160 protein-coding genes, 4 tRNA genes, 3 rRNA genes, 1 other RNA gene, 1 pseudogene and 1 CRISPR repeat array (2 of these 170 cut by a window edge) are annotated in these 230,686 nt (G+C 42.3%); of the genes and pseudogenes, 70 read left to right on the top strand and 99 right to left on the bottom strand.

All coding sequences use genetic code 11. The features are described 5' to 3' along the window. The 3 genes from VYJ22_RS03710 to VYJ22_RS03700 form a co-directional block, all read right to left on the bottom strand. Positions 1–313: the 5' portion of an efflux RND transporter permease subunit gene (locus VYJ22_RS03710; protein WP_329905124.1), read on the bottom strand. 2,096 nt of this gene lie to the left of the window's left edge; only the first 313 of its 2,409 coding nucleotides appear in the window; it begins with the start codon at positions 311–313; its stop codon lies off the left edge, out of view. Between the two features lie 448 nt (positions 314–761). Further along, positions 762–1,016 (bottom strand): hypothetical protein, encoded by a 255-nt coding sequence (locus tag VYJ22_RS03705; RefSeq protein ID WP_329905123.1) that lies wholly within the window; start codon positions 1,014–1,016, stop codon positions 762–764. Positions 1,017–1,062: 46 nt separating this feature from the next. Then, the gene (locus VYJ22_RS03700; protein ID WP_329905121.1) at positions 1,063–1,677 is read right to left on the bottom strand and encodes a TetR/AcrR family transcriptional regulator; all 615 of its coding nucleotides are present in this window, start codon (positions 1,675–1,677) and stop codon (positions 1,063–1,065) included. A 54-nt stretch (positions 1,678–1,731) separates the two neighbouring features. Between VYJ22_RS03700 and VYJ22_RS03695 the strand changes: the two genes are divergently transcribed. From VYJ22_RS03695 to cas2 (VYJ22_RS03655), 9 genes are all read left to right on the top strand, one after another. Further along, on the top strand, positions 1,732–1,884 hold the full coding sequence (locus VYJ22_RS03695; RefSeq protein WP_329905120.1) for a hypothetical protein: 153 nt from the start codon (positions 1,732–1,734) through the stop codon (positions 1,882–1,884). Between the two features lie 1,211 nt (positions 1,885–3,095). After that, on the top strand, positions 3,096–3,755 hold the full coding sequence (cas6, locus tag VYJ22_RS03690; protein ID WP_329905119.1) for a CRISPR-associated endoribonuclease Cas6: 660 nt from the start codon (positions 3,096–3,098) through the stop codon (positions 3,753–3,755). 6 nt (positions 3,756–3,761) lie between these two features. Continuing rightward, positions 3,762–4,355, top strand: coding sequence for a hypothetical protein (locus VYJ22_RS03685; RefSeq protein ID WP_329905118.1), 594 nt, complete (start codon positions 3,762–3,764; stop codon positions 4,353–4,355). Then, positions 4,339–6,513, top strand: a complete 2,175-nt coding sequence (gene cas3, locus VYJ22_RS03680; RefSeq protein ID WP_329905115.1) for a CRISPR-associated helicase Cas3' — start codon at positions 4,339–4,341, stop codon at positions 6,511–6,513. The genes VYJ22_RS03685 and cas3 overlap by 17 nt, the downstream gene beginning before the upstream one ends. Positions 6,514–6,515: 2 nt before the next feature. Continuing rightward, positions 6,516–7,835, top strand: coding sequence for a hypothetical protein (locus VYJ22_RS03675; RefSeq protein ID WP_329905113.1), 1,320 nt, complete (start codon positions 6,516–6,518; stop codon positions 7,833–7,835). Between the two features lie 6 nt (positions 7,836–7,841). Beyond that, positions 7,842–8,915 (top strand): CRISPR-associated protein Cas7, encoded by a 1,074-nt coding sequence (locus VYJ22_RS03670; protein ID WP_329905112.1) that lies wholly within the window; start codon positions 7,842–7,844, stop codon positions 8,913–8,915. A 50-nt stretch (positions 8,916–8,965) separates the two neighbouring features. Beyond that, positions 8,966–9,496 (top strand): CRISPR-associated protein Cas4, encoded by a 531-nt coding sequence (gene cas4, locus VYJ22_RS03665; protein ID WP_329905111.1) that lies wholly within the window; start codon positions 8,966–8,968, stop codon positions 9,494–9,496. Continuing rightward, entirely contained in the window at positions 9,493–10,497 is a 1,005-nt protein-coding gene (gene cas1b / locus VYJ22_RS03660; protein WP_329905110.1) for a type I-B CRISPR-associated endonuclease Cas1b, read from the top strand. Before cas4 ends, cas1b begins: the two co-directional genes overlap by 4 nt. Before the next feature lies 1 nt (position 10,498). Continuing rightward, a complete protein-coding gene (gene cas2 / locus VYJ22_RS03655) occupies positions 10,499–10,762 on the top strand; it encodes a CRISPR-associated endonuclease Cas2 (protein WP_329905109.1) in 264 nt (87 codons plus the stop codon). 208 nt (positions 10,763–10,970) lie between these two features. Then, positions 10,971–14,707: a CRISPR direct-repeat array (repeat unit 30 nt; unit sequence CTTTTAATCGTACCATACTGGAATTGAAAT). Positions 14,708–14,790: 83 nt separating this feature from the next. On the opposite strand, the gene ssrA is transcribed toward cas2 (VYJ22_RS03655), so the two are convergent. Beyond that, positions 14,791–15,196: a transfer-messenger RNA gene (gene ssrA, locus VYJ22_RS03650) on the bottom strand. Between the two features lie 56 nt (positions 15,197–15,252). Further along, positions 15,253–15,441 (bottom strand): hypothetical protein, encoded by a 189-nt coding sequence (locus VYJ22_RS03645; protein ID WP_329905108.1) that lies wholly within the window; start codon positions 15,439–15,441, stop codon positions 15,253–15,255. Between the two features lie 55 nt (positions 15,442–15,496). On the opposite strand from VYJ22_RS03645, the gene VYJ22_RS03640 reads away from it, so the two are divergent. After that, on the top strand, positions 15,497–16,957 hold the full coding sequence (locus VYJ22_RS03640; protein WP_329905107.1) for a DUF5686 family protein: 1,461 nt from the start codon (positions 15,497–15,499) through the stop codon (positions 16,955–16,957). Between the two features lie 283 nt (positions 16,958–17,240). Here VYJ22_RS03640 and VYJ22_RS03635 read toward each other — a convergent pair whose 3' ends face one another. Beyond that, positions 17,241–18,434 (bottom strand): L-serine ammonia-lyase, iron-sulfur-dependent, subunit alpha, encoded by a 1,194-nt coding sequence (locus VYJ22_RS03635; RefSeq protein WP_329905106.1) that lies wholly within the window; start codon positions 18,432–18,434, stop codon positions 17,241–17,243. 152 nt (positions 18,435–18,586) lie between these two features. On the opposite strand from VYJ22_RS03635, the gene pdxH reads away from it, so the two are divergent. Continuing rightward, positions 18,587–19,231, top strand: coding sequence for a pyridoxamine 5'-phosphate oxidase (gene pdxH, locus VYJ22_RS03630; RefSeq protein WP_329905565.1), 645 nt, complete (start codon positions 18,587–18,589; stop codon positions 19,229–19,231). A gap of 212 nt (positions 19,232–19,443) precedes the next feature. Then, on the top strand, positions 19,444–20,724 hold the full coding sequence (eno, locus tag VYJ22_RS03625; RefSeq protein ID WP_329905105.1) for a phosphopyruvate hydratase: 1,281 nt from the start codon (positions 19,444–19,446) through the stop codon (positions 20,722–20,724). Positions 20,725–20,852: 128 nt separating this feature from the next. Here the strand turns inward: eno and hemL are convergent, their stop codons facing one another. From hemL to nrfH, 18 genes are all read right to left on the bottom strand, one after another. Further along, on the bottom strand, positions 20,853–22,145 hold the full coding sequence (gene hemL, locus VYJ22_RS03620) for a glutamate-1-semialdehyde 2,1-aminomutase (protein WP_329905104.1): 1,293 nt from the start codon (positions 22,143–22,145) through the stop codon (positions 20,853–20,855). A 7-nt stretch (positions 22,146–22,152) separates the two neighbouring features. Beyond that, positions 22,153–23,127, bottom strand: coding sequence for a porphobilinogen synthase (hemB, locus tag VYJ22_RS03615; RefSeq protein WP_329905103.1), 975 nt, complete (start codon positions 23,125–23,127; stop codon positions 22,153–22,155). A gap of 4 nt (positions 23,128–23,131) precedes the next feature. Continuing rightward, positions 23,132–24,661: a uroporphyrinogen-III C-methyltransferase gene (gene cobA / locus VYJ22_RS03610; RefSeq protein WP_329905102.1), complete on the bottom strand. Its 1,530-nt coding sequence runs from the start codon at positions 24,659–24,661 to the stop codon at positions 23,132–23,134. Beyond that, the gene (hemC, locus tag VYJ22_RS03605; RefSeq protein WP_329905101.1) at positions 24,658–25,551 is read right to left on the bottom strand and encodes a hydroxymethylbilane synthase; all 894 of its coding nucleotides are present in this window, start codon (positions 25,549–25,551) and stop codon (positions 24,658–24,660) included. The genes cobA and hemC overlap by 4 nt, the downstream gene beginning before the upstream one ends. Continuing rightward, complete coding sequence (gene hemA / locus VYJ22_RS03600; protein WP_329905100.1) at positions 25,548–26,795, bottom strand: glutamyl-tRNA reductase; 1,248 nt, start codon at positions 26,793–26,795, stop codon at positions 25,548–25,550. Before hemA ends, hemC begins: the two co-directional genes overlap by 4 nt. Further along, the gene (cbiQ, locus tag VYJ22_RS03595) at positions 26,792–28,894 is read right to left on the bottom strand and encodes a cobalt ECF transporter T component CbiQ (protein WP_329905098.1); all 2,103 of its coding nucleotides are present in this window, start codon (positions 28,892–28,894) and stop codon (positions 26,792–26,794) included. Before cbiQ ends, hemA begins: the two co-directional genes overlap by 4 nt. Further along, entirely contained in the window at positions 28,894–29,178 is a 285-nt protein-coding gene (locus tag VYJ22_RS03590) for a hypothetical protein (protein WP_329905097.1), read from the bottom strand. The genes cbiQ and VYJ22_RS03590 overlap by 1 nt, the downstream gene beginning before the upstream one ends. After that, positions 29,175–29,906: an energy-coupling factor ABC transporter permease gene (locus VYJ22_RS03585; RefSeq protein ID WP_329905096.1), complete on the bottom strand. Its 732-nt coding sequence runs from the start codon at positions 29,904–29,906 to the stop codon at positions 29,175–29,177. Before VYJ22_RS03585 ends, VYJ22_RS03590 begins: the two co-directional genes overlap by 4 nt. Positions 29,907–31,127: 1,221 nt before the next feature. Beyond that, positions 31,128–33,743, bottom strand: coding sequence for a peptidase associated domain and porin domain-containing protein (locus tag VYJ22_RS03580; RefSeq protein ID WP_329905095.1), 2,616 nt, complete (start codon positions 33,741–33,743; stop codon positions 31,128–31,130). A 21-nt stretch (positions 33,744–33,764) separates the two neighbouring features. Beyond that, positions 33,765–34,607: a GLPGLI family protein gene (locus VYJ22_RS03575; RefSeq protein ID WP_329905094.1), complete on the bottom strand. Its 843-nt coding sequence runs from the start codon at positions 34,605–34,607 to the stop codon at positions 33,765–33,767. A 246-nt stretch (positions 34,608–34,853) separates the two neighbouring features. Beyond that, on the bottom strand, positions 34,854–35,186 hold the full coding sequence (locus tag VYJ22_RS03570) for a cupin domain-containing protein (RefSeq protein ID WP_407989293.1): 333 nt from the start codon (positions 35,184–35,186) through the stop codon (positions 34,854–34,856). A gap of 96 nt (positions 35,187–35,282) precedes the next feature. After that, positions 35,283–36,062, bottom strand: coding sequence for a class I SAM-dependent methyltransferase (locus VYJ22_RS03565; RefSeq protein WP_329905093.1), 780 nt, complete (start codon positions 36,060–36,062; stop codon positions 35,283–35,285). 370 nt (positions 36,063–36,432) lie between these two features. Further along, positions 36,433–38,523 carry a beta-N-acetylhexosaminidase gene (locus VYJ22_RS03560; RefSeq protein WP_329905092.1) on the bottom strand — a complete coding sequence of 697 codons (2,091 nt, stop codon included), beginning with the start codon at positions 38,521–38,523 and terminating at the stop codon, positions 36,433–36,435. 315 nt (positions 38,524–38,838) lie between these two features. Then, positions 38,839–39,528: an RluA family pseudouridine synthase gene (locus tag VYJ22_RS03555; protein WP_329905091.1), complete on the bottom strand. Its 690-nt coding sequence runs from the start codon at positions 39,526–39,528 to the stop codon at positions 38,839–38,841. Between the two features lie 1,432 nt (positions 39,529–40,960). Further along, positions 40,961–41,776 carry a cytochrome c biogenesis protein gene (locus tag VYJ22_RS03550; RefSeq protein ID WP_329905090.1) on the bottom strand — a complete coding sequence of 272 codons (816 nt, stop codon included), beginning with the start codon at positions 41,774–41,776 and terminating at the stop codon, positions 40,961–40,963. Further along, entirely contained in the window at positions 41,773–42,969 is a 1,197-nt protein-coding gene (locus VYJ22_RS03545) for a cytochrome c biogenesis protein ResB (RefSeq protein ID WP_329905089.1), read from the bottom strand. The genes VYJ22_RS03550 and VYJ22_RS03545 overlap by 4 nt, the downstream gene beginning before the upstream one ends. 487 nt (positions 42,970–43,456) lie before the next feature. Beyond that, complete coding sequence (nrfA, locus tag VYJ22_RS03540) at positions 43,457–44,950, bottom strand: ammonia-forming cytochrome c nitrite reductase (RefSeq protein ID WP_329905088.1); 1,494 nt, start codon at positions 44,948–44,950, stop codon at positions 43,457–43,459. A 14-nt stretch (positions 44,951–44,964) separates the two neighbouring features. Next, on the bottom strand, positions 44,965–45,588 hold the full coding sequence (gene nrfH, locus VYJ22_RS03535; protein WP_407989289.1) for a cytochrome c nitrite reductase small subunit: 624 nt from the start codon (positions 45,586–45,588) through the stop codon (positions 44,965–44,967). 473 nt (positions 45,589–46,061) lie between these two features. Here nrfH and VYJ22_RS03530 point away from each other — a divergent pair. Then, a tRNA-Asp gene (locus VYJ22_RS03530) sits at positions 46,062–46,135 on the top strand. 517 nt (positions 46,136–46,652) lie between these two features. Beyond that, on the top strand, positions 46,653–46,928 hold the full coding sequence (locus VYJ22_RS03525) for a hypothetical protein (RefSeq protein WP_329905087.1): 276 nt from the start codon (positions 46,653–46,655) through the stop codon (positions 46,926–46,928). 7 nt (positions 46,929–46,935) lie between these two features. Here the strand turns inward: VYJ22_RS03525 and VYJ22_RS03520 are convergent, their stop codons facing one another. Continuing rightward, the gene (locus tag VYJ22_RS03520) at positions 46,936–48,243 is read right to left on the bottom strand and encodes an IS5 family transposase (RefSeq protein ID WP_329903374.1); all 1,308 of its coding nucleotides are present in this window, start codon (positions 48,241–48,243) and stop codon (positions 46,936–46,938) included. Positions 48,244–48,397: 154 nt separating this feature from the next. Between VYJ22_RS03520 and VYJ22_RS03515 the strand changes: the two genes are divergently transcribed. The 8 genes from VYJ22_RS03515 (at position 48,398) to VYJ22_RS03480 (ending at position 63,948) form a co-directional block, all read left to right on the top strand. Continuing rightward, positions 48,398–50,977 carry a helix-turn-helix and ligand-binding sensor domain-containing protein gene (locus tag VYJ22_RS03515; RefSeq protein ID WP_329905086.1) on the top strand — a complete coding sequence of 860 codons (2,580 nt, stop codon included), beginning with the start codon at positions 48,398–48,400 and terminating at the stop codon, positions 50,975–50,977. A 1,541-nt stretch (positions 50,978–52,518) separates the two neighbouring features. Continuing rightward, positions 52,519–55,536 (top strand): SusC/RagA family TonB-linked outer membrane protein, encoded by a 3,018-nt coding sequence (locus tag VYJ22_RS03510; protein WP_329905085.1) that lies wholly within the window; start codon positions 52,519–52,521, stop codon positions 55,534–55,536. Positions 55,537–55,549: 13 nt separating this feature from the next. Further along, complete coding sequence (locus VYJ22_RS03505) at positions 55,550–57,091, top strand: RagB/SusD family nutrient uptake outer membrane protein (protein WP_329905084.1); 1,542 nt, start codon at positions 55,550–55,552, stop codon at positions 57,089–57,091. Positions 57,092–57,110: 19 nt separating this feature from the next. Next, a complete protein-coding gene (locus VYJ22_RS03500; protein ID WP_329905083.1) occupies positions 57,111–57,902 on the top strand; it encodes a LamG domain-containing protein in 792 nt (263 codons plus the stop codon). A gap of 69 nt (positions 57,903–57,971) precedes the next feature. Continuing rightward, positions 57,972–58,760, top strand: coding sequence for a carboxylesterase family protein (locus tag VYJ22_RS03495; protein WP_329905082.1), 789 nt, complete (start codon positions 57,972–57,974; stop codon positions 58,758–58,760). Between the two features lie 78 nt (positions 58,761–58,838). Beyond that, a complete protein-coding gene (locus VYJ22_RS03490; protein WP_407989448.1) occupies positions 58,839–60,200 on the top strand; it encodes a glucoamylase family protein in 1,362 nt (453 codons plus the stop codon). 23 nt (positions 60,201–60,223) lie between these two features. Beyond that, positions 60,224–62,503, top strand: a complete 2,280-nt coding sequence (bglX, locus tag VYJ22_RS03485) for a beta-glucosidase BglX (RefSeq protein ID WP_329905080.1) — start codon at positions 60,224–60,226, stop codon at positions 62,501–62,503. Positions 62,504–63,048: 545 nt separating this feature from the next. After that, on the top strand, positions 63,049–63,948 hold the full coding sequence (locus VYJ22_RS03480; RefSeq protein ID WP_329905079.1) for an alpha/beta hydrolase: 900 nt from the start codon (positions 63,049–63,051) through the stop codon (positions 63,946–63,948). Positions 63,949–64,505: 557 nt separating this feature from the next. Here the strand turns inward: VYJ22_RS03480 and VYJ22_RS03475 are convergent. Both VYJ22_RS03475 and VYJ22_RS03470 read right to left on the bottom strand, forming a co-directional pair. Then, on the bottom strand, positions 64,506–64,820 hold the full coding sequence (locus VYJ22_RS03475) for a hypothetical protein (protein ID WP_329905078.1): 315 nt from the start codon (positions 64,818–64,820) through the stop codon (positions 64,506–64,508). Continuing rightward, positions 64,801–65,436: a hypothetical protein gene (locus VYJ22_RS03470; RefSeq protein WP_329905077.1), complete on the bottom strand. Its 636-nt coding sequence runs from the start codon at positions 65,434–65,436 to the stop codon at positions 64,801–64,803. The genes VYJ22_RS03475 and VYJ22_RS03470 overlap by 20 nt, the downstream gene beginning before the upstream one ends. Before the next feature lie 528 nt (positions 65,437–65,964). Here VYJ22_RS03470 and VYJ22_RS03465 point away from each other — a divergent pair. From VYJ22_RS03465 to VYJ22_RS03455, 3 genes and pseudogenes are all read left to right on the top strand, one after another. Next, a complete protein-coding gene (locus VYJ22_RS03465) occupies positions 65,965–66,213 on the top strand; it encodes a hypothetical protein (protein ID WP_329905076.1) in 249 nt (82 codons plus the stop codon). Positions 66,214–67,605: 1,392 nt separating this feature from the next. After that, positions 67,606–68,547, top strand: coding sequence for an alpha/beta fold hydrolase (locus tag VYJ22_RS03460; RefSeq protein WP_329905075.1), 942 nt, complete (start codon positions 67,606–67,608; stop codon positions 68,545–68,547). Beyond that, positions 68,546–68,845, top strand: a pseudogene (locus VYJ22_RS03455) (class I SAM-dependent methyltransferase); the annotation flags it as partial. The gene VYJ22_RS03460 and the pseudogene VYJ22_RS03455, both read left to right, overlap by 2 nt. A 152-nt stretch (positions 68,846–68,997) precedes the next feature. On the opposite strand, the gene fabG reads toward VYJ22_RS03455, so the two are convergent. Continuing rightward, complete coding sequence (gene fabG / locus VYJ22_RS03450; RefSeq protein ID WP_329905074.1) at positions 68,998–69,744, bottom strand: 3-oxoacyl-[acyl-carrier-protein] reductase; 747 nt, start codon at positions 69,742–69,744, stop codon at positions 68,998–69,000. Positions 69,745–69,791: 47 nt separating this feature from the next. Next, complete coding sequence (locus VYJ22_RS03445; protein WP_329905073.1) at positions 69,792–70,400, bottom strand: TetR/AcrR family transcriptional regulator; 609 nt, start codon at positions 70,398–70,400, stop codon at positions 69,792–69,794. Positions 70,401–70,668: 268 nt separating this feature from the next. Here VYJ22_RS03445 and VYJ22_RS03440 point away from each other — a divergent pair, with 268 nt between their 5' ends. Continuing rightward, a complete protein-coding gene (locus tag VYJ22_RS03440; protein ID WP_329905072.1) occupies positions 70,669–76,446 on the top strand; it encodes an alpha-2-macroglobulin family protein in 5,778 nt (1,925 codons plus the stop codon). Between the two features lie 457 nt (positions 76,447–76,903). Here VYJ22_RS03440 and VYJ22_RS03435 read toward each other — a convergent pair whose 3' ends face one another. Further along, positions 76,904–78,757 (bottom strand): DUF349 domain-containing protein, encoded by a 1,854-nt coding sequence (locus VYJ22_RS03435; RefSeq protein WP_329905070.1) that lies wholly within the window; start codon positions 78,755–78,757, stop codon positions 76,904–76,906. A 214-nt stretch (positions 78,758–78,971) separates the two neighbouring features. On the opposite strand from VYJ22_RS03435, the gene VYJ22_RS03430 reads away from it, so the two are divergent. The 5 genes from VYJ22_RS03430 (at position 78,972) to VYJ22_RS03410 (ending at position 85,112) form a co-directional block, all read left to right on the top strand. After that, complete coding sequence (locus VYJ22_RS03430) at positions 78,972–79,982, top strand: tetratricopeptide repeat protein (RefSeq protein ID WP_329905069.1); 1,011 nt, start codon at positions 78,972–78,974, stop codon at positions 79,980–79,982. Between the two features lie 16 nt (positions 79,983–79,998). After that, complete coding sequence (locus VYJ22_RS03425; RefSeq protein WP_329905068.1) at positions 79,999–80,622, top strand: ribonuclease H family protein; 624 nt, start codon at positions 79,999–80,001, stop codon at positions 80,620–80,622. Further along, positions 80,619–81,827: a hypothetical protein gene (locus VYJ22_RS03420; RefSeq protein ID WP_329905066.1), complete on the top strand. Its 1,209-nt coding sequence runs from the start codon at positions 80,619–80,621 to the stop codon at positions 81,825–81,827. The genes VYJ22_RS03425 and VYJ22_RS03420 overlap by 4 nt, the downstream gene beginning before the upstream one ends. Positions 81,828–81,947: 120 nt before the next feature. Beyond that, positions 81,948–84,806, top strand: coding sequence for an excinuclease ABC subunit UvrA (gene uvrA, locus VYJ22_RS03415; protein ID WP_329905065.1), 2,859 nt, complete (start codon positions 81,948–81,950; stop codon positions 84,804–84,806). A 36-nt stretch (positions 84,807–84,842) separates the two neighbouring features. Next, positions 84,843–85,112, top strand: coding sequence for a GlsB/YeaQ/YmgE family stress response membrane protein (locus tag VYJ22_RS03410; RefSeq protein WP_329905063.1), 270 nt, complete (start codon positions 84,843–84,845; stop codon positions 85,110–85,112). Between the two features lie 125 nt (positions 85,113–85,237). Here the strand turns inward: VYJ22_RS03410 and VYJ22_RS03405 are convergent, their stop codons facing one another. Together VYJ22_RS03405 and VYJ22_RS03400 are read right to left on the bottom strand one after the other, a co-directional pair. Beyond that, on the bottom strand, positions 85,238–85,648 hold the full coding sequence (locus VYJ22_RS03405; protein WP_329905061.1) for an acyl-CoA thioesterase: 411 nt from the start codon (positions 85,646–85,648) through the stop codon (positions 85,238–85,240). Between the two features lie 2 nt (positions 85,649–85,650). After that, entirely contained in the window at positions 85,651–86,877 is a 1,227-nt protein-coding gene (locus VYJ22_RS03400) for a peptidase U32 family protein (protein WP_329905562.1), read from the bottom strand. A gap of 193 nt (positions 86,878–87,070) precedes the next feature. Here VYJ22_RS03400 and VYJ22_RS03395 point away from each other — a divergent pair, with 193 nt between their 5' ends. The 4 genes from VYJ22_RS03395 (at position 87,071) to VYJ22_RS03380 (ending at position 88,980) form a co-directional block, all read left to right on the top strand. Further along, positions 87,071–87,328 (top strand): YtxH domain-containing protein, encoded by a 258-nt coding sequence (locus VYJ22_RS03395; RefSeq protein WP_329905060.1) that lies wholly within the window; start codon positions 87,071–87,073, stop codon positions 87,326–87,328. A gap of 227 nt (positions 87,329–87,555) precedes the next feature. Continuing rightward, positions 87,556–87,996, top strand: a complete 441-nt coding sequence (locus VYJ22_RS03390) for a phage holin family protein (RefSeq protein WP_329905059.1) — start codon at positions 87,556–87,558, stop codon at positions 87,994–87,996. Beyond that, a complete protein-coding gene (locus VYJ22_RS03385; RefSeq protein ID WP_329905058.1) occupies positions 87,993–88,484 on the top strand; it encodes a hypothetical protein in 492 nt (163 codons plus the stop codon). Before VYJ22_RS03390 ends, VYJ22_RS03385 begins: the two co-directional genes overlap by 4 nt. A gap of 361 nt (positions 88,485–88,845) precedes the next feature. Next, positions 88,846–88,980, top strand: a complete 135-nt coding sequence (locus tag VYJ22_RS03380; protein ID WP_329905056.1) for a hypothetical protein — start codon at positions 88,846–88,848, stop codon at positions 88,978–88,980. Positions 88,981–89,686: 706 nt separating this feature from the next. Here the strand turns inward: VYJ22_RS03380 and VYJ22_RS03375 are convergent. The 7 genes from VYJ22_RS03375 to nfo all read right to left on the bottom strand — a co-directional run bounded on the left by VYJ22_RS03375 (position 89,687) and on the right by nfo (position 98,646). After that, positions 89,687–91,831, bottom strand: coding sequence for a peptidylprolyl isomerase (locus VYJ22_RS03375; protein WP_329905055.1), 2,145 nt, complete (start codon positions 91,829–91,831; stop codon positions 89,687–89,689). A gap of 94 nt (positions 91,832–91,925) precedes the next feature. Then, positions 91,926–93,176 carry a hemolysin family protein gene (locus tag VYJ22_RS03370; protein ID WP_329905054.1) on the bottom strand — a complete coding sequence of 417 codons (1,251 nt, stop codon included), beginning with the start codon at positions 93,174–93,176 and terminating at the stop codon, positions 91,926–91,928. A gap of 5 nt (positions 93,177–93,181) precedes the next feature. Continuing rightward, positions 93,182–94,051, bottom strand: a complete 870-nt coding sequence (gene lptC / locus VYJ22_RS03365; protein ID WP_329905053.1) for an LPS export ABC transporter periplasmic protein LptC — start codon at positions 94,049–94,051, stop codon at positions 93,182–93,184. Between the two features lie 43 nt (positions 94,052–94,094). Next, the gene (locus tag VYJ22_RS03360; protein ID WP_329905052.1) at positions 94,095–95,447 is read right to left on the bottom strand and encodes a tetratricopeptide repeat protein; all 1,353 of its coding nucleotides are present in this window, start codon (positions 95,445–95,447) and stop codon (positions 94,095–94,097) included. Positions 95,448–95,494: 47 nt separating this feature from the next. Then, positions 95,495–96,796 (bottom strand): hypothetical protein, encoded by a 1,302-nt coding sequence (locus tag VYJ22_RS03355; protein ID WP_329905050.1) that lies wholly within the window; start codon positions 96,794–96,796, stop codon positions 95,495–95,497. A 13-nt stretch (positions 96,797–96,809) separates the two neighbouring features. After that, positions 96,810–97,565, bottom strand: a complete 756-nt coding sequence (locus tag VYJ22_RS03350; protein WP_329905048.1) for a type III pantothenate kinase — start codon at positions 97,563–97,565, stop codon at positions 96,810–96,812. A gap of 220 nt (positions 97,566–97,785) precedes the next feature. After that, a complete protein-coding gene (gene nfo, locus VYJ22_RS03345; RefSeq protein WP_329905046.1) occupies positions 97,786–98,646 on the bottom strand; it encodes a deoxyribonuclease IV in 861 nt (286 codons plus the stop codon). A 117-nt stretch (positions 98,647–98,763) separates the two neighbouring features. Between nfo and VYJ22_RS03340 the strand changes: the two genes are divergently transcribed. The 5 genes from VYJ22_RS03340 to VYJ22_RS03320 all read left to right on the top strand — a co-directional run bounded on the left by VYJ22_RS03340 (position 98,764) and on the right by VYJ22_RS03320 (position 103,247). After that, on the top strand, positions 98,764–99,069 hold the full coding sequence (locus tag VYJ22_RS03340; protein ID WP_329905045.1) for a hypothetical protein: 306 nt from the start codon (positions 98,764–98,766) through the stop codon (positions 99,067–99,069). 30 nt (positions 99,070–99,099) lie between these two features. Continuing rightward, positions 99,100–100,098 (top strand): type I phosphomannose isomerase catalytic subunit, encoded by a 999-nt coding sequence (locus VYJ22_RS03335; RefSeq protein ID WP_329905044.1) that lies wholly within the window; start codon positions 99,100–99,102, stop codon positions 100,096–100,098. 1,020 nt (positions 100,099–101,118) lie between these two features. Further along, a complete protein-coding gene (locus tag VYJ22_RS03330; protein ID WP_329905043.1) occupies positions 101,119–101,664 on the top strand; it encodes an RNA polymerase sigma factor in 546 nt (181 codons plus the stop codon). Further along, the gene (locus tag VYJ22_RS03325; RefSeq protein WP_329905041.1) at positions 101,651–102,064 is read left to right on the top strand and encodes a hypothetical protein; all 414 of its coding nucleotides are present in this window, start codon (positions 101,651–101,653) and stop codon (positions 102,062–102,064) included. The genes VYJ22_RS03330 and VYJ22_RS03325 overlap by 14 nt, the downstream gene beginning before the upstream one ends. A gap of 1 nt (position 102,065) precedes the next feature. Continuing rightward, positions 102,066–103,247, top strand: a complete 1,182-nt coding sequence (locus tag VYJ22_RS03320) for a hypothetical protein (RefSeq protein ID WP_329905039.1) — start codon at positions 102,066–102,068, stop codon at positions 103,245–103,247. Between the two features lie 58 nt (positions 103,248–103,305). Here VYJ22_RS03320 and VYJ22_RS03315 read toward each other — a convergent pair whose 3' ends face one another. From VYJ22_RS03315 to VYJ22_RS03305, 3 genes are all read right to left on the bottom strand, one after another. After that, the gene (locus VYJ22_RS03315; RefSeq protein ID WP_329905038.1) at positions 103,306–104,235 is read right to left on the bottom strand and encodes a YitT family protein; all 930 of its coding nucleotides are present in this window, start codon (positions 104,233–104,235) and stop codon (positions 103,306–103,308) included. A gap of 40 nt (positions 104,236–104,275) precedes the next feature. Further along, on the bottom strand, positions 104,276–107,092 hold the full coding sequence (gene leuS / locus VYJ22_RS03310) for a leucine--tRNA ligase (protein WP_329905036.1): 2,817 nt from the start codon (positions 107,090–107,092) through the stop codon (positions 104,276–104,278). A 228-nt stretch (positions 107,093–107,320) separates the two neighbouring features. After that, a complete protein-coding gene (locus VYJ22_RS03305; RefSeq protein WP_329905035.1) occupies positions 107,321–107,449 on the bottom strand; it encodes a hypothetical protein in 129 nt (42 codons plus the stop codon). Positions 107,450–107,817: 368 nt separating this feature from the next. Here VYJ22_RS03305 and VYJ22_RS03300 point away from each other — a divergent pair, with 368 nt between their 5' ends. Continuing rightward, on the top strand, positions 107,818–110,244 hold the full coding sequence (locus tag VYJ22_RS03300; RefSeq protein WP_329905033.1) for a TonB-dependent receptor: 2,427 nt from the start codon (positions 107,818–107,820) through the stop codon (positions 110,242–110,244). Between the two features lie 1,072 nt (positions 110,245–111,316). On the opposite strand, the gene VYJ22_RS03295 is transcribed toward VYJ22_RS03300, so the two are convergent. The 5 genes from VYJ22_RS03295 to serB all read right to left on the bottom strand — a co-directional run bounded on the left by VYJ22_RS03295 (position 111,317) and on the right by serB (position 118,090). Then, positions 111,317–113,212: an LTA synthase family protein gene (locus tag VYJ22_RS03295; protein WP_329905032.1), complete on the bottom strand. Its 1,896-nt coding sequence runs from the start codon at positions 113,210–113,212 to the stop codon at positions 111,317–111,319. 73 nt (positions 113,213–113,285) lie between these two features. Continuing rightward, on the bottom strand, positions 113,286–114,839 hold the full coding sequence (locus tag VYJ22_RS03290) for a sulfatase (RefSeq protein ID WP_329905031.1): 1,554 nt from the start codon (positions 114,837–114,839) through the stop codon (positions 113,286–113,288). Positions 114,840–114,842: 3 nt separating this feature from the next. Continuing rightward, positions 114,843–116,237 (bottom strand): alpha-L-fucosidase, encoded by a 1,395-nt coding sequence (locus VYJ22_RS03285; protein WP_407989273.1) that lies wholly within the window; start codon positions 116,235–116,237, stop codon positions 114,843–114,845. A 262-nt stretch (positions 116,238–116,499) separates the two neighbouring features. Next, positions 116,500–116,811 carry a Dabb family protein gene (locus VYJ22_RS03280; RefSeq protein WP_329905029.1) on the bottom strand — a complete coding sequence of 104 codons (312 nt, stop codon included), beginning with the start codon at positions 116,809–116,811 and terminating at the stop codon, positions 116,500–116,502. Between the two features lie 40 nt (positions 116,812–116,851). Further along, entirely contained in the window at positions 116,852–118,090 is a 1,239-nt protein-coding gene (gene serB / locus VYJ22_RS03275; protein ID WP_329905028.1) for a phosphoserine phosphatase SerB, read from the bottom strand. 402 nt (positions 118,091–118,492) lie between these two features. Between serB and VYJ22_RS03270 the strand changes: the two genes are divergently transcribed. Both VYJ22_RS03270 and VYJ22_RS03265 read left to right on the top strand, forming a co-directional pair. Then, positions 118,493–119,464, top strand: a complete 972-nt coding sequence (locus VYJ22_RS03270; RefSeq protein WP_329905027.1) for a DUF4476 domain-containing protein — start codon at positions 118,493–118,495, stop codon at positions 119,462–119,464. A 134-nt stretch (positions 119,465–119,598) separates the two neighbouring features. After that, the gene (locus tag VYJ22_RS03265) at positions 119,599–119,727 is read left to right on the top strand and encodes a hypothetical protein (protein ID WP_329905026.1); all 129 of its coding nucleotides are present in this window, start codon (positions 119,599–119,601) and stop codon (positions 119,725–119,727) included. A gap of 18 nt (positions 119,728–119,745) precedes the next feature. Here VYJ22_RS03265 and VYJ22_RS03260 read toward each other — a convergent pair whose 3' ends face one another. After that, positions 119,746–123,165, bottom strand: a complete 3,420-nt coding sequence (locus tag VYJ22_RS03260) for a polysaccharide deacetylase family protein (protein ID WP_329905025.1) — start codon at positions 123,163–123,165, stop codon at positions 119,746–119,748. Positions 123,166–123,389: 224 nt separating this feature from the next. On the opposite strand from VYJ22_RS03260, the gene VYJ22_RS03255 reads away from it, so the two are divergent. Beyond that, complete coding sequence (locus VYJ22_RS03255) at positions 123,390–124,100, top strand: M48 family metallopeptidase (RefSeq protein ID WP_329905024.1); 711 nt, start codon at positions 123,390–123,392, stop codon at positions 124,098–124,100. Between the two features lie 171 nt (positions 124,101–124,271). On the opposite strand, the gene rrf is transcribed toward VYJ22_RS03255, so the two are convergent. The 7 genes from rrf to ung all read right to left on the bottom strand — a co-directional run bounded on the left by rrf (position 124,272) and on the right by ung (position 132,740). Continuing rightward, positions 124,272–124,382 (bottom strand): 5S ribosomal RNA (gene rrf / locus VYJ22_RS03250). Positions 124,383–124,547: 165 nt separating this feature from the next. Beyond that, positions 124,548–127,445: ribosomal RNA gene (locus VYJ22_RS03245) — 23S ribosomal RNA — on the bottom strand. Positions 127,446–127,608: 163 nt separating this feature from the next. After that, positions 127,609–127,682, bottom strand: a tRNA-Ala gene (locus tag VYJ22_RS03240). Positions 127,683–127,719: 37 nt separating this feature from the next. Continuing rightward, positions 127,720–127,793: transfer RNA gene (locus tag VYJ22_RS03235), tRNA-Ile, on the bottom strand. Positions 127,794–128,183: 390 nt separating this feature from the next. After that, positions 128,184–129,711 (bottom strand): 16S ribosomal RNA (locus tag VYJ22_RS03230). The 16S, 23S and 5S rRNA genes sit together here with 2 tRNA genes alongside, the layout of an rRNA operon. A 205-nt stretch (positions 129,712–129,916) precedes the next feature. Further along, positions 129,917–130,117, bottom strand: coding sequence for a hypothetical protein (locus VYJ22_RS03225; protein WP_329903671.1), 201 nt, complete (start codon positions 130,115–130,117; stop codon positions 129,917–129,919). A 1,954-nt stretch (positions 130,118–132,071) separates the two neighbouring features. Further along, positions 132,072–132,740: a uracil-DNA glycosylase gene (gene ung / locus VYJ22_RS03220; protein ID WP_329905023.1), complete on the bottom strand. Its 669-nt coding sequence runs from the start codon at positions 132,738–132,740 to the stop codon at positions 132,072–132,074. 120 nt (positions 132,741–132,860) lie between these two features. Here ung and dacB point away from each other — a divergent pair, with 120 nt between their 5' ends. Next, positions 132,861–134,282, top strand: a complete 1,422-nt coding sequence (dacB, locus tag VYJ22_RS03215; protein WP_329905022.1) for a D-alanyl-D-alanine carboxypeptidase/D-alanyl-D-alanine endopeptidase — start codon at positions 132,861–132,863, stop codon at positions 134,280–134,282. A 281-nt stretch (positions 134,283–134,563) separates the two neighbouring features. Here the strand turns inward: dacB and der are convergent, their stop codons facing one another. From der to VYJ22_RS03185, 6 genes are all read right to left on the bottom strand, one after another. Further along, on the bottom strand, positions 134,564–135,874 hold the full coding sequence (gene der / locus VYJ22_RS03210; protein ID WP_329905021.1) for a ribosome biogenesis GTPase Der: 1,311 nt from the start codon (positions 135,872–135,874) through the stop codon (positions 134,564–134,566). Between the two features lie 86 nt (positions 135,875–135,960). After that, positions 135,961–136,857 carry a GTPase Era gene (gene era / locus VYJ22_RS03205; RefSeq protein WP_329905019.1) on the bottom strand — a complete coding sequence of 299 codons (897 nt, stop codon included), beginning with the start codon at positions 136,855–136,857 and terminating at the stop codon, positions 135,961–135,963. Positions 136,858–136,872: 15 nt separating this feature from the next. Then, positions 136,873–137,880 carry a beta-ketoacyl-ACP synthase III gene (locus tag VYJ22_RS03200; protein WP_329905018.1) on the bottom strand — a complete coding sequence of 336 codons (1,008 nt, stop codon included), beginning with the start codon at positions 137,878–137,880 and terminating at the stop codon, positions 136,873–136,875. A gap of 111 nt (positions 137,881–137,991) precedes the next feature. Next, a complete protein-coding gene (gene rpmF / locus VYJ22_RS03195) occupies positions 137,992–138,177 on the bottom strand; it encodes a 50S ribosomal protein L32 (protein ID WP_329905016.1) in 186 nt (61 codons plus the stop codon). A gap of 20 nt (positions 138,178–138,197) precedes the next feature. Further along, positions 138,198–138,716, bottom strand: a complete 519-nt coding sequence (locus VYJ22_RS03190) for a YceD family protein (RefSeq protein WP_329905015.1) — start codon at positions 138,714–138,716, stop codon at positions 138,198–138,200. Positions 138,717–138,951: 235 nt separating this feature from the next. Continuing rightward, entirely contained in the window at positions 138,952–140,949 is a 1,998-nt protein-coding gene (locus VYJ22_RS03185) for a DUF4954 family protein (protein ID WP_329905014.1), read from the bottom strand. A 359-nt stretch (positions 140,950–141,308) separates the two neighbouring features. Between VYJ22_RS03185 and gpmA the strand changes: the two genes are divergently transcribed. After that, positions 141,309–142,055 carry a 2,3-diphosphoglycerate-dependent phosphoglycerate mutase gene (gene gpmA, locus VYJ22_RS03180; RefSeq protein ID WP_329905013.1) on the top strand — a complete coding sequence of 249 codons (747 nt, stop codon included), beginning with the start codon at positions 141,309–141,311 and terminating at the stop codon, positions 142,053–142,055. A gap of 102 nt (positions 142,056–142,157) precedes the next feature. Here the strand turns inward: gpmA and VYJ22_RS03175 are convergent, their stop codons facing one another. From VYJ22_RS03175 to VYJ22_RS03125, 11 genes are all read right to left on the bottom strand, one after another. Then, the gene (locus VYJ22_RS03175; RefSeq protein ID WP_329905011.1) at positions 142,158–144,554 is read right to left on the bottom strand and encodes an outer membrane beta-barrel family protein; all 2,397 of its coding nucleotides are present in this window, start codon (positions 144,552–144,554) and stop codon (positions 142,158–142,160) included. Positions 144,555–146,084: 1,530 nt separating this feature from the next. Then, positions 146,085–147,857 carry a leucine-rich repeat domain-containing protein gene (locus tag VYJ22_RS03170; protein ID WP_329905010.1) on the bottom strand — a complete coding sequence of 591 codons (1,773 nt, stop codon included), beginning with the start codon at positions 147,855–147,857 and terminating at the stop codon, positions 146,085–146,087. A gap of 82 nt (positions 147,858–147,939) precedes the next feature. Next, a complete protein-coding gene (locus tag VYJ22_RS03165) occupies positions 147,940–148,842 on the bottom strand; it encodes a ChaN family lipoprotein (RefSeq protein ID WP_329905009.1) in 903 nt (300 codons plus the stop codon). After that, on the bottom strand, positions 148,839–151,673 hold the full coding sequence (locus VYJ22_RS03160) for a M16 family metallopeptidase (RefSeq protein ID WP_329905007.1): 2,835 nt from the start codon (positions 151,671–151,673) through the stop codon (positions 148,839–148,841). Before VYJ22_RS03160 ends, VYJ22_RS03165 begins: the two co-directional genes overlap by 4 nt. A gap of 285 nt (positions 151,674–151,958) precedes the next feature. Then, positions 151,959–153,215, bottom strand: coding sequence for a DUF4929 family protein (locus VYJ22_RS03155; protein ID WP_329905005.1), 1,257 nt, complete (start codon positions 153,213–153,215; stop codon positions 151,959–151,961). Between the two features lie 18 nt (positions 153,216–153,233). Continuing rightward, positions 153,234–154,589: a RagB/SusD family nutrient uptake outer membrane protein gene (locus VYJ22_RS03150; protein ID WP_329905004.1), complete on the bottom strand. Its 1,356-nt coding sequence runs from the start codon at positions 154,587–154,589 to the stop codon at positions 153,234–153,236. A 118-nt stretch (positions 154,590–154,707) separates the two neighbouring features. Further along, on the bottom strand, positions 154,708–157,821 hold the full coding sequence (locus VYJ22_RS03145) for a SusC/RagA family TonB-linked outer membrane protein (RefSeq protein WP_329905003.1): 3,114 nt from the start codon (positions 157,819–157,821) through the stop codon (positions 154,708–154,710). Further along, entirely contained in the window at positions 157,818–158,177 is a 360-nt protein-coding gene (locus VYJ22_RS03140; protein WP_329905002.1) for a DUF2149 domain-containing protein, read from the bottom strand. Before VYJ22_RS03140 ends, VYJ22_RS03145 begins: the two co-directional genes overlap by 4 nt. Further along, positions 158,149–158,772: a MotA/TolQ/ExbB proton channel family protein gene (locus tag VYJ22_RS03135; RefSeq protein WP_329905001.1), complete on the bottom strand. Its 624-nt coding sequence runs from the start codon at positions 158,770–158,772 to the stop codon at positions 158,149–158,151. Before VYJ22_RS03135 ends, VYJ22_RS03140 begins: the two co-directional genes overlap by 29 nt. A 60-nt stretch (positions 158,773–158,832) precedes the next feature. Continuing rightward, positions 158,833–159,441, bottom strand: coding sequence for a hypothetical protein (locus tag VYJ22_RS03130; RefSeq protein WP_329905000.1), 609 nt, complete (start codon positions 159,439–159,441; stop codon positions 158,833–158,835). Between the two features lie 84 nt (positions 159,442–159,525). Then, positions 159,526–163,842 carry a cobaltochelatase subunit CobN gene (locus VYJ22_RS03125; RefSeq protein ID WP_407989445.1) on the bottom strand — a complete coding sequence of 1,439 codons (4,317 nt, stop codon included), beginning with the start codon at positions 163,840–163,842 and terminating at the stop codon, positions 159,526–159,528. Between the two features lie 468 nt (positions 163,843–164,310). On the opposite strand from VYJ22_RS03125, the gene VYJ22_RS03120 reads away from it, so the two are divergent. From VYJ22_RS03120 to VYJ22_RS03105, 4 genes are read left to right on the top strand one after another with little or no spacing between them, the layout of a single operon-like run. Then, positions 164,311–165,156 carry an Omp28-related outer membrane protein gene (locus tag VYJ22_RS03120; RefSeq protein ID WP_329904998.1) on the top strand — a complete coding sequence of 282 codons (846 nt, stop codon included), beginning with the start codon at positions 164,311–164,313 and terminating at the stop codon, positions 165,154–165,156. A 39-nt stretch (positions 165,157–165,195) separates the two neighbouring features. Beyond that, a complete protein-coding gene (locus VYJ22_RS03115; protein WP_329904997.1) occupies positions 165,196–165,675 on the top strand; it encodes a TlpA family protein disulfide reductase in 480 nt (159 codons plus the stop codon). Next, positions 165,675–167,387 (top strand): DUF6029 family protein, encoded by a 1,713-nt coding sequence (locus VYJ22_RS03110; RefSeq protein WP_329904996.1) that lies wholly within the window; start codon positions 165,675–165,677, stop codon positions 167,385–167,387. The genes VYJ22_RS03115 and VYJ22_RS03110 overlap by 1 nt, the downstream gene beginning before the upstream one ends. 12 nt (positions 167,388–167,399) lie before the next feature. After that, positions 167,400–168,731, top strand: a complete 1,332-nt coding sequence (locus VYJ22_RS03105; protein ID WP_329904995.1) for an Omp28 family outer membrane lipoprotein — start codon at positions 167,400–167,402, stop codon at positions 168,729–168,731. 853 nt (positions 168,732–169,584) lie between these two features. On the opposite strand, the gene VYJ22_RS03100 is transcribed toward VYJ22_RS03105, so the two are convergent. Together VYJ22_RS03100 and VYJ22_RS03095 are read right to left on the bottom strand one after the other, a co-directional pair. Further along, positions 169,585–170,379 (bottom strand): phosphatase PAP2 family protein, encoded by a 795-nt coding sequence (locus VYJ22_RS03100; protein WP_329904994.1) that lies wholly within the window; start codon positions 170,377–170,379, stop codon positions 169,585–169,587. 36 nt (positions 170,380–170,415) lie between these two features. Further along, positions 170,416–171,756 (bottom strand): hypothetical protein, encoded by a 1,341-nt coding sequence (locus tag VYJ22_RS03095; protein ID WP_329904993.1) that lies wholly within the window; start codon positions 171,754–171,756, stop codon positions 170,416–170,418. 280 nt (positions 171,757–172,036) lie between these two features. Between VYJ22_RS03095 and VYJ22_RS03090 the strand changes: the two genes are divergently transcribed. The 4 genes from VYJ22_RS03090 (at position 172,037) to VYJ22_RS03075 (ending at position 175,959) form a co-directional block, all read left to right on the top strand. After that, complete coding sequence (locus VYJ22_RS03090) at positions 172,037–172,162, top strand: hypothetical protein (protein WP_329904992.1); 126 nt, start codon at positions 172,037–172,039, stop codon at positions 172,160–172,162. Between the two features lie 562 nt (positions 172,163–172,724). Beyond that, entirely contained in the window at positions 172,725–175,352 is a 2,628-nt protein-coding gene (locus VYJ22_RS03085; RefSeq protein WP_329904991.1) for a valine--tRNA ligase, read from the top strand. Between the two features lie 40 nt (positions 175,353–175,392). Then, positions 175,393–175,839 (top strand): hypothetical protein, encoded by a 447-nt coding sequence (locus VYJ22_RS03080; RefSeq protein WP_329904990.1) that lies wholly within the window; start codon positions 175,393–175,395, stop codon positions 175,837–175,839. A gap of 47 nt (positions 175,840–175,886) precedes the next feature. After that, a tRNA-Thr gene (locus VYJ22_RS03075) sits at positions 175,887–175,959 on the top strand. 528 nt (positions 175,960–176,487) lie between these two features. Here VYJ22_RS03075 and VYJ22_RS03070 read toward each other — a convergent pair. Genes VYJ22_RS03070 through VYJ22_RS03060 form a run of 3 tightly spaced genes read right to left on the bottom strand, consistent with a single transcriptional unit; the run spans position 176,488 to position 180,279 of the window. Further along, positions 176,488–178,680, bottom strand: a complete 2,193-nt coding sequence (locus VYJ22_RS03070) for a S46 family peptidase (protein ID WP_329905560.1) — start codon at positions 178,678–178,680, stop codon at positions 176,488–176,490. Between the two features lie 33 nt (positions 178,681–178,713). Next, positions 178,714–179,166: a CYTH domain-containing protein gene (locus tag VYJ22_RS03065; RefSeq protein WP_329904989.1), complete on the bottom strand. Its 453-nt coding sequence runs from the start codon at positions 179,164–179,166 to the stop codon at positions 178,714–178,716. A gap of 18 nt (positions 179,167–179,184) precedes the next feature. Then, the gene (locus VYJ22_RS03060) at positions 179,185–180,279 is read right to left on the bottom strand and encodes a DUF2027 domain-containing protein (RefSeq protein ID WP_329904988.1); all 1,095 of its coding nucleotides are present in this window, start codon (positions 180,277–180,279) and stop codon (positions 179,185–179,187) included. A 155-nt stretch (positions 180,280–180,434) separates the two neighbouring features. Here VYJ22_RS03060 and VYJ22_RS03055 point away from each other — a divergent pair, with 155 nt between their 5' ends. The 6 genes from VYJ22_RS03055 to VYJ22_RS03030 all read left to right on the top strand — a co-directional run bounded on the left by VYJ22_RS03055 (position 180,435) and on the right by VYJ22_RS03030 (position 187,699). Beyond that, positions 180,435–181,067: an HAD family hydrolase gene (locus VYJ22_RS03055; protein ID WP_329904987.1), complete on the top strand. Its 633-nt coding sequence runs from the start codon at positions 180,435–180,437 to the stop codon at positions 181,065–181,067. Positions 181,068–181,220: 153 nt separating this feature from the next. Further along, positions 181,221–181,760 (top strand): HD domain-containing protein, encoded by a 540-nt coding sequence (locus VYJ22_RS03050; protein WP_329904986.1) that lies wholly within the window; start codon positions 181,221–181,223, stop codon positions 181,758–181,760. 71 nt (positions 181,761–181,831) lie between these two features. Continuing rightward, positions 181,832–184,762 (top strand): putative LPS assembly protein LptD, encoded by a 2,931-nt coding sequence (locus VYJ22_RS03045; protein ID WP_329904985.1) that lies wholly within the window; start codon positions 181,832–181,834, stop codon positions 184,760–184,762. Positions 184,763–184,886: 124 nt separating this feature from the next. Next, entirely contained in the window at positions 184,887–185,615 is a 729-nt protein-coding gene (locus tag VYJ22_RS03040; protein ID WP_329904984.1) for a rhomboid family intramembrane serine protease, read from the top strand. Continuing rightward, entirely contained in the window at positions 185,599–186,528 is a 930-nt protein-coding gene (locus VYJ22_RS03035) for a rhomboid family intramembrane serine protease (protein WP_329904983.1), read from the top strand. Before VYJ22_RS03040 ends, VYJ22_RS03035 begins: the two co-directional genes overlap by 17 nt. A 46-nt stretch (positions 186,529–186,574) precedes the next feature. After that, positions 186,575–187,699, top strand: a complete 1,125-nt coding sequence (locus tag VYJ22_RS03030; RefSeq protein ID WP_329904982.1) for an endonuclease/exonuclease/phosphatase family protein — start codon at positions 186,575–186,577, stop codon at positions 187,697–187,699. 596 nt (positions 187,700–188,295) lie between these two features. On the opposite strand, the gene VYJ22_RS03025 is transcribed toward VYJ22_RS03030, so the two are convergent. From VYJ22_RS03025 to VYJ22_RS03005, 5 genes are all read right to left on the bottom strand, one after another. Further along, the gene (locus tag VYJ22_RS03025; RefSeq protein ID WP_329904981.1) at positions 188,296–189,852 is read right to left on the bottom strand and encodes an L-lactate permease; all 1,557 of its coding nucleotides are present in this window, start codon (positions 189,850–189,852) and stop codon (positions 188,296–188,298) included. A gap of 664 nt (positions 189,853–190,516) precedes the next feature. Further along, the gene (locus tag VYJ22_RS03020) at positions 190,517–191,155 is read right to left on the bottom strand and encodes a DUF417 family protein (protein ID WP_329904979.1); all 639 of its coding nucleotides are present in this window, start codon (positions 191,153–191,155) and stop codon (positions 190,517–190,519) included. A 95-nt stretch (positions 191,156–191,250) separates the two neighbouring features. Continuing rightward, on the bottom strand, positions 191,251–192,078 hold the full coding sequence (locus VYJ22_RS03015; protein ID WP_329904978.1) for an AraC family transcriptional regulator: 828 nt from the start codon (positions 192,076–192,078) through the stop codon (positions 191,251–191,253). 361 nt (positions 192,079–192,439) lie between these two features. After that, entirely contained in the window at positions 192,440–194,266 is a 1,827-nt protein-coding gene (locus tag VYJ22_RS03010; RefSeq protein ID WP_329904977.1) for a right-handed parallel beta-helix repeat-containing protein, read from the bottom strand. Next, complete coding sequence (locus VYJ22_RS03005) at positions 194,263–194,571, bottom strand: hypothetical protein (protein WP_329904976.1); 309 nt, start codon at positions 194,569–194,571, stop codon at positions 194,263–194,265. The genes VYJ22_RS03010 and VYJ22_RS03005 overlap by 4 nt, the downstream gene beginning before the upstream one ends. 755 nt (positions 194,572–195,326) lie before the next feature. On the opposite strand from VYJ22_RS03005, the gene VYJ22_RS03000 reads away from it, so the two are divergent. Then, positions 195,327–196,208 carry a hypothetical protein gene (locus tag VYJ22_RS03000; protein WP_329904975.1) on the top strand — a complete coding sequence of 294 codons (882 nt, stop codon included), beginning with the start codon at positions 195,327–195,329 and terminating at the stop codon, positions 196,206–196,208. A gap of 54 nt (positions 196,209–196,262) precedes the next feature. On the opposite strand, the gene VYJ22_RS02995 is transcribed toward VYJ22_RS03000, so the two are convergent. Together VYJ22_RS02995 and VYJ22_RS11615 are read right to left on the bottom strand one after the other, a co-directional pair. Further along, on the bottom strand, positions 196,263–197,171 hold the full coding sequence (locus VYJ22_RS02995; protein WP_329904972.1) for an IS982 family transposase: 909 nt from the start codon (positions 197,169–197,171) through the stop codon (positions 196,263–196,265). A gap of 670 nt (positions 197,172–197,841) precedes the next feature. Then, complete coding sequence (locus tag VYJ22_RS11615) at positions 197,842–198,195, bottom strand: transposase (protein WP_407989255.1); 354 nt, start codon at positions 198,193–198,195, stop codon at positions 197,842–197,844. Between the two features lie 194 nt (positions 198,196–198,389). Here VYJ22_RS11615 and VYJ22_RS02990 point away from each other — a divergent pair, with 194 nt between their 5' ends. The 8 genes from VYJ22_RS02990 (at position 198,390) to VYJ22_RS02955 (ending at position 204,759) form a co-directional block, all read left to right on the top strand. Then, positions 198,390–198,965 carry a hypothetical protein gene (locus VYJ22_RS02990; RefSeq protein WP_329904971.1) on the top strand — a complete coding sequence of 192 codons (576 nt, stop codon included), beginning with the start codon at positions 198,390–198,392 and terminating at the stop codon, positions 198,963–198,965. A gap of 3 nt (positions 198,966–198,968) precedes the next feature. Further along, on the top strand, positions 198,969–199,247 hold the full coding sequence (locus VYJ22_RS02985) for a hypothetical protein (RefSeq protein WP_329904970.1): 279 nt from the start codon (positions 198,969–198,971) through the stop codon (positions 199,245–199,247). 404 nt (positions 199,248–199,651) lie between these two features. Then, complete coding sequence (locus tag VYJ22_RS02980; RefSeq protein WP_329904969.1) at positions 199,652–200,626, top strand: hypothetical protein; 975 nt, start codon at positions 199,652–199,654, stop codon at positions 200,624–200,626. Positions 200,627–202,112: 1,486 nt separating this feature from the next. Further along, positions 202,113–202,442: a CRISPR-associated endonuclease Cas1 gene (locus VYJ22_RS02975; RefSeq protein ID WP_329904968.1), complete on the top strand. Its 330-nt coding sequence runs from the start codon at positions 202,113–202,115 to the stop codon at positions 202,440–202,442. 27 nt (positions 202,443–202,469) lie between these two features. Beyond that, a complete protein-coding gene (gene cas2, locus VYJ22_RS02970) occupies positions 202,470–202,742 on the top strand; it encodes a CRISPR-associated endonuclease Cas2 (protein ID WP_329904967.1) in 273 nt (90 codons plus the stop codon). A 359-nt stretch (positions 202,743–203,101) separates the two neighbouring features. Then, entirely contained in the window at positions 203,102–203,833 is a 732-nt protein-coding gene (locus VYJ22_RS02965) for a S24 family peptidase (protein ID WP_329904966.1), read from the top strand. Positions 203,834–203,837: 4 nt separating this feature from the next. After that, a complete protein-coding gene (locus tag VYJ22_RS02960; protein ID WP_329904965.1) occupies positions 203,838–204,200 on the top strand; it encodes a hypothetical protein in 363 nt (120 codons plus the stop codon). Further along, entirely contained in the window at positions 204,190–204,759 is a 570-nt protein-coding gene (locus tag VYJ22_RS02955; RefSeq protein ID WP_329904964.1) for a hypothetical protein, read from the top strand. Before VYJ22_RS02960 ends, VYJ22_RS02955 begins: the two co-directional genes overlap by 11 nt. 854 nt (positions 204,760–205,613) lie before the next feature. Here VYJ22_RS02955 and VYJ22_RS02950 read toward each other — a convergent pair. From VYJ22_RS02950 to nhaA, 15 genes are all read right to left on the bottom strand, one after another. Then, positions 205,614–208,040, bottom strand: a complete 2,427-nt coding sequence (locus VYJ22_RS02950) for an ABC transporter permease (RefSeq protein WP_329904963.1) — start codon at positions 208,038–208,040, stop codon at positions 205,614–205,616. Between the two features lie 122 nt (positions 208,041–208,162). Next, on the bottom strand, positions 208,163–208,825 hold the full coding sequence (locus tag VYJ22_RS02945; protein ID WP_329904961.1) for an ABC transporter ATP-binding protein: 663 nt from the start codon (positions 208,823–208,825) through the stop codon (positions 208,163–208,165). A gap of 28 nt (positions 208,826–208,853) precedes the next feature. Next, a complete protein-coding gene (locus VYJ22_RS02940; RefSeq protein WP_329904960.1) occupies positions 208,854–211,226 on the bottom strand; it encodes an ABC transporter permease in 2,373 nt (790 codons plus the stop codon). 11 nt (positions 211,227–211,237) lie between these two features. Further along, the gene (locus VYJ22_RS02935; RefSeq protein WP_329904959.1) at positions 211,238–213,598 is read right to left on the bottom strand and encodes an ABC transporter permease; all 2,361 of its coding nucleotides are present in this window, start codon (positions 213,596–213,598) and stop codon (positions 211,238–211,240) included. Between the two features lie 21 nt (positions 213,599–213,619). Further along, positions 213,620–214,870 (bottom strand): efflux RND transporter periplasmic adaptor subunit, encoded by a 1,251-nt coding sequence (locus tag VYJ22_RS02930; RefSeq protein WP_329904958.1) that lies wholly within the window; start codon positions 214,868–214,870, stop codon positions 213,620–213,622. 28 nt (positions 214,871–214,898) lie between these two features. Then, positions 214,899–216,221 (bottom strand): TolC family protein, encoded by a 1,323-nt coding sequence (locus VYJ22_RS02925; protein ID WP_329904957.1) that lies wholly within the window; start codon positions 216,219–216,221, stop codon positions 214,899–214,901. Between the two features lie 934 nt (positions 216,222–217,155). Next, complete coding sequence (locus tag VYJ22_RS02920) at positions 217,156–217,539, bottom strand: hypothetical protein (protein WP_329904956.1); 384 nt, start codon at positions 217,537–217,539, stop codon at positions 217,156–217,158. A 520-nt stretch (positions 217,540–218,059) separates the two neighbouring features. After that, a complete protein-coding gene (locus VYJ22_RS02915; RefSeq protein ID WP_329904955.1) occupies positions 218,060–220,408 on the bottom strand; it encodes an outer membrane beta-barrel family protein in 2,349 nt (782 codons plus the stop codon). 170 nt (positions 220,409–220,578) lie between these two features. Next, entirely contained in the window at positions 220,579–220,731 is a 153-nt protein-coding gene (locus tag VYJ22_RS02910) for a hypothetical protein (protein WP_329904954.1), read from the bottom strand. Between the two features lie 384 nt (positions 220,732–221,115). Further along, entirely contained in the window at positions 221,116–222,459 is a 1,344-nt protein-coding gene (gene gdhA, locus VYJ22_RS02905) for an NADP-specific glutamate dehydrogenase (RefSeq protein ID WP_329904953.1), read from the bottom strand. Between the two features lie 108 nt (positions 222,460–222,567). After that, positions 222,568–223,779, bottom strand: a complete 1,212-nt coding sequence (locus tag VYJ22_RS02900; protein ID WP_329904951.1) for an FtsX-like permease family protein — start codon at positions 223,777–223,779, stop codon at positions 222,568–222,570. A 53-nt stretch (positions 223,780–223,832) separates the two neighbouring features. Beyond that, entirely contained in the window at positions 223,833–224,168 is a 336-nt protein-coding gene (rbfA, locus tag VYJ22_RS02895; protein ID WP_329904949.1) for a 30S ribosome-binding factor RbfA, read from the bottom strand. A gap of 92 nt (positions 224,169–224,260) precedes the next feature. Next, positions 224,261–225,586 (bottom strand): GDSL-type esterase/lipase family protein, encoded by a 1,326-nt coding sequence (locus tag VYJ22_RS02890; RefSeq protein ID WP_329904948.1) that lies wholly within the window; start codon positions 225,584–225,586, stop codon positions 224,261–224,263. Further along, entirely contained in the window at positions 225,543–226,976 is a 1,434-nt protein-coding gene (locus VYJ22_RS02885; protein ID WP_329904947.1) for an SGNH/GDSL hydrolase family protein, read from the bottom strand. The genes VYJ22_RS02890 and VYJ22_RS02885 overlap by 44 nt, the downstream gene beginning before the upstream one ends. A 43-nt stretch (positions 226,977–227,019) precedes the next feature. Beyond that, positions 227,020–228,390: a Na+/H+ antiporter NhaA gene (nhaA, locus tag VYJ22_RS02880; protein ID WP_407989246.1), complete on the bottom strand. Its 1,371-nt coding sequence runs from the start codon at positions 228,388–228,390 to the stop codon at positions 227,020–227,022. Positions 228,391–228,698: 308 nt separating this feature from the next. Between nhaA and VYJ22_RS02875 the strand changes: the two genes are divergently transcribed. After that, positions 228,699–230,686: the 5' portion of a TonB-dependent receptor gene (locus tag VYJ22_RS02875; RefSeq protein WP_329904946.1), read on the top strand. 1,210 nt of this gene lie beyond the right edge of the window; only the first 1,988 of its 3,198 coding nucleotides appear in the window; its start codon is at positions 228,699–228,701; its stop codon lies off the right edge, out of view.

The following is a 230,686-nucleotide window of genomic DNA, read 5'->3' as shown; positions in this document are numbered from 1 at the left end:
ACATGCTATCAAGCATCTCATTGGAAAGTTCACGTATCAACTCCAGATTCTTTTTCGTAAAAGTATTGTCGCATCGTGTAAGCACTGCGGCATAGCTATCATTTCCAAAGATGGCTTTGAACTCATCTGTCTTGACGAGAACCGGATCATCTTCAAGGAAATAATCATCCCAAGAAGCACTCACATTCATAAACTGTAGGCCATAAGTGCCAAAAGCAAAGAGAGCAATGAATATGCCCAGTACAAGCCATCGCTTTTTGACAATCCACTCGCCCTGACGGGCAAACCACTGATTAATTCTTTCGATTTTCATGTTTTTATTTTGATTAAGAGATATTGTGAATATTGTTGCATACCCCTAACATGTCTGTACGCTTCCCCAAAACTGGAGTATTCAATTCCATGCAAAATGATGCAGACCTAGGAGCAAAAAAGCATCTCCCATCTCGTAATCTGCACACAGAGTTGCAGATAGATGAACGACGTAGAATTTCGTTCAGAAAAAAAGCGCATCGATCTTTAAATGACCGATGCGCTTTGTGAGCTAAGTAAATATGACCTACCTTGTCCATTTACTCCATATTATTTCAATATTAATACTCTGTTTGTTCATCTCTTGGGGGTATATTATCTAATGCTCATATTTCATTTTTATTCGTTACGAGCAGTATTGCGCGTACATACCTGCGTATCCTGCTCTCACTCTATATAGTCTACGCTCAATTGACTATGTGGCACAAGGAAGCAGTCATTTTCTCAAGCTATTTATCTTTACTTACAATGCCTGCCAGAGCTTCTGTCAGATGTAGGTTACTCATACATGGTTTGGTGCATTTGTCTCCGCATACTCCCAATCCCCTATCATAAGTAAGATCCTTTATCTCCTTGCTGATATTATCTATCACAAAAACCACATGATTGTTGAGCAAAGCGCAATCGCCTCCGCACGCATGACAGTCCATACAGATGGAAAAGTCGGCATGCCAGTGGTCTTTTGCCGTCGATCTCTTTATCATATTTATATATTCTTTTTCCGCCCATTCCTCCTGCTCCGTGTTTAGCTCAAGCTTTCATCAGAGCACGCCAGCCGGCAGTACCATAGCACACATAGTCTGCGATGAAGTTTTCGATCTCTTCATGAGACAATTTTTCGTGTACCGCTATTTCTTCCAAAAGGCTCACCCACCAAGTACAGGTAATGTGGATGAAAAAGGGAGAAATAGAGCTATGCACATGAGGATATTTCTCTCCCATCAGTGCTATATATTCCAATCCGATCCGAGTATTTTCCTCTATGAGAGTTTCCCTGAAATTCTCGAAGCACGACCCATGCGACGCACACAAGAGAAGCCTGAGCTCTTTACGATAGCGAGCTATGAGTTGCACAAAATCCTCAATAGTACGTCGCTGGAAATCTTGCGAAGTAAAGACATCCAAGGTAATACTATTCTCATCGTTATGACGAGTCATCATATCATTGAATGCCGTAAGGAAAGGCTGTAACACCAATGCCAGCATCTCATCTTTACTCTCGAAATAGTTGTAAATATTACTAAGTCCCACACCCGACTTGTAAGATATTTCGCGCATGGAAACAGCCTTGAAGCCTTTCTCTAAAAAAGCCTCTTTTGCGGTTTGGAGAAGTATTTGCCGAGTATCGTCTTTGATCTTTTGCATGATTATATGAACGGTGTTCTTATTTTATTACAAAGGAACTATTTGACAAAAAAAATGGCAATAGCAAGAAATGATGATTTTAATACCATCAAAGTCATCATTTATTATGATATACAGATCAAGGTGGTATACAATAGATTTTTCATGACGTATCCTCTCCATATACTCATCAAAAAGATTGAAAATATAGCCAAATCAAGGCTGTAATAAAAAGAGATAAATTATTTCAGTAAAAAATATGATCAAAATTGCCCAATCTCTTGACAAAGGGGGGCCCGATGTTGTATATTTGTTGTAAGTGAAATACGCAAATCAAAACAAATTACATCTATTGGGTCATGAATAATATCGCTACAACTGTGAGTAATCCAACAACACCACAAGTCAATAATGGCAACTTGCCCGGCGGAGCTATCGTCACAAACAGATGGTGCAATCAAGTTACATTTTGTCAAAATAAGATGATTGCAATAAAATATCAATTTGTTAGAATGTAAATAAACATCAATATACTCATCAATATCCGTGAATAGGCTTGTTTTGGCTATTCACGGATTTTTTCTGTTCCATAGCTTCCAAGCGATATTTTCTTAGTTACATTCTATTATTTTTCTAACTACATGATGATAATTTTCTAACTAAGAAATTCCCACTACCTAACTAAGAAAAAACTAAAACCTAACTAAGAAAATAACAAGTTCGAATCAGAAAGCAAAAAATCAATCCTAAGCATACACGACAAAGCCATTTCATGCAAGATTAAAAGTATCATAAATACACAATAATCATGATTACACAATGATTATGACACCACAAACGCAAATTTAAAAACAACCTGAAAAATAGATACAAAATCATTTTTCCATTTAAAATTATCTTGCAACAAGGATCGAATAGTAATTAACTGATCATTTATTGTCAAGAAATAGTTGAAAACTCAGGCTTCTATTCCACTTACTTACCCAAGAGTTTCTATGATAAAAGCAACCTGCTGCATACAGATCTCCTATCAAATATTTACGGATTAATAACTAAAAAGGGAACAAATACTTAGACCTTACATCAAAAATTTACAAGCTCCATAAAAAAGTCTATATTTCTTTTGGATAAATAAAAATAAACATTTAGATTTGAGGTTGTTAATAAATACGCCATGAGAATAAAGCTAAAAATAGAACATCTACCCAACCAAAAGCTACCGATAAATTATCAGTATCTTATTTCGGCTTGGATTTATAACACCTTGCACCAACAAGACTCAAAGTTCGCAACTTGGCTGCACGAAGGAGGCTAAATATTATAAAAATGGAATATTTGCCACCCAAAATAAAGTGCAAATATCAACCATTTAACACAACACTTCCGAATGATTATCCATTAATTAGAATAACCTTATTTTAACAAGAAAGTAAAACATAATGCGCTTACATATTAAAATTTCAAAAACGAGTCAAATAATTGATTTCAATTATCAACCTCTACTTACCGGTTGTGTACACAAATGGTTGGGAAAGGACAATTTACAGCACGGAGAGGTAAGTCTTTATTCCTTTTCATGTCTTCAGAATGTTGATGTTGTTAAAAAAGGAATCCAATTAACAGACAACAGCTATTTCATCTTGAGTTTTCATGATGTTGATTTGACTAAAATAGTTGTAAAAAATATAGTAGATGATCCTGAAATGTTTTTTGGAGCAAAGGTTTGTAATATTTATATAGAACAACCACCTTGTTTTGCAGAAAAAGAACGTTTTTTATTGGCGAGTCCGGTCTTAATCAAAAGATACGAAGGCCACAAAGAAACACATTATACGTTTTACGATGAAAGATCGGATGAGCTTTTGACAGAAACGTTAAAGACCAAAGCCCAAATAGTAGGTCTCAACACAGATAGTCTTAAAGTTTATTTCGATAAAAGCTATCATTCCCCCAAAACCAAAGTAATCTCTTATAAAGGCATTAAAAATAGAGCAAACGTTTGTCCAGTAATCATTGAGGGTTCGCCTGAAATAATCTCTTTTGCATGGCACGTAGGTTTGGGGAATTGTACAGGTATTGGATTTGGAGCCTTGAAATAAATCATTATGAAAAATAAATTATTTGTAGTAAAATATTCTGGACCATTGGGTTTTATCAAACCATGGACAGCGGTAAGAGATAGTGAAACCTTTTCGCAGCAATTTCTCACACCATCCATTATAGAGGGAATAGAGAAGAAATTGTTCCCCGAATTGCTCCAAGAGAGTGGGATAAAAAACATCAAAAGATACAGACTGAACTATTGCGGCATTGACATTCAACAAGAGCGAACTTGGGCAAAAGGAGGATTTTCATTTACAAAAGAAAAAGGAGAGTATAAAACAAACCTTGGAATCATTAAACGAGGTATTATGATAGATCCAAATCTTTACCTTGCTTTTAACACTTTAGAAAATGCTGAAAAGGCATTAAAACAAACTATTTGTCTTTGCAGGAATGAAGACTTACTATACCCTGAATATTTGCAAGAGATGGAACAGGATGAATTTGAGCTGATCCAAGGTTTTGAACTCACTTGGGATTATCCAAGTGAAAGAGATTTCAAGGTGGGGCATAATCGTTTTCATAATGCATGCGAAATGTTTGGAGAACTAAAGATTGTTGGAAATCCAATCCGCTCATATGATAAAATTAGCTGACATATACGCTAAAAGCATTCATTACGGTGGTACAACATTATTGAAACATACACAATATGTTGTAAAAGCAATAAAACTGTTTGCTAAAGAAACTGATTTTGAATTCAATGAAGAGTTGGCCATCAAAGGTGCAATTTTACATGACCTGGGAAAGGCACACCCTTATTTCAGACATAAAATAAATGGGTTCAACGCAGATTCTCTTTATAAACTTCGGGAGTTAAGTAAATACAATCATCGCCACGAAATATCATCTCTGGCTTTCCTTCCGGCTTTCCCTAAAGAAGAATGGGATATCCTTATAGATATGGTGATAGGGCACCACAAATCCGTTCAAAACGATTCGAGGGAAAAAGGGATATTGGATATTGCAACTAATGAACGGGATTGGATACACTATCATTTACTCGAATGGGATGAATGGTGGTATTGTGGAAAAGAATTAATTGAGAACTTCGGTTTTACCTGCCCTTTCATTTCGAAAGAAGAAGCCACCAAAGCTCTAAACTACGTAAAATCCTATTGCTCTCAAAAAAAGTTTGGTTGGTCGCCTTGGAGAGGATTATTGATGGCAGCAGACCACTTTGCATCAGCATTTAATGAAAAAACAGAAGAGCAACTAACTCACCTATTTGAAAAACCTGATTTATCGTTCTTCTTCAACGAAGATAGAAAATCAGACTTATATCCCTTATCTCTTATTGAAAGTAATAGTCCCAAAATTCACACAATTGTAGTAGCACCGACAGGCGCCGGTAAAACAGATTTCTTAATGAAGCGATGCCGAGGAAGAATTTTCTACACCTTACCATTTCAAGCATCTATCAATGCAATGTGGCACAGATTGAAAGGAGTTATTCCCAACAAGGATATTCGCTTATTACATTCTATTTCTAAATTAGTAGTAAAAGGCAACGGAAACAATAAGCATATTGACGAACAAGTACTTCAATCGCTTATAGGCTCTTCTGTAAAGATACTGACCCCTCATCAATTAGCCGCAATTGTATTTGGAGTAAAAGGCTTTGAATCAATTATGCTTGATCTCAAAGATTGTGATGTAATTCTTGATGAAATTCATACCTATTCTGATTTTTCGCAGGCAATGGTATTGGAAATTATTAAGGCATTGAAATATTTAGGTTGTCGAATTCATATTGGTACAGCAACAATGCCCTCTGTATTATATGACAGTCTATTGGAGATATTGGGAGGTAAAGAAAATGTATATGAGGTAACCTTATCCCAAAATAGGTTGGATAAATTCAATAGACATATTATCTATAAACATCCCAATGATTTTGATTATTCTAAGATTATTGATGTTGCTCAAAATGAAAATGAAAAACTACTTATTATTTTCAATACCGTAAAAGCCGCTCAACAGGCATTCAAAGACATTGAAAAGCACTATCCTGACACGCCTAAAATACTTATACACAGCCGTTACAAAAGAGAATTAAGGGTTCAAAAAGAAAAAGAATTAATTGAGCTATTCAATGGCACAAAAGATAATCCCGGGCATCGTCCTTGCATTGTGGTATCCACCCAGGTGGTGGAAGTAAGCCTTGACATCAGTTTCGATAGGATGATTACCGAATGTGCGCCATTTGATTCATTAATTCAACGATTCGGAAGAATCAATCGCTACAGATCAAAGGAAAACATAGGAAGACTAAAACCTATTCATATTATTGAGCCCAAAGGAAATATGCTGCCTTATAATATGGACATACTTAGAAAAAGTTTTGACGAGATGCCGGACAATGGAGATATCTTGAGTGAAAGCGCATTGCAATCAAAAATTGATCGAGTTTATGACACTATAGAATTTAAAGAGATTGATATGCATCTTAAATTCATTGATAATCAAATTGTACTAAAAGAGCTGACACATTGCAAAAAATCTGTATTGATTGAAGCCTTGGAAATAGAAGGTGCCACGTGCATATTGGAATGCGACAGAGATAACTATTTATTGAGCAATTGGGAAAAACGCATAGAAATGGAAATACCCATCAAATGGAAAACAATCAGAAGATATATGAATGAATATGAACAATTGGAAGTAGGAAGCCATCCATTCGTAGTACCCCAATCAAAGGACGATCATGAGAAATATGGTTTAGAATTAGTAGAACATGAAAACATATTATAACCATGTACACAAGCTATATAGGTAAAAAGTTTTTAAAACTGTATAATTTAAAAGAAAGAAAAGATTTTTCCGCAGAAGATTTTTTCTGTGAGCAGTTTTTCCCCCTTTTTTTCGAAGATAATTCACATTTGATGCATGTCGGCAACTCTCCTTTTTTTCAAAAGCCTAAAGCTGAAGATGTAGAAAAATGTGGAGGAAAGTCAAATGCTCAGCTGAAAAACCTGCAACGTCTGATAGAACAAGACCTGCCCAATATGTCTATTTTTGTAGGTTATGCTGCTAAAGATTTAGAAGGAACAACATCAGGACAACTCTCAAATATTGATGCTAAGATTGACAAAGAAGAAATGTATGCATCATGGATTGGACAAGCCCTTGGGATAGGGCTAAGTGGAGGTTATGTAATACTTATAGATGATGATGAAATTTTATGGTTGCTGTATAAAGGATGGGAATACTATCGCAATTTCATCAACCAAGCTATAGGAGTAAAGGATAAGCAAATAGAAACTTGGAACAGTCTGTGGTTGTGCCATAGCCTAAAAGACGGTTATAACGCCTCTTATCCACATCATGGACCAGAAATAGAGACAGTAGAAGTGCAAGGTAATATTGCGATTCCAACTAAACAGTGGTCAGAAATTATTTTTTATCTATCTAAAAAACTGTTTCACAAGCAAGATATCATAGCTTACGCCTACAATCTTTCTCAAACAAATACAACATTAGGGTTCATCAAAATTTATCTGCACGAGATAACTGAAATGTATGAGCTCCGAGACAAAATATTCTTGGACAAAACAGAAACAATTTTGTCTGATCAAGAAATAATGCAATTGGGGACTTTCTATAATTTCAAATCGGCTTGTCAACTGGGTACAATAGGGCTTAAAGCTATGGAGCCTGCTAAATTACGAGAGTTCATGCCCAAAGGCTCCGTAATGTATGCCCAAGGCAAAGATTTTAAATTCAATTCGGAAGAATCATATCAATATTATCAACTCTATAAAATATGGATTACAGCTATGCTGAACAAAACAGACCTTTTGCAATTGGCAGAGAAAATAGCCGGTGCAATGCTAAAATTTGAGGGAGAAGAAGAGCGTGGAAAGAAAGTACATGCAACAATTACTTCGAATATCAGAGATTCTAAATCAATTGTAAAATTCATTGAAAATATCTCAGAACTTTTGGTTAAATCAGAAGCCGAAAAGACTCTCTTCAAGAATGTTGTTAATGAGGTTTTACACATGCCTTCAGACAATTTTCCGCTTTTTATAACACTCATACGTTTTGAATACAATTATCAAAAAATTAAATAGAATATTATGAATACTCCTTTTATCTATCTGAGAGGCTTGCGCCGCGCAGAACACACAGTCTTTGCTGTTAATGACGGTCAAAAATATTATTATGATCCTCAGTTTGGTTATCGTATGGCATACTCAAGTGGTCAACAAGTTAAACGCTCAATAATAGAAGCTCTAAACCAACCATTTGCAGCAATGACTTTTAACTGGGAAATTGACAAAAAAGATAACAAAGCAAGTCAAAAAGAACCTCATTCACCCTGTGACCCTACCTTCACAGATCAATTACTTGGAGGGTATATGAAAGCAGAATCGGGGGCAGGAACAGTAAAAAGAAGAAGCCCTTTGTCAATATCAGCAATGAGACCTTTGCACCCTCTCTTAGGTGGAATTGAGTCTCCAATGGAAAATCTTTCCTTTGATCGAACATCACATCCAGAACATCATCATGTAAATGTATATTGGGTTGAAAATAAGAAAAGAGGGGCTAAACTAACGGATGAAGAATTGAATGAATGGCTTACATCAAACAACCGAAATCTCCCCAATAGAGCATTCATACAGGACCAAACACGTGCAAGCGGGTTATTTGTTTATGATATTGCAATTGATTTAAGAACCTTATTTTGTGTATCTACCAATAAACTTGAGCCCGAGCTATTTCCAGAAATTGAAGAAAAACTAAGAGAAGAAGGCTGGATTGAAGGTAAAAATATATTTGGCAGATGCTTAATTTGTCCAAAACAAAAAAGAGATGAAATTATCCCTGCTTTGGCAAAAGCCTTAATCAATTGGCGTATCACATCAAATCAGGCACGTACATTTAGTCTAATGGAAACAATTGCAATAGCGATTAGTGACAACGCTAACCAAATAGCCTATGCTATTAGAGGTGAATTAAGGGATGATACGGAAAGGCCGACAGCAACCCCAAGGATTGATGAAACAGCAAAAGCAAATATATTTATAAGCCCTATTGCAAATGCATATATTCAAGGGGCTGTTGGAAATGCTGATGCATTAGAAAAAGCAGAAAAAGAACTTGTTGATAGAATGATGAACTTTGATTACGAAAATCAAGTCATTGATTAACTTTAGAATAAGGGTAAGACTGTCAAATAGTCTTACCCTTTTTTATTTATATGATTCTCACTGCTACGCATATCAACTATTATATTGTTTGTCCACGAAAGCTCTGGCTTTCTGTCAATGGCATCAATATGGAACATACCTCAGATGTAGTATATGACGGTAAACTTTTGCATGAAAATAGCTATCCTCAACGTGCTCAAAAATATCAAGAAGTAGAACTTTCTACTCAATGGGAAGGCCTCCAACTCAATGGTAAAGTCGATTTCTATGATACCAAAGAACATGTAATCCACGAAACGAAAAGAGGGAACAAAGTTGAAGTGGCTCACGAATGGCAAGTCAAGTTCTATATTTGGCTATTCGAGCTCAATGGAATAGAAGATGTTTCGGGAAAAATAGAATATCCACTCCTACGTATTACAACGGAGGTGAACCTATCTGATGATGAAAAGAATATACTAATAGAGATAATTCCCAAAATCAATGAAACAATAAGCAGAGCCGATTGCCCAACAACAATCAATGGGAAAATTTGTAAAAGTTGCAGTTATTATGAATTTTGCTATATCAATGAAATATGAAAAAGAGTTATTATCTATTTAACCCGGGCAGACTTTCACGCAAAGACAATACTCTGAAGTTTACTCCTATAAATGAAGATGGAGTAGAAGGATGTCCTAAATACTTGCCTATAGAAGGGGTGAAAAACCTATTTTGCTTTGGAGCATTAGATGCTAACTCTGCTATGTACAATTTTTTAGGCAAGAATCAAATCCCTGTACATTTCTTCGATTATTACGAGCACTACACTGGCAGTTTTATGCCTAAAGAGTATCTTCTTAGCGGCAAGGTAATCGTAGAGCAAGTAAGGCATTATAATTCCTCAAGAAAAAGAATAGCTATAGCCCAGAAATTTGTTTCAGGAGGAGCTTGCAATATGCTTCGTAACCTAAAGTATTATGCAGCAAGAGACAGAGAGCTGACAGAACAAATTGAATCGATTGAAAATTATATTGGGGAAATATTTCTGACCAGTGAAGTAGATCAATTAATGGGTATAGAGGGTAATATACGTATGACGTATTATAGTGGTTTTGACAAAATCATTAATGATTTTGTTATGAATAATCGAACAAAACAACCTCCCAATAACGAAGTAAATGCTCTGATTTCTTTCTTAAATATGATCTGTTATACAACTTGCCTTGATCAATTATACCATACACAACTAAATCCAACCATTAGTTATCTACACGAACCCGGATTTAGAAGATATTCACTTGCTTTGGACTTGTCAGAAATATTCAAGCCCATTTTAGTAGATAGGATTATTTTCTCTATACTAAATAAGAAACAAATTCAAAAGAATGATTTTGACAATCACTTAAACGGTTGTATTTTAAAGCCGTCAGGATGTAAGAAAGTTTTAACCATTTGGGAAGAACGACTAAATGAAACCATAAAGCATCGTGCGTTGAAAAGGAATATCAGTTACAGACATCTGATCCGTTTGGAATGCTACAAGTTGGTGAAACATATTATGAATATTGAAGAATATAAACCTTTTAAGGCTTGGTGGTAAAATGTACTGTATATTAGTTTATGATATTGGAGAAAAAAGAGTAGGCAAAATGCTTAAACTATGCCGACAGTACCTCAACTGGATTCAAAACAGTGTATTTGAAGGAGCTATAAGCCAAGTAAAACTAAAAGAATTGATTTCAAAAGCTAAGAATATTATGGAGGAAGATACCGACAGTATTATTATCTTCACTTCCAGAGATGAGAAATGGCTTGATAAGCAGGTCATAGGACAAGAGAAGAATGACCTCGATAACTTTTTATAAATCGTCAGTCCATACTATAAAATACTCTTGATCTTTGACATTATTAATAACAATTACTTTAATTCACTGATAATAAACAAAATAAAAAGTCGTCAATACCCTACAGTAATCCTACAAATAAAGGTCGACGATTTTTGTGATAAAAAATTGTATCTTAGCAAAGTCAAAAATACTGTAAACAAAAAAGTTATAATTTTATTTTTGACGGCTTTTAATCGTACCATACTGGAATTGAAATTACTACTTGGGCGCAAAGGTTTATCTGTGGAACTTACTTTTAATCGTACCATACTGGAATTGAAATACATTCATTACCTTAGATAGTTCAGCTCTGAACCTGCTTTTAATCGTACCATACTGGAATTGAAATTCAACTTTTTTGATAGTGAACCCGTCATGCGAGCCACTTTTAATCGTACCATACTGGAATTGAAATCATGAAGTGTGCTTTATCCGTATAGGTTTCAAAGTACTTTTAATCGTACCATACTGGAATTGAAATTTTTCTTCACAATATCTGCATGTGAGAGGTGCTCTGCTTTTAATCGTACCATACTGGAATTGAAATTACTTTCTATACATTGCTCTTATCTGTCCAATATCAACTTTTAATCGTACCATACTGGAATTGAAATTAGAGGATGCACAACGGGCAACAGAGGCCAAAGTAGCTTTTAATCGTACCATACTGGAATTGAAATTCTTTCAAAGAAAGGCTTTTGATTCTTATTTTCGGCCTTTTAATCGTACCATACTGGAATTGAAATAAGCCGTAAAGCAAGCTTTTAAAAATGCCGGAAAAGCTTTTAATCGTACCATACTGGAATTGAAATTGAACTTGCTATTGCTGACAATGCTTCAGCGAAAGCCTTTTAATCGTACCATACTGGAATTGAAATTCAAAATACTTATCTCTTACTTCCACAGGTGACAACCTTTTAATCGTACCATACTGGAATTGAAATGGAATACACTTATGATGCAACCGATCCGGATGCGACTTTTAATCGTACCATACTGGAATTGAAATGGCGAAAGTGTCTGTAAGGTCATAGTTCAGGATGTTCTTTTAATCGTACCATACTGGAATTGAAATTGGGAGAAAGAGAAGCAAGATATCTGGGTGCGTCAGCTTTTAATCGTACCATACTGGAATTGAAATATCTTTTTCAAATACAGTTATATCGTCAGTATTACCCTTTTAATCGTACCATACTGGAATTGAAATTGAAACCGGACGAAAGATTGTTGAAATGTGCAAGCACTTTTAATCGTACCATACTGGAATTGAAATTATATATTACGTAATTCGCAAGCTATGCCAAGGAGTGCTTTTAATCGTACCATACTGGAATTGAAATTCTGATTTATCTTGGATATAATCTCGTTATTGCCGACTTTTAATCGTACCATACTGGAATTGAAATTCACAGGCAATCGCACAAGAATATACAATAAGAGAACTTTTAATCGTACCATACTGGAATTGAAATTTTTAGATCCGTCTTTACACATTTCCGTATATCCAAGCTTTTAATCGTACCATACTGGAATTGAAATTACGTACAGAATGGTAATGACCTAACAGATAGGCTGCTTTTAATCGTACCATACTGGAATTGAAATCTATATATATAATATGTATAGGCACAAAAAAACCTGCCTTTTAATCGTACCATACTGGAATTGAAATACAGAATCTGATCAAATCTGTCAACTTGGACATCGTCTTTTAATCGTACCATACTGGAATTGAAATCGGCGACCGACGATTTCAAATTCATCAGCATTGCGCCTTTTAATCGTACCATACTGGAATTGAAATCAAGACACCAAAAAGGAACTTGATACAAGGTTGATTCTTTTAATCGTACCATACTGGAATTGAAATCTTATGAAGCACTTAGTAATTACCAAAGCTTAGCACTTTTAATCGTACCATACTGGAATTGAAATTGTTGTTTGAATCAACTAATGATAATATTTTGATAACTTTTAATCGTACCATACTGGAATTGAAATTCGTGTAAAGACAATCAATTGTTGGGAATGGTTATGTCTTTTAATCGTACCATACTGGAATTGAAATTGTATGGCCAGGCATCGGCATAGCCTGGACTGCGTCTTTTAATCGTACCATACTGGAATTGAAATTTATAGAAAAAGGGTTATCAGACAGTGATTGGCATGGCTTTTAATCGTACCATACTGGAATTGAAATCAAGTGGCACTCGGCTACCTTCACAGGCATGCCCGACTTTTAATCGTACCATACTGGAATTGAAATGATATATGTGCTGCATCAACATATAGGTTCTTAACACTTTTAATCGTACCATACTGGAATTGAAATTGGGCTCCCGGACTATTGTTACGAGGAGACGGGTATACTTTTAATCGTACCATACTGGAATTGAAATCGTGTGCGGGCGCCAACATGTTTCGGCAGGTTCGACTTTTAATCGTACCATACTGGAATTGAAATCTGAAACAGAGGCGGTTAGATCAGCAATCGAAGAAGGCTTTTAATCGTACCATACTGGAATTGAAATACGACGCTCAACTGCGGTGCTGGCTGGAAAACACATCTTTTAATCGTACCATACTGGAATTGAAATCAGGTGACAACCCAAGACGGGGAGCAATAATATCCGCTTTTAATCGTACCATACTGGAATTGAAATAGATTGCCGAATTGGAAAGGAAGTTGGCTAAATGATCTTTTAATCGTACCATACTGGAATTGAAATACCGTTCATGTAATAATAAGGCATATTCTTTACGCTCTTTTAATCGTACCATACTGGAATTGAAATTTTCAGCCTTGACAGAAACCACCTCTTCATGAATGCTTTTAATCGTACCATACTGGAATTGAAATTATGATACCGTTTTAAAACCGCATCATGCGGATTTACACTTTTAATCGTACCATACTGGAATTGAAATTGATATCTTGCTTTGGTAGAAAAGATGTGCCCTTGAGCTTTTAATCGTACCATACTGGAATTGAAATTCATATAGATAGCCTTATAGAGTCGTCATCACATGCCTTTTAATCGTACCATACTGGAATTGAAATTATATCCAAGTCTGTACGTTTGGTTATTCTCCCTTACTTTTAATCGTACCATACTGGAATTGAAATATGGACAGTAACGGCTTACAAGACTTCGTATCGTACTTTTAATCGTACCATACTGGAATTGAAATTTTTTTCGATCTCTTCGATTTGCTTTTCTGTTAATTGCTTTTAATCGTACCATACTGGAATTGAAATCGAGGACGCTAAAAAAGAAGTGAGTGATGAAGAATACTTTTAATCGTACCATACTGGAATTGAAATCTAAGTCATGCCAAATTAAGAAGTGGTCATCTTTATCTTTTAATCGTACCATACTGGAATTGAAATGAGTCTCTACCAAACGCCCGTGCTACAGTCACACCGACTTTTAATCGTACCATACTGGAATTGAAATATATATATCCTCGAAAAAGGGCTATCGGACAGCGAGCTTTTAATCGTACCATACTGGAATTGAAATCTGATATTCGAGTAGGCTGTGAATTATTAGTGTTCACTTTTAATCGTACCATACTGGAATTGAAATCAAAAAGATTACCCACGAGGGAGTTAATCCATATTTCCTTTTAATCGTACCATACTGGAATTGAAATTACAAGAATGGGATGAATTGCTGAAGGATATTCGAACTTTTAATCGTACCATACTGGAATTGAAATAAGTTCTTTACATGATCGAGCCGAATTTAAAATTATGCTTTTAATCGTACCATACTGGAATTGAAATTTGTTGTGATGGAATAATAACTATCGTACGTGTGGGACTTTTAATCGTACCATACTGGAATTGAAATTGAATACTAAGACTAAGAATACGCGCAAGAGTGGGGACTTTTAATCGTACCATAGTGGGATTGGATAGGAATAGAGGGGAGCTAGGGAAGATCAATAAATCAAAATAAAAAAGCGTAAAGTGTCTATTACAACAATTTACGCTTAACAATGTGTGGAGATGCAGGGAATTGAACCCTGGTCCAAACATGGAATTAATTTGCTTTCTACATGTTTAGCCTCACTTACGATTTTCGAGACAGGCCTGCGGCTGAAGCTACCAGTGGACTATCCTTATCCTTCTAAAATTTAACCCACTGCCGAAGGCTACAATGAGCGATTCCTGAATTTTTAGCACCACCATATCGAAACGCTACAGGACGGGAGCTTTTCGGGTGATGTCTTGTCACCGCAACTATTGCGATGATTAAGCATTAACTTACTATACTTCGGTTATGCAGCAAGAGCAAAATTATTTTCGCCAATTAAAAAGTTCGATGTCTGAGATTATAGTGCAAGCCACCCACGCACTACATGCTTACAAATCACTTCATCACGCTGTCAAAGCCAGTCATCCCCATGATTTGTATAGTACAAAGTTAAAAAAATATTATGAATCACAATATTTATAGGAGTCAGTCCTCGGCATTGCGCCTAAAGAAATACATCATGATAATAAGGTTGATGATTAGAAGAGCTCCTCCTGCCATGATTATCAATCGTTGAGCTTCATTGACAAAAAATGCGGCTATTATGCATACTATTGCAAGCATGATAATAAGCCATAAGAATACTTGTGTAACTTTTTTTCTTTTTATCCTCATAATCTATTTTATATAAACGTTTTTCATTTAACTTTGATATAAATATCACCCCCAAATGAAACATAAATATATAATATCTTTTTTGATAGCCCTCACTACCCTGAGTTTAAATGCACATAATGTGCCATTAAATGATTCCATAAAAGGTGATAATGCGGCTCTAAAAAGTGTGGTGAGTGCAGATACTTTGCGCCCCAGCAAACGCATGGAACGCTTCTTGCGCTACATGCCAGAAGAGAAGTTCAGGGTCATAGGAAGTTATTATTTCCTGAGAAAGATAGATAGTAGCTACAGGGAACGCGAAAAAGACCCTCGGACTGATCATCCTATGATCAAAGGAGATGAAGCGGGAATATGGGGATATCTCATTTTTGGTAAAGATTATGATTTTAAGAATTTCCGTTTAGGTGTTTTCGGTCTCACCAGCGTTATTGATGAAATCAATGATGATGACGGCTGGTGGTTGGGATACAAAATAGGATTATCATATAGGTTCAAACCCGGGGTTAGGCTCACTTATATTCCTTCTATTTATTACACCACAAAAAGTAAGTATATCAATACGCAGCATAATCTATCATTGCATTATGCTCCTCGCACCTTGGCAGGCCTGCTGGTTTTATCGGGAGGGATTACTTCCGGGGATCTCAATTACATGGCAGCACAACAAACATATCTCAATCAGTATCCTATATTCCCCTTGGGTAATAGCCCGGTAAGATATTACCGCAAAGAATACGGTTTGGTACGCAATGAAATGTTTATAGGTAACAGGTTACAGCTCACTCTAACGGGAACAATGGAAAAAAGGACACCTTATTACAAAGACAACAGCCAGTTTGAGATGCACAAAGCCCTAACAGGAGAAGCTCAGTTACTGTTTCATCTGAGTCCCAAAGTTAGATATAGCACGGCAGGGGGAGCCAAATATATCAATCCGGCAGGATACCCACTGCCGGCATTGGGAGTCATATACCGGCAAGCATTCAAGCCTAAAGGAGAGACTTCGGACAAGTGGGTACAGTATAAAATGATAGAAGGAATAGTCAGAGGAGCATTCCCTACGGGTAAAGAAGCCTTCTTTGACTATCTGGTTACGGCAGGTAAATATATTGACAGAACGTATGTAATGCAACCTGATGAAAAGTATTTCGGGAAGAACTATGCAATTACCATTCAACCTCTCAATTATACTTTTGCGACACTACCTAACCTCTATACAGGAGGTAATCAATGGGTTTCGACCCAATTGAATTATACCTCTCAGAATTTGCTGGTAACCCAATGGAATAAAATCAAAAAAGCTCGCCTCGATGAAACCTTACATGTCAAGGCTTTGTCACAGATCCAAGGCATGAAACCTTACATTGAAGGAGGTTACTCGATAGGATATGGTGATCTTACACGTATGGGCTTATTCCTGGGATATGATTTTGAGCGTGGTAAACCGGCTATCGCATTTCGCCTAAGTATTCCGCTCATCAACCTCACAAAGAAATGGGGAGAAAGAGAATAAGAAAATAATACATGTTCAAACAAAAAAATCCTGTGACTATTGCCACAGGATTTTTTGTATTCTATTTTATCCAATTGAGACTGTTGCAAAAGTCAACAGTCTTGTGGATTTTGGAGGCAAAGCCGACAAAAGACACTTTGACCGGGCAGAGAGGGTAAAGAGCAAGGCGCTAAGAGTGAGTGCACAGGGAGTTTACTTCAGGTAAATGACCTAGCGCGAATCTCGCAAGCAACGAAGCAATTGGCCTGCTATGCAACGGTCTCAATTGGGTATTGTGACCATCTTAAACCATAGCAAGACCTCCGGTAGATGTCTCCTTGTAGAGGCTAGGAAGGTCATGACCTGTTTGTCGCATCACCTCTACTACCTGATCAAAACTTACACGATGCTTGCCGTCGCTGAATGATCCATAAGTATTGGCATCCAAAGCACGAGCAGCAGCAAAAGCATTACGTTCGATGCATGGTATCTGCACAAGGCCACACACAGGATCACAAGTAAGTCCCAAGTGATGCTCCAGCGCCATCTCGGCACAATACTCAATCTGCTGTAAAGACCCTCCGAAAAGCTGAGATGCTGCCGCAGCTCCCATGGCACAAGCCACTCCTACTTCGCCCTGACAACCTACTTCAGCTCCCGAGATGGAAGCATTGGTGCGAACCACATTGCCAAATAAAGCAGCTGTAGCCAAAGCTCGGTAGATACGCACATCGGCAAACTCTCTACTCTCTTGCAAATGGTAAAGCACAGCTGGCACAACACCGGAACTTCCACATGTGGGCGCTGTGACGATGCGCCCTCCCGCAGCATTCTGCTCACTTACCGCAAGAGCGTAAGCATATACCTTACCCCTATTGCGCACACTGGAGCCATATCCTTTGGCTTTGATCATATAGGTTGCCGCTTTACGACGTAAGCCCAAACCTCCGGGCAAAACGCCTTCTGCTTCCAACCCTTCTCTTACTGCGCTTCGCATAGCATCCCATACCTCTGCCATATAGTCCCATATGGTATTGCCTTCATGCTCCTCTACATATTCCCAGAAGCTCTTTCCGGTAGTATTCAGGTGTTCTATTATATCTTTTATGGTGCTGTGGGGATATATCTGTGATGCTTTCTGCTCATTGAAGTCTTCATTGGCAAGTACACCCCCGCCTATGCTATAGATCAGATAATCTTTGAGCAGATGATGCTCGCCATCATATCCTTCGAAAAGCATCCCATTAGGATGAAAAGGCATTTCTATCTCGGGCTTCCAGATAATTTCGGTAGGCGCCACAGCTGTAAGCACATCCAAGATGGCTACATCTGTAAGGTGTCCCTTGCCGGTTGCAGCAAGACTACCATAAAGAGTGACTTTGAAGTAATCAGCCCTCGGGCATTGCTCCAGGAACTGCTCTGCTGCCCGGCGAGGTCCCATAGTATGGCTGCTACTGGGGCCATAACCGATACGATATATTTGTTTTATTGATTCCATGAGTGAAGAATTTCTAAATTAGAAAGTAGTGTGTAATAAGTAAAAAAGGTAATCCTTATTTATCATAAAGACTACGCAAAAGTATAGAAAAAAAGGTATTTTTGTAAATAAACGAACAAAAGAGTTTAAAAAATTAAATCAAATACTAAATGATGGATTTACATCTTGAGAATGTAAGACGTGAGTATATAAGTAAAAGTCTTAGTAGCAAGGATATGCCGGCCGATCCTTTTATATTAATTGCTAAATGGCTACAAGATGCTATCGACGCTAAAGCGCTGGAGCCGACCGCTGTGATTGTGGGCACTTCTACTCCGGACGGGCACCCCAGTACACGCACAGTACTGCTCAAAGAAGTTTTGGGTGATGAGTTTGTATTCTATACCAACTACGAAAGTCGCAAAGGACAGCAGATTGCCTCCAATCCGCATGTGTGTCTTACCTTTTTGTGGCACGAGCTCGAGAGACAGATTCATATTGAGGGAAACATCCGCAAATTAGAGCCCGAGATTAGCGATGCATATTTCAAAACACGTCCTTATAAAAGTCGTGTAGGGGCTAGAATATCTCCCCAAAGCCGCCCTATTCCCGGCAGGACGTTTATCGTGACCGAGTTTATGAAGGAAAGTCTCAAATACGCAGGGCGTGAGGTGCCTCGCCCTGGTACCTGGGGAGGATACGCCGTCAAGGCGAATCGAATAGAATTTTGGCAAGGAAGGGAAAGTCGCCTGCATGACAGATTTCTCTATACCCGCAATGAGGACAACACATGGACACTTACCCGTATAGCGCCCTAAACAAGTCTGTAGTATCAGAGCGCACTAAAGTGACTGATACCTCCTCAATCCTCAATTATTAGTGGGTGATCATCAATAAATTACCCAACAAATCCTAATATTTACAAGGAACTAAAAAGAAAGAGGTATAAATACAAATTTATTTAATGAATTAATTCTTTATTATTTATTATCTTTGCGTTTGTTATCAGTTTAAAAATATAATTAAGGTTATGGAAATTGTAAAGATTGTAGCAAGAGAGATTCTTGATTCTCGTGGTAATCCCACAGTAGAAGTTGACGTGCATTTGGCTTGTGGCGTTATGGGCCGTGCAGCAGTACCCAGTGGAGCATCTACAGGTGAGAATGAAGCTATCGAACTTCGCGACGGCGACAAGAAGCGTTACCTCGGTAAGGGCGTTCTCAAAGCTGTTGACAATGTAAATAATGTAATTGCTCCCGAGTTATATGGCATGAGCGTTCTAGAGCAACGTGCTATCGACCACAAACTCATCGAGCTTGATGGTACCAAGACTAAGAGTAACCTCGGAGCCAACGCCATGTTGGGCGTTTCTTTGGCCGTTGCCAAAGCTGCTGCCGCATACCTCGAAATACCTTTGTATCGCTATATCGGCGGAACCAATACTTACGTTCTTCCCGTGCCTATGATGAATATCATCAACGGTGGTTCACACTCTGATGCTCCTATCGCATTCCAAGAGTTTATGATCCGTCCCGTAGGTGCATCTTGCTTCCGTGAAGGTCTTCGTATGGGTGCCGAAGTATTCCACGCACTTAAGAAAGTATTACATGACCGTGGCCTCAGCACTGCTGTAGGTGATGAAGGTGGTTTTGCACCTGCACTCAATGGCACCGAAGACGCTATCGAATCAATCCTCAAAGCTGTAGAAGCTGCCGGCTATGTACCCGGTAAGGATGTTACCATCGCTATGGACTGTGCTTCTTCTGAGTTTTACAGCAATGGCGTTTATGACTACACTAAATTCGAAGGTGACAAGGGTGTAAAGCGTAATGCTGACGAACAAGTAGCTTACCTCACTGAGCTTGTAGAGAAATATCCTATCGACTCTATCGAAGATGGTATGAGCGAAAACGACTGGGAAGGCTGGAAGAAACTTACTGCTGCTATCGGCAAGCGTTGTCAGCTCGTAGGAGACGACTTGTTCGTAACCAACGTAGAATTCCTCAAGCGTGGTATTGCTGAAGATTGTGGTAACTCTATCCTGATCAAAGTGAACCAGATCGGTACACTTTCTGAAACTCTTGATGCTATCGAGATGGCTCACCGTCATGGTTACACCAGTGTAACTTCGCACCGTTCCGGCGAAACAGAAGATGCTACTATCGCAGACATCGCTGTTGCTACCAATTCCGGTCAGATCAAGACAGGTTCGCTCAGCCGTACCGACCGCATGGCCAAGTACAACCAACTTCTCCGTATCGAGGAAGAACTTGGCAATCTTGCCGTTTACGGTTACAAGAGAGTAAAGTAAGTCTTAGACTCGTTCAAACACGGCCCCAAATACTCACACCGTTGAGAATTGGTCCGTAATACATATAATCAAAATAGGGTGTGCTACACAGTTGGCACACCCTATTTGTTTATTATATTTTATGAAAGCTATGCCAGCACCTTGGCCAAAGCAGTAGACATAGCTTCTACAGTACGCTGTAAATCCTCGTCGGTATGAGCAGCGGAAAGAAACATGCACTCAAACTGCGATGGTGGTAAATAGACGCCCTGATCCAACATCAGCTGAAAATAGCGAGCATACAAATTTGTATCGCTCTTCTTGGCATCATCATTACAAATCACACCGCCGGATTTGAAAAAGAGTGTGCATAATGATCCGCAACGATTGAACGAAAGCTTGTCCCCATAGGGAACAATAGCTTCCTGCACGAGAGCCTCGAATCGAGCTCCTACCGCCTCAAGCTCGTCATAGAACCCGGGAGATTCCAATTGACGAAGCATAGCAATACCTGCTACCATAGCCAGTGGATTGCCCGATAGGGTGCCCGCCTGATAGACACGTCCGTTAGGAGACAGATGATCCATAATATCAGCCCTTCCTCCGAAAGCTCCCACAGGTAGACCACCGCCTATAATTTTACCCAGACAGGTGAGATCAGGACTTATACCGAATAGCTCTTGTACCCCACCCTTGGCTGCACGGAACCCGCTGATGACTTCGTCAAAGATAAGCAAGATATTATGTTCGGATGTAAGCTCACGCAGTTCTTGCAGGAAGCCCTCACGAGGCATGATAAGCCCCATATTCCCCATCACAGGCTCCAGTATCACAGCGGCTATCTGATGAGGAAAGGCTTGAATCAGTTTTTTTACCGAAGAAATATCGTTATACGTAGCCACCAAAGTATCCTCCGCAGTGCCTTTGGTTACGCCTGCACTGCCGCTCTCGCCGTAAGTAGCAAGTCCTGAGCCGGCTTTGATCAGGAACATATCGGCATGCCCATGATAGCAACCATCGAATTTGATAATCTTGTCACGCCCCGTGAAACCTCTTGCCAGACGCACTGCACTCATAGTAGCTTCGGTACCCGAGTTGACCATACGCACCTTGTCTACGGAGGGGAAGAAGTTGCAGATCATACGAGCCATCTCCACCTCGTGTTCATTGCATGCGCCGTAGCTTGTACCTTTCTCCACTTCTTTGCGGATGGCATCTTGGATGAGAGGATTGGCGTGCCCCAGGATGAGAGGCCCCCACGAAGAGATGAAGTCGATGTACTCATTACCATCTACGTCAAACACATGACCGTCCGTGCCATGATCGATATAGAGTGGCGTGCGCCCTACAGATTTAAATGCACGCACAGGGCTGTTTACTCCTCCGGGGATATACTGATTGGCCTCCTGAAACAGAGACTCAGATTTTGTGTAAGTAGGCATAGTATCGCTAATGTTTGTTCATGATGCGACAGGCATCTTTGGCAAAATAAGTAATAATAATTTTGGCTCCCGCACGCTTGATGCTCAATAGAGATTCAATGATGATGCGATCTTCATCGATCCATCCATTGGCTGCGGCAGCTTTTACCATAGAGTACTCGCCACTCACATTGTAAGCGGCAATAGGCAACTTGAATTCCTGTGCCGCACGGGCAATTATATCGAGATAAGGCAAAGCAGGCTTGACCATTACAATGTCTGCGCCTTCCTCTATATCCGATTCTATCTCACGCAGAGCTTCATTGGCATTGGCAGGATCCATCTGGTACGAACGTCTGTCACCAAACGAGGGCGCAGAGTCGGCTGCTTCACGGAAAGGTCCATAAAATGCAGAGCTGAACTTAGCTGAGTAAGCCATGATGGGAATCTTCACAAAACCATTCTCGTCCAAAGCCCTACGCATCGCTTGTATGCGCCCGTCCATCATATCGGAGGGAGCCACCATGTCCACGCCCGCACGGGCATAAGAGAGCGTTTGCTTGCACAGGTATTCGAGCGTCTCATCATTATCTACGTAGTGGTCGTGAATAATACCGCAGTGTCCGTGATCGGTATATTCACACATGCACACATCCGCTATAACAAGGAAGTCGGGCAAAGCTTTTTTGATAGCTCTGATAGCTTGCTGTACTATGCCGTTGTCATCATACGATTCCGAGCCTGTAGCATCCTTGTGGTCGGGAATACCAAATAGCATCACTCCACTGATACCCAGAGCTGCCAGCTCTGCACACTCTGTAAGCACTGTATCTACAGAGAAATGGTATTGCCCCGGCATAGCAGATATCTCTTCTTTAATATTTTCTCCATGACGTACAAAGAGCGGAGCTATGAAGTCTTGAGGTGATAATGAGGTCTCACGCACCATGGCTCTGAGAGCTTCAGTGTTTCTGAGACGGCGCATTCTGGTAAATGGGAACATATCCTTAGTGTGTTTGTTGTTGTGTATAATTTATAATTTCTTGAACCAATAATTCCATGAGAGGCTTGTGTGGCATCACATCCACCTGTAGGCCGGCATGAGTGGCTGTGTGTGCGGTAAGCTCTCCTATACAGGCGATGCGGGAGTGCCGTATCCAATCCTGCAAACCATGATTGTCGACCAACTTCATGAAGTTGGTCACTGCGGATGAACTACAAAATGTGATCCACTGCGGAGCAATAGCACGCATTACCTCCAGGCGTTGCGACGAATAGTGGATAGGCTGATTGTCGTAAACGGGAATAAAATCACAGACGACACCATGATCGGACAGATTGTCCTTGATAGCATCGCGTGACAATACAGATCCCGGCAGTAGCACCTTCACCCCATCCATGTCATAGCTCTGCACAAATTCCGCCACCATGTCTTCGCCCGTGTGTTTGGCAGGTACGAAGTCGGGCTTAAGTCCATATTTCATCATGGCATCTCCGGTAGCTTTACCTACTACCGCAAAGGAACAGTGGGCCACGGCTCTAATATCTCTATCCCCTTTGAGTAATTCATCGAAGAAAACTTCTACTCCATTGACCGAAGTAAAGAATATCCAATTATAAGAAGAGATATTCTCAAAAGCTGATCTCAGACACGACTGATCTTCCAGGGGAGTAATTTCTATCGTAGGCAGCAATATAGGATTGGCTCCACAGTTGCTCAACATATCTGCTAGATTGGATGATTGGTGTAGTGAGCGGGTTACCAATATATTTTGTCCTTGCAGCGGTTTTTGCGGTCGATCAGGCACACTGTCTTTGAGTCCTATCACATCGCCTATGACCACAAGCCCCGGAGCTAATATTTCGTAGTCTGTAAATGTATCCGTAAAAGCCGAAATCTTATCACAGATCATAGTCTGATGAGGCAATGTACCGTTGGTAATAATAGCCATAGGTGTATCAGGGGACATGCCTGCCTCTACGAGCTTGGCACTCACCAATGGAGCTGTGCGGGTACTCATATAAAAAACCAAAGTGCCACCGAGACGTACCAATGCATCCCAGTCCGCATCAGGTGCTTGGAGCTCTTTGGTAAATCCTGTGATCAACGTCACGGACGTGCTGATGCCCCGATGAGTAACGGGGATACTCATATATTCCGGAGCAGCGATGCCGGAGGTGATACCAGGAACTACTTCGAAAGGAATGCCCCCTTGTGCCAATGCCAGCATCTCTTCACCTCCACGGCCGAAAACAAAGGGGTCACCACCCTTGAGTCGCACAACAATACCCTCGGGTCTATACTCTTGCAAGATGATATCATTGATCTCCTCCTGCGTGTAGGAGTGATGATCGGCTCTCTTGCCAACATAGATCAGTTGGGCGTGTAACGGGACCAGATTGAGTATGGCAGGATTGACCAGCGCATCGTAAATTACACAGTCTGCTTCAGTAAGCAGGTCGCGCGCGCGCACCGTAAGCAATTCGGGATCACCCGGGCCTGCGCCCACGAGATATATCTTACCTTTTTCCATCATCCTTGAATATTTGATTTAAGGGTATCCACAAGATAGTTTATTTGACGGAGATAATCACCTTCCTCAATTGTTTGCTCCGCCCGGTGTGTTACCTGTCCAGTTTCATCACTAAAGAAAGCAAGTATATGATAAGTGCCGTGACTGTAATGACATCTGCAGCCGAAAGGCAGTGCACATCCTCCCCCCAACAAACTGAGGATAGTTCGTTCGGTGATCACTTCACGTTCGGTAGTATGATCGTTGATCTGTGCCAATACATCCTTGAGCTCCTCATCATTGTCACGTATGTGTACAGCTATTGCACCCTGACCGGGAGCAGGTACGATAGTATCTTCTGCAATGATTTCACGGATATGACCGCCCAGGCCCAACCGATCTATGCCTGCTTTGGCCATGAGTATGCCATCATAGAGTCCCTCTTGAAACTTCCTGATGCGGGTCTCTACATTACCCCTGATATCACGTATTTCAAGATGAGGATATTTACTGAGCAACTGGAAGGCACGTCTGTGGCTTGATGTGCCCACAACGGAACCTGCAGGCAGATCACGCAGATGGTGATGCCCTATCCACACCTCACTCGTATCGGCTCGCTTGAGATAAGCTCCTATACAAGTACCGGCAGTGCACTCCACGGGTAGGTCTTTGAGGCTGTGTATGGCAGCATCTATGTCACCGCTGAGCAACTCCGCCTCTATCTCCTCGGTAAAAAGCCCCTTGGTGAGTTGTCCCCTGAGTGACATGTTGAGGTCTCTGTCTCCTTTGGTAGAGATCACCTTGATCTCTACATCCAAAGTGGGATATACCTGCATCAGTGCCTCTCGCACCAGCTCGGTCTGGCGCATCGCCAACTTACTCCCCCGTGTGCCCAATACTATTTTGGATCTCATATATTGGTAAGTATGTTTTTAAACAAACGATTGACCGACTCGGCATATTTCATGTTCTGCCCGTCATTGGTAATCTGCTTGAGTGATGAGATTATAGCAGTAGACATCGTGATGCGGAAATGCTCGTCGTAACGGCTGATCAGTTCTATTTCTTCAGAAGTAAGCTGATTGGGCAGATGAGCCATCTCCTTTTCCAGCAATTTGGCGGTAGCCTCTTGTATCAAGGATATCACCTCCCTCATGCGTGAAGCCTCCGTCCATGATACCAGCTCCTCTATCTTCTCTTGCAGGCATGCCTCTATTTCAGGCTCGTTCAACATAGAATAGTCACTTTCCTCGCCTTGCGCCTTCTTGAGGTCATCTATAGTGTACACATGCACATGATTGAGTTGCGCCACGTCCTCCGCAATATTGCGAGGTACAGCCATGTCAAACATATACACCGGCCTGTCACTTGCGAAAGGCATTACCTGACGTGTCACTACAGGTGTGAGGGAAGAAGTAGCGGCATACACTTGGCATGCATCGGCAAGAGCTACATCCAACTCTCCTTCACAATAGCATTTGAGCCTGCGCCCCACGGTAAATTTCTCGGCACGCTCACGGGTTCTGTTGTAAACCCTGATATCGCTGTAGCCTGAAGCCATGAGCGTATCATATATAGTCTCTGCCATTTGTCCTGCCCCGATTATAAGCGTAGGCTCGTCTTTGCCGATGCCCAAGGTGGTCATGTAGTTTACCGCCGCACTGCCGGCAGATATCGGTGTAGAACTGATAAGGTATTGTGAGCGTATCTTCTTCGCAGTTTCGAAAGCCTTGTGAAACATGCGCGATAGCACGGAAGTACTTTGGCTGTTGTCCGTGGCACGGCGAAAGGCGTCTTTGAGTTGTCCCAATATCTGTGTCTCGCCCACGACCATGGAGTCGAGCCCCGATGCCAAACGGAATAAATGATCATACACCTCCCTGCCGGTGCAACGGTAGAAAAGTTGAGCTGATGACTCTTGAAGATGATTGTACTCTTCCAACCGTGTAATTATGGACAGACCTGTGGACGGACAAAGCGAACGTGTCTCGTAATACACTTCCAGCCTGTTACAAGTCGAAAGCACCATAGCCCCCTCTATCATTCCCGTAGATATCAAAGACTCTACGAATGCAATGCCTTCTGCCGGAGCCAGAGCGTACAACTCTCGGATCCCGACATCGGCACTCTTGTGATTGATCCCGATTAATCCTATCATAATTTCAATAACTCGAGCACTTGTGCCATGAGTTGTTCATATTTATTCTGTAACCTGTTAATTTGTGAAATATCTAGTTGTTCTTTGTGATATGTTATTATGTCTTTACGCAGTAAGCTCAGTTCTGCTAATTGCTGTGCCAACCCTACAGGAATAGTCTCCTGCAAATGCTCTTTCAGTTTGCGTGTGAGCACAGGCAAGCTGTAGTATGTGTGGATTGCAATCTGCAACCCTTCTTTATCACATAGGGCTGCAAACTCAAAGTTTCCCAATTCCGGGTATGAAATAGAGCAGACCAGCCTCTCCGCCTCCTTGGCATCGCGTGCTATCATCTCTTCCACAGCCCTGTCACCGGTAGCCGCTACCACAAGGTTGAAGTCACAGATATCAGCACTGCAATAATCCTTCTGTATAAAAGGTATGCTATGATCCCCAACGTACTCTGTCATGTCCGCACAAATTTCGGGTGCCAGTAGTGTACATTTTACTCCTTTGCCCTGCATAAGCATAGCCTTCTTCAGCGCACCTTGCCCCCCACCCACAATAAGGCAACGGACATCTCCACTCTTGAGAAACAAAGGTAAAAATCCACCTCCGGCAGATGCATCCTCTACGGCTTCAACCTCACCGTAGGGCAGGTGCGTACCCTGCAATCGCAATATAGCCGGTTGCTCCAGATTGGCTCTGACCAAAAGCTCCCTATCATTGAATACAGCTATGACGCTGCCATCGGCAATGAGCTCACCCTTGTCCATAACAATAGCTCTCTCTCCCCACTCATAAGCAAGATTCATATCGTGTGTGGAGATGATCACAACCTTTCCATGACGGTATAATTCGTCCAGTAACTCTATCACTCGGTGCGTATAGTAGCAGTCGAGATTAGAAGTAGGTTCGTCCAAAATAACTATCGACGGATTACAAGCCAGTACTGCTGCTATTGCCACCCATTTCTTCTGACCTTCGCTCAGCTTATGCGGCGGCAAAGTGCGTATCTCGCCAAGTTCATACTGCGCGATTACCTTCTCCACCGTGACATCCAGCTCTTCGCCCGAAAGCCCCATATTCTTCAAGCCGAAAGCTATCTCTTCTTCCACAGTAGGGGCAAAAAGCTGGTAATTGGAGTTCTGAAAGACCAAAGCGATATGCCGTCGCAGGAAGCGCACCGACTCTTTCTTATAGTCAATAGCTATATCTCCCAGCACAATGTCTCCCGCATTGGATTTGAGTATGCCGTCGAGTAGCAGGAAGAGTGTAGACTTGCCTGCACCGTTCGAGCCCAACAAGACTATCTTCTGCGCTCTCTCTATATCAAATGATATTTGGGTCAGGATTTCCTTACCCGACACATAGCTAAAACATAGATCTTTTACCTGTAAGGGTAGAGCATCATTTTGCTCCTCACGACCTTGCAGGTAAGGGTGTGCCTCTCTCTCCTCTTCACCGCCTCCGCCACGCGATACCATACCGTGGTAAAACCTATCGGCCTCGCTGTATGCCAGCACCAGAGTTTGGCCGAAAAGCATGGAGGAGTGGTGCATGCGATTTCTAACGCCGCAGTAACCCAGCCGTGCTTTCTGCGCGATGAGGATATTGTGAGCTGTCTCGCCCAGCAAAAAGATATACCGATACACCAGCTCGAATAGCTCTACCAGCAAGCCGGGCACCCTCACACGCCGCATCTCTCTAAGGAGGTAGTACACGGGGCATACTACGGTAAGGTTCATGACCAAGGCAATGGCTCCCAAGCATCGCAGATATATATGGACAAACAAAGACAAAGACTCATCCGTAATACCCCACCCCCATATATTCCATAGACTATCTTGCCCTCCTACGACACGTACAAAGAGTACTGGCAAGATTGCGGGCAGCAAAAAAGGTTGCAACCAAAGCATGCGCTTGTAAAACAACTTACGCCACGAAGCTTTGCCCACAAGTCGCACCAGGAATATGACGCCTGCGACAATACCTGTGAATATATCAGAGTCTATGGCCAACAACAAAACAAGCACCAGCAAGCTACCGCCTATAAAACTCGTCATAAGACTCGCTTTGAGCATCTTGCTCTTGTTGGTCAAATGGGACTTTACGGTCATTATTTCTTATTGGAGTGATGTTTGTTCAAAGCCACAAGAGCCCAGAAGAATATACCCAGACCTATCAAGATCTGTAAAACGAAGAGCCAAGGCTCCTGTCCTTCGGTAGGGTGAAATCCAAAGCCCTGTGTCTCGGGCGGAGGTGTGTTGCTTATTTGCTCTATCATAGTACCGGCTGCATCATCCGTACCTTCGCCAAAGTCAATGAGCATGCCCGCCAAGGGTACTCCTACACAGAACAAGGCTATAAGCCCAAGTAATATCCAATGTTTCTTTTTCATCATCGTACTTCGTTTTTATTAGCCATCAAATGCAAGGGAGTAATACCTTGTTTCACGAGTATATTGAATATAAGCACCGTAAGGAAGCCTTCGATCAAAGAAAGCGGTACCTGCGTAACGGCAAAGATGGACATGAACTTCATAGCAGATGCCCAGATACCGTATTGTGGATCAGGATAAGCAAAAGCAAGCTGGAATGAAGTCGTAAGATAAGTAGAAAGCGAGCCTATGAAAGTGGCCAGGAATACATTGACATTCCTGTTTACTCTGAGCGATCCGAGCCCCTTGTAAATGCCATAAGCCACAAAAGGCCCCGCTATAGAAAGTGAAAAAATATTGGCGCCCAAAGTGCTGATACCGCCATGAGCCAAGAGCAAAGCCTGGAACAGTAGCACTATAAGCCCTATCACGGGCAGTGACATAGGCCCCGTGATCACAGTGCCCAGAGTGGTGCCGGTGAGATGAGAGCTACTCCCCGTGACAGAGGGCAACTTGAGAGCGGATAACAAAAACACATAAGCCCCAGCAAGTGCCAGTGTAATCTTTTGCTTGGGATCACGACGCACCAGCCTTGCCACATAACGGAAACTCAATACCACAAAGGGAAGCGAGACAGCGTACCATATCAAACAATGCTTGAAAGGCAAATAACCTTCCATAATATGCATGGCAAAGGAGGGCTGGGCAATCAGGAATAAAACGGCCAAAAGGCAGATATACTTATTTTTCATTACTTTATTGATGTAAAGGTCAAACCGGTCATTGTGGATGTTGCCTGTAGAGCTGGTTTAATATGGAACTGTTCGATAAACATGTCTTGACAACCGACTATCACGATAAATATCCGGCTTTGAAAATAGGTTTAATGATTTCTATACTTTTCTTATTGATTACAAAATTAACTATTTATATTCAAACGTCTTCAATAACACCACTTTTTAACGTTCGTAACACATTGTGATTTTTCAGGGCGCAAACTATCATAATGTAAGTAAATGAGGCTTGCATACTAATGAGCTCGCGTATATGTATACAGCAAATAATGGGGTATTGACAAAGGGGGTGCGAATATTGTATCTTTGCATTACGGCCTACCCTCTCACGTTTCATCCCATACATTACTCGCTACATGAACATCTGTTACACATCACACACCTCCACTACCTACGCCCATATCACCCTACATGAATACATGGTGAGGCTATACTCGGGTCTATCATTAGAGTCAGGCTCCGTGCCTTACCATAAATAGATGTTACAAATCTTGAGGGTTATACCTGAGAAGTTTCACTCATGAATCCTCGCCAAAATGTAATCTCTACGCCTTAACATCTACGGCTGCGCAAACACACCACCTGCTTTTTTCCAAAAAATTGACGCTCCGGTTCCCATATCTGCCCTACTCGGATCTCAAAAACATCGTACAAGGCCGGGCGACTTATCCTATACGGTCAATCGTCTTATCGTACACAGTCGATCATTTTATCGTACACGGTCGATGGACTTATCATATACGGATGATTGACTCATGCTATTAGAATTTGCAATTGCTTTAGCAACTATGCTAGATGCTGTATAATAATCAAGAGATGCAACATAGCGGATGCATATTCTATAATTATTGGCTATATGACAAAGATGTGACCATCAGTTTTATTTAGCCTTAAATCCTCTGCAATTTGGAGGTGAAAATGGGTATTTCTTATTTAGACATTGTACAAATAAGCTCTTTGTCTTAACTAACACATCTTTATTTTTGAGACATAACCACACTTCTTCAATTTGTTTAATAAAATGGCGAGCAATAAATTACATAAATAACCTTTACGGAAAGGAGAAGAGCCTATTTTGACAAAATGTCAAAACAAGCTCCTCCTGATTTGAATCAAGATGATTTACACCGCACAGTACCATACCTAGTGAAAGAGTATAATTATACTCCAATAATTACCTTAGAACAGGCTTAAGGAGATAAAAATCTCACGAGGGCGCAGATGATAGTTGTATGAGTAGAAGTCCGCATTACTAAAAAGGGTGTAGGAGTAAGTGCGGCGATTCAAGATATTGTTTACCTCCAATTTCAGTTTTACCTTATCAATCTTATATTCCAAGGCCGCATTCATCATAAAGAAATCCTTGTAAACACGCTCGGCTATTTTATGATGGTTATAGGAAGCATCGGCTATCAATGCCAGATCGGAAAGCGGATATACTCTCATCTTGGCAGCATGAGAATTGTTGTTCAACGATGATTTTATACCCGCATAGCTGTAGCGCTGTAAAGCGTAACTGAAGTCGTAGCCAACGTCGATCCATTTGTAAGGATTGGTATTGAATGAAAAATCCACCGAGGGAGAATGTCCTGAGACAGGTACTCGCTCCGACTCCTTATAAGCATAACTCTTCGAGTAGATGTATTGTATACCTCCACCGATCTTGGTTTTTATATCAATTAATTGCTTACTTACTCCCACACGTGCTTTTATATTATCAGTATGCGACGAAAATGGCAGTATAGAGAGGAGTTGCTTTTGGGAGAGCAAAAAGGAGATGTTGGAGATCAGGTTAGACGAAAGCCGGCCATAGCTGCAATACATATTGATAAAAAATAAATCAAGCGGACGCTTGTAGTCGATATCGGCACGTGTGTAAAAGAATTTATTGAGACTCGTGATGCCTGAAGCTATGCGATCTGTTCTATAATTCACTCTTATGGGTGCTGTAAGATAATCCGTGATATCACCGATGTTTTCATTATATCGAGACTCGAACGAAAGTTTCAGATTAGAGATAATATCATAATTGATGCTTAATGTTGGATTGAATACGAAGCGGTTGACAAACCTGTCCTTGGCTCCCGGAACATCACGGAAACTATGCCTGTACAAGCCCAAAGGGGTACTGAGTGTGAGTACAAATTTGCGTCCCACCCCCGTGTAGGTATATGACGGATTAAGCATGGGGGATAGAGAATAGCCGTAAAGCTCATTGTGCATAGCGTACGGCAAGAGCGGATCTGTCATAGTCTCTACACGGTTGTAAAGGTAAGATACGGTAAGAGGCAATCGGATCATATGATGCCGGCCGATATTGAGATCCATACCAGCACTGAATCTTGTAGACAAGAACGAGTTTTGTGCCTGCTGTGTCATACGGTCTGCAGCCGGCAGATCACCTCCATAAGCTATATTGACCCGAGGTGTATAATTGTACTGTATATCCCAATTGAGACTTACACGCTTGTCGTTTATAGTCTTCAGGAGATTGAGCGAGTTGGTAACATCCAATATTTTAGTTGAGCGGGTCTGCGAGATAGCGTCGCTATTGTGCCACAAATCGAATTGGCCTTTCTCAAATTTCCCTTTCACCTTAAATTCGTCTAAGAGGTATATGAGACTATCGTTTCGGTGATAGCGCAGGGTGAGAGTAGGCTGATACAGAGCAGACATTGGCTTTGAGATCTCATAGACATCAATGTGGCGAGCAGGCGTGTAGTAGTGGCTATGCACATCGTAGGTATGCACTCCTTTGTTGTAGATATAGTCCACTTTGGCATCGGTATAGGCATCATTGGAGTGTTTGTATCTCGCATTGAGACTCACCATATGATCCGTAATAGCGGTATAGTCTTTTCTTTTGAGCGGAGGAGACGAGCCTGAGATCTCTCCCAATATCTCGGCAGCAGTACTGGCCCGAGGCTGAGGAAAAGACATGAAAAAAGTATTTCGGCTATCTTCAGCTCCGTTGTTGGAGAGCTTGATACTTCCTATAAATTGGTAGCGAGGGTTGAATCCCATAACTGAACCTACAGCTCTGTATAGCGGGTCCTTATCCTGATTGATGCCGACACCGACCTCTGATGATCCGAAAGGCTTGAAGAGGTACTTGTTTTTGAGTTTTATATTCAGTGCCACCTGATTGGAGAACACTTTACCCTGAAGTTGCTTGATAGGTTGATGGTTTTCCATAACCTCCACCTTGGACACCGCTTTTACAGGCATGCTCTTCGTGGCCACGGTATAGTTTTGGGAGATGATATCTGACCCTTCAATATAAAATTTGCTGATGTCTTTGCCTTGGTACTGTACGCTTCCGTTGTCATTGACTTGGATACCGGGTATCTTTTTGAGACCGTCTTCGAGAGACTTGTCGCCTTTGCCTATAAAAGAGGCAATGTTGTAGACCAGAGTATCTTTTTTCTGCGCAATGCGAGGTTGGCTCACAGTCACTTCTCGCAAAGCAATGGATTTGGGCGTCACACTGACCTTGATGAAGGTAGAGGGACTTTGAGGATGAATGGTCTTGCTTTGATAAGCCAAGTGACTGAATACGAGCTCATCCTTGTCATCGGTCTGTTTAGACTCAAGGACAAATGCGCCCTTACTATCAGACATCACAAAGGACTTGACTTTACCGGCATTCACCACTCTCACCATCATATTCTCCACAGGCTGTCCTGTAGAGGCATCAGATATTTTACCCAGCCATCTCACCTGGGCGTACACTGATTGTAGCCCGGGCAGAGATAACAAGATGAGTAATAAAGCCGTCCGAATTGTAGGTCTCATATATACCTGCTTGGAGGGGCTTTACTTGAGCTCGAGAGGTATGTAAGTGCCGTCGAAATTGCGAAGCGGAACACCGTTGATAATGAGTGTTTTCTCATCACCATTTTTCAAAACGGATATTTCTTTGATAGATTCTTGGGGGATATTGGACATGGGCGATTCCATGAATTTGTTCCTTGTAGCGATGAACTTGTCTCTTGATGTACCGGTAGCATCCCTCGCATCCCTGGAAACACACGGCACAGCGGTGTTACGGATGGAAATAGCTTCAAAAGTGTGTATGCCATCGGCATCGGTGGCTTTGAGTACAAGCCCGGGCAGTCCTATGAGCTTCCAAGGACCATAAGGCAGAGGGATATCCGGCGTGTACCATACAGTCCAGCGACGACCGGCGTAAGAGCCCACGGCTTTGGCACATTTATATCCACAAACGTCCATAGAGCCATCGACTGATTCCCACTTAACAATAGGCAACTCCTCACTATATTTACACAGATCCAGTCCTATGTAATCATACACCGTGAGCTTCTTGTCTTTGGCTATATTATAGATAACGGGAGTGAAGTAATGGGTATTTTTGAATTCTTTCTCCGAAAGAGTCTTGATCTCACCGGCCGGAGCCTTGCACACTTGGGCAGAATCCACGGCATATGCCGAATAATCGATAAATCGTGAATGGACGGGAGTCATTTGCAATACGCCAAAGTAATTGCCCTCTACCTTAGAGCCCGCTTTGTCTGTACTGCTGACTACGTATTTATAGATACATTCAGGATTTGTACCGCTGTTGCTTTGTGCATAGCTGTTAATTCCAAACATAACTCCCAGCAGGATTAAGCTCGTGAATCTCAAAATGTGTTTCATTGGACTTTATGAATTTTAATTTATTATAGAGAATAAAATAATTTCATGGATTTTATTATCAAAACGAGAATATATGACTTATATTGCATATATCATAAAATAAAGAATATAATGAGGAGCTACAGAGATCTTATAAGATGTAGTAATGAAAAATACGAGCTGCCACACCGATCAGTTGAACGGCAGGCAGCTCGTACCCAACGAGCAATGGAGACAATAACGGATGCTACATCCGTATGAGGATATTTACTTAGCCAGAGAGCGTATCATGATAAGCATCATCTTAAACGCTTTCACAGCATTGAGTGCATGCGGTTCGTTGGCAGGCATCACTATCATTTCACCGGCTTTAAGAATGAATGGCTCCCCGCCGATTATAATTTCGGCTTCGCCCTCTACAATCATTACTGTGGCATCGAAAGGAGCTGAATGTTCACTGATCTTCTGTCCCTCATCGATAGCAAAAAAAGTAATATTGCCGGTATTTGTATGAATCAGTTCTTTACTCACAATACCACCCTGAGCATAATCGATCAGAGATGCAGGAGTAAGAATCGTTTTTTTCTTCATTTCTTCCATTATGTTTCATTTTAGATAAAATAACTTACGGTAAGATCGACTCAATCGATCCCCACTAAATATAAATAATTAAGATGAAGGAACAACACCTCTATCTTATTTTAATTTACGAGCCACGATGCTTATGGCATTGATATGATCGGCATGACGGCGGAATGTCTTGCGCATCTGTATAACTCGTGCACGAGCCTTGGGATGAAACATCATTCTGATCACAATACCAAGAAATCTCCAGAAGCCTTCGTCCGCAATCATTCGGTCACGCTCAAGTAAATGCATCGCGTTTTGCCTGACTGCTACAATCTCGAACCCATGCTTCTCCAACAATGCACACCACTCCAAGCGCGTCAAAGGACGCACATTGACCCTGATGCTTTTCATCATATCCACTCGTACCTTATCTTTGATATCTTCGCTTATATCATCGGGGTAAAGTCCCACTTCATGAATACCGTACATACCTCCCGGACGTAACAATCGTGATGCTTCTCTGATGATACTTTCCTTTTGCGCATCACTTTGCATGGTGAGCATAGCCTCACCGTACACCCTGGACGCACAGCCATCGGCCAATCCTGTGGCTGCTGCATTGGCTATCACCACTTCAGCTTTCGCATAATGGATATTCTTACGCACAATATCCGCTGCTTCCTCATTGAGCTCTATCGCTGTATAGGAGTGTGGGCTGCGAGCTACTGCGAGAGATGCAGTATACCCCATGCCGGGAGCAAACTCTACAACATCATCTTGCGGGGTGATATTAAGGATATCCATCATCATATTTGTAAGCTCTCGACCACCCGGGCGAAGTACCCGCTTACCCAACTTGGCAAGTATCCAGTGGCCTTGATCCATATTCATTTTTTCTTCTTTCATAAGGCTTAATTTTAGTGAATGACCCCTTGTGCTCTACAAGCAGGGTCACATTTATAACCGCATCGACATCTATGAAAAGACTCTTCATGCCGATAACATAAAAGTAGCAGAACCACATCAGAGGCACAATCCCTAAAAACAATGATTTTACAGCTTTATAATAATAATTGATAAGTAGTTCCCTCAGCTATTCCTTTCCTTCAACATATCAGGTAGAATGTGGATATGAGTAATATATTACGTACCTACACGGCCCAAAATATCAGCGCCTCTAAACACACCTTTACCTAAGGATAGTCTGGAGACGCTGACTAATTTATTACGAGACAATGGCGTTGTCTCTTATTGTAAGAAGCCTGTGATGCTTGGCCTAATGGGAGATCTGCTTAATAGAAATGTCGCTGAGCCTACCCTTAGCAGAGCGTGTAGGATGCCCTACGGTTTGGGTAGGGAAAAACAATGTCTGCTGATAGTACATATGGGTCTTACGTCCGTGTTTATTGATCGATGACTCTATGGGCACAGCGCTCAATGTATCTACCGACCGGCCATCCACCCACAAGCATGTCTTGGCGGATGTACCCGTGATCTTATAGTGATGCCTGCGATTATCTACCTTATAATTGAACTTATAAGTATATCCGTCACGTGTAAAGCCGATGCACCCCGTACCCTCTATATTGACAAGAATTTCCGTGTATCTATTGCCAAACAGTACGGTACCGGGCCTGCTACCCTTGTCGAGCCATGAGAACTCCACTTCGTAATCAAAGCCTGCAGAGTTGTGAGGTGCATGCATGCTATATGTATTGTTGCCCGTGAGCGTATAGCTCTTGCCCTTGACCGACCGGTTGAATGCCTGCAACTCCTTGTCGGACCAACGACCCACCATATCCACTCCCGGAGCTTCGTGCAGGATGTCCATGCTGTGCCTGAAGGCATTGTAGTCTTTGCTCCTCTCTGTATGATCCACGCTCCACGTCTGCTCTGCCATGACTTTGATAGCAGGGTACACACGCCAGTGTACATCTTGGGCTGATATACCGTTGCCACAGTGATCATTCCACACGGCAAACATGGTACCCAGCAAGGCATGCTTTTCGCTGTCGGACAAAGTCTCTTTGCGATTCATCATCAGAGGAGTCCATTTGTCGTACAGCCACTTCGTGTCCAATGTATCACGGTAGTACCCCGTGGCCGGGACAATGTAGAGCCAAGTATCGCAGCTATTGAGTAGCTTGTACCCATCCTGCACTGAGAGGTGAGGATCTACCCAGTCATAAGACCAGGCGTTCATCACCACATCTTGGGCTTGTACGGGGGTCTTACCCTTGAGCCATCGCAGACCTCCCCACATACGTGCCGTTTTGCCCAGCGACTGTACAAATCGAAGGTAACGATCGGTAAAAGCACGGTACTTCTCCGATTCGCGTGCATCATACTCATCCGTACCGATGTGTACATCATCGTTGATAAAAACAGGATTGTCCCCACTGATATACTCGCGCAAGAGACTGTCGCAAAAGGTGTATACATGAGGATTGTCCAGATCAAGGTGATCCTCTCCGTATTTCTTACTCCCCAGCTCGGGGCGGTAGTGCGCAAAAGCAAGGCTATGAGCCGGAATATCAATCTCGGGAATCACATTGACTCCGTAGATACGCCCCATCTTTTGCAAGTCACGAAACTCTTGCTTGGTATAGTGCCCATCCTTTGCAGCCAGTCCAGGGAAGTAATCGCTCTGCAATCTGAAAGCTGAATAGGTTTTATTCCAGTCATTGCCGAAATATTCGGGAAAACCGTTGTCATTGAGGTGCACCTGCAACTCATTCATCTTGTAGTACGACAATTGCTTGATGTAATCACGTAAATCCTCTATAGTGAAAAATTTTCTCGCCACATCTATCATAAATCCCCTATTGGGATAAGACGGGCTATCCTCTATCGCACCCTGTGGCAGGCCATAGCCATACTGTGCCATCATCTGCAACAGTGTGCGGGTAGCCCACACAAGTCCACGGTAATCATGACCGCTAAGGAGTATGTTTTTGGATGTAATGCGTATGCGGTAAGCCTCGGGCTTAGGGATGTCGGCATCGATATTGAGGAAGATACCGGGAGTGCCCGTATGCTTCCCGCCCGTACCGACCGCACCTCGTAGTTTAGAGGTCAATTTGAGGTCACGGGCGATCTCCTCATGGAATACATGAGCCAGCTCACGTATGGAGTCATTGCCCTGCGCATAACTCACATCGAGATGTTTGATACCATAATATCCTTGTGAAGGCTCCCACTTATCTACCGAGGGGATTACTTTCAAAGAATCTGTACCCCCCTTGTGACTAAGCGTAGAGGAAGCAGATATGGGTGTTGCAAAGGCTTTCCCCTCAAAAAGAGAGAATAGGAAGAAGAGTATCACCCCCATAGAAAGGTGTTTCAAAAGCGTATTAATACAGTTCATAAGTATCGAATTAGGGAATAGAGTATCTTTTACTGTATAAAGATAATTATTAAATCATTGTTGCCTGACAAAACAAGGATTTGTATCCGCAACCGGATCTCGGCATCGTGTTTTTACTCAAGGCATAAGCCGGATGAACGCACTTTTCACACAGCATCTTCTTCGCTGATATGCGAGATGGTGGATATGCGCCATCATGCTTTACAATACCGCATGGGGGAGCATACATAGCAGCCTATGAAAAGCCGTTTACACGGCATCTATCCATTCCAGACAAGGGAGCTGTACTCCATGGCAATTATAAAACAGTCTGATCTATAACATGGCACGCGACAGCGTATCCCACAAGACATCACCGGGCGTATTGCAAACAAGGTGAATATCCTGCCCTGATACCGGATGTACAAACTGTATCTCATGCGAGAGCAGACTGATACTACCGTCATGGTTACTGCGAGGATAGCCATACTTCAAGTCACCCTTGATAGGGCAACCTATCGAGGCGAGCTGACACCTGATCTGATGATGTCTTCCCGTGTGCAATTCCACTTCGATGAGGTGATAACGCTCGGACGATGCCAATAGGCGATAAGTAAGCCGCGCTTCCTTGGCCTCTTTGTCTTTGGAGGTGGAGGGGTAACTTTTGTTTTGTTTGGTATTCCTTTTCAAATAAGATACTATGGTATCTTGCTGTTTGGAGGGCTTTTGTGCTACAATGGCCCAATACTTTTTTTGCACTTCGCCTTTTTTGAACATCTCATTCATGCGGGTGAGAGCCTTGCTTGTCTTGGCAAATATAACGATGCCACCTACCGGCCTATCTAACCGATGCACCACGCCCAGGAATACATTACCGGGCTTGTCATACTTCGCTTTGAGCCATTGCTTCAGAGTATCAGCCAGGGGTTCGTCGCCGGTTTTATCACCTTGGACTATCTCTCCCGGGCGTTTGTTTACAATGAGCAGATGATTATCTTCGTATATAACAATGGGTTCTTGGGGCATAAACTTGAGTATTTTGTGTGACAAAGTTAATGAATTATTGTAGCCCGTAAAGGATAATAAGAGTGTAGAGGTATTAGTTTGGGTAGTGCTCTTAGGCAGATAATAGTAAAGGAGGGCTATGCGATAGGATCAGTCTGCATACCCCGAGGAGGGAGTGTACAAAGGTTAAAAAATCTAAAACGCCCCTTGTCAACTATCATTTTGTCAATTTGGGGAGTGATAGTACAATCTCTCATTTTGTATCTTGTATCATGCATGCTGTGGGCTTGACAAAGGGAGGCTGATGTTGTATCTTTGTAGAAAAAGAGTTGATGCATTTACTTATGATACCCTATAGTCCTATGTCAGCACAAATAAGCCACCCCGTACTTACCCCCACAGCTCATTATTCCAAGGTAATGCGTCAAGTCCCGTGCATCTACACCTTACAGACATGCACGCAAGAGCTTGCCTCCCGGCATACTCCCCCCTTGCAAGTGTAATATAATACATCCCAATCAACGACTAATACCCTAACCTTGAGCACCTACCCGGCTACGCTAAGCCATATCTATTACCCCTCACACATGCTGCACAGCCGAACGATTCTACACAGAGTATCTTTTTTGCTCCACTGATCATATATTTTGAGACTGTTGCAAAAGTCAACAGTCTCATGGATTTTGGAGGCAAAGCCGACAAAAGACACTTTGACCGGGCAGAGAGGGTAAAGTGCAAGGCGCTAAGAGTGAGTGCACAGGGAGTTTACCTCAGGTAAATGACCTAGCGCGAATCTCGCAAGCAACGAAGCAATTGGCCTGCTATGCAACGGTCTCATTTTATCATACAAGGACGATCGACTTATCCTATAAGGACAATTGACTTATAGTACACGGACGTTAGACTCATGTACACGGACGATTGACCTATCATACAAGGTTGTCCGACCTATCATATAAGAATCTCAGCACCTGCCATGGTTAAGGATGAGCTAGAGTAATGGATGAAAAAACACAATATAATAGGGACAGATTTTATCATTATTCATTAATTTACCATCAAAGCCATCCCTCTTTTATTTAGCCTCTTTTAAAACCCATTTTAGCCTCCATAAAAGCGATTTCTTATTTAGACTGTGTACAAATAAGCACAGTTTTATAACTATGACAGAGGTATTTTGTGTGCTGACATGCTTTTTCTGAAATTATTTAGAATACTGATTCATTACTTATTGGGTATGACAAACAGATCGGGTTAGCGGGAGACATTTTTGACATTTTGTCAAATAATTGCTCTTGAAGCCTCTCCGTAATAAATGACCACGTAGCGATGATCATGCTACTATATGGGTATGTTATAGAAAACAAAAAAGACTGTATCCTGAGCCGCTCATAGTCGAGTCACGATACAGTCTTCATAAAAAAGAGAGCTTATCTCTGCGACCTATATCTGGTCAAGATCCGTAAGTATGCACACTCACACCCTGAGCCGAAGGCAGATAATTGACCCCATACCAACACATCTGTAAGAAAAGGAAGCTGGTAAGGAGCAAGATAAGGGAATGAGCAAAAGCCCGTGGGCGGTATAGCCTGTGATGCACATAGAGCAAGTAGCTCATCAGTGTAATAGCGGCCCAAGTTTCCTTGGGATCCCAGCCCCAATAGGTGCCCCATGCTTGCTTGGCCCAGACTGCCCCCAACAACAAACCGATCATGAGGAAGGCAAGCCCCGTGTAGACAAGATTGTCGGTAACGCCAATGAGCTTGCCGGCATCGAACCGAGGGTCACGGCGCATCCTGTAAATAATGTACAAGCCTGTAAGGAGTGCTGCTCCCAGCAGAGCATAAGAGAAAATATAGGAGATAACGTGAGGGACGAAAAAGGGGCTCTCCAAAGCGGGCATCATGCTTTTATTGTGGATCTCAGGCTTAGCTAGATTGATGATCATAAACACAGAAGCCATAACAGCAGAAAAGGATAATATCCACTTATAGTGCCAGCGTATATACACTATAACACCTGCAATGATGACAAAGAACGAATACCAAAGCCGTGTCTCGCCCATAGTGCGCAGAGGCGGACGCTGCAAAGAATGCCACATGCCTCCGATAAACACACTGAGCACTGCTATGGCAAGCAAACTAAAAACAAGTGCCCATGCACGCTTGTCCCTGAATGCCATGAATGCAGCCACAGCCAGCAATAGCATGGCGGGGATGGCAAAGTATATAAAACTCGTCCAATCAAGGAGAGGTAATAAATCTATCATGATTGATGCTCCTTTCTTTTAGGATGATAAGTATTTTGTGGCAAAGGCCCCAAGAAAAGGAATACAGCACCGGCAAAGAGTAAACCGAATCCTATATACACACCGTACAGCCATGGGTCACGAACTAACTCGAACTCGGACATATTGCTCCATCGTCCTTTTTCCCGGTCGTAGTTGAGCTGATAGATATACCAGCCTTTGTAGCGAAGCGGCGAATTGACCTGAATGTTTTTCTTATCAATATCTCCGTTCTGCGCATACAATACTACATCGGAGCTATACTGCTTGGGCTCGGGCTCTGCCATGACGAGGGACAAGCTGTCGGTGAGTTTGAGGCTTCTGTAAGGAAAGATATAACTCCCCGCTGACACCCAACCTGAGGTCTTGTGAGCAGGATTGTTGAGCGGGTAAACCATGACCTTGGCTGAGTGTGCAGCCCCTTCTGTCCGGAACTCCTTGAACACCACAGAGTCCTTGGTAACCATGGCGGCAGAGTAAGGCATATGCTCGGTAACCTCGATGTGCCACCCGTCTATATTGCCGGAAGCCGGGAGGTGATCGATAGAGAGGTGCTCTGCTCTCTGTAAGGGAAGGGCCTTGCCCGACTTATTCTCGATGATCATGAGCTTAGGAGGGTATTCTTCCAGTAAAAACTCCTTGAGTTCGATAGCTACGGGTAATTCCACCATCTTATTGGAGGTCTCTTCTATGCCACGCCACTCAGGGTACTCGGCATCGGTATATACCTGCATACGATAGCGTTGCATATCAGCTGCTGCAAGCAGACCGAAAAATAGTGCGGCAAAAAGCCCCAAATGGTTGAGAAGGAAAGCGAAGTCTCTAATACCTTTTTGCAACCGACGTACTCTGCGAGCAATCACATTACCCAAAATAAAAAGGAGGTATAGATAGAGCAGCAGGAAGTACCAGGTAGTAAGGATGGTACTGAGTCCAAGTCGATGAAAAGGATGTTGCATCACAGCTCCCATACCTGTAGGAATCTGCTTGGTGAGCCCCATAACGAGCATGACCACAATGATACCGCCAATGGAAGTGAGCGTAGCAGCTTGGCCACCGAAGAATCTCAAATGAGGGAATCTGAGACGATGTTCAGCGGTGGATCCCGGGTTCCGAGGGTCCTTGACCCTGAGGTGGGCAAAGATATCTGTAAGCACTACAAGAAAGAGAAGCATAAACCCGCCAATGAGATTGAAGGGGTATGCAAATGCTGTAGTGGGGACGGGGCCGGTAAGGAGCTATAGCAATATGCCCACCAGTGCAAGACCTATTACTACAAATATACCTTCCCTGTATCCCCAATTGTTTTTCCACATAGAATACTTAGTTCTGATTATTGTAAACAGTTTGAGACCGTTGCATAGCAGGCAAATTGCTTCGTTGCTTGCGAGATTCGCGCTTGGTCATTTACCTGAAGTAAACTCCCTGTGCACTCACTCTTAGCGCCTTGCACTTTACCCTCTCTGCCCGGTCAAAGTGTCTTTTGTCGGCTTTGCCTCCAAAATCCATGAGACTGTTGACTTTTGCAACAGTCTCAGTTTGCAACGGCACAAGGGCTACTGCAAAAGAGAAACAACATCTCCGTAGAAAAATGCATGCGCTTACTTCGCCGGGAGATGTTGTTAAGAATAATATTATAATATTGACAAAAGCACAGTATTGTTACTTAGCAGCCATGAGGGTTCCTTTCTTCTTGGCTTCTTCTACCCACTTGGGCACAACAGTCTTCATAAATTTTTCTTTCTTTTCATGAAGTTTCTGCATGTCAAGGCCGATATACTTCTGAGCCTTGTCTTTGGTAGAGATGTCAGGGATAGGTACATCTTGGGTATAACCATGGCGAGCCAATATCTTGGCTATCTCGAGTCTTGCCTGCATAGCACGTTCAAGACCGTCTCCCATAATACGACTCACTTCTTGCGGAGCATGGAATGAGGCTCCGTGCGAAGCTACTGCGTAGTCCCAGCGCCATTGCGACTGGCGGATATATTTGAGCACAGGCTTCATCTCAGCTTCACCGGCACCCTTGTCCCATGCAAATTTAGCTTCGATATGGGCTTTGGCAAGTTCATTCTCCAGCTTATTACGGATCTCATTGGCCTTGTGCTGTCTGTCATATACATTCTGACGAAGTGTCTCTTCGCTTTCTCTATGGCAGGTCTGACAAGTGCGATCGATATTGGCGAGTGGACTCATGATGTGGTGATCACTGAATTTCACACCGCCTTGATTCATATAAGGCATGTGGCAGTCGGCACATGACACACCACGCTGGGCATGGATGCCTTGCTGGGCAATCTCAAAATCGGGATGCTGAGCTTTGAGAATAGGAGTCTTACTCAAAGCATGAATATAATCATAGTAATCGGACTCATCATAATATTTCTCGGCATCTTCCATAGTCATACCTTTGTCCCAGGGGAAAGTCAGGTATTTGCCATCACCTTTGAAATAATATTCTACGTGACACTGAGCACAAACCAAAGAGCGCATCTCCTGATGAGTAGCTTTGGTGATGTCAATACCGCGACGCTGGAAAGCCTCGATAAGAGCGGGACGAGAGATGTGCAGATCCATGGTTTCGGGATCATGACAGTCAGCGCAGCCGATGGGATTAACGATCTCGCTACCCAGTGCACTCCACTTGTTCTTATAGAATTCATCGACTCCCAATGCTTGCATCATACGAGGTACGTCGGGGCTCTTACATGTCCAGCAAGTAGCAGGTTGCATATCTTTGTCTCCATCGATGCCCGGGTTACCCACACGGAGCGTTTGCCTCATATCTTCGATAGCGTGCATGTGACCTCGCGGTGTGCTGTAGTCACGAGAAAAGGCATATCCTGCCCAAAGCACTACCATATTGGGCCTCATGGCCAATACATCCTTGGCGCTACTGCCATTGAACTCTGATTGGAAAGTAGTATCGGCAGTCTGTGTCCATGTCTCATACTCTCTGGGGTAATTACTTTTATAAACTTCGTTTCTTGCCTCCAGTGGTTTGATGTTGACTTTCTTATTCGCAAATACACTTTGTATCTCGGCACGGCGTTCCGTTACGGATGCCGCCAGTAAACCGAGGCAGAAGACTACAACCATCGACACACCGAATAGGAGCCAGCCTTGCCATGTTTTAAGTGATTTCTTTTCGTTCATAATATACGTCTTGTTTATATTGATTTTGATTTTTTCTCTTCCATGTGTTTCTTTAACCAGTCGGGAACCGGTGATTTGGGGTAAGGTACAAGATTAGAGGGTGTAGAGGATAAGCTGTTCTTTCCTCCGTGTGGGACATCCCTATGGCAGTCCCAGCAGGCCATCTCATTGCCTTTTTCAATGTCGGCCTTGCAAAGCCTTCCGGTTTTTACAAACTCCTGATTGAGCTGTGAGTGACATCGTACACAGTTGTCATAGATTACTGCCTGACTTTCAGGAATGGCCTGCAAAGCTTGTGGCTCTGATCGCATGGTAAATACATAGGCATGCCTGAGGCCGTCTTTTGCTTTGAAGAAGTATTTATTCAGTACATTATTATGAGGGACATGACAGTCGTTACAAGTAGCACGCTCAGCATGTGAGCTATGCTGCCATGTAGCATAGTAAGGACCCATAATATGACAGTTGATACATACTTCCGGCTTATCACTCAGATAACTGTACGCCTTGGACATATATACAAGATAAGTACTCAACCCCGCTATCACACCCAAGATAGTCACAGCGAATATCTTGTGTTTGAGCGACGGCAGCATCTTGTTTATAAATCTATGCCATGTGGATTTAATCTTAGTCATAGAGGCTCGTTAATAAATTAAAAACGCAATATTTAATAGGTAAATAAATCAAAAATCAAGGTTATTACAGCAAAAAAATACTTTCACGCATCGTATGGCACAAGCTTGCGCTATACCATGAATTTAGACCTCACTACAAAATATAAGAGTTAAAATAGAGTAAGAGGATAACCGTTATGCGACAAAAATAGAAGAAATATTTCTACTATGAAAAGTATTTATCACTAAAATTGTTAGAGATGTTATATAACATATACGACATTTAAGACCTAATACTATAAGATATAGATAGTTTTCGGCCTTTTATTATTGTTTTAATAAAGAGATATTTTTTTAAATATTTCAAGTCAGCATTGCTGTCTCGTAAAAAAATAAGAGAAATGTATACATCGTTTTGTATAATCCAAAAAGTGTAGTATATTTGCATCACGATTGACAAACGAGGGTTTCAATATCGTAAAAATGATCCAATCGGTGTGGTAGTTCAGCTGGTTAGAATACCTGCCTGTCACGCAGGGGGTCGCGGGTTCGAGTCCCGTCCATACCGCAGCTAAGAGTGTAAATCAAGCAATCATGCTATTTACACTCTTTTTTATTTAGCATGGTCTCCATATGGCTACATGATTTATTCATGATCAGCACCAGTATCCTTTTATATTCATTGAAGCATAAACCAGCCAATGAGATCATCCTCTTCGAGTTTGTTTAAGGGAAGGGATTATCAACTTCTCTGTAATCATACCCAAGCAATACACCCTTACATTTTAGGATATCTATAGTTTAAGATATAAGCAAATACTCTATATTTGTGAATATCAAGGCTACATTGTTTATCGACGGTTTTACCCAACAATGCTCTTGCTCCGTATACAACCGGGGTACTGTGATCATGATCGGTCATATACTCGAAATACTACGGTAGTCGCAATACTTAGATCAAAAACATGGATTTAGAGACAATAGCAAACAATCGGAGACAATACGCCTTTAAAGACCGTGCATCAGAATACAAAGCAATAAAGACTCCAATATCTATACCCGGGCATCTACTTAATCCCTGAAGTATGAAAACAAACATCCTACAAAAATATATCCGTATGCTCCTATCCTGCCTTACGTTCTTTATTGTATGCAACGCAGAGGCACAAGACATTCCCTTTGTTCCACCCTCTTATAACTACACGACCAATCACTACGATGGCGGGAATCAAAACTGGGCTGTAGCCCAAGGCAAGGACGGCATTATGTATATAGGCAATAATAACGGCCTACTCACTTTCGACGGAACCAACTGGCAACTATATGAGCTCCCCAACAAGCTTTCGGTAAAGTCTATCTAGTCGTCCCTTAAAAAGCACATTTCAGCGCAATCCTCTCCATTGGGAGTGTTTCGCTGATTTTGTTTATTAGGTACAAAAGAAGCTTCATGGCTCTTTTGAAGTTATATGCCGCTGCAGCTAACATTACATTGATAGCATCCCCGAAGAGCCCTTTGTAAAAGTTACGTCCCAAGCGATAATCTGATTTTAAATGTCCGATAGTTGGTTCTATTCCTGCACGCTTGCAGAAAAGTCGATGCTTCTTTTTACGTTGATAATAACTGTCTTTAGCTTTTGGAGTGTCAGGAATCAATATCTGCGTACCGTTTATTTCTTTTTTTCCACGGTAACCTCTATCTCCGGCCAGTTTCTTAATCCTTTCTCCCGTGAGTCTCTTCACCTGATCGAGGCTTTGCTCTATGGTATGTCCGTCGTACTCATTACGGAAAGAAGAGGCTCCCAAAATCACTCCCGTCATGGAGCGTATAATCGAGACTTTGTTTCCAAACTCATATTTTTTGTGCTCCTTACCTTTACTGATGCATTGAACATCCGGTTCATGAAGAGAATAAATCTTTTGAGTGGAATTACGCCGTTGCGAAAGAATCCTTTCAAAGAGGGAAATGAGTTTGTCGTACTCCCTGTTACTACCTAGGTTTCGTTTAAGTTCCCGAACCAAACGTCCCGCTATTGTTCGTAACCGTTTATCCGCTTTAAGAGCTTTCTTACGGTTCTTGGGATGGTTGCGAAAACGTTGATCCCGATAAATTCTTTTCAATACGAAAGTATAGCTTTGACGAATGGGTAGATTGAGAGCCCTTGCGATTTTGAGAACCTTGCCTACTATCTTCTTATGCAACTTGGCATCTGTAGGATAGGTCACATTCTTTTCCTGCACGGTGGAGTCTATAAAAGCGGTATCGTGGTGATCCTTATCATTTTTGTCATCATTCACACGAATACTTTCTGCAAGAATAAGCTCTATCCCTCTTTCGCCGATACGTTTGCGGAAGTGAACCAGTTCCGAGGCATTGCAGGGAAAGGAAGGAGTAAACTCCTGCATGCCACAAAAATATTGAAAATAAGCGTTCTCACTCCATTGTTCTACAACAGATTCATCTGAAATATTGCGCAAATGCTTGAGAATTAAAAGACCACACATTAAACGAATAGGCTTACCGGGACGACCATTGTCAGGGCAATACAAGGAAGAAAAAGCCTCTTCGAACCTTTTCCAATCGATTTTATGGGAAAGTTTATACAGAGGATGTTGCTGGTTGAGCAAATCGTCCAGCGAAGAGAACAGAGATTGAACTGTTTGAGTAGGGCGTATCATAAAAAAATCTGCAAGTTTCTATATCCAAAGATACAAAAACTTGCAGATTTATCAAAGAATAGAAGAGTGCAATTTGCTGTATATCAGAAAATAAACACGATTTTAAGGGGCGACTATCTATATCGACCAAGCAAAGAAAAAAGAAAGGATATATGTGGGATCATTCGAAGAGTTAGGTTTTTTCGAGAAAAATGGACAAAACATTCTCGTTTATCATTCGCTGAAAAGGATGATCAAGAATTACCGCTTTCAGAATGATGAGGTATGGACCATCCACAAAGTCGACGGAAATATTTATTTCCAAACCTTCTCATCCTATTTCGTCTACAATGAGAAAGCTTCCACCATCTCTCACTCTAAGCCATTCCCCGCTCCGTTATATTTCTTCACCTATAATCACAAATTGTATTCACAGTTTATTCAAGATGACTTTTATGAGCTAGACCATAACGTTTTCAAGAGGTTACTCGCTCGTAAGCAACTGCACAATGACTACATCGTGGCATTACTCCCGCATGACAAAGACCTCTTGCTTGTAACCTCAAAAAACGGCATCCTTCTTTATAAACCTCACACCCAAAGCGTAAGTCAGTGGGCAACGAGTGCCGACATGGAGTTGAAAGCTGCAACCGCCAACCGCGCTATCTACCATGCCGACTCTCTTTATATTATAGGCACCCTTAAGAATGGAGTATTCGCTATCGGCAAAGACGGGGCACTAAAATGGCACCTTAATATCAGAAACGGCCTTCATAACAATACCGTATTAGGGCTGTACGAAGATCGAGACAAAAACATATGGGCTGCATTGGACAACGGCATATCGAATATCCAGACCAACTCAAATATTTACCTCTTCGAGCCATCGAATGTACACATAGGTCTCGTAGAAGACATCCTCACCTATAACAACAAGCTATATGCCGCTACAAATCAGGGCATATATACTTATGACCCAATTCAGAAAAATATGTACCGACTACCCGAATTTGACAGTCAATCATGGTTTGTCAAGCGTTTCGGTAATCAGATTATTACGGGAAATAACATAGGTACATCCTTCATAGTCAATGACCGCAATACACCTTTAAAGGATGTGTGTACGGGTGGTATGGATATCAAACACTCCATCATCAACAATCAGGAGGTTCTCCTCGAGTCTACTTACACTTATTTATCTTTATACCGCAAAAACGCCAATGGCCAGTGGCAGTACAGCAATCAGATCCAAGGTTTTTATGACCTCGTCAATCAGATTGAAACAGATCATATGGGGAATGTGTGGGCCGGTCATATGTACAAAGGGGTGTATAAGTTGCGCTTCGATGATAAACTTACCAAGGTTACAGAAGTAAAGTACTTTTCCATTCAGGATTCTGTGCAAAAGATAGCATCACCCGTCCATGTCATGAAGCTGCGCGGAAGAGTTATTTTTAGTAGCGGTAATAGATTCTATACTTATGATGATCTCAACCGCAGAATAATACCATACGATCAGCTCAACAAAGACTTCCCTGATGCCGGCAACGTGCATCGGATAGTCTCGGTATCGGATACATCTTTTTGGTTTGTACGGGACAATGAGTACACATTCGTCTCCTACTCACAACAAGCTAACAAATACAAAGTACAGCTGCGCATACCATTCAGCATACTCAATTTCCCTCCCAGTTCCGGGCGAGGCAATGTATTTGTAAGCGAAAAGGGTGTCTCGTATCTTGCTCTCAACAACGGCATAGCCCAATTTACCCCAACAAACTTCCATCATCGCCCAAACGATACATTGCGAATAAATACCATATGGACTTACAATAGGAAGAAAGATAAACAAGACCTTATGCCCGTGCAAGAAGGATTGGCGATCAAATATCAGAACAATAACATTACATTCAAATTCCGGTATCCTGATTTTTCAAGGAGAGCATTGGTTATAGAAAGTTATCTGGAAGGCTATGACTTGCGGTGGAATGCCATGCCCAAAGGTCTTGCCGTATCCTATGACAACCTCCCCGCCGGGAGCTACAATCTCAAAGCCAGAATAATCGATGATATAGGTAACGAGCTCTCAAGCCTCTCATTTGCATTCAGTATAAATAAGCCCTGGTACAAGACCGACTTTGCCATAGTGGTGTATATCCTGTTGTTCTGGGGAGGTGTACTCCTATTCACTCGTCTTTATTCACAGCAGATTATAGAAAAGAAAAGGAAGTTCTATGTGCAGCAGGAGGAAGAAAGACGTCAGCAACTCGAGAAGCAAGAGCGTATCATCACACAACTCAAGAATGAGAAGCTCGAGACAGAACTGGTATACAAGGGCAAAGAATTGGCGAGCGCATCTATGAACCTCATCAATCATAAAGAGTTTCTCAATCTCCTCAAAAAAGAAATCCAAACCAATATCCTTTCCGGGCGCATCAACAGGATTGAGGGTAATAAACTGGTAAAACTCATCAATGAGAGTATGTCGGGAGAAGATGAATGGGCTATTTTTCAAGAGAATTTCGACCTCATTCATGAGAATTTCTTCCGCAAACTTCACCACCAATACCCATTACTCACCCCTACGGATATGAAGCTGTGCGCACTGCTGAGACTAAACTACACCTCGAAAGATATTGCCAAAATGCTCAACCTTACAACTCGAGGTGTCGAAGCAGCACGCTATCGCTTGCGAAAAAAGCTCCATCTCCCTGAGGACATTAATCTGGTTTCGTTTATGATAGAGTTCAAATAGTGGGATCAAATTTTAATGATGAGATAATTATTTGTCCGGTGCGGCTCCACCATATCGTGAAGTGTTTGTGCACCGGCATCTTTTGCAAAATGAGACTGTTGCAAAAATCAACAGCCTCGTGGATTTTGGAGGCAAAGCCGACAAAAGACACTTTGACCAGGCAGAGAGGGTAAAATGCAAGGCGCTAAGAATGAGTGCACAGGGTGTTTACTTCAGGTAAATGACCAAGCGCGAATCTCGCAAGCAACGAAGCAATTGGCCTGCTATGCAACGGTCTCAAAACATATAGGGCATTGCATGCCCGCACGGCACATATCCGTCCTATTTTATCTTTTACACCCCATACTTACTTTTATGCATAAAAGCACATGATAGACTATCAATCTGTCAGTTTAGAGAGCATACTCCATCAACGCCTTCGCCATGCATGATGCACCAGCATGCACAGGCTTGACAAAGGCATTATGATGTTGTATCTTTGTTATACTACCCTCTCCCCTCAGTGCATATCAATGGAGTTACATAACAATCAGGACTTATCTATACAACACAAAGATATAATAGCTATGGCAGACAGCGCTTTACGGACAGACACATACAACAGCTTATTCACACAGATATGGATACATCGTACCTCATAGCATGTCATGCTTTGTACGCCACTCCCTCCTCCACTATTCCCTCCTGATAAGTTATACCCCTTATAACTTCACTTCGCTCATATTCCTTGAGCCTATCCTGCATATTCCTCACGCAGGATTTGCTATTTAAATCTCCTAAATATCATATAAGGTCAGCGGACTTATGTATAAAGTCGGCTGACTTATCATATAAGATCGGCTGACTCATGTATAAAGCCGACAGACCCATCATATAAGGTTAGTAGACCGATCCTAATAAGACTGACATCCCTACCGCATCATATCATCAACATAGGCATATCTATAAATAAATGAAATATGAGTGCTATACATTTTGCAGATATTTACTTTCATATCCATTTACATAAGTGACCTTTATTTAGCCCTTATAGAGGGGTAATTCAAGAGGGCAAAATACAGGTTTCTTATTTAGACTTTGTCTAAATAAGCTCAGTATCGTAACTAAAACAAGAAGATTTTTTAGCCTCATTTACCATTGCTATTATTATTTAGTATATTCATAACAAACACATTATACTCATCAACAAGAGATGAGTCGGGATAGTCAATAGTATCATTTTGTCAGAATAGTGTTATCCCAAAGAATACTTTTACTTAAAATTATTCAAGATTATTTTGCTCTTTGAACAGGATAGATTTTTCGTATCCGGGACTCATTTATTATACTTTTTACGTTATACTCCCACCGCATCAGCAAGCAAACATAAAGCATTACATAATAAATATTTAGTAATACTAAAAGTAGCAATAAAGTAGCAAGCACATAGATGTTATAGAACATAGCGTATATTTAGAGAGGTCAGTTTCTTGACAAAGGAAAAAAGAATGAATTTCTTTGCTGAAATTCAATATTGCTAATAACTCTAAGAAAAGAAACCCATGAAATGTAAATCTTTATTCATTATTGGCTTTTTACTTATTCCCACACTCATATTTGCCCAGCAACAAATCACAGTCTCGGGAAAAGTAACGGAAAAAGCAACGGGCGAAGCCGCCATAGGAGTCAGCATTTTGGTGAAAGGCACAAAAAACATGACGGTTACCGACGCAAACGGTAACTATACCCTAAATAATGTGCCACGAAACGGAACTTTGGTTTTCACCTATATCGGTATGAAAACCGTAGAAGAAAGCATAAAAGATCGCACCCACATTGACATTGCTCTCTCCGAGGACGTACATGCCCTGGACGAAGTCGTGGTCATAGGCTACGGCTCCGCAAAGAAACGAGACCTTACCGGATCCATAGTCAGTGTAAATGCCTCAGATCTGGCTGATAGGCCTGCTGCAAATCCCTTGGCTTCGCTCCAAGGCAAAATAGCCGGGGTACAAGTAGTAAATACTGGACGTGCGGGGCAAGATCCTGAAATCAGGGTTCGCGGTACCAACTCTATCAACGGATACGCACCACTCTATGTAGTGGATGGTTTATTTTCGGATAATATCAACTATCTCAATCCCGCTGATATCGAATCCATGGAGATCCTCAAAGATCCCTCCTCTCTTGCTATTTTTGGAGTAAGAGGAGCAAATGGAGTCATTATCATCAATACTAAACGGGCTAAATCAGGTCAAACATTCGTCAATATTAATTCATCCATGGGATTCAAAGATATTTCTCAAAGGATGTCTGTGACCAATGCGGCACAATTCAGGGAATTGTACGACGAACAGCGATCGAATCAAGGCTTGAATCCCTTTGACTATACCATATGGAATGCTGATACCGACTGGCAAAAAGAGATTTTTCAAAAAGGATTCTTGACCAACAATAATATCAGTATCACGGGAGCAAGCGAGAAAACACGTTTTTATCTGGGTATAGGCTACACGACAGAACAAGGAAACATCAAGAAAGAGAAGTTCTCCAAAGCTACCGTCAATCTAAGTAGTGATTATAATGTAACCAAGAATTTACGTTTCGGATTCCAAGTCAATGGCTCCAGAACCTCCCCCACAGATGCCAAAGGAGTCACCGCCGCCCTCAAAGCTGCACCAATATCACCGATATACGATGCCAAAGGGGAGTTGTTCCACACTCTGCCGGACTTCCAGAGAGCTCAGGTGTGGAATCCGATGATCGATGTCATCACACGTGCCAATACCAACATAGCGACCAATAATCGTGTTGCAGGTAACATATACGGAGAGGTGGATTTCCTGAAAAACTTCAAGTTCAAAGCTACATTCTCATTGGATTACGGGGTAGGAGAAGAGCGCAAGTTCAGCCCGCTTATTTATGTATACAACCCCGATATACCCGGTAAGGAAAACCTCGCAAACACTGAATCTATTACACAGCGAAAAGCAACTAAATACATAGCCCAAAGCGATTATATCCTGACGTACAATAATACCTTTGGGAAGCATAGCATAACGGCTATGGGAGGTATTACAACAAACTACATATCACACTCAGGCCTGGGAGCGGAAAGGAGCCAAAATCTGGATGATATCATCTTCTCCATCCCCGGTGACAACACCGATAAGTGGTGGATATCCTCCATTGGTAATAAATCCATGAGCAACAGGAGTGATCAGTACAGACGTTTCACCATGTCGTACCTTCTCAGGGCGCTGTATAGCTACGATAATAAATACCTCTTCAACGCATCATATCGTCGTGACGGGTCCTCTGTATTTCATTCCATAGGAAATACATGGGACAATTTCTACTCATTCGGAGCAGGATGGGTAGCATCAGAAGAGGGGTTTATGAAAGACCAGTCCTTTATCAATTACCTGAAGTTCAAGGGATCATGGGGTGTACTCGGGAGCCAGAATACTGGCGGGTATAACTACCCTACCTATCCTCGTCTTGAGAGTTCGGGTAGTGCGGTATTCGGTGACAACATCATCACAGGCTATTCTATCCAATATCTTCCACAAAACCTATCGTGGGAGAAGACATATGCATGGGAAGCGGGATTTGAGATGACAATGCTCAATAACCGCCTGCGTGTGGAACCTGTATTTTATAATAAGGAGACTAAAGATATTATAGTAATGCTATCAGGATTCTCAGGCGCAAAGAACTCACTTGAGAATCTGGGTAAGATAAGAAACCGCGGCGTTGAAGTCGCAGTAAGCTGGAAGGATAAAGTGGGCGAAAGCGGATTCAACTACTCCGTCTCCGGCAATCTTACCACCATCAACAACAAAGTACTCTCCCTGGGGCGTGGATCACAAGATGCTATTTTTGAAGGCCCCAAAGGCATATCACGCTCTTTGGAGGGCTATCCCGTAGGGCACTTTTACGGATATGAAGTGATAGGGGTGTATCAGAATAAAGAAGATATCAAGAAGTACTACCCTAATAAGCTGGGAAGTCCCGCACCGGGAGACCTGAAATTCAAGGATGTAAACGGAGACGGACAGATAACGCAAGATGACCGCACTGTAATAGGTAACCCCACACCTGACTTTACCTATGGCCTCAATATAGGGCTTAGTTATAGAAACTTTGACCTGGGCATTGACATGATGGGGGTATATGGCAATGAAATATACAGGACATGGGATGACCCGTCCTATGCTCAACTGAATTACCTCACAGCACGGATGAACAGGTGGCACGGAGAGGGAACATCCAATTGGGAGCCCATCCTGAATACTACCAGAGCTTTGAACTTCTCGAATTCGAGCTATTACATAGAAGATGGCAGTTTCTTCAGAATACGCAATATACAGCTGGGATATACCTTTGCGCCCGAACTTTTGAAAAAACTGCGACTAAAGTCTCTCAGACTTTATACCAATATGCAGAACTTGAAAACATGGAGCAAAAACACGGGATATACCCCCGAGATCGGTGGCTCAGCATTGGAATTTGGAATAGACAGGGGTACATATCCGATGCCTATGATTTACACATTTGGGTTAAACTTAACTTTCTAAAACAACAGCAATCATGAAAATATCAGCAAAATATACAGCATTGTTCCTCCTGCTTGTTTTCTTCGCATCAGCAAGCGGATGTTCTGACTTATTAGATCAGCACCCACAAGGAGAATGGGTTCAGGGTGATGAAGGGAAGGGAGGTTCATTCCAGTCTGACGTATTTACATTGTACGCCAAGATCAGAGGATTCAATGTGACATCCGGCACACCGGCTTTGGCTATTCACAGCTTTAGGTCGGAAGATGCGGAAAAAGGAAGTACAGCTTCCGATGGAGCAGCGCATGGTAAGATGTATGATGACTTCGAATATGTAGCAACCAACCCGTTACTTGAAGGGTACTGGACAGGTAATTATGAAATCATCATATTAGCCAATAAGATCCTCGATGATATAGCAAAAGAAGAAAAGAATAAAGGGAAGTTGACCGAAGGTGATCTGATCAATCAATCAGAAGCGCACTTCTTCCGTGCTTTCGCTTTTTTCAATCTGGTACGCGCCTTTGGCGATGTTCCTAAAATTGATTTCAAAGTGGACAAAGCCGAACAAGCCAATATCGCCAAATCTCCCGCAAGTGATATTTACGCCTTGATAGATACAGACCTTACAGCAGCCGAACAACACCTACCCAAAGCATGGCCGGGCATCTACATAGGGCGACTTACGTGGGGAGCGGCACGCTCTCTCCACGCCAAAACTTACATGCAACGCAATGACTGGGTAAAGATGTACACGGCTTCGACAGATGTGATCAAATCGGGTATATATAACCTCAATACTCCTTTTAGCACGATATTCAGGGAAACAGGGGAAAATTGTAGCGAATCCATATTTGAATTACAATGTACTGCTACTCCTTCCCAACCCGACTCACACGATATAGGGAGTTCCTTTGCCCAAGTACAAGGCGTGCGAGGAGCAGGAGAGTGGAATCTCGGTTGGGGATGGAACACTCCTACGGAACTATTGGCTCAAGCATTCGAGCCGGGTGATCCTCGCAAAGACGAGACATTGCTTTACTTTATCAAAACAGGAGAGGATCCTGCCACCATCCCGGCCAATAAGCCTTGGGGCGAAAAACCGATTGCCAGTGCCTCCGTTGTCAATAAATATTACAATAAAAAAGCTTATACCAATCCTACCCTACGCACTACATACTCCAAAGGCGGATACTGGTACAATATCCGTATCATTCGCTACTCCGATATCTTACTCATGGCTGCCGAAGCTGCAAACGAGACAGGCAAACCTGCCGAAGCTGTAAATTACCTCGAGATGGTAAGAGCTCGTGCTCGCGGAAGTAATGCGGCTATCCTCCCCAAAATGACGACAATGAATCAAATAGAACTGCGTGATGCCATACGCCATGAAAGGCGTGTAGAGTTGGCTATGGAATTTGATAGGTTCTATGACCTTGTCCGTTGGGGCATAGCCAAGGAGGTACTGCATGCAGCGGGTAAAACAGGATATCAGGACAGGAACGCATTACTGCCGCTACCACAAAACGAAGTGGATAAGTCTAATGGTGTGTTGAAACAAAACCCCAATTATTAAACACTAAAAAGGAATCATTATGAAACTTGTAAAGTATATTATTGCGCTTTTTGCAGTGTTTTCGCTTACCTCATGTTTTCAGGATTTAGGGCAAAACCCTCCTTTTGATTATCCTCAACAACCACCTCCTCCACCTCTGGGGGCAGACGGACAAATCTTTTATATGTCATTTGACTCGGGCTATGAAGAATATCAGAGCTTGTCCGAAGCGACGAAAGAGGGTACTCCCTCCTTCGCCGAAGGGAAAAAAGGTAAAGCATATGCCGGAGCCCAAAACAGCTACCTTACTTTTGGACTGCTCAATATGGCTACTCCTCTAAAAACGACGGTAACATTCGGGTTCTGGTACAAAGTAAATGCAAGTCCTGACAGAGCGGGAATATTGGTAATAAGTCCCAAAACAGAAGGCAAACCCGCCGATAAGCAAAACAACCGAACTTCGGGTATCCGTATCTTCCGAGAAAACGCATCGGGGAAGCAACTCATCAAAGCAAATGTAGGCAATGGCGAATCAGACATCTGGGTAAGCGGACAAGCCAAAGATGCACTTGACCCTGCAAATCCTACATGGAAGTACATCACCTTGGTGCTTACTGAAGGCAAAGCGACTCTTTTTATCGATGCGGAGGAAGTAGCTTCCTCAAACTTGACCAAAGTGAGTTGGAATGGCTGTGATATTATCTCCATCGGATCAGGGGCACCGCGATTTACAGAATGGGGGCATCTCTCGGACAATAGCTTGATAGACGAATTGCGCATCTACAACAAAGCGCTTACACCCACCGAAATCAAAGCTGCAATGGTAAAATAGGAAATTGATTGTTCTAAAATCCGTACGGCTCCGATAGCAAGGGGCCGTGGGATATGAAATAAAATTTATATGAAACATAAATCAGTCTTCCTGCTTGTAATACTACTGCTCGGTATTTCGGCTTCGCAAGCACAATACAAGGAATATGACTCGCATATATATTTATCAAAGCAAGGCGATTCATTACTCTATCGACAACTCAATCCGCAGAAAATAACCAAAGGCACAAAATATCCGCTCGTATTATTCCTACACGGTGCCGGAGAAAGAGGCTCGGACAATGTATCACAACTTCGCAATGGAGCCATGATGTTTACCAATCCGATAAATAGAGAGCATTATCCCTGTTTTGTTATTTTCCCGCAATGCCCTACTACCCAATACTGGCCGGCGCCAAAACGTCCCGATAATTTCAAAGAGGGAAATCCATTTCCGCTCAATGCTGAGATAACTAAACCCTTGGGCTTGGCAAAGGAATTATTGGACAGTATAGTAAGGACTGAACCGATAGATACAGACAGGATATATATCGTAGGGATATCTATGGGAGGCATGGGTACAATGGATATGGTATGCCGTTTCCCTGATGTATTTGCTGCAGCTATCCCTATTTGCGGAGGGGTGAATACCAAGCGGTTAGATGCACTGTCGTCCAAGACGGGCTTCCGCATTTTTCATGGTGATGCCGATACGGTAATCCCTGTAGAATTCTCTCGTGAAGCATACTTAATACTCAAAGCCAAAAGAATGGAAGTGGAATATTTTGAGTTTGCAGGTGCCGGACATGCATGCTGGGATCAGGCTTTTAACAAAGAGGACTTTATGTCCTGGCTATTCCAACACAAAAGACGCAAATAAACGCATTACAGATAAGACATGAATAAGAAAGCATATAGTATAGTGAGAGGCGTGGCTGTGGCGTTGGTCTCTTTATCGATGGCTTCCTGCTCCGGTACGCAAAAGAAGAACCTCGCTACGGACAATGACAAACGTACGCTCACTTTCGCATCAGATGATGAGTTTCTTGATTTTATCCAAAAGAGCCATCTTAATTATATGTGGGATGGAGCGGAAAAAACATCGGGATTAGCTCCCGAGCGTATCCATATCGATGGTAATTATCCGCAAAATGACGCTGATGTGGTTACTACGGGCGGTAGCGGATTCGGTATTGCTGGACTCATTGTCGGCATTGAGCGAGGCTTTATATCTCGATCCGAAGGGGTGGCACGGTTACATCAAATTACAAATTTCCTTGCCCGAGCACCTCGCTATCATGGCGTTTGGTCGCACTGGATCGATGGCCCCACAGCCCAAACCAAGCCTTTCGGTAAAAAGGATAACGGAGGAGATCTTGTGGAAAGTGCTTTTCTGATGCAAGGGTTGCTCTGCGCTCGGGAATACTTCAAAGACGGTGATAAAACCGAAAAAGAATTAGCACAGAAAATAGACACGCTTTGGAGAGAGATGGACTGGACATGGTACCTCCACGGTAAAGATGTGCTTTATTGGCATTGGAGTCCTGATTACGGATGGGAAATGAACTTCCCGCTTAGAGGCTACAATGAATGTCTTATTACTTACATATTGGCAGCCTCATCTCCTACTCACACCATTCCCGCCTCAGCCTATCATAAAGGATGGGCACGCAATGGTGACATCAAAAGCAATGCTGAAGCATATGGCTTACCCTTACTCCTAAAACATAATGGAGCCGAGGCATACGGCGGACCATTGTTTTGGGCACATTACTCGTACATTGGACTTAACCCTAAGGGGTTGAAAGATGAATATGCCGATTATTGGGAGGTAAATCGCAATCAGGCTCTTATCAATCATCACTACTGCGTACAAAACCCCAAAGGCTTTAAAGGATATGGCGATAACTGCTGGGGACTCACGGCAAGCTATTCCGTAAAAGGGTACACAGCACATATGCCCATGACTAATGATATCGGTGTCATTACGCCCACCGCAGCATTATCAAGCTTCCCATACACTCCAAGGGAGTCGATGCTAGCTTTGCGACATTTCTATTTTGACCTTGGTGACAAGCTCTGGGGTAAATACGGATTCTATGATGCTTTCAGCATTCAAGACGGATGGTATCCCCAACGTTATTTGGCCATAGACCAACTCACCATTGCCCCGATGATCGAAAACTACCGCACAGGCTTGTTATGGAAGCTGTTTATGGGAGCACCCGAGATCCAGAAGGGATTGAAGAAACTAGGCTTCACATTCGAAACCTCGGGAGCCAGAGCCTCCCAAAGTACTTTCTCCGCCAAAGATCAATGAACAAACAATAAAATATCTATAAAATGAATAAAATCTCCGGCTCCATTTTATTAGCAATACTAACGACTATCACGGGATACGCCCAGACGCCCACATCATCATGGAAGAGCTTTAGTGGAGACAAACGTATAGAACAGCGTGTCGACTCTGTACTAAAGCTAATGACACTGGAAGAGAAGATCGGGCAGATGACACAGTTTTCAGTCAATGGATCCATTACCGGACCTGTTATGCCTGATGATTTCAAGCCGTATCTTGACAAAGGATTAATCGGTAGTATCTTCAATGCCACATCTGTAAAAGGGATAAGAGGGATACAGAGAACTGCTGTTGAAAAAACACGTCTGGGTATTCCCATTCTCTTCGGTCATGATGTGGTGCACGGCTATAAGACTATCTTCCCCATGCCCTTGGCCGAAGCTTGCTCGTGGGATTTGAAGATGATGGAGAGAACTGCACGCATTGCCGCTGAAGAAGCATCGGCCGACGGTCTTAACTGGACATTTGCCCCTATGGTAGATATAAGCCATGATGCACGTTGGGGAAGAGTGATGGAAGGCGCCGGAGAAGATCCTTATTTGGGAGGTCTCATAGCAAAAGCAAGAATAAGAGGGTTTCAAGGCGGGAGTAACTGGCAGTCATTAAAAGCAACCAATACGGTACTTGCTTGTGCCAAGCACTTTGCCGCCTACGGCGCTGCTGAGTCAGGCAAGGATTACAACACTGCGGAACTATCAGAACATACTTTGCGAAATATTTATCTCCTGCCGTATAAGGCCGCTTTGGATGCGGGTGTAGCTACTTTTATGGCTTCGTTCAATGAGGTAAACGGTGTGCCTGCGACATGCAATCACTGGTTACTGACAAAAATTCTCCGAGAAGAATGGGGCTTCAAAGGTTTTGTAGTAAGCGATTATACGGGGATCAATGAGCTTGTTCCTCACGGTGTGGCAAAAGATGAGAGAGAAGCTGCCGTACTGGCTGCAAATGCAGGCATTGATATGGACATGACGGGAGCTACATTTATCAAATATCTGTCACAAGCAGTAAAAACAGGCAGAGTATCAGAGGCCACCATTGACAATGCAGCAAGGCATATCCTCGAAATGAAATTTCTTTTGGGACTATTTGATGATCCCTACCGATATCTCAATGAAAAACGGGCTAAAGCAACGATCATGAAACCAGAGTTTATGGACGTTGCCCGCAAAGCTGTCGCAGCCTCTACGGTGCTTCTCAAGAATGATAATAATGTGCTTCCCTTACGAAAAAACAAGGCTCGCACTATAGCTCTTGTAGGCCCTATGATAAATGACTCTATCAACCTCAACGGCGAATGGGCTGCACTGGGTAACAGAAACAAAAGCATATCCATACTGCAAGGTCTAAAGCAGAAATACAAGGGAAGCGACACAAAAATAATCTACGCACAAGGTGCATCCATAACACAAACATCCCAACAGAAGATTGATGAAGCTCTCGCCACAGCACAACAGGCTGATGTGGTAATAGCTGCAATGGGCGAAGACTTCAATTGGTCGGGCGAGGCGGCAGTACGCACAGATATACGTTTGCCCGAAGCTCAAAGGCAATTGCTCAAGGCTTTGAAATCTACGGGCAAACCCATTATTCTGATTACATTGAGCGGGCGCCCATTGGATCTGTCATGGGAAGACCAAAATATGGATGCTATATTACAAGCATGGTTTCCCGGTACCCAAGCAGGAAATGGGATTGCTGATATTGTCACAGGTGATTACAATCCTTCGGCACGTCTTGTCATGTCATTTCCCCGATCAGTAGGACAAATACCTATCTATTACAATCACAAAAACACCGGACGTCCCGTAGATCTGAATAATGAAAAGATTGACTACAAATCGGGCTATCTTGATACCTCCATCACCCCACTCTATCCTTTTGGCTACGGACTAAGCTATACCTCCTTCGGTATCTCCAATGTAAAAACAAACTCCACAGAACTGAGAAGCCAAGGAGGTAAACTCTCCGTCACGGCAGATATACAAAACACAGGTAATATGGATGGGGAAATGGTAGTGCAACTTTATACACGCCAACTATGGGCAAGCGTTACCCGCCCGGTGAAAGAGCTGAAAGGCTTTCAGAAGATAGCATTGAAAGCAGGAGAAAAGAAGCAGGTAACTTTCGAACTCACTTCGGATGATTTAGCTTTTTATGGCATAGATATGAAAAAGAAAGCTGAGCCCGGAGAATGTATATTATGGGTTGCCCGGCATTCCGCAGATGAATCAAATGAAGCAAGATTCTCCATCATAAAGTAAGAAAAGAACAGGGAAAGCAAAAAGAGACTGTTGCAAAAGTCAACAGTCTCATGGATTTTGGAGGCAAAGCCGACAAAAGACACTTTGACCGGGCAGAGAAGGTAAAGTGCAAGGCGCTAAGAGTGAGTACACAGGGAGTTTACTTCAGGTAAATGACCAAGCGCGAATCTCGCAAGCAACGAAGCAATTGGCCTGCTATGCAACGGTCTCAAAAAGCATAAAAGCGCCCTTACCCCACATCAAAACAATAGAATGCGGAGCATAATAAGATTATGTTTTATGCTCTGCAAAATATTATCCTGTATATAGAGCACTTGCTTCATACCTCATTAATATTCAATTCCCCCTTTCCTCACGAGTATTTGTCTCACTCCATTGCAATATATCTTTTAGAATGAACTATTTTTATAGGTAATGAGACTGTTGCAAAAGTCAACAGTCTTGTGGATTTTCGAGGCAAAGCCGACAAAAGACACTTTGACCGGGCAGAGAAGGTAAAGTGCAAGGCGCTAAGAGTGAGTGCACAGGGAGTTTACTTCAGGTAAATGACCAAGTGCGAATCTCGCAAGCAACGAAGCAATTGGCCTGCTATACAACGGTCTCGTAATATGAGTATCATGATAGAGATATTATTAGCCAACTTAATAATTAAGAGACAAATGTCACAATCGAGTATCAAGAGATTAACAATCAAAAGCAAGAGCCTAAACAAGGATATGCCCGTTTGGGTATACTTGCCTTACAACTATAATGACAGTAAAGAATATTTCCCATGCCTATACTTTTTACATGGCAGAAGCGGTAATGAAACTATCCTGACAGAAACAGATTTAAATGTAACTGCTGATAAATTGATCTCACAACACAAAATAAAGCCCATGATAATTGTTTGTCCGGATTTGGAAAACAGCAGAGGAATCAATTCCGCTTTAGAATGCAAGGAGGTCAAAGATTCATATGGAAGGACTATTAATTTGGGATTATATGAAGATTACTTCATAAAAGAGGTAATCCCGCAAATAGAAACACAGTTTAGAATCATACATGATAGGAAGGCTCGGTGTGTAGGCGGGGCTTCAGCAGGAGGTTATGCAGCGCTACATTTAGCATTCAGGCATCCCGAATTGTTTTATAAAGTCGGGGGCCACATGCCGGCAATAGAATTAAAACTCGAAGAAGAAGACAAGGCTTATTTTCCTAACCCTGATGATTGGAGTAAGTACAACCCTATACAGATCATCAAGAACGTCACAAGGACAGACTTCCGAATATACCTTGATGCAGGGAATAAGGATGAAGGTAAATTCTACCAAGGCTGTGCCATATTGCACAAAATATTAGAAGAAAAAGGTATCTCTTCCGAGAATCATGTATTCGAAGGGCATCATAACATCGAATATATCAAGTCAAACATTGAAAAGTATCTGATCTTTTACGGTAGTTAGCCCAATCATCCTCCCTGTTATAGCCAAGTTGATATTTTCTCCTATTTATATAGAAAAGCAATTTTGGCTTCATCCTTTTGAAAAAAAGATTAGCTTCTCCAACAAATACACCAACTCCTACCTTAAGCAAGATTTTACGAATTATCACCTAAGTAAAGGCGTGTATAGCATCCCCTATTTCCCCACCCACTGTGTTACTGTTAGTAATAATTTATTGTCTGAAAAAATAGCTGATACTATTGTTGCATTCTTACTTAATGATGTAGATATTAATTTACTAAAAAGAGAATTCGGATTTGAAAATGATTCTCAAGCAATAATTATTTTATACCATGAGATTCTGTGGGATATATTGAATAAAGTTGTAGACTCGAAAATTCTAACCAAGCCCCATCTATTTACCAACTCAAAGACAGCACCTGCGAGTGATATATCAGATCTATTACTTCTAATAAAGAGCAATTGAATAAATAATGCAATACCAGTCTCAAACTCCGGATTTGGCAGAGAGCTCTATTTCAGCCATGATAGATACTACCAAATCCGGACTTATTTGTCTACATATTCAGTCGTATCTGATTTACCCACACTTGATCTCGATCCCGGTTCTTTTCGAAGTTTTGTCTCATAAATTCTTTACCAAATACCACCTTGTGATTATAACGTAACTTCCCATCAATATAGACTTTTATGGGTTTATTCATATTTACCATTTCAGGAGAGATATTGATCGAAAGTGATTTTAGACATGAGGTCTCAATGTGAAATTCGTTGTTTCGGTAAGTGGCTTTCACTTTTCCTGATTTACGAGGGAAATCAAATGCACACTTCTCTACATCTTTTTTGATGACACTATCTTGTTTGTTGTACACCAACCAATGCGTTGTACTTGACTGCACCGTATAGGAAAAAGAGCAGAGAATACTTCTTATCGGGATTATAGTGAGTAGGCAGATCCACGAAATAAGATGTGCGCGTACTGTCGTTGATGTCGAAAATAATAGAATAGTTAGGTCTCTCTTTGGTGAGATACGCATTATAGCATTTGAGTTTTTTATAAAGTTCAAGAGGTTTGATGTTTTTATTATCGAATGGTAAAGGTTCTTTTAAAGCGAAAAACTCCTTCTTTTCTTTTTCCAAATTTCGGTAAAACATCTCTTTCTCTTTTACGGCATCCCTTAGCAAAACCCTCCATCTTCTATCCGACATCAAATGTTTATAGTCTTCTTCCGCGTTCTGACATGCAATATAGTCCCACCACGGAAAGCCGTATGCATCTTTCTGGAGTCTTTTCATGCCATTTATATAACCAAAAGCTTTATCGTATAGGTTCAGTTCCGAGGCCGATATCGAAGCATTGTACAATCCTGCATAATCGATACTGTCTGGAAATGAAACAAATGCGTTCTCATACATATCTAATGACTTTTTGTAATCGTTTGGGTCTTTTGCAGATGACATTACGTCAAGAGCTTTTTTCGTTTGCACAGCATATCCTTCCTACGCCATCACTCTTGTAAAAGGTTGTAGTATCAAGGTTAAAATAAAAAGCCTAAAAAACTGATTCATATCATTTCAAGGATTGATGTATAAGTGTTACTATTTACAAAACAACTCTAAGTTACTAAACAATAATTAATCACAAAGACCTAATACCCTTTTTTCAATACCAGAAACTGCATTGATCCATAGATTGAGATTACATCTGTAAAATTAAGAGAATGATTCTTTGTATATATCCCCCCAAACATGCTAACAGTGTTTATCTTTCTTATTCTGTAATTATATGATGCATCGTTTATAGCATTTCTTATCCGCGATAGAGTTGTTAATATAATAGTAATCAGCTCCATGACCTTTGAACCCGGAAATGAAGTAGGATCAGATATTATATTCCGAGCATAAAATACGTCCTTTTAGTTATTGTAGAAAATTCATCACATTTTTATCTTCGCTTCATCGTTAAAGATAAATAACTGTATATCATACTAAAAGTAATATTCAATTTAAATTACTATGAAAAAATTTACTCCAATTAATTTAAGAACCTTTTTTCTGTTATTTGCAGTATTACTCTTTATTATTTCTTGCTCTAAAGAAGAGAGAGATAGATTGCCTCGTATCGATCCCGGGGATATAAATCTGTCTGTTGAGAATCCAGAGGCTTATTTCCAAGTCTATCCTCGTGATTACGATATGTTTAGCTTTTCTTTTTTTGATGGAAAAGAATATAGAATTACCAAAGCATACAAAAAAATGACGTAACGATTATTGATATACCACAGGGTTATAAGGCTACTCTTTATTGTAAAAACTCAATGCTCTATAAAATAGATCTGGGTTTTATGACTTTAGAAAAAAGAGGCAAAGGGAAATATAAAGTTCAATTGGTTAAAAACTTCACAGTCAAGAAACCTATCATGGTTGCTTTTAGTTTTGAATCCTATGATGGCATATCGTCTGCTGTTATAACTATTAAATAATATAACACAAAAAAGATTTATACCTATTAACCTTTATCGTCTTTGTATCTTTCTGTAAAGAAGGTATAGATAAGGCATCTATTAATAACCACAATTTCCGATTGATAAAAAAGAGCATTGTCTTAGAGTTGAAAAAGAAGAGATAAAAGGTAGTTAACTACCCTTGCTGATTATCAATAAACATGAAATGACATTTTGATATAATTGAGAACAATTTATAACCCATAACAGAAATAGTCAAAATACACACAAACCCACTTATTTATTGACATAATAACACAAAAACAGCAAATAAAATCACAAAAGGACATTTATGATTAGCAAATAAAGTCTTACCCACGCAATGAGCTGAGGTTGATTATTTTTGTAACTAGGTCATGATTTTTTCTTAGTTAAGTTTTACTTTTTTCTTAACTACAAAAATCGAGTCGCTTAGTTAGAAAAATAATAAAACGCAGTTAGAAAAAAATTGCGTTGTAGTTAGGTTTTTTCACCGCAAAGGTTCGAAAATAAAAAATCCGCATATGGGATACATAAGCCCCCATGTGCGGATCTATTGAGCTATATCTTAGTGTGATTAGCTCATGATTGACATTTTGATATTTTCATTAAGTCGTCCTATTCTGACAATTTGTAACGGCATCAATGTTATTTCTTGTATAATTCCATCCCGATGAATTGGATATTATTGATATATACGTAGAGTGTGGTGTGAGTATTGGTACCATATTGCGTCCTATTTATAATAGATTTGAGTAAAATTTGAATAAAAAAGCAGATCATCTCATACAAAGATACGACATCGTACCCCCCTTTGTCAAGGGCTTTAACCAATTTTATCTATATCCCTAAAAAATAATCAGCACAAAAATCAGCAGCAAAGAGCGCACCTCACAGACTAAGTCGCCCCACCGCCACAATAATAAAAGAATTTCCCCTACTCTCTCCAAAAATCACAACCTAAGCACTCAGATACATTTTACACATATTAATCACCCTCAACCACAGGAAATAAATATAAAGTTTTGAGGTTGTTATACAGAAAGATTATATTTTTGTAAGTGCGATTTTATTGCTAGACATTTACCATTTAAGGTGGATATGCGCAATAAAGTTACGGATATTCAAGAGTTAGCTCCAATCTTAGGCCGACACAGCAAAAAGACAACAATAAATGAAAAACAAAATGAAAACAATAATCACATCGACAATTTTTGTAATAGCAACAATGTTTGCTTACGGACAAAGTATTTACACCAAGTCATTTGGTAACAGTAAAGACATGCCAATTATTTTTCTTCATGGTGGACCAGGTTACAATTGTGTAAACTTTGAAGCTACGACTGCACAACAACTTGCTGACAAAGGGTTCTTTGTAATAATTTACGACAGACGTGGCGAAGGAAGAAGCAAAGACCCAAACACAAAGTTTACTTTTAAAGAAACATTTGACGACTTAAACGCCATATACAAAAAATACAATCTCAAAAAAGCAAATTTAATTGGTCATAGTTTTGGTGGGGTTGTTGCCACACTTTTTGCAGAAGCAAATCCTAAAAAAGTTCAATCAATTATTCTTGTAGGAGCACCCGTATCTTTACAGGAAACAATTAAGACTATAATATCAACTTCAAAAACTATTTATCAAACAAAAAACGACAGCATTAACCTAAATTATATTTCCATACTTGAAAATATGGACAAAAATTCAATTGAGTACAGTTCGTATAGTTTAATGCACGCTATGCAAAATGGATTTTACTCAACTAAAAATCCGACAGAAGATGCAAAAATCATTTATTCAAAATTCAAAACAGACACCCTTTTGATAAAATATGCTTCTGAAATGAAGTATCAAGCACTGCAAGGTTTTTTGAAAAATGAAAAATATACAACTATCGACCTTACCAAAAATTTGCAGACACTACTAAAACAGAGAATCAAAATATATGGACTTTACGGAAAAGAAGATGGACTTTACTCTTCTCAACAAATTACCGACCTACAAAACCTAATTGGTAAAAGCAACTTGAAGTATTTTGACAACTGTTCTCACAATGTTTTTATTGACCAGCAAGCACAATTTATTGAACAAATAAAAACGTGGACAAAATAAAAACTGGCTTCCTGAAAATAAAGAAGCTAAAATACTTGAGCTTTGCTGTGGTTCCGGCAGGCTTACTATTCCCATAGCCAAAGAATATAATATTTGTGGTGTGGATAGCTCATCTGCCATGCTGGAATGCGCAAAATTAAAAGCATGCAAAGAAGGGTTAGAAATTAAATTTATCGAATCTGACATTAGAACGTTGGATTTGCCTCACAAATACGATTTAATTTTTATTCCGTTCAATTCTATTCATCATTTGTATCAAAATCAGGATTTGTTCGACACACTCAATGTGGTTAAAAACCAAAGACAATAATAATGGTGTTGCTAACGAGCTTGTGTGATGCTGTGATATTTCGATTTTTAACGCTAAGTTGTAAAAAAGAGAAACACCGGAGCCTTTACATCAAAAGGATGGCTCCGGTGCTTGTGTTGTTTGTAAGTGAAGGTATTGCCTTAGCAATTCATACCACCGCAAACATTGATTACTTGTCCGCTTACGTAAGCTGATAGGTCACTACCCAAGAAGACTGCGACTCCTGCTACATCCTCAGGTTTACCACCACGGCGCAGAGGTATTTGGGTAGCCCACTGTTTCTTAACTTCTTCGTCCAATACGGCTGTCATATCGGTAATGATAAAGCCCGGAGCAATAGCATTGGCACGGATACCGCGCGAACCCAATTCTTTGGCTACACTCTTTGCAAGGCCTATCATACCGGCTTTGGAAGCCGAGTAATTGGCTTGTCCGGCATTGCCTGATACTCCCACTACAGAAGCCATGTTGATGATACTACCGCATTTCTGCTTCATCATCACCGGGGTAATGGCGTGGATCAGATTGAAGGCCGACTTGAGGTTTACATTGATCACAAGATCCCATTGCTCCTCGGTCATTCTCATCATCAGTCCGTCACGGGTGATACCTGCATTATTGATGAGGACATCGATCCTGCCAAAGTCTGCGACTACTTCTTGCACCACTTTGTGCGCATCTTCGAAATTAGCAGCATTGGAGGCGTATGCTTTGGCTTTGACACCTAGAGCTTCGAGTTCTTTTACAAAGGCTTCTACCGACTCATCTATCTTGAGGTCTGTGATGGCTACATTGGCTCCTTCCTGAGCATATTTAAGTGCTATGGCTTTACCGATACCTCTTCCGGCTCCGGTGATAAGCGCTACTTTGTTTTCTAATAATTTCATAATATAAGTTTGTTTATATTGTTTCTTTAATTCAATCAGTCGCCTTCTTAGTCGGCGAGATCTACATTGTCTGCAAGAATACCTCTGAAGATGAGTTCTTCCACACTTTTTCTGATTTGTTCGTATTCGCTTCCGCTATTGCGTATATGACCGCTGATGTATGGTACTTCGAGCCCCTTGAAGGCATTGAGGAGTATGAATGCCATGGATTGCGTGTCTTTGATGCTAAACGTCTTTTTTGTGACACCCTCATCCAAAATATCTTTGATGAGGATGACTTCTTTGCGATCAAAACTCTTGCGCACCTTTTCCACAGTCCAGATATCCCTAAAAAAATCAGCCCTGAGCGATCCGTTGCGCATGACCAACTCTTTCATTGTCTCGAGGTGAGTGTAGATAAAGTTCATCAGCTTCTTATTGGGGCGCAGGGACAAGTTTTTGGCTGCTACCAGTCCCGAATAGAGTTGCTCCAGTTCTCGCTCGATTACAGCATAGAATATTTCATCTTTGTTTTTGAAATACGTGTATAAAGTTCTACGACCTTTATGGGCTGCATCGGCAATATCATTCATTGTAGTATTATGAACGCCGAACCGAGCGAAAAGCTGTCGTGCCACATCGATCATTAGTTCTTTTGTCTTAGCCATTGATGCCATTTGCAGTGGGTATAAATATCAGTTAGTTTATATTAAAAATACTTTACGCTATGCACAAATTTAAATAAAAAGTGCAAGGGGGCAATTTTTATTTCCTAATAATTGTAATATCACAGCATGTATGCTCCGGGTACCAATGCAGTAATATGTCCATTGAAGCTTTTATATTGAAAACAGATTTTAGTAAAAATAAGTATAAAATCACAAATGGGAAGAATAAGATTGTTATCTTAGTATAATTTATGAACATAATACAAATCAAGAGCATATGAAGAGGTTGACCATGGCGAAGAAGTCCGGTTCCAACGCTTTTGTTGGCATTACTATATTAATATTGTTATTTATGTCCGGTACAATGAAAGGCTTGAGCCAAAACAAAGATCAGGGCGCCCCGTATATTAAAGCCCTGCAAGCGCAAATCAAAGACGCTGAAAAGAAACATATGCCCCGCACAGTGATATCTCTGGCGCAGAAGATGAGGCAGGCTGCTTATCGGCAGCAGAGCATAGCACCATTATTAAAAGCCGTGGATATAGAGCAAGGCGCTGCACAGGATCTGGATCCGCTCAAATCAAAAGATATATTCTATGTGCTCGACTCGATAAGTAGATACCCTTGGCTCAAAGCTCAGGACAAGGCGGTGGTAAACTGGTTTATTGCCAATAAATACATAGACTATTACAATAACAAGAGAGGTTATCGCTCCTGGGAGGAGCTACCCACGGCGTTAGATCCGGGTGGTGACAGCATCAATCCCGAGAGATGGGCCGATAATAGATACGCGGATAAAGTGCTACGGCATATCAAAGAGGCATTTGCCTCTCCCGCCGGGCTGAACATCGCTGCCTCTCCTTATCTGATGCTCTTTGAGTATGCAGATGATATCAGGAATAAGAAGCTCTCACTGGGCGGTGCATTGTGGTATGAGATAGGAGCAGGGCTTTCGCCATCTTATTCTTACAACTTTTTCTGGGATCGTGCGGGTAAAGGTAGTGTAAGACCGACGCTCATTCCTTTACTGGAGCAATACACAGCCATGTACACAGCTACTGCGGATAAGATATATATGTTGCCTCTGCTGGGACGTCTCAAAATGAACAACGGCATGATCACTCAACAACAGTACGAGGACTTGAAAGCGGAGCTCATCAATAAGTATGCTGATAATCCTTTAACCATAGATCTGCTGGATAGCCATACGGCTTATCTGGTGAGATTGGGGAAATACAAGGAGGCATTGTCATTGGTTGAAAGAGGTCTCAAGATCCCTAAACTAACGGCTAATCAGAAAAAGCGTCTTGAGTATCTGAGAAATGGTATCAAGGGTGCAAACTTTACTTTGAGTACAACAGGAAACAGGACTACAGATAAGACATTCCGAGCGGAATTCTCGTACCGCTGTATCGACTCCGCCACATTTACTATTTACCGATTGCCTGCTGTGGTGAGATTGGAATCAAACGAAGAAGCTGACGGCGTAAAATCAGGAAATAAAATCACTTCCGTTAAATATCTGCCTAAGGACCGTGAGCTTACGGATCATAAGGACTCGGTGTCCATACCGCTCTCGCATAACGGGAAATACTTTGTTGTAATCAAGGTATATAACAATGAGACAGGTGAGAAACTGGAATATAAGCGTCAGTTCTGGATCTCGGATATGATGGTTATCACATCCGATAATAATTTTACAGGAGATGGCAATAGTAGTCAGTGGCTTGATGCTAAGCATGGAATAGGGATTAGCGGGCTGAAGCTTCGCTCTTATATACCTATTAATAATGGTCGCAAAATACAGTGGAAAAAGCATGATCATACTACGGATAAGTACGGGTTTGTGTCGATACCTCATAATGATGCGTGGGAAAGCTATCTACAAAGTCTTGATACCAAAGATCCGTTGATCCTCAATTTGCGTATGGGAGGAGATAGAGGTAATACCATAGCATTCAATCCGGCAAAAAGATCGGAGAGCATCTATGTCTATGCCGATAGATCAATATACCGACCGGGACAGAAGGTTTATCTCTATGGTGTATTGTACAGCATCGGATATCATACCGAGTCTGCCCGTGTTATTCCAGATGAGCCTATAGAGCTGAGCTTTATTGACGCCAATGGTAATGAGATTATAAATGACACACTCAAAACAGACTTTAACGGCGTATTCAAAACCGAATTGCAAATCCCTGAAAAGGGACTCAAAGGGGTTTATGGTATAAATGTATCGAGTGACGATTTTGATGCCAGGGTAAATATACATGTAGAGGAGTACAAGAGACCTACATTCGAGGTAAAACTCGAGGTCCCCAAGAAGTCTTTCAGTATAGGTGATGTGGTTACCGTGAGCGGTAAGGCCAATAAGCTGAGCGGTGAGGCTCTATCAGGTGCTCAGGTGCAGTATGAGGTTACAGGTTCGAGGATATATTGGTGGCGGTACGGATTCTCTGATTCACACAATGCAAGCCTTTTGGCAAACGGTACGGTAACGGTGGGTACGGACGGTAGCTTTAAGATCCCCGCAACTCTGGTACCGATCGATGATGATCGCAACCTGCCCGACTGGCAAAAGGAATATGTGTACTATGCATACAATGTCAAAGCCAAAGTGATAGCACCCAATGGTGAGGTGCAAGATGATATAGCCAATATCAGCGTGGGAGCCCAACCTGTGATATTGGATATCAAGATGCCGGAGGTAATCAATAAGGACATCCCTCATGGTGGTCTCAAAGTCGAAGCCAAGAACAATAATCGTGTGAGTGTAGCGTATGATGTTCATTACGCTGTTTACAATAGGACTGATAGCATCAAACCATTATTCCAAGGTGTGATCAAGAGCAATGACTCAGTGCCTTTGCCCCAATCGTTTTACAAGCTTGCATCGGGTAGCTACTCACTCAAAGCGCGTATTAGCCTTGATGGGAATAAAGCCGGAGTACGACAAGTGGAGAAGAAAGTTGATTTTGATGTGTTCTCCCCATCCGACAGTAAAATCCCTGCACAGACAGCTCTGTGGGTATCACCGGAATCACTTGAATACGATGGCACCAAACCCCTTGTGATCTATTATGGTGCAGATACTGAGCAGAGTCAGATATTCTACTACTGGGCCTATGCGGGCGGGCTTATCACCAAAGGGGTGTGGACGCCCCGTCAGGGCAAGTTGAACAGGGTGGAGCTTCCTCTGCCTACGGGTAATTATGTCCCCGATAAACTCAGTCTTTATACCTATAGGGTAAGTGAGAATGAGTTGTATAAGAAGAATTTTACTTTCTACCGCAAGCAACCTCTCAAACATCTTACTCTCGTGTGGAAGTCTTTTAGAAACAGGCTTGTCGCCGGGCAGGAGGAAGAGCTGTCTCTCCAAGTCCTCTCTCCCGATAATAAGCCGGTGTCGGGAGCCGGTGTGGCTTCGTGGATGACTGATGCTTCACTGGAGCTTATCAGTCCGTATTATGTAAATACGCCGGTCAAGAATATTGACGAATATAATAGGCCATTCTATCTCTCGGTAAACTTCCAAGGATCTTCGGGCTTATCTCCCATATATCCCACTTCGATGGCTATGCCGGAAGCTTTTATGGCGAGTGACGATGCCAAACTGGAGGAGGTTATGGTGGTAGGGTATGGTGCCCGCACACAAATGAAATCTACGGGTAATATTAGAGCTATGGCCTCGCCTACCGCTCTGAATGCGGACGGTGCTACAGGTGGCGATGTTGCACCTCAGATCCGCTCCAACTTTTCGGAAAATGCTTATTTCCGTCCTGCCATGACCACGGATAAACAAGGGATAGTCACATGGAAATTCAAACTGCCCGAAAGCCTTACTCGCTGGAAAGTGTACACCATGGCTCATACCTCTGATATGATGACAGCCTATAAAGTGGATACTGTGGAAGCTTATAAAAAATTCATGGTACAACCCAATATGCCCCGTTTCCTCAGATTTGGCGATGATGGCAACATCACCACCACAGTTAAGAATCTCGATAGTCAACCCCGACAGGGTACGCTCAAGTTGGAGCTGTTCGACATTGCTTCGGGACAAATACTTCATAAAGATAGTATGCCTTTTGTCACTGAACCCGACGGAGCATCGTCCTACACATTCAGAGTGAAAGCTGTACCCGGCTACGATCGTATAGGGGTGAGAATATTCGCCTCTTCCAAAGAGTACAGTGATGGTGAGCAGCATGCCCTCATGCAGCTACCTGCTACTATGGCCGTAACGGAGTCCAAAGCCTTCACTCTTACAAGCGGAGAAACGCTGGAACTGGATGTCCGCAGTTTATTCCCTCACAAAGGAAACGTACCTCATCAAGGGACTTTCCGTTTTCAGGCTGTGGGCAATACACTCTACTTCGCTCTACAGGCTTTACCTGCGCTTGCCCAGCCTCAGAGCGACAATGCCGCTTCGCTGGCAGCAAGTATCTACGCCAATGTGCTTGCAAGATATCTCGCCGGCAGTCCCGGTGTAAAAGAGTGGATGGCTAAGCGTAGAGCCACCCTTGGCAAAGCTTATGAGGGTAGTCCGCTCACGCGCAATGATAGCGTAAAGTTACAGACGCTCAACAACACTCCATGGGCTCAGGTTGCCCGCCGTGAGAGCGAGGGCTCCGAAGCTCTGGTACGATACCTCAGCAGTGTGACTGGCAATGAGAATGCCGACTTTATCAATAAACTCAAGGATCTGCAACATCCCGACGGTTCCTGGTCGTGGTACCCCGGTATGAGAGCCAACGACTACATCACAGAGTATGTGATGACCCTTCTGGTACGCTTGCAAAAGATCACCGGGCAGACGAAGTCCGAGCCTGGTATAAGTGAGATGTACCGCCGGGGTTGGAAGGCTTTGGATGATATTGCTGCTGATCTGATGAAGGAGATTAAGAAGCGTAAGGATTATGCCCGAGAACAGTATATAGAATCCACTGCCGTGCAGTATCTGTATCTGTTAGAGCTGGATCCTACCGCCAAAAACGATCGCAACAGACCTGTACGTGAATTCTTCCTAAATCGCCTCGTCAAGGTAGCCACTTCTCTTCCTTTGGACTCCAAGGCGCAGGCTGCGATCATATTGGCCGGCAATGGTGACAAACGTTTGTCTGATCAATTGATCATGTCACTCAAGGAGAACCTTACTATAGACAAAGAACAGGGTGCATACTATGCGTCACTGCACACTGCCGGCGGATACTACTGGACAGACAGACGCTACCTTACTCACACAGCAGTGATAGAGGCTTTGTATATGCTACAAGGCAATAGCCCTGACATCGCTCTCATGCAGCAATGGCTACTGGGGCAGAAGCGCACTACCGCCTGGCAGGCCGTAACAGCTACTACGGATGCGGTGTATGCACTGCTCTTGGGTGATGGCGGTAAGCCGTTGGAGACTACTAATAAGCTCACTGTGGCGATACCTCGCAGATCCGATCAGTTGGAGGTGAAGGCTGAAGAGATCAACATCTCTATGCCACTATCGGATCTCGCTACACCTCTGCCTCGCGTGCGTGTGCAGCAGTCACTGGCTACAGCACAGGCATGGGGCGCCATGTATGCGACTTACGAGATGCAGGTGGATAGCCTCAGAGCTACCGGCAAGGAATTGCAGGTAAGTAAAAAGATATATGTTGAAGAGATAACCGGGGGTAAAAAGACATTGCGTGAAATCAAGAACGGCGACAAACTGCATGTAGGCGACAAGCTGATCACGGTGATATATCTCAATGTGGATAGAGCTCTGGATTTTGTGTCGCTACACGATGCCCGTCCTGCATGCATGGAGCCCACTGAGCAACTCTCGAGCTATCGTTACGGAGGCGGTACAGGATACTACACTGAAGTTTTGGATGCCGACACACGCTTTTTCTTTGACCACCTTGTGCGAGGTGAGTACAAGCTGGAGTATAGCCAGAAGGTGGTGCGAAGTGGGGTGTACTCTACCGGTATAGCTACGGCACAAAGTGCTTATGCTCCCGAATACGCGGGTCACACCGCTGCAGGAAGCCGTGTGCAAGTACAATCTACGGAAAATTAAAAAAAACTTATACTCAGGCTTCTGAATTAATTGAAAAAGACGGTCGTTATGCTCCTCTCGAGCCTTACGACCGTCTTTTTTGCCTCCTACGGCTCTATAATGTTTTATGGAGACCGTTGCATAGCAGGCAAATTGCTTCGTTGCTTGCGAGATTCGCGCTAGGTCATTTACCTGAAGTAAACTCCCTGTGCACTCACTCTTAGCGCCTTGCACTTTACCCTCTCTGCCCGGTCAAAGTGTCTTTTGTCGGCTTTGCCTCCAAAATCCATGAGACTGTTGACTTTTGCAACAGTCTCCAGAAGGTTTAGCAGTGCATTCACTACATTACCGCATATAAAAGCAATAGCAGACCCAATAAGGCCTGCTATTATTGTATAATTAAATCTAAATAGATCTACATTAATGGTAGAAAGATATTTCTTGAAAATACCCGAGATCGGATTCTATTTTCTAAGAGTTATTCTTCATCGTCATCATCATATATCGAATTGAGCTTATCGTCGATAAGAGCTATCTTCTCTTCCATCAAAGCAATGTCTTGTTTGAGTTTTGACTGCTTATGCTCCATCTCTTTGAGGAGGCCATTGCCACCCTTACTACTGATGTTGAGGAAGCTCAGATTATTGGTATAAGTCTGCAATTCCTGCTTCATACGCTCCATAATTCGAGTCATTCGGTTCTTCTCACCTATGAGCGTACCACGGTCGCTCTCAGCATCCAGTTCATCCAGTGTAGCGCTGTATCCTTCGAGTCGGCGCTGGTTGCGATCGATCTTGAAATTGGAGTATATATGGTCAAGAGCAGCATGGTAATTTTTATAAACCTGCTCCTTATCCTTGAAAGGAACATGTCCTACTTTGCGCCATTCGGCAGTAAGTTCATTGACTTTATCTCTGATCTCGTCGAGATTACCTGTATCAGATATTTTTGTCAAGGCATCAATAATATCCTTCTTCTTTTTGAGGTTTTCTTTTTCGAGAGCGAAAGTATCACCTTGCTCTTCTTTTTTCTTAGCAAAGAAAGCATCGCAAGCTGTTTGGAATTGCTTCCATATCTCATTGCTGTATTTGCGAGGTACACTACCCACTTTTTTCCATTCTTTCTGTAGATTGATCAGGCGATCGGTAGTTTTTTTCCAATCGGTACTGTCTTTCAATGCTTCAGCTTCTTTGAGCAAAGCGCGCTTTTTCTCAAGATTCTGTTGCAATTCATTTCTCAGCGTAGAGAAAAATACACTCTTGTTTTGGAAAAACTCGTCACAAGCTTTGCGGAAGCGCTGGTAGATAGTCTCATTATCTTTCTTGGGAGCGAAACCAATATTCTTCCACCTCGTTTGGATATCAAGTATTCGCTGTGTGAGTTGATCCCATTCATTGGCAGTGGAGGCCTTCTCCTGCAACACCCCTTCTACCTCTTCACACAAGAGAGTTTTATTCTCAAGATTCTGCTGCTCTTGTTCCTTCCTATTTTCAAAAAGCTCTTGATGACGTCTATTGATAGTGGTAGAGAATGTTTTGAATTCATTCCAGATAGATTCTCTCAAATCCCTTGCTACAGGACCAAGCTCACGCCATTGATGATGCAGGTTTTGCAACATTCTGAAAGCGTGTATAGGATCAGGATCTTGTGTTAGCTTTTCGGCTTCAGAAATCAATTCTCGCTTAGCTTCGAGATTCTTCTTGAAGTCATATTCCCTAAATTCATCATTGATTTGTTTAAGGTCGTAGAATTGCTCAACCAAGGCATTGTATTCCTTTTGCAAATCTCCGGTTTGAGACTCAGGTACAGAACCGATCTCTTTCCATTCGGATCGAATGTCGTGGAATATAGGACTTATCTTACCAAACTCATCCGAGCTTGACAATAACTCCTTCAATTTGGTAAGCAAAGTTTGCTTTTTATTAAGATTTTCAGTCTGCTGCTTCTCTACTTCCTCCAATCGTTTTTGATTTTTGTCTTTGAAAAGGTTCAACAGATCTTTGAGCCGCTGTTCATTGACATCGGCATCATCAGCATTTGATTCGGAATTACTTTCAGACTCAGTCTGCTGAGCTTGCTGTTTGATCTTATAAAATGCGGATTTATAAGCCTCTACTTGTTGACGTTTAGGCAATTCCGACTGTTGAAGAAGTAAAGCCAACTGGTCAACTAACACTTCCGGAGTCAAATCGGAAAGTTTAGCATTGCTCTCCGAAGAATCATTGACACTTTTTTCTGTTAAGGATTCTGTTGATTCTTGATTTACTTCGTTGGAAAGATCGCTACGGATTTCTTTAGAGTTATCCGGATTTGGGTTTTGTTGTGTTTCCATATAAAAAAAATTTGAGCAGAGTTTGAATCTTAAAAAGACTCTTGATCACACATTATATATGTTATTATATACAAAATAAAGGATTTATTTTCATGAAACACTAATTTTAGGCAACAAATTTTAGGTTTTGTCCGTTTTTAACGCACTATTTATAGAGTTTAGCTCCTTTTTTAGTTACTTTGTTGAAATCAACAGGAATAAAACAATTGTAATAATGAGTTTTTTCAAAAAATTGTTCGGAGCCCAAAGCTCTGATAAAGCAGAGTCATTGCCCACAAGTAAAGAAAAAGTAACAAATGCATCTGATGCAACAAGTGATATTGAAGACAATAAGGAAGCTTTGCGTCAGGCAGACGTGTTGAAGTTCGATGCCATAAGAGCCATAAAAATAGGAGAAGTAAAGTTTGCCGTAAATGCTTTGAGGAAATCCTTTGAGCTTGCACCGCGTTTCGAAACACTATATTACCTCTCTGAAGCCTTACTCATGGATGGAGAGGAAGAGGAAGGCCTTCAAGCGATGAATATGTTGCTGGAGGATCAGCCCAATCATACGCTTACCTTGATCAGAAAAAGCACTCTACTCTTGCAAATCGGAGATATTGAAGAAGCCCTTGGCGATGCAGACAAAGCCCTCAAAACAACCTCCGAACCCGACGAGCAAATGATAGCATTGCTATTGAAAGCCCGTGCACTCTATGCGTTGAAAAGGGCAGAGGAAGCAGTAGATATACTCAATAAAGCGTTACGGATCGAAGGAGAGAATCCCTACACAGCACTTCTACTAAGAGCAGAATACCTCAACTCTATTGATCGATTGGAAGAAGCTAAGAGTGATCTGGAGCAAATCAAAAATATCAACGAAGAGGAAGAGAAAGTCCCCCTGATGCTGGCAGATATAGCAACGAAGCAAGAGGATATGCAAAGAGCCCTTGACTTTTACTATACAGCTCTTGAGCTCAATCCTTTCAACTTGGAAGCGCATAGAGGTATAGCTCGTACACTGATTGCTATGGGAAAGAATGCCGAGGCAGAAGAATATATAGATAATGCAATAGAAGAAAACCCTGAAGACTATCATCTACTCAAAATAGCTATTGACTTCTACCACAAAATCGATAGGGATGATAAGGCAAAGGAATTATCTGAAAAAGCAGAGAATCTGTCACCTGAAAACGGCACTTCTGAATCCGTCGGTAAGAATCTATACCAAGGCGGTATATACTAAAAAGACAGGATCAATCGTGGCACAAAAAAAATGGTATGTAGTCTGGGAAGGAACCAATCCGGGTATTTATGAGACATGGAATGCTTGTTTAGCGCAGGTAGAAGGATATTTAGGAGCCAAATACAAGAGCTTTCTCTCCTTTGAAGAAGCTCGCAAAGCTATGGAGGATGGATATGAGGTATATTACCGTAAAAACTATGGTTCTACTACTGCAGCCAATAACCAGCCCTCCAAAGTCATTGTCCCCAGTATTTGTGTAGATGCAGCTTGTAGTGGTAATCCGGGAAAAATGGAATACAGAGGAGTATTTACAGAGTCGCACAGACAAATCTTTCATGTAGGGCCTTTGGAACAAGGCACCAATAATATAGGAGAGTTTCTTGCTTTGGTGCACGGACTTGCACTGCTCAAAAAAATGAATAGCCCCATGCCTATATATACGGATAGCATGACAGCCATTTCATGGATAAAAAAGAAGCAATGTAAAACGCTCATAAAACGTACTCCGGTGAATGAACCTATATTCGACCTTATCCAACGCGCCGAAAACTGGCTGCGGCAAAATACGTTCACCACACATATATATAAATGGGATACTGCCCGCTGGGGAGAAATTCCCGCCGATTTCGGTCGTAAATGAACAGATTACACCTTTTCAATCCGGGGCATGAGGAAGCTCTGTGCATACCTCGGGAAGCAAGCTATACTGCTCCCAAAGTAGTCCTAAGCATGATGCATGATCTATTCATGCTTACCACTGTAATGGCGGATGACGGAGATTATCTACTTCGATATTCTTTGAATGGAGAGTACTTGGTGTATGATCTTTCGGGCATTCTTGTCGAATACATCCATCTGCCACGATCACTCGATCTCAAGGTTTGGGCTCCGGAACCTCATATGCTCGATGAAATCAAGAAATACTTTAGTGGTAAAAACATTGAAGTTACCTTACCAGTAATAGATCCTGACATAACAAGTCTATCCCACAGGAATCAATCCTACTCGTGCTTGGAATATCTGAGCAGATACATCCCTCTACCCTCTTACATTTTACCGCGTTGGTTTCCTTGCGGATGTGAACTTCAAGCGTTCCATAAGGCTATTATGGAGGCAATCACTCTGAGTCCTCTCCGTCAGGCTTTGATCAAATTTCCATTCAGCTCCTCCGGCAGAGGACTGGTTTACTGCGATGCCATTCCGGAAGGCAGACAACAACGCATGATCATGAACAGATGGGCCGGCAAAGGGAGTTTGAGTATAGAGCCTTTGCTGGACTTATCAAGCAATTGGGCTGCTGAGTTTTTTATCAGCCGTGAAGGCATGGTTACTTTCGAAGCATACTCGATGTTTTCAACAAGTGACAAGGGCGCTTATCAAGGTAACGTGTTGATGCCACAACATGAGCTAAAACAAAAGCTATCAGTAGAGATAGGAAGTTCAGAGACGTTGGATGAGGTGATCACATTATTGACCCAATTTATCCACAAACAATATTCAGGTCACTATACAGGATATGTAGGAGTAGACATGCTTCTCTATGATGACAAAGAAAAGATTAGGCGGCTGCACCCTTGTGTTGAAATCAACCTCAGAAATACGATGGGCAATCTCGCACACCTTATTTATGAAAGGATATGTAGCCAAGGAGTACACGGAATATATCATGTCGATTACTTTAAGAGTCAAGCTGAAATAAATAAGTTTACTACACAGATGACTCAATCACATCCGGCATATTATGACTCCGAAGGGAAGTTGACACAAGGTTTTTACCCTATAACCAACCATGACCACAGGGCACACAACTTCATCGCTTATCTGATTGTCAATAGCAACAATTGAATAAAAACATAACCTTCCCCAGGCTATTTATCATGAATATATACAAAGCCGAATAAACAATTATCGGCAATTATTTATTATTTTTATAAATTATATTTAGCTTAAGACGGAACACTATCAATGCGAACTAAAGAGCCATCATTGCACCGAGTCGAGCCTGAGAAGGAGATCGTAATAAAAGGAGCAAGAGTAAATAACCTGAAGAATATAGACCTAACCATACCTCGCGGACAATTGGTTGTAATCACCGGAGTGAGTGGTTCGGGCAAGAGTTCTTTAGCTTTTGACACGCTCTATGCCGAAGGTCAAAGACGTTATGTGGAAAGCTTGTCAGCCTATGCACGTCAGTTCTTGGGTAGAATGCCCAAGCCGGAATGTGACATGATCAAAGGTATACCTCCTGCCATAGCTATAGAGCAAAGAGTCATCAGCCGGAATCCTCGCAGCACCGTAGGCACATCTACCGAGATATATGAATATATGCGCCTTCTCTTTGCCCGTATAGGGCAAACGATATCACCTGAAAGTGGCGAGGTTGTAAAGAAACATACGGTAAACGATCTGGTCAATTATGCCCATAAGCTACCGGAATCAACCCGTATATTTGTTTTGGTAGAGTTAGTAGTTCCTGAAGGGCGACTTCTCAAAGACCATCTGGAGATACAGCTACAACAAGGATATTCCAGAGTGATGGTAAATGGCGAGCTGGTGCGTATATCCGACATAATCAAGGATAATATAGAATATGACAAATCACAAAAGATATATCTTCTGATAGACCGCATCGTGGTATCATCGGAAGAAGCTACATGGAGCCGTCTTGCCGACTCTGCCGAAGGCGCTTTTTTCGAAGGGCGTGGTACCTGTATCTTACGGATTGAGAAACCTGACGAGACTAAAGCTCGGACTAAAGAGTTCAGTAATATCTTCGAAGCAGACGGCAGGGTATTCCAGGAACCATCTCCGGAGATGTTCAGCTTCAACAACCCCATAGGCGCATGCCCCGTATGTGAGGGATTCGGCAAAGTAATGGGGATAGATGAAGACTTAGTAATCCCCAATAAAGAACTCTCCTTATACGATGGGTGTGTAGCATGCTGGATAGGTCCCAAAAGTCAAGAATGGCAAAAATACTTCATCCGTCAATCAGAGCCCTACAATTTCCCTATTCATAAGCCTTATGAAGAGCTCACAGCGGAGCAAAAGGATTTACTATGGAACGGCACTCCGGCAAGTGGGGGCAAACAAGCAATAGAGGGTATCAACGCCTACTTCGACATGCTGGGCAGAGAGATGCACAAGATACAAAATCGTGTAAGATTGGCTCACTTCAGAGGCAAGGCTACTTGCCCCGCTTGTAAGGGCCAACGACTAAAGCCGGATGCCCTGTGTGTAAAGATAGACGGTAAGAATATTTCCGAACTTACTGCAATGACGATAACGCAAGCAATTGCATTTTTCCGTAATCTAAAGCTCACCGAGACAGAGCAAATCATCTCCAAGAGGCTATTAATAGAAATCAATAACAGATTACAATTTTTGGATGAAGTAGGGTTGAGCTATCTCACCATAGACCGTTTGTCCAATACACTCTCAGGTGGCGAAAGCCAGAGAATCACCCTCGCCACCCAGCTCGGCAGTAGCCTTGTAGGCTCTCTTTATGTATTGGACGAGCCCAGCATCGGACTCCATCAAAGAGACACAGCACGTCTTATCCATGTAATAGAACGGCTCAAAAGTTTAGGAAACACCGTGGTAGTAGTAGAGCATGACGAAGAGATGATGCGGGCAGCGGACTATATCATAGACATAGGACCTGATGCCGGCAGACTTGGTGGTGAGGTGGTATATGCCGGTGCAGCCAAAAACATCAACAAGAATACTCCCGGATATACGGCGGCTTACCTTACAGGACGTGAAAAGTTGGAAATTCCCTCACAGCGCCGAAAGTGGAACAACTTCATAGAAGTGATAGGAGCCAAGAAGCATAACCTCAAAAATATCAATGTAAAATTCCCGCTCAACATTATTTCAGTCATAACGGGAGTGAGTGGATCCGGTAAAAGTACATTGGTAAGGGATATTTTCTTTGAAGGGGTACAGCGACTCCTATCGGGCGAACCGATCGGAGCCCTTTACTGCAAAGACATCTCCGGAGATGTGCGTGCTATAAGTAATGTACAATATGTAGACCAAAACAATATAGGACGCTCGTCACGCTCCAATCCGGCAACTTATGTAGGAGCTTATGACGAGATTCGCAAACTTTATTCTGAGCTCCCCCTCTCTAAACAAATGGGTTACAAACCTTATTATTTCAGCTTCAATAAAGAGGGAGGACGGTGTGAGGCATGTAAAGGAGAAGGTACTATCACTGTAGAGATGCAATTTATGGCAGACATCGTGCTACCATGCGACGAATGTAATGGCAAGAGATTCAGAAAAGAGATGCTTGACGTGGAATTTAACGGCAAAAATATTTACGAAATTTTAGAAATGACCGTCAACGAAGCTATAATTTTCTTTAATGAATCTTCGGAAAAGAACAACTTATGCGATAAAATTGTTAATAATCTAAAACCGCTTAAAGAAGTTGGCTTAGGATATATCAAGTTGGGGCAAAATAGTTCTACTCTATCCGGTGGTGAGAACCAAAGAGTAAAGCTTGCATACTATTTAGGACAAAAGAAGAACGAGCCCACACTTTTTATATTTGACGAGCCTACTACAGGGCTTCACTTTCATGATATTAGGACACTTATGCACGCATTCAATTCCCTTATTGCCAAAGGGCACACTGTGGTCATAGTGGAGCATAATCTGGAAGTAATAAAATCGGCAGATTGGGTCATTGACCTTGGTCCCGAAGGCGGTAAAGACGGAGGTAATTTAGTCGTAGCTGGTACTCCTGAGGAAGTCGTTGCATGTAAAGAATCCTTCACCGGGAAATATTTGAAAGAATTGTTTTCCAATATTTGAACTATTAACTAATCACTAAAAAAAAAACAAAACATTATGGGTATTTTATGGTCAATTTTGGTCGGTCTTATTGCCGGTCTTTTAGCAGGAAAAATAATGAGAGGACACTCTCTGGGCGTAATCATGAATATCATTGTAGGAATCCTTGGCGGAGCCTTAGGTGGTTGGCTATTTGAGCTCATCGGAGCTTATGGCACGGCAAACAGCCCTAATATCATTGTCCAACTCATTGTAGCTGTCATAGGAGCTTGCGTATTGTTATGGATCGCAGGATTACTCTTTGGCGGGAACAGAAACAAAGACTAACTTTCAAACCGCACGCAATTACAAATAAAGGAGCTCTGCTATTATAACGCAGAGCTCCTTTTTATTTTTATAAAACGCCTAATTCTTTTACGATGGCAAAGGGTATTGGGGCAGAAGGCTTATCCTCACTTGCCCAAAACATCCTTGAGCAGTTCATCAAAGTATTCGCCTCGGGTGATCTCGCCGTCTTTGACTGCTACCACCTCTACTTGCCCGCTCGCTGCAACAGAACCATCTACAAAAAGAATATCCTGATCAAAGATAAGTTTGGGGCCTTTCTTGTGACAAGTCAAAGCCGAGCAAAACTTATCTCCGCTACGCAAAGACTTCTTGTAAGTAATACTTACCTTATATACAAATGCATCCAAACCCTTGTTGTGCATGTCACCAAAGTTTTCACCGTAAGACTCCCAAAACTCATGGCGAGTATGCTCCATGTAATGCTGATAGTTGGCATTGTTTACTACGCCTTGCAGATCGCACTCATAGTCACGGACTTTCATATCCAGTGAGAATACATAGTTTTTCTTTCTCATGATTATTGCTTTATAGTTCTGTCTTCAAATATATACACTCTGTCTGACGGGCGCACTTTCTCCGGCACAGGGATAGAAACACGCTGACCTTTTACGGCTTTTTCTACAGGCTCCAGCTCATACCTGATCTCAGACACCTGTGCACTCACAATGCCCGTAGTGGGGCCTGTGATAATAACATCGTTACCCACGTGCAACTCACGGCTCTCCATCTCTATCTCGGCAACACCTATTTTACTAAAATACTTGATCACTTTGGCGATATAGATCTTTTGTTTAGTGGCAGAGGAGCCATAGTTATGAGTCCATTCACCAAGTTTCTGCCCGAGATAATAGCCATTCCAAAATCCTCGGTTGAATACTGTAGCCAAACGTTCATCCCAATTTCTGATTTTATCTTCCGTAAATTCACCCGCACAATAAGCACGTATAGCTTCTTTATAGCAACTTACTACGGTGTGCACATACTCAGGGCCTCGAGCCCTGCCTTCGATCTTAAAGACCCTCACACCGGCATCGAGCATTTTATTCATAAAATGGATGGTCTTGAGGTCTTTGGGTGACATGATGTACTGATTGTCTACCTCCAGCTCTACCTGACTATCCTTGTCCTTGACCGTGTACGCCCTGCGACAAATCTGCGAGCAAGCTCCCCTATTGGCACTGGTATCCTGCTCGTGCAGACTCAAGTAACATTTCCCTGAGACTGCCATACACAGAGCCCCGTGCGCAAACATCTCGATGCGCAGCAACTCTCCTTTGGGCCCTTTGATCTGCTCACGAACGATGGTATCATATATCTCTTTGACCTGATCCAGATTGAGCTCACGAGCCAGCACAGCCACATCTGCAAAGTGAGCATAAAACCTCAAAGACTCCACGTTACTGATATTGAGTTGAGTGGATAGGTGCACTTCCACCCCCGTACGACAAGCATATTCCATAGCTGCCACATCACTGGCTATGATAGCCGATATGCGAGCCTCACGGGCAGAGTCTATAATATGTCTCATGAGTGTCAAGTCGTTGTCATAAATCACCGTATTTACAGTGAGGTAACTCTTCAAACCTGCCTCCCGGCATATCTCCGATATCTTGAAGAGATCTTCTGTGGTGAAGTTATTGGCCGATTTAGAACGCATATTCAGCCCCTCTATCCCAAAGTAAACCGAATCGGCACCGGCCTTTATAGCTGCCATCAAGGATTCGTAAGAACCCACCGGAGCCATTATTTCAAATTGATTAATATCCACGTTATGAACTTTATACAAATTATCTATGTTATTTCAATACAAAGATAAGCCTTTGGTGTCAGTTTAAAAAACGATATTATTTTTAGGATTATTCAACATTTTGGTTTAAATTTACGAATAAGATTAATAGATTATAACATTACCAAGAACAATTTAACACATTAAAATTATGGCTAACAGCAATGGTAAATTCGCAATCGGCGTAGCGGTAGGAGCATTAATTGGTGCAGTTGCGGCGTATTTTTCAGATCGTAACAAGAGAGAGCGTTTTGTAGATGATATGTCTTGTACAGCAGACAAAGTAAAAGACAGTGTCGTTGAAGGCTATTACGATGCAAAAGATAAATACATGAAGTACCGTAATAAACTTGTCAAAGACACTGAAGACCTCATTGACGAGATCGAAGACGAACTCACCGAAAAGTAATTCATCACATCATTATGACCGGGAGTAAGAATGCATGTCCACCAGACAGTGATATTGACACATGTTTTCTTACTTCCGGTTATTTTTTAGCCTCACACAGGTAGCACTATATATACTTCCCGGGAGGATCTGATGCATTCATCTCAGGAGTAGAGCAAGCGCCATAACTCTATACCACGCTCTCATGCTTCAGAACGAGTTTTGTAATAAATAAATTTATTTAAATTATGGAGATAGATGATAATCATATAAAGGCATTGAAAGAGGAAATCAAGGCCTATGTGGAAGCACAGATAGACAAAAACGTTTATGGATTGGGCGATAAACTGTCACGCAAGGTATCCAATTATGTCTTCAGTATAGGTGCTATTTTTTTACTGTTTATAGCCTTCTTGTTTCTCAATATAGCTCTTGGGTTTGCTTTGGCTGATTGGCTCGATACCTCAGTAGCTATGGGCTTCCTTATCGTAGGCGGTTTTTATATTTTGCTTACACTCATCTGGGCTGTATTCAAGAATACAACGCTGGACATGGTCAAAAACAAAATTGCCGGGCGTATCATCAAAGTCATGGACAAGCTGAATGCTCAACGCACTTTTGCAGAAAAAGTGAGCTCTAAGATAGAAAATGCAGAAATAATCATTGAAAAGGAGGAGATAAAACTATGACAGCATACAAAGAACTGCTCAAACGTAAAGAAATGGCAGAATTCAAAGCTGACGTTGCAGGCAAGAATCTCCGAAAAAGAGTAGGTTTTGTGAAAGATAACTTGCACGAAATCATCATGACCAACGTAACAGAGACCATAGCCCCTCCGGGATCTGCTCTAGACAAGGCAAAGAAGTTGATTACCACCGGCAAAGGATTATTGGCAGAGGGTAAGAGAAAGGCGCTGGGGCTGGTGAACAAACTACTCAATCCCGGCAGACCTGTAACCAATATCAGCTACAAGCCTTACGGCTCATTGGAGGAAGGCCCTAAAGTAAAATTGGTAGAGCCACCCAATCCTATTACACCCAAAGAACGTGATTTTGCGCGCATGGTATTTGATATAGCAAGCCCTATACTGCTTACCACGGTAATGAATACAGTGAAAAATAGAATCTTCCGCTGGAATCGCAAGAAATCAAATAAAAGGCGGAGTAAGAAAGCATAGAAAGAGAAGTAAATAGCTTATTGACAATATACAATCACACTCCGTTATAGAAAACTCTTCTATAACGGAGTGTTTTTTGTGAGCCATAGCCCATGTCATAATAGCTTATTAAGGGTGCACAATCAAGATTGCCTCTATCCCACTATCATTAACTATCAAAATGCTACAAAAACATATAAGTTTGCGAACTCACAACAAAGTCTCAAGGTAAAAACTGCACACACTTCAGCAGGGTCTTGACAAACGCTATGTGATGTTGTATGTTTGTGAGTAATACAAACAACTTTCTTCACCCAATGAATGGAGAGGGGAATTATATATGAATTAAAAGCAATTTTATATAATAAAGGATATGATGATTATGAGATACAATACCTTGCAACAACATACAGACTACAGCCTATTTCTCAATGAATATGCAGTATGCGGGGTTCCTTATAACTCACAATCTATCATTGCGCATTTCACTCCGCATCTCTCTCAATATATCCAATAACCAGCACATATCGGAATTGATCACCACTTCCCAAACGTTTACTTATAGCCCTCCCCTTTCGCATCCTCGGCATATAATCCTCAAAAACATCATAATAGGTAGTCCGATTCATGTATAAGGTCGGCAGACCTATCATAGACGGACGAAAGACTTATCATACAAGGTCAACGGGCTTATCATATAAGGTCTGTTGACTCATCATAATAGGACAGCGCACACTGATATAATAATCGCAAATCCAGGCTCTACCATAAAGAAATATAATATCACGGGCTATATTATTCAGATAATTATTTGGAAAGACTAATATGAAACTCTTGTTTATTTAGTCCGAATTTTCTTCTGATTTTATACCCCGATAATCTCTTTCTTATTTAGACTTTGTACAAATAAGCCTAATCTCGTAACTAAGTAAAGCCAAATTTTATCTCCTGATCGCCCTTACACAAAATATTTAGTTATATAATATATAACGGATTGCATAAAAACATCCGTTTATTCCTGCATGTGTGGATAATATCATTTTGTCAGAATATTGGAGGTATCATGATGAGCTAATCTCTGCAAAATATAATTGCCGAGATATAAATGGAGGAACTTCACAATATTGAAAAAGGTTGCCCCGAAACAACGGAGCAACCTTTTTCTAATCTATATAATATAGGACACGACTAAGGCATCACGTCCTCTGATAATTACTCATCTACTAATAGAATCGAGCACGGTTATCTTCAACCTTGGTATTCTTGATAAGTGAATTGAAAGCGCGGAAAGTCATCTGACGTGACACATCGGCTCTGCGTTGCATCATCTGTGACTGTTGAAGGGCTTTGTCAGCTACAGCTGTTTCACTCAAAGGCTGTACTACCATAACTTCAGTACCGGCTACAAAGGGCTTGGAAAGCTTTTGCAGCGGAGTGGTCATAGCATAACCATTGAAGGCGGGAGCCTCAGATCCTCTTACGATGTAATTGACACCAACCAAAGTATCCACCTTAGTATCCAGGTCTGTGGCATAGGCTTCCAAAGAAGTAAGTTTCTTAGCCTCGAGCTGTTTTACCATCTGCTCACCTTTTTTCTCTGCGATCAATTGAGTCTTGATATTATCTTTGACCATTGACAAGGGGAAATAACCGGCAGGGAGCTGATCAGCAATAGAGGCAATAACGAGATGATCGGTACCACAGCGGTAAAGCTTCTCTGTAATATCGCCTTTCTTTCCTTTCAGAGCCCAGCTCACAATCTCACGGGAATCGGGTATCTTGCCTAACCCGGGATTTTGTACGAATACCATTTCGTTGCGCACCACAGAGAGACCGGCAGCCTGTGCCTTCTTGGCCATATCATCGAATGAACCACCCTCAGTAAGGATTTTGTTCATGATAGCGTATTTCTGATTGTAAGTAGCATCAGAAAACTCGGCGGGTATACCTACATAGGCAATCTTGTATTTATCTACAGCTGCTCCCGGGTTTACTGCCTTGACAAGCATAGACACATTGCCACGCTCCAACTTGATCACTTGGCCTGCAGGAACATGGAAAAGAGTGTCGATCTGCATTTGAGATGCACTAAGCTCAGTAACGGCGCTATCGGGCTGTCCGAACTGATTGGGGAAAGTTACAAGTCCCTTCATAGGCTTGGTATTGGGGTCAATGCTATATTTAGCAACAGCATCATCGAAGTTGCCGCCGGCATTGAGAGCATTGGCAATGCTATCCGCTTTCTTTGCATTGATAGAGTCAAGTGCAATAAGCTTGATATTGATAGTCTCTGCTCCTGTTTTCTTATTGACAAGCTTGATCAGCGAATATTTGTCATTGATCAGTTCAGGGGTTGATACTTGACCGATAGATGCCGATTTGATAAAATCAATGTTAGCAGCACCAAGTCCCATTTGATCCAGTTCCTTTCCTGTAATATAAGCATTGCTTACAAACTTCTCTGAGTAGTTGCGAAGTACGCTCTCTACATTTGCGTCGGAAGAAAGTTCTTGATAAGCTTTGTTTTTAGCCTCTTCTGCGACTTTATAGTCGGCAGCACTGGGCTGTACTTGCAGGCTAATGTAGCTAACCTGAGTTGCAGGATTGGCCATCACAAAAGCCTCTTTGTGACTTTCGTAGTATTTCTTGATGTCATCATCAGAGACCTTCACAGCATTGTCGGCAATCGCAGAAGCAGACGTGCGCACCAAAGCTACTTCACGTGAAGGCATGCCGCTCTCGAGCTCAGCATCGACCTTGTTGATAGCATAAGTACGGGCAACCAATGTACCGAGCTTTTCTTGTAAGCGATTGGTAAGGATAGCTTTCTGAGCAATGATCCATTGAGCCTGGATATTGCGGACGTACCCCTGCTGATCAGCCGGCATAGATTTGATCTGCGAATCGCTCATCTGGCGAATAAAATTGTTTACTGCAGCAACATCGTGAGTGTCAATACCAAACTGGCTGAAGAACTGCTGTGCTACAGGAGAGGCTGAAACACCTTCACCTCTGATAAGCGCATAAAGCTCGTCGGAAGTTACTTTGATACCCACCTTATCGGTAATATTGTTCAAAGCATACTCCGTGATATATTGCTGAGCCAGCTGGTTATTCAGCATGGTGCGCTGTTCATCACTCATTTTCTGACCATTGCCTTCGGTCATATCTTGCATTTCCTTCAAACGAACCTGATAGTCTTGTATTGAGATCTTCTCTCCATTGATATTCAAGACTACTTCTTTGCTCTGTCTAAACCAGGTGGACCCAGATCTGAGACCGTCCCCGATAATAAATGCGAAAAGCGCAATTGCTATCACGGTGATGAGTAGCGCTGCGTTGTTCCTGATTTTCTGTAAAGTCGCCATTTATAATATTTAGTTTATTTTATATTCGTTTTTCAAGGTTACAAAGATACAAACCTTGCGTGACTTGCCAATTGTTTTGGGCAAAAGATTTGCTTTATTCACTGATTATTGTCATTTTAACCAGATCTATTTTGGTGGAAGAGGAGCGCAAAATCTCAAAACTATAATTCTCGATATTGAGTATCTCTCCGGGATTGGGTATGCTTTGATAATGATAGAGAATAAAGCCTGCAATGGTCATGAAATCTTCATCTTCGGGCAGGTCAAGGCCGAAGCGGTCATTGATGTCATCGATCTCCATGCGTCCGCTGAAGATAAAGACATTATCGTCGAGCTTCTTGGCTACTAATTTATTCTTGTCATGTTCGTCCTCAATATCCCCAAAAATCTCCTCTACCACATCTTCCAATGTAATCATACCGGCTGTACCGCCAAGCTCGTCAATAACGACGGCTATACTGCGTTTCTTTTGCATCAACTGCTTCATCAGCTTGCTGGCATACATGCTCTCGGGCACAAATACGGCAGGCACAATGCGCTTCTGCCAGTCTTCACCCTTGAACATCTCACTCGAGTGAATGTAGCCTACAACGTCGTCGATATTATCCTTGTATACAATAATTTTGGACAAACCTGTGGAAACAAACCGCGACTCCAACATAGACAGATCGGCATTGAGATCCACTCCTACCATCTCATTGCGCGGAATCATACAATCGCGCACCTGCAGAGAGGGAAACTCTATGGCATTTTGTATGATCTTTACTTCTGTATCGAGCTCGCCATCACTGCCTTCGGCCGTCATGCTATGGCTCAAATAGTGCTCCAGGTCTATAGTAGAAAGAGCGGGCGATAGATTAGGTTTGGATTTCTGCCCTACGATAATAAGGAATAATGACGAAAGTAATGTACAGAAGTAAGCAAACGGAAACAAGATGATATACATCAGAAATAAGGGAACGGCAAATATCATCATCACTCTATTGGCGTTGAGCTTAAAAGTGACTTTGGGAATAAATTCACCGGCAAAAAGGATGAGTATCGTAGAGAGCAACGACTGCACAAGAAGTATCAACCCGTCATTGGGCAGAAAATAACGAAGCGGATCTTCCATCACCTTTGCCATAAGCAAACCGTAAACTACAAGGGCAATATTATTGCCAACAAGCAGTGTGGTAATGTAATGATTGGGATGCGCGTAAAATACGCCTAAGATACGCCCCGTAACCCCTCCTCTATTGCGATCCAACTCATAGCGAAGCTTGTCGGACGATAAGTAGGCTATCTCCATGCCGGAAAAGAAAGCCGATAAAAGTAATGACAGAAAGATATAAAGATATATCATAAGGCTTACTTAAGAGGCTTTGAAGGTTTGGGTACAGGTTGCTTATCAGCATGGCTGCCAATAGGGGGAGTCACGCTCGGCCCGGCAGCGGGTGCAGGGCGTGTCTTCGCCTTGATGCTATCGGGAACGGGAGCATTGTGAGGTCGGGAAGCAGAGCCCGAGAAGGTTGAGTCTTGATGCATCCCCTGAGGAGGTGGTCCTACAGAGTCAAGTTTATTCTCATCAAAATCCAATGTACCGGAATTGTTGAAGACAGAGTATTGGCTGAGATCATCGCGAGCCTGGAAAGACGTGCCGCGAGAGACTTTGTCCCCTGTTGTAAAGTATACACTATCATTGGAATAGATACGGCGGTTGGCCTCATCCCAAAACAAATGAGGTGAATAGAGCTGGGTACCGTTGAGTGCTTTCATGTGTACGTGACCGATAAGCTCCCACAACTTATCATCAAGCTTGTAGTATGCTGTATCGGCTGATATTTTGGCTTTCATACGCTTGAGCGTGTCAATATTCTCGACATACACGCCTCTGGGGAAATACCACTTTTTGTTGGTGGGGTTATCATAAATACGCCACTCCTTAGTAATCATACGATATTTGATGACGCCTGAGTCTGACAACAGAACGTTGACATTCTCCGTTTTCATCATATACATAGTGTCGAGCTTAATTCCGTGATTGGCTAAGCCAGGTTTCTTTTGAGAGCAACCGAATTGTGCCCAAAGAATCAAAATAAACAAGGCTAATATGCCCCCAACTCTTAGATAATTAGGATTTAAACAGAAATGATATGCTCTGACCACATCCTTTTTGATGCGGTCAGAGCTATCACATTTGTTATCTATTTCTGTACGGGGTACAGATTCGTTATCCATTGATAATAATCAAACTATTTATTGTGCTTACAAAAAATGAGGTTTATCTTATTACAGTAGATTCGCCGATCCAGCCGCCAATAGTCAAAGTCTTACCTTTACTGAGATCCGGGTGCATAAACACATCGGAAGCAGAAGGCAAATAACGGCTATACTTTGCGATGAGTCCGCTTGCTTTGGGAGCAACGCTAGGATCTACACTACGAGCTTTGTTAAGCTTGTCGATAACCAAGTAATATACGCAGCGTTGTTTTACAGGGTCACCGGGGAAGATACTATCAGCAGAAGAAGCATACATCAAAGCTATATTGACATAAGCCATACCCATGTTGGGGTTCTCTGCAAGCGCTTTCTGGAAATGTGCACGTGCTGCACCATAGCTACGTTGGTTCATTGAGATCACACCCATAGTATAGTACACATTGGCTCTCTGCTTAGCTTCTTTGGAGAGACCCACAGCCTTTTGCAGGTAATCCATAGCCTCGGTGTAACGCTTACCGTTCATAGCCTCACGAGCCAAACCGATAGCGGCTTCCGCTGATGGTTCAAGAGCGAAAAGATACTTACTAGCTTGGAAGTAAATAGGAGCATCACACTCCGACATCTGGAAAAGAGCCAGCATCGTCTTGAGGTATTTAGCGTCAGATTTATGAGCTTCAAGTTCATCGGCATACATTTTCTGCAACATATCGCAGTCAGCCAAGCCACTTCTGGCAAAAAGCTCATCCATCGGAGTCTTCAAAGCTTCCAGCTGTGATTTCTCAGTAGAGTCTGTACAAGCATTGATTTGCGTTTCCATAGACTTAGCAGCCAAGTTGTAGTCTTTGATATACTGTGAGTGCTGAGTACTATCAGCGATAGCGCGCATCAATGATGCATAGGTATAGTAAGAAAGCGTAGCTGCGCTTGTGTGGTCTTTCTTTTCGTCTACAATAGGTTTGAGCCAAGTATACACTTTATTGTAATCGGCATTCTCACCCATAATACGAATATAATCACCGACTTTGGACGAAGTGATCCAGTCTTTGTCATACTTAGGATCATCTCCAAAATATTTTACGCGATTGTCATAAAGTCCCATCAAAGAGTCCAATAAGGCTTTGCGTTTTCCGGCATCTTTCTCTTGTTCGAGTCTCCAGTTCAAAATCTTAGCACCATAGAAGTAAACATTCTTGGTAGATCCCGGGCATTCCTTATAAACCTCTAGCCAATACTTGTAAGCATCTGCATAGTTCTCGTTTTTTGCGTTAGAACTAAACAAGCTCGTATTCTGACGACAACGAATACTGTCTTGGCCTGAACCAAAAGGAGTACCTGTCTGCACACCGGTCTGAGCAAATACCGATGAAGTCATTAGAGCTAATGCTGCACCTAAAAATAAATTCTTCAGTTTCATTGTTGTGAGTGTTATGTTACTGTTTTTAAATTTCTGTGTTTATCTCGTTAATCAACTGTGATTTTCCTAAACCAGCTTTCATTGAAGGTAAGTCCCAACGTAAACATCAGACACCGCTCCACGATGGCATTTTTAGGCGGGATCAGTCTATCGTACGACACAGTGAGGTTGAGCATTGACCTTCTGTCTACGATAGGAATACCCAAACCAACGGAGGCTCCTACCTTATAATAACCTTTAAAATCATTCCCTACGGGAACTTTAAGATATGAATTCTCAGCGTTGACACCAAATCTATAACGAGTCTGTTTGAAAAGTGACCTATCATTATGATCGGGTATAATCTCTGCACCCATAGCTACCTTGAGTCTGTCTTGGAAAACATTTTGCTTGCCCGGGGCAAACTTCACCTCTTTCCATCTACTATATTGGACGTCAGCTCCCAACAATAGTTTATTCTCTATAGAATAGCTCGCGCCCAATCCAAAGGAATGTGGTAAGTTGTACATATTGCTTGACTTAATGGTATCATTCTCCACAACTGTGATACGACCTCCGGTAGACGAAGAGTTGACAAAAGTAGTAATGTTGACTAATCTTGAATTAAGATTGAACGAAGGTGAATATGTAGCACCGATTGTGAGTTTACGATCTTCTTTCTCCCCCATGACCATGGAGTACTGCGCACCCACATCCATCTTGAAGCCTTTTATTCTCAGTTCATCGTTGAAGATAGGGTTGAGCGGAGCAGGCGTAGAATACAGCACTTTGCGGTCGTGCGATATATTACCGAAAAGGAATGAGGCGTTCACACCCAGTGAAAATCCTTTGAACAGACTAGCACCCACGCCCAGGTACAGGTCATTGATATTACCGTTACCGGAGTACAAGCGTGTATAGCTCTCCTTCTCTCCCCCTGGCAATTTCTCCAGGCTACCGAATTGATAACCTGCGTAGGAAAACGGCATGATACCGGCACTGATGCCTACATGCTTGGAAACAGGAAATAACATGGTAGCGTATTCGAAGTTGCCCAACTTTCTATTGGTATCCTTACCACCCTCGCTATACCAGCCGAATCCGAAAGATGCAGCCACATCGAAGATGAATGTGAGCGAATCCACTGCAGAGTAAGAAGCAGGGTTCATCGGGTTTGTGACCATACCATCCCGTACGCCTATACCTATCCCCCCCATACCTCTGGCGGCATTGACGGCGCGGTCTCCAAGACGTCCGTATCCGAAGCGGGTATAAGGCGACTCTGTGCTGTTGTTTTGCGCTTTGGCTTGTAACAGCCCCGCCATACTCACAGCCACAGCTATTATAGCAACAGATATGTTTCTGCTCACCGATGAGCTGTTTTTAGTTGTTTTCCTGTGCATGATTATAATTATACTCAAGTATTCTATTTAGTCCCAGTAGTACCAAATCTTTGACTACCGTGATATCATTCTTTATTTTACATTCAAAGTACTGCGAGTCTCCTCCCGTAAGATACACCACCAAATCAGGGTGAGTCATCCTGAGATCATCGATGTAGCCGTCGATCTCATATACCAGTCCGCGTGTCACTCCGCTTTCGATAGCCTCTCGAGTATTACTGCCAAACGGCGAGTAACCCTCTGCTACATCGGAGTACTCTACCAGGGGCAAACGGCTGGTAAAATGGTGCAGAGCCTTGAACCGTGTTTGAAACCCCGGCGAAATGTTTCCACCCAAATAAACGCCGTCTGCCGAAACTCTTTCATAAGTAATGGCAGTACCGGAGTCTATCACAAAAATCTCTCTTCCGCCTCCTGTCAATTCAAATGCAGCCACAGCCACAGCCAACCGGTCACTACCGAGAGTAGATCGGTCGTAATTCACTCTAATGGGCATCGGAGTATCCTTATCTACGGCAATGGTGAAAGGGATATAATCTTTCAGCAGCCTGATTAAATATTTATCAACTCCCCCTACTGAACTATATATAGCACGTTTCAGATCAGGATATTCCAAGATAATATCTTTGGCATCCATGAGCGAAAGGCGGGGAAAAGCATAGTTGCAAACCATGATGTCCCCTTCATATATAGCCACTTTGCAGATAGAGTTACCTTGGTCTATAACTAAGTTCACCTATCAAAAGCGTTCTTCTGCTTAATATTTGAACTACAAAGGAACGCTTTTTTTACGAAAGTTCTATAATTTATCATCAAAGAATTCCTTTTCCGTAAGTTACATCACACTCCCGCTCCCTGTAAGATACACCTCTATACAATGAGATATCGACGAGCTTCCGCACGCTTTTGCGGATATTTCTTCTCTAATGAGAAAAACGCAGTTTATATTATACTTATTATAGAGTCTGTAAAGAATATAGTGTTTCTATCTCGTGAGCCCACAGACTTTCATCAGGAGTCTCCAAAATAATAGGGATAAAATCAAGATGGGGATCATCCATGATCAACTTGAAGAGCTCCATACCCATCACTCCCTTGCCTACCGAGTCGTGGCGATCGACCCGTGTAGCCAGTTCCTTTTTAGAGTCATTGAGGTGTATGCCTTTGAGGTAACCGTAGCCCACGATACTGTCGAATCGCGCAAATGTCTCTGCATACGCCTCAGCAGTACGTATCTCATACCCCGAAGCCAATGTATGTGCAGTATCGAGACAAACTCCCACACGGCTCTTGTCCTCGATACGATCAATGATGTATGCAAGGTGTTCAAACCTATACCCCATATTGGAGCCTTGGCCTGCCGTGTTTTCTATTACTGCCACCACATCTTTGGTCTCGCCAAGAGCCATATTTACAGACTCTGCTATGATATCCATGCACCTCTCTTCCGATATCTTCTTGAGGTGGCTGCCCGGGTGGAAGTTGAGATACTTCAGACCCAACTGCTCACAGCGCTTCATCTCGTCCAGAAACGCGGCACGGCTCTTCTCCAAACCCTCATTGTCAGGGTTACCCAGATTGATGAGATAGCTGTCGTGCGGGAGTATATGCTCGGGGGCATAGCCGTACTCTGCACACCTATCCTTGAAGAGCCCTATACTGCGGTCGCTCAGCGGTGCTGCCACCCACTGGCGTTGGTTCTTTGTAAAAAGGGCAAAAGCCTTTGCACCTATATTATGAGCATTCACAGGGGCATTCTCCACTCCACCGGAAGCACTCACATGAGCACCTACATATTTATGTGATTTATTAGACATCTGATTGATTGTTTTTTATTTGTTCGATATATAAAGTTAAACACTTTCTCCCATATTCCGTTCATTTCATGAGGTGACAAGTTTACCCGTTTGAAGTGTTTTTAGTAACTTCGAAGCATGAACAAGAACTATTTCAGCAGAAAGAGACGTGTACGCACAACCATGTTATTACTCAGCATTTATCTGGTTGTCATGGCTGTGATAGGTTATCCCCACCAGCGGTATGCCCCGGACGGAGCAGATAGGCTCATCAACTACCTTATCATCCTGGGGATTTCAGTACTATGCCTTGTGTTTCTAGGCTTTGTGCTCGACAAGAAAGCCCGCTACTCCAACCGATATGACACTATGGAGCCTCCTCGGGAAGGTGACGCCGAGAGCGACGATTCGCCGAACTCTGATGATACAAAAACTAAAAAATAATAAAACTCAACTCATCACAATCATTCAACGATGAATAAGCAAAATTTATATCCTCTGACTTTCAAGCCCCTACTCAAAACCATCATCTGGGGCGGACAAGATATCAGACCTTTCAAAGGGATGGAACCCAACCAAGACACTATAGGCGAAAGCTGGGAGATCTCACATGTGGATGACAACTACTCCGTAGTAGACAATGGTGAGCTCGAAGGCAAGAATCTGGACGAGCTTATCAAGATCTACGGCGACGACCTTGTGGGAAAAAGCGTAAGAGCTCGCTTTGGCGACAAGTTCCCCTTGCTTATCAAATTTATAGATGCCCGCGACAACCTTTCCATACAAGTACACCCCAATGATGAGCTGGCAAAACAACGCCACAACTCTTTCGGCAAAACTGAGATGTGGTATGTAATCAAAGCCGCTCCGGATGCTAAGTTGTTTTCGGGCTTCGCCGTGCAGTCCTCTCCCGAAGACTATGTCAAGCGAATCGAGGAGAATACCATCATGGATGCCTTGGCCGAGTACCCCGTTGAGGCTGGCGATGTATTTTTCCTCCCGGCCGGTCGCGTACATGCTATAGGAGCAGGATGCTTCATTGCCGAGATACAGCAGACTTCCAATGTCACCTACCGCATCTATGACTACAACCGCAAGGATGCTGGTGGCAACACCCGTGAGCTACACACCGAGCTGGCCAAAGACGCCATAGACTATCACGTAGAGCAAGACTACCGCACCTCTTATACTCCACGCCCCAATGTCCCCGTGGAGCTGGTAGAGTGTAAATACTTCGAGACCAACCTGCTTGATCTCACAACGCCACTTGCACGTGACTTCAGCAAGCTCGATAGCTTTGTGATCTACATCTGTATGGAGGGTGAGGCTGAGATCAAGGACAATGAGGGACACAGCATCCTCATCAAACAAGGGCACAGTATCCTCATCCCGGCGATCACGGAGAACGTATCCATCACTCCTCTCGGCTCGGCTAAGTTGTTGGAGACATTCATCCCCACTGCCACAAATTAAGACCACTCGTCTTTTATAATCATTCTGAGCAGGTGCATCTCTACAAGCACCTGCTCTTTTTATTATTTAACGCTTTGGCAAATACAGCCCTTTGTTTTTGGAGATATTTAACACACACGGCTTAATTCCTTTACTCAAACATCTGTATGACAACGTAGTATTTCATAATAATATGTATTAATCATGGTGATATACCAAGCTTTCTTTCAAGCGAACCTCTGGTATAGTCAATATATTATTTACAAGCACCAAAGAGGAATAGACTCTGCAACCAACAGCTATTTCAACTAAAACACAACTCTACTTTAGTTAAAACACCAAAACATTTTAACTGTAATAACTTCGTATCTTAACTAAAACACGGAAGTGTTTTAACTAAACTGTTTTTGTGTTTTAGTTAAGACACAGTGGCAATATCACTATCCGCATCCACAAAAAAAACGATTGCCAAAGCAAAAAATGCTTTGGCAATCGTCTTAGCACCGCCAAGTGATAGCGGGATTTGATTATAGCGGGATTAATTACTTTCCAGAGCCACTCTTCATCACGTAATGCACCCCTGCCCACAAACACAATGATTGCCCGAAAAAAATATGCGGAGTGTATACAGTACAACATCATAGCTGCGAGTGCCACACAACTTGGTCTTCTCACAGGCGCACAGAGCTCGGTGTATATTTATTGTATAGGAAGAAAGCAGGGATGCCACCGGGGCAAAGCTATTGTTTGGATCTACGAACATCATGATAATATAAGTTTGAATAAAGAATAAATAAAAAGCGCGTGATATAAGTATAGAAAAACTCTCTGTGCAAATATACGCCCTGAGCATCCCCTTTGTCAATACCCCTACGTTAAAAAACGTAAAACAAACAATCGCAACAAACAGGATAAGCACTACAGCCTATGAGCATCTCACATCACAACGACAGAGCCAAAGAAAAAAAATGAAAAGAGAATTTTACTTTTGATTGTTTACTACGTATAATGAACAGATAAAGGATACAAACAACTTGCTACATGTGTGACACGCTGGCTCAGACCTTCAAGGATTATCGCAGGCACGATACTTTCGCCGACATTGTAACGTGCTTACAGCCCAAGCTCTATGCTTTTGCTCATAGGATGCTACACGACCACGACGAAGCTCAAGACGTGGTGCAGGAGTGTATGGTGCGCATATGGATGCATATTGATAAGTATGACGCCGACAAGCCATTCATCACATGGGTGTATGCCATATGCAGTCACTTGTGTCTCGATGCACTGAAGCAGAGAAAAAGGTATTGCCCCCTCGAAGACACAGCAGTGCAAATACGGGATACGGAGCAAGCGGAGCGAAACCTCGAACGTAAGGATATTGATCACTGCCTCAAGGTAGCCACAGCAACGTTGAGTCCTAAGCAAAAGCTGGTTTTTACGCTGTGCGAATTGGAAGAATTGTCGATAGCCGAAGTGTGTGGCATCACTCACTTATCCTACCTGCAAGTCAAAAGTAATCGCTACTGGGCCAAAAAATCTATGATAAAGCAACTCAAAAAAATGGGAATCGATGGGAAAGAATAATAAACACACTCACATCTACCTGCGCAAACTGATAGAAGCCGACAAGCGCATCCCCCCGATGGATAGCAATGCGGAAGAACTCAAGCACCGCATCCTCACCGTGGTGCAAAATAAGACTGTTCCGGCCGTTGATACAGCATATCGGCACTCGCATTCTGTTTTTTATGCAGCAGCGGCTTGCGTAGCTATGTTACTCATTGCTGTGGTGTCCAATATTTTTCTTCATGAAAAAATGCCACAAAGCACACTCCGTGATACAGCGATGTACAGAAACGAGAGACTGCATGACAACTGCAACGGCAAAGCCCCCGGACTGAAGATGCCGACAGACATAGAAGAAATATCTAAGATGCGAAACCAAATGAAGAAATCTGACAAATACCTCCTAATAACAGATTGAAATGAAGACATCGAAACACATCATAGGTGTCATAGCTATACTCATGAGCATGACAGCCTGCCGCAACAGTACAGAGATGCTCACCACGGTACACCGTAGCGGCTGTATCACCAAAAGCATATATCTCACAAAAGACGTACGAAAAGCGAAACAAGATGATAGCACGCTCAGAAACCTCTTCCCTGTAGTCACGGATAAGCAATGGAGTATTAAAACGGTTTCACTCGACAGTGCAACCTCTCTCGATAATACAAAGGGGAGAAAGAACAAGCCAGCCAGAGATACAGCAAGCAAAGGCACAAGCGTAGAAAATGATCCACTCGCTTCGACCGCAAACAAACCCAACTCCAAAGAGCTTATATGCCTGAGCCGTACATTCAGAAATGCCGAGCAACTCAATCAAGAGTTTGCATACAAAAAGGATATTCCATGGAGCGACTTGCACGTGACCTATGAGCTTCACAAACGATTTCGCTGGTTCTATACACTGTACGAATATCGAGAGACTTACCCTCAGATACGTTCGGATCTCAAAATACCCATCGACAAATATCTCACACCGGACGAGCGGGACTTTATGCTCACCGGATTACCTGCGCTCACGGCGGGGATGAATGGTATAGAATCAGCCGATATGCTCAAAGGGTTGTCCGACAAGTATTACAAATGGTTGGCGGAGAACTATTGGGACGAAGCCATGACACGACTGAGCAGTTGCTACAGACGCACAACAGCCACGGAGCCGACCATAGAGCAGATAATGAGATCCAAGCAAAAAATATTTGGCAATGCCATAGATGACTATGAGAACTTCAATATGAAGGATATCCTGAACGAGTATTTCAAAACGTCAGCTTTCAATAAATACTGGGAAGGTGATGATGCTTGCATGAGCAAGTTTGATGAAGAGTTTCTCAACAAAGCTTACTTTAAGTACAACTCCTTTGCTCTGAACTATAAGTTGCTCATGCCGGGACGCATCAGAAGTACCAATGCTCCCATGTGCAGCGGTGATACATTGCAATGGATACTTAGTGCCGACAGGATGTTACAGGGAGGATATGAGATAAAAGCCACCGCTGTAAGCATCAATTACGTGATCTCTATAATCACATTGGTGGTATTGGTAATAGGATTGTATTTACTCAGAAAAAGGAAATACAAACATCATACTGCTCGATAATAAATAAGGCGGAAGTAATATTTACCTCCGCCTTATTCACAATATCATCGTTGAGTTACTAATTCTTCATCTTCTCGAAGCCCTCTCCGTACACGCCTCGTACTGAACCTTCAGAAACAAAAGCTGTAGGATCGATCTCCTGAATGATGCGGTATACGGGTACCATCTGCCTCTTACGAGCTACCACCAACAATACCTTGCCCGGCTGGCCTGAGAATCCGCCATGAGCATCGAGTATAGTACACCCGCGATGCAGCCTCTTGGTAATGGCATCATTGATCTCCTGATATTTGAGGCTGAATATAAAGAATTGTACCGACTGCTTGTTACTGTTGATATACCAGTCGAGCGTGGCTGATACTAATATAACCTCCACCACAGAGTATACCAGCAAATCGATGGCCTGAGCCGAAGGCAACGGATTCTTGGCAAAGTAAACGTTGGCAAAGTAAGAGAACGACACGATGAGTCCGTCTACCATCATCATCACCCTGCCGAGACTTAAATTCTTGTATTTATTTACCAAAGCCACTATCACGTCGGTGCCTCCCGTACTACCGTTGGCAGAGAACACAATACCCAGTCCCAAACCGCAGAAGATAGAACCAATCACCAGTGCCATGGCAGGCTGTGAGGCCAGTAGCGGATGAGGATTAGACGGATCGGCAAAGATATGTGTTCCTATAGGCACTATGAGCGTAAGTATACCGATGCCAATAAGTGTTTTGAAGAAAAATCGTTTATCCAAGAATACCAATGCTATGATCAGCAGGAGGATGTTGATACTGTTGTAAGGGATAGACGCATCGATACCGGTAATGATGGTAAAAATCGTAGAGATACCGGCAAGCCCTCCGGTAGTAATACGCTGTGACAAGATGAAGCCTGCCCAGCCAAATACATACAATGCACATCCGATAAAGATGGTAACAAAGTCTCTAAAGAAATAGCGAATTTGTTTTTTGTTTAACTCCTTTGTTGTTGTCATATATGTCCTGTTTGAACTTTGGTAAACTTAGGAAAGAGGATTATAATACAATATTAACAATTTTCTTAGGTACAACGATTACTTTCTTGGGTGATTTGCCATCAAGCCACTTAGCAGCTTCGGGTGCTGTGAGTGCAGCATGCTCCACCTCATCCTTGCTCATAGTCGCAGGGAGTTGCAGCGTAAAGCGCACTTTGCCATTGAAGCTTACGGGGTAATTCACAGAGTCTTCCACAAGGTAGGCTTCGTTGCACACGGGCCACTCTGCATCTACAATAGAGCCGGGATCACAGCCTGCGGGAGCCGATGCATGCCATAGCTCCTCTGCAATGTGAGGGGCAAAAGGCGAGAGCAATATGAGTAGCGGACGCAACACCTCCAAACTCTTGGTCTTGGCCGACTGATACTCATTCACACAGATCATAAAGGCAGGGATAGCGGTATTGAACGAGAAGTTACAGATGTCGTAGGTAACCTTCTTGATCAGTTTGTGCAAAGCCTTGAGCTCTTCCTTGGTAGCGGGAGTATCCTCGACACGCATGCCGTCGCCATCATAAAAGAGTCCCCAGAGTTTCTTGAGGAAGCGGTGCACCCCGTCGATACCATTGGTATCCCACGGCTTGCTCTGTTCCAGCGGCCCGAGGAACATTTCATAAAGGCGTAGTGTATCAGCTCCGTATTGCTCTATCATCACATCAGGGTTTACCACATTGAACATAGACTTACTCATCTTCTCCACAGCCCAACCGCAGACGTATTTACCGTCTTCCAGTATAAACTCGGCTGCATGAAACTCCGGTCGCCACAGCTTGAAGGCTTCAATGTTAAGGTGATCATTAGTGACAATGTTGACATCGACGTGAATAGGCGTCACCTCATATTGCTCTTTGAGCCCGTGCGATACGAAAGTATTGGTATCCTTGATGCGGTATACAAAATTGGATCTTCCTTGAATCATACCCTGATTGACCAGTTTACGGAAAGGCTCGTCCTCACAGATCACACCGAGGTCGTACAGAAACTTATTCCAGAAGCGACTATATATCAGGTGACCCGTAGCATGCTCGGTACCGCCTATGTACAAGTCTACATGTCGCCAATATTCATTTTTATCTTTGCCCACGAGTGCCTCCGCATTGTGCGGGTCCATGTAACGCAGATAATACGCCGAGCTACCTGCAAAGCCAGGCATCGTGCTCAGTTCATAGGGATACCCCTCGGCAGTACACCAGTTGTCGGCTCTACCCAGAGGAGGCTCTCCTGTTTCCGTTGGAAGGAACTTATCCACCTCAGGAAGTACCAGCGGGAGTTTGTCTTCGGCGAGAGCATAGGGCTCACCATTGGGTTTGTAATAGATGGGGAATGGCTCACCCCAATATCTTTGGCGACTAAAGATGGCATCACGCAAGCGATAGTTTACTTTCACCCGCCCGATGCTTTTTTCCTTGATGTACTCTTTGGTTTTAGCTATTGCATCCTTTACATTTAGCCCGGTCAGGAATCCCGAGTTGATCATCGTACCGCTTTTACTGTCTTTGGCATCGTCCCAGGTGTGAGGGTCAGAGGCTTCTTCTCCTTCCGGAACTACTACCTGCACGATGGGCAAATCGAAATGCCGTGCAAAAGCAAAGTCTCTCGTATCATGTGCAGGTACCGCCATGATGGCACCGGTACCGTAACCCGCCAGTACGTAGTCACTGATCCAAATAGGGATACGCTTACCTGTAAGTGGGTTGAGAGCATACGACCCTGAAAACACGCCCGATACTCTGCGGTCTGCAATACGCTCACGCTCCGTCTTGCGTTTGGTAGCGAGGAGGTACTCATCCACTGCCTCTTTCATATCAGGCGTTGTGACCAATGGCACATATTCACTTTCGGGGGCAAGCACCATAAACGTTACGCCGAACACTGTGTCTGCACGAGTGGTAAAGATGGTAAATTCTCCTTTGGTTTGACCTTCGCCCGATGTTTCATCGGCAAGTATTTTAAATTGCATCTCTGCACCTTCCGAACGTCCTATCCAGTTGCGCTGTGTCTCTTTGAGAGATTCTGTCCAATCCAGCGAATCCAAATTGTCGAGCAAGCGAGAAGCGTACGCCGATACACGTAGGCACCACTGACGCATCTTGCGCTGCTCCACGGGGTGACCGCCACGTACACTGAGGCCCTCACTCACCTCGTCATTGGCAAGTACCGTACCCAGCGCAGGGCACCAGTTGACCATCGTATCGCCCAGATAAGCCAGTCGGTAATTCATCAGCGTATCCAGTTTTTCCGTTTCAGACATATTATGCCACTGCTCTGCTGTGAAGCTGAGTTCTTGATTTTGAGCTACGTCGAGCCCTTCGGTACCATGCGCCTCCAAGTGTGCTTCGAGACACTCCAGAGGCAGCGCCTTGCGCTCTTTATTGTCGTAGTACGATGCAAATAGTTTGAGGAAAGTCCACTGTGTCCATTTGTAATACTCAGGGTCGCTTGTCGTGATCTCACGCTCCCAGTCGTACGAAAAGCCTATTCTGTCGAGTTGCTCACGGTAGCGAGCTATATTTTGCAGTGTAGTGATCTCGGGGTGTTGACCCGTTTGTATGGCATACTGTTCGGCAGGAAGCCCAAAAGCATCATATCCCATCGGATGCAAAACATTGAAACCTTGCAGCCTTTTGAAACGTGAAAATATATCCGATGCTATGTATCCCAGCGGATGTCCTACGTGCAACCCCGCACCTGATGGATATGGAAACATATCCAATACATAGAAGGACTGTTTTGCCTTATTTTCGGTAACACGATAAGTATGATGATCCCGCCAATATTGTTGCCAGCGAGATTCGATCTCTTGGTATTTGTAATCCATAAGAACTTATATATGCATTTATTTTAAGGGACAAAGGTAATCACTATTCACCCCATGGACAAAAGTTGTGTTGAAAATATCATTTCCCTACAACTTATTGCCTCATAATACATACCCATATATAGGTAATTTGATTTTATCTATTGGTCTATAGATGGTAATAAGATATATGTTGAGGGCTAAATTTGTATATTTGCACTTCAATTTGTTAAAGCGTGAGAATAAAGGTTAGTAGAGAGAGCGTTGCTTCATCGATTCTTCTGCCATTACTCCTATTCTTTTTGTTGACAAAGTCTTTTCACTCTCACGGAAAAGATCATATGCCGACAATGGACAAGGAAGTCTGTGGCGGGGCATTGTGCGTGCATATGAGCCATCTCGGCTGCCCTGTCTGCGATTTTACGCTATCACCCTTTATCTCCGTAGAAAAAGCCGTATTACCCTATTTACTTACTCTGCTCATTTGCTACGTATCGCTTACGTATGGAGAGTTAGTAACAGCTAAACTACAATACCGCTTTCTACGTTCTCCACCATCTTCCGTCCCGGTATAATTATCATTAAGACCTGTTACTCTATGCTCAGCCATAGAGCCGCACCGTGGCGATATTTTGATATCCCGAGGTGTTTGTCGGCTTATGGCAGTATCATAGCAGTGTACACGTGAGTGTACTCCCGGGTAATCCAAGATGAAAGAAATCGATATCTAAGTAATCAAAAAAAAAATGTACAATAAAAAGTTATATATCGTCCTGATAGGCATCTGTATGTCTGTACAAACAGGATGGGCACAAAAAAAGGCTAAAACAGAGACACCGATAGACTCACTATACAATCACCAACTGGGGCAAGTTGTTGTCTCAGCAAAAAAGGTTACACAGAAGCCTGACTACGCATTAATCAATGCGGGAGAACTCAAGCTGATACGCTCCAACACGCTTGGTGCTACGCTGAGCAGAATACCCGGCATACAAAACACGTCTTACGGACCCAATGCAGGAACTCCCATGATACGCAGCTTGGGTAGCAATAGAGTGAAGGTTCTATACAACGGACTGGGGATGAGCGATCTTTCCGGCATTAGCCCCACGCTAAACATCAATGCCAATCAGGACAACATCGAGAGCTTGGAGGTATACAAAAACTCGGCAGCGGTGCTTTTCGGCGGTAGAGCCATAGGTGGAGCCGTAAATATCCATACCAGTGCCTTACCTGACAAATTGGACGATAAAAGGCTCAATGCCATGATCAATCTTGAGGGATCGACCAATAGTGGCTTCAAACAAGCGGTCAACCTCAGATGGAACGATGGCAAGCACTGGGCAATATCTTTTGGGGCTATGAACTCCAACAATCATAAAGTAAGAATACCCGGCAATTCTAAATACAGCTTGTGCTATGACAAAAAAGAAGTGGGATTCGACCCCATACTCCAGTCCCTATGTCAAGTAAATGTAAAGTCAGAGCATGTTCTGAACAAGACCATTTTCCCATACCTCAACCAATTTGCATTAGATCATCTCAATGACCCCGATTATGATCTGAGTGAGAATGACAAATACACGTTCAAACCCACTTACTATGATCCTAAGAAATTCAAGCAGATGCCCAATCCCAAAAACGATTTATATGTTCCGGGCCAGGACATCAAAAAGGATATGTACAAGGATGAAGTAAGAGAGATCAATGACTATGGTCCCGTAAAAAAAGGAGAGATTACCAATAGCCACTCCAACGCCAAAGCCATCAATATGGGCGTATCATATCTGGGCGATAACTTCCGCCTGGGTGCTGCCTATCAAGGCAATTTTGCTTACTACGGCGTACCGGTCTATGCACGCTGGGCTACCTTTAGCTCGGTGCCTCATGGCAATCACTCACATGCCGTAGCAAACTTTTCGCCCTATATGCCCGTCAATGTCAGAAATCGCTCACACAACGTTATGCTCGATGGTGAGTGGCGTCCTTCCATGCCTTTTATCAAAGCTGTGAAAATGGACGTGTCAGGGCAGTATTCCCGCGATACCGAACTTTTGAGTGATATAGGCGTAAACCAGTTCAAGACCTACCAGCAAGCCGGGCGTCTTGCATTCGACCAGATAGGTACTGACTTTTATACAGGTTCATTCGGTTTTGATTACAACTTCCGCAAAATGAACGGTGCAGGAAGACTGCGTTACTTACCCAACAACAAGAGCAATGAGGTGGGAGCCTACATCACACAAAACCTGAAGTACAAGATGCTTGACTTCAAAGTAGGATACCGTCACGAGCGTGCCAACCGCAGTGCTTACAAAGATGATACTTACAAGAGAAGCCGTGGGCTCTCCGGAGGTACCTTATCGGACAGACATTACAACCTCAATCAATTCAACTCATCATTAGAGATAAATCTACTGAAGATGATTACCCTGAGCGCTTCTTTCAATCACTCTGAAAGAGCTCCTGAAGTCAATGAACTGTATGCGGGCAACGATCACTTCGCCATTGCTATTGAAGAAAATGGTGATGATAGGCTCAACAAAGAGATGTCCAATAGCTTTGAGCTTGGAGCAGCATTCTCCTATGAGAACCTGTTTTTCTCCGTAAACTATTATAAGACACACTTCAACAACTATCTCTACCTCGGACACACAGGTGTGGATCACGGGTCGTTCCCGGTAAAAGAGTGGCGTGCGGCCAATACGGATATCGACGGATTGGAAATGAAACTTGCTTACAAACTCTCGACAAGGCATCTGGGTGAATGGAATTTCAGTTCTTACTATGATATTGTAAAGAACAAAAATACCTCGGCAGATACCGTGCGCAGACATTTCGACGGAGATTACATGCCCAACATGCCTACAAGCCGTGTGGGTTTCGGGCTCAACTTCACTTCCAAGAAGTTTACAGCCGATGTCACATTGGATCACTACATGAAACAGACCCGCCTGGGCAAAAATCTTGGAGAGGAGCATCCCATGCCGGCTTACAGCCTCCTTGGAGCCAGAGTAGCTTATTTGAGCCATATAGCTTCGCTCAAATCTGAGTATTACATCTATGGCACCAACTTGCTCAACCAAGAAGCTCGTCCGCAAAACTCGATACTCAAATACCTCGCACCCTTGCCCGGTATCAACATCGGACTGGGTGTAAGGCTTTCTTTATAACTTTTTCTATGATTTAGGTCTTTTTAAGATCGGGCTGCTCCGGCTGTGAGCAGCCCGTTTTTTATCATACCATGAGGGATAGGCTCAACTTACACTTTGCACCACACATGGGGTATAAAACTCATTTTTGTATAGTCTGAAGAAATATTACATGCCCCCCGGCAAGCAAATCACGACACCCATATAGGCTATTGACAAAGGGGTATCTGATATTGTATCTTTGTAAACGATCGAAGGTGTTCTATGCAAACACCTTCTTACACCGATTAAATGCTAATCAAGACTTATTCATACCAATAGCGACATATGAAGATCAAGAGACCTGATGCTTTGCCGACAAATACAAACTATAGCTTATTCGACTATGAATATGCCTGTTACATCTTTCTTCCCAGCTCTCAGTCACCCCATCCGCATTTCATACCTTTCCCCTCAAATATCTCTAATCCAAAGACCATATAAGGGTTCAACCTCACTCACAAAGCCTCTACGCATAGGCTCTCTCCTCTCATACCCTCAACACATACTCCTCCAAAACATCATAATAGGTGATCCGACTCATGTATAAAGTCGGCTGACCTATCATAGACGGACGTAAGACTTATCATACTGAGTCAACAGACCTATCATATAAGGTCGGTGCACTCATCATAATAGGATAGCACGCCCTAACATAATAATAGCAAATCCGTACTCTACTATAAATAAATATAATATAAAGGGCCTATATTCTTCAGATAATTATTGGGAAAGGCTATTATGCCCCTACAGTTTATTTTGCCCTCTTTTTCTGCTGATTTTACTCCACCAAAAGTTATTTCTTATTTAGACTTTGTACAAATAAGCTACGTTTCATAACTAAGAAAGTCTTTTTTTCATTGCAATCAACCCGCATTTCAATTTATTTAGAAATCTGTGAACTAATCTTATACATTACGGCTCTATGCCTATACGGTATGATATAATTTTGACAAAATGTCAAAAAACACCGCTCCCGTATATAGCTTCCCCTCTTTTACGAAAAGCCCTATACGGGAGTGTACTTTTTTGATGATTGTCTTCAGGACAGCCGCTACCTTTTCTGCATATCCTCCATAAGGGTTTGGAGATATGCTTTGCCTTTGCGGATGCGTAGATCAGCACCCTCACCTTTGTTGTACATCATGGTCCTGCTGTCGCAGTCCCAGGTAGTCACGCCTGTACTATCAGTAAAACCAAAGAGGTTGGGAGAGGAAAAGAATGCAAATGGTTTTACCTGTGACGAGAGTACATTTCGGGAAAAGCCGAAATCAGCATGGCTGATATTCATCTGTGCCAGTAGTGTGGCGGCAATATCCGTTTGGTTGCACAGGACTTCATTGCGCTCTTTCCTGTTGAGTGCACCTCCTGCCCAAAGATGCAAGATGCGGTACTTCGACGGATTGTCCGGCGTTGCTTCATTTTCAGGATAGGGGAATCCGTGATCCGCTACAAAGATAACAAGCGTATTGTCCCAGCAAGCGGTATCCTGCTTCAGCGTTTGGATAAACTGCCCCACGCAGCTATCAGTATAAGCCACGGAGTTGAGAAAAGGATGGGCAGATCGTTGTATGGGAACCTCAAAAGGTTCATGGCTCGACAGGGTAAGAAATGTATAAAACACCGGAGCTTTAGCCTGACAAAGCTGTTTGTACTCTTTAGCAAGATAGTCGAAGGTCACCTCATCAGGTACTCCCCATTTCGACAGCTTGTATTTGGCTCCAAATGAAGCATAGTCGGTAATGTGCTTATAGCCGGTGGCAGCGAGGTATCCACGGGTATTGGTAAAGTTGATGTCTCCCCCATAAAGCATATGGGTATCATAACCATAATGCGACAATGTCCCGGCAATAGAAGGTAATGTGGCACATTTGTCGGGATACTTCATGATAGAGGTCGTAGGTTGGGCAGGATAGCCACTAAGTATGGATACCACACCGCGATCGGTACGGAAGCTGTTGGCTACACTTTGCGAGAATAGCAATGACTCCCCAGCCAACTTATCGAGATGGGGTGTTATGGAGTCGGGGCCATGTAAACAGCCAACCGCATTACCCGAAAAACTCTCCATGATCACCAATATAATATTGGGTCTGTCGGTGCTGAGTACATGCTCCGTGAGGTGGGGATCCGTGTCGGCACGTGCTTGATCCACAAGCTCTCGATATATGGCGGCACGCTCTTCGTCCTTGAAATACTGGTAATTCTTGGCAATATCACTTTGCTGGTTCAGCGAGTACATCAGACTAAATACAGGATTGATGGAAGCGTGATTGATAAACTGATTATTACAGTGATAGACCATCCCCACATTGGCCGTAGCCACGGATACCCCGCCACGCATCATCACAAAAATTACTCCCCCAAGCAATAAATACGCAGGTGAATACTTGAGAGCGCGCCAGCCGTGGCCATGGACTCTGCCCTCAGGGATAAATCGCTTATTCCAAACCACGAGTGCCTTGGCTAGGGCGTAGGTAAATAGCGCAAAAGCAACAATTGCCCCCAAGATCATCGGAAGCGTAGCACTGCCGAGCGCCTCCTTGGGCTGTCGCAGATAGAAGAGCGGTGTAGTATCGAGTCTGAAATTCCAATAGCCGTACAACCCCAGATCCACAGTAAAGATGAGAGCCAGTACGGCACTGATAAGGCAATAATAATATTTGAGAAAGGTCTGCACATAACGTGCAGGTACAAAATACAGCATCAGCACACCGACAAAAGGAATAGCCAAAAGATAGGCCGCTATGACATAGTCGAGTTTTCGCCCATAAATAAAGACAGAAAACAACTCTGCCGCCGAAGCTCCATGCCAATAGGAGTGATAATATGAAATAAAAATAACATGCTGTAAGCAGAAAAAAAGCATGAAGATCAGGAACACGCCCAGTAGGTATCCCGCCTTGGTGCTGCACAAACGTTTTACACGCATCCAAAATGTAGTATTCATCAGTTATAATCTTTATTCATAGTTATACCCTGCGAAACCAAGAAGCGTAGGGTGCAATAATTGTATCGTGAGATCAGACTTCATCCGGCCATGGGCATGGTTTATTGATCGCCTTGAACGAAGGGCGTTGTGCCCCTACCCGACGAAGATAACTGCTCAGCTCTTCAGACAAACGTTTTACAATCGACGGATTTTGTAGTGAGAGATCCTTCTTCTCTCCTATATCAGCGGGGATGTCGAATAGCTCCTTCTTACCCGTGTCATAATAGTAAATTAACTTCCAATTGCCTTTCCTTATTGTACATGTGGGGCCTATACCCGGGCCGTCATTGCCCCATAGATTGGGGCAATTCCAGACTAAGCTTCGCTGTAAATCGGCATTGAAAGGAGCTTTCCCCATAAGCCTGGGCATAAAACTTACACCATCAATCTTCTGTTTGGTTTTCCTGTCTTTTACCTGAGCAATATCCAAAATTGTGGGGAAAAAGTCCTCGATAAGTAGATACGTACTGCACCGAGTAGCAGGTCTTACATGCCCCGGCCACTTCACTATCATAGGCTCGCGCACACCTCCCTCATAGGCAGAGCCTTTACCACTATTGAGCGGATGGTTCTGGGTATGGAGGGGATTATCGCGCCACTCAGACTCGGAGGATAGCCCCCCATTGTCGGACATGAATATAACCACAGTATTATCTGCCATCATGTTCTGATCCAGCCAATCGAGTAAATCGCCCAAGCTTTTATCCATTCCTTCTACCAGAGCAGCATATGCAGCTTCATGCTCAGAAAGCCCCTGCTTGCGATATTTGTCATAAAAACGCATATCCTTGTCAAACGGCACATGCACTGCATAGTGAGCCATGTAAAGGAAAAAGGGCTGTCCCAAAACCTTAGCTTTGTCTAGAGCTTTCTTGGCTTCGATGGTAAGAGCCTCTGTGACAAATACGTTTTTGCCCCAGTAATCTTTTAGCCCCGGCACAGCATTCAGCGGAGATAGTTTACCATCTGTACGATTGCCGAAATTGTCCTCTCCCAAATAACTCGCCAGTCCACCGGCTGCATGTCCTGCAATATTGACTTCAAATCCGAAATGATGAGGATTTTCACCAGGAGTATTGATAGCTCCCCAGTGAGCCTTGCCACAGTGGATGGTATGATATCCGCTATCCTTGAGCAACTGCGAGAGGGAAGTCACATCATATGTATGACTAATACCGGAGACCTGACATATGCCGTTGTAGTTCCACTCGGGAAATCTGAGGACATCGCTATGCCTATCGGTAGGCTTGTCTTTCTCTAAAGTCCAATTGGTAACACGATGCCGTGCAGCATTCATCCCAGTAAGCAGACTGACACGTGACGGGGAGCTTATGCTGGAAGCATATGCCTGAGTAAACATCATCCCCCGGGAAGCCAAACGCTCCATAGCGGGTGTGTGATAACGCTTGTTGAGATCCGTGCTACGGGTCCAAAAGGGGAGAGAAGTATCCTGCCACCCCATGTCATCGACCAAGAACAAAATAATATTGGGTCGGTTATCTTTGGGGACTTTATTTTGAGCTACTGATGACGATGCACCAAATGGCAATAAAGCAACGGCAATAACAACACTCTCCTTTTTCATACCTTAAAACTTAGAATTATAGACACTGAAGTTAAGAATTTCCGCTTTACCGATAGCCTTATCGATACATAGTCTGATACGTTTTACTTTTATGCGCGGAAAGACATCGATACGTTTGTGTCCGATATTATCGCCACTACAGATTTTCTCCCAACCTTTTTCGGTAAGCCCCATAATACGGTAAGCTCTCACACGCTCTCCATTGGCAATATCTTCTTGTATCACAATTTGATTGACAGGCTGGAATGACTTCATATTGATTTCTATTGCAGGCTTTTCCAAGTCTGCGATGTACAGAGGAGTACGCCCTACCATATCATGTATGCGAGAACCAAACTCTTTCAGCCTCATTACATCACCCTCAGGAATAAGCCCGTCAGGATTAGGTGTAAGTCCCAAAATGAGGGTGGCATTGCGCCCTACAGACTTATAATACATATCGACCAATCTGTCCAGAGGCTCTACGGCATTTTCGTCACCCGGCTCCCAGAACCATTCGTGACGGCCATTGGCCCCGCGTAGCGGAGCATCTGCCATAGCGGGAACCCAATACTTGCCATGAGGATCTCCCTGCCTGAGCAGGTTTTGGTAATTGGCCAATGTATCAATATCTTTATTATGAGAATAAGGTGTAGGGAAAGTACTGTAGCAAGGATATCCTACCGTACCGGACTCAGAGCCGCTCCAGCGTACATCAGCCCGCCGGCTATTGTGATAGAACAAGCAATTAGGCTGATATTTCTTGACAATAGGCTCTACATCGGGGCCATCACCCGCAGGATCATCTGCTCCGCCATCGAACCAGATCATAAACAACTCACCATAACGTGTGCACAACTCCTGTGTCATGCGCTCACAAAGGCGCTTGTACCATGATTGTCTTTGGGCGGCAAACTTATCATCCCCTTCGACTTTGAAATTGTGCACACCGAGCATGGAGTTCCACCGAATACCGATGTATATACCCGGCATGATACCGTATTTACGGCACGAGTTTATAAAGTCACGTACGATATCCCCTTTGCCGTCGGCCCACTTGAGAGCTTTCATACAATAGGGATTGACATCGCTCTGATAGAGAGCAAAGCCTGTTTCATGAGTGGCTGTAAGGAGAGCAAAGCGTGCTCCTGCAGCCTTGGCAGCAAGAATCCACTGATCAGTATTTAACTTTTGAGGATTAAAGATGTTGTAGTCTTCGATGGGATTGATACGATTTTCGGTTTGGTTGTAGCGTTTGTTATCGAAAACATGCAAATCATAGTGAAAAACGACTCCCATCTCTGCTTGCGCCCAACGTAATTGTGAGGGAGATGGTATCGGCAAGGTCATTTTTTGGGCATTAGCCGCAAAAAAAAACAAATTAAGGATTTGGATTAGAAAGAGTACTTTTTTAAACATTCCAATAGAGGTTCTTAAAAGAGTTTGTTTTCAGCTTGGTTTTATTAGCCAAGATCGCCACAAAGATACATTTTTTATAAAGAAAAAGGCCGAACTCTCTGCATTAGACCATAGATCTATGCACAGAATTCAGCCTTAGGGGTAACTAATAAGCTATCGTTTGGATAAATGATATAAAAAAGGAATTGGAACAAACTATTTATTTATAAAATCACAAGGATTTTATCATAGCTTATGAGTAAGGGTGAAGTAGGTTGTAGAGCTACAATTCACTGATATAATCTACACATGCTCTGGCTACCTTGTAAGGAGCGATAAGTCCCTTGACAAAAGAAACATGCGCAGGATGCTCAGCATAGAGAGCTAAATCATCTACATGCGGCACGTGCGCTTTGAGCAAAAAGTCAAAATCCTTTTCTTCCGGATTAATATTAATAGCGACTTTGAGATCAATCAGTTGCTCTATTTCATCGGGCAATGTCTCAAAAGCTTCTTTGATGCGATTGAGATGCTCGTTCTTTTCTTCTAAAGATTTAAATCCATCGAGTTTAAACATTACGGTATGCGTAATCATAATTATCAGAATTAGGTGAATAAATAAGTATTAGTTATGTTTATCTTTTGTTCATTACTTCATCATCAATGAAAGAGTCTTTATAACCCAGAAAATATAATATACCGTCGAGACCTACTGTGCTCAGGTTTTGTTGCGCATTCTCTTTGACCTTAGGCTTGGCATGGTAGGCTATACCCAGTCCTGCTACCGACAGCATGGGGAGGTCATTGGCACCGTCGCCCACAGCTACCGTCTGCATGAGATCTACCCCCTCGACCTGAGCTATCAAGCGTAAGAGTTCTGCTTTGCGACGTCCATCTACGATATCGCCCACATGACGGCCGGTAAGCTTGCCATCCTCGACTTCGAGTTCATTGGCATACATATAGTCGATACCAAATTTGTTTTTGATATGATTACCAAAGAAAGTAAAACCTCCTGACAGAATAGCTATCTTGAAGCCAACCATCTTGAGTGTCTTCATGAGACGCTCGAGACCTTCGGTATAGGGTAGGTTCTCAGCTATCTCTTGCATGACAGACACATCCAGCCCCTTAAGTAGAGCACAACGCTGCTCGAAACTCTCATTGAAATCAATTTCGCCACGCATGGCGCTCTCCGTAATGGCTTTCACCTGGTCTCCGACACCGGCTTTGATGGCAAGTTCGTCGATAACCTCCGTTTGGATAAGTGTAGAGTCCATATCAAAGCAAATGAGACGACGAGTACGACGGTACATACTCTCGCGTTGGAAGGATACATCCATATTGTGTTGGGCTGATAGCTCTACAAACATTTTCTGTAAAACCTCAGCATCCTTGGGTGTTCCTCTCATGGAAAATTCCACACTGGCCAGCGGAGTCTTTGCACGGGCATTCATAGAGATGCGCCCGGTAAGACGTTTGATATCATCGATATTGAGCCCTTGCTCGGCACTCACTTGTGCTATACCGGCTATCATGTCTGCCGTGATCTTACGAGCTACAATGGTAATAATGTAGCGGTTTTTACCTTGCAAATTCACCCAGTTCATGTAGTTCTCCTCAGTAATGGGTTTGAAGCGGATATTAACACCCAGTTCATAGCCCTTGAAAAGCAGATCTTTGAGAATGGCTCCCGACTCTTCCTCTGTGGTTTGAAACAAGATACCCAAAGTAAGGTGGTTGTGTATATCGGCTTGACCGATATCTAAAATAAACGCATGATGATCTGCCAGCACTGATGTAAGCGACGCTGTAACACCCGGACGGTCTTCACCGTGGATATTGGCTAATATGATTTTGTTTTTTTCTGACATGTTCTGTGTATATAGGAAAAAAATAATTTCCTCGAATTGCAATATGTTATTGGCAAAGTTAAAAAACTCTTTCAGCTCCGCAAGCAGTTTACAACCCAAATTTCAATGTGAACATTGCAAAACGGCTATTTTAACATTCATAAATATTATTCCTCCTACACACATAAGATGCTAAGCACGGATATATTAGAAGCTTTACACTCTAAATCACTCCATAATAAAACAAATGTAAAATATTGCAAAATTGATTTAATTATTATAATTTTAGAGTTCAGATTCCTAACCTAAATAATTTACACCCTACTTATATAGCAACCAAAGTTCTTATTACATGTGCTTGCCGTAATAGATTGAAGAAGATACCAAAGTCACGATAAATATTATAAACACAAAAATATCATCATGAAAAGAATAACTGCGTTACTATCATGGGGCATCATGGCTTTGATGCTCACGGCATGCGGTCTCATGCTAAATCCTGAAAGAGAGATGATGAAAATCTCCAAAGGGATGAGCAGTGAGGAGGTAAGACAAGTACTCGGGAGACCACAGTTCAGACGCTTTAACCAACAGAGCGAAGAGTGGGAATATAGGAATGCTCATGGAGGGGGTGTATCAGATGTGTATATTATTACATTCGAGAACAACCGTGTTGTGAATCTGAATAGTTTTGTATCCAATGACTACACCTCGTCTCCACCGGTAGTGATATATCCCGATGCACCCCGCATGCCACGAATACCGGGTGGCTATCCGTACGCCAGCGTAGATCCCAACGGCTTTGAAGAGTTTTATTCCAAAGTCAAAAATACGCCATTTGATGATGACAAAATGAATCTGATCAGGATGGGAGCATCCAATCGTCGTTTTATCACAAGAGACTGCATTAGACTTATGAAATTGTTTTCGTTTGACGATAAAAGACTGGAAGTGCTAAGAGCTGTAGCCCCGGGAATTGTGGATATAGAGAATGTTTATAAAATTATTGGTGAATTCTCATTCTCTTCGGGTAAAGATGAGGCCACTCGTATATTAGAGTCCTCAAAAAGGAAGAAAAATAACTATCCATACGATGATAGGCGTATTAGGCCGGATGATGCGAGCTTCAATGAACTGTACTCCAAAATAAAGAGTATTCCATTTAAAGATGACAAACTCAATACGCTCAAATTAGCAGGGATGAATAGGCGCTTTACATGTGCACAATGTGTGAGACTGATGAATCTTTTTAGTTTTGATGATGAGAAGTTGGAAGTTGCCCGAATAATAATCCCGAGAGTAGTTGATTTGGAAAACGCGGATCAAATCGTGAATACGATGTCCTTTATCTCCGGAGAGAATGATGTAAAAGCTATTTTACAATCGCTGAAATAATCCCTAAATGAGACTGTTGCAAAAGTCAACAGTCTTGTGGATTTTGGAGGCAAAGCTGACAAAAGACACTCCGGGCAGAGAGGGTAAAGTGCAAGGCGCTAAGAGTGAGTGCACAGGGAGTTTACTTCAGGTAAATGACCAAGCGCGAATCTCGCAAGCAACGAAGCAATTTGCCTGCTATGCAACGGTCTCAAATAGGACTAACAATAATGCCAAGAGGGTTAGCTTTCAGATGTGAAGCTAACCCTCTTGGTTTAGTGTAGTATACCACAATTCAGGTTCTATACATCGGCAACATGGCCGGTGCGTTTGAGTACTCCCCAATTTTGTAGCTCTCCTTTGATGGCCTTATGGTAACTTTTAAACAGTACGACATACATGATCCATCTATAAACAAAGCGCTGAGGTATAAGCCACAAGAGTTTGCGTAATTTCTCCCGCTCTATGATAAATGCAGCTACAGAAATGCTACAATCGACTATCGTGAATATAATGTAATACAAAAGTATTTTCTCACCATTGCCCATGAAAATACCCAAAAGCATAAGTAAATCTGCCAAAGGAGAGAATGTAGGGATGATGAATTGAAAGATAAGCATATTGGGCATTGCCCACATACCCAAACCTTTGTATCGGGGATTGAAGAGGGTATCACGGTGCTTCCAAAAAGTCTGTAATACGCCGAAGGACCAACGGGTGCGTTGTTTGACAAATTGCTTCACCGTCTCCGGAGCTTCTGTAACAGCCACAGCTCTATTTTCATTTTCGATCTTGTAACCTGCCCGTAGAATACGGATAGTCAGGTCACAATCCTCGGCCAAAGTATCTACAGTGAAACCTCCGACTTCAGCTATCACAGAACGCTTGAAAGCGCCTATAGCTCCCGGTACTACGGTGATGGCATTGATATGAGCATAAGCCATCCGATCGAAATTCTGACTTGTAGTGTACTCAATGCTCTGCCAAGTGGTCATCATATTGATGCGATTACCCACTTTGACATATCCGGCTACAGCTCCTACATCCGAGGTAGCATTCTCTCCAACGAAATGTGACATCAATAATGATAATGCAGTGGAGTAAAGCTTAGTATCAGCATCAATACATACCACATACTCAGCATCGGAGTGTTCAATACCGTAATTAAGAGCTGATGCTTTACCACCATTGGGCTTTGTGTAAACCTTTACTTTGTGATGAGAATCAAACTTTGACGCCACACTATTATAGGTAGAGTCCTTACTTCCATCATCGACAAATACAATATCAAAGTTCGGGTAATCCTGCTTGAGTAAGTTTTTCAATGAGGATACTGCATTGATCTCCTCATTGTAGGCAGGGACAATGATAGATACCTTGGGGTATGATATCAATGTATCATGTTTTGTTAATTGATGGCTCCTTCTCTCTTTTCGTTTTTCTATGATAGCCCACACGATCATAAATGCAAGGCGAATAATGCCAAGCGTAACAAAGATGATAAAAAGGGCTGCAAGAAAACGCCCCAAAGCAAAGAAGATGTTTGCCAGAATCATATTAGACTGCAAGGCATAGTAAGTATGATCTCTGGGCACAGGAGGCATAAGCACGTCTTTCGGTTTGTTGAGCAAACCTGAGATAGTGGTGAATGTATAGCCCTCCTTATGCAAGCTATCAATGATAACGGGTAAGGCTTTCACCGTAGCCTCCCTACTATCGCCACCTGCATCATGCAAGAGAATGATATTGCCTTTCTCCTTATGCACAGCATCTATCACTCTGGCAATAATGGTATCAGCGGATATTCCGGGTTGCCAATCTTCCGGATCTATGTTCTCTCCAATATCCAAATAATTCTGCTCTCTTGCCAGCATCACCGGTATTACTTCCTCTTGAGTCACCGGCTCACTATCTGCGTTGTAGGGAGCACGGAACAGAATGGTGCTGTGTCCCGTAACACTCTCAAGCAACAACCGAGTGAGCTTGAGTTCACGGAGTGCTTCGGCACGGGATACTTTAGCAATATTGGGATGTGTAAAGGTATGATTACCTATCTCATACCCTTCTTTGAAAATACGTTTGAGAAGAGGTAAGTTCTGCTCTGCCTCTAATCCTACGATAAAGAAAGCAGCAGGGACATTGCGCGACTTGAGAATATCCAATATCTTCGGAGTAAACTCGGCACTGGGTCCATCGTCAAAAGTAAGAACCAACTTCTTGGGATCAGCTGCCCCTAACTTATGTATCTGGTAGTCCGAAGGGATCTCCACGTATTTCTCTTCAGCAATAAGCATAGACGTGCTATCAATCTCCATAGCAACCTTGCCGGGATGAGGAGCATTGATTACATCCAATATCTCACCATCTCCTACATAATCCACATTTCTCTTATTCTCGGGGATAAACTCAAGTCGTTTGAAATCAAAATTACGCACTTGAGGCAAAGCCAAATCATGTCGATAGTAACGCCACATACGCCAATCCTCACTTCCGAGACGCCAGAGTGCAAATCCGGCCATACCTGACTCCACACCAAACCTCATGGTGTTAAATGAAGTGGCAGCATCAGTAAAATACACTTGATGTTTTGTACCCTTATCATCTTGGTATCCATAAGTCAGATTATAAGTATTATTATCAAAGTTGATAGTTGAGTTGCTTGCTTTGGCTCTTGAGAGTGCTTGCTGATACGTAACACTTCCATCATTATTATCAGGGTGAGGCCAATCATAACCAAATCCTGCTAACCCCAGGATGATCTTTTCGGCCGGTATTTCTTTTACAATCTTATCCACGGCCGCTTCTATCCATCTTTGAGAACTGATAGGCCCTGCATCGCCACCGCCGTAATATTCGTCGTAAGCCATGAGAATGAAATAATCGGCATAGTTACTCATCTCCTTTACATTGTAGTCATCATTGAAAGGCATAATGTCTACAGATACGATAAGACCGGCTTGATGAAACGCTTCAGAAATCTCCTTGACAAAACGAACAAATGGCTCATTGGATGATTCGGCCAACTCCTCAAAGTCAATATTTATACCTATGAAGTTATGCCTCTTACAGTATGCCAGAAGCTGGGCAATAAGATGTGAGCGTTTTGCCTTATCATGAAAGATACGACTTACAGGTTCGGCATGAAACTCTCTATTGAAGTTATTACTCAAAATAGGCATGATGGGTACTTTACTCCTCTTCATCGCCTTATATCCCTCTGGGTCCATATTGAGTCTTAGAGAATCTGTCTTAGGATCAATAAAGAACCACTCCGGGATAATTAAATTAAGATGCCGGATATTATTCTTGAGAGATGTAAGAGACTGTGGGTCCCATGCTACATAAAAAGCAGAGCGTATTCCACCCTTCATCTTCGCCCACTCAGCCATACGTCCACTGCGTGGTGTCAATTGAGCTTTTTGCGCTACTGCACGATGTTTATGTTCCGCATGGAGCTTCTCATAATCTGAATGTGGCTTCTTTACAGATATTGCATTCCGATAGCCTTTGTATTCTTTTGAGAGTTTTGTTTCCTGAAGAAATGGCTTTGATGCAGTAATTACACTCCTATAGTCATATCGGAAAGGAATCTCAGGCTTTCTATCAAATGAGAACGAAATCACCAAAGCCGCTATAAAGAGAGAGAGGATAAAGATAATTACTCTGAAGCTCCACTTAAACTTCTTCCACCTTGTAGAATTATCTGTCTGAAAAATCTGCATATTTACTTATACATTATTAAGAGAAAAGCAATCATTGTTAAGCACGACTATTGAACAACAGAACACCGACAGCTCAAACCATAATCTAAATTTCATTTACTGTGAATGATTATTAAACAGAACACCAACCTTTTTATTATGTAAAGGGAATATTTTTTACACTATAATGACAGAATTATTAGTTCGTTTTTTATTTCATAAATTTGTACCCATATATTCATCTCATGAAACATAATGATATAATACTTGTAGGCCATCCTGCAATCTCTCTGAATATTATTTATAGTAAGCGGCGTAGTATGGGAATCTATATCTATGCCAATGGATGTGCCGAAGTGAGGATACCCCATTATACCTCCATAAACGAGATACAAGAATTCGTACAATCACGAAGCAACTGGATAGAGAAACACCGTGCCAAGATTGAAGCATATCAAAAGCAAAGTAGTAATGATGAAGTAGATTATACAGAGGGTACTCCTCTTCGTCTATTAGGCAAGTCTTATAGATTACAAATCTATGAGTCCCCAGTTATTAGTGTCAAAATCATTGATGATAAAATTGTACTTCACTGCCCCAAAGATACAAATAGAAAAAATATTATAAGCGCATGGTATACCATGATCGGTAAAAAATTCCTACCCTCTTTATTTAGGCCTGTTATCAATCAATTTCAAAATAAATATAAGGTAATACCACAAGAACTAAAGTATCGAAAAATGAAAAGTAAGTGGGGCAGCTGTTCTTCTACCGGGACAATCACTTTAAACACCGAACTCATAAAAGCTCCCGAATCGTGTATCAGATATGTAATGATTCATGAGCTGTGTCATCTACTCGAGCACAATCATTCAAAACATTTTTATCACTATTTGGAGGCGGAAGTGCCGGATTGGAAGTCTTTGAAGCAAGAGCTCAATACCATTCTATTATAACCTTACAATATCCTCAAGTCAGCTCTATCATCGTAGCGTCAGGATACGCTGCCACCCTACCTCCTCGTATCCTAGCTCTCCTCGTATCCTAATTTTCCTCTCCTATACATACATATAAAAAAGCAAGGGGAGTGTAAGCTTGTATACTTACACTCCCCTTCGTCTTTGTAAAAACGGCAGCTACCTACTCTCCCACTGTGACGCAGTACCATCGGCACGATCGGGCTTAACTTCTCTGTTCGGAATGGGAAGAGGTGGAACCCCGACGTTATAACCGCCTGAATATCTCTAAATAACATCGTTAAAAAAGAAGAATTAAAAACTCAACCAATACATTTTTATCGAGCTAATAATCGTAAAGCCAAAATACACTAAATGCTTTCTATAAAGATGTATCTCTCTCTGATTAGTTTTGAACTTTTCAGATATACTACTTTTTACTTAGCACTGCGTAAATATTTTGGGCTATTAGTACTGCTCGGCTATGACGTTACCGCCTTTACACCTGCAGCCTATCAAGGTCATAGTCTATAACCACCCTTATATGGAGATCTAATCTTGAGGCGAGCTTCGTACTTAGATGCTTTCAGCACTTATCTCTTCCGGACTTAGATACTCGGCTATGCACCTGGCGGTACAACCGATAAACCAGTGGTCCGTCCAACACGGTCCTCTCGTACTAGTGTCAGAGCCTCGCAAATCTCCTGCGCCCACAACAGATAGAGACCGAACTGTCTCACGACGTTCTGAACCCAGCTCGCGTGCCACTTTAATGGGCGAACAGCCCAACCCTTGGGACCTTCTCCAGCCCCAGGATGTGACGAGCCGACATCGAGGTGCCAAACCGCTCCGTCGATATGAGCTCTTGGGAGCGATCAGCCTGTTATCCCCGGAGTACCTTTTATCCTTTGAGCGATGGCCCTTCCATACGGAACCACCGGATCACTATGCTCTAGTTTCCTACCTGTGCGACTTGTTTGTCTCCCAGTCAAGCACCCTTGTGCCATTACACTCTGCGACCGGTTACCAATCGGCCTGAGGGTACCTTTAGAAGCCTCCGTTACGCTTTTGGAGGCGACCACCCCAGTCAAACTACCCACCATACAATGTCCTCTGAAAACAGAGTTAGAACCCAAATAACAAAAGGGCCGTATTTCAACAGTGACTCCTCGAATACTGGCGTACCCGACTCATAGTCTCCGGCCTATCCTACACATTTGTTACCCAAATACAATGTAAAGCTATAGTAAAGGTTCACGGGGTCTTTTCGTCCCGTTGCGGGTAATCGGCATCTTCACCGATACTACAATTTCACCGAGCTCGCGGTTGAGACAGTGCCCAGATCGTTACACCATTCGTGCAGGTCGGAACTTACCCGACAAGGAATTTCGCTACCTTAGGACCGTTATAGTTACGGCCGCCGTTTACTGGGGCTTCAATTCAATGCTTCTCCTTAAGGATGACATCTCCTCTTAACCTTCCAGCACCGGGCAGGTGTCAGGCTATATACTGCATGTTTCCATTTTGCATAGCCATGTGTTTTTGTTAAACAGTCGCCTGGGCCTATTCTCTGCGGCCTCTCCGGAGAGAGGCGTCCTTTTTCCCGAAGTTACAGGACTATTTTGCCTAGTTCCTTAACCGCGATTCACTCGAGCGCCTTAGTATACTCAACCCAACCACCTGTGTCGGTTTACGGTACGGGTGTTAATAAAATATGCTTAGCGGGTTTTCTTGGGAGCCTGTTTACATCCATTTCACTTCGTGCATGCACTCCGTGTACTGTCAGGTTCGGATCTCAAGGCGGATTTGCCTACCTCGATCAACTCCTACACCCTTTAACCACCTATTCCGTCAGATGGCAGGACTATCACTTCTCCGTCACCACATCGCTCTTATTATCAGTACCGGAATATTAACCGGTTCGTCCATCGGAATCGCCTTTCGACTTATCCTTAGGCCCCGACTGACCCTGATCCGATTAGCGTTGATCAGGAAACCTTGGTCTTTCGGCGAGGGGGTTTCTCACCCCCTTTATCGTTACTTATACCTACATTTGCTTTTCCGTAAACTCCAGCAATGGTTGTCCCATTACCTTCGACGTCGACGGAATGCTCCCCTACCGATGTTTTATTACATCCCACGGCTTCGGTAAACCGCTTATGCCCGATTATTATCCACGCCGGAATCCTCGACTAGTGAGCTGTTACGCACTCTTTAAATGAATGGCTGCTTCCAAGCCAACATCCTAGCTGTCTTTGCATTCTGACTTCGTTTGTTCAACTTAGCGGTTATTTCGGGACCTTAGCCGGTGGTCTGGATTCTTCTCCTCTCGGACATGGACCTTAGCACCCATGCCCTCACTCCTTGACTATGACTTGTACGCATTCGGAGTTTATCTGGACTTGATAGCCGGTGAAAGCCTCGCATCCAATCAGTCGCTCTACCTCATACAAGAAACATCAAAGGCTGCACCTAAATGCATTTCGGGGAGTACGAGCTATCTCCAAGTTTGATTAGCCTTTCACCCCTACCCTCAGTTCATTCGAAAGCTTTTCAACGCTTACCGATTCGGACCTCCACTCAGTGTTACCTGACCTTCATCCTGACCAAGGGTAGATCACTTGGTTTCGCGTCTACTCAAACCGACTATATTACGCCCTATTCAGACTCGCTTTCGCTACGGCTCCTCGTCTCTCGCGACGATTAACCTTGCCGGCCCAAGTAACTCGTAGGTTCATTATGCAAAAGGCACGCCGTCACATCTTTATCGATGCTCCGACCGCTTGTAGGCAGACGGGTTCAGGGTCTATTTCACTCCTCTGTTAGAGGTTCTTTTCACCTTTCCCTCACGGTACTGGTTCACTATCGGTCTCTCGGGAGTATTTAGCCTTACGGGATGGGCCCCGCTAATTCACACAGGATTTCTCGTGTCCCGCGCTACTCAGGATACTTCTAACCTAATTTCTTGATGCCGGATACGCAGCTTTCATGCTCTTCGGCCGGATTTTCCAATCCGTTCTCCTATCAATCAATTATAAGTAAATCGAAGTCCTATTACCCCGCTATTGCCGAAACAATAACGGTTTGGGCTGTTCCCCGTTCGCTCGCCACTACTAAGGGAATCACTTTTGTTTTCTTCTCCTATGGGTACTTAGATGTTTCAGTTCCCCACGTTCGCTCACTACTAGGTAGTGTGACATGTCTTCTACATGCCGGGTTGCCCCATTCGGATATCTGCGGATCAAATCGTATGTGCCGATCCCCGCAGCTTTTCGCAGCTTATCACGTCCTTCGTCGCCTCCGAGAGCCTAGGCATCCACCGTCTGCCCTTAACTAATTTTGCGCCGTCCGTATAATCTCTTACGAAATTAAACGGATTTAGTATACTTTAGCTTTTTTATTTGCTCTATGTTTTGTTGTTTTTTTAATGTCTTCTTTTTAACTATGTCAATGATCGCTTTTATCTTAATTTCCCCCTTATCTCAGTGAGAACATCAGATAACATACGTGGAGAATATCGGATTCGAACCGATGACCCCCTGCGTGCAAGGCAGGTGCTCTAGCCAGCTGAGCTAATCCCCCGTATATATGCTTTATTCCTATAAAGCTCCCTAAGGTGTAGTCCCAGGCAGAGTTGAACTGCCGACCTCTACATTATCAGTGTAGCGCTCTAACCAACTGAGCTATAGGACTGCGTTATGCTGTTCAATCTCTTTGCTGGGGCGTGTATCCTTAAATATATACGGAATGCTTGGATTAATTAGAAAACACTGCTTATTTGTCACTTAAAAGCAATGATCCTTTTCTCTCTTTCTGCTCGGCTTCCTTATTATTTATTATCCCCGGTTTCTCATTCGAGATGGTTTCTCGCATGATATCATATCGTCCCGAAAAATGTAGACCGTAAATCAGTTACATCCGGCCTATCCCCTTTTAGTTGTAATACCCAACACTTGTCTCTCTTTTGCAATACCTTTATAGCTTACCAGCATACAATCTATTTTAGCTTATCAAGCACTTTACTACTTTAATATTATTCAAAGCAGCGTGACCTTAAGCATTATTTTCTTTAAGAGTCTCCAGAAAGGAGGTGTTCCAGCCGCACCTTCCGGTACGGCTACCTTGTTACGACTTAGCCCCAGTCACCTGTATTACCCTAGGCCGACCCTTGCGGTTACGGACTTTAGGTACTCCAGACTCCCATGGCTTGACGGGCGGTGTGTACAAGGCCCGGGAACGTATTCACCGCGCCATGGCTGATGCGCGATTACTAGCGAATCCAGCTTCACGGAGTCGAGTTGCAGACTCCGATCCGAACTGGGATGGGGTTTGGAGATTCGCATCCTGTCGCCAGGTAGCTGCCCTTTGTCCCCACCATTGTAACACGTGTGTCGCCCCGGATGTAAGGGCCGTGCTGATTTGACGTCATCCACACCTTCCTCACGGCTTACGCCGGCAGTCTCGGTAGAGTCCTCAGCTTTACCTGTTAGTAACTACCAATGTGGGTTGCGCTCGTTATGGCACTTAAGCCGACACCTCACGGCACGAGCTGACGACAACCATGCAGCACCTACATAGACGCCCCGAAGGGAAAAGGACTTTCATCCCCTATCGTCTACATTTCAATCCCGGGTAAGGTTCCTCGCGTATCATCGAATTAAACCACATGTTCCTCCGCTTGTGCGGGCCCCCGTCAATTCCTTTGAGTTTCACCGTTGCCGGCGTACTCCCCAGGTGGATTACTTAACGCTTTCGCTCAGGAGCATACATTGTATCGCATACGCCCAGTAATCATCGTTTACTGCGTGGACTACCAGGGTATCTAATCCTGTTTGATACCCACGCTTTCGTGCTTCAGCGTCAGTAATGCCTTAGTAAGCTGCCTTCGCAATCGGAGTTCTGCGTGATATCTATGCATTTCACCGCTACACCACGCATTCCGCCTACCTCATCCATACTCAAGCTCCCCAGTTTCAACGGCAATGTCCGGGTTGAGCCCGAACCTTTCACCGCTGACTTAAAAAGCCGCCTACGCACCCTTTAAACCCAATAAATCCGGATAACGCTCGCATCCTCCGTATTACCGCGGCTGCTGGCACGGAGTTAGCCGATGCTTATTCGCTGGGATACATTCATAACACTACTCGTAGCGCCCGTTATTCTCCCGCAAAAGAAGTTTACAATCCATAAGACCTTCATCCTTCACGCGACTTGGCTGGTTCAGGCTCTCGCCCATTGACCAATATTCCTCACTGCTGCCTCCCGTAGGAGTCTGGTCCGTGTCTCAGTACCAGTGTGGGGGATAAACCTCTCAGTTCCCCTACCCATCGTTGCCTTGGTGAGCCGTTACCCCTACCAACTAGCTAATGGGACGCATGCCTATCTTACAGCTATAAATATTTCCTTACTCTATCATGCGATAATATAAGAATATGCGGTGTTAGTCCGTCTTTCAACGGGTTATCCCCCTCTGTAAGGTAAGTTGCATACGCGTTACGCACCCGTGCGCCGGTCGCCGGCAGAGTATTGCTACTCCCCGATGCCCCTCGACTTGCATGTGTTAAGCCTGTCGCTAGCGTTCATCCTGAGCCAGGATCAAACTCTTCAATGTTATATTTGTTTTTGTTTGTTTCTGTTTTTCGCTCTAAAGAATCTTGCTTTATCAGTTCTCGATTTATTAAGTTGTAGCCTGTATAAAGTTATTGTTTTTGACGGTTGGATATTTTGTTGATAAACCAACGTTTCTTTTTTACTTGTACTACACTTTTCGTTTCAATATGAAATATCTCAAAGATCGCTCTTTTTTCTCTTTTTATTCAAAACAAACTTCTCTTTCTTTCCCGCGGTGTCTCTTGGCGAAAACCGCTTCCGTTTGTTTGCGGATGCAAAGGTAAAGAAAATGTTTTATTACTTCCAAATTTTTTCGAAAGTTTTTTTTGATGCGGTGTAGAGCAGTCTAAAACAACCACCCTTACGGAATCAAAATCATCTTCATCCCTTTTCTTAATTGTACTCATGAAACGCCTCTCTCTTCTTTCCCCTTTTCCTCAGGATCGCCTCATACATATATAAGAGCAACCCTAACCTCCCGCACGAAATCCCGTACAGCCAAGGACAAAAAAACAGGTCCTTAAAAACCTGCCTACTTCAGTGACACCCCCCTCTCTATCCGATAGTGCTCAAAGCCCTAAAGAATTATTCGGAAGCATACATCCATCAGAAGTCGATTCATACAATCCCGCTCGAATTGTGAGTGCAAATGTAGACCCTTTTTTATTACAATCCAAACTTTCTTGAGTGTTTATTCTGTTAAAATATGTCAAACCACTACTCCACAGACTTATGGAGAAACAGTGAAATATCCAAAAACAACGAAGGCAACGGGAATAGGTGGCCAAAATCCCCGGCAAGTGGCGTGACAATGGGGCGAAGCGACGGGGAGTGAGGGTGAATTGGCGAGGAGTGGAGAGTCCAGTTGAGCTCGTTTAGCTGTTTTTGTAGGAGATTGGGACAGCACAAATAGGCATAGCTCACCAATCGGCTAAAAGGGATTAGCTGTTTTTGTAGGAGATTACTAGGGTGGAAGGATTCGTATTTCCCTATGTCGACACGGGCTAAGGTGGGAAATCAATCAATACATATATATAGATGGTGGATATATATATGGTGTATGATGAATGTGTACAGGAATGGAAGGATAATTATTAAGTTTTTAGTATAGTTTATAGGTATGAGGGGTGAGTTAAGTAATGGCAGAGAGTAAACCATGAAAGAAAAGGGGAATACGTCGGTGCCGGATCAGCTCCATTTTGACAGAATGACAGAATTGGGGCAGTGCGGCACAGACTACCGTCAGAGAGTAAAATGCCGGAATTCCCATAACTAAAGTTTTTGCGTTGGCTATAGGATTCCCTCAAATCGCAGTGTTTTTAGTTTAAAAACTAAGCTTATTTATACAAAGTCTAAATAAGAATCATCTTTCCAACGCCTTTTTTCGGGGTGAAGAAAGGCCTTAATAAATCAAGAAGCGGTAAAATGTGCATTTATTGCACAATCATAAAATACCCTACCTCTATCGTCAATTTATTTAACCGGGTGCAAAAACAAAACAAAAGAATGCAGATAGATCAAATTCGATGAGAAGAGGTCTGCCATCCATATAGGATAAGTCCGTCGTCCGTGTACATAAGTCTGCCGTCCGTGTACGATAAGTCAATTGTCCGTATAGCATAGGTCGGCTATCCGTATACGATGAATTTTGAAGGCTAAAAGACAGGAAAGAAAAAAGTGAAATGTGAAATGCGGAAGTTGGAGGATAAGTGAAATAAGCCTTTTGAAAGGGATAATGGAGAAGGAATATGGGATGAAACCGAATTCAACCACAGTATAATATAATGTATAATAGAATAGATACTATCGGAGCCTACTCCAATGAGCGATGGAATTCCAACTACAGTATAATATAACGGCTCAGTCTGATAATCATGCATGGCTCACGCAATGTACTTAAGGCACTTACATCAGAATATCTGAAGGGGATAAATCCTGAACTATCAGAGAGAGGGAGAGAGAGAGAGGATACACCCACGAAATTCATGAGTATATAGACTTATAGGTCTGAATTTATCCGATTTCTCTGCAATATATTACCCAATCATACGCCATATATTCCCATGCTTATATAAAAATCAGTCGTAATTCGCTTGTAAACATAATCGGTTCATTGTTCATCATTAGCCCATTTGTAATTCGCATCCCCTTCCCATAAAGCAATTCGCAAAAAAAACAGCCCCCACACAACAACAAAGATACAACACAAAACGACCATTTGTCAAGACCCACTAATCCCTCAAAAACCATCACAAATCCAACAAGCACAATCCCCCCCCCTTAAACTGACAAAATGATACCACTCCCCTCAACCCTATATGATAATACAAAGCCATCCCTAAACCAGAGAAAGATGATGAATTACCATCGAATGGGGGTTTGATGATGTGCTTCGAGGTATTTATTGGCAAGAGAAAAATGCTTGCATCCCAAAAATCCGCGGTGAGCTGATAATGGAGAGGGGTGAGGTGCTTCCAAAACAAGGTGTCGTGTGCGATCGATCATGGCCCCTTTGCGACGGGCATAACTCCCCCATAACATAAACACTAAATGTTCGCGCGTATTTGCCAGAGTGCGTATCACCTCGTCCGTGAAACTCTCCCAGCCTATACCTTGATGTGAACCAGCGTGCCCCGCACGCACCGTAAGCGTGGCATTGAGGAGCAATACCCCTTGCTCTACCCAAGGTAATAAGTTGCCTCCCACGATTTGAGATGGGGTGCCGGTGTCGTTTTTGATCTCCTGGAGCATATTTCTCAAACTCGGAGGAACCGGCACACCGGGAGGAACAGAAAAAGCCAAACCCTCGGCTTGTCCAAATTCATGATACGGATCTTGACCCAAGATTACGACTTTTACTTTTTCGGGTGGGCACAAATCCAAAGCTCTGAAAATATACTTACCGGGAGGATATATAGGGTGGGTACCGGCATATTCCTGCTTGACCGTGTGGATAAGGTGTTCGAAATACAGCTTATCAAATTCACCCGACAAAATACGCTTCCAACCATCGTCAATTCTTACATTCATGCGCTAAATAATCTCAAAAAATTAATGATAGTTACAAAGGTAAGTATTCAATATCATTCCAATAACGAATGTTTTATTGTAATTTCGTCTTTTGGAAATAAACTTATCAAGTTAGACTCAATGAATTTTCTTCATAGACTGATTATAGGCTTGGGCACTGCCTCTATCTCTATCATGGGAGTATCAGCACAGAACCCTGCCGCACTCAACTATATCAAAAATGCCGAAAGTCGCGAGCATGCACAGACTGGGCTTATAGTCCGGGCTTGTGCCACGGGCAAGACGCTACTCGAATACAATAGCAATCAAAGAATGTGCCCTGCGTCACTAACAAAAATAATGACTACCGGAGCCATACTGCGCCTCAAAGGACCTGACTTCCACTTCTCCACACGCATCTTTACTACGGGGCCTATACAAATGGGGACTTTACATGGCGATATCATAGTGTATGGAGGAGGAGATCCGGCATTAGAATCCCACTACACCCCACTTGACAGAGGCAGATTCAAAAGGGAACTCATCGCTGCAATAGAACATGCGGGCATCAAAGAAATAACCGGAGATATCTGGGTGGATGCCTCACGCTATGGCGATGAAGGAGTAAACCCCACATGGATGGTGGAAGATATAGGGAACTACTACGGCACGGGGACTTACGGCTTCAACATCTTTGACAATAGAATAAACCTCACGCTCAACTCTGTGGGAAAAGTGCCACAGGTGCTCAAGGCCAATCCTGAACACCCTGAGATGAAATGGATAAACAAAACAACTATAGGGCGCGATAGTGTGTGGTGTATGATGATCCCCTTCCTCAACCAAGGCATCATCTACGGGAGCATTCCGCCTAAACAGAAGTACTATACACTGAAAACGGCTCTACCCGACCCGGCTACATACGGAGCTGTGAACATCAAAACTTGGCTGGGACAGGCGGGTGTAAAAGTAGACGGTAAAGGCTTGGGGGCATACGAACCTCTCAAAACGAATCAGGGCTCACTGGTGATGGAGTACAACTCGCTACCACTGGATACGCTGCTCAAAGTGACGAACTTCAGAAGTGTAAATAGCTTTGCGGAGGCCATGATGAAAGAGGTGGAGACTGCAAATCAACCTATATATGGACAAAATATCATACGACCATACAAAATAGAGGATTACTGGAAGGCAACGCTGGGTATACAGCAGGAAGAGATGACCTTGTACGATGGATGCGGACTATCGCCCAAAAACAGAATTACCCCGGATGTATTGAGCCGTACACTACTCTCACTGATGCACGATGCTAACCCGCAAGACAACGTATTCCTCCATAGCCTGCCACGTGCGGGCAAGGAAGGATCAGTGCGGAGCATACTCAGTGACGGAGCAGTAGAAGCCTACTTGAAAAGCGGTAGTATGTCCGGTGTACTGGGGTACGGAGGATATGTACAGAACAAAGGGAACTGGTATGTGGTAGTATTCATATCCAATGATCACAACAGTGCCTATGTGATGAAGCACGCCTTCGACCAATTTGTAAAAAGCTACTTTGCGTAATAGAGACTGTTGCAAAAGTCAACAGTCTTGTGGATTTTGGAGGCAAAGCCGACAAAAGACACTTTGACCGGGCAGAGAAGGTAAAGTGCAAGGCGCTAAGAGTGAGTGCACAGGGAGTTTACTTCAGGTAAATGACCTAGCGCGAATCTCGCAAGCAACGAAGCAATTGGCCTGCTATGCAACGGTCTCTAATAGAGATTCACTTTTGACATCAATAAGAAAGGTCATCGGCACGAATGCTGATGACCTTATTTTTTAGAGCGAATTAATTGCAAATACGGTTATTTCTCACGGATAAATATGTTGATGGGAGTGCCTTCAAAGTTCCAGTTTTCACGAATTTTATTTTCCAAGAAACGTTTGTACGGTTCTTTGACCCACTGTGGCAGATTGCAGAAAAATGCAAAACTGGGCACAGCAGTAGGGAGTTGCATCACATATTTAATCTTGATATACTTGCCTTTCCATGCAGGAGGAGGTGTAGCTTCTATGATGGGCAACATGACTTCGTTGAGTTTGTGCGTAGCTACCCGAGTGCTTCTATTCTTATAGACCTCGCTTACCGTCTCGAGCACTTTGAAAATGCGCTGCTTGGTAAGAGCTGAAATGAAAAGAATAGGGAAATTGGTAAAAGGAGCAAAGCGTGAACGTATGGCCTCCTGATAATGCTTGATGGCGGCAGTGCTCTTGTCTTCGACCAAATCCCATTTATTGACACAGACTACGAGTCCCTTACTATTCTTCTGGATCAATGAGAATATATTGAGATCTTGACTCTCTATACCACGAGTAGCATCGATCATAAGCACACACACATCACTGCTCTCGATAGCTCTTATAGAACGGATAACGGAGTAGTACTCCAGATCCTCATCGACCTTACCTTTCTTGCGAATACCGGCTGTATCAACCAAATAGAAATTGAGCCCAAATTTATTATAATGTGTATAAACGGAGTCACGAGTAGTACCGGCAATATCCGTAACAATGTTGCGCTCCTCTCCGATAAAAGCATTGACAAGCGATGATTTACCGGCATTGGGACGCCCTACAATGGCGATACGCGGACAATCGGGCTCAATGATCTCTTCCGCTTTTTCGGGAAGAGCCTCTACAACTTTGTCAAGCAGATCACCTGTGCCGGAGCCACTGATAGCGGATACACAGAAAGGATCGCCCAAGCCAAATGAGTAGAACTCAGATGCCGCATAGTGCTGAGCAAAATTGTCGGCCTTATTGGCGACGAGAATAATAGGCTTCTTGGAGCGCCTTAGTTTGGCAGCGACTTCGTCGTCTTCGAGAGTGATGCCGTTTTCGACATCAACAACGAAGAGGATAAGATCTGCCTCGTCCATGGCTATCTCTACCTGCTTGTTGATCTCTCCTTCGAAAACATCTTCGGAACCAACTACCCAACCGCCTGTATCAACGATAGAGAATTCCTTGTCCAGCCATAGCACCTTGCCATACTGTCTGTCTCGGGTGGTACCCGAGACTTCGTTTACAATGGCTTGTCGAGTCTGAGTCAAGCGATTGAAAAGTGTTGATTTACCCACATTGGGACGGCCTACTATGGCTACTAAATTACTCATTGGGATTTCTACTTTTATAATAATCAATGCTTCCCTACAGCCTGGGGCAGAGGGAAAGTACTTATACGGATAAGTGGGACAACTGCCTAATCGCCCAGTTGGTATCCGTATGATTTGAGAAGGTTGTCTCTGTTGCGCCAGTCTTTTTCCACCTTGACATACATCTCCAGAAAGATCTTTTTCTCAAAAAATCTCTCTAAGTCCTGCCGAGCCATGGAACCGACCTTTTTGAGCGCAGCACCTTTGTGCCCTATAATAATTCCTTTTTGAGACTCACGCTCCACAATGACAAGGGCACGTATATGTATCTTGTGGTCATCTTCTTTGAACTCTTCGACAATAACTTCTACCGAATAAGGGATCTCTTTCTGATAATACAGCAGGATCTTTTCTCGGATGATCTCTGTGACAAAGAAGCGTGCAGGCCTATCAGTGAGCGCATCCTTGTCAAAATAGGGAGGTGATGGAGGGATAAGACTTTCGATGCGCTTCTTGAGCGGCTCCACAGTGAAGCGGTTAGTTGCTGACAGGGGAATAATCTCGGCCTGTGGCAACTCGTTGTGCCAATGCTCTACAATAGCCTCGAGGTCTTGCTGATTGCTCAGATCGATCTTATTGATCACAAGAATTACAGGGCAAGTAGCTTTTTTGACACGCTCAAGAAACTTCTCGTTCTTGTCGAATTTTTCCACAATATCAGTAACATACACCAACACATCAGCATCACCGAGAGCGGACTCGGAGAAGCCCAACATGCTTTGCTGCAGCTTATAATTGGGCTGTAATACTCCGGGCGTATCGCTATATACGATCTGCATATCCGGAGTATTGACAATACCTAATATTCTGTGACGAGTGGTTTGTGCTTTGGATGTAATAATAGAGATGCGTTCTCCCACCAACACATTCATCAGTGTAGATTTGCCCACATTGGGGTTTCCTACAATGTTTACAAATCCTGATCTGTGCTTAGTTTCTTCCATTAGTGCGCACTCTTATTAATTATTTCTCTTTCCTTCGTAGGCCCATTTAACGTACACAGCACCCCATGTAAAGCCTGCGCCAAAAGAAGTGAGGATAAGATTGTCTCCTTTGTGGAGCTTGTCTTCCCACTGCCATAGACATATAGGAATAGTAGCACAGCTAGTGTTACCTATATACTGGATGTTGATCATCACCTTCTCTTCGGGCACTTCGAGCATTCTTGCCACAGCATCGATGATACGGAGATTGGCTTGGTGAGGCACTACCCAGGCTACATCATCATGTGTAAGGTGGTTTCTCTTCATGACCTCACGACAAGCAGATGACATGTCACGCACGGCATGCTTGAATACGGCACTGCCTTCCTGATAGACAAAGTGTTCACGCCTGTCGATAGTCTCATGGGAGGGTGGACAAGCGGAGCCCCCGGCCCTCATGATCAGGTTATCTTTGCCAATACCATTGGTGCGGAGTATGCTATCGAGAACTCCTACTTCATCATCAGTAGGCTCCAATAGCACACAGCCTGCGGCATCTCCAAAGAGCGGGCAGGTTGAGCGATCGGTGTAATCCGTTATGGCCGACATCTTGTCGGTAGCGATGACAAGTATTTTCTTGTATCTGCCCGATCGGATATAGTTGGCGCCTGTCTCCAATGCGTATATAAAACTCGGACATGCAGACTGCATATCGAATGTAAAAGCGTTCTTACACCCCAGCTCATAGGCCACAATAGAAGCCGTGGTGGGAAAATGATAGTCCGCTGTATTGGTCGCTATAATTATACCTTCTATATCTTCAGCATTCACTGAATTTCTATTGAACAGATCCTTGGCAGCTTCGATAGCCATGTATGAGGAACCTTTTGTAGGATCTTTCAATATACGACGTTCTTTAATACCCACGCGAGTGGTAATCCACTCATCATTAGTATCAACCATCTTCTCAAGGTCTGCGTTGGTTAGTTTGTCGGGGGGTAAATATCCGCCCACGGCAGTTATAACTGCATTTATATTACTCATCTTCTCTAAATAATTTTGTTTTAGAAAGTGTAAAGATACCGCTAAAATACAAAAAAAGTCCTATAGATTAGCTATAGGACTTCTTAATAACTTGTATCTCAACGGATGCAATTAGATTGCCACCTCTTTTTCGATTGCCAATTTACCACGGTAATAACCGCATTCCTGACATACAGTGTGATAAATGTGCCATGCACCACAGTTAGGGCATTTTGCCAAAGTAGGCATGGCTGCCTTGTCGTGTGTACGACGCTTGGCGGTACGAGTCTTGGACTGTCTTCTTTTAGGATGTGCCATTGTCTTTTATTATATTATTATTAATCTTTTTTCAATGATTTAAGCGCACTCCAGCGCGGATCTGTTTTCTCTTCCGGCATCTTATCACCGGCCATATGTTCACGATAATGCTTGATCATCTCCTGATCGCACATTCCATCCTCATGAATCCGTTGGATGGGCATAGCCAGCACTACATACTCGTAAAATATCCATGAAAGGTCTATGACTCCTTCTTTTTCTGGCACGATGATTACTTCTTCGTTGACCTCTTGGTACTCAGGCCCCATCTTTACTACAAGATGCTCATCGGCCTCTATGGGCACTTCCATATCTGCCAGACAGCGATCACACGAGGTGATAACGTCTCCATCAATGGCAAAATCCATATCGAATATTTCGTGAGACTTACGAACGGTAGCTTGGACACACACATTACCGCCTGATACTTCCTGAGAATCAAGATCTCTAAAATATTTGTCGTCCAAATCGAATGTAAATTCGTGTACTCCGTCCGACAGAGATTTCAGTTTAAGCGTATATTTATCCGAATGCTTCACGTCTAATTATCGTAAAATCTCTGCAAAAGTAAGGAAATCAAAGCACACACACAAACGGCCTTGTGAAATTATTGCTATTTATGTGTATCAAAAGATCTTTTTTCATCTCCACAATCGGTCATTCGCAGAGCTATTGTACGCTATTTTATTGAATAAACTATAAAAGCAGCGGCAGGAATAAAAATATTTAACGAGTTAAAAATATTTACCCCCACCGCTATCAATGTATCCTATTTCAACAACCCAGCTTGGTACGCATGCTCTCTCCCAAAGCCCTCTTGCGCTCGATATGATCCAGCACTTCCAGCACAAAGGGATTAGTCTCAAAGGCTCCACGCACGTTTTCAAAATCAATCTCTTTGTCTCCACCATTGAGATCAATACCAAAGCCCACACGTGCGCTCATAGTAAACTCCTTACGCGCATCATCATAGAGCATTCTATCGAGCTCTACTACACACTCTTCCCATTGTTTGATGATGCTGCACACCTTATCTTTGGTAAACATGTTGTCAGTTAGACCAAACCATTCTTTGAGCCTCTCATACGCCCACGGCCATTCGAGTTCATAATAATGTGTATGCAACTCTCTGAAGCATTTGTTGAGTTGATCAATGTCTTCAATTGCGCCACTTTTTACTTGTTCTATGATAAAAGCTATCTCCTTTTTGGGAGCAATAAGTCCGCACAGATCCAACCAATCTCCCAGACCTCTCTCGCTTGCCGGCTTGAGATGATTGATAATCTCCTCATCAGTATTGCATGGACAGTCCTTCAGTTTTTGAATCAAAGAGTTACCCAGGAACTTCACAATAGCCATGTGATAATACTTCATACCTTTCTCAAGCGATTGGTTGCGTATATGCATATTCTTATACACCACCTTCTGATTATCGGTATTGCATAGCAGTTTCTTCAATGTATTGAGAATACGATACCCCTCCAACATCTTTCCCACCGTATAGGGGCTGAGCAGATTGAAATTGATACAATCACTCTTGCAGGTATCGAGCCGCTTGTCTCGGGCCGGCCATTTCTTAGCATCACGAATAGTACCCACACTACGGAGGTTGACTCCGGGGAATAAGAATGTTTCGTTATGATCTTCTATCAGATAAGAGAATGGGAATGCTGAGCTATCGATATGATGTACATGGCGCCCCATCACAAGCGAGAAAGGACCGATATGAGAAGGCCACAGGATGTACGAGTCACTGGTAGTTTTAGAGCCTCGCTCCACAATGCCCTGATGTATGGGCCCTAATTTATATAAGTGATTACTCTGGTTGGATCCGCTACCCGCATTGAGAAAGGAATAATAGCCTGCTATAAGCAAACTTGACTTGTGCATGCTCACAGTGTACGGTCCCGCAAACACAGCACAAGCCTCACCGTTCTCACCCTGACAGTTTGAGAAAAATAGGGAATCATGAGCCGAAAACAAATGGCTCAGATGCGAACCTTGCCCCAAAAAGCAATGACTCATTGTAGTACCATCCTTGACACTGCTACCAGAGTGCAGGATGAAGTCAGAGCATATCACATTATAACCTACAAACACGGGAGCCGACTCATTACTTAGGATAGACCCGTTATAGAGACGTGATGCTCCTATAATGCGTGCATAGTCACCAATATTCACATTCTCTATGGTGTGGCAGCTTCTGATCTCCACATGACAACCTATCTCACCCATACTGCTTTTTTTCAGGCTGATGAAACGTTGCGAAAGATGCTCCAAGCGTTCGACAAGCTCTACATCATGGCGATAAAAAGCAGATAGATATGCCGTATGAGCCGTGAGTTTTTCCGTGAGAGTAACCTCTCTACCTCCTGTTTCGTTGAGCACGGACACCCTCACACCATTGCCAAAAGTATTCTCGGCAGATACCACCATACGATCCAGATTACAGATGATGCTGTAGGCTCCTATATTATAATTGGCAATATATTGAGTCACATTCTCAATAAGTACATTCTCACCGATACTGCAATGATGCAGATGAGCATTGTAAATCCCCGTCTTCTTCCTCACTCCACCGGGCAATTCTATCTCCCGATCAAAACGGCACAATTTAATCTCTCCCGAGAAATGTACGCTACCACATCTATTAGGATCAAAATCCTCAGCAACTTGCAACAAGTCCCAGTTTTCGCAAGAACATTTGTTTATTTCCAGCATTTCCCGCTCTTTCGCTGTTAACTCGCGGTATTTTTCTTCATAATTTCTCACAAGCGTCAATAAATATTAAAAGTTTTGACAAACAGCCGTTCATTTTGTAGCTCAAGGCTTTACGGCTCGTTAAATTAAAAAAAAGTAGATTACAATACACTTCTAAAACGTTAAAAATAATACGCCTCTATCATTGAAGCATATCATGAGTATGTCCCCTCGGCACCGGGCAGACTCCGGGACATGTCGCAGTGTATCCAGACTTATCGCCACATCACTCAGCTCAGCACATGCTCGAGGTCATACCTCCGTATCCCCACTTACCCTATCCATAAGAATACTCTTCATTTTTATGACAGTGTTTTTTGTATCTTTGTGGGGCATTCATTTAAATAAACAACATAAAAGGAGAAAATATTATGAAAAGAATCGTTTTGATACGCCACGGACAGAGCCTGTGGAATATGGAAAACCGTTTTACAGGATGGACGGATGTAGATCTTTCACCTCTTGGAGTTGAAGAAGCCAAGAAAGCCGGTGAGCTTATGAAGAAAGAAGGATTCTTCTTCACCCAAGCTTTTACATCATACCTCAAACGTGCCGTAAAGACTCTGAATCAAGTGTTGGATGTAATGGATCTTGACTGGATCCCTGTAGAAAAGACATGGAGACTCAATGAGAAGCATTACGGTATGCTACAAGGTCTCAACAAAGCAGAAACAGCAGAGAAGTATGGCGACGAGCAAGTACTCATTTGGCGCCGTAGCTATGATGTACCTCCTACCCCATTGGAAAAAAACGATCCTCGCTCTCCTTTCATGGATCCCCGCTACAAAGGTGTAGATGAGAAAGACCTGCCACTTACCGAAGCTCTCAAAGACACTGTGGAGCGTATACTTCCTTACTGGGAAGAGACCATACTTCCCTCCCTCAAAGAGCATGACGAAGTATTGGTAGCAGCACATGGCAATAGTTTGCGTGGTATCATCAAGGTATTGAAAAATATTTCAGACGAAGATATTATCAACCTCAACCTCCCTACCGCAGTACCTTACGTATTTGAGTTTGATGATAACTTCAACCTTGTCAAAGATTATTTCCTCGGTGATCCCGAAGAGATCAAAAAGCTCATGGAAGCTGTAGCAAATCAAGGTAAAAAGAAATAATAGCTTCTTCCAAGCCATAGGTACCCTCAAGATACCGCGTGGCAAACATGCTACAAATGACACAAAGTCTCTGCCGTATCTTATGGCGGAGACTTTTCTTTTTCAAAGTCTATCTTTTTCCTCCATTTTATGTTCTTTCCACACATTGAGCTTACCGCCTATGTGGTATTTTATGGAAATAAAAGCCCGTTGCGTATCGAACTTCAAGGTCTGCTTATAGTCTACAAAGTTACTTACAGAGCTATATTCTTTTTTGAGCGTAGCAAAGATATCACTGAATGTCAATGACACAGAAAGCTTATTATTGCAGAAAGATCGTTTTATACCCGCATCTACGGTAAACTCCGGCTCCAGCAACTGGTAACCATTAAGTCGCCTTCCCGTATACCGCATCTGAGTTTCCAGCATAATATCAGCGGGCAAATTGAGTTGTTGGTTGAGATTAAATATACCATGTGCCCTACTCATCATACGTTGATTTTCTTTCATCGGCACCGGTATGCGTAGCAGTGAAATGCCCGCGGAGGCCTGCACACTCCACCAACGAGCCACATTGAAAGGAATTACAAGGTCGGTATACAATAAGTCACCATGGCTAAAATTGCCCAATTTCGATACCACCACACCTTGCGCATCTTGAGTAAGAACCTCGGAGATAAGATCGGTTGTGTGCATATAACTCATATTTGCAGTGTATTTTTGAGCAAAAGTATAGGAGAGGGTTGTCGTAAAGCTGTGCTCAGGTTTCAACTCCGGTGCGCCGGAAGTATAGAATCCGGCATCGTAATACCAGCGAGTAGAACTCAAGTTGACATACGTTGGCCGATTTACCCGTCGAGCCAATGTAAGCTCTACTCTATGTTTGGGATGAGGAGTAAGCGTTACAGCTAAATGCGGGAAGAGATTGGCACTATTCCAGACACGGGATTTACCGTGGGTAGTCTGTGAAGCTCTCATGTATTCGAAGCGTAGTCCACCGTCTATGGCAAAGCCTTTCCACTGTCTTGCAGCCGACACATATGCTGCACCTATCTTCTCTCCGTAGTGGTAGTCATCAGATTGTTCGGGATCAATCACATAAACCCCGTTTTTATTATCCATATGCTCTACAGGATTGTGCACCCGCATATCGGAATACTTCACACCGGCTTTCAATGACCACAGGTCAAAAGGCAAGTCAACATCCGCTTTGCCCGACCAGATATTTATATCTACAGGCTGGGAGTACATAAATTCAGACTTAGTACGATAATCAGGCTCTCCGGCAAGCTTTTTCGTGACAAGCATTTTCCCTGTAGATTTATTATTAAATGCAATGTAGTCCCCATCAAAAGAGACATTTTTGCCCAGTGAGTCTATAATATAAGTATACTTGGTGTGCAGAGATCCGTATCTGTAAGGTTCCTTGATATCAAGGAGGGTATTGAGATTATATACCGGTCTTCCCTGTAAGTCCATGGCCTGCGACGGTGATTGGGCTTTGAGGCGCCAATTGTCATAATACCCATTGTAGAAAACTTCGATATTGTTACGCGTATTCATTTTATAAATAAAGCCAAGGCGATAAGTATAGAAGTTTATTTTTATAGGTCGGGTATTGACACGCGAGTATACCAAGGGCACACCATTGTCATGGATAAGAGTCGTTGCTTCCTGATCACTAAAGCGGTGCTTATCGCTTATATCCAACATCCCGAAAGCATTTATTTTATCCGTGACATAACTCGCACTTATGTTTTCCATAAAGAAATTATTCTTCCTACTTTTCCCGGCAGACAATCCCAGATCAATAGCATAGCCCGGAGTCTTATTACTCTTGGTTATAATGTTGATAGTTCCCGCATTTCCCGAAGCATCAAGATAAGACGGCGAAGAGGTAAAGATTTCTACTTTCTGGATATTGCTCGCTTGCATACCTTCGAGCAAAGAGGTCAATTGCTGTGGAGTGAGATATGTGGGAGACCCGTTGATAAGCAAATTGACCCCATGTGATCCTCGCAAGGTAATTTCGCCGTCAGTACTTCCGCCTACTCCCGGCAAACGCTTCAGCATATCCAGCGCTGATACCCCCTCGGCAATACTTCCTGCCGTATTTATCACCATTTTATTATCTTTTTGTTGGATCAAGGGCAGTTTGCCTTGGACTACCACTTCATTAAGACGAGTGGACTCTTCCTGCAAAATAATATCACGGAATAAGATCTTTTTGTTCTTTGCAGATACTTCTATGGATTCCTTGGCTGTCTTATAACCTATAAAAGAAGCATTCAAAATAAATGTGCCGTGTGCGGGAACCAATACTTTATAATAACCATTATCATCCGTGACGCCACCGATAATCAATTTATCACCTTGCATCAGGGCTACATTTACAAACGATATAGGCGCTGAATTATGATCTATGACACGACCTTTGAGGACAATAGATTTTGCTTGTTCCTGGGATAAAACAGGAGATAAATACACCAAAAGGAGAAGGAGAGTAATGTTAATCTTCACTTGTAGTTCAAATATGTTGTTAGGGGAATAAAGTAAATAAATAGCTCGGGCATGGGCAATCACAAAAATTGGGTATTTTGCTGCAAATAATGATGGTATTGAGGCTAATAGACAATATATTACACGATAGTATCACCATGAATCATGTAAAATAAGGAATGTTTTTCATTGGAATCTTATCAGACTGTGCTATCCTATCGGTGATTTTACACCCCGTTCCGACTTATCATATCAAAACGAATATTGCAATATCATAATGTCAGCATCTGAGGCATGCTCGCCATCAATCCGTTTTTACATCGCATAGCTTTAGGCCGGGGACTTGACAAAGGGGGGCTTTGTGTTGTATCTTTACTGTGAAATAAACAGTACTGACTTTCTTCACCTCATTTATTTAGATCCGTATGAAAATTTATACAGCTATTACTAATAGAGACTGTTGCAAAAGTCAACAGTCTCGTGGATTTTGGAGGCGAAGCCGACAAAAGACACTTTGACCGGGCAGAGAAGGTAAAGTGCAAGGCGCTAAGAGTGAGTGCACAGGGAGTTTACTTCAGGTAAATGACCAAGCGCGAATCTCGCAAGCAACGAAGCAATTGGCCTGCTATGCAACGGTCTCTAATAATACTCAAACCCTTTTTATGATGGCCCCCATTACTATGCCAACCCGCGTGCAAATAGAATACTCTTCGTACCAAGATTATATGAATGCAGGTTATTCGTTCATAATAGAGAATAAGCCCTCCGTCTCCATAGAGCTTTTATATAGATGCACCATAGGGAAAGAGCATCCGACCATCTACTTATAACAATATATAGGACAGTATTATGGTATATCTACACACTGCCAGATCCATTAGACACCAATAAACTATTTCCCCCACAGTTTGCGTCCAGTATATGGCCCTGTAAATTCTTCAAACTCATTCTCCACCCTCCTCTATTATTTATAGACAGATGTGCACCCCGGATTAACCCAAAGGTTGACTTGTCGTAAACCCACAATCATCAGCTCATGTAAAACCTCCCCAAAACATCATATACGGACAATCGACCGATGGTACACGGACGAAGAACTCATCGTACACGGACATGAGATTTATCATATACGGTCGGCCAACCTATCCTAATAAAATCTGCTCCACCTCCTATTATTTCTTCAATTCCTACACATATATAAAAAACTAAAATAAGTATGAGTCATATCCTATGATTGAGGGGTTAATCCGCCAAATACTACCACTCAATTTATTTAGGGGTTGTTCAAGGCTAGAAAAAGCTCCCCAAAAGGAGATTCTTATTTATACCTTGTACAAATAAGCCTACTTTCTTAACTATGAAACTGCAATCTTAATAAGAAATCCATTGATATATAATTTATTTAGTTACCAATTTATCACCACATTAAGAACACACAGGGATAGATAAACAGAAGCATCAATTCTATCATTTTGTCAAAATAACAAAAGAGCTGCTCCTTTCGGAGCAGCTCTCAATATCACATCATTATTGTATCATAAAATGATCAAATCAGGATCGAGGTGAAAATTTGTTTTTTACAGAAACGAGTCCCTTAGGGAGTTGTGGAAACTCTTTCATGGGCTCTATCTTGATAATGTACTCACCCGGAATAAGGATTTCAAGGTTTGCATTTTTTTTGTCATATTTAAAATACTTGCTGTCTAAATCTTTCATCGATGGATCTTTCAATGACACAGCTAAATCCTTAACATACTCTTGCTCCCAGGAGTAGTTATGAAACATAGTCGAATTTGTAACAGTGTACGGTCTTTGGTCTTTGTACAGACAGTTGCCTCCTCCTCCTTCATTATCATTGTAATTCAAATGACCACAAGTTGCTTTGATAGCGACAAGACCCATCAAGTCCAATACATTGTTTTTGCATTCAATAGATTCGAGTTTTGGATATTTTTGACCTTGAAAGAAGAACACTGAAGACAAAGTATTATTATTACAAAGAACACGCTCTAGCTTGCCCATATTATTGATATGAATACTTCTTAGCGGATTAGGAGTATTTCCATATTGAGGCATTTTTTGCGAATAAGATTTCTTATAACCATTGATGTTTAGTAGTTCGACATTCACATATTTAGCCAAAGAAGCAACTGTCATCAGCTCATTACCTTCCAGATTAAGCTCGGTGATACCTTCAAATAGTTTCATATTAAAAGTATTCTTCAAGTCATTGTGCCCCAAACGTACCTTTTTGCTTTTTTTGAATGCACTGAAATCAACTTGTGACAGATTGTTTCTCCCTAAGTCAATAATCTTCACTTCGTCCAAACCTGAAAAATCAGTGGATGTAAGTGAGCAATTCATAAAAGTCAACTGCGTAAGTGCAGGACAGTTCTTCACCTTAGCTTTATTGATGGACGGACTATTCTGCACTAGTAGGGTCTTCAGCTTTTTCATGTTTTCCACTGAAAAGCTTTTTGCTGATGTCGGGTCCATGTTTTTAAGCGTAAGGTCTATGAGATCAGGATATTCTTTCTCAGAGTACTCTAACTTCTCCATCTTGGCATCTGCCACATAAAGTAGCGTCAAATGAGGATTTGAAGATATATCGAGACCTGTCAGTTTTTCCATGGGTTCAATATACATATCAGTAATAGCCGTACCGGTAATTCTGACAAATGAGAGCTTAGGATACTGATAATAATAGTTGATCTTGAATTCTCGGTCTCTATCATTGGACGTCTTCAGGGAAGGGAAATCTGTCAACGACAAAGAGTCTAACATAGGAAGTTCTTGGAGTGTGACATGCTTGAGAGGAGCCACAGTTTCTTTAGCGTGTTTGCCGGAAAGTATCACAGTACGCAATTTGGGCAAGAACTGTAAATCAACACTGGCTAGGACATCACTTTTCAGCTCAATACGCTCAAGACTTTTGAAAGTCTTATCCTTATCGGCCAGTTTCAAATCCTTGATTACAGCCACACCATCCTTGTTGCCGCCAAGCCCTACAATATGATAAGCACCCTTATCATCCTTTGACCACACGATGCTCATGTGATCACTTTTCCATGAAGCAGGGTTGTTTGACTCCATATCTGCTTCAAAACCGTTAGCTTTGGCCAATGTCCTAAGCAATGAAATCTCTGCTTCATCGCACTCTTTGATATCTTTGGGTGCATTGGTAGCCACTACTTCAGGATTGGGCTGTGGTTGCGGTGTGGGAGTTGGGGTCGGTGTTGGTTCGTCGACGCTCTTCTCACAAGCTTGAATCATTCCCGCGAGCATAATAGCCGGAAGAATAAATTTAATGTAACTTTTCTTCATATTTTTACTTTTGATTAAACAATTGAGGACATAGATTAGTCCCCCTTAGATCTCTATAAGCCATAATGCCCTACGATGGCTTTTAGTTAGTATGGGTCATATCGGCAGGTACACCGATAATATAATCAGCTATACCCCTGTAATCATCTTCAAGGCTGTCAATTGCGTCCTGCCTCACGGTAGATATGGTCATTATACGTACCGATGGTGCATACCGTTTGAGATATGTAACAATACCTTCATATCTATCAGAATGGAACGAGCCGTTGAGGTGAAGTACCTTATAACCCTGCTTCGCCATCAGGCTTATATGCCACGCCATAGTGGCATCTTTGATAGCCTGAGCCTCAGCAAAGTATCTCTTTTCATCGCTTTTACCATGCACCATGGAGCGCATGCCATCAAACATCCTCTCAGTAGCTTCATCTCTCTTATAGGGTATAGGCAAAGGTGGCAGATAACTTTTCGCTTTGACACTGAGAGAGTCCAAGGCTGCAAATCCTTTACGGTTGACAAGATCAGCATACCTGCGAGGCACATTAGTGGCTGTAACTTGGAGTCCATGGGATTTAGCATAGTAAACTACAGGGTCGTAATCGCTCTCGTAATTGCCCCAAAGGCGTGCCTCTTGAGCATAACTCTTGGGACTGATAATTTTTTGCATATATTCGTCCAGAATCAACTGTACGTCTGCCTCCAGCATCTCCAATCCCACGCTCTGTGCGGAACCGTTGTGTCTGTGCAACATCTCCAAACTCTTAAGCTCCAGCCAGTGGCTTACAGGGCAGTTGTGCAACTCACCGAAGAACACTACGTCAGCTTGAGCGAGCTGTTTTATCATTGTTACAAAATCAGCCTTGTTTCCGTTTTTATCAAAGATGCGGTAAGCTGGCATCTCCTGCGCATGCAACTTGCTGCCAGTGTGGCTTATCAGGAGTATTGCCACCCCTATCCATGCACAGATACTGTATTTTATTTTTTTCATTGTTTACGACCTATATAATATGTGACGTGGTTGGATTCATTTATAAATGAAGCAAAGGCCTGACGAATTTCTTGTGCTGTGATAGACTCGAGTATCTCATCATATTGATTAAAGTCCTTGAGAGACTCTTTCTCTTTGATAAGCAACAAAAGGGTATTTTGCCAAGATGCGACGTCAGATGCAGTGAGCGCCTCGCGCTTGTTGACCAAGAAAGATCGCTTGATATCGGCAAGCTCCTTACTCCCGGCATCCTGAGTACACAAATCATTCATCAAATCAATAATAAGGGTATTGGCTCGTGCCACATTGGAGCACTTTACAGAAGTTTCCAAAGTGAAATGAACATGAGGTATAGGAAATGCTCTGTAATGAAGGAATATGTAGGGTGAGTAGACGATACCCGTACGAGCACGAAGATGCTTGATCATTCTATTTCTGATCAATTCACGCATGATTTTGAGACGAAGAGCCGATCGCAACCCGGGCTTGTAACTGCCGTAATAAATGTTATAAATAGTGGATTGGTCTTTAGTGTCGCAATTGTCGATGATATACTCCTTGCAGGGAGTATCGAGCATGCTAGTCTTTGCAATTTCCAAAGCAGGCTTGTAGGGCAATGTCCCGAATACACGGTTGGCAATATCAATAACCTCATCAGTATTGAATGTCCCAGTAACCACAAAAGTCATACCCTCTGTGCGACTGAATACATCACAATGATAATCTGCCATGGAGTCAAGATTCATCTTACGAATATCCTCTGCCGTAGAGGGTTCCTTGATAGAAGGCCCTGAATTCATCATACTATCGATAAACTTTTCCATCCGTTGCTCCGGATTTCTATCCAACATGCGCATGAGCATCTTGGGTTTACCCACTTCCTCCAATTTATCGGTTCTAATATCTTCAAAGTCCGTGTGACATCGCTCAGGTTTTGTCATTTTATGTTTCAGAAGGTTCATAAGAGGCAGAAGCTGTGAGGTGGGAGCTGTAGCCATCATGCCATCCCAAAATGATGAGGGAGTTAAGGCGAGAGAAACATTGTGCTGCATCATATAAGATTGCAGCTTATTGCGATCGATGCCCTCAATGAGACCCAGCTCCATATAGCCGGCCACGCCTTCGAGAAAGCGACGAGCCGAATCAGGTATAGCACTATATCCTCCGGGAACTGCTATGGCTACTTTGACAACAGAATCTGCCGCATTGGGGAATGGCTTTAGGATCAGCTTAATACCATTGACAAGGATCACCTCCGTAACTCCAATCTTATCGTGAAACACTCTGGATTTGATAGAAGGAGACTTAGTCTCTTTTACCTTTAATAATTGGGCAGGCGGTGTATTTACGCTAACGATAGAATCATCGGCTTTCTCCAAGGCTCTACGCTTATAGGCAAAAGGAGACGCTGGGGTAGATAGTCCCCGATCAATAGCTTTGGAGATCAGATCTTCGGTAATGCAGGCAAATTCCTTACGCTCGGTATTCGCTGTATAACCGGCAATAACGGATGATCTCAACCACTGAACCATTTGGAGCCATTCTGTTTTAAGATCCGCAAACTGAATTTTATCGATCTGCTGATGCAACTTTGTCACAGAGTCCTCTGACTTGAGCAACATGTCTTGCATCAAAACATGATCGGTGTAGTAATCGCACCATTCCCCCGAACTCATGTTCCCATCAAGAGGGTAATACACATCCTTGACCTCCTGCTTTAGGTCAGTCATTTCAAGACTATCGATAGAGGTGAGATGAACAAGTGAAGAAAGATAAGACATCACACCTTTCAGCTTTTTCAGAATATCATTTCCCCCCTTACCGCTAATATTGACAGAAAAATGATCTGTTTCTCCAAGATACCAGTTATCCTTTACCTTGATATTTCCCAAACTATTGGCTCTTGTTTGCAGAGCTGCGACAGCCATTCTACGTACAGCGCATTGAGTGATCTCGTTTATACTCCTGCTTTTTGAGCAGGGGTGAGGTACCATGACATCCAAAGTAGCGGTAGAAAGTAAAGAATCCTTACAAATACTCAGTTTTACTCCGGGAGCATAAGTAAGAGGGAAAAGACAGAAGTTGGCGGGTATCTCGGAAGGCGATATGGCGGATAGTTGTTTTTTTATCTTCGCTTCGACATCAGCCGGTTCAACATCTCCTACAATGAGGATTGTAGCAAGCGAAGGGATATACCACTTGCGATAAAATCGCAACAAAGACACTCTTTCAATACGATCAATATCAGCCATACAACCCAAGGGCAGACGACGTGCATGTATGCCGTTGCCAAGCTTGAGTTTGTAAAAGGGATCATATTCCTCATAAGTACGTATCTCCTCCTTCACCACTCCTTTTTCCCGATCTATAGAATGATTGTCCAAGGATATGCAACTCAACCAATCACTCATTATAAGAATAGCACTATCAATAACCCCTACATTATCCAACGGCAAGGACATCATATATACGGTGCGATCATAGCCCGTAAAAGCATTGAGCCCCACACCATATCTCACGCCCAAGGATTCGATGTAATCGACCAATTTATTATCAGGGAAATGTTGTGTACCACCGAAAGCCAGATGCTCCAAAAAGTGAGCATATCCTCTTTCATTATCTTGTTCGATACAAGAACCGATACGATAAATAAGCCTAAACTCAGCCTTACGGGTAGGTGCAGCGTTTTTACGGATAATGTATCGAAGCCCATTAGGAAGTGTATGGTCTATCTCTACGGGGCTATGTTGGGCATAACTCCCCATCTGCACAAAAGGCAATAACAAAAGGGTCTTCAGGAGTGAAGTGAAAATGCGATTGGTAAAATTCATAGTTTTCAAGATAAACTTATTGTCTATCGGAATAGAGCGTGCCTTAATGCAGAGAAAGGAGAGAAGTTGATCTATATCAGCCTTTTTGTACAGGCTTAGAGATAATAGTAATTGCGATTGAGGTAAAGTACATACAATACAATCATCAAAATACAAATCAATCTCTCTCCTACTCTTGATTTTATAAGTACAACTATATAGAATGGAGTGTCATTAATCACAATAAAGAGAGCGGAGAATCGAACCAGACGCAATCAGGCTTCCCTCTCCGAACTCCCAAAAGAGTTATTTAGTACAATCTACATGTATCTGGGTATAACCATAAGAATGATCCATGTCCCAAGGAAATTCGAAATGCATGGTGCCTTTGGTAAAATCAATGGATGCTTTAGGAGCAATATAATAGGAAGGATCATTGGGGTTGTTCATACCATCTTTCCAGTCATCCTTATCAATAGTACTATGAAACAAGATCTGATAAGGATCGACAGAGCCTTGTAGCACATTTATCTTCAAGTCTTTGTCGGTATTACTTCTTATTTTCTCCAAAATGCGACTCCACACAGAACTGTTGAAGTGGAATGGTACGATAATAATGGTTTCGGACTTCATGTCGGTAGGATCATCGTCATTACCAATGGCATCAGCTTTCTTGCCGAGGAAGTCTATTTTTCCGGTTTTTACATCCAAGCGTATATTGTCAAGGCTCAGGGTAAATGTTTCCTTGGATTGGGGAGTCCAATTGATAGACTTACAAATGTATTTGGATGCAGGAGGAGCATCATCTCCGGGATTGTTCCAGAACTCGGTATCCAGGATGGTGATCAAGTTGAATACCGAGGAGAAATAACTATCAAGACCCAACGGATTTTTCTCAAATTTAAGGATAGGCTGTTCTGCTGTAGCCTTATCACTAAGAGTTACAAACATCATCTCATTGTTGATCTTGATCTCCCGCGGAGCGGTAAAGGGTTTCACATTGGCTCCTCCAGGCTCTTTGATCAGGCCCTTACAGATCATAGGTCCCAATATCTTATATAGATCAATTCCATACTTGGTTTTGTATCCTTCGATCAACTGTTTCTGGGCTTCAGTAAGCTTCAAAACATCAGAAGGCGTAACGGTAACCTCTACAAAGGATTTGATGCTCATATCTTTCTCTGTAGGAGGTATCATACACTTCACTTTTATGATGATGTTTTTGGTTACGTTACCCTTATTGGCTGATTTGATTTCAAACGGTATTTGAAACTCACCTTTGGGAATGGTGACTTCCTTTTTGATCAAAGTAATAGCATCACTACCCTCACCTTCGGTAACAATTTTAAAAGTCACATCGTGATCAAGTTTCTTAGTCATCTTGAGTAGTAATGTCACGCCCTCTTTTTGTCCGTCAGCAACAGTACATGTAGTCGCTTCATTGGGAAGAGAGAGATAAAGATTATTTGTTCCGCCATATTCATTATTGTTATCCTTGGAACATGCAACTATGAAAAGCGTCATGAAGGACAACAGCACAATTTTGAAAATATTCTTTTCCATATAGATTATAATTAAAGGTTAGTCTTCCGTACCGATGGTGGGCCAGCCCGGATTCTGCTTAATCTTATTATTTACTTTGTACTCATCCCTTGGGATGGGGAACGTCCAGCGGAAATTATCAGGCTCAATGTATTTACCCAGGTGATGTCCGTTGATATCATACTTCTCTATTTTTATTTTACATCTTTTCAGATCAAAGAATCTTACATTCTCGCCTACAAACTCTTTATGTTTCTGATCAAGGATGGCATTCACCAATTTTTCGCCGGACAAAGAACTGTCTATAGATGAAGCATGCACCAGCTGGAGGTAGTCATTTATAACCTTAATGGCTTCTGTATTTTTACCCAAACGAGCCAAACACTCGGCTTTGATAAAGATTGTTTCTGACTTTCTGATCTGATAGGCATAGCTAACCTCGTCTTTGTTGTGATTTACAGTATTATATTTACCCAAAAGCAAGATGCTTTCCTTAGAGCCTGAGGATGTGATATCTGAACTTTCAAAAGCATGCGCATACACTTTGGCTCGTAAGTCCGACGACTCGAATGTCACACTCTTGTCCAACATATAGCAGTCTTGATCCCATTCTTTCTTTTCAGAGTACATCTTTTGGTAGAATTCGCCGGACAATGCAGTTGCAAATACTCCACTCCCTGATGATGCTTTGCCCCATTTATTGACATCAAGAGGAATATCATCGATGGTAAAAGGTGATTTATTCAGGTATTCTTCGACATATTTCAGTGCTTCCGCGTAATCCTCCCGATAAAGAGCCAACTTGGCCAATAATACAGATGTTGTATTGTAATTTGTAAAAATAGGATCGGCCTTATGAAACATGGGAGCTTTGGCTCCGGATACAAAAAGCGATCGAGCAGATTGCAACAGCGAGATAATCTCACTGGATGATTCCTGTTTAGTCGCACGTGGCAATACTTCCATGAAAACATTATTTTTAAGGATAATACCCTCATCGGACTTTTTATCGTTGAATCGAGTTGCATAGAACTGCAAAAGCTCTAAATAGCAGTATGCTTTGAGTGTTTTGGCCTCACCCATAAGATAATCAAGTTGTAGTACTTCCTCGCTATTGAGATTTTTCCGGAGTTCCTCTTGACGCACCATTACGGCATTGATATCTTTGATGGTTTCGTAGTAGCTAAACCATAGATCATCACTCAATAATGAGATATTCTTATCAAGCCAATAATACACATTGAGTGCAGTGAAGTCGCGCCGAGACAAATACAAAGGCACAAAATCATCACTCATAAGAGACAATTCAAAATGGTTTTTGGGGAACTTGGCATACGCTGAAGCAAGAGCTTCATAGGCTGTTTGCACTGAATATATTGCCTTGGGATCCGTCATTTGGTTTTGGATGGGAATATCTAAATTACACCCGGATACAAAAGGAATGGAGGATATAAATATAATCAGGTTCAAATGTTTTTTGAAACCATTTATAATATCGGACTTTATGATCATATCAGAAGTTTACATTGAGGTTAATGGTAAAAACAGGCTGCACGCCTATATCATAAGACCCTGACTCCGGACTGGAGCCATCATAAGGAGTGAGAGTAAACAAGTTGGATCCCTGAAAAGATACAGCTGCATAATCAATGAAATTACCCAGAGTAAGCAACATAGACTTAGGAAGCCTGTATCGCAGGCTGAGCATAGACAGCCTTAAATAATCACTCTTGGCAATCATGCGGGTATTGGGATATGCCGTAAGATTATTGCTGGTTTCTGTATTAATTGAGGGAGATGGGTACAATTTATTATTATCACCCGGCTCAAACCATGTTCTATCCAATTGTCCCTTTATGGCATTTTTATTAATCTCATCTCTTGTTCTCACATAAGTGAATGAGTAAGGTTTCTTACCTCCGAATACATAATAAAACTGAGCATCGAGGTCAAAATTCTTATATCCTACACTAAAGCCAAATGTACCTTGATATGGAGGAGATGAATGTCCTAAGTTTACAAAATCCTTACGAGTCAAACCATCTGCCACCCCTTTTTCGTTCCCCTCTGAATCTTTGATCACGGGATATCCGGTAAGAGGATTGACTCCTAAAGAAATCAGACCATATAAGATATCATAAGGTTTCCCCTCTTCATAGTCAGGAATCAAGCCATCTTCGGAAGTATAGATTCTTTTCTTATCATAAAGAAGAAGGACTTTATTACGATTATATGCCAAAGATGTACGGAAAGACAAGCTCCATATATCACTGTTAAGTAGCTGAGAAGAAAAACTGGCCTCAATACCCTCATTACGCAATTCACCTACATTACGAGTCATTAGTTTAAACCCGTTGGAAGAAGGAATTGCCACAGAAAGAAGAGCATCTTTGGTATCTCTGCGATAAAACTGGATATCCAGATTGTATTTCGAGAATAATTGGAGGCCAAGACCTAAATCTGTATTTGAGACTTTCTCCGGTCTTAGATCCAGATTGTACATCGCTTCCAAACGAAGCAAACGAAAATAATCACCATAGAAACCATCCTGATTATAAGAGAATACAGGTATAGCAGAAGAAGCAGGAACTCCAGCAAGGCTGGCTGTCTTACCCATTGAAGCTTTTATATTCAACTTAGTGAGAATTTTATTATCTTTCAAGAAGCCATATTTTTCCATATTTATACCCACACCCAAAGCCCATGCATAATTCCATCTTTTATCTTTGGGTAAGACAGATGATGCATCAGTTTTGTAAGAAGCAAATAAATCATAGGTGGAGTTATAAGTATACCCCGCGGCAAAGCCTAAGCCAAACTGCGCGGTCTTCTCTTTGTATGCCGAAAAATCAGGTCGGAGACCTCTCTTATTGATTGCCTTATTTACAGCTCCTAAATAGTCTTGAATACCGATACCATGTCCCGATACAGATAGCAGATCTGTAAGAGTGTAATAATAGTCGGTATTGGCACTAATCGTCAGATCATGCACTTCATTGAATATTTTGCTGTAAGTAGCACGTAGATTAGAAGTATAATTAAAAGATGTATTCTTACCCCCACTTATAGCACCTCGCTGTATGGGAGGGATGCCCGACTTGATTTCCGAGTAGGCTGTAGCCGGGGTAATAGATAGCGTTTCGTCCAAAAGATAGTCTACACCCAATACTCCGGCCAGTAGAAGGCCTTTGATCGGCTCCAGATTGAAACTAAAAGTGGTGCCAAAACGTTTCTCTTCATCAGACTTAGAGAATTGGTTCATTAAATCCTGATACCTTCTTCCGGGATAAGAGTACAAGTAGGGAGAGTCTTTACTCTCATAGGGGTTGAGTTGATACACCAACTGCAGCAAGGAATAATTAGACCCGTTAGGTGTATTTTTTTTGGCATACCCCATATTTGTACTGAGAGATAAATACCCCATTTTATTCTTCCAATCGAGACTCATCCTTCCTGTAAACCTATGTGTATCATTACCGGGCAATTGTCCTCCTTGTTTGGAGAAGTTACCGGAGACATAATAAGTCAACTCGTCGGTACCTCCCCTCATGCTCAAGTTATGGCTCTGATAATAGTTGGTACGCATCAATTCATTAAACCAGTTATTATTAATCTTGCCTAATGAATCAAGTTGCTTAAGGCCAAAAGCAATATATTCGTTTTTAGACCAATTATCGCCTACCTTAAACTGTTTCTTGTAAAGTTCCTGTACATCTTTGAACGGTGCAAAGTTGATAAAGTCGGCCGATAGAAAATAACCGGGTGCGTTAGGGTTTTTCATCTTACGCTCTATCTCCAACTTTTCCCGTGTATCCATCATGGCAGTAGTCTGACGCCCTCTTGAAGTAATACCGACATTCGTACTGATTGAGATGGTAAGCGGACCGGACATCCCCCTCTTGGATGTAATTTCCAAAACCCCATTTGCAGCTTTCACTCCGTACAAGGCACAAGCCACAGCATCCTTAAGCACCTTGATCTCTTTGATATCAAGCGGATTGAGTGTAAGGAAAGCTTCCGGGCTGATAACTTGTCCGTCCAAAACATACAAAGGCTCATTAGGTGTATCTCCTTTGCGAAAAGAGGAGTTGCCCCTGATACGTATCTCAGGTTTGGTACCCAGTTCTCCACGATTTATAACCACCAGTCCCGGCACATTGCCTTGCAAAGCTAGCGAGATATCTATCATAGGCTTCTGAACCAATTCTTTCATATTCACCTCCGCCACTACCCCGGATTTGGCTCGTATATCAAGGGCATTGATATTAGGCCGAGCAGTGACCACGACTTCCTTCATCAAGTTGGATGTTTCATCAAGCTTGACTGTAAGTGTTTTTTGACCGTTGTATATAACATCAGTGGTTTTCATCCCAATGTATGAGACACGAAGTACAATTTTATCACCTTTCTCAGCAGAAACCCGAATACTAAATCTTCCGCTCACATCCGTTACAGCTGCGCTTCTTTTGTTCAATGCCCTCACAGCTGCACCTATGAGTGGCTCCCCTTTCTTATCACACACCTTGCCTTCTATCAGCACATCAGACTTAATTACCTGCGCATAAGCCGGTTCAATAGTAAAACAAAGAGCAATGATTATCAATAATGCAAATTCTTTTATTCTCATCTTTTCTCTTCTATAGAATCCTCCGGTACATAGATAATCTCTCCGTTTTCGAGTTCATAAGCTATCCCGACCTTACGTCCTTTATTACCGGATTGTTTTTGATCTTGTGACGGCGTGTATTTATTGATTTTATTTCCCTCCTTTGTGATAATCTCCATATTATCCTTACCCGGATTTTTCACAATAGAGAAATCCTCTTTGCCGAATACCTCTGTCATATTCATATACATTACCATGGCTACCATGAGCGACACGGCAAAGACCATAGCTACATCAAAAAGATTGACTACGACACTCAGCGGATCAGAATCTTCACCATGCATGAGTTTACTCTTCCGTCTCGCTTTTCGGCTCATGGTTTTGTTCTTTTTGAATTAATTGTGCTGTGATATATTCCAGGTTGTTAAGATCCTTGGCATACCATCTTTGTTTATATTGCAGGGTCACAAGTCCTATAAGACTTATCACGAGTCCCACTACGGTGGTGGCAAAAACAATTTGCATATTGTAAGCCATCCCCCCAATATCACCTGCAGAAAGACCTACAAGAGCCGGACTCATGGAAATAAGAGTACCTATGAGCCCCAGCACGGGGCCTATCTTTGCCAATAATTTAGAAAGGCTGATATCCTTTTCCGCTTCATTCTCAAAATTGTTGAGTTGAAAATTGACATAATCATCGTCTACAGGTCTACTCAGAAAGTCGGCAAGATATCTGGTAAAAAGAGTATGATTGTCCCGAGGTAAGATATTTCTGAGATCAGATACTGTATCAGGGGTAATATCTTTGATTTGGCGCAAATTACCGTCTGTCTTACGTTTGACCATATAACTATTATAAAAGCTTCCGATGAGGATCAGTGATCTTACGAATAAGATGAGAAGGATAATGATATTGGGAATAAGCAAACTGTTTGCTACCCAAAATAGTAATCGAGTAATAGTTTCCATCAAATAGTTTTAGTACGATGTCTTAATTATGTTTTGTATTATGGAGAGTAAAATAATGTCTTATTTATTTCTAAATAATCGCCTGAAGAGATAAGTGTAACGCCCTATCAAAAAGAAAAAAAGAAAGATAGCAGCAGATATCCCGATAGCCTTTAGGCTCAAATTGGTTTTGGCCGGAGCATAGTTTATTTTTTCATCTACCGTGGTTATTACCCCCAAAATAAAAATGAAAAGAGAGACCAAGAAAAATACTTCCAATCTAAGATCTTTCTCAGGCACCATATAAATCAGTAGTTGTGTGAATAGAGGTATGACAAATGCGACAACGAAAGCAAAGCTCCATGACACAAGCTTGAAGTCTACACCGGGAAATCCGAAAATGAGGCTTGTTTGCAAATAGAAAAGAGAAGGAAAGATGAGCAACCCAATATAATATCCGGTAAACCATTTGGTCCACTTAAGCTTGGGGTGGTCTTTGGATCTGAATAGCGAGAAGCAAAAACTGATGTATATGAAGGCCTCCACAGATATTAATATAGCAGCATTCTCCCGTAGAGGCCTGTTACTTATATATCCGGCAATGCCCGTTTTGGTTTGTTCTATACAGTAAGGATATGTCAGTATGATAAACATACCGCACAACAAACCAAAACCGACTCTTTGCCACACAGACGTAAAGCTTAATTTCAAAGTAGTGCCTAGAAATATAAATAATATCAAAATCTGGATTACAAACTCCATAATACGTCGCTGTTAAGACTTTTTCTTACGTTTGTTTCTCAGCATTATCAAAAGCAAGATGAAACAGATCAGCACTACCCCAACGACCATAAGACCATTGAATACTTTCTTAGAAGGCTTATCTCCATTTTCAATCTCTTGCTTCTTCATCACCACACCTTTGTCATCTACAGTTTTATCTCGAGACGAAGCTGTTTGCATCTGTTTTAGAGAAGACTGATATTTACGGGCATTATCTTGTGAGATGTTCCGGGCAATAAACTCGTGCAATTTGGTGTTACTTCCCGAAAATCCTGCTCCTGTAGAGCCATATTTATCGACAAGTTCGGTATGCAGATTAGACATTGTGGCTATCTGCTCTGCCGATGCTTTCCACATCCCTTTGCGTACGGTTTCGAGCATAACAGCAGTAATCTCTTGCATTGCGGCAGGGTTTACTTTTTCGAATGCTTGCTTTACTCCCAATGAATGCACATCTTTTATATACATGTCATACATATCATTCCACAACTCATTGTCTATCACATCCGGTTTAGCTACATTCCATCCATAAGTATTAGTCACCACATCTGTTATACGAGCCACGCTGCTCGCTCCTCCTGAGATTACTTCTTTTACATATTCAGGGTTGAGTATGGTAGCACGGCTTTCTACACCTACAGCTTCTTTAAGCTCTTGCATATGCACGTGATTACGATTACGGTAATCAGCAAAGAATGCATCAGGATCCTTGCCCGTAACATTACGTACGGTGAGATTGAGACCTCCCATAAATTCATACACATGGTCTAGGCTAAGAGCTCCCCAAGTGTTACTTTGACGGGGTTGTACCACCACATCTGTATTCTTTAGAGCCGCTTTGAAGAGGTGCTTGGTAAAATTGCCCCATTGTTTCTCGGTTCCATAAGCTGCACCCATGTTCTGAAGATAAACTTCAGCAATTTGCTTCTCATTATCCCATTTGTCTCCGGCTTTGATCATCTCCTGAATGCCGGTACCATACATGCCGTTGATACCTCCAAAAACACGAGTTGTAGATAACTCACGCGCTTCTTTAGGAGACAGCCCCTCTTCTACCAAGCTCTTCTCCGTAGCCACAGTACCATCTGCTACATAATTTGGATACTCCTCTTTTCCCGCATTAGATGCCATCTCAATAGCCCTTGTAATTAGAGACAAACGAGAAGCAGCTAAATCGCGGAATTGACCTGATGTTTGTACTACAACATCTATTCTGGGGCGCCCTAATTGCTTGGATGGAATAAGACTTAAGTCTGAGACCCGACCAAACATATCCCTCACAGGCTGTACACCCAGCATGTATAAGACTTGGGCTATAGTAGCCCCCTCCGTTTCAATAAATTCACTGCTCCAAAATGTGTAGCTTACTTTTATGGGATATTTGCCATGACGCTCTTTGTACTGTTTCAATGTATTATCTGCGAGCATTACACCCTTGCTCCAGGCCCTCTCCGATGGAGTAGACTCCGCATTAATAGAGTAGAGATTACGCCCCGTAGGTACTGCTTGGGGATTAGCTACAGCATCGCCTCCTGAAGTAGGAGCTATATACCCCCCCCCTAATGCATTCACTATTACATCAAGTTCACGCTTGGGGCTTTCTTCCAAGGCATTCTTATAATTAATTACATTCAGGATACTCTGTTCTATCTCCAAAACAGCCATGGCATATTCGCGCTCAGCTTTGGTATATGTCTTTTCTATGGGTTTACCTCCTCCATGAGGGTGGCCTCCTGCAGCAGGTTTAGCTGATGAAGACTTCGCTCCTGCAGGAGTATTTCCGGGATGCCCTTTGGACTTAGAAGCTGTGCCCGGCTTGGAACTCCCTGCGGGAATAGGGATCCATGACGGATGGCCTTTGGGCATTTTTCTTGGACGATTAGCTTTATTATCACTTTTACCTCCTACGTCCCTTTTAGCAGACATAGCGGCCATCATAGCAGCCATACCTCCTCGGGGAGGAGTCATTATCGTATGGGATTTTTCAATATCTTCTTTGGTGAGGTGTGCATAAGATGTAATAGTACCTTCATCTACATGACCACTATTCAATAAGCGTCTCACCAAAGCCTGAGCAGGAGCCAGATACTTTTCATTGAATAAACGTTTATTCTTGGTGTTATCCCCCGTGTCTTTGCTTCTCAATTGATCCAGCTTGGCCATACTGAAAGCGATAGGATCAGAGCTCATAGCAAGCACAGTTGATGCAATCTTTTCAGGAGTATACACTTCGCCGGTAGTATACAGCCGTCCATTGATCTTTTCAGAAGCTATTTCTTCTGCGAAGTTATCAATCTGCTCGACCTCTTTATCTGTGTAAGGTTTGCTCAATGTACTATCCAAGCGTAATTCTCTATGAATTCCCATTTGTACTGCGAGCTTCTTGACTTCCAGAGATTGTTTTGTCTTTTCTCCTGGTGCAGATATTTCATAATATCGCTTGATAGCCTTTTGCAAGTTGCTGTATATTTCTCTAGTCTTACTTTCCGTAAAAGGAGGGGTGAGATAAGACACAGTCGCTGCGTAAGAACGTCTTTTAGCAATAATACTTTCACCCACATTACCTATAGTGTAGTAATAAAAATGCGGTATTGGGCCTACTAAGCGATCCGCCCAGTCATTACCACAAAGAGCAACTTGCTTGGCGGGTGTAAACTCAAGGCTGCCATGGGTACCGAAATGCATTATAGCATCAGCTTTAAAATCATTTCTTGCCCATAGATATGCTGCTACATAAGGGTATGGAGGCGCCATTTTGGCTCCGTGAATGATAGCAAAAGTATCATCTCCTATACCTGCCATAGGCTGAGGCAATACCACCACATTACCATATTGTACTCGCGCTACAGCCAAGTATCTTTTACCGGATATAGAACGGCTCATGTATCGCCCGGGTATCTCACCATACCGCTCTCTCATCTCTGATACCTGAGAGACGGATAGATCACGCTGTATCCATTGTTTGAAGTCTTGATCCGCGACTAACGCAGGATTACCTGTACGCAGATATTCGTCAAAAGCGCCTTCGGCGTACGTCGTAAGAATCTGCCCCTGCTCCATCAACTGCTTCTCAAAGGCCTGCACTGTTTCAGGCAATCCGGCAAGATTATATCCCTCTCCCCGTAATCTTTTTAGGAGGTTGTAAAGCGAGGGTATAGTCTCCAATCCTTGGGCAGTAAGAGTCTCTTTTCCCGGTCCCTTGAAATAGTAAATGGCAACTTTCTTCTCTGAATTTTCTTTTCTTTTAAGTGCTATAAAGCGATTTACAAGTTCTGTAAATGTTTTCAATCGTTCCGGCACGGTCTTTAGCAGATAAAGTCCGTCATCATTCTTTTCTTGAGTAGTAAGGACAAAAGGATATATGGCGCCATCCAACTCGGGCATTACAACACTTTGAGAAAGGAACCCTCCTGCCATTCCCATAGGGTCAGCAGACCATTCCTTCTCCGTTTGCAATATGGATAAAGGCGCTAAAATAGGAATATTGCGAGCTTTTAAATATTCTACGGCGGCATCACCATTACCCATAGCCAAACGACCGTGAGCAAAATATACCACCAAGTCAGGATTGACTTCTTGTAAGAATTTGATACGTTCGCTAAACGATGATACGGGATAGACATTAAGACCAGATACCTCCAGACTGGTAATAAGACTATCTATGTTATCCCTGTTACCACTATAGGGGTCATTGAGCCCTCCTACAATCATCACTTTAGCAGCTCCATCACGGTAATGACCTATTTTCTTGAGGTATCCCTCATAGCTCTTAATATTATTGAAAGAAAGATCTTCATTCAAATGATAATAAACTTCGGAAGCACTATTGACCACTGTATCCGGATCATTTACAAACCATTTCTTACCATCAATATCTTTACGTATATATCGAGCCAAACTTTGGTAGTTCTTCTTATTGCCATTATCATAGTATTCGATGATGCGTTCTTCCTCAATGGAATCAAGGCTTGATATTATATTTTCTGGAGAGGTGGGGTGTATTACCAATAATGGAGTTCCATTGTCAGCTATTTTTTGCATCTGATCACGTTGCTCTTGTGTAAGCTTGAGTCCCATCCCGAAAGCCAGGACACAATCATATGATTTGAGATCACTGAGTTTTTCGAGCGTAACTTCTTTGAATTTAATGTTCTTGTCTTTATTAGAAACAATAATTCCGGATGCCTGATATTGTGGAAAATTGACTAGGGCAATCTTAGTAGATGATGCATATTTGTTCCATAGCAAAAGCAATAAAAGTGCACAAATTGCAATAACAAGTATAGTAAAGGATGTTCTTTTTTTCAACATTTCAGGTTATACATCTTTGGTTTTAGGCTACAAATTTACCCGAAGCAATCAAGCCATAGAATACCTATTTTCAGGTTAATTTGTTTAAAAGAATGTTCTTTTCTACCAACAAGCAGGTATTGGGTATCCTTATTTTATTTCAGTGCCAATATGCATCTCTTCATATTGTGCACTTCTATAATTATACAATATATAATATGCTACTTGATAATAAAGTAGCTTAGCTTACCACCCTATGGCGTGATCGTATAAAGAAGACTTTGAAAGACATAAAAAGGTCTCTCCAAGGGCAAATATAATCAGAAAGCTAAATGCTAAAATAATAAAAAAATAAGCTTTTAACACCTTTATATTGATTCTTTAATTATATTTACACTAGCATAATGTCTGTTTACGAAATAAGCCTACCCAAGGGGCCTATATTATTTAATTATATTATTAATCAAACCTAATTTCTCAAATTCTATGACACCAAAAAGTATTTACAAGTGTATTTCTGTCTGTTTGGCAGCAATGTCACTAAGCCTTTTCGTATCATGTGGTAGCGACAACAGTGAACCCGTTGCACCCCCTAATCCCAACAATGGAGGATCCGTAACACCAAATCCGAATCCCGGACCTGTGATTCCCGACGGCAATGGTAAAACCAATGTAGTAGGGATGGATTTTACCGGACAAAAATGTCCCTCATGCCCTAGAGTAATAAATTTGGTCAATAAGTATAGCGAAGAGTTCAAAGAAAACTTTATCGCGGTAGCAATACATGGTCTAAGCATGTATTCTACGGCACCTTTCCTCACAGAAGAAGGAATGGAATATTTAGAAACTTTGAAAATATTCGGTATACCCACCCTCGCTTTCAATAATGTAGTTGTAGATGATCTGTCCTCCAAGGAGATTCATGACAGCCTTGCAAAAGCTATAAATGAAAAGCCTATAATAGGCTTAGGTCTCAATGTAAAACGTACTGATCGCAAAGTAAGCATTGAGCTCAACAGCAAGGTCATAAAAGGTCAAGAAGCTGCTGTAAAAGATAAGTCTTTCAAGGTGCTTTGCTGGGTAACAGAAAATAATGTTATCGGATTACAAACTTTCCAAGGCAAACCACAAGACCCTAACTTTGTACACAACCATGTATTTAGAGGATCACTTAATACTACGTGGGGTACTGATTACAAGCTTGGCGAAATATTTAAGCTGGAAAAGGAGTTACCTGCCAAGGTTCTTGCTCCTCAAAACAGTGAGCTTGTAGTCATAGTCTATGACGCAGCATCTAAGAAGTTTATCAGTGCAGTAAAAGCTAAGCTCTAATTCAATTTTTATTCATAAAGTTTTATAAAAGGAATGATAATGAAAAAACTATTCTTTATCAGCCTTCTACTTATTGCTTGTTTGCAAGCGAAGGCTCAGATCCCCTCTGTGACAATCAAAGATATAGACGGGAAAAGTATACAGACCGAAACCCTCAAAAATGGAGACAAACCCATGATCATAAGCTTCTTTGCCACCTGGTGCAAACCTTGTCTGCGGGAACTCAATGCCATAAACGAAGTATATGACGACTGGCAAGAGGAAACCGGAGTAAAGCTTATAGCCGTATCTATAGATGACGGAGCAAACAGCTTTAAGGTGAAGCCACTGGTAAAAGCCCAAAATTGGCAGTATCAAGTACTACTCGATACAAATAGTGATCTGATGCGTGCCATGAATGTGAGCATGGTTCCTACAATATTTGTCGTAGACAAAAACGGGAAAATTGTATATCGACACGCCGGATATACGGAAGGATCTGAAAACGAGCTGATCAAACAAGTAAAAAACTGCATGTAATGAGAAGATCATTAGCAATAAGCTTACTATCCGTTATGAGCATCGGTGTGACTTGGGCACAATCCGATGCCCGTACGGACAGTATGCAGAATCAAAACAATCCTTGGAAACTCAAAACAGCTTTCGGGATTCAATCCGACATCCACTATTCAACTCAAAAAGGGATCAAAAACAAATGGATGGGCAATACCTATATCACGGGAAATATCAGTAATGAATTCTTCGAAGCCGGAATGAGATTTGAAGAGTTGAGCCATCCCCTTCCGGGACATGAGGATGAGAAGGGATGGGGATTGCCCAATATATATCTAAAAGGTCGCTACAAAGGCATGGAAGCTACAGTGGGAGATCTTTACGAGCAATTCGGTAGCGGTATACTCTTACGCTCTTACGAAGAAAGAAATTTGGGTATAGACAACGCCATCAGAGGAGGGCGCATCACCATACGTACGGTAAAGGGGCTGACTTTGAAGGCTCTGGGCGGACAACAAAGAAACTACTTCGACCACAATGGCCGTATCTTCAACTCTGACCGTGGATATATCTGGGGGGGCGATGTGGAGTTAGGGATCAATCAATGGATAAAGTCTCTTGACAACAACGGCTGGGTAATAAATCTGGGAGCTTCATTTGTTTCCAAACACGAAAGCCCCAGTGATATAACCAAGACCATCAATAACAAACTATATCTTTTGCACCAGCCCCAGAATGTCCCCGCATGGGGTGCGCGACTCCAACTCAGACATGGCAACTGGGATTTGTACGGTGAATATGCGTACAAATATAACGACCCCAATGCCGATAACAACTATATCTACCGTAACGGCTCAGTGGCTATGCTTACTGCTACCTATGCAGACAAAGGCTTGAGCATTTTGCTGGGTGCACGGCGTAGCGACAACTTTGACTTCAGATCATCTCGCACAGCCATGCTTACGGCTCTGAGAATAAACCACCTGCAACCTTTTACCCAGCAACAAACTTATTCTTTGGCTGCACTATACCCCTATGCTACACAACCCGGCGGGGAGTGGGCATTCCAGTCGGAATTAAGGTACAAGTTTGCAAAAGGGTCTCCCCTTGGAGGTAAATACGGTACAGGAGTAAAGCTTTCGGCATCGCATGTGAGAGGCATCAAAAAACAGTGGCCCACCGAAGAGATTGCCAATAACCCTAAGGATGAATCCGTGGTAGGGACTGATGGTTACACATCAGGATTCTTTGATATGGACAATAGTTATTTCCATGACATAGACTTGGAAATCAGCAAAAAAATCTCTCCCACCTATAGCTACACCTTTACTTATATGAATCAATTTTATAATCAGAAGGTGATAGAAGGGCACGCTGAAAACGGTGACATTATACACAGCAATATATTTATATATGATGGTAAGCATAAGCTGTCAAAGAAACTGGCTCTCAGAACGGAGCTACAATACCTGCACACCAAACAAGCCGAGAAAGATTGGCTCTTCGGACTAGCTGAGCTTTCTGTGCTTCCCTATTTTATCTTCACTGTGAGTGACCAGTGGAATGTAGGAGTTACGAACAAACACTACTATATGTTTGCTGCTGCCGGCACTTATGGCCCCCATCGTTTGCAAATCTCTTACGGACGCACCCGAAAAGGAATCAACTGCTCGGGCGGAGTCTGCCGTATGATGCCCGCTACAGAGGGAGTATATCTGTCATACAATGTAAACTTCTAATTTATTATTCTCATGAAATCAAAAATCAAATATATTGCCGCAGCCATTACTCTCGCAATAGGAATGGTGGCATGCGACAAAATCGACGAAAAAGATCGCTGGGTACCGGACGAAAGTCCTCTCATACCCGAAGCTGACAGAAGCACTGTTCTTATTGAGGAATATACCGGTCAGCATTGTGTAAACTGCCCTGAAGCTGCAAAATTTCTGCACAAGGAGACACAGAGTTTTAGTAAAAACGTGATCATTGTATCCATGCATGCTATGCGTACAGGGCAGACTACAGAGCAGTTAGCTTCTGATGCAGCCGACCAATACTCAAAGACCTTTGACCTCCCTCTCTCCATACCGGGGATAATGATCAATAGGACTCAGATAACTAATGAACCCAAGTACACCCAAAAGAAAGCCGTTTGGCCGGCTATGATCAGAAAAGCGGTGAATACTAAAGCAACTTATAGCATCAATCTGAAAGCCGAGCTCAAAGATTCGGGCAAAAAAGTAAAAGTGACGGCAAATCCTACAACCATAGGAGGTAAGTCCGAAGTACAAGATCTGGGCATCCAGTTATGGGTGGTAGAGGATATAAGAGCACTACAGACATCTGCAAAAGGGAAGAAAGACAACTATTTCCATCACAATGTACTCCGAGGTGAGATAAACGGATTGTGGGGAGCTCCCTGCAAGGCAGGACAAACCTACTCTTTGGACGCAGACATGCCTGCAAAAGTAGTGAAACCCGATAATGCCAAAGTGGTAGCATATTTATTCAACCGCAAAACAAACGAAATATTAGAAGCATCTATCGTGGCTCTGGGAGCAGGCATAAAGCCCGAACCCAGTGATGACGACCCCGGTGACGTAAAACCGACACCCGAAAATGAGGGACTTTCATTCCATGTCAATGATAAGCCATTGGCTTCTGGATCGGAAGTTATCATTACAGAGGCAAGCCGTATCAAGATGTCCAAAGAGGAATTCAATCAAATGGAAACCCCATTACTGTATGTTATCCCCGGTAAAAAGGGGGGGAAAGGCACTTATGCTATGGAAATAAGTAAAGAGGACCATATCGGAACCGAATTTGGCGGATTATTCCAAGTCTGTGCAGGCGGCATGTGCTTCCTGGTGAAGGATACTGAAAAATATACGGGAGAGTTCAAAGTGGAAAAAGATGCTGTGGATACCGAACAGTCCATACAGATACATTATAAGATCAATGAAAAGCACAAAGAGAAAAAAGACGATTATCGTGTAAGAGTCTCTTTGAAACAGAATAACAAAGAAGTTGCATATTTACGCCTTGTCTTCAAATATGACCCGGCGTCTGTCAAGAAAGAATAATCATTGAATTAGAGATATTTTTCTCTCACATTATAAAGAGCGTAATGAATGCTATTCAGCCTATTCATTGCGCTCTTCTCATATCTGAATAGGAGTCAATTACCGTGATTATCAATTGGAGACTGTTGCAAAAGTCAACAGTTTCATGGATTTTGGAGGCAAAGCCGACAAAAGACACTTTGACCGGGCAGAGAGGGTAAAGTGCAAGGCGCTAAGAGTGAGTGCACAGGGAGTTTACTTCAGGTAAATGACCAAGCGCGAATCTCGCTAGCAACGAAGCAATTTGCTGCTATGCAACGGTCTCAATTGGGTAGATTCATGATAATGAATATTACTTTTGGGCGTGTCCGAAGCAACATTACATCGACAAATAGAATTATCATTTTACAGCAGGCCGAGCCTATCTTAGAAGTCAAAAATACTTCCAAAACATAATTCAGGGTAAAGCTACCCATTGAAAGCTGATGAAATTATGCCCCTGAGGGTGTTCTTTCCCTCAAATTATAAAATCCTCAATAATATCTTAAAAACATCGATATTTTCATCTTCAAAGATTGACCAGATCATTCTCAAAGATTGACCAGGTCATTCTCAAAGATTGACCAGGTCATTCTCAAAGATTGGGCTCATGGTTTTCAAACTTTTGTTTTATGCTTGTCATGAGGATAAAGAAAAATCCGCAAATAGGCACTTATATCCTATTTGCGGACAATTTATGGGGTACAGTATACATTATTATGATTGTTTACAATTTGATATTTTCACGCATTCCATCTCATAATTACAGAAAGTAATCGATCTGGTAAATAAGGCTTGTAAAAATCACTGTTGCTCACAACAAATCCTTTTTTTTTTAGAAATTAGCCACAAGAGTCATACCCCATTGATTTCCCTCGAACACTGTAGGCATGATATTTAGCTTAGCACCGTACTTACCCATAAACCAGTCATAACCCATATAAGTAAGATTGGTGCAAAGAATACCAACACCGGCTCCTACCAATACATCTGATGACCAATGGCGATTTTTGAAAATACGGGACATCCCCACCCATGTAGCTACTGAATAGCCGGCCACACTAATCCATGGTGAATGATGCCCCAGCTCCCTATGTAAAAAAGTAGCACCCACAAAAGCCATAGCTGTGTGCTGAGAAGGGAAAGAATAATCTTTCACCGTGATGGGTCTGTCAGGACGGTAATTTTGTGTTGCTTTTTTGAGTCTGTGTACTACCATATCACTCACTACATAAGAAACAGCAAGAATAGCGCTACGATCAATAAAACGGTGCTTGCTTTTGAGCCCGAAAAGATTCATGGCATAGGCAGCTATGGGTGGCAAAAAGCGTAGCTGATCATCATAAGTATTGATATATTTGGGATTACTTTGAGACACACCATCAAGTATATCCTTGTTCCACGCCAACGCATTCTGCAACTTCCTATCTACATAGGGTATAGTTTTGACCAATACCCCCGCCGTAATTAGTGTTAGCGGTAATTTTATTTCGCCTATAAAACGCTTTTCCTGTACGGAATCAAGCAAATATTCTTTTTTCTCTTCTTTCTTCTCTTGTGCCCCAACAAGTAAGGAATGGAGCAAAACCAACAATAGGATCAGCAGACAGATCCTCAACAATGAAATCATCTAAAATTAGTTATAAGTTAATGGGCAAAGATATTTTTACAATAGAGTCTTATTCTCATTGATACCTGTTTCTAGCTGCAATACGGGATTTATTGCCCAGAAACGCAATCCCTCTTTGTCCTCATCCAATGTACGAAGGATAAGATCCGTGCATAAGAATTTTGATATTGTAGGATCATAAAAGGTAATCGCACAATTAGTTTTATCCTGCTTTACAATCCATTCGGTAGGCTTATTGCTACGGGGTAAACTACTATTTAAATTATGAATACTCAAACTATGCCCGTAATCACCATAAAACAATTTTACCTTATCCTCGTAAGGGTATTCCAGAAGTGTAGTAAAAATGTATTTTGATCGAAACTTTATCGGTTTCATAGTCTTAGGATCGGATAAGATATAATCCAATGGAGCTGCTTCCTTGCCTTGAGTAATCTCTGAGTAAAAACTACAAAATAGCTTTACTTTGAGCAAAGGATTCTTGACTATCCGATAGAGCGCCAAAGGCTCTTGATTAAAAGGAATACCGCAGAAACCCCGATAGTTTTTGTTGTGCTGTACCGCTTCATAGAAAAAGTCGAATCTGGATTTGCTCTTATCTCTGAAATTGAAAATATCCAAAGTCTCTCTTAGCCCAGAAGTAGGCTTTATAAAAGACTCTGCTATATCCCGCAGACCTGCATCCGTGTATTCTTTCTTAGAAGCCAAAAGCAGCAAATCACTGAAAGCTCCATAGTAATAATTGGAGACCAGGTGTGTGCCGTAGCTCTGTCTGATACGCTCCGGCTTGGCCTGCAAAAGTGTCTCAACAAAAGATTTTGTCAGATACCCCTCCAATATCTGAGGGTCATTTCCTATCTCCAAAGAAACTATATCCGGGGTATCTTGTCTACGGCGATGCAGTAATATATCCGGCTTATGCTTGACTTTGAAATCGAAATACTCATAGACAATGTTGATAAAAGGGGATTCTCCTTCTTTACCGAATGGGAAAATATGTCTGAAGTATAATCCCCTATTACGAAACTCTGATACATAGGGAGCATATTCCCCCGCAGCATGCTGCTTTATATGTATGGACTCACTTTTGTAAGCCTTTCCGGACATAGGATCAATGGCGTTGCCTCTGAGGGCTCTTTCCAGATCAATAATATTTCCCTCACAAACTCCCTGCGGAGTATATCCATTGTACCGACTCATATCATAGCCCTTGCCCAAACAATACTCCGGAGTATGATTCTCATCATACAATTTCAGGTTACCTCCCGGCCAACCGATATAGGAAAATTTATCCTCAACGTTGCTTTGCGGCTCGTTTCTTTTACTACAAGAAAAAAATAGAACTATGACGAAAAAAAAGACAATGCTCCTTTTCATTATATTTTATAAAGTGCTGAATTGAAGCACAAAAGTAGCTAATATTTCAAAAACAAACATCTCTTGGTCCATTTTTCTTAGCTAAAGGCCATAAAAAGCCCGTCGTAGTAAGTGATACTAATAGTCCGAAATTTGGTAAAGGATGCCTTAAGAGACTGTTGCAAAAGTCAACAGTCTCATGGATTTTGGAGGCAAAGCCGACAAAAGACACTTTGACCGGGCAGAGAGGGTAAAGTGCAAGGCGCTAAGAGTGAGTGCACAGGGAGTTTACTTCAGGTAAATGACTAAGCGCGAATCTCGCAAGCAACGAAGCAATTGGCCTGCTATGCAACGGTCTCTATTTATGTACGAGGCCTGTTTTATAAAACAACTGATCAATACAGATCAGACAAACAGCTATAAATAGGAATCTCTTTTAATATCTCACTTTTGTTTCATGTTTAATCGTAATTAGAAGTCTAAATAAAAGAAAAGAGATTGGGATCACAAGCTTATTTAAAACAATAGCCAAGCGATATTTATATATCTTTTGCAACGCTAGATCCGGTTTGCCCTCATTGGGGTATAAAATAGGATTCTCTTCTCTTTTCATTCAACTCAATATATTTGCGCTTACATCCCGCGCCCCCTTGAGAAATCTCATTGAATCAGATGTAATAACAGCCTTTGAGGACTTATCTATTTTACACATCACCTCGAACATCTATTGTGTGGAATTGTACCCCTCTGCATAAAGAGATAAATGAAAGTTCTATTTTTGGAGAAGATGCTCAAAGCTTTCCTCCGTGAAGGAATGGTGTTTATCCTGCTTTGCTGATATTAAGTGGCGTATTTATATTTGAAGAGCTTGGGATAAAACACCTTTGCAGATAATTATTTACCTTTGCAGATGCTGCGCGAGGGATTTATGCTTTGCGCCCCCAATTAAGTTTTATAATCATATCATATAAGTAGTACAACGCAAGTTTATGGAAATTGCATCAAAGTATAGCCCCGAAGCTGTAGAGAACAAATGGTATCAATATTGGATGGATAAGGGATTTTTCCATTCCGAACCTGACGGACGTGAGCCTTATACCGTCGTCATCCCTCCGCCCAATGTTACCGGAGTGCTTCACATGGGGCATATGCTCAACAATACCATACAAGATATTCTGGTGCGTCGTGCTCGAATGAAAGGATTTAACGCATGTTGGGTTCCGGGTACGGATCATGCATCTATTGCCACCGAGGCCAAGGTCGTGGGTAAGCTGGCAAGTAAAGGAATCAAAAAAACAGACCTTACGCGTGACGAATTTCTTGCTCATGCATGGGACTGGACTCACGAGCATGGCGGTATCATCTTGGAGCAACTGAAACGTTTGGGCGCATCCTGTGACTGGCAGCGTACTGCCTTTACCATGGACGATGAGCGATCACAAAGCGTATTGGATGTATTTGTGGATTTGTACAACAAAGGACTTATCTACCGAGGCATACGCGTGGTAAACTGGGATCCGCAAGCTCTCACGGCATTGAGCGATGAAGAAGTTGTCTACAAGGAGTCTCAAGGCAAACTTTATTACCTCCGCTACTTTGTGGAAGGTATGCCCGATAAGTATATTGTGGTGGCAACGACACGCCCGGAGACTATCATGGGTGACACGGCTGTGTGCATCAATCCTAATGACGAACGCTACAACTGGCTCAACGGAAAAAGAGTAATAGTACCGATAGTTAACCGTGCCGTACCCATCATAGAAGATGAATATGTGGAGATAGAGTTTGGTACCGGGTGCCTGAAGGTAACTCCCGCTCATGATGTCAATGACTATATGTTGGGCGAAAAGTATCAACTGGAGTCTATAGATATATTCAACGACAATGGTACACTCAATGAAAAAGGTGGAGCATACGCAGGCATGGACAGATTTGACGTTCGTGATAAGATAGAGAAAGATCTGCAAGCGGCGGGTTTGATGGAGAAGACGGAGCCTTACACCAATAAAGTGGGGCATTCCGAAAGAACAGATGCGGCTATAGAACCTAAGCTCTCTATGCAATGGTTCTTGAAAATGGAACATCTTGCTAAGCCGGCTCTGGCGGCTGTGATGAATGATGACATCAAACTGCACCCGGCAAAGTTCAAGAACACTTACCGCCACTGGATGGAAAATGTAAAGGACTGGTGTGTGAGCCGTCAGTTGTGGTGGGGACATCGTATTCCGGCTTATTACTTGCCGGACGGAGCATATGTTGTGGCAACTACACCACAGGACGCTCTAGCTATCGCAAAACAAAAAACAGGCAACGAAGCCCTTACATTGGAAGATCTCACTCAGGAAAGCGACTGCCTCGACACCTGGTTCTCTTCATGGCTGTGGCCTATAAGTGTATTCGCTCCCGTAATGGACAAAGACAATGCTGATCTCAAATATTATTATCCCACATCCGACTTGGTAACTGGTCCTGATATCCTTTTCTTCTGGGTAGCACGCATGATCATGGCAGGTTATGAATACATGGGTGATATGCCTTTCAAAAACGTATATCTTACCGGTATTGTGCGCGACGCACAGGGTCGTAAGATGTCAAAAAGTTTGGGCAACTCTCCGGATCCATTACTATTGATAGACAAATACGGAGCAGACGGCGTACGTATGGGTATGATGATGGCTGCACCTGCCGGCAATGACGTGCTTTTTGAAGAAAGTCTGTGTGAGCAAGGGCGTAATTTCTGTAATAAGATATGGAATGCCTTTAGACTTATCAAAGGCTGGGAAGTTACCGACAGCCCTCAACCAGAGGCCTCGGCTCTAGCTGTAAAATGGCTGGGCATGAAGATCGATCAAGCCAAGACAGAGCTTGATGACTTATTCTCAAAATATCGAATCAGCGAGGCTCTCACTACGGTATATAAACTATTCTGGGACGACTTTTCGTCATGGTATCTTGAGATTATCAAACCGTCTTATGGATCACCAATAGATAACACAACTCTGGAACAGACCATGACATTCTTTGAGGAGTTGCTCACACTACTGCACCCATTCATGCCCTTCATTACAGAAGAGTTGTGGCAGGCTATTCGCAAACGCAACGATGGAGAGAGCATTATGGTAACTCTGTTGGAAAGCCCCACGGAAATAGATGAAACCTTCCTGCAATCATTTGCACACATGCAAGAAGTGATATCAGGCATAAGGAGCATTCGTTTAGGAAAAAATATCCCACAAAAAGAGGCTTTGACTCTCGAAGCAGGGCAATCATTCAGCACTGCATTTGATGCCGTAATTATCAAGATGGGAAATCTCGATGCTATCACGAGAGCTTCAGAAAAAAGTGAGGGTGCAGCATCATTCATGGTAGGGACAGATGAGTTCGCAGTACCACTTGGGGGGCTTATCAATGTGGAAGAAGAAAAAGCAAAACTTGAAGCAGACCTCGCATATCAAGAAAAGTTCTTATCTTCCGTTATGAAAAAGTTGGCAAATGAGAGTTTTGTTAGTAAAGCTCCCGAACAAGTTATAGCTATAGAGCGCAAAAAGCAATCAGATGCAGAAAGCCGTATAGCCACCATCAAACAAAGCCTTGAGCAATTGAAATCACAGGCGTAACATTAAGAACAGTTATAAAAGAATCATCAACAACGGTTATATGACAAGCGACAAAGAAAAGACCTTATTGAGGAATCTCTTCGTAGAATCTCTCAATGAATGCAATACCAAAATCATCGGCTCTGTGAGAGATCTGTTTGTGCAGATTGATACGGAAAAAGGTGAAGTTTCTCTTTATGACGATACTGATGAGCAGATTGGTTCGTGTGTCATCTATTCGTGGGTAGAAGAGAAATGCGATGAGCCTTCACAGGAGATAATTGAGGCCTTACGCGAGACGGTAAGTCGATTGGAGCAGCGTGGCTTTTGGGAGAACCCCATGTTTGTGAAACCGTTTTCTATCGAACTTGTTGAAGAAGATTTCAGTACAATCGAAGAGCTTCTATTCATTGATGATGATCTTTTGAAAATAGATGATCCTTTATTGGAAGGACTAAACGAAGATTTGGACAAATTCCTCGATAATCTTTTAGGAGATATTAAATAAATTCGTACATTTGCGGGGCTTTTAGAAGAATAGTATCAGTGCTTGATGCCGAAATAGCTCAGTTGGTAGAGCAATTCATTCGTAATGAATAGGTCGCCGGTTCGAGTCCGGCTTTCGGCTCAAAGTATAAGAGAAATAAGATTGTTGTTAATGTGTTTACTGCGCTACACTTTATCCAAGTGGGCGCAGTCTTTTTTTGCCCGTATATTCATAGATACAACAATGATTCTATGACCAAATTTAATCAATACTTACCAACCCTTTTAGGTCTTTTTTCAGAAGCGATATATCTGATTATTTATTGAGACCGTTGCATAGCAGGCAAATTGCGTCGTTGCTTGCGAGATTCGCGCTTGGTCATTTACCGGAAGTAAACTCCCTGTGCACTCACTCTTAGCGCCTTGCACTTTACCTTCTCTGCCCGGTCAAAGTGTCTTTTGTCGGCTTTGCCTCCAAAATCCATGAGACTGTTGACTTTTGCAACAGTCTCTTATTACTACAACAAGGTGTTTTTATCAAAATCGGCCGCATACCGATGAGGGGTTACCTATCGGGCTACGGCCGGTTTATGCTATAAAACAGGATATTAAAAACAGATGATTGATTCTGAAAATAGTGTAACTACCAGAAATCACCTATTAGAGATTTCTACTTAGAAAAGTTCATCTCGTCAATCAAACGTTCACACCCTCCCATTTCTTGTATCACCATCAACACATATCTTATGTCAACGATGATGCTTCTTTGATAGTCCGGAAGATATTGTATGTCTCCACCTACACCTTCCCAGTTGCGGTCGAAATTGAGACCGATAAGATTTCCTCGGGCATCAAGGACAGGACTTCCTGAGTTTCCTCCGGTAGTATGTGTGGTAGCACAGAAATCTACAGGCATCTTGACTTTACCGTCAGGAGCGATGACTCCCCAACGTCCTTTCTTGCCATACTTACCTCCATAGTATCCATAGTGCTTTTGGTTGTAAATATCCTTGAGTTTTTTGTCTACTACAAATTCCCAATTGTTGGGATCCTCTTTTTCCATTACACCTTTGAGATAAGTTTGATGACCATAATCAATGGCATCTGAAGGGGAATACCCCTTAACCTCTCCATAAGTAAAGCGTAGTGTAAAGTTGGCATCGGGCCATAGGTTGGGTTGACCTTTGAGATCCATCAAACCTCCAACATATACTTTACGTGATTGGTTGATAGGATCGTCATACTTTGCTACCTCTTTTTTCAATGTAAAATATTCTCTCATCACTGATTCAGCGAAACGAGACATAGGATCAGCCTTGATAGTCTCTTCAAATTTGGATTTATCGCTTACAAACTTTTTGTATTTATCTGCAGAAGCGAAGACTGAATTATCAAAAATATAATCGACATAAGCATCAACACTCTCCTTCTCAGTTATTCCCTCACGCAAAGCAACAGGCCAGTATTGCTTATCAATCTGCTTGGTGTATTCCAACAGCATAGCCTTGGCTATCTTGCGATCTACCTCAGGACTATAGTCCTTGTTATAGAATTTATGATATTGGCTATCGATCATTTTGATCACTTCGTCAGGCTTAGATGAGAAGTCAGCTGACAATTCCTTTGGAAAAAATGGAGCCTCTGCAAACTCTATACCTCTGAGAATACCTTCCTCAAGATACCAAAGACGAGTGCGTAGGTCCTTGCGCTTGTCTACCGTAGCAGAGATATTATCGACTGCCTTCTTGTAGCTATCTCTGCCATTCTTCTTTCCCCATGCCAATAGGTCCTGTTCTTGCTTGAGTTTAGCGGCTCTCAAGTCACGCTTCTCTATTGCCCAATTGGCTCCAATAGCACGCTTGTAAGCATTTTGCGATGATGCATATTTTGCAGAGTACATGATCTTGATCTTCGGGTCAGCGAGCATCTCTCTGAGCATAACCTCTTGACGTATCGACCTCATGCGTATGCGTATATCATTGTCAATACTCTTCCACTCATCCACTTCACGAGGTGTATAAAAACGGTGGGTTGTACCGGGAAATCCCATAATCATGGCGAAATCACCCTTCTGCACACCTCCTGTAGAAATATTAAACCACTTCTTTGGTTTGAGTGGGACATTACGCTCAGAATAAGGGGCCGGATTGCCGTCTTTATCAGCATAGATACGGAAAACAGAGAAATCCCCTGCATGTCTTGGCCACATCCAATTATCTGTATCGGCACCAAACTTCCCTATAGAACTGGGAGGAGCTCCTACAAATCTGATGTCAGAGTAAATCTTCTTGGTAAACATGAGATACATATTGCCATCATAAAAGGCTTTTATCTCCACCTCAATACCGGGATGTGACTTGAGGTATTGCTCGCCTACCTTTTTCAGAGCCAACCCATCAAGATATTTAGGAGACAGATAAGCCATACTGTTTGGGTCAGTAATGTTTTTGAGCTCCTCTTTTACATAAGACGTCACATCTTCTATCTTATCAATAAATGTTACGGTGACCCCTTGGGCAGGGAGTTCATGCTTAAAATCCATAGCCCAATAACCATCATCCAGATAGTTATGCTCTACAGAACTAAGCTGTTGTATGGCATCATAGCCACAATGATGATTGGTCAAGACCAACCCTTGTGAGGAAACAATCTCGCCGGTACAACCCCTGTCGAATATCACTACAGCGTCTTTGAGGCTGGATCCGTTGGGGTTGTACAAGTCATACTCTTTGAGTTTAAGCCCTCGGGCTTTCATTTCGGCATATTTGCGCCCAAGCTGCTGCATGAGCCACATCCCTTCATCAGCATAACTATACGTCACACAAACAAAGAGTAGCATAAAAAAAGAAAGAGTTTTTTTCATCATAGATATTATTAATAAGTGTTGTTGTGTATTTTATTTATCCAAAGCCATACGAGCATTGTAATATTGCTTCTGCCCCGTGACTTCTGCCCCTATCCATGAGGGCAAATCAAATGTTTCGGATTCCGTCTCAACTTCCAACTCGGCTAATATAAGCCCGGCATGACGCCCTTCGAACACATCTACTTCCCATACCTTTTCTCTATAAGGCACAAGGTAACGCTTCTTGCTCACAACATGTCCATCACAAAGTGAAATCATGTCACGAGCATCTGAGAGAGGCACCGGATATTCCCATTCATCACGGGACAGCCCATTTTCCGATGATTTTCCTTTCACTGTAATAAAAGCTTCATCGTCACGGATTCGGATCCTTACGGTACATCCTTCACGAGCAACCAAATAACCTTGTATAATATGAGATACAGACACTGACTGATTTACAAAGCCCATATCGTGCACTAGATATTTATGTTCGATTTCCATGTCTATAGCTAGCGCGGATCAGTGTATAGTTACCATAGTAGCACCATAGCCATATTCTCTGAAAGACGCATCCTGAAAAGTACATTTTCGGTACTTGTGCTTGAGCTCTTTTTCGAGAGCATTGCGCAGTACACCTTCACCCTTGCCGTGGATATAAACGATCTTCTGTCCGATCTTACCCTGATAGTCATCCATTACCTCACGAAACTTGCTCAACTGATACTCCAAGATATCAGCATTGCTCATACCTGACGTATCATCTAATAATTCATTGATGTGTAAGTCTATCTCTACTATCTTATTAGAATCCAAAGATGCACTTTTCTCCTTTCGGGCAGGAGCAGGAGCATGATGTTTCTTAGACAGCATAGCTTGTTCCAATTCATCAGGTTTGATACGGGTTTGCTCATTTCTGTGATCATTTTCGATAAGTGGATACACAATAGCATCTTCCTCAAAGAAATCATTTTCGTGAAAGCTATGTCGCTTGAAAAACTTTGTAATATCAGGTCGTATTTGTACAGCTTCAGGAGCCTTGAGATCAAAGGGCTTATCTTCGTTATAAGCAACAATCTGCACACAGACTCTATCAAGATCATTCAGATCTGAAGCTTGAAACTCCTCAATAAATAGCTTAATATTAGGTTCAATGAACCCTGATGCACGTAAAATCCACTTACCGTCACTCTGCTGATGGAGATAGGTATAAAACAGTGTAAAGTTACTATCGTTTACCAGATAAGCTTCATAAGGCTCTGTTCCTATCTTGTGGTGATCCAGGGGGAGGTAAGCTAAATAGACATTGAGTTTATTATGATTAGGAAGATAAGTATAGGGCAAGCGTTTTAGCTCCCGGGGGATAGATTTGCGCTCGGACGAGGGTGATGGCTGAACTTCCTCCTGAGGATGATGAGACTTCAATACCGGGGGGTTGTACGCCGGCATAAAAGTATCGTTATCTTGTACCACTACACACTCTCTTACAGGGGTAGGTATCTCAAACCCGTCTTCATCCTCTACCCAAACAACGGAACCTTCGACACGAGAGACCTTGCCTCCTCCGGTTGTATTAAGAAATCTTACTTTATCGCCTTTCTTGATGACACTATTCATAGAATTATTCTTTTATCAGTCTATTCCTCAAAGTTATGATTTTTTAGTCTGAAATAAATAGGATAGAAAAAGGAAGGCTTCCTTGATATCATATATTTTTTGTAATATCGTAGTTCGTTTGGCGTCAAGCCAACGGTAAAAAAACAAGAATTATAATGATAAAAAATATAGTTTTCGATCTCGGTGGGGTGCTTATACACCTCAACAGGGACGAGAGTGTACGTCGCTTTGAAGCTTTAGGTGTCAAGGATGCTGATGAAATGTTGGATCCATATTTACAAAGCGGGCTTTTTCTGAAGTTGGAGGAAGGCTCTCTCTCCGGTGAAGAGTTTAGAGAAGCACTCAAAGAGCATTCCAAACTGGAAAAGCTCACGCATGATGATATACTTTATGCCCTCAAGGGTTTTCTGGAGGAGGTATGCATATATAAGTTTGATTTTATAGACAAACTGCGCAAGGATTATCGAATTTTTATCCTCTCCAACACTAACCCATATATCATGGAATATGCTGAAGGTGATGACTTCCTGCCGGGCGGACGCAAGCTCAGCAGTTTCGCAGAAAAAGTATATGCCTCATATCAAATGAAGATGGTGAAGCCTGACAAGAAAATATTCGAATACATGATAAAAGATGGTCAGATAAGACCAGAGGAAACTCTGTTTCTTGACGACAGTCCGGCCAATGTGAAAATAGCTGATGAGATGGGTTTCATCACTTATTGCCCCAAAAACTATGAAGACTGGCGAGAGCCTTTGAAAGAAATACTCAGGCAACATGCAAAATAATACAAAGAAATTGCATGCAGATGTCACATAACAACACCTTCATGGGGTGCGACAAATATAACGAGGTATGAATTCATAAACGTTTTGAAGATTATATATGTGTCTGACGGAATTATTTTGTATATTTTTGCATAAAGCATCTTTTCATGAAGGATGGATCCATTAGAAATTATTAAGAAATACTACAACCCGGAATCCAAAGCCTATAATATACTGGTACGCCACAGCATGGATGTTACCAGCATGGCTCTGAGGATAGCCAGACAACACCCGGAATTGCATGCAGATTCACAATTTATTGCTGAAGCTGCCATGCTTCATGACATAGGAATGTTTCTTACCGATGCCCCGGGCATAGATTGTCACGGAACCGAACCTTATATACGTCATGGATATCTGGGAGCAGAGCTCTTACGACATGAAGGTATGGCACAGCACGCAAAGGTTTGCGAACGCCATACAGGCAGTGGACTGACAAAGAAAATGATCAAGGATAGGAAAATAGATCTTCCCGAAGGAATATATACGCCTCAAAGCATTGAAGAGAAAATAATTTGCTATGCGGATAAGTTCTATTCTAAAAGTAATCTCGAAAAAGTCAAAACAGCCGATAAAATACGAATCAGCATGAAAAAATACGGTGATGAGGCTGTAAGGCGATTCGAAGAGCTTGATAAGATGTTTGGAGGTTAATTAAAATCTTATCAGATAGCAGGATTTCACTATCTTTGCTTTCTGAAAAATATAGCGAAAGTTACATACGAATGCATCTAAAACGGAGTTTTATCCGCAATCTGCTTCCTGTAATCATTATTACGGGAATGATATTTTCAGCTTGTAGTACAGCAAAGTCAGGCGTAGGGAATAGTCCTACGTCAGCATCGCCCATGGATAAGAATCTCAAAGCAATTGCCGATAATGTAAAGAACGCTCGCAATCAAGCAAAGGATACTTCGGTAGATCAGCAGAAAGCTGAAATAGATAGCGTACAAGGTAAGATTGACTCAATAGCCAATCGTTTCAACAAAATCTCTGCGGATAGCATTCAAGGGAAAAAAGATTCATTAGCTACCGATAAAAAAGACAGTGCATCCATAAATAAAGAGCCGAAGAAAAAGCAGTTTGAGCTATCCGATGTGGTGAATTATTCAGCCAAGGACTCCATGGTAATGATCAACACAAATATGGCATACCTATTCGGCGAGAGTAAAATTCAATACGAAACCAAGAATATAGAATCGCGCTACATGCGTATCAATATGGATAGTAGTCAGGTTTATACCCAATATGTCCTGGACAGCGTGGGTAAACCCAACTATTTCCCTAAATATACCGATGGTGATGAGTCCTACGAAGCTAAGTCTATGAACTATAACTTCAAAACTAGTAAAGGATATATCACAGGGGTAGTAACTCAGCAAGGTGAGGGTTATCTCAATGCAGAGCGAACCAAGAAGATGGCAGACAACACCATGTTTTTGGAAGGCGGTAAGTACACGACTTGTGACAGACATGACCATCCTCACTTCTATCTACAGCTGACCAAGGGAAAGGTAAAACCCAAAAAGCAGGTAATCTTCGGGCCGGCTTATCTGGTACTCGCGGATGTACCTCTTCCCATAGGACTGCCATTCGGAATGTTTCCTTTCACAAGCAAATATTCTTCGGGAATTATCATGCCCAAATATGGAGACGAACTGCAGAGAGGTTTTTATCTCCAAGACGGAGGGTATTATTTTGCCTTCAATGACTATGTTGATCTAGCTGTGACGGGAAGCATTTATACCAGAGGCTCATGGGGTGTGCAGGCACGTTCACAATACCGCAAAAGATATAAATTCAACGGAGCCTTTGACGCCAGCTATATCCAGACGGTAATAGGAGACAAAGATGTACCCAAGGAATACTCCAAGAGCAAAGACTTCCGTATCGGATGGACGCACTCACAAGACCCGAAAGCCGACCCCTTGCGCACCTTCTCAGCAAGTGTAAACTACTCAACCAGTAGCTATAACCACAACTCGCTCGACAGACGCTACGACCCTCAAAAATTGGGAGAGAATACCAAAACATCTTCCGTAAGTTACTCTCGTGTATTTCCCGGGACTCCATGGCGACTAACAGCCTCATTCGATATCGCCCAACGATCCATTGATAGCACTATCAGCCTTACTCTACCCAACCTCTCAGTAAACATGTCACGTGTGTTTCCATTCAAACGCAAAGTGAGAGTAGGTAGTGAGAAGTGGTACGAAAAGATTAGTATGAGCTATAACGGGGAAATGCGTAATCATATTCTTACAAAAGAAAATAAGCTACTTAAATCCAACCTACTCAAGGATTGGGAAAACGGAATCAGGCACAATATACCTCTATCCGCTTCTTATAAGCTTTTTGATTACGTGGATATCAGCCTTAATGCCAACTATACCGAGCGCTGGTACACCAAAAAGTATAATAAGGTTTACAATCCTACAACGGATAGATTAGAAAATACTGATACCATTAATGGTTTCAATCGTGTATTTGATTTCAACGGAGGAGTATCTGCCAGTACGGTTATGTATGGCTTTTATGAGCCGTTATTCTTCCGAAATAAGATCAAAATGATCCGCCATAGATTCACTCCAAGTATTTCTTACAGCTTTACACCTGACTTCGGACAGCGACACTGGGGATACTGGAAAGATATTACCTATTACGGTAAAGATGGTATTGAACGTACAATGAAATATTCTCCATACGAAGGACAACTTTTCGGTGTACCGTCTATGGGTCGCTCATCGATGATTTCGTTCAGTGCGGACAATAATATCGAAGCTAAAATAGCGCAAAAAGATACGGTAGACAAAAAGATCAGCCTTATCGATAACTTCCGATGGGGTGTCGGTTATAACATAGCAGCAGACTCTTTCAAATGGACCAATATCAACACGTCGCTTACACTGCGCTTTTCACAAGACTTTGTATTGAATCTCAGTGGAGACTTCGACCCTTATATGTACGACTATGTTCGCGACGAACGTGGTGAGGTGCATGCATTCAGAGTGGACAGACTGAAAATATTGAATGGAAAAGGCATAGGGAGTTTGGTTTCTACGGGGACAAGTTTCAACTACACACTCAATAATAATAATGTCAAGAAATTACTGGGCTTACTCGGGATAGGGCCTGGCGGAGATAAAGAGGATAAAACTAAAGACGGAAAAGATAAACCTGACACCGGAAAGCCGGATGAGAAACAAGATGAAACAAAGAAAAAAAATACATCCTTGTTGCACTCTCATGACGACGATGATGAGGGGCAGTACGACGAATACGGCTATCTTAAAACGGAATTTCCTTGGAGCCTTGGCATCAACTACAGTGTGAATGTAATGCGTGACAGGTATATTCCGGAAAAAGAAAGATTCAAGTATCGATACACGCACAACCTCTCCTTCAACGGTAATTTACAACCGACCAAAAACTGGTCATTCAACTTCAATATGAACTATGATGTTGAGCGTAAAAAAATTACAAACTTGATGATCAATCTCACACGAGATATGCACTGCTGGTCTCTCACGGGTAGCGTTATTCCCATAGGATTTTATAAGTCCTATAATATTACCATCGGTGTCAAGAGCTCTCTGTTGCATGACCTCAAATGGAATAAACGACGCTCCGACAACAATAACGCACGTTGGTATTGATACAAAAACTCATACTCCGGTGCTGCTTCAGGCTTAAGTGAATCCGGATAATTAATTAGATAACAACCAGTCAGAGCATTTTACTATTGAAATGCTACTGTAATTATATACTTGCAAATTGATTATGAACAATAATAGCAGCAAATTTAATCTGGGAGGTATTTTCCCTCCTGTTACAAGAAATCTTATAATCATCAACTTTTTGATCTGGTTTGCAGAGATGGTATTACCTCGCTACGGTATTGACTTGATTTCCATGTTCGGGCTACATTACTTTCAGGCATCAGAGTTCAATCCATTCCAGCTAGTATCTTACATGTTTTTACATAGCAATGCAGGCATTGATCACGTATTTTTCAATATGTTTTCACTTTGGATGTTTGGAGGTATTGTAGAGCAGGCCTGGGGACAATGGCGGTATCTATTCTTTTACCTCACCTGCGGAGTATCTGCAGCACTTGTGCAGGAAGCCATTTGGGCGATAGATCTGAGCAGCGTAGCTGCTTTGGGCAATGAGATGGTCAATGTAGGCAATGGAATGAACATGCCGGCATCACAACTTCTCAACATGGCAGTGACTGTAGGGGCTTCAGGATCTATCTTTGGTTTACTACTAGCTTTCGGAATGCTGTTTCCCAACAATCTTATTTTCTTTCTTTTTATCCCCGTCCCCATCAAAGCGAAATACTTTGTGATTATCTATGGTCTTGCCGAGCTTTTCCTAGGAGTGCGTTCTATGGGAGGAGGAGCCGACAGTGTAGCACACTTTGCGCATTTGGGAGGTATGCTGGGTGGTCTTATCCTCATTTTATTGTGGAGAAAAAAAGGACATATACATGGCCCATACAATTAATAAGTCATATATTCAGAATTGGTGGCATAGAGCAGATATTACTCGTCGTGTCATAGTTATCAACTGCGTCGTATACGCCGTATTGTTGGTGGCACAATTCTTTTATACACGTTTTGCCTTTACCGGATGGGACATCTGGGATGAGTTTGCACTCTTTCCTGATATGTATCTATTCAGCAGGAGACCATGGGGTATACTCACCTACATGTGGGTCCACAAGAGTATTTTCCATCTTTTATTCAACATGCTGTTCCTTTATTGGTTCGGTACTCTTTTCCTCCGCTACTTCTCTCCGCGCTCATTCCTTGCACTGTATCTCATGTGTGGCATTACAGGGGGAGCTATCTACTTCGGTACATATCATGCTCTCACATGGGCGGGAGCTCACACGGCCGGTATTAATCTATTGGGATCATCAGCAGCAGTCATGGGGATTATCTTTGGTGTTGCTTTTTATGCAAAATGGGAGAGAGTCGAATTGCTTTTTTTCGGTCCCGTAAAGATACATTACTTAGCCATAGCGCTTTTTATCTTGGATATAATACTCCTAGGCGGCAATAATTTCGGGGGTCACATCGCACACTTGGGCGGAGCAGCATTAGGCTTGATTTTTGCTCTCAAGATGAGCAAAGAGCGCGAGGATATCACCGTCTGGCTACAACGATTGATTGACAGACTTGTAAATTGGAGGAACAAGATCAATAAGACTACTAATGTAAGCAAGGGAGGAGGAGAAAATCTCTACTCCATGCACATTGATCCCAACAAAGATAAATCATCCAAACCCTCCCCTTCACAAAAAAATCAAGACAGAATCAATAAACTGCTTGATAAAATAAAGGAGTCAGGCTATGGCAGCCTCACTGATGATGAAAAGAGAGATTTATTCGACCAAAGTAACAAACTAAAATAATAAGAAGAACATCATGGAGCCTGTTATCCCAAACAACAATCCCGGTGTGACAAAAAAGAAAAACAAAGCAAATGTGAGCATTGTTACGTCCCGGGTCTTCAATGCAATAGCATCTATAGCATCAGGCGTCATCATTATACTCTTTCTTCTCAGCGTAGGGAGTATGTGGATATCTCCCGTAAGACTTGTCACCCCAGCTTTTCTAGGCTTAGTATTTCCTATTCTTCTTTTCTTTCAGGCACTGGTGACCATTTATTGGTTGCTTGCAGGCAAGTGGCGATGGATCGTTGCATGTCTCGTTGTACTGCTTCTATCCTTTTCTGCTATCAAGGTCTATACCCCTTTGCACCGTTTTTCCGCAGATAAGCTTCCTCAAGATCATATCAAAGTGCTTTCCTATAATGTCATGGCTTTTGGATTTCTCGAGCACAATGCCATGTCGCCAAATCCTATCCTACAATACCTCAAGAATAGTGATGCAGACATCATTTGTCTTCAAGAGGCCAAGCTCTATAGCGAAGATACTCCTTATGTATCGCTTGAGGATATCAAAGAATATCTAATTGATTATAAATACATAGATTTCAATTATGCCCAACCCGATGGAGGTACAGGTATGATGATCTTATCCAAATTTCCTATTCTCAAAGCCGAACGAATCCGTCTTGAATCCACATTCAACGGTGCTATGAAATATATACTCAACGTCAAAGGCAAGGATATGATGGTGATCAACTGTCATTTGGAATCATTTAAGCTTACCATGCAAGATGGCTACAGCTACTTGCGTATGGCCAAAGCCGGTGATGCCAAGGGACTGCGTGAAAGTATGGGAGGCAAGTTTGCTCCGGCATACAGGCGTAGGGCTATCCAAGCCAATCATATTCATGAGGCTGTCCTGAGATCTCCCGTCAAAAATGTTTTGGTCTGTGGTGATTTCAATGACACACCGATTTCTTATGCGCGTCACAAAATTGCAGAAGGCATGAGAGATGCCTATATGGATACAGGCTATGGCCCAGGGTACTCATTCAACAAAGGCATGTATATTGTACGCATTGATCATATAATGTGTAGTCCGGGCATGAGGCCTTACGGCTGCCGAGTGGATCAGTCCATCAAGATTTCAGACCATCAGCCCATCATGAGTTACTTTACTTTCGAGCCATAGACTGCTATTTTTTGACTGCAAAGAAAGAGCTATCGAGAATGGGTAGTGCCAAATTCATCAGAACTATCTTTAGATTATTGAGTACTATTTCTATCCCATAAATCATTTTAGGAGTATATGACGTAAAGAACGAGAGGGCTGATTTCCAGAACTGGAAATCAGCCTTCCCGTTTTTATCTTACAAATAGTAAATCCCCAAATTGAGACCGTTGCATAGCAGGCAAATTGCTTCGTTGCTTGCGAGATTCGCGCTAGGTCATTTACCTGAAGTAAACTCCCTGTGCACTCACTCTTAGCGCCTTGCACTTTACCCTCTCTGCCCGGTCAAAGTGTCTTTTGTCGGCTTTGCCTCCAAAATCCACAAGATTGTTGACTTTTGCAACAGTCTCAGTTTGAGAGATGAAGGGGAAATGTGTTTTACCGAATCCCCCCCAACAGTACAGACGATCTACGATCATTGGACGTAAAAAGAATAAGGCGACTGCTTTGCAGTCGCCTTATTCATAACTATTCCCTCAAAAATGTTTTTATAAACCTAATTGTGCATATACACAAAAGCGGGGGAATATATACCTGCACTTTTCAATTATATCACATCACACAGCAGGTACCATGAAGTAAACCATCAGACCGGCTATCACAACATAGAACAGGGCATAGGGAATAGATGAGCGTAATATGGCTCCTTCCTGTCCTTGTTGATTACATGATGCCGTGGCAATGGCGATACTTTGAGGAGAAATAATCTTACCACCCGTAGCTCCCGCTGTATTAGCAGCTGCAAGCCAGTTGGTATTAACTCCAATCTGGTTAGCCACACCTGCCTGTAGTTTACCAAACAAGATATTGGACGAAGTATCACTACCGGTAACAAATGTTCCGATGGCTCCGATAAGCGGAGCTACAAGCGGGTAGAATTGTCCGGTGGCTTCTGCCAAAGCTGTTGCGATAACGAGAATCATACCACTATAAGTCATAATCGAACTCATAGCCACAAGGCTAATGATAGTAATGCCACTCTTCTTGAGGTTGATAAACGTTTTACCAAGGATAGCTAATAACTTACTTACACTCAAACCTTGAATAAGACCTCCGATAAATGCACCGAGGAAGAGCATCAGGCCTGCATTGCTGAGCCATCCGAAATTGAAGGTTTTCCCCGCATGATAAATAGGAAGAGCAACTTTACTTACAAGGTGAGTTTTGAGGAATTGGCTGATAGGACCCGATAACGGACTTGCCAATACGATAAACACGAGTATAAACAAATACACGCTCCATGCTTCGAAAAGCTGTTTGCCCGTAAAATGAACTTTGGGTTTTGCCTCTGAACCTTTCTTGGCTGTGATCTTAGCAAAAAGGATAATCACCAGAATAGAAGCCAAGCTACCGAAGATAGCAGGAGTCTCTGCACCCAAATAACGAGCGGCTGCATATTGCACACCTAATGAAACACCACCTACCAGCAATGCCAATACAATGTTTTTAGGTTGGCTTTTGGCACTCTTGTCTGTAAGGAATAAGATGATGTAAGGAATGATAAACATCAGCAACGAAAGCTGTAATACCACATTGGCACTGATTTGCTGCACTTCTGCCGTGGTAGCAGTTCCACTTTGAGCTACTTCATTGGCCAAAGTCATCACAGGCACACCCACAGCACCGAAGCCGGTAGCCACACTATTCGCAATCAAGCTTACCAATGCCGAGAAGCCCGGTTTGAAGCCCAAACTTATCAGGATGGCAGCGGGGATAGCCACTGCAGTACCGAAGCCTGCCATACCTTCCAGCAAACCTCCGAAGCCCCATACTAATAAAAGAACTTGAATACTCTTGTCTTCGCTGATGCTTACAAACTGCTGCTTGATTACTTCGATCTTTTTAGATTCCAGCAATACATTGTAGCTGTAAATAGCCATCAATATGATGATCAAGATTGGGAAGATAGCTTTGAGCGCTCCTTCAATAAAAGCCCAAAAAACTCCTCCATGGTAAAAATCACTCGGCGCGAAGCCTAATGCCGGTGCTGCAAAAAGAGCAATCACTGCTGCTGTTAACAAGGCGATTACGGCACTTTTGTCTCCGGCCATTTTAAAGCCAACCATCAATACTATAAGTAATAATATTGGCAATAGAGATAGGATAACTGACATAATTTCTCAATATAGATTGGTTAAACATTTATAAACAAGTGTACCAAAGTAATTAAATTATTAACATCTACCAACATTTTGGTAGTATTTATGCAATTTTTCAATCCTTTTCCTATCAATATGATGAAAAAATAATCACATTTAGTTATCCTTTATAAGACTCCGTTATAGCCCGGTGAGGCTTCTGTAATGTTTTATTATTCTGCCATTTAAAAGGCTCATTATTTTCCTTAACAAAAAGAATGGATTGCAATATAATCAACCTTGTTTTGCCTAAGTAAAAAAATTTTTTACTACGTGCATTTATATGCCATTATCGAAAAAAAAGAATCTAAAATGATAGGACTATGACGAAATGGTATAAACAAAACAGGACCAAGTACCCGCTCAAAGTCTTCATGTATATATGAAATAGCTGTTGAAAGACGAGTACTATCATGAGACTGTTGCAAAAGTCAACAGTCTCATGGGTTTTGGAGGCAAAGCCGACAAAAGCCACTTTGACCGGGCAGAGAAGGTAAAGTGCAAGGCGCTAAGAGTGAGTGCACAGGGAGTTTACTTCCCGTAAATGACCAAGCGCGAATCTCGCAAGCAACGAAGCAATTGGCCTGCTATGCAACGGTCTCTAATAGTCTTTTACGCTCTATACAAGAGCTTTAGTTGATCAAACAGAGAGCTTTCTCCTCTTAAGCAAGCGTGTAGCGGCATCAGATGCGGCAATGAGACCTCCTGCGCACATGATGATATCCTTGATCACAAGTCGCCCAGCTCCGGAAAGGTATGGAAATCCGTAATTAGGTGTAGGCATATCACCTCCCAGATTAGGCACCCACACTTCAGGAGTAGTTACCAAGAAAGACAGAGTAACCAAAGACATCAGAAAGGTAAGCACACCTCCTATAACTCCAATCTTAGGACTCCAGATTCCCAATAAAGTAAGTGTACCTATGATCACAATAAACAAGCCTAAACCATAGGAGAAAAGATAAGTACCATTGGATTGGTGCCACTCTATATTCTTGGCCAATACTTTACCCTCAGGGTTTTTATGGAGAGTATATTCTTTCACAACTTCACCCTTTTCATTTATTGCTGTTTTGTGAGAGTTATGATAGAGAAAATTCATAAAAGGGCTGTTAGATACGAATGGGACTATACCGTCTGCTTCATATTGAAAGGCCTTGAGCCCACCAATCCACACCATGACTACAAAAATAGCAACACGGATAAAGTTGATAAAGTACTTTTGGCTATGAGAGAGAAAGAGAAGAGCATCGTTGATGAAGTGATTGATTTTTTCCATTGATAGAGTATGTTTAGTCATTTAAAATCTTTGATATTGCAAAGTTATGACACAGAGGCTCTGCTGAAAATGGACAAAAAAGGATATCACATAGACTATTTTGCCACAATAGAAACTCCCACCTGATCTCGATAGTGTGCGGGAGACAACCCTACAGCCTTTTTGAAATAGCGGCTAAAGTAAAACTCGTCATCAAAGTGAAGTTTGGCAGCGATCTCCTTGACGGAACTATAAGAGAGATGCAACATCTTCTTGGCTTCGAGTATTACACGATCCTGTATAAGACGTGTTGGAGTTTTTCCGAAGTACTGTTTTGTTCTCTTGGTAAATGCATTGGGAGAAAGCCCCAACATAGAGGCATAGAAAGCAACATCTCTACGGGTGATGAAATGCTGATCTATGATATCCTGCACTTCTGCAATACTCCTATTATATACTATCTCCGCATCAGAGCGTTGCAGTTGCAGTGTCTTCTCACGACTACAAAGAGCCAACACCAATTGTAGATAAGCCTTCACTACGGCATCAGAGAATTGTGCAGTCTGCTCCATCTCCTTTTTTATTTTGCCGAGAAGCCATTGCAGTTCATCATAGTCTTTATTGGATATCGTGATATGGGGATAAAGGTAGATATTATTGAAGAGAAGCCCGTTACAAGCAACCTCCTTCTTGTGCTGTTCTATGCAATAGAAATCACCGTGAAAAGTGAACACATTAATCTCTGTACCTTCATCACCCAGCCAGTGAAACGTCTGATAAGGAGTAAAGAACAATACCGTATCCCCCGAAAAATCATAAGACGTGAAATCAAGCATGAAAGAGCCCTTACCCCTAAACAGCAACACATGATATTGAGGGGATGTGTAAGGTACCACGAAATCCTTACCGAACTTCCTATCCAAAGCAACTAAATTGATATCCATGCCTGCAGTTTGCTCGCTTTTACGGTTGTATATTGAGACCGTTGCATAGCAGGCAAATTGCTTCGTTGCTTGCGAGATTCGCGCTTGGTCATTTACCGGAAGTAAACTCCCTGTGCACTCACTCTTAGCGCCTTGCACTTTACCTTCTCTGCCCGATCAAAGGGTCTTTTGTCGGCTTTGCCTCCAAAATCCATGAGACTGTTGACTTTTGCAACAGTCTCATATTGTGAAGGTACAAACTTTAAGCCAAACACTCAAATCCCTCTTGGGGGTTATCCGTCGTGTAACACCAGGAATAGAACCTGTGTCAAGGACGGATTCTACGTTTCCTCTGATGTCAGGAAAGGAAGTGGAGAAAATATCAGGGTATTATCTTAACAGCCTCAGGAGGGGATAAGGTAACTTTGAGATCATTTGGCTTTTGCCAAGCATGGAAGAATGCATTGTCTTTGATCACAACGCATTTTACCTTCTCGAAATTGAAGAGATAGGTATTATGATGAAAAGGCTCAAACTCCTTATTGTATCGGATCACATTACCTGTGAAGCGAAGTCCATTGACAGATTTGGCATAAAGCAAAGGACGGTCAAAGGTATCGAACTCATTATCCTCAATACGTATATTGCTATGAAAATAGAGTGTTTGGGATTTGAGGTCGGGAATCTCAGGGGAGATAGAGATCACAGCATTGGTAAACTGGTAATTGGCTGTAAGGGCATTGACAAATTTATTGTTACGGATGAGTACGTCACGGCATGCTCCAGTTTCGTACCAGCCGTTACAATCACCACACAACAGGATGGCTGTGCCGTGAGTATGGTCGAAAGTATTACGCTCACAAACAACACTGCGAGGTGTGCTGAAGAGAGCTCCACGTGCTCTATTATTACGAATAAGATTGTTACTAAATATGACTTCGGGGGTATAACTGAGGTTTTCTGCTCCGTAGCCGTTGTGGGATGAGATTTCCTGAGGCAGATCCCTGTCGAATATGACACAGAATTCTTTTGCACCCTGCACACTGTCAGTATCCGCGGGGCTGATGCGGCTTATTTTATAAGTATCACTCCCCACTCTTTGCATCAGATCGGATCTTACAAATTGCACTCGATCACCGGCATATCCCCATGCAAAGCCCCACGTCTGTGGGTGCAAATAACGTAAGATCAGGGTGCGGTTATCAACACGCCTTATCACTTTGAGGTAGGTGCCATGTACATTGATGGCATCATCTGCCATGCCCTCATAAAGTCCCTGACGAGAAGTAATGAGTCCTTTACATCCGGAGAAATGAGTGGCATCAGCTTGTGTAGTGAAGTAGCGGGGATCACTCTTACCCCGGAGAGATACCGAAAAACCATCCAACATGATATTCTCCGTCATCTGTGCTACCAAACCCATACCCTCAGCATAGTGCACTTGCACATGGTTGAGGGTGATATCACTGCAATGGTCAATAAAAATACCCGGAGCAGGGCGGTCATAATTACGTAGCACCAAGCGTTCGCCTTTACTACACAGTGCTATCTCCTTCCATCCTTCGATCTTGAGCTTGCTATTCCCCAAATCTTTCACTTTACGGGGATTGAACACCATATCTGCCCGCCGGTAAGTAAGGCGCTTGTCGGCACGAAATCCCATACATACCTCAGGGCGATACTCGTAGTCCGATCCTATGGCAATGAACCTATTATCCTCAACCTTGTATTTACCGGACAATTCTACCTCTACAAGCATACTACTTTTGTCAGGCGACACTTCTATAACCTTGAGTTGTCGTAAAACGGGATCAGCATTGTCAATGGAGAAATTGCGCAAGGTAACATTGGTGCAATTTACCAACGCCAGTGGTATCATACGTCCGTGGCAAACCAATTCTGCTCCATGACCGTCTATAATCACGTTGTGCAGATCCTCCAATACCAAACCGATTTTACGGGGATTGACCTGATCATGATTGGAGATATAATATTCCCGCGAAGAAGCCAATGAATCAGGAAAATGAATATAACCCTGAGGTAGATCGATCACTACAGGAGACTGATGAAGTTTACCTGTCAGAGCACTGAGCCTATGCTGTAAGCTCTGTATGGTGTGGAGAGGATTGTCACGGAGCGATTGCGCTCGCAAAGTCATACCGCTACCCCAAAGGCATGCGATGCAAAAGATATAAAACCAACGTTTCATGTAATGGTTGTGTTTATTGCCAATAGCCCAACAGATCGTCCATACAACGATCCAAAGAGATCGGCAACAAAGATACCCCTTAAAATCATTTTATCCATAAACCGCACCTTGTAAAAGGACGCTTTGTAAATACAGTCATACTCCATGCGTATGATAGCTATTACCCTTACAGCAGGTATAATATAATGCATGTGAGAGAAAAAATATTCACATGCAAAATAACCGAAAAGAATACCTGCAAGATAAAGAGACCGTTGCATAGCAGGCAAATTGCTTCGTTGCTTGCGAGATTCGTGCTTGGTCATTTACCGGAAGTAAACTCCCTGTGCACTCACTCTTAGCGCCTTGCAATTTACCTTCTCTGCCCGATCAAAGTGTCTTTTGTCGGCTTTGCCTCCAAAATCCATGAGACTGTTGACTTTTGCAACAGTCTCATAAAACACATTACACCTCAAAAAGAAATTGCTACGGACACTGAAAATGTGGAAACAGATACTGTTCTATTCTTGCTCTGGATGCTGAAGCCTTTCCTATTTATATATCAAAAGTGATAAGTAATCTGAATATAACACCATCCAGCCCTCATTTATTCGCATTAAATCATACATTCTACTGATTTCATTAAAAAAATTGAATATCAAAAAGAAAGGGTATTAACATATATTCACCAAATATTAGAATTAATAGAAGAGGAATATTTCTTCAGAGCAACCACGAACTATCATTATAATAGTAATTTTTTTCATTATAGACCTTGATCCTGAAACTATAAGTTATTTACAACTCTCTATTACAATATATAAGATACACCAAAATATACAATAATAAGTTTAATATTTATAAATTGTTTTAAAATTAAAAGTGTAAGGATATTTAACTTTGAACGTAAATATTCTTACAGCCTCTTTAGTTATATTAGCAATAAGAAAAGTTATAATAGAAACACAATCGACACCGGGAGGAATCTGAAAAAACTGATCGCGAGGCAAAATATGCGATCAGGAGATCGTAAATACAAGGAAAGAAAAGTAAGCTGAAAAATAAAAAATGAAGAGTAAACATGAAATTGAAAAATACCTGTAAGATAATCTCCATCTTACTCATATTTTTGATTGGACATAATATAAGTGCCCCTAATCATGACATTGACAAAACGAAGTACATCAATATAGATACTATATATGTGTATTGTGATCTGCGCCCGTTATTGGATCGTTTTGAATGGAAAGAAAGTGAACTGTGGTATTATATCAAACGATCGGGGGTGAACAACTTTAATCTCAATAAATACTCCGAAAAAAGAATCTCCCCGGATACTCTCAAAACCCTCAATGCCCTATCACCCCAAGAGGCTGAAGAAAAAGCAATCAAATACTACCAATCGCATCAGAATGAAGATGACCATTTCAGGTACAAGATTTTGCTTAGATATGACGAAGGCATGCTTTGCTCATACGATGCCGCATATGCGCCTGATACTTTCCGGATCAATGTTCTTCTCAATAGAAAATACATTAAATACCAAGAATTTGAGCAGATCAATGAGCCTTACAAAAAAATCAATAATATTGACGTTCGTGTACGGAATGCCGAACTAATCGATTGTGGCGGACTATTAAATACGCCTCATGAATACCTGTTTGACAAAGAAATAGCAAATTTCAGAATTGGCAACCGATACTATAAGTCTAAACAGAAACTACCCTATCACCCGGCTTATGGAGAAGGGAAAAGGGTAAAAGAATTACTTCAAAGAGCTAAAAAGCCCGAAGAATCGTCCCATATAGACAAGACTAAAGAATTGTTTCTTGTATTCAGGGTACATAGCAATTTCTATTACTTATATCCTGTAGAGGAAATACCCCAAAGCAAATACCAATCTGCACAATTTATGCCCATACGCTATTTACTCTCCTATTGGGTATTCGCCCCTGCCTCTTAAATAATGGAAGGCACCATCCTTCTTTCTGTAATAGTAATATAACGTGAGTTCGGTCTAAGCGTGGTGTACTAAGTGGGTTGATGGATTGTGTATGATTTCTAGGTTTAATTCCGGCTTTTTGGGTAGCAGATTGTAGGCAATTATGCCGGCAATCAAATTAATGGCGAAATTATTGACGCTTCTGTGTCGTGTATGCTCTATTTGACAAACGTTTTTGAGTAGGTCATTAACGGTTTCCACAAGGGCTCTTTTCCTGAGTAATATCCTATCATAAAGGCTCATCAGAGTGTTTTTCATGTTTTTCTTTATCTTCGTAATCATGTGTAGGTCGTCAATGAAGAGCTTATCGAAAAGACTTTGTGAGATGTATCCTCTGTCGGCAACAAGTTTGCCGAATAGTTTCTTCGTGAAGGTTCCGCCTTTAAGTGGAGCACGGTCATCCGTATTCCCCGGTGTGATTTGATATTGAATGATTTCACCCCGGTCGTTAATCACAATATGTAGTTTGAAACCATAGAACCATCCCATACTGCATTTGCCCTTTTGGGCCCATCCTTTCATGGTCTTATGCCCGTGTGCCCGCTTGATATGGCAGGTGCGTAAAGGTGTGGAATCAATGAATGAGATACCGGTGCATTCGCCCAAACAACACATATTGAGAAATGAAATTAGTTTGAATGCCACCTTGCTTTGTAATTCCACAAAACGATTGTAAGAGACCAACGAAGGAAAATCCGAATGACATTGTTGCGTAATATATTGAAGATAAAAGGACTTAAAATCGCGATACCTCGAATGATGGAAAAGAATCAGAATAGTCATGATTTCAGCATCGGACATCCTAAACTTGCGATTTCTTCGCTTTTTGTTTCCTTCGCAAAGGGTTCTTTGCTGAATCAAGGTATCGAAAAGTTTGGAAAAATCATCGGTAAGACAGAAAATTTCAACTATATTTGTTTTCATAAAGTGGTGTTTTGTTTGTTTATATCTTATTGATTATCAACTAATAAGATACAAATAATTCACCACTTTTGCAATGAAATACATAAGAAATTACACTGATTTACAACACTTTCTAAACTCTATTATTCCTATTATCCCTTATATCGAACTCACGTTAATATATTTAGATTATAAGAAACTGTTTGATTATTATTATTTGATTCTATTTGCATTATTTGTACCATGTTCAGATATATCATATTTTGTGATGCCTCCGTATCAATCCCGTAATCTTTACTCAATCTCCTGTAGATTTCGAATCATGAAAAAGATCTTTCCATAATCCACCTTTGACGCAGGAGAACAAACTTCCAAGTTTGTTCAGGTCGAAGTACTACCTCTTGTATCGATATATTTGTTCCGGCAGTTCACGCATCCTCTCCATCTGCTATAATTTTGGATAACAATGAGAATATTCCTTTCAGACTTTTAATTACACCAAAAGTCGATTTATGTATATTAGCCGCATGGATGACTACCGTTAATACTACCCCCTCATTGTGTCGGTTATAATGTGTTGTTTACGTCCTTTGATTCTCTTTCATACCACGCTCTAAAGCTCCATTACGGGAGATTTTAATATTACGGTTGTCTATCAAACCCAAACTTGGATTCACTTGACGACCTGCACTCAAGTGGGCAAGTCACGCAACATTTCATGCATTTCCCCTATTAATCCATTATGTTTCCATTTACGGTAGTAATAATAAACTGTATTGGACGGTGCAAAATTTGAAGTCAACATCCGCCATTGGCAACCAGTCTTAACTATATAGAAGATCTCATCTAATATTGATTGAAGCGAATATTTAGGCTTACGGGCTTTGCCATCTACTAATTTTTCTCTAACTTCCCTCTGTTTATCAGTCAGGTCAGTTGAGTAAATCTTTTTATCGATCTTAGTAAGTAATGTGATTGTTACACCTAAGATAAAAAACGGCCTACTGATAAAGGCTTTGTGTAATTCAAAACAGTTTCTAAACACATAATTATCACATCCATGAAAAAAGTAAAAGAAGCATCATTGATCATCTTATTGCTTTCGTCTATATTCTGGGGCTGTAAGAAAGAAATAGCTCTCGAAAATGAAATCAGAGGCGAAGGCATATAACAATAGATAGTAAAACTCCCACAATCAAATCAGCCAAAGACTGGTACAAAAAAGCACAAAGTTTGTCATTGAGGAGCTCAGCAAATTCTTCTTTATTCTTTGAAGAACAGACATGGCTATTTACTGCAGTAACAGGAAAGGATGGCTATAAAGTGGTAGAGACCGACCTCACCGATGTGATCAAGGTAGATTTTCTTACGAAAGAAAGCGCGCAACACGACGAAGCAGACCCTGATGAATGGAAATATTATCACTCCGTGAGTCGTTTGGTTATAATCACCTCTCCCGATACAGGAAAGAAGACAGGATTTATCATGACTCTGATACCATCGAAAGAGTATATCGATAAGCACAAGGAAAGACTTGGATACAACACTTACCTATATCGTGAACTCGACTATGACGGTACTATTATATTTCATCATATTGACGGCACGCTTTGCAATGGCTGGATCTATAAAGATGGTAAGATAACAGGAGAAATATCACCTAAAAAGAAAAGTAATGAAAACCAATTTATATCTAATTTTAAATTGAGTATTATTTATTCGAAGTATGAAATCTTAGAAAAGAATAAAAGTCAATTCAAATCTTACGATCATGACAATAATGATGGGACAAAGAGATTCTTCTTAATGAAATAGTTTGTGAAGCTAAAAAGAATAAATAAACGGCAGTCGATCAACCTAAGCTTTTCTTTGTCGGATGGCGGTAGTAGCAGTGGTGGATTTGGTATTTTCATGCCCCCAAGTCCTAATTTCCATGAAACCTTAATAGCTCGTATCAGCGGTGGTGGTGGATGTAAGCCTAAGAAAGAAAATTCTCCAGAACCCAAGATAATTGATACGGCATTCTTAAAAGAGCCAAACGTAAAATGCGTATTTGATAAATTAAGAAGCATTAGCCCATCACAAACTCATGCTTGAAAATAAAATTCATGAGATGGCTAAAGTTCTAAGTATTTGGGACGGATTTGCTGAAACCGCTACCCCTGAACTATATCACTATGGCTATGCCATTCATGGTCTAGTTCGAGACTGTTGCAAAAGTCAACAGTCTTGTGGATTTTGGAGGCAAAGCCGACAAAAGACACTTTGACCGGGCAGAGAGGGTAAAGTGCAAGGCGCTAAGAGTGAGTGCACAGGGAGTTTACTTCAGGTAAATGACCAAGCGCGAATCTCGCAAGCAACGAAGCAATTGGCCTGCTATGCAACGATCTCAGTTCATGAACATTCAACTGATAATCAATCAGTTACTATTAATGGAGTAAATCATCCATCTACTGAATTATTAAAAATTGCGAAAGAACAAGATAATAAGGATAAAAACAATGAATGTAAATAAACTAATGCGATATTGGGCTTTATCAAGCATAGCATTATTAATAGGTATATGTGGTGAAGTTAGCTCAAATGCACAAAAAAGCCCTGCTTATCAACAATGGATAAGTGCAGGCACTTCTAACCCAAAGATTGATAGCATTATTTATACAGACACACTATATGTCTATTTTGATTTTACTGAAGAGATGAAAAAGTTCGATTGGAGTCGTTATGAACTCTGGGAACCAACACACTATTCATCATTACCTTTTTATCCCGATAAATACTCGGAAAAGCGCTTGACAGAGGATGAGTTCCAACAGCTACATCTTGTAAACAAAGATGTAGCCAACGAAATAGCATACAAATACTATCTCAAAAATCTGAGAACTCACATCAAGTTCTATACCATAATCAAATACAACGAGCGATATGTATGCCGGTATGATGCGGACTTCGAGCCTTATTATGAGGATCCTTATGATCTTTTCTCAATAAAACTAAAGCGTAGATTTAACTATCCACAGGATCAGAATAATAACAACACCTTTTCAGCCCCTTATATTAGCATTAAAAACGTTAACCAATTACCCGAAAATCCGGTGTACATATACTGCGGAGAGCTGTTTACCCCGGGAAATTACTATTTGTTTGACAACAGAGTTCCAGTATTTAAGATCAACGAATATAAAAATTTTAAATCCAAGCAATCAGTGCCCTATAGGTTTGAAGATCGTGGTAAAGAATTGAAATCAAATATTGCAAAAGAGCTGCTATATAAAAGTTCCTTCGTGATTGACTTTACTGATGAAGAGCTTGAAGCTTTGAATGAAACCCAAAATATCGTATTAATATTCAGTGTAGGTGAGTACTTATACAATTTCTATCCTGTAGAATACTTGAAAAAAAACACATACTGCAAAGAGCGCTGGATGCCTATAGCATACCTTTTGTCAAAGTATAGGATTATAGTACGAATATAGCGTATGGAGCTATGTCTTAATAAATACTCCGATTTTTTCATTTTCTTCTTCCTTTTTCTTTCTCTTATATGGGGCTTATGGGGTTGGAAAAAATTTTGGAGTCGTTCAAAAAAAACTCCAAGTGACTTAAACTAATACTTGTAAGTACATCACAAAGACTTAAATACATTGAAATCCTGTATTCACAAGATGCGAAGCAATATACTCAAGTGGTATCTCAAAAAAACTGAGACTGTTGCAAAAGTCAACAGTCTCGTGGATTTTGGAGGCAAAGCCGATAAAAGACACTTTGACCGGGCAGAGAAGGTAAAGTGCAAGGCGCTAAGAGTGAGTGCACAGGGAGTTTACCTCAGGTAAATGACCAAGCGCGAATCTCGCAAGCAACGAAGCAATTGGCCTGCTATGCAACGGTCTCAAACTATCTATCCTCTTGACAAAGGGGGTGCTGATGTTGTATCTTTGCGATAAGATATTTTACTATTTTATTGGAATTTTACTCACATCTATAACTAATAACACGTCAGATGAGACTCACACCAACACTATACCCTACATACACATCGATAAACCCTGATTGCTTGGGAAAGAATTATACAAGAAATAACTTAGACACCGTTACAAATTGTCAGAATAGGAAGATCTGATAAAAATATCAAAATGTCAATCAAGAGCTGATCAACACAGGATATAGCTCAAAAGATCCGCAAATGGGGGCTTATGCATCCCATTTGCGGATTTTTTATTCCGTGTAGTGAGTCTGTAAAACCCTAACTACAACACAATTTTTTTCTAACTACGTTGTATTATTTTCGTAACCAAGTCACTCCAATTTTCTAACTAAGAAAAAAGTAAAATCTAACTAAGAAAAAATCATGACGTAGTTACAAAAATAAGAGGTGTGAATGAATCATTCGTGTCTGTGCTTTTTACCCCAAAACAGAACCTCTTATGGACACATCACACCCATATTTAACAACATTTAGACACAAAAACAAGCCCTTAACAAGCAATATGACAAACACAAAATTTCTCACAAATAGCTATCAATTGTAACAAAATGAACACCACTATAGGTAGATATTCCTATTGGCATCCGGTCTTTGGCTAATCGCCGGACAAGATGCTTTTTATGGTTGTTTCTAACCTTCTGAAAGACGGCAGCATCATACGAACAGTCCCTTACCATACCTAAAACGGAAAAGAATTATAATTTGAACAAAAAAAACACCACGTGTAACAACCTGTAAAACAACACAAAAAATAGAAATCCATCTTTTTTAACATTATAACCCCATCCAAGTATTAAAAAAAACACACAACTTAATTAATTAAAATATTAGAAGGGAAATACAAGTAATTTTGAGATCCCTGTTTTAGTTTTCATACAGATAGTCAAGCAATGATGATTAAAAATTAAATCTTCGAAAGTTTGGTTAATAAAATTTGATATTAGTTATCATAAGTGTCCACTTTTTAGTGGACACTTATGACAATATTATTCAATTACATCGAGTGCTTTCTCAGATTATTCGGGTTTGATCTATACATAGGCATGCTTCATCGACAATGGTTTAGACGTAAATCATTGGTATGTGATATGATGGAGCCTTTTCGATGTGTCGAAGACAAGACGGTAAGAACAGCTTTCAACAAGAAGCAATTTAGTGAAAAAGATTTTGACCTCAGGAAAGGAGAGTACTACCCCAAACGAGAGAAAAACAAAGATTATCAAAGAGTGTTTTTCGATGCTCTTATTCCTTGGTATTCGATTATATCCAATCATACTATCGTTGCTTTACGCAAAAGAAACCCATAAAACAGTATCCTCAACTTCCCATTTAGTATGCTTATCATCAGTTACGACATCAGCAATGACAAGCTTAGAAATAAATTTTCTAAAATGTTGACAAAGAATGGAGCTATTCGTTCACAGTACTCTGTGTACGAAGTCAATAATACCAATAGAGTACTCGAAAATTTAACTATAAAAATAGAAGAGCAATTTGCCAAACAATTTACAGGGGGCGATAGCGTGATCATCTTTGATGTTTCATCAGTAACACTAAAGAAATATGGTAATGCAATTCATCGAGATGTAGATGTTGTTTACCTGTGATTTGCAGATCTCAGTCTGTATGGCTACAACTCAAAACAAATAAGAATCTATATATTAACGCAATAAGTAAATTTAATTGATAGTAAGAAAAAGGAGGTGGGTAAAAAATATAAAATAATCATTTCACATAAATCATTGTTAAACATTGATTTAAATATTATCTTTGTGAGTATAGATATAGACAAAGTTTAATTTCTACGATTGTATATTTCGCAACTTGCTCATATATAAAAAGAAAGCCCCTCACTGAATGCAGCAGCTCGGGGCAATTCTAAACCTCTGTTAAGAGGATATTTCTATGTGTACTGCATTTACAATACAAAGACACAACAAAAGTTGAATTTATAATATAGATTAATATGGAAGTGTCAACAAAAGGTGAAAGATTCAAGGAGCTTTTTGATTTTTTGAAGAGTAAAGCCTTAATTCACAATCAAAAAGAGCTTGCCGATTGCATCGGAAAGGATAAGTCGAATATATCTAAGGCTCTTAAAGGGATTATGACAGAGTCATTACTTTCTGATATTAATAGTAAATTCAACAACATGTTCAATATTGACTACATACTACATGGGAGTGGTCAGTTGTTGGTCAGTAACAACGATATATTCAGCACCTCTACTTTTGAGGAATACGAAAAAGCAATCAAATCTGGGCTAAAAATGATACCTGAACACGAATCCCCATTCCGTGGGGGAAACTCTGGCGAATTATTAAGTAAGGATGATATTGTCAGCTATTGGCACGTACCAGGTGCCAAGGGTAGAGATATTATCACTATTACCGGTGACTCTATGGCTCCGGTATATCCTGCAGGAACGAAAGTACTACTTAGAGAGTTTGGCTTTACTCCTGAGCACCCTACAAGCATCCCATTTGGGAATCCCTTTGCAATAGAGATTGAAGACCCTATAACTAATCAGCGCATAGGTTATGTTAAGTATTTAAGGAGGCACTCCGACCCTAAGCTATCAAGTAAGTATTGGGTGGCGCATAGTGCGGACAAACTACACTTTGATGATTTCGATATTCCAATCGAGCAGGTAAGGGGCTTATGGATAGTTGAGTTTGCAATAAGGCATGTATTTTAATATTATGATAATAAAAATAGTACTCCCTCAATCTAGGTCAGTTAATTACAGTAAGGCTAAAGCTATCCTTAATAGATTAGGCGACACATTGACACTCAATGACGTTGTTGTCAAGTGGAATGACTTTAGGTTGTTGTATCAACTATCATGCAACTGGAAAGGCTTTAAGCTTATCATAGACGGTGAAGATGTGTATGAGGACAACAATATAAAGATATACAACATCTTATCCGACCTTGCAATCAGCATAATAGGCAATCAAATAGACAGATTAGACCTACAAATGAGAGAGTGCGAAAGAGAATTTGATAAGAAAAAGCTTCTTAACGACTGGGCAAACTACGTAATAGATATGTATGAAAAATAGATGTCACTTCCTACTCGATGCACAAAAGGGATATGATGCCCTGAAAATTAGATACCGAATAAGATATAATAATAATGTAATAGGTCTTGGTGTTGGCTATAGGGCTGAGCCTGCAAAGTGGTCTAAAGAGACCGAACGTTGCATCAAGGGAACAACGCACGGCAAAGATAAAATACCAGCATCTGAAATAAATAAAGCGCTGCAACAGACAGAGTATGCCGTAAGTATCACGTTTAACTATTTTGATTCAATAGATGTTATTCCTACTCCTGAAGAGTTTAAAAGCAAATACTATGAGATAATAGGGAAAGAATTAATACCTAATCAAGACAGTATCAACTTTTGGAAGCTTTGGGATGAATATATTAAAACAGAAAGCGTACTCCGCTCATGGTCTGATAGGCACCTTAAAAATCATAACACGGCAAAAAGGCATATAGAAAAATATGACAGAATACCTCAAATTTCTAAAATGGATAGGAAGTGGGGGACTGGGCTTATTTATTTTATGTCCAACACCTTATGGCTAAAAAAACGCAACAACAGACAAAACACTTAGGATATTAAAAGGATTTTTAAATTGGTGCTGAGATAAAGGAGTTGATATTGATACGGATGTTGCAATAACAAAGCTAAAGAGCGTATCGGAGAATAACAAAGCTCTAATATATCTTACATGGTAGAGCTTTCTACACTCTATACATTCGACATAAAAGATGCTACACACAGGATTGTACGTGACACATTTTGCTTCCAGTGCTTCACAGGGTTAAAATTTTCAGACGTTCAAAAGCTCGAAGTCTATAGACAAAGTTTAATTTCTACTATTGTAAATTAAAAACCCCACCAAAAAACCTTTCTCCCGAAACTACAGTCCGGGTAGGGGCTAATTGAAGGGGTTATGCAGTGCAAATTTAACAAAAAATGCCCATATACAGAGCAACTTATTGTAATATTAAAATTCGCAAGTCAACAGCAAAGATTGATTAATATTGGAGGTTGTACTAAAATGTATTACATTTGTAATACATTTGGATACTCATTATAATTTCTACTATAGTAGATGTTAGCTAAGTTAAAAAAATAGAGATTCCTTGTAGTTTCTTATTCTTATTACAGAGTTTTAAATATCATTGATGAGATTCACATATATTGAGACAACTCTCACTTTATATGAAATAAAGAGCTAAACTCCTTAAAAGAGAGTTTAGCTCTTTGTTGTATATCCCACATTTACGGATTATGCAAAAAGAGACCGTTGCATAGCAGGTAAAGTGCAAGGCGCTAAGAGTGAGTGCACAGGGAGTTTACTTCAGGTAAATGACCAAGCGCGAATCTCGCAAGCAACGAAGCAATTTGCCTGCTATGCAACAGTCTCAACAAAAGCCAACACCTTCATACTTTTCCTTTTGATTACTCGGTCTTGAGCGAGATTACAGGCGAATTTACGATTACACGGTAAACCTGGCTCAGCAGTGTCAAGAATGAAATGCACATCATCACAACTATCGGGACTACGAAATGCCACCAAGATATGCTGATATGAAAGGCATACAGACTGAGCCACTGATGCAATACATAATAAGCAGGAATAATACCCACGACTACGGCAATAAACACAAACTTCATCATAGGCACGGTCATCACAGATATGAGATCAGTGTGACCTGCTCCGAATACTTTGCGAATGCCCAGCTCCTTACGCTTTACGCCCAATTCAAAATAAATGAGCCCCCAAAGCCCGAGACATGAGATCAGAATGGCCATCAGACTAAATGCTATCATAACACCGATATAGGATCGGGTACTCTGATACTGCAAATCATAGTAATCGGAGACAAAGAAATAGTCGAAGGTTGATTGAGGGAATAGCCTTTGCCAAGCATTCTTGATCAGATTCAATTTGACAGAGACATCATCTTTGTAGGCGATAGAAATATATTTGAGCGGAAGCCAGTCTATCTTTTTTTCGTGAATAAACATCATCGGTGTATAATCCTTGGCCAATCCTTGCTGATGAAAATTGTGGGTAACGCCAATAATCTCCATAGGCTCTGCTACTCCCTCCACAATAACCTGCTTACCGATAGCTTCGTGAGGGTCATGAATATTGAGCATCTCCATAGCGCATTCATTGATCACCAGTTTGTCCTTATCAGTAGGATAATCTCTGCTAAAGAATCGCCCTTCAAGCATGCGTATATCATAGGTGGATAAATAATCCTCGTCACAAGGCAACATCTCATACAAACGGTTTTGCTTGTCCATGTCATCTCTGAGCCTATTGGAAAGGAACAAGCCTATCTCTTCACCCGGTACTGATCCTGATAGCGAAGAGTGAGTAATGCCCGGGATAGAATTCATATCGTCTTTGAACATCCGGAGTTTATCTGCCATACTCTCGGTAACACCGGGAAATTTCACGGCTATCATCTTTTTTGTACGTATCCCTGCTGGCGTATGCTGCATATAACGAAGCTGCGATAGCATACCCAAAGAAAAGGCAAGCAGTACAAATGCGATCACAAACTGGGCTGTGATAAGAGCTTTACGCAAAGCTTTTCCGGAAGCAGAGAAGCCAAAGACGCCCTTGACAAGAGAGATGGGATCCACACTGTTGATACGCAAGACCGGCAAACGGGATGCTACATAACTGCCGGAAAATATAAAAATAAGATATGCCACTATAGCTCCGGGATACCGCACCCATATCAAAGGTGACACAGCATGATGCACCAACAGCGAAAAAAACGGAGTACCGATGAATAGTAATATTATAGAAAGAAGTAATGAGACCCCGAAAACAAGCGCATACTCCACGATAAACTGCCGGGAGATATTGCCTTTGCCACTACCGAGCACTTTGCGTATACCCACCTCTTTGCTTCGTCGTATAGACTGGGCTATGGCGAGATTGACATAGTTGACCCAGATGATAAACATAATAGATATAGCTGCGATAAATATGCCCCACTGCGATGAGCGGCTACCTTTGGACTCACTTTCATAGGCAAGAGCTTTGTTGAGATGAATGTCTCTGAGCGGAGTGAGTATCACTCCCCAGCGTTTGTTTTTGAGGGCATCTTCTGTTTTGTACTGCTCAGCCATGACAGGGAATCCGGCTTCGATAGCTTTCTTGCTACGGGGGTTATCCAACTTAACATAGGTATATACCTCATGTTTATACCAATATTCCCGTGCATATTCGGGCAGGCTGGGATAAGATATCAGGATATCGAGATGCAAATGGCTATTAGCAGGAAAGTCTTCCATGACACCCGTAACTTCGCATTCCAAGTGGTTGTAAGGCGTGGAGAGTTCCAGCTTTTGGCCCACAGGATGGGTCCCGGGAAAGAATGTCTTGGCCACAGACTGCGATATCACGACCTTATTAGCAGCACTCAAGGCGTCATGCTTATCTCCGTCGATAAGCTTGTATCCATCGAATATGGTGAAGAAAGAAGAATCGGCATAAGCTATCCCCTTCAAACGATACTTGATATTGTCATGGCGGACAATCTGCTCAGGAGCATAGATTGTAGCTACTCGAGTATAATCGGTAATCCCCGGCAGATGTGTTTTCATAGCAGCACCATAACCGAAAGAAGAACTTGCCCAATGCTCTTGAAGCCCGCCACTTTCCGTGAATGTAGACTCTACACGGAATATTTTCTCACCTTGGGAGTGTTGTCTGTCATAGCTCCACTCATAGAGTAGCACAGTGAGCATGAGTAAGGATGAAGCAATCCCTATGGTAAGCCCCAGAATATTGATAAAACTGATGCGTTTGTGCCTGACTATATTTCTTATTCCTACAACGAGGTAATTCCGAAGCAGCATATTATAACATATTTTTATATAAACAGACTATAAAGTGAGGGCATCATGTACCCTCACTTTACCATCAACTATAACTATTAAAAAAACAATGGATGAAAACAAAAGTCTTCGTTGTGTAAGTATCAGCTAATAATCTTACCGTCGAAAAGCCTTACAATGCGATGAGCAAAGCCGGCATCATGCTCCGAGTGTGTTACCATCACAATAGTGGCACCTTCAGCGTTGAGTTGTGTAAGTAAGTCCATTACCTCAGCTCCGTTCTTGGAGTCAAGATTACCCGTAGGCTCATCAGCAAGAATAAGCTTAGGATTTGCTACCACGGCACGTGCTATGGCCACACGCTGCTGCTGACCACCGGAAAGCTGATTAGGAAAGTGTCCTGACCGATGGCTTATATTCATCTTGCGCAAAGCAGCCTCCACACGCTCTTTACGCTCTTGTGATTTTACACCGAGGTAGATCAGAGGAAGCTCTACGTTTTCCTCTACGGTCATCTCGTCGATCAGATTGAAACTCTGAAACACAAAGCCTATCTTACCTTTGCGTACTCCCGTGCGGTCTTTCTCCTTGAGATTTCCCACTTCCTGCCCGTCGAGCATGTATATACCGGATGTAGGATTGTCCAGTAAGCCCATAATATTGAGCAGTGTGGATTTGCCACAGCCCGAAGGCCCCATAATGGCGATAAATTCACCCTGTTTTACATGCAAACTAACACCATCGAGTGCTACTGTTTCTATTTCTTCCGTACGGAATACTTTGGTCAAATCTTTAATCTGGATCATAATCGATAATTTATTTTATAGTTATTATTTATTCGTATTGAATGGATTTGATGGGGTTTTGGCGAGCAATGCTGATCGTATTGATCACAACAGTGAGCGTAATAATGAGCAATACCACACAGGCTGCAAGGACAAAGATGCCTGCCTGGAGGGGCGCTTTGTAACTGAAGTTTTCGAGCCATTTAGTAGAAATAAAGTAAGCCATCACTAACCCCAAGACCACAGATGGTATGGCCAGCTTGTACATGTCGAGGATAAAGAGGCGGAGTATATCGAGTACTCCGGCACCGTTGATTTTGCGTATGGCGAGTTCCTTACGGCGGCGGTTGATCTCGTTATTGGTATAACCGATGAGACCGATGAGCGAGATGATAAGCGCTACCAAAGCCCCAGACATGATGATGTATTTGAAATGTAGCGAGGCGTCGTAGCAACGTAGCATCTCGTCTTCGAGCGACTTGAGCTCAGCATTTCCTGCCTCATAGTATTTATTGTAGATCGTTTGTAGTGCCTCCAAAGTCTTGGCCTTCTGGGGCTCATCTACACGGACAGATATGTAGTTGATCCAGTTATACCCATAGACCATCGCCGATGGCATCTTGCTCGGGTAAAGGCCTTCGGAAGATCTTTTGAGGATGATATCATCATAAACACCTACGATCTTGAGATCGCCGAAGGAGGTAAGTATGATAGTCTTGCCTACGACGCCATCTTTCCATCCCATGGCGCGTGCCAGCTTGTCGGCAGCATTGCGGCTCAAGATCATCTCTTTGTCCGGGATAGAGTTCTCATCAAATCCTACGCCCTCGACTATTTTCATTTCCATGAGCGGGAGGAAATCTTTATCTACATTAAACAGATCGGCCAGATTGAATAGCTCTTCTTTTGTATCTGGATTGACGAAATTATCGCCACTCTGGTTTTCGAAAGGCAATACGGTAGATGCTGCTACCATGCGTACACCAGACTGTTCTTTGAAGATGCTATAGATATTTTTTGCATCCTTTTTGTCCAGTCCATTGATGGAGATGTAGTAAACGCCTTTGGGATTGAAGCCCATATCCTGACCTATCATGTAATTGTATTGGCGACTCACTATCATGAGTAGGGCTATCATAAAAGTAATGGCAGTAAACTCGATGCCCAGTAAGGATAACTTCCAAGTGCGCCCTGTGACACTGAAAGTGCGGAATACCTGCACTACGGGAATATGAGAAAACATGCGAGCCGGTAACCAACCGATAAGCCACGTAACCAAAACTAAAATACCGAAAATAAGAAGACCTGTGCGCCAGGATATAAAATTGACCAACTCCTGAGAGAGCAACGATGCTATAGGCTTATTGAGCAAGAAGACCAGCAATAATCCCAACAAAGTTGCGATGATAAGATATAATACCGTCTCGCTTAGGAATGCTTTTTTAACATCACTGGTATTGGCGCCGTAACACTTTTGTATAGCTATAGCCTTACGCCTATTGACCACCGAGGCGGTGACCATCAGGATATAATTGAGTAGCCCCAGTACGATAAGAGCTATACCTACAATTTCCAAGATGAGTACCGTCTTGGCTATCGAAGGCTCGCTCATCCTCAACGTTGTAATAGGCGAGAGTGTAAAGGTAAGGTCTACGCCTGCCTGCTTGAGGAGCTCTTTGTCTACGTGGCGCATGAGCATGTCATGGATGGGCTTGTCTAGTGTTTTGGGATCAATCCCCTTCTCCAGTTTCACAAAGCCATGGTAGCGGTCGTTGCCGAGCCAGTTTTCCGATCCGTCCCAAGTGTAGCTGCCTATAGACTTCATAGAGATAAGCACATCACCCGTGACCATACTGTTTTTGGGCAAAGTCTTGAACACGCCACCTATAGTAAGTGGCGCCTTGAGGTGCCCGAGGAGTGTAATCTGTTTCCCCACGACATCTCCTCCGATGAGCCAAGCCAGTTTGTCCGATATCATACACCGCCCAGCGGTAGATAGTACCTCTTTAGGGTTACCTATTAATATAGGTGTATCGAAGATATCGAAGAAGGAAGCATCCGCCAGTACACTCTCACCGCTAAACTGCCTTTTGTCCTCTGTAAAGATAGGAGCATCTACAGCTGAGATGCCCGTCATACGAGTTGCTACCTCTACGCCCGGCACCTCAGCCTTCATACCGGGAGCTATAGCACCGGGAGTGCTTATAAATTCTCTGGAGGGTTCTTCCTTTTTCTTTATAGAAGTCTGGATGATGTAAATGCGATCATTGTCAGTGTAGTCACGCTCATAAGACTTCTCAAAGATAACGACGGAGAGTAACAATAGTCCCACACTGAGACCTAAGGTAAGCGATAGTATCTTGCTGATACTATGCTCGCCACGACGAAAGAGACGCCGAAATGTCAGCTTTAATGTGTTCATCTTATTTTAGATTATTCGTTTTTAAGGCATTTTATAGGATTGGTACGCGCAGCCTTGAGTGTCTGCAGACTTACCGATAGAAGAGCCAGCAAAGCCACAACCACACCTGCTGTTACAAACACCCACCATGACAGTGTGATGTGATAAGCAAAGCCTTGCAACCACTTGTTCATGGCAAAATAAGACACGGGTGCAGCTATGGCAAAAGCTATCGCCAAGCGCATCACAGATTCCATACTGAGCATTCTTAGCATCTGCACTTCCGTAGCACCGTTTATCTTACGTAGAGCTATTTCCTTTTCCTTCTGGCGTATCATATAGAGTGTCATGGCAAATACGCCCATGATCATGATGAGAATGGTGAGAAAAGTAAATCCCGTCATCAACTTACCCAGTCGAGCATATTTGCTGTAGCGCTCCTTGATAATGTCTTCAGAGTGGTAGATTTCGAAAGACTTACCACCATTTACTTTTGTGTAAACGGCAGTCACAGCATCGGTCACTTTCTTTTTGTCGGCATTGGCATTGACAAGTACATAGAAGGACCATGGGGATTCATTTCCCAGCGAAGTGATGAAGAGCGGAGGTTGCTCTATCTCCAGGGATTTGAACTTGAGCTCGTCGAATATACCCACAGCTACTGTGGTAGGCATCGTAGGAGGAGCATCGTCAAAAGGCTTGTACACCATCGTTTTGGGATCCGGGCGGTAGATATTAAACGTCTTATGGTCCATCCATACAGGTAGTATCTGCGGATTATCACTTGCATTAGCCGTGGGGGTATAAGTCTCTCCCATCGTATTTTTCACGTGAATATCAAATAGCTTGAAAAACAAGGAATCCACACTGAAAGTCCAGAAGCTTATTGACTGTCCATTGAGCTTTGTTGACTCGTTGTTACCCCCCTTCAAAGGATCGCCCTGAGCAAAAGACACCAGTTCCACGCCTGGTATCTGCATCAGTTCATTGCGCAACATTCCCTGCGGAATGGAGTCCATTACATTAGGTAGAATAAGGATATTATCAGTACGGAAGCCCAGATCCTTTTTCACAAAATATTGCGTTTGCAAATAGATGAAAAAGCTACATATCAGCAAAGCCATCGAGATGGAATACTGAAAGACGATGAGAACTTTGGAATAAGTACTCTTGATGCGATGACGGAATGTTCCTTTGATCACCTCAATAGGTTTGAAGTGCGAGATTACGTTGGCTGGCAATATGCCCGATAGGAAAGACAAAGCGATGACAAATAGGACACATACCATAATCACACCAGGCGTAAATTGTTGCCGAAGATTGACCTTCGTCCCCAATACATCGTTGAAATATGGCTCTGCGATGAAAGCAAATAATAAGCCTAAAATGAAGGACACAGAGGTAAGGAAAAGAGATTCCTTGAGAAATTGCATGATAAGACTGCGTCTACTGCCTCCCAGTAGCCTTTTTATTGCAGCTTCTTTGCCACGCGAGCCTGCCTGCGCCACAGTCATGTTGATAAAGTTGAGCACAGAGATGATGAGGATAAGCAGAGAGATACCAAGATAAATAAATACGGATGACTTGCTGTTACTCTTGATCTCAAAGAATCCTCCACTACTGGCTCTTTCCGAGAAATAAATATCTGTAAGCCGGGTGATATGTACTTCTTTTTGGAATCCCTGATTGTAAATCCAAAAGTCATTCATGTAGTTCTTAAGTAGCAAAGGTGCTTTAGATTGGAAGTTTGTACCGGGCTTAGTGAGGAAATAAGCGTAGAAACTGGCATTACCCCAGTTGTCCATGACGTCCTTACCCCAGCCATTGCGTATGAAATCGTAATTGATTACGCCGTCTAAGACGGGAAACTGTGAGTTGTCGGGTATAGGCTTCATGATCCCGGTGACAATGTAGCGTTTCGATTGCACATCGACAGATTTGCCTATGGGATTCTCATTGTGAAAAAGCTCTCTGGCCTTCTCACGTGTGAGTACAATGCTCTGTTTGCTCGTGAGCACATCCCTTGGGCTACCTTCCTCCAACTCGAAGGAAAACATCTGGAAGAAAGTATCGTCGGCAGCAAGCAGCTTGGTGATTCTGCCTTTTTTTCCCTCTATACCTACGGGGATATTGCGAGAACAAACCCTGCAATACGCCTCTATCTCGGGGCACAGGTTCTTTACATATTCAGGTAGTGGGTTGGGAATGTTGGACTGATCTTCCGAGCCTATGACAAAGATGCGGTCTTTGTTTTTGTGAAAGGTATCGACCGAGAGCTCCTGCTTTACATACAGCCCCAGCACGATCACAAACATCATGGACACTGCAAAGCCAAAGACAGTGACAAAGGTGTAAAGCTTGTTACGACTAAGATATTTGAAGTAAGTTTTCATATCATACGTTGTTTCTATGTTTTATTTCAGGATCAGTTCTTCGGCATCGCCAAAGGTATCATAACCGCTCGTAATCACCCTCTCGCCCGGTTGTAATCCGCTGAGTACTTCATAGTAGTTGGGGTTTTGCTTACCTATGCTTATGTTACGCTTGGTAGCCTTGCGCCCATCCTTACTTAGGACAAATATCCACTGCCCTCCGGTATTCTGATAGAAGTTACCTCGAGGTATCATCACAGCCTTTACAGGCTCACCCAGCTGTAAGTTGATGTAATATGTCTGACCCGTGCGGATATTATCGGGGCGTTCGCCTTGGAACACAAACTCAGTCTTGAACTGTTTTTCCCGCACTTCGGGAAACACCTTGCGCACCACGAGGGCAAAGTTCTTGTCCTGCCTTTCGAAAGTAGCCGACAAACCTTGTTTCACCCTATCGATATAGTGCTCATCTATCATAGCCTCTACTTTGTAATCCGAGAGCACATTGACCTGCCCTATCTTTTGACCGGCAGCCACCGTTTGTCCGATCTCCACATCCAATAGCCCCAACTGTCCTGTAGCGGGAGCCTTGATGGTAAGATCTTCCACACGAGCACGTACCATCTCAAGATTCATGCGCATGTTGTGCAAGCTTTCTTCCATTTGTCTTACTTGGATACCCCGAAAGAGAGAGTCCTGCCGCTGGCGCTCCGAAACAAGCGATGTACTTTGGCGTGCTAATTCATAATCTTCCTGCGCCTGCAGGAACTCCTCTTTCGAGCATAACCTTTCTTTATATAACTGGGCAAACTGTTCTGATTTCCTTTTCTTGCGCTCTATGTCCATCTTCAGTTGCAGGCGTTCTTTTTTGAGATTGAGCCTATCTTGCTCCATAGTCACCTGCGTATTACGCAGGAAGTTTTGCTTCTCGGCCAGCTGAGCTTCGCTATCAAGGATATTGAGGTTGAGCATGGGATTGGTCAGTTTTACCAGTGGCTGGCCTTGTTGTACCATGGAGCCTTCCTCCACCAACTTCTCTGCCACCATACCGCCTTCTACCGCGCTCAGTTGTATCACACTGATAGGTTGTACCTGGCCGTTGATGCGCACGTAGTCATTAAACTCTCCGGAAGTAGCTTCGCTCACAGTTACTTTATCTTTGTCCACCGAGTACTTGGATGCATGATTTCCGAATATCATCCACACAACTGCCGCCAGCAACAAAGCACCGCCTATGATGTAGGGAATATGCTTGCGGGATATGCCTTTTTTCTTTTCTATTTTTCTGTCCATTATGATAGATGTGTTTTTGTTTACGATATTATTGTGCCGATTGCCCGTTGTAATATGCCACCCAACGCTGCTTGAGGAGATAGAGGGTCTGCGCCTTGAGCAGATTGATGCGGGCTTCCGTATATCTATTGGCTGTAGCAGATAGTTCTATAGCCGTCACCAGCCCGGCTTTGTAACGGGCGTTGGATGCATCATAGGCGGCTTTGGTAGCTTCTGTCTGTTTTACTCCCTGCAAATAGCTGAGCATAGCACCTTCAAGGTCACCTATAGTCTGAGCAATATCACTGTAGAGCTTTTGCCGTGTACGTTGTGCCTCCAGCTCTGTTATCACATGCTGCGCACGTGCCCGCACCACATTGCCCGAAGCTGTGAAGCCTGTAAATAAAGGTATGCTCAGAGAAAACCCCACATAAGATCCTTGTTTGTTCTTGAGCTGATTCCTGAAAGGCTCATACTTACCGCCGTCCATGAGTCGAGAGAAATTGGTTTGTATACCTGCTCCCATCCGCAGCACAGGCATCAGGTTTCCCCAAGACCCACGGGCACGGCTCTGAGCCATACGCTCGTCGAGCTGTGCACGTAGCATCTTAGGATTGTTTTTCAGGGCAAATGCTAATGTATTGTGTGTATCAGGCAGATTAATATCTTTATCATCAAGAGGCTTGACATCCTCTATCACCAGTGCTGAGTCAATAGGATAGTTCATACGCTCTTTGAGTTGGATCTCCGCTATCTTGAGTTGCGTTTCCGCTTGGCTGAGTTTCATCTTGTCCGAAGCTTCACGGGCGGAGATCTCCAGCACGTCGGGGTGTGACTTGATACCCACTTCCTCCATTTTAGTCACTTGGGTAAGGAGTTCTCCACTCTCATGTAGCTGCTCCCCTGCCAGAGTCACCATACCTTTGGAGTATAGCAGGTTGTAATAGGCTTCCATGGTAGCCAGCTCTGCAAGGTCTTGCGCCTCTCTGACACCTATACGGGCGCTCTCTTTTTCATATCTCATGCGCTTCACTTCATACAGACTGCGAAGTCCGTCGAAAATAAGCAGGGATCCCGAGAGATTATAATTATTGGAAAAACTGTTTACATCGATATAAGTGTTGGTCTCAGCATTGAGACCTCGCCCAAAATTGAAATATATATTGGTATTCGCTTCGAGCTGGGGCAGTAACTTCCCTATCGCCTCCCGGTAATTGGCTTTGGAGAGGGTATATTGAGCTTGAGACTGCCTGCGGTCTATACTATGATTGCGGGCATATACCACACAGCTATCGAGATTATAGCTCTGAGCCGTGACCTCCATGGTGCAGGAAGCCGTGATCATGATGAGATAATATTTGAATTTGTTCATAATTTGGCAATGAAGTAATGTTCTTTACAATACATCATGCCAAGAGCGTGCCAAAACAGCTACATATCTATATATCAAGCAAATAATAAATTCAGGAGGAGGCGTAATTGTAAAGAATTTTTACACCGTGTGTAAAGTTTTTTTATACACCATGAATTATGATGGTGGTAAAGCAGAGTGATGGAACAGAGCTATAGAAGCATATGAGTTATCCCTCAGCCCAACTATCATTATGATGCATTATCAATCCGTATGATGCCATTGTGTCATCAGACACCTCAATTACTACCCGCAAATTATTGGGGCAATACATTGACAGACTGATAAATAAATTATTTACCGAATTGATTTTTATGAAAATATCTTTATGGCTGTGCAGTAAGCGGGAATGATCTATGCATATGGGAGCAGAAATCCGGATTGTCACTCCAAGACCCCGTAGCTGTGGTGACCTTGTTGTGCGATTACGACACAAAAACATTACAACTCAAACGCCTTCGTATCTTAACTAAAACGTTTATGTACTTTAACTAAAACACCAAAGTATCTTAACTAAAACGTTTATGTACTTTAACTAAAACACCAAAGTATCTTAACTAAAACGTTTATGTACTTTAACTAAAACACCAAAGTATCTTAACTAAAACGTTTATGTACTTTAACTAAAACACCAAAGTATCTTAACTAAAACACTGAAGTATCTTAACTAAAACACTGAAGTGTTTTAACTAAAATACAAGAGTGTCTTAACTAAGACACGGATGTGTTTTAGTTAAGACACTGTATCATTTTTGACTATAATATTGAAACATCCCGATGTATACGGGCAGGAGGAGTAACGATGATGTGCGTAACTGACAGGGAGAGGCACGGAATAATCTCATGATAGATGCTAAGGGACTTCAAAAGGCTGAAATGCCCCATTATTGTAAGTTTATACACCGATCAGTGACGAGTCGGGAATGCTTTCCTTGGTGCTGTTATATATAATTATCCCGGGTGCAAACCCTTCTTTATCCACTCTATCTTCAGAAAAAAGGGAATACAGATTTTGTCTCCATAAATGTTCAGGTCGATCCTGAGGATCTTGATTGATCCGTATTGTACTATCTCTGAAGTCTCTCAACACCTCATTCTTTGTGTTACTATTGATCACCTCTTTCTCATTCATTTTGAGTACACAACCATGTTTTGAGATACAAACATAGTCCACAGCTATCCTTGTAACCCGAGGCATTGAAAGATACTCACCGCCCTTGAAACCTATCAACAGCAGCACTACAAATGCCAAAGCAAGTATAACAATGTATCTTTTCATATTATTCTATATTTATTGATTGGCGTTTGCAAAAAGAATATCAGAAGTTTCACATCACGGTACAGAGCATCGAACATCACTTCATCAGCCGAAGTGTGATCTTTTGAGACCGTTGCATAGCAGGCCAATTGCTTCGTTGCTTGCGAGATTCGCGCTTGGTCATTTACCTGAAGTAAACTCCCTGTGCACTCACTCTTAGCGCCTTGCACTTTACCTTCTCTGCCCAGCCAAAGTGTCTTTTGTCGGCTTTGCCTCCAAAATCCACAAGACTGTTGATTTTTGCAACAATCTCTTTTAGCATCAGGGCATTTTACTTGTATCTCTAAATCAGATAACAAAATGCATTAGCCCACACTCCAGTAAATACAAATATACAACATCATACCCCCCTCTGTCAAGACCAGAAGGAGCGCACACCGAACTAACAAAAAGATATCAAGCAGAGAAATAAACTATCATAACGACAACACATGAAAATATCACAACACGTCTTCCATGATGAAGATAGTCCCGCCTCATTTTATTTTGCAAAGCGGGAGGTATCATTTTCATTGCGAGTGACACGTATAGTCTGAGAGTTTCGTGAGATTCTATAATTAAGCTTAAACAATAAGCGCTGACTGGTGGGATTAGTTTTATAGTATAGCATCTTGTCACCGTATTTATACGTTGAACCCTTTTCTACAGTGTTGAAAGCATCCTCGAGAGATAACCCTAACGTCCAACGCCGATCCTTGCCAAATGCGTATTGAAAGCCCAGATCTACACTTCCATAGGCATCATAGGCCATTTGTAAATCTCGCATTCTGCCTCTGTATTCCGTATAGAGCCAAAAACCGATTTGCTCCGTAGGCTTGTACGAGAGGTAGATATTGCCTCTGCCAAACCAATTGTCGCCACCATAAAGCACCATGTCTTTGACCTCAGAGGCCAAGTTATTGTTTTTGACGACCTGTGTATGTAGGTTAATATTCCCACTAAACTTATTTTTGAAGAATTGGAATGGGAGAGACAGGTCTCCGTAAAGATATAACTGATCTGCATAGTTGAGAGGTTTGGTATACATCAACCCGTCTTTGTCCAGCCCGTACACGGAGCCCCAACTATCTTTTTCATACCCTAACCCCAGTGTAAGCATAACGAACTTGTATAGAAAATGTGTTGTCTTTATCTTATACAGGGATGAGGGACGTAAATCAGGATTTCCTACTTCATACCGATCTTTGGTCTGATAATAAATACCCGGAGCTAAATCAAAATACCCCGGTCTATTGGTTTTCAGGGAGAAACTGAGAGAACTTGTATAATTAGGATTTACTTGCCAGTCGATCGATAGCATGGGCATAGTATTCCAGACTCTGTAGGGATCGGACATATAAGGGAATTTGTTTTCGCTAAACTCTCCTCTCAAGCCCAGATACAAAGATACGTTTTTTCGAAGCTGAATATCTGTAGAGCCATATAATCCCAGTATAGTCTCATCCATCTTAAAAGCACTAAAAGACTGATTCGTGGTATTGTCTTGGTTTAGCCGAGCGATAGACAATTCACTGCCCAATTTTACACGAAGCTTCTCCTTCTTGAAGATATAATCTCCGTTGAAAGTATGCTGATTTCCATGAAGCTTCCTATCTACATTGTATTCTATTTTTGGCTCCCCTATGACCTCCTGCTTATTCCGATCCATTCCTAACAACAGACCGTATGAAACATGAAACTGATGCCTCAGCGAATCGGCGGATTTATATTCCACATTGGTAGATAGCAAATCGGCAAGACCGTCGTAAGATCGTCTAAGAGTAGAGCCCACAGAGCCTGCTCTATCATTGTATTTCTCATCCGTGTGATCTAATCGATCATCCAAGTTGTAAGAGGTAAAGATATTGATCCCCCCACGCAGAGACTTAGGCTGCCATGACAGGTTGATGACTCCGTAGTATGCATCGGTATTGTACCGTGTACCAGTATTCAGGTCGGGATCGGTATAGGTAGACTTATTGGAGTACTCATTACGCTCAGTAAATGAGACACGCTTTTGATAGCCTACAACAGCATTTCCGGAAAGCGACTTGATACGTCCCGCAAAGTTGACATAGTCACCGGCTCTGTAAGTTTCCTTGCGACCAAAATCGGCTTGTGTGGTATTGGAAAAAGAATAACCGTCGACAACATTCTTTTTTGTGATAATTTCGATAGCACCTCCACTGGAATTTAAGCGATCTTCAGCAAGTGCAGACATCCTCACATTGATTTGCTCCAAGTCGCCCACAGGCATGGAGCTTAAGTAAGATTTAATTACATTAGAGTTCATACGTTGCTTCACGCCATTGACTACTATCATAGCAGGGGATCCTCCGACCAGTACATCACCATTCTCTCGCAACTCAACCCCCGGCAGCCTTTTGATAACATCAGCAGCAGTCTCTGTAGTCAACCCAAGCTTCTTTACATGGACAGATAAGGTGCCGTTACGAAAACTCATGGCTCGTTTACGAGCCTCCACAACCACTTCTCCCAGTTCTTTGACGGAAGAAGTGAGTATGATAGAGTCCAACACAGAGCTTTTTCTGGAGATCTTATTTTGCCATGGGACAAAACCCAAACAACTCACTTTGAGAAGTAGAGAGTCCGTACGACTATTGATTTTCTCAAAAACAAACCTTCCATCAGAATTGGTCAAGCCTGATGCTATAATAGAGCCGTCTTGATCAGACACACAAATGATAGTTGCAAACTCGATGGGTACGCCACTATCATCCACTACAGTACCTCTTATATTCTGTGCCATAGAAGACGAGAGTGTGGCAATAAAAATGCCTGCAATCAAGATTGCCTTGACAATACGGTACTTACTTATGATATTATACATGATTATAAATTGGATTATGTGTGTGCTCCTTTTATGAGGTAAATGCTTACATAAATTTGAATTAGATCACTTATAGTAAAAAGCCTGCAAAGGGATGATGCAATGCTCTGATAAGATTATCAGCCATGGTAATACTCAGAGCCCAGTAAGGCTACTATTTTTCAGAAATTTCAGCTATGCTCTCCCGCTCTTATCTGCCCACTCAATGTGGTCTTCAGGAATGCTTGTGTATGGTTGTGGTGTAATTGTATGGGGGAAGATATATCTTGACATTGGTGTCTTACGGCAAAGCCTTCATCAAGGGGTGTTAGTTTGTGATTCATGGATATTTATTATTAAGTAGGAACATGAACAAATGATGTTTTCTCTTATTTCAAATTTAAAAAGAAAGTATGAATTAATAACCAAACATCATCCGCCTTTATATAAATAATGGCTATAAAAATCGATTGCTCTCCGATAAAAAGGGGGGGGGGCGAACAATGGGGCGATGATGTTTCAGCTGAAAGAAGGAGTGATACTGGGAGTAGCTCTTGTAGGTTCGACTACAGCATTGACGCAGGCAAGACCTGCGGGTAAGAAAGAATAGCACTGGCTGCCTCCTGTACACACCTCGCTCAAAAACAAAACTGCCGAAGCGCAAAAAGGCGCAACGGCAGTTTTTGTATTAATGAAATACTACTTTGTAGTGTATTCGGCCTAAATGATTAGCATACACCTTGAGCTACCATAGCATAGGCTACTTTCATAAAGCCTGCAATATTGGCACCTTTTACATAGTTGATGTATTTATCCTTGTCATCTTTACCGTACTTGATGCACTGCTCGTGGATATCATCCATGATTTGGTGGAGTTTTTGATCCACTTCCTCATTGGTCCAATAGATGTGCATAGCATTCTGAGTCATTTCAAGACCTGATGTAGCTACACCGCCGGCGTTTACAGCCTTACCCGGAGCAAAGATTACCTTTTTCTCTACATAGTATTCAGATGCTTCGGCAGTACAGCCCATGTTGGAAGTCTCGGCAACGATGGTTACGCCATTCTTTACCAAAAGCTTGGCATCTTCTTCGTTCATCTCATTCTGAGTTGCACAAGGCATAGCGATGTCTACCTTCTGCTCCCATGGCTTTTTGCCTTTGAAGAACTTAGCGTTGGGGAATTTCTTCACATAGTCTGATACTACGTCGTTACCACTGGAACGTAGCTCCAGCATACACTCGAACTTCTCTTCCGTATTGATACCATCGGGATCGTAAACATATCCGTCAGGACCTGAAATTGTAACAACTTTGGCACCCAGCTCTGTAGCTTTTTTGGCTACACCCCAAGCTACGTTACCGAAACCTGAGATAGCGATGGTCTTGCCTTTGATATCAATATTGTGTTGCTTACACATGTTGTGCACAAAATAAACTGCACCAAAACCGGTAGACTCAGGACGAAGACGTGAACCTCCGAACTCAAAGCCTTTACCTGTCATAGTACCTGTGTGCTCATTAGCAAGCTTCTTGTACATTCCGAACATATAGGCTACCTCACGACCGCCTACGCCGATATCACCGGCAGGTACGTCTGTGTCAGGGCCGATGTGACGCCATAGCTCCATCATAAAGCTCTGGCAGAAACGCATGATCTCTCTGTCGCTCTTTCCCTTGGGTGAGAAGTCTGCTCCACCTTTACCACCGCCCATAGGCAATGTGGTGAGAGCGTTTTTGAATGTCTGCTCAAAACCGAGGAATTTGAGGATAGAAAGGTTTACCGTGGGATGGAATCTGATACCGCCTTTGTACGGGCCGATAGCGCCGTTGAACTGAACACGGTAGCCGATGTTGACCTGCACTTTGCCTGCATCGTCAATCCAGGGTACACGGAAGGTAATGATGCGATCCGGCTCAACAAGTCGTTCGATGATAGATTCCCTTTCGAATTCAGGATGTTGGTTATAAACTTCTTCTACGGATAGAAGCACTTCTTTCACTGCTTGGAGAAATTCGTTTTCTCCCGGATGTTTTGCCTCAAGGGCTTTCAGAATTTCTGTGGATTTCATAGCGAAACTAAAAAAGTATTAGCATATTTTTACGTTAAATATTCAACAAATGTATACAATGATTATGTAAATAACAATCTTTTGCGCCTTATTTTTACAATTTAGATACTACCTCCATTTACTTTTGAAATAATATACAGGGTACCAAGCTATTAAATAAGACAGTGTGACGATTGTGAGGGCGATGAGTATAATGTCGGATAGTACTATTTTGATGGGGTATTGGAATGTGGAAATTCCGGACTGAATCTTGATTACACCGTATCTGAGCTGAATGAAACACAGCACCAAACCTAAGGCTATACCTATGACGGCTCCGCACAAAGTGATAAGCATGCCCTCAGTCATAAATATACGCTGCAAAAGGCGTGGCATGGCTCCCATGGATCGGAGTATGGTGGCATCGTGCTGCTTTTCCAGGATAAGCATAGAAATACTGCTTACGACATTGAAAGCAGCAAGAAGTAACACAAAGATAAGGATGAGGTAAGTCATCCACTTTTCCATAGCAACGAGCCGACCGATGGACGGGTATTGCGCCTGCTTGTCCTGAACAAGATAATCGCTACCCAAGGCATGGATAAGGGCAGATCGCAACGCTGCTACCTGAGACGGGTGCTTCGCTTTGACGCCTATGTGTGTGGCCACATTGTCATCATAACCCAGGAGAAGTCGCATCTGCGCTATGGGGACAAAGAGAGACTTGTCATAGGCTTCTTGCTTGCAACTGATAGACGAAGCTATGTATCCCTCTCCCATCTTAAAAGCCGAAGAGGGTACCAGTGGATTGATCACTCCAAGACGATTGGGAAAATAAAGTGATACCGGATCCGCAAAACCGGCTCCTATCCTCAGATTGAGACAAAGGAGTGTACCGGCATTGTAGCCGTAATGATCTCCTACGGACAAACTGAACTTGCCGGATACGACTAAATTGTCTACATGAGTAACGTGACGGTATTGACTGTCGACACCGTAAATAGTAGCGGGGGTTTGGTTGTCACCAGACTTGATAAGCCCTTGTTGCTTGATGATAGCTGTGTAGGAGTCAACGTCAGTATTGTTCAATGCTGATCGAATGTCCTTGTTATTAAGGTACAGTACCTCTCCGTGAGCCGGCACAATCATGAGATCAGGATCAAGATCTCCGGTCTGGCTCAGAATCAGATCTTCATAGCCATTGAATATGGATAGAATACACACCAAAGCTGTACATACCACACCTATGGCAGCGGCCGATATGACCGATACGATATTGACGGCATTGAGTCTCTTCTTACTGAAAAGGTAGCGCTTACCAAAAAACAAGGGAAGGTTCATCTGAGCAGCATCAGGAGTATGGTGGAGAAAAGCGGCTGTATTGCTATGCTTGCTTACTTTTGAAGAAGCTCATCGATACGCTCAAGATAGTCGAGCGAATCATCAATAAAGAATGATAGCTCGGGGATCTTACGAAGTTGTGAGCGCACCTCTTGTCCTAAGTCGTAGCGGATAGCTTTGGTATTGGCTTTGATATTCTCGAGTAGTTCCTCAGACTTCTCCGAAGGGAAAATGCTGAGCCTTACCCGTGCTATGCTGAGATCGGGGCTTACGGACACAGAAGTCACAGTGACCAGTACGCCGTGCATGGCTTGTGTCTGGGTGCGGAATATTTCGCTCAATTCCTTCTGCAAAAGTCTGTTTATCTTATGTTGTCTTGTAGAATCCATTTTATTTTAAATATGATGATCTTGATACAAAGATAGTATTATCAGCGCAAGAAACTTTACCTGCAACTGTATAATCAATGCTGACTGATTTTTTATTGGGGTGATTTTACGACACTCTGCTGTGGTGCACTGCCTTTGAGTTCGATGGCTTTGAGCCAGCGCATAAATGAGCTTTTGGCTGTGACCTCATCATACAGAGCATTGCCCATGCGTTTGTAGCCGGTGACCGAGTAGTGCACGCCGTCACGGCGTATGTCTCCTCTGGAGAGCAACGACTGTGCGCCCTCTACTCCACCCATGGCGGTATACAAATCTACAACCTCACAGTCTCTGTAACGCCTTGCCACTTCCTGCAATGCCTGAGTAGCAAGTAGGGGATGGGGGTTGAGCATCTTGACGTAGTTGTATCGACGACGTGCCTTTTTTTTCACCTTGACGGAAACCTTACTCGTGATAAAGGCAGGTGGCGGGCCACAAAGTATTATCTTAACATCCGGCATTTGCTCACGTATCATTCTTATCAGCATATCGGCAGAGTCTTTGAATGCCGCCTTGTTGAACCGTGCACCGTGGGATTCGTTGGATCCGAGACAAATGAACAAAATATCAGGTGATAATAAAGAGAGAGACTTCGTATAGGATATCTTGCTGTAGGTATCATATGAGGCACCATCAAGGCCTATGGAATGGAACTTTATATACGGGAAGGGGGCTGTGGTATTCACCAAATCAAAACCGGCATAACCTGACTGGCCTGAAAGGACATTGAAATTGGGATCGGAATTTTCAAGCAATATACTATTCTGCTTGCTTCTGAATGTAAGCGTATCCACCACAAAAGGGCTGATACTCAAAGAGCGTCCGGAACGGAAGCTTTTGACATTGTGCATAGCCTTGAGCGGACTCACGTCGTATGTTCTATAAATAAGAATCTGGTCGAAAGAACATGTGGGAGACTTCACGGTGAGGGCGATGTCTCCTGTAGGAGGACTCACCAGCATCCCTCCGGGTCCTGTGGCTCCCATGCTTGCTGTGCGTGTGATGAGCGAACCGCTCCACCCTTTGTGGGATGGAAGTATTTTGTAATCGTCCGGTTCTGATCTTCCCGATATACGATGAGGACTGACCCAACCGAAGCCTGCTATGGGATAAAGGGATGACAACCTATCACGAAAGGCTTTGGTGAAATACCCACCCTGCACATGACTGTCGCCCAGCACCACAACGGTGGGAGCATGAGAAACGCTATGAACGGTATCATGCTTTTCAACATGAAAAAACTTGTTGAAGATAGAACTTTGAGCATACACCCCTGCTATACCGGAGGAGTATAATATAATGAATAGTGATATCCGCTTAGAGGATCTACTTAATCTATAAATTTGCTTTCCGTTTTGCCTCATAATATTTGTATTCATTCTCAAAAGCTTTCATAAAGGCTCCGGCTACAAAGCGACCGCCCTTGAAGCTCAAGTGAGTATAGTCCTTGGCTGCCCATCCTTTTTCCACCATCCTGGTCATACTGCCCTCGCCTCCCATACCGGCAAGGCTATTCCAAAAAACAACGCCGGCATCACGTGCCAGTTGCTGCTGTGCAGCAGCAAGGGCGAGTACTCCGCGTGAGGAGACGAATGCTCCGTTGACTTTCTCAGCGCGGTCAGTAACCCCCATCAACAAGATATCAGAATCGGGATAGCATTGCTTGAGCCGTGCAATGGCTGATTTCATACCTCTGACGTAATTACTGTAGTTGGACTGTTTAGAGGAAGCTACGTTAAGTCCGTATTGCAACACGATGAGGTCGTATTTTCTCAAAGAGGAATAAGTCTGGTTGAGCGGGATATTCAAGCCATTTAACAAAAGCCCGCTATTGCCGCGTAAAGAATAATTGTCCACAGAGATTCCGGGTACCCCCTCCATAGCTACTCCCTGAACACTGAAGCCCGCACGAGATTTTACGGTAACACGCAATTGACGGGATTTCGTGTTGATGGAAAAAGCCTGCAACACATGCTCCGAACCGATAACACTCTTGGTCATGGTGCTGTCTCCTGCTTTCATCAAGATCTCAGCATCTTTGGACGGGGTATAATATACGGTAAAGAGGTTGGGTGCAGCAGCAGAATCTACAGGCAGTACATATTGCGCCCACGCTGTCTCTGCATTGAGGAGATAGCTATGCCCGGATATGGTATAGGCGCCCTTGGAGTGATGCAGGATGTTGCGATCAGTCCAGCCTCCGAAAGAATGCTTCACACTTTGCCTGAAACCACTGGTTTCAGAGGATAGCGGCATCCAGCCTACACCCGATCCGCCGAAGCGGCCTTGCAACTGACGGCGCACATCTTGGGTAAAGATGTCACCTTCTATAAAAGAGTCACCAAGTACAGCTATCCTTACAGGTCTGTTGAGGGAGCCTCGTTGGAAGATTGCTTTGAAAAAACGATTGAGCCCGTTGTGCTCGGCACTGTAATCTTCAAAAGCAACCAAGGTGCTGTCGGCAACCAATTCACGTTGCTTCTGTAAAGCAATATAAAGAGAGTCTCTCTTTTGTACTTTAGAGACAACGCTATCGGCACTACCCTTTGTGGTTTTTGCTACTTTGGTTTGTTTCCTGTTTTTAATAAAATCCGAAGAAGCATCTACTTGGTCAAGTTTATTGGTCGTGGAATCAACCCTTAAATCCGAAAGCAAGTCAATCTTCTTCAACTCTAATGCCCCTACTTCCCGGGGCATCCATTCATAAAGAGCTACACATCCCAATGCTACTATCACCAGCAACATCCAAAATCGGAACATGTGGTTCACGTCATCCTTCCTTTTCAACTTTAATTATAAGTCAATATAAACGTTAAGCAGCTTCCTGACGGGTTGCACGCTCGTTGGCCTGCTCCGTCAATATTTTTTTGAGGAACAGATAGCCCACAACTCCGGAAACTATTGTGCCTACAAAGATGCCTAATTTTGCCTGATTTAACAAATCGGCCATACCATTACTATCATAAGAAAGATTGGCGATAAACAATGATACCGTAAATCCTATACCGCCGAAAAATGATACCCCCAGGAGGTTGCGTTTGTTCATCCCTTGCGGGAAAAAGCACAAGCGCATCCTCACGGCAAGATAAGTGAAAAGGAAAATACCCAATGCTTTACCTACAAAAAGACCAAAGAAAATAGCTAATGGAATACCCAGCAGACTCTGAGAATCAATACCGCCTAAAGTAACACCGGCATTGACAAAGGCAAAGAGCGGTAAAACAAAATAATTGACAAACGGAGTAAGACTGGCTTCTATAGTTTGCACAGGGCTGATGGCTCGAGATGATTTCTTTTTGATTGAGTTCATCAAAGTCAACTGATGGTGTGAGAATACAAGAGCATTCTGCGTCTCACGATGTTCGGTCTTGGGCAATGCATTGAATAGTAATCTCAGCTCATCGCGCAATTTGTTCATGTGTATTTTAGGTTTGGCTGGCACACTGAAAGCAACCAACACACCTGCTATGGTGGGATGAATACCGGCTTCCAGGAAAAGAGCCCATACAATGATACCCATAATATAAAAGAACGAAGACTTGTGAATACCCATACGCCCACCCAGACTAATGAGAGCAACCAGGATAAACCCTACGAGTAGCGGGATCCATGCTACATGACCACTGTAAAAGATAGCAATAACTATGATACCGCCTATATCATCCACCACGGCCAGCGCAGTAAGGAATATCTTTAGGCTGTAAGGAACCTTGGAGCCTAAAGTGCCCAATACCGCCAAGGCAAAAGCAATATCGGTAGCCATAGGGATAGCTGCACCCAATGACTCGGGCTGCGATGGACAAATAAGCATAAAGCACAGCACGGGCACTATCATACCTCCGCAAGCGGCAATAATAGGGAGCATGGCTTTCTTTACGGATGATAATTCACCCACAAGTATCTCTTGCTTGATTTCAAGCCCTACGAGAAAGAAAAACACAGCCATCAAGGCATCATTTACAAATTCAAGCAGGGTCATGTCGTGACCATTGTGCGAAAACAAGTTATGGTCACTTATCTGTAATACTATGGGATGAGCCAATATTGTATTATAAACTTCACGAAACGATGTATTGGCAAGTATAATAGCTAATATGGCTGCACAAAATAAGAGTACAGATCCATTTGGCTTCATAGATGGCAAACGTTTCAAGGGAGTGATCAAATGATCGAAAACTTTCATAATGAATTAAAAAATAGAATGTGTTTTTACGTGTTGTTTATACAAATATATGACAATAATATTTATTGGAGAGCACTTGTCTACCAAATCAAGCGTTTTTTGCACTTATGATATATCAAATTACATGTAATAGAGCTGCGGAAACAATAATTTTTAACACAATGCGGGATCCAATATGATAAATCTAAACCATTTTGTAACATTATATCTCATAAAGAATTGTACCTTTGCAGTGCAATGAAAGAAAACATTAAAATCACTTAAATAATGCATTGTAAGTACCTAATCAATATTCTAATCCAGTTTTTATGAAACAAAAATTACATCGTATTCTTCTTTTCATTCTGGCTATCAACGTATCATCACTCATGATGTATGCGCAGGTAACCACATCCGGGATTACCGGTAAGGTTACGGACAAATCTAAGGAGACCCTAATAGGAGCCAGCGTACAGGCCATACATATACCCTCAGGTACAAAGTATGGTGCATCGACCAATAATGATGGCAACTACTCCATTGTAGGTATGCGACCGGGGGGACCCTACCAGATTGAAATCACTTATGTGGGATATGAAAAAAGAGTTATAAGCAATGTACAGCTTCAGCTGGGCGAAACATCGGTTTATGACATCGTACTGAACGATAACTCCACTCAATTGGAACAGGTGGTGATTACGGGCAAAAAAGTATCTCAGTTCAACTCTCAAAAGACAGGAGCAGCCAGCAACTTCTCCCGCAAGGTAATAGAGAGCACACCATCTATCTCAAGAAGCATCTTTGATATCACCCGCCTTACCCCACAAGCTACACAGTCGGGCAGCGGCACTTCTTTTGGCGGAGCCAACAACCGCTACAACAGCTTCCAGATCGACGGAACAGTCAATAATGACGTATTCGGCCTCAGCGCTTCCGGTACCAACGGAGGACAGTCCGGCGCCAACCCCATATCTCTGGACGCTATCGAGGAGGTACAAGTAGTGATAGCTCCCTTCGACGTACGTCAAAGCGGGTTTACAGGCGGAGGTGTCAATGCTATCACAAAATCAGGTACAAACACTTTCCACGGATCTGTATACGACTTCTATAACAATCAGAATTTTATCGGGTCTACTGCGGGTACTCAAGAAGATATTGACAAAAACTCTACGTCTAAGAAGCGTGAAAAATACGAAAAGCAGCATGACAATACTGTGGGAGTAACCATAGGAGGCCCCATCGTGCGTAACAAGCTCTTCTTCTTCGGTAGTTATGAGAATGTAAAAGAAGTAAGGCCCACATCTTACAATCTTGGCAGTGGCTCAACCATCAAGACAGAAGAGGCAGAAGCTGTTGCAAACAAGCTAAAACAACTTGCCAACGGATATGACGGAGGCGGATATGCCCCGATGAACATCGATACAAAATCAGACAAAGTACTGGCACGTATCGACTGGAACATGACCAACAGCACCAAGCTTACTGCTCGCTACAGCTACCTCAAGGCTAGCAGACAGAACTTCTCAAATAGCCGCTATAGCTTGCGATTCAATGACAATGGCTTTATAATGAACAATAAGACTCACTCTGCAGTCGTAGAGCTAAACAGCCGTTTCTCTGACAAGGTATCCAATGAATTCCGCGCAAGCTACACCGGGGTGAGAGACAGCCGTACTCCACAAGGACATCCTTTCCCATATACCAAGGTAGAACTCGGCAGCAACAGAGCTATTGAGTTCGGCACAGAAAGATATTCGGCTGCGAATACATTGGATCAAGACTCTTACACAGTTTCTGACAACCTCTCATTCTTCCTCGGCAATCACACTTTGGTAGTGGGTACCCACAATGAGTTCTTCAAGTTCAAAAACCTCTTTATCCGCGACAACTACGGTGCGTATATCTATAAATCTCTGGATGATTTCCTCAGTGTAGGTACTGCTAAAGAAGTTGCTCCCCGTGAATACAACTACTCATTCTCTATCGAAAGCGTAACGGGTTCGAAGCGTTGGGCTCCTACCTTCTCAGCTGCACAGTTCGGCTTATATGCTCAGGACGAGTGGAGAGTCAATGACAATCTGAGACTTACTTATGGCGTACGTGTAGACTTACCCGTATTTTTTGACAAACCTACGGCCAATGATAAATTCAATGCTACGGATATTTCCAAAGAATTCGAAGTACGCACGGATCAGATGCCCAAGACTCAGCCATTGTTTTCTCCAAGACTTGGCTTCCGTTACAAGGTGGATGATACAGGCAACCTCATCAGAGGTGGTGTAGGCGTATTTACCGGTCGCATACCTTTCGTATGGAT

The organism is Porphyromonas pogonae, assembly GCF_036320655.1.
GTDB lineage: Bacteria > Bacteroidota > Bacteroidia > Bacteroidales > Porphyromonadaceae > Porphyromonas > Porphyromonas pogonae.
The sequence above is the reverse complement of the archived record's forward strand: the minus strand, read 5'-3'. Positions and strand labels throughout refer to the sequence as shown.

What these genes read in the sequence shown, in the direction of transcription:
- VYJ22_RS03390 (WP_329905059.1), top strand. Translation starts at nt 87,556, where the DNA reads ATGGAGATAGATGATAATCATATAAAGGCATTGAAAGAGGAAATCAAG.
- VYJ22_RS02980 (WP_329904969.1), top strand. Translation starts at nt 199,652, where the DNA reads ATGAATGTAAATAAACTAATGCGATATTGGGCTTTATCAAGCATAGCA.
- VYJ22_RS03510 (WP_329905085.1), top strand. Translation starts at nt 52,519, where the DNA reads ATGAAATGTAAATCTTTATTCATTATTGGCTTTTTACTTATTCCCACA.
- VYJ22_RS03555 (WP_329905091.1), bottom strand. Translation starts at nt 39,528, where the DNA reads ATGCCCCAAGAACCCATTGTTATATACGAAGATAATCATCTGCTCATT.
- era (WP_329905019.1), bottom strand. Translation starts at nt 136,857, where the DNA reads ATGGAAGAAACTAAGCACAGATCAGGATTTGTAAACATTGTAGGAAAC.
- serB (WP_329905028.1), bottom strand. Translation starts at nt 118,090, where the DNA reads ATGTCAGAAAAAAACAAAATCATATTAGCCAATATCCACGGTGAAGAC.
- VYJ22_RS03465 (WP_329905076.1), top strand. Translation starts at nt 65,965, where the DNA reads ATGAAAAAATTTACTCCAATTAATTTAAGAACCTTTTTTCTGTTATTT.
- uvrA (WP_329905065.1), top strand. Translation starts at nt 81,948, where the DNA reads ATGCGAACTAAAGAGCCATCATTGCACCGAGTCGAGCCTGAGAAGGAG.
- VYJ22_RS03070 (WP_329905560.1), bottom strand. Translation starts at nt 178,680, where the DNA reads ATGAAAAAAACTCTTTCTTTTTTTATGCTACTCTTTGTTTGTGTGACG.
- VYJ22_RS03695 (WP_329905120.1), top strand. Translation starts at nt 1,732, where the DNA reads ATGGCAATAGCAAGAAATGATGATTTTAATACCATCAAAGTCATCATT.
- VYJ22_RS03015 (WP_329904978.1), bottom strand. Translation starts at nt 192,078, where the DNA reads ATGGATATCAATTTAGTTGCTTTGGATAGGAAGTTCGGTAAGGATTTC.
- nfo (WP_329905046.1), bottom strand. Translation starts at nt 98,646, where the DNA reads ATGTCTAATAAATCACATAAATATGTAGGTGCTCATGTGAGTGCTTCC.
- rbfA (WP_329904949.1), bottom strand. Translation starts at nt 224,168, where the DNA reads ATGGATTCTACAAGACAACATAAGATAAACAGACTTTTGCAGAAGGAA.
- VYJ22_RS03435 (WP_329905070.1), bottom strand. Translation starts at nt 78,757, where the DNA reads ATGGAAACACAACAAAACCCAAATCCGGATAACTCTAAAGAAATCCGT.
- VYJ22_RS02900 (WP_329904951.1), bottom strand. Translation starts at nt 223,779, where the DNA reads ATGAACCTTCCCTTGTTTTTTGGTAAGCGCTACCTTTTCAGTAAGAAG.
- VYJ22_RS03380 (WP_329905056.1), top strand. Translation starts at nt 88,846, where the DNA reads ATGAGATACAATACCTTGCAACAACATACAGACTACAGCCTATTTCTC.
- VYJ22_RS03155 (WP_329905005.1), bottom strand. Translation starts at nt 153,215, where the DNA reads ATGGAAAAGAATATTTTCAAAATTGTGCTGTTGTCCTTCATGACGCTT.
- VYJ22_RS02925 (WP_329904957.1), bottom strand. Translation starts at nt 216,221, where the DNA reads ATGAACAAATTCAAATATTATCTCATCATGATCACGGCTTCCTGCACC.
- VYJ22_RS02910 (WP_329904954.1), bottom strand. Translation starts at nt 220,731, where the DNA reads ATGAATCACAAACTAACACCCCTTGATGAAGGCTTTGCCGTAAGACAC.
- VYJ22_RS03635 (WP_329905106.1), bottom strand. Translation starts at nt 18,434, where the DNA reads ATGGAATCAATAAAACAAATATATCGTATCGGTTATGGCCCCAGTAGC.
- VYJ22_RS03640 (WP_329905107.1), top strand. Translation starts at nt 15,497, where the DNA reads ATGAAACATAAATATATAATATCTTTTTTGATAGCCCTCACTACCCTG.
- VYJ22_RS03170 (WP_329905010.1), bottom strand. Translation starts at nt 147,857, where the DNA reads ATGAAGAAAAGTTACATTAAATTTATTCTTCCGGCTATTATGCTCGCG.
- VYJ22_RS03090 (WP_329904992.1), top strand. Translation starts at nt 172,037, where the DNA reads ATGACTAAGCGCGAATCTCGCAAGCAACGAAGCAATTGGCCTGCTATG.
- VYJ22_RS03095 (WP_329904993.1), bottom strand. Translation starts at nt 171,756, where the DNA reads ATGAAAAGGAGCATTGTCTTTTTTTTCGTCATAGTTCTATTTTTTTCT.
- VYJ22_RS03060 (WP_329904988.1), bottom strand. Translation starts at nt 180,279, where the DNA reads ATGAATAGTGTCATCAAGAAAGGCGATAAAGTAAGATTTCTTAATACA.
- VYJ22_RS03120 (WP_329904998.1), top strand. Translation starts at nt 164,311, where the DNA reads ATGACACCAAAAAGTATTTACAAGTGTATTTCTGTCTGTTTGGCAGCA.
- VYJ22_RS03020 (WP_329904979.1), bottom strand. Translation starts at nt 191,155, where the DNA reads ATGGAAAAAATCAATCACTTCATCAACGATGCTCTTCTCTTTCTCTCT.
- VYJ22_RS02955 (WP_329904964.1), top strand. Translation starts at nt 204,190, where the DNA reads ATGAAAAATAGATGTCACTTCCTACTCGATGCACAAAAGGGATATGAT.
- ung (WP_329905023.1), bottom strand. Translation starts at nt 132,740, where the DNA reads ATGAATGTAAGAATTGACGATGGTTGGAAGCGTATTTTGTCGGGTGAA.
- lptC (WP_329905053.1), bottom strand. Translation starts at nt 94,051, where the DNA reads ATGGATAACGAATCTGTACCCCGTACAGAAATAGATAACAAATGTGAT.
- VYJ22_RS03050 (WP_329904986.1), top strand. Translation starts at nt 181,221, where the DNA reads ATGGATCCATTAGAAATTATTAAGAAATACTACAACCCGGAATCCAAA.
- cas4 (WP_329905111.1), top strand. Translation starts at nt 8,966, where the DNA reads ATGATTCTCACTGCTACGCATATCAACTATTATATTGTTTGTCCACGA.
- leuS (WP_329905036.1), bottom strand. Translation starts at nt 107,092, where the DNA reads ATGGATTACAAATACCAAGAGATCGAATCTCGCTGGCAACAATATTGG.
- dacB (WP_329905022.1), top strand. Translation starts at nt 132,861, where the DNA reads ATGAATTTTCTTCATAGACTGATTATAGGCTTGGGCACTGCCTCTATC.
- VYJ22_RS03375 (WP_329905055.1), bottom strand. Translation starts at nt 91,831, where the DNA reads ATGGCGACTTTACAGAAAATCAGGAACAACGCAGCGCTACTCATCACC.
- hemB (WP_329905103.1), bottom strand. Translation starts at nt 23,127, where the DNA reads ATGTTCCCATTTACCAGAATGCGCCGTCTCAGAAACACTGAAGCTCTC.
- VYJ22_RS03000 (WP_329904975.1), top strand. Translation starts at nt 195,327, where the DNA reads ATGAAATTGAAAAATACCTGTAAGATAATCTCCATCTTACTCATATTT.
- VYJ22_RS03265 (WP_329905026.1), top strand. Translation starts at nt 119,599, where the DNA reads ATGACCAAGCGCGAATCTCGCAAGCAACGAAGCAATTTGCCTGCTATG.
- VYJ22_RS03200 (WP_329905018.1), bottom strand. Translation starts at nt 137,880, where the DNA reads ATGAGTAATATAAATGCAGTTATAACTGCCGTGGGCGGATATTTACCC.
- VYJ22_RS03305 (WP_329905035.1), bottom strand. Translation starts at nt 107,449, where the DNA reads ATGCCCCGCCACAGACTTCCTTGTCCATTGTCGGCATATGATCTTTTC.
- nrfA (WP_329905088.1), bottom strand. Translation starts at nt 44,950, where the DNA reads ATGAACGAAAAGAAATCACTTAAAACATGGCAAGGCTGGCTCCTATTC.
- VYJ22_RS03670 (WP_329905112.1), top strand. Translation starts at nt 7,842, where the DNA reads ATGAATACTCCTTTTATCTATCTGAGAGGCTTGCGCCGCGCAGAACAC.
- VYJ22_RS02930 (WP_329904958.1), bottom strand. Translation starts at nt 214,870, where the DNA reads ATGGACAGAAAAATAGAAAAGAAAAAAGGCATATCCCGCAAGCATATT.
- VYJ22_RS03550 (WP_329905090.1), bottom strand. Translation starts at nt 41,776, where the DNA reads ATGATAGATTTATTACCTCTCCTTGATTGGACGAGTTTTATATACTTT.
- pdxH (WP_329905565.1), top strand. Translation starts at nt 18,587, where the DNA reads ATGGATTTACATCTTGAGAATGTAAGACGTGAGTATATAAGTAAAAGT.
- VYJ22_RS02935 (WP_329904959.1), bottom strand. Translation starts at nt 213,598, where the DNA reads ATGAAAACTTACTTCAAATATCTTAGTCGTAACAAGCTTTACACCTTT.
- VYJ22_RS03360 (WP_329905052.1), bottom strand. Translation starts at nt 95,447, where the DNA reads ATGAAACTGAAGAATTTATTTTTAGGTGCAGCATTAGCTCTAATGACT.
- VYJ22_RS03420 (WP_329905066.1), top strand. Translation starts at nt 80,619, where the DNA reads ATGAACAGATTACACCTTTTCAATCCGGGGCATGAGGAAGCTCTGTGC.
- nrfH (WP_407989289.1), bottom strand. Translation starts at nt 45,588, where the DNA reads ATGACTAAGATTAAATCCACATGGCATAGATTTATAAACAAGATGCTG.
- VYJ22_RS03080 (WP_329904990.1), top strand. Translation starts at nt 175,393, where the DNA reads ATGACAAGCGACAAAGAAAAGACCTTATTGAGGAATCTCTTCGTAGAA.
- VYJ22_RS03445 (WP_329905073.1), bottom strand. Translation starts at nt 70,400, where the DNA reads ATGGCATCAATGGCTAAGACAAAAGAACTAATGATCGATGTGGCACGA.
- VYJ22_RS03525 (WP_329905087.1), top strand. Translation starts at nt 46,653, where the DNA reads ATGAAAACAAACATCCTACAAAAATATATCCGTATGCTCCTATCCTGC.
- rpmF (WP_329905016.1), bottom strand. Translation starts at nt 138,177, where the DNA reads ATGGCACATCCTAAAAGAAGACAGTCCAAGACTCGTACCGCCAAGCGT.
- cas1b (WP_329905110.1), top strand. Translation starts at nt 9,493, where the DNA reads ATGAAAAAGAGTTATTATCTATTTAACCCGGGCAGACTTTCACGCAAA.
- fabG (WP_329905074.1), bottom strand. Translation starts at nt 69,744, where the DNA reads ATGAAATTATTAGAAAACAAAGTAGCGCTTATCACCGGAGCCGGAAGA.
- VYJ22_RS03055 (WP_329904987.1), top strand. Translation starts at nt 180,435, where the DNA reads ATGATAAAAAATATAGTTTTCGATCTCGGTGGGGTGCTTATACACCTC.
- VYJ22_RS03335 (WP_329905044.1), top strand. Translation starts at nt 99,100, where the DNA reads ATGAATAAGCAAAATTTATATCCTCTGACTTTCAAGCCCCTACTCAAA.
- VYJ22_RS03700 (WP_329905121.1), bottom strand. Translation starts at nt 1,677, where the DNA reads ATGCAAAAGATCAAAGACGATACTCGGCAAATACTTCTCCAAACCGCA.
- VYJ22_RS03135 (WP_329905001.1), bottom strand. Translation starts at nt 158,772, where the DNA reads ATGGAAACTATTACTCGATTACTATTTTGGGTAGCAAACAGTTTGCTT.
- VYJ22_RS03160 (WP_329905007.1), bottom strand. Translation starts at nt 151,673, where the DNA reads ATGAATTTTACCAATCGCATTTTCACTTCACTCCTGAAGACCCTTTTG.
- VYJ22_RS03010 (WP_329904977.1), bottom strand. Translation starts at nt 194,266, where the DNA reads ATGAAACGTTGGTTTTATATCTTTTGCATCGCATGCCTTTGGGGTAGC.
- VYJ22_RS03330 (WP_329905043.1), top strand. Translation starts at nt 101,119, where the DNA reads ATGTGTGACACGCTGGCTCAGACCTTCAAGGATTATCGCAGGCACGAT.
- nhaA (WP_407989246.1), bottom strand. Translation starts at nt 228,390, where the DNA reads ATGAAAGTTTTCGATCATTTGATCACTCCCTTGAAACGTTTGCCATCT.
- gpmA (WP_329905013.1), top strand. Translation starts at nt 141,309, where the DNA reads ATGAAAAGAATCGTTTTGATACGCCACGGACAGAGCCTGTGGAATATG.
- VYJ22_RS03165 (WP_329905009.1), bottom strand. Translation starts at nt 148,842, where the DNA reads ATGAAAAAAATAAAATACAGTATCTGTGCATGGATAGGGGTGGCAATA.
- VYJ22_RS03480 (WP_329905079.1), top strand. Translation starts at nt 63,049, where the DNA reads ATGACCAAGTGCGAATCTCGCAAGCAACGAAGCAATTGGCCTGCTATA.
- cas2 (WP_329905109.1), top strand. Translation starts at nt 10,499, where the DNA reads ATGTACTGTATATTAGTTTATGATATTGGAGAAAAAAGAGTAGGCAAA.
- VYJ22_RS03085 (WP_329904991.1), top strand. Translation starts at nt 172,725, where the DNA reads ATGGAAATTGCATCAAAGTATAGCCCCGAAGCTGTAGAGAACAAATGG.
- VYJ22_RS02940 (WP_329904960.1), bottom strand. Translation starts at nt 211,226, where the DNA reads ATGAACACATTAAAGCTGACATTTCGGCGTCTCTTTCGTCGTGGCGAG.
- VYJ22_RS03495 (WP_329905082.1), top strand. Translation starts at nt 57,972, where the DNA reads ATGAAACATAAATCAGTCTTCCTGCTTGTAATACTACTGCTCGGTATT.
- VYJ22_RS03290 (WP_329905031.1), bottom strand. Translation starts at nt 114,839, where the DNA reads ATGAAAAAGGAGAGTGTTGTTATTGCCGTTGCTTTATTGCCATTTGGT.
- VYJ22_RS03385 (WP_329905058.1), top strand. Translation starts at nt 87,993, where the DNA reads ATGACAGCATACAAAGAACTGCTCAAACGTAAAGAAATGGCAGAATTC.
- VYJ22_RS03560 (WP_329905092.1), bottom strand. Translation starts at nt 38,523, where the DNA reads ATGAACTGTATTAATACGCTTTTGAAACACCTTTCTATGGGGGTGATA.
- hemC (WP_329905101.1), bottom strand. Translation starts at nt 25,551, where the DNA reads ATGAGATCCAAAATAGTATTGGGCACACGGGGGAGTAAGTTGGCGATG.
- VYJ22_RS03225 (WP_329903671.1), bottom strand. Translation starts at nt 130,117, where the DNA reads ATGAGTACAATTAAGAAAAGGGATGAAGATGATTTTGATTCCGTAAGG.
- VYJ22_RS03705 (WP_329905123.1), bottom strand. Translation starts at nt 1,016, where the DNA reads ATGATAAAGAGATCGACGGCAAAAGACCACTGGCATGCCGACTTTTCC.
- VYJ22_RS02915 (WP_329904955.1), bottom strand. Translation starts at nt 220,408, where the DNA reads ATGTATAATATCATAAGTAAGTACCGTATTGTCAAGGCAATCTTGATT.
- VYJ22_RS02920 (WP_329904956.1), bottom strand. Translation starts at nt 217,539, where the DNA reads ATGAAAAGATACATTGTTATACTTGCTTTGGCATTTGTAGTGCTGCTG.
- VYJ22_RS03565 (WP_329905093.1), bottom strand. Translation starts at nt 36,062, where the DNA reads ATGAAAGAAGAAAAAATGAATATGGATCAAGGCCACTGGATACTTGCC.
- VYJ22_RS03140 (WP_329905002.1), bottom strand. Translation starts at nt 158,177, where the DNA reads ATGAGCCGAAAAGCGAGACGGAAGAGTAAACTCATGCATGGTGAAGAT.
- der (WP_329905021.1), bottom strand. Translation starts at nt 135,874, where the DNA reads ATGAGTAATTTAGTAGCCATAGTAGGCCGTCCCAATGTGGGTAAATCA.
- VYJ22_RS03500 (WP_329905083.1), top strand. Translation starts at nt 57,111, where the DNA reads ATGAAACTTGTAAAGTATATTATTGCGCTTTTTGCAGTGTTTTCGCTT.
- VYJ22_RS02950 (WP_329904963.1), bottom strand. Translation starts at nt 208,040, where the DNA reads ATGCTGCTTCGGAATTACCTCGTTGTAGGAATAAGAAATATAGTCAGG.
- VYJ22_RS03580 (WP_329905095.1), bottom strand. Translation starts at nt 33,743, where the DNA reads ATGAGACCTACAATTCGGACGGCTTTATTACTCATCTTGTTATCTCTG.
- VYJ22_RS03300 (WP_329905033.1), top strand. Translation starts at nt 107,818, where the DNA reads ATGTACAATAAAAAGTTATATATCGTCCTGATAGGCATCTGTATGTCT.
- VYJ22_RS03295 (WP_329905032.1), bottom strand. Translation starts at nt 113,212, where the DNA reads ATGAATACTACATTTTGGATGCGTGTAAAACGTTTGTGCAGCACCAAG.
- VYJ22_RS03280 (WP_329905029.1), bottom strand. Translation starts at nt 116,811, where the DNA reads ATGATTACGCATACCGTAATGTTTAAACTCGATGGATTTAAATCTTTA.
- VYJ22_RS03005 (WP_329904976.1), bottom strand. Translation starts at nt 194,571, where the DNA reads ATGACCAAGCACGAATCTCGCAAGCAACGAAGCAATTTGCCTGCTATG.
- VYJ22_RS03405 (WP_329905061.1), bottom strand. Translation starts at nt 85,648, where the DNA reads ATGAGAAAGAAAAACTATGTATTCTCACTGGATATGAAAGTCCGTGAC.
- eno (WP_329905105.1), top strand. Translation starts at nt 19,444, where the DNA reads ATGGAAATTGTAAAGATTGTAGCAAGAGAGATTCTTGATTCTCGTGGT.
- VYJ22_RS03370 (WP_329905054.1), bottom strand. Translation starts at nt 93,176, where the DNA reads ATGATATATCTTTATATCTTTCTGTCATTACTTTTATCGGCTTTCTTT.
- VYJ22_RS03270 (WP_329905027.1), top strand. Translation starts at nt 118,493, where the DNA reads ATGAAAAGAATAACTGCGTTACTATCATGGGGCATCATGGCTTTGATG.
- VYJ22_RS03490 (WP_407989448.1), top strand. Translation starts at nt 58,839, where the DNA reads ATGGCTTCCTGCTCCGGTACGCAAAAGAAGAACCTCGCTACGGACAAT.
- VYJ22_RS03460 (WP_329905075.1), top strand. Translation starts at nt 67,606, where the DNA reads ATGAAAAACAAAATGAAAACAATAATCACATCGACAATTTTTGTAATA.
- VYJ22_RS03035 (WP_329904983.1), top strand. Translation starts at nt 185,599, where the DNA reads ATGGCCCATACAATTAATAAGTCATATATTCAGAATTGGTGGCATAGA.
- VYJ22_RS03400 (WP_329905562.1), bottom strand. Translation starts at nt 86,877, where the DNA reads ATGGCTCCGGTGGGTTCTTACGAATCCTTGATGGCAGCTATAAAGGCC.
- VYJ22_RS03520 (WP_329903374.1), bottom strand. Translation starts at nt 48,243, where the DNA reads ATGATACGCCCTACTCAAACAGTTCAATCTCTGTTCTCTTCGCTGGAC.
- VYJ22_RS03675 (WP_329905113.1), top strand. Translation starts at nt 6,516, where the DNA reads ATGTACACAAGCTATATAGGTAAAAAGTTTTTAAAACTGTATAATTTA.
- VYJ22_RS03570 (WP_407989293.1), bottom strand. Translation starts at nt 35,186, where the DNA reads ATGGAAGAAATGAAGAAAAAAACGATTCTTACTCCTGCATCTCTGATC.
- VYJ22_RS03645 (WP_329905108.1), bottom strand. Translation starts at nt 15,441, where the DNA reads ATGAGGATAAAAAGAAAAAAAGTTACACAAGTATTCTTATGGCTTATT.
- VYJ22_RS02890 (WP_329904948.1), bottom strand. Translation starts at nt 225,586, where the DNA reads ATGAATACAAATATTATGAGGCAAAACGGAAAGCAAATTTATAGATTA.
- VYJ22_RS03040 (WP_329904984.1), top strand. Translation starts at nt 184,887, where the DNA reads ATGAACAATAATAGCAGCAAATTTAATCTGGGAGGTATTTTCCCTCCT.
- VYJ22_RS03315 (WP_329905038.1), bottom strand. Translation starts at nt 104,235, where the DNA reads ATGACAACAACAAAGGAGTTAAACAAAAAACAAATTCGCTATTTCTTT.
- VYJ22_RS03575 (WP_329905094.1), bottom strand. Translation starts at nt 34,607, where the DNA reads ATGAAACACATTTTGAGATTCACGAGCTTAATCCTGCTGGGAGTTATG.
- hemL (WP_329905104.1), bottom strand. Translation starts at nt 22,145, where the DNA reads ATGCCTACTTACACAAAATCTGAGTCTCTGTTTCAGGAGGCCAATCAG.
- VYJ22_RS03430 (WP_329905069.1), top strand. Translation starts at nt 78,972, where the DNA reads ATGAGTTTTTTCAAAAAATTGTTCGGAGCCCAAAGCTCTGATAAAGCA.
- VYJ22_RS03145 (WP_329905003.1), bottom strand. Translation starts at nt 157,821, where the DNA reads ATGAGAATAAAAGAATTTGCATTATTGATAATCATTGCTCTTTGTTTT.
- VYJ22_RS02975 (WP_329904968.1), top strand. Translation starts at nt 202,113, where the DNA reads ATGACAATATTATTCAATTACATCGAGTGCTTTCTCAGATTATTCGGG.
- cobA (WP_329905102.1), bottom strand. Translation starts at nt 24,661, where the DNA reads ATGATGGAAAAAGGTAAGATATATCTCGTGGGCGCAGGCCCGGGTGAT.
- VYJ22_RS03150 (WP_329905004.1), bottom strand. Translation starts at nt 154,589, where the DNA reads ATGACGGATCCCAAGGCAATATATTCAGTGCAAACAGCCTATGAAGCT.
- VYJ22_RS03110 (WP_329904996.1), top strand. Translation starts at nt 165,675, where the DNA reads ATGAGAAGATCATTAGCAATAAGCTTACTATCCGTTATGAGCATCGGT.
- VYJ22_RS02995 (WP_329904972.1), bottom strand. Translation starts at nt 197,171, where the DNA reads ATGAAAACAAATATAGTTGAAATTTTCTGTCTTACCGATGATTTTTCC.
- VYJ22_RS03395 (WP_329905060.1), top strand. Translation starts at nt 87,071, where the DNA reads ATGGCTAACAGCAATGGTAAATTCGCAATCGGCGTAGCGGTAGGAGCA.
- VYJ22_RS03545 (WP_329905089.1), bottom strand. Translation starts at nt 42,969, where the DNA reads ATGCTTCTCTTTCTTGTAGTGCTTACAGATATCTTTGCCCACCTCAGG.
- VYJ22_RS02960 (WP_329904965.1), top strand. Translation starts at nt 203,838, where the DNA reads ATGATAATAAAAATAGTACTCCCTCAATCTAGGTCAGTTAATTACAGT.
- VYJ22_RS03115 (WP_329904997.1), top strand. Translation starts at nt 165,196, where the DNA reads ATGAAAAAACTATTCTTTATCAGCCTTCTACTTATTGCTTGTTTGCAA.
- VYJ22_RS03105 (WP_329904995.1), top strand. Translation starts at nt 167,400, where the DNA reads ATGAAATCAAAAATCAAATATATTGCCGCAGCCATTACTCTCGCAATA.
- VYJ22_RS03285 (WP_407989273.1), bottom strand. Translation starts at nt 116,237, where the DNA reads ATGTTTAAAAAAGTACTCTTTCTAATCCAAATCCTTAATTTGTTTTTT.
- cas3 (WP_329905115.1), top strand. Translation starts at nt 4,339, where the DNA reads ATGATAAAATTAGCTGACATATACGCTAAAAGCATTCATTACGGTGGT.
- VYJ22_RS03410 (WP_329905063.1), top strand. Translation starts at nt 84,843, where the DNA reads ATGGGTATTTTATGGTCAATTTTGGTCGGTCTTATTGCCGGTCTTTTA.
- VYJ22_RS03340 (WP_329905045.1), top strand. Translation starts at nt 98,764, where the DNA reads ATGAACAAGAACTATTTCAGCAGAAAGAGACGTGTACGCACAACCATG.
- VYJ22_RS03025 (WP_329904981.1), bottom strand. Translation starts at nt 189,852, where the DNA reads ATGTCAGTTATCCTATCTCTATTGCCAATATTATTACTTATAGTATTG.
- VYJ22_RS03440 (WP_329905072.1), top strand. Translation starts at nt 70,669, where the DNA reads ATGAAGAGGTTGACCATGGCGAAGAAGTCCGGTTCCAACGCTTTTGTT.
- VYJ22_RS03505 (WP_329905084.1), top strand. Translation starts at nt 55,550, where the DNA reads ATGAAAATATCAGCAAAATATACAGCATTGTTCCTCCTGCTTGTTTTC.
- VYJ22_RS03260 (WP_329905025.1), bottom strand. Translation starts at nt 123,165, where the DNA reads ATGCAGATTTTTCAGACAGATAATTCTACAAGGTGGAAGAAGTTTAAG.
- VYJ22_RS03325 (WP_329905041.1), top strand. Translation starts at nt 101,651, where the DNA reads ATGGGAAAGAATAATAAACACACTCACATCTACCTGCGCAAACTGATA.
- VYJ22_RS03320 (WP_329905039.1), top strand. Translation starts at nt 102,066, where the DNA reads ATGAAGACATCGAAACACATCATAGGTGTCATAGCTATACTCATGAGC.
- VYJ22_RS03685 (WP_329905118.1), top strand. Translation starts at nt 3,762, where the DNA reads ATGAAAAATAAATTATTTGTAGTAAAATATTCTGGACCATTGGGTTTT.
- VYJ22_RS03100 (WP_329904994.1), bottom strand. Translation starts at nt 170,379, where the DNA reads ATGATTTCATTGTTGAGGATCTGTCTGCTGATCCTATTGTTGGTTTTG.
- cbiQ (WP_329905098.1), bottom strand. Translation starts at nt 28,894, where the DNA reads ATGACCGTAAAGTCCCATTTGACCAACAAGAGCAAGATGCTCAAAGCG.
- VYJ22_RS03590 (WP_329905097.1), bottom strand. Translation starts at nt 29,178, where the DNA reads ATGATGAAAAAGAAACATTGGATATTACTTGGGCTTATAGCCTTGTTC.
- VYJ22_RS03255 (WP_329905024.1), top strand. Translation starts at nt 123,390, where the DNA reads ATGAAACATAATGATATAATACTTGTAGGCCATCCTGCAATCTCTCTG.
- VYJ22_RS03585 (WP_329905096.1), bottom strand. Translation starts at nt 29,906, where the DNA reads ATGAAAAATAAGTATATCTGCCTTTTGGCCGTTTTATTCCTGATTGCC.
- cas6 (WP_329905119.1), top strand. Translation starts at nt 3,096, where the DNA reads ATGCGCTTACATATTAAAATTTCAAAAACGAGTCAAATAATTGATTTC.
- cas2 (WP_329904967.1), top strand. Translation starts at nt 202,470, where the DNA reads ATGCTTATCATCAGTTACGACATCAGCAATGACAAGCTTAGAAATAAA.
- bglX (WP_329905080.1), top strand. Translation starts at nt 60,224, where the DNA reads ATGAATAAAATCTCCGGCTCCATTTTATTAGCAATACTAACGACTATC.
- VYJ22_RS02945 (WP_329904961.1), bottom strand. Translation starts at nt 208,825, where the DNA reads ATGATCCAGATTAAAGATTTGACCAAAGTATTCCGTACGGAAGAAATA.
- VYJ22_RS02965 (WP_329904966.1), top strand. Translation starts at nt 203,102, where the DNA reads ATGGAAGTGTCAACAAAAGGTGAAAGATTCAAGGAGCTTTTTGATTTT.
- hemA (WP_329905100.1), bottom strand. Translation starts at nt 26,795, where the DNA reads ATGATAGGATTAATCGGGATCAATCACAAGAGTGCCGATGTCGGGATC.
- VYJ22_RS03045 (WP_329904985.1), top strand. Translation starts at nt 181,832, where the DNA reads ATGCATCTAAAACGGAGTTTTATCCGCAATCTGCTTCCTGTAATCATT.
- VYJ22_RS03065 (WP_329904989.1), bottom strand. Translation starts at nt 179,166, where the DNA reads ATGGAAATCGAACATAAATATCTAGTGCACGATATGGGCTTTGTAAAT.
- gdhA (WP_329904953.1), bottom strand. Translation starts at nt 222,459, where the DNA reads ATGAAATCCACAGAAATTCTGAAAGCCCTTGAGGCAAAACATCCGGGA.